This window comes from Rhizobium sophoriradicis, from assembly GCF_003939025.1.
Classification (GTDB): Bacteria; Pseudomonadota; Alphaproteobacteria; order Rhizobiales; family Rhizobiaceae; genus Rhizobium; species Rhizobium sophoriradicis.
In genome coordinates, this window is the sequence record NZ_RQIH01000006.1 from 56,211 (window position 1) to 283,329 (window position 227,119).

Genomic DNA, 227,119 nt, shown 5'->3' on the forward strand with positions numbered 1-227,119 from the left:
CCTGTGCTCGTCACAGGAATCCAGCCACCGCGCCTCTGCGCGGTGAATGACCCAATGCGAGTTTGAAGAAGACTCTCCCGCGCCCAAGGACTTGGGCGCACTGGATTCGTGTGACAGGCACAGGAATGAGGGAGGATGTGGCGGCCCTACCGCCGGTCACGAACCTTCAACGCCCATGCCTCCGGCCTTTCTTCGAGGACGCGGACCACGTCGCCGATCGTGATCCTGCCGCTGCCGCGCGGCGTGACGTTCCAGCCGAACAACGGGCCGGGCACGCGCCGGTCGGCCGACATGCGGATGCGGCCCATAGCCGGCATCGGGTTTGCCACCTCGCGTGACCCGGTCAGCTGGTCCTGCGTCGTCATGATGCAGCGCGAGCAGGGTTTGACGAGATCGAAGCGGATGCCGGCGATTTCGAGCGCCGCCCAGCGATCCTCCGGCCAGGCCTCGTCGGTGTCGATGACGATGTTCGGTCGGAAGCGCTCCATGCCGACGCTGCCCTCGCCATGGGCGGCGAGATCGTCGTTCAGCGCCCGCAGCGAACCGGTCGTCGTCACCAGGATCTGATAGCCGTCGGTAAAGCTCACGGGGGTGCCTTCGCCGGCCCATTCGGCATTCGCCGTCCGCTGTGCCTGTCCGTCGAAAAACACCAGCCGCACCTCGCGGCCGAGCCATTCGGACAGCTGGCGATTGCTCTCTGCATCGGCGACGGCAGCGCTGACGGTCGATTTCCACACGCTCACATCCATGCGGATTTCAGGCCGGGGTGGCGGCACCGATATCTCGGGCTTGCCCTGCATCAGCAGCCGGAAGGCGCCGGCCTCCGGCCGTATTTCGATCCGCGCGAGGTCCGGCAGTTCGCGCTGGGTAATGAAGTGGCCGTGCGGGTCGGTGATCATCGCCCGCCGGTCGCCGGGAAGCCCATAGGCGTCAATATCGGCGGCGGGCAGCGCAATGGCCCGAGCGCTCTTGAGCGGGTAGATGAAGAGGTCGCTGACACGCATGCTGCCGTGCTCCTAAATTTCGTCCATGAATGCCGAGAGAAAATCACGCAGACTTTTGTCACGCGCGGCCGCCAGCCGGCGGCCGGTCTCGGTCTGGAACCCTTCCGCCAGTTTGAACAGCTTCGTCTGGAAATGGTCAATGGCATAACGCTTGTCGTCGAGGGGACGGTTCGTTGCCGCCGGGTCGAACGGATCATAGAGCCCGGATCCCATTCGCCCGCCGATATAGAAGCAGCGTGCGGCGCCGACCATGCCGATCGCGTCCAGCCGGTCGGCATCCTGCAGGATCTTCGCCTCGATTGTCCGAGGCGTCACCCCGGCGGAGAAACTGTGAGCGGTGATGGCGTGGCCGACGGCGCCGATATCCGCTGCACTCCAGCCGAGTTCGGCCAGGATTACTGAGGCCTTTTCCGCCGCCAGCGCCGATGCTTTGGCCCGCAAGGGCGAATTCTTCTCAACCGCGACGCAGTCGTGCAGCAGCACCGCAGCAGCGAGGATGCGTCCATCTCCGCCTTCGCCCGCATGGATGCGCATGGCGTTTCTGAAGACGCGCAGGATATGGGCGAGATCGTGTGAGCCGTCGTCGCCTTCGGTTGCGTGCGCAATCAGCGCCGCTGCGAGCGTCTCATGAGGGGAGAAGGCTTCGGCCTTGAACATTGCGCCACCTGTTATTGGGAAATTTGTCCATAGAGCACCGAAAGCGGATGCGGTTTCCGGGAAGTGGCCCGGCTACGAAGAGTTGCAGAACACAAAACCGGTGTAGCGGCTTGCCATGCGAGTCGCAATCATGAGGAGCTCAGCGCTGTCCTCAGGAGAAGTCCGTCGCACCGTCGCTCTTCGGCGGTATGGAGAGAAGGTGCGGCACGTCTCGAGCGGGGCGCGGCGGACTGATGTGATAGCCCTGGATCTCGTCGCATTCCTCGCATTCGAGCAGCGCCAGCTGGGCGGCCGTCTCGACGCCTTCGACAGTGACGCGCATGCCGAGCGCATCGCCGAGCAGGATGATTGCGCGCATGATCGCATACGCTTCCTTATTGTCGACGATGTCATTGACGAAGGATTTGTCGATCTTGATCTTGTCGAAGGGAAAGCTCGAGAGATAGCTCAGAGAGGAGTATCCGGTTCCGAAGTCGTCCATCGAGATGCGGATACCGCGCTCCTTCAGTGCGTGCAGGATCGGCAGCACCTCGCTAAGGTTCTCCATCAGCACGCTCTCGGTGATTTCGAGTTCGAGCCGTGACGGCGATAGCGCAGCGGCGGCAAGCGCTTCGCTGACATCCTGCGTCAGATCGCTGCTGCTGAACTGGATCGCCGAAACATTGACCGCCACCTTGATTCCTTCCGGCCATTGCGCCGCATCGCTGCAGGCCCGGCGCAAAACCCAGCGGCCAATATCGACGACGAGCCCGACCTCCTCGGCAAGCGGGATGAAATCCATCGGCGATACGCGGCCGCGGATCGGGTGGTTCCAGCGGATCAGCGCTTCGAAACCACAGATCCGCCGCTTGGAAAGGTCGTAGAGCGGCTGGTAGTGTAGCTCGAATTCTTCGTTTTCGACGGCGGCGCGAAGATCTGCCTCGAGAGCATGGCGCAACTGCATCTGCGCATCCATCTCGCGGGTGAAAAAGCGCTCGCCCTTGCGGCCGTCGGCTTTGGCATGCAACAGCGCCACGCCGGCATTTTTCAAAAGGATATCCGTTTCTTCGCCATCCCTGGGAGCGATTGCGATGCCCATGGAGACGCTGAGCTCCACCCTTTTTTCGCCGTGCAGGAATGGTTCGGAAAGCGCGCGGCGGATCCGGTCGGCCAAGGCCGTCACATTCCAGGGCTGCTGCTTACCCGCCTGCAGGATGGCGAATTCGTCTGAGCCGAGTCGCGCCAGAGTATTTTCCGAGCCGGCCGAGGCTCGGATGCGCTCGGCGACCTGCTGCAGGATCTTGTCGCCAACCGACACCCCGATCGTATTATTGATCGATTTGAAGCGGTCGAGATTGAGGTGGACGAGGGCAATCTGCTCGTCCGGCTTGCGTTCCGCAAGCGTGGCATCGACCTGCTCGCGGAAATAGATGCGATTGGGAAGATCCGTCAGGAGGTCGTGATGGGCGAGATAGGCGATACGCTCTGCTGCCTTTCGATCCTCCGTCACGTCGGCATGGATGGCGATGTTGCTGCCGTCGGAGAGGATCTTCACCACGCTTTGAATAATGCGGCCGTCATTCATCAGCCATTCGCGCCGGCGGATGCTGCTGCTCCCCGCCTTGGCGGAGGCACGTCGGCCGGTTCGCCGGCCGCTGGGTGAGACGGCGCTCTCGCTGCCGCGCATTTTTCCAATAAGCTCGGTAATCGTTGCGCCCGCCGCGATATCCTCCGGAGTCAGCCCGAAGAGCTGGTGGAAGCGGCTATTGTAGAGTGTCAGCCGCTGGTCGGCGTCGAAGACGCTGAGGCCGAGCGGCAGGTTGTTGAGGACGATCTCGAAGAGTTTTTTCTGTCCGTCGAACGCCTGGCTGAGGGCCGAAAGATTGCCTCTCAGAGACTGGTTTTCCTTCAGCAGCGTTTCCGCGCCTTGTTCGATTGCGTCATAGTCGCTTTCATGGCCGCGATAGGTTGCGATCACCAGCTCCATCAGACGCTGCGCGTCGATGGATCCGTCGGCCATGACAGCCTCTGTGCATTGCCGCCAGAAGAGCGCTTCAGCTTTCATGGGAAGCGTCTTGGAGAACGGCCACGGCAAAAACCGCCCGCCATTGACGTACGTGCCTCAAAATATCGGCCATGGGACCCTCAAAGACAAACATGGATTCTACAAACGTCTGGTGGCAATGCCGCAGATTATTCTGGAGTCGCCGGATTAATATTCGGTTGCAGTGCAGCAGGCGTACACGCGGCCCGGGACGGGCGTTTTTATATCAAAAACCGCTGAAATATCGCGGAGGCTGCCGGCGAAGAGCCGGTTTGGCTGCCATCCGTTAATGGCTGTCAATCTTCATTAATGAGAAGTTAACAACTTATTGACGCACTGCGCAAATCAGTTTAACCACCGAGTCACTCGTTATCTTTCGCTCTCGTATTGCGTACAAACACCACCGGCAAAAGGCGGTGAATGGAGGTTTGTATGACCCAAACTACATCCGTTTCAGATACTTCATACGCATATCTTGCCACACTTTCGCGGCTCGATTCCAATGGTGACGGCGTGCTCAGCCGCGGCGAACGTGCCGCCGACGACAAGCCCGGTATCATCAAGCAGCTGCTGGAAGACGACGCGGCCGGCGATACACAGCCGAAATTTTCCGGCAGCCTGATTGCGCTGATGATGGACACGCGCGACACCGCCACGACGAGCAGCATCGCCGTTCCCTATCCATTGCAGCAGACCGCGCCTGCCACCGGCGATCAAGGCGATGATCTTTACCGCAACACCTACGGCCAGTTCGATTTTGACGCCGTCGCCTGACGGTGTCTAGAACCAGATGATCAGCAAGCCGGCCCGTTGGTCGGCTTTTTCGTTGGATGGTCCGCAGAGGAACACCTTCCGGGCTGGCACGTTCAGAAGGACAACCGGAGGGAAGGAGATCTCCATGAAAGCCATGCGCATCATCGCAGCCGTGAGCCTGCTTGCGATTGCCTTGCCGGCGGGCGCTCAGGACAAGCAGACCGCGGTCGCCAATTTCGTCGGCAAGGACGGCAAGGAGACCGGCCGCGCCCAGCTGACCGCCGCTGCCAATGGCGGCGTGCTGATCGAAGTGGAGATATCGGGGCTGCCGGCGAATAAATGGGTGGCCTTTCATGTTCACGAGACCGGTCGCTGCGATGCGGCAACGCATCACGAATCGGCAGGCGGTCATTTCAACCCGAGCTCGGCCGAGCACGGGATTCTGGCGGCCAAGGGACCCCATCCCGGCGATATGCCCAATCAATATGTCGGACAGGACGGCGTGTTGAGAGCCCAGATATTCGGCGGCATGGTGACGCTCGACGGCAAGAAGGACGGCATCCGCGGCCGCGCATTGATGGTGCATGCCAATTCGGACGATTATCGCAGCCAGCCCTCCGGGGACGCCGGGGAGAGACTTGCCTGCGGCGTTGTTCAATAGGCCGACGACCGCCCCGCGCAGCAATGTTTCACTGCCGCGTCTGCTTTTCGGCCGGAGCGGTGCCGTTGGACCTCTTTCCCGGCGCGGAATTTGCATCGTCGCGCAAAGCGGCCGAATCGTCCTTTTCGTCGAAGGCAAGTTTTACCCGCTTCACCATGTCCCGGCTGACCTGCCACCAGTCACCGGTTTTTGCCCAGTAGCGCAGCGTTACCGATATTGTGCTGTCACCGAGGCTGTCGATGAAAACGCTGGGTGCCGGTGACGGCAGCACCCTGGGATTGTCTTCGGCAATGCCCATCAACGACTCCATCGCCAAATCAAGATCATCCTCCCGAGAAATGCTGACCTTCAGGTCGTTCTGCCGCGTCGGTTCGCGGCTGAAGTTGGTAATCGGCGTATTCCAGAGCGTCGAATTCGGCGCTAGCCGATAGAGCCCGTCGCCGGTTCTGAGTTCTGTCGCAAACAGCCCGATCTCGCGCACCGTGCCGGCCACGCTGCTGGTCTCGATATATTCGCCGACGCGGAACGGTCTGAGGATCAGCAGCATGATGCCGGCCGCAATATTCTGCAGCGTCCCTTGCAGCGCCAGCCCGATCGCCAGGCCGGCTGCGCCGAGGGCGGCGATGATCGAGGCGGTCTGGACGCCGAATTGGCCGAGCACGGTGATGAACACCAGGATCAGCAGTGCATAGCGGATGACATTGGTGAAGAAGCGCGCCAATGTCTCGTCGATGCCATGGATGCGCGACAGGCCTTCATAGGCCCAGCGGCTGACGAAGCCTGCCAGCGTCCAGCCGACGATGAGCAGGATCACCGCTCCGAGGATGGAGAAGGAATACTGGACGGCGAGCGCGCTTGCCTGGCTGAGTGCCGTGCGGGTGGCAAGAAGGACGTCGGCTGCGTGTTGTTCCATGATTTGGCCCTGCGGATTGTGCGTGGTCCAAGGCAAGATGGAGCAGGCCGCCGCAGCGTCAACCGCAGGCGGCGTCCCGAATCGCAAGCAAAAACGGCGCATTGCCGTCGGCGTCGGCGCCGCGCCCGATGGCCCGGACGGCCGCGACCAGCCGGCCGCGGCGGTCAAGCAAGGTGTCGCCGATCTCGATCAGCCGGGTATTCGGGGTCGCAAAAGGTGAGGCGGCGCGCAGCCGCAGGGCAAGCCCTTCCTCGCTCTGATCCGGTGCGAGCGACAGGGCGGCGATCAAGGCGGCCGCCGGCGAGCGCGACACACCCATCCAGCAATGGATGAGCAGCGGCGTCTCCTGCCGCCACGATGCGGCAAACTCGATAAGCGCCTGCACATGCGTTTCATCAGGCGCCACGAGACCGCCGGTGCCCTTGAACGCGATATCGTTCATCGCAAGCGTCAGGTGACGCTCGGGCGCGATCACGCCCGGCCGGTGAAAAGCCTGTTCTTTGGCGATCAAGCTGATCATGTCACGTGCCTTGTGGCGCACCGCCATTTCGGCGATGCGTGACAGCGGCGAGACGACGATGATGCTCACGATCCCACCTCCCGCTCGGCCTCGATCGCAGCGAAACGCTCGCAGAAGAGCCGCTGCGCTTCCACTGCCGGAAGCGGTTCGATCATCAGCATTTCCCTGCTGATGCCGCGCGGCTGACCGAAGAATTTTTGCGCTTCGGCCGGCGTGAAACCGGCAAGCACCGTCGCCTCGAAATAGGCGGCAATCGCGTCGGCCCTCTTGATCCGGTCCTTGAGGTCGCGCGTGGGGTGCGGCGGCAGGCCGAAGCGCAGGTGCACGGCCGCCTCCAACCGCATTTCTACCGTCTTGTAGCCGCCGCCGACCACCGATTTGAACGGCGAGATCATGTCTCCGATCACATATTCCGGGGCGTCGTGCAGCAGCGCCATCAGGCACTCCTCCGGCCGGGCATTGTTGAAACGGCGGAAAATATCTTCGACGACGAGACTGTGCTGCGCCACCGAAAAAGCATGATCGCCCGATGTCTGGCCGTTCCAGCGGGCGACGCGCGCGAGCCCATGGGCGATGTCGGCGAGTTCGACATCGAGCGGCGAGGGGTCGAGCAGGTCGAGCCTGCGCCCGGACAGCATGCGTTGCCAGGCACGCGGAGCCTTAGTCGTCACGCGCTGGCCTCGTCGCTGCTGGTGGGGAAGACAAGGCCGGACCATTGCGGTAGGGCGAGAGCAACCGGCGTCCCGCCGGCCAGCAGCGGCGTGCCTTCCGCCATCGCGGCGCCGGCGCGGTCGACGCGCACGATCGCAAGTCCGCTGCCGCCCGCGACGGAACCGAGTGTGCCCACAGGCTTGTCGGCAGCAGTGATCTCGGTGCCCGTGCCCGGCAGAGCCGCTGCGGCGGATACCGTGACGACGCGCCGGCGCGCGGTGCCGCGGTGCTGCATGCGCGAAACCACCTCCTGTCCGACATAGCAGCCCTTCTTAAAGGAGAGGCCGCCGTTCAGATCCAACAGCACGTCATGCGGAAAGGCATCCTGCAGCGCGAAGTCCGATCCCGATATCGCAATGCCGTGGGCGATTCGCAACGCGTCGTAGAGCGCCTCAGCGCCGTCACCATGCCGTCCCCGCCGGCGGGTCAGCGCAATGCCGGCCTTGGCGAAGCGGCTGTCCCTGACGCATCGGCTGTCCCGGACGCCCTGGCTGTCGCGGACACCCTCGGCGTCCCCGATGCCATCGGCATCTTCGCCCCAGCAAACGCTGATGCCTTCTTCGGCGATGGGCGCAAGCGTGACGGCGGCCCGCAGCCTGTATATCGTCAGCCGCTTCATGAGCCCGTCACGCTGGCCGGCATCGGTTTCGATCGTATAGCCGTCGCCGTCCTGCCAGATCATGAAGTCGAACAGGATCTTGCCCTGAGGCGTCAGCAGCGCCCCGGGCCGCGCCTCGTCTGAAGCAAGCGAGGTGATATCGGTGGTGATCAGGTTCTGCAGGAAGGATTGGGCGTCCGCGCCGCCGACGGAGAGCAATGAGCGGTCTTTCAGGAATACGGCTGGCATGGCGGAACCTGTCGCGTTGGTCATCGCTCAGAGGTATGACTTCAGGAGGTGGATCGCAAGCGCCATGCGGCTTGCGTGAGGCGTCAGTCGCCTGCCGTGAAGAATTTCCATTTGCCGTCGGGCGTAATGCCGAGGCGGTAGAAATTATATCCGCCGAATTCCTGCATGTCGGACAGATCGCCGGCGGTGACGATGCGCAGCAGTTCGACGCGCTCCGGCGGCGTCAGCGACTTCAAGTCTTTCTCGGCGAAATAGGGCCAGACATACATCTCTTCGGCTGTGCCCTGGCCGACATGCACGAAGCCGGTCGAGACGATGTCGAGCATGATGGCAAGGATTTCGTCCCCATCGGGATCGCCGGAAAGATCCTTCAGCGTGCCGATCGGATCGTCTGTAGGCTCGCCGACGGTCACCTGCGTCTGCTCTGCGCCGGCGCCCATCAGCGGCCGCAGCCGTTCGAGATCGCCGGAGGCGGCCGCCTCGACGATCTGCTGGCGCATCTTGCGCACCGGCTCGGGCGCCTTGCTGATGTCGTGGATCACCTCGACGGGCTTGGAACTGTCCTGTGTGCCCGGCGTTTTGTCGACGCCCTGGCTGTTCTGGCTGTTGACCAGCGGGTCGGCCATGGGAACGCCGGGGGTGGTGCCGCCCTGCGGCTGGCTCTGCCCCTGGGCGCTTCCCTGTGCCGCCTGATCGTTCGGCTGGCCGGGGATCTTGTGCAGTTCGGAAAGCGCGTAGGCAGAGGGCGCAAGGGCGAGGCTGCCGACGGCAAGGCTGAATACAAGCATCACCGGCGCGAGCGGAATTCGCGAAACTTTCTCTTTACCGATGCGCATCGAACTCTCTGATAATAATTATTGCAGGGTGCGGTTGGCGGAGAATTCGCCGGCAAGCATACGGTCGCGCAGCGAATCGAGCAGAGCTTCGGCGCTGCTTTCCCCATGCAATCTAATGGTCTCGCGCAGTGCATGCGCGATGGCGGCATCAGCAATGATCTCAGGCTCGATCCCGTCGGCCATGCCGTCGGCCCAAGCCTCGTTCTGGTACTCCAGAGCCGCCTGCATCTTTTCGTGGACGATCATGTCGTCGATCTCGTTGAGGCTTGCTTCCATTGTCTTTTCCTCAGAACTTCTCATCTCTTACTGCACCGTTAACAACACTAACAGCCTTTTCCCAAAACGACACGTCCGCATGCGAAAACAGGTTAATTAAACGTCAATTTCCAAAGCGCGAGGTAATTTCTGTGGCAAGTGTTGCACCTTCGTTACGGTAGCGCTCTTCTGCCACGATGGCTGCCGGGGTGCAATCCGTATAGACCGAGGCGAAGGCGCGATAGCCGCGATTGAAGGCTGCCGTGAGCCTTTCCTTGCGTGGCGGTTCGTTGCCGGCCTCCGAATCGAGCAGCTGCTGCATGCCCTTTCGCCACTCATCACCGCCCGCCGCCTTACAGAGGGTCCTCAGATAATGCACCGAACCCAGCACTTCGGCGAGCCGCGCCAGCTTGTCGTCGTAAGGTACGATCGCGGCCGGCGGGGCAATCTCCTCCTCCTCTGGAGGCGGCGTGTTCTTGCCCTGAGCCATGGTGGGGCCGGCGAGCACGAGCAGGGACAGGACAACGCGTCGAACGGGAATCATGCTTCCAGTTGATACGTTGAGCATGACGGCAACAAGGCGCGCTTGAAATTTTCCACTTCTATTCGCCGCCCTCTAAACTTAATTCCGAATAGGATGATTATCGGCCGGTTGGCCGATAATCATCCTGTGCCAGCCGTTCCGCGCATTCGAGCACGCTTTGCGGCACGGGCAGTCGCCGAATCTCATCCACCGTGTACCAGCCCAGCGCCGCTGCATCGTCTGCGGCTTCCGCCACCATGTCTCGGTCGGCCTCGACACGAAAGACCGACAGGAAGAAATGGCTCTTGATGCTGCCGTCCGGCCCATGGGTCTTCAGGTCATAGGTCGAAAACAGCTGCGGATTATGCGCCGAGATGCCGGTTTCCTCGCGGAATTCCCGCAGCGCCGTCTGCTCCGGCGTTTCGCCCGGCTCGGCGCGCCCACCGGGGAAGGCATACATGTCGGCGGAAGGCGGGTTGCGTCGCAACACCAGCAGGAATCGTCCGTCACGTTCGAGAATGGCGGAGGAGGCGGCTTTGGCGGTGGAGATCATTAGACTGCTCTCGTTGTGACGATCCATTCTATTGGACCGATTGTTGCATGCAACTGCTGCCTGGCTTCCCCAATTTTCGTGTGGGCCGGTTCGGAAGACAAGGCCCGAAAGCCGGTGCCGCGGTTCCCGAGGTGACGACATGTGTGCAACAAAGATCTCAGATTTTCGAAAGGCCTTTGCGTGACCTATATCATCTACGCCTTTGCCGCGGTTCTTGAGATTGCCGGCTGCTTCGCCTTTTGGGCGTGGCTGAGGCTCGAAAAGCCCCTCTGGTGGCTGGCGCCCGGCATGATCTCGCTCGCGATTTTCGCCTGGCTGCTGACGCTGGTCCCGAGCGACGCCGCCGGCCGAACCTTTGCGGCCTATGGCGGCATCTATATTCTCGCTTCGCTCTTCTGGCAGTGGCTGGTCGAGGGCCGTGTGCCCGATCGTTATGATATCGGCGGCGGATTGATCTGCCTTGCCGGGGCGAGCGTCATTCTTTTTGGGCCGAGGGGCTGAAGCATGTCGCGCAAGCGCAACGCGGTCGCTCTTTGGTCGCGGCATGTTCTTGTCGTGAAACCCTGTACAGTTTTGCGCGGCATGCTCAGGGTGCCTTGACCGGACTCCGGACCGGGTGCAAAGACAGACCGATGTGTGGACGTTTCGCCCTGACAAATTCCAGCGCAGAGCTGCGCAATTTCCTCTCCGGTGTCGATCTCGACGATTTTCCGGCGCGCTACAACATCGCCCCGACGCAGCCGATCCTCGTCGTCATCGCAGGTGAGGGCAGGGAGCGAGGCAGCAACCTGGCCGACCGGCGCGCGGTGCTGGTGCGCTGGGGTTTTACCCCGGCCTGGGTCAAGGACCCGAAGGAATTTCCGCTGCTGATCAATGCCCGCGCTGAGACTGCGATCGGCAAAGCCTCGTTTCGGGCGGCGATGCGTCACCGCCGCGTGCTGATTCCGGCTTCGGGTTTTTATGAATGGCATCGTCCGCCGAAAGAAAGCGGCGGCAAGCCGCAGGCCTATTGGATCAGGCCGCGCCACGGCGGGATCGTCGCCTTTGCCGGGCTGATGGAAACCTGGTCCTCGGCCGATGGCTCGGAAGTCGATACCGGCGCGATCCTGACGACGTCGGCCAATGCGGGCATCTCGGCGATCCACGACCGCATGCCTGTCGTCGTCAAGCCGGAGGACTTCTCGCGCTGGCTCGATTGCAGGACGCAGGAACCGCGTGAGGTGGCCGACCTGACGCAGCCCGTTCAGGACGATTTCTTCGAGGCCGTACCGGTCTCCGACAAGGTCAACAAGGTCGCCAATATGGGGCCCGATCTGCAGGAGCCGGCCGTCATCGAGCGGCCGCTCAAGGCAGCCGAGAAGCAAAGGCCGAATGACGGCCAGCTCAGCTTTTTCTGAAAAGCTATCGGCCGCATATGGCACGGCGGCCTGTTCGGCTCGTTCGCGATGTCGGGGGCATGTCGCGCAAAAGCGTGTTGCGGTTTTGCGGCAACGACATGCCTGAGAACAAGACCCATAGCGCAAGAAACGAATCCGCAAGATCACGACGCTTTAGAAACATGCCGCAGTCTTGGGCCAACGGCATGCCGGAAACTGGAAGGTGAAGCGCAGGTGACGGCAGTTCGAAGCTCGGCGCTTCAAGCGGATTTCTTGACGCTCTCGGGCTTGTTCTTCGCCATCAGCGATGCCGCGGCAACGGCCTTCAGGCCGACGGGGCGATAGTTGGCGGCGAGGTCCGGCTTGGCCGTCTGCTGTTCACCGGTACTGCTATTCTTCGAAGTCACGGATACTCTCCTTTACGTGGTTCTTCCCTGGGTATTTTATTTTTGCAGTTTCGCTAGAAATAGCGACAAATCGGCGACGTCGCTTATCAGGATTTGTGAACGCCCACCATATTTCGCGAGGCTTAACTGAAGCCTACGTTGGTTAATACTTACTGAAGGAAGCGGTTCCAAAAAAACTGCGCAGCCGTTTTCCCCGGGAAAGCTCATGGCTTTCCCGGAAGAAGCGCACGTTTTCCGGGAATAGGCGAGAACAAGGGGAGAAGCACTTCCAGGGGAGAGAGGCCAGGAAATGCTTAGAGGTCAGATGTGACGGCCGATATCGTCGTCGCCGACGCCGGGCTCCTCGATCGTCAGCGTCCCATATTTCCGCCGCCATTTCCGCGCGCCGAAGGGAAGCGACACGAGATAGGCGGCAACGGTAAACACCATCACCTCCCAGGTGTAGCTCATCAGCAGAGCCACATAGAGTACGACGCCAAGCATCATCGGCAGCACGAGATCGCGCCGCATCCGGTTGCCCTCCGATTTGCCCGACCAGACCGGCAGCCGGCTGATCAGCAGGAAGGCGATAAATACGGTGTAGATCGACGAGACGAAGGCGAAGGTGCGGTCGGTCGCGATCCCAAGGAAGCCGAGATAGACCGGCAGCAGCACGAGCATGGCGCCGGCCGGCGCCGGCACGCCGACGAAATATTCCGACTGCCAGCTCGCCTTGTTTTCGCTTTCGGCCATGACATTGAAACGGGCAAGGCGCAGTCCGGCGGCGATCGCATAGATCAGCGCCGCGATCCAGCCGAGCGAGCGCGCCTGGTCGAGCGCGAAGACATAGACGACGAGGGCGGGTGCGACGCCGAAATTGACGATGTCGGCAAGCGAATCCATCTGTGCGCCAAACTTCGAGGTCGCCTTCATCAGCCGCGCCACCCGCCCGTCGATGCCGTCGAGGAACGCGGCGACGAGCACCATGGCGACGGCGAGCTCATAACGATTTTCGAAAGCAAGCCGGATGCCGGTCAGCCCGGCGCAGATTGCCAGAATGGTGATGAGATTCGGAAAGACGAGGCGGAGCGGGATTTCGCGCAGACGCGGGCCGCGGGCAGAATCATCCGGACCATTGGGCTCGAAAGGTGGAAAAGGCGTTTTCATATCGCGTTCCAATCTAGAGCTAGCTGCGGCGGCTGATGACGGGACCCTTGGCCGAGGCGAATTCGGCGATGACAGTTTCCCCGGCAATCGCCGTCTGGCCGAGCGAGACCCGCGGTGCTGCACCGGCGGGCAGGAAGACGTCGAGTCGAGATCCGAAGCGGATCAGCCCGAAGCGCTCGCCGGCATCGACCGGCTCGTTGGGGTTTGTCCAGCAGAGGATGCGCCTTGCCACTAGGCCGGCGATCTGGACGACACCGATCTGGCCGTGACGGGTTTCGATCACCAGCCCGTTACGCTCATTGTCTTCGCTCGCCTTGTCGAGCTCGGCGTTGACGAAGCTGCCGGAGCGGTAGTTGATGCTGACGATGCGCCCGCGCATCGGCGCCCGGTTCACATGGCAGTTGAAGACGTTCATGAACACCGAGATGCGCAGCATCGGCTCGGAGCCGAGGTCGAGCTCGGCCGGCGGGGTGACCATCTGGATCGCCGAGACCCTGCCGTCGGCGGGAGAGATCACCAGATCGTCGTCCTGCGGGGTCACGCGCTCGGGATCGCGGAAGAAATAGGCGCACCACAGCGTGAAGATCATGCCGATCCAGAAGAGCGGCTCAAAGATCCATCCGAGGATCAGCGAGGCGACGAAGAAGGCGGCCACGAAGGGATAACCCTCCTTGTGCACGGGGACGATCGTGTTGCGAACCGTGTTGAACAGGCTCATGGCTGCCGGTCTCCTTGCGTTGTCGTTTTTTGCTGGTTAGCGAAAAACCGCCTCCGGGGCAATGCTGCGGCCTCCGCCCCCGTTCGCCCGCCGTGGTTCTGAACAACAAAAGCCTGTACCGGCGTCTGGTTCCCCAATCAGTTCGCCGGCGCAAGCCGCGCGATCACGCCCATATCGTCGCTTTCGCGCACCTGTTTCAGGAGCTCCTCGGCCTGTGTAGCCTCGCGCTGGCGGTTCCACATCGAGGCATAGAGACCGTTTTTATCAAGCAAGGCGGCATGCGTTCCGCGCTCGGCGATCTCGCCGCTTTTCAGCACGATGATCTCGTCGGCGCCGATGACGGTGGACAGCCGGTGGGCGATGACCAGCGTCGTCCGGTTCTTCGAAACCAGGTCGAGCGCCGTCTGGATTTCCCGTTCCGTCGTCGTGTCGAGCGCCGATGTCGCCTCGTCGAGGATCAGGATCGGCGGCGCCTTGAGGATGGTGCGGGCGATCGCCACCCGCTGCTTCTCGCCGCCCGAAAGCTTGAGCCCGCGCTCGCCGACTTTGGTTTCGAAACCCTCTGGCAGCGTTTCGATGAAATGGGCGATCTGCGCCACTTCGGCCGCGGCAAAGACCTCGCCGTCGCTGGCCGACGTGCGGCCGTAGCGGATATTGTAGGCGACGGTGTCGTTGAAGAGCACGGTATCCTGCGGCACCATGCCGATCACCGAGCGCAGGCTCTTCTGCGTCACCGTGCGGATATCCTGGCCGTCGACGGTGATCGTGCCGCTCTGAATGTCATAGAAACGATAGAGCAGCCGCGACAGTGTCGATTTGCCCGCACCCGAGGGGCCGACGACGGCGACCGTCTTGCCGGCCGGCACTTCGAAGGAAATGCCCTTGAGGATCGGGCGGGCTGCATCATAGGCGAAGTGCACGTCCTTGAAGGCAATCGCGCCCTGGCCGATCCGAAGCTCTGTTGCATCGGGCGCGTCCTTGACTTCGGCTTTCACCTCCAGGAGGTCGAACATCTGCTCGATATCGGTCAGTCCCTGGCGGATTTCGCGGTAGACGAAGCCGATGAAGTTGAGCGGCGCGGCAAGCTGCAGCAGCATCGAATTGACGAAGACGAAATCGCCGACTGTCTGCTCGCCGCGCTGCACGGCCAGTGCCGACAGCACCAGCATGATCGTCGTGCCGATACCGAAGATGACGCCCTGGCCGAAGTTCAGCCAGCCGAGCGAGGTCCAGACATCGGTCGCCGCCTTCTCGTAGCGCTCCATCGATTTGTCGAAGCGTTTGGCCTCCATCTCCTCGTTGCCGAAATATTTGACGGTTTCGAAATTGAGGAGGGAGTCGATCGCCTTGGTGTTGGCGTCGGTATCGCTGTCGTTCATCGACCGGCGGATGGCGATGCGCCAGTCGGATGCACGGATGGTGAACCAGATATAGGCCCAGACGGTGAAGGCGGTGACGGCGAGATAGGAAAAACCGTAACCCCACCAGAAGATCGCGGCCGTCAGCAGGAATTCGATGACGGTCGGGACCGAATTGAGGATCGTGAAGCGCACGATCGTCTCGATGCCCTTGGTGCCGCGCTCGATGATGCGCGAGAGACCGCCGGTCTTGCGTTCCAGATGGAAGCGCAGCGACAGCTCATGCATGTGCACGAAGGTCCTGTAGGCGAGCTGGCGCACCGCATGCTGCCCGACGCTGGCAAACAGCGCGTCGCGCAGCTGGTTGAGGCCGAGCTGGATCAGCCGGGTGACGTTATAGGCGATAACAAGCGCGATGGCGCCGGCAAGCAGCGGCGGCACCGTGCCGGCCAGATCCATTCTGCCGTTCAGTGCATCGGTCGACCATTTGAAGAAATAGGGGACGAGCAGCAGGACGAATTTGGAGATCAGCAGATAGACCGAGGCCCAGACGACGCGCATCCTGAGGTCGGGCCGGCCGGCCGGCCACATGTAGGGCCAGAGGTTGAGAAGCGTGCGCAGCAGGTGGGATTCCGAGACAGTCTTGCCGTTTGCCATGCGTGTCTCCAGCCCGGTCGGGATTGCCGCGGTCGTGTGGGTCGATGCCGGCAAAGTGCGAACGGGACGTGCTCGAGCGCTTCCCAATCACCGCCAGATAGGGTGCCGGGCGGATGAATACAACAAATGCGGGGTTCAGGAAAAGCTCAAGCGCGTCGCATCAAACTTGATTCATGCGCCGCGCTTTAGCCCTTTGTTTTATGCATGTCCTTGTCCGGAACCACTGCACACTTCCGGGCAACATGCATTGGGCCGGGCGGTTATCCCGCCCGGCCCCATCAGGTTCTTCTGCTATGTTTAGAGTTGCCGGTTGGAAAGGCGTTTGCGGTGCAACTCCTCGGCATTCGGCAAGGCATCCTTCGGCAGGCCGAAAATCTGGCCGGGGCGGATGCGGTCGGGATTGATGATCTTGTCCTCGTTGGCGATGTAGATCGTCGTATAGCGCACGCCGAGGCCATAGGTCCGGCGCGAGATCTGCCAGAGCGTGTCGCCGCGGCGAATGATGACCGCCGCGTTGTTGGCCGTCAGCGGCGCCTGTTCGATCGTCCTCGGCTGGTTGCCGGCAGCCTCATTTGCAGCCGGTGTCGTCGACGCGGGTGCAGCCGGCGCGGGTGCTGTGGTGAGTTCGGCGATCAGCGCGCCGAGCCCGTCGAGCGCGGCGCCGACCGACTTCGCGTCCTGCGGCAGCCCCTGCAGCACTTTCAAGGCATTGGAAGCAGTCTGCGAGGCCGCGCCGGAGGCTTGCTTGAACGGGTCGGACGCATCGGCCGCCGGGCGGAAGTCGGCGACCGAGCGCAAAGCGAATTCCGTTGCCGAGCGTGCCGCGGCAAGTTGTTCGGCGCCGGGCAGCTTGCCATCGGCAAACAGTCCCTTCAGCAGGCCGAACGCCTTGCCGACTTCGGTCTTGAGCTTGCCGAGTTCGCCTTCGTCGAGCGGCACCATCGGAGAAGCGCCATTTGCATCGGTGGGGCCGACTTGAGCGGCAACCCTCACCTGGTCGCCCGCCGGGCGATTGAAGTTCACCGCGGCGCGCACAATCACCTTGCCGGTGGGATCGACGACGTCGACGCGGATCTTATGGTCGCCGACCGAGAGGGTCGCAGCGCCTTCGATGACGAAATGGCCGTCGGGGCCGGCAGTATCCTGGCCGACAAGGCTGTCGTCGGCATAACCGAGAACCTTGGCGTTGGCGCGCGCGGTACCGGCAATGAATATCTTGTTACCCTCGATTTCGACGGCGTTGACCATCACATCGGGCGCAGTGGCCTTGTCGGTTCCAGCCGCACCGGGAACGGCCGGCGCCCCATCCGTGCCACCGCCGGCGGCGGGCAGGCCAGGGGTCTGCAGCGCCAGCTCACCCGGCGCTACAGCTGGTGCGGTAGGAGCGCCCGCTGCAGCGGCAGCGGTTTCGCCGGCCGCGGTCGTGTCGGCAGGCGGCGCCATTGGATTGGAGGCGTCGGCGACTTCGGTTCCGCCCGTCGGCGCCGTGATGATGCGGCTTGCGGTGCCGGGCTTGGAGACCATGGCGAGCAGATTGGCGGCATTGCCATCCTTCGGCACGGAAACGGTTGCGACTTCTTCGGAAAGCGTAGTCTTGCCATCCTTGCCCGTCACCTTGAGCACGAGCTGGTGGTCGCCGGCCGGAAGCGGATCGTCGAGGACGGCGGCGAAATCGCCGCTCGGGCCGATATCGGCCGTCGTCACCACCTTTTCGCCGTCAAGCACTTCGAGCTTGCCGTTCGGCTCGGCGGAGCCGGCGATAACGGTCGAACCGTCAGGCTCGACACGCAGGACGTCGAAGGCCGGAAGTTTCGGGCCGGCATTCGCTGCCGCCGCGGCGGGCTCGGGCGCGCCGGTCAGCGCCGCCTCGGCCCTGGCGATTGCGGCAAGCGCATCGGTGCTGCTTTCCGGCAGCGACTGCACGATGGCGAGCGCCTTGGCGCCACCTTCCTTGGCCTTCGTGGCAACGGCTTGCGTTGCGGGATCGACGCCGTCGGGAATGGTGAAGCCGGCGATTGCGGTGAGCGCGTTGATAGCCTTCGTCTTAGCGGCGGTGAAGACATCGATGGCCGGGCCTTTGCCATCGGCAAACAGCGCCTTGAGCGCGCCGAGCGCCGCACCGGCGTCGGCCGAAAGACGGCCCAGCTGATCGGAGACCGTAGCCGCGTCGCCGGCAGTGGAGCGCGAGGTCTTTGCCGCTTCGTTAACCGTGTTCTTGAGCTCCGTGCTCGCCTGGTTGATGGCGTCGCCGACCTTGGATGCATCGCCGCCGATGCGCGGCATGACTACGAATACCATCAGTAGGGTTGCGATTACGAGCACTGCAAGGGCCAGCAAGCCGGCACGGTTCTTCATCATTATGTCTCCCAAGGCGGCAATTTGCCGTAGTACCGAAAATTGCTAGCGATTCCCGTTGCTTTTCACAAGCATTCAAAGCAATTAGGCAAGCTAGGCATGCTGCTTTTCAGTCAATTTTCTTGACTGCATTGAAATGAAATAGTTGTTTCGCCTCCATGACCGAACAATCTGTATCGATTCGATCCATCTGCGTTTACTGCGGCTCGAGGCCGGGACGCGATCCTTCCCACATGGCGGCCGGGCGCGCTCTCGGAAGAGAGATCGCCGAATACGGCCTGCGCCTCGTCTATGGCGGGGGTACCAAAGGCATCATGGGCGCGGTTGCAAGCGGGGTGCTTTCAGGCGGCGGTCAGGTCACGGGGATCATCCCGGAGTTCCTGATCGATATGGAAGCGACTCGCCATTCGCTCGGTCAGCTCAACGAACTCATTGTAACCCCTGACATGCATGCACGCAAACATACGATGTTCGAGCGCTCCGATGCCTTCGTCGCGCTGCCGGGCGGCATCGGCACGCTGGAGGAGATCGTCGAGATCATGACCTGGGCCCAACTCGGCCGCCATGAGAAGCCGATGGTCTTTGCCAACATCAACGGTTTCTGGGATCCGATGATGGAACTGCTGCGCCATATGACCGATGAAGGTTTCCTGCACACCGCCCACCGGGTGCAGCCGCTCATCGTCGACGACATCTCCGGCATCATTCCTGCGATCATGGCCCAGGCCGCCCAGCTCGCCGCCGATCGCGATGGCGAGGACGCTGTTATTTCGAAGATGTAGTGGGGCGCGAGATTTAGCGCCCGCGGCCGGCCTTCAGCATCGACCAACTATAGAAGAACAGCCCCGCCCAGATCAGCGGGAAGGCGATCATGCGCGCCGTGCCGAGCGGCTCTTGAAAGGCGAACACGGCGATCAGGAAGATCATCGTCGGCGCGATATACTGCATGATACCGATCGTCGAGAGCTTCAGCAGCTTGGCGCCATTGGCATAGATCATCAGCGGCACGGCAGTGACGACACCGCAGCCGAGCAGCAGGGTCGTGTCGGCAAAGCCGGTGCGGTAGAAGTGCCCCTGTCCGCTGCCGAGTTCGAGATAGAGGATGTAGAGGAGGGCGGGCACGCTCAGGATCAGCACTTCCAGGAAGAAACCCTGATTGGGGCCGAGCGGCAACGTCTTGCGGAGCAAGGCGTAAAAACCCCAGCTGACCGCCAGCGTCAGCGCCACCCACGGAATGCCGCCGCTGTCGAAGGCGAGAATGGCAACGGCAAGTGCGGCAAGCGCGATCGCCGCGATCTGCAGCGGCTGCAGCTTTTCCTTCAGCAACACCGCGCCGAGGAAGATGCTGAACAGCGGATTGATGAAATAGCCGAGTGCCGCGTCGAGCGAATGGCCGGCGCCGATCGCCCAGACATAGGTGCCCCAGTTGACGGTGATCAGCGCCGCCGTCAGCGCCGCCATCGCCAGCATGCGCGGCGAACGCAATGCTGCGCTTATATCTCCGGTGCGTCCGAGCACGATCAGCACGATGCCGGCCAGCGGCAGCGACCAGACGATGCGGTGGGCGATGACTTCGGCCGGAGAGATATGCGCCACCGCCTTCATGTAGAACGGCAGGAAGCCCCAGAGCAGATAGGCTGTCAGCGCGAAAGCGAAACCGCGCGGACTATCTTCGTTCTTGGCCAAGGGAACGGATGCATCGGTCGACATCGGGTGTTTCCATCTTTGTTCTTCTTCTGATCCGGCCTAGCTTAAGCGCCGTGAATAGGCCAATTCATTTCGTTGAATGAATGGTGAGAGCATTTAGCAAAGACCAGGCGATGACGAACACGAGCGGACGATCAGCCCGGACCTCAGCGGCCGAAAGGCCGGCGGCGCCGGCAGCGCCGCCGAACCGGCGGAAAAGATTCATTCCGCCGCGATCTTGCCCGCCAGCTGCCGGTTCTTCATCAGCTTATAGATGACGGAATCCATCAGCGCCTGGAACGAGGCGTCGATGATGTTCTCCGAGACGCCGACCGTCCACCAGCGCACGCCGTCGCTGTCGGTGGATTCGATCAGCACGCGGGTGATCGCCTCCGTGCCGCCGTTGAGGATACGCACCTTGAAATCGGCAAGCACCAGATCGTCGATCTCGTGCTGGTATTTGCCGAAATCCTTGCGCAGCGCCAGGTCGAGCGCGTTGACCGGGCCTTCGGCATCGGCAACCGACATCAGCGTCTGGCCGTCGATGGTGATCTTGACCACCGCCTCCGAGACGATTTTCACGCGGCCGAGACTGTCGAAGCGGCGCTCGATCATCACCCGGAAGCCTTCGATGGTGAAGAATTCCGGGATGGTGCCGAGCGTGCGATGCGCCAGCAGCTCGAAGCTCGCATCGGCGCCCTCATAGGCATAGCCGATGGATTCCCGTTCCTTGACGATCGAGATCAAGAGGTCGAGCTTCGGATCGTCCTTGGCGACGGTGATGCCGCGCCGCTTCAGCGCATTGATGAAGTTCGCCTTGCCGCCCTGGTCGGAGACCATGACCTTGCGGAAATTGCCGACGCTTTCCGGCGCCACATGTTCATAAGTCTTCGGATCCTTCAGCAGCGCCGATGCGTGGATGCCGGCCTTGGTGGCGAAGGCGGAAGCGCCGACATAGGGCATCTGGTGGTCGGGCGAACGGTTGAGCAGCTCGTCGAAGGCATGCGAGAGCCGCGTGAGGTTGAGCAGCCGCTCCTCGTCGATCGCCGTTTCGAAACGTGTGTTGTAGGCGCTCTTCAGTGCCAGGGTCGGGATCAGCGTCACCAGATTGGCATTGCCGCAGCGCTCGCCGATGCCGTTCAACGTGCCCTGGATCTGCCGGACGCCGGCTTCGACCGCAGCCAATGAATTGGCGACCGCCTGGCCGGTGTCGTTGTGGGCATGGATGCCGAGACAGCGGCCGGGCACGCCGGCTGCGATCACCGCCTCGACGATGGCGCGCACCTCCGGCGGCTGCGTGCCGCCATTGGTGTCGCAGAGCACGACCCAGCGGGCGCCACTGTCAAAGGCGATCTTGGCGCAGGCGAGCGCATAGGCCGGGTTGGCCTTGAAACCATCGAAGAAGTGCTCGCAATCGACGATCGCCTCCTTGCCGGCGCCGACCGCCGCCTTGACGCTTTCGGCGATGCATTCGAGATTTTCCTCGTTGGTGCAGCCGAGCGCCACCGCGACATGGTAATCCCAGCTCTTGGCGACGAAACAGATGGCGTCGGATTTCGCCTGCAGCAGCCCGGCAAGGCCCGGATCGTTGGAGACCGAAATGCCCGCCCGCTTCGTCATGCCGAAGGCGACGAAGCTCGCCTGGCTGGTGCGCTTCTCGCTGAAAAAGGCGGTATCGGTCGGATTGGCGCCGGGATAGCCGCCCTCGATATAATCGCAGCCGAACTCGTCCAGCATGGCGGCGATCGCAATCTTGTCCTCGACGGAAAAATCAATGCCAGGCGTCTGCTGCCCGTCCCGGAGCGTCGTGTCGAAGAGGTAGATGCGTTCTTTCATGTCGTTTCCTCCCAGCGGGCGGGCGTTGTTGGAATGCGTATGCTGCCTCTCATCCGGCTGCCGCCACCTCTCCCCGTTCTGACGGGAAGAAGGGACATGCCGCACCGTTTCGCAAGGCACGTCCCCTCTCCCCGCGCGCGGGGAGAGGGCTAGGGTGAGGGGCTGCCCTGTTAGGGCAATCAGTCCGTCTTCCCTGCAAACTTGTCCGTCGCCCGGATCAGCCGATCGAGAATCCCGGGCTCCGAATAGGCATGGCCGGCGCCTTCGATCAGATGGAACTCCGCCTTTGGCCAGGCCTTGTGCAGCAGCCAGGCATATTTGGCTGGGCAGGGCATGTCGTAGCGGCCATGCACGATGACGCCGGGAATATCCTTGAGCTTGCCGGCGTCGCGGATCAGCTGTCCTTCGTCCATCCAGCCGGCATTGACGAAGAAGTGGTTCTCGATGCGGGCGAAGGCATAGGCGAATTCCGGCTCCTCGAACTTGCCGCTCGTCGAGGGTTCCGGCAGCAGCGTGATCGTTTCGCCTTCCCAGATGCTCCAGGCCTGCGCGGCCGCAAGGCGCACGCTTCTGTCCGCATGCGTCAGGCGGCGATGATAGGCCTGCATCATCTCATGCCGCTCTTCCGGCGGGATCGGAGCGATGAAGCGCTCCCACTTGTCGGGGAACATCTCCGAGACGCCGAACTGATAGTACCAGTCGAGTTCCGCCTTGGTCAGCGTATAAATGCCGCGCACAATGAGCTCGGACACCCGCTCGGGATGGGTCTCGGCATAGGCGAGCGCCAGCGTCGAACCCCAGGAGCCGCCGAATACCTGCCAGGTCTCGACGCCGGCCATCTCGCGCAGCCGCTCGATGTCGGCGACGAGGTGCCAGGTCGTATTGGCATTGAGCTCAGCATGCGGCGTCGACCGGCCGCAGCCGCGCTGGTCGAACAGCAAGACGTCGTAGAGAGCGGGATCGAACAACCGGCGATGGGCGGGTGAGAAGCCGCCGCCCGGGCCGCCATGCAGGAAGACGGCGGGCTTGGCGCCGGGCGTTCCCGAACGTTCCCAGTAGATCACATGGCCGTCGCCCACATCGAGATGGCCGGAGGCATAGGCTTCGATTTCGGGATAGAGGGTGCGCAGTATCTCGGTCATATCTTCACGCCTTTCGCGGGCCAGACTTGGGTGTCATGATCGGGATGCTGAAACGAGATGATCGCCTCCTGTCGGGTATAGAAATCCGGGTCCTTATGCACTGGGGCTTCGAAGATCGTCTCGACCCAGGGCAGGCGGGCATCGTAGTTGACCTGGATTTGCGGCGCGAGATCGCTGCGGTCGTCGAAGGTGCCGATCGCAAGCTCCAGGCCACCAGGATGACGATAGGTCATCGGCGTGCCGCAATCGCTGCAGAAGCCGCGGTCTATATTGACGGAGGACTGAAAGTAGCTCGGCTCGCCGCGGGTCCACTCCATTCCCTCCTCGGGTGCGGTGACCAGCGCGGAAAAGAAGCCGCCGAACTGCTTCTGGCACATGCGGCAATGGCAGATAGAGGGTCGCCCCAGCTTGCCTGAGATGCGGAAGCGCACGGCGCCGCACTGGCATCCGCCTGTTCTTATCCTATCCGTCATAGGTGTTCTCCGAATGGCCAGCTTTTCGTATCGTGGTCGGGGTGCTGATGGTTGCTTGCTGCAATCGCGTTCTCGCGGTCGGGCGTTTCAGGCTGCGGCTCCACCGGCAGGCCGTCCAGCGTGTGAAACCAGGACATCTTGCGGCCGGTATTGGATTGCATCACCGGCCGAACCGCATCGGGATCATCGAGTGAGCCCAGCGCGATGTTGATGAAATCCGCTTCCGGAATATCGTAGAAGAGCGGCGTGCCGCAATCGCCGCAGAAGCCGCGCCGCACCAGATCCGAAGACCGGAACCATTTCGGTGCGCCGCGCGTCAGCTCGAAATCCTCGCGCATGGCGGCGGCAAGCGGCAGGAAATAATTGCCGGCGGCCTTCTGGCACATGCGGCAATGGCAGACATGGGGATAGCCGAGTTCGCCGCGCGCGCGATAACGAACCGCGCCGCATTGGCATCCGCCGGCCTGCTGCTTCATTTCGCTCAAGCGCGATCCTCCGGTGGCCAGACCTGCGTGTCATGGTCGGGATGTTGATAGGAAACGAGTTCGTGCAGGAAGGAGCCTGCCGTCAGATCGGCCTCGGTCCGCTCTCCCGGCAGTTCGTGCAGGTGATCGACGAAGCCGATCTTGCCTTCCACGCCCCATTGAATGGTCGGCGGCAGGCACGACGGATCGTCGAAGGCGCCCGCCGCAATCGCCATTCCGTCTGGCGCTTCATAGGTCAGCGGCGTGCCGCAGTCACCGCAGAAACCACGCTCGACGAAATTGGAAGAGCGGAACTTCTTTCGCTCGCCGCGTGTCCATTGGAAATCGGCGCCGCGCACCGAGACGAGCGGCGCATAATAAGCCCCGAACGCCTTCTGGCACATGCGGCAATGACAGATCGACGAATCCTTGAGTTCGCCGCTGACACGAAAGCGGATCGCACCGCATTGGCAGCCGCCGGTATAGGTGGTCATGGCAGGTCCTCCTGCAGCGACGTCGATGAGAAAGAGAAAGCCCCTCCCAACCCTCCCCACAAGGGGGAGGGCTCTCTCGTGGCGCCGTCTTCGTTTACGTCTCGAATGTTTGCAATTGCGGTGAAGTCGCTTCGGAGCAGTGCGGCGCCGTAGCCCCTCCCCCTTGTGGGGAGGGGTTGGGGAGGGGTCTTATCCCAACACACCACTCTCACCGCTTCACCTCCCACGTCGTCACCCGCTCGCCGGTCACCGGATCCTTGCCGTCCTTCAGCTGGATGCCTTTTGCCGTCAGTTCGTCGCGGATATTGTCGGCTTCGGCAAAATTCTTCGCCTTCAGCATTTCAAGACGCATGGCGACCAGCGCGTCAACCGCCGCGGCGACGGCTTCGTCAATCTCGGCTTTCTTCGGCAGCACCCCGAGGAGGGCGGCCGTTGCGGCGAAGGTGGCGCCGGCGGCGGCATCGGTATGGGCGGCCTGCGCCAGCGCATGCAGCGCCTGCACCGCCGCGACGGTATTGAGATCGTCGGCCAGCGCGTTCATGACGGCCTCGTCCGGCTTGGCGTCGCCGGGCTCCGTCGCCGGCCATTTGGCGAGCAGGCGTTCGGCCTCTTCCAGCCGCTTGATCGAAAAATCGATCGGCTCGCGGTAATGCGTCATCAGCATGGCAAGGCGCAGCACCTCGCCCGGCCATTTGCGGCCGCCGAAGACCTCAGTGTGCAGCAGATCGTGGATGGTGACGAAATTGCCCTCGGACTTCGACATCTTGCGGCCTTCGACCTGCACGAAGCCGTTATGCATCCAGACATTCGCCATCACCTCGGTGCCGTGGGCGCAGCGCGACTGGGCGATCTCGTTTTCATGGTGCGGGAAGATCAGATCCAGCCCGCCGCCGTGAATATCGAAGACATCGCCGAGATAACGCCGGCTCATCGCCGAGCATTCGATATGCCAGCCGGGCCGGCCGCGGCCCCAGGGGCTCTCCCAGCCGGGCTCGTTATGGCTAGACAGTTTCCAGAGCACGAAATCGCCGGGGTTCTTCTTGTGCGCGTCGACGGCGACGCGGGCGCCGGCCTGCTGCTCGTCGAGCGGGCGCTTCGAAAGCTGGCCGTAATCCGCCATCGATTTGGTGTCGAACAGCACTTCGCCGGCTGCGACATAGGCATGACCGTTGGAGATCAGCTTCTCGATAATCTCGGTCATCTCAGCGATATTGTCGGTGGCGCGCGGCTCGACGTTCGGCTCCAGGCAGCCGAGCTCGGCGACGTCGGCGTGAAACTGCGTCTCGGTCTTTTCGGTGACCGCGCGGATCGCATCGTTCAGCGGCAGGCCGGGATGATCTCTCAGCGCCCGCGCATTGATCTTGTCGTCGACGTCGGTGATGTTGCGGGCATAGGTGACATGGTTTTCGCCATAGACATGGCGCAACAGCCGGAACAGCACGTCGAAAACGATGACCGGCCGGGCATTGCCGATATGGGCGAAATCATAGACGGTCGGGCCGCAGACATACATGCGGACATTCTCGGCATCGATCGGCGCAAACACCGATTTCTCCCGCGTCAGCGTGTTGTACAGCTTCAGTTCCGGCGTGCCGCCCATTTCACTCTCCCAGATGCACGATCAGAAAATATCGCAACCGGCGGGCCGGGGCGTTTCGCATCTTGACTATTTGGGAGATGAAAACGGCCAGGCCAGCGCTTGCGCTAGCGAATAATCTTTCCGCAGATAATGCAGATAACCGTTTTCATGCCGCGTTTTATGGCGCGCGAATGACGTTTGGTCAAGGGGGCGAGGAATGATCCGGCGGCAACTGGAACGACGCGTCGGTAATCCTTTTGCAAGAACGAGCGCGCGGGCTTTGGCCGCCATTCTCCCGACGCAAATCGCGCATAGCCAGCTGGGAAGCTACTGAAAATATGGGAGGAATGAGTGGGGACCGTGGTTCGGTGGACGATTGGAGCGACCGCAATTCTAATGGTCGCATCCGTTGCATATTTCGCTTACGATTTCGGCATGCTTCGCTTCAACAATCCAACCTTAGCTCGTTATCCGATCCAGGGCATCGATGTCAGCCATCACCAGGGCGATATCGATTGGAAGACGGTGGCCGCGCAGCCGAACGTGCGTTTCGCGATCATGAAGGCGACTGAAGGCGGCGATCACAGGGATTCAAAGTTTGCCGAGAACTGGCAGAATGCCGGAGATGCCGGAGTGGTCAGAGGCGCCTATCATTTCTTCACATTCTGCCGCCCGGGCAGGGATCAGGCGCAGAATGTCCTGGCGACCGTGCCGAAGGCGCCGGGAACACTGCCGATCGCCGTTGATCTGGAGTTTGTCGGCAATTGCAACAAGGTCCCGACGCTCGAGGAAGTGGCGACGGAAGTGAGTGCCTTCGTCACCGAGCTGAAAGGCACCTTTCCGGAAAAGCCGATCTTTTACGTGACCCAGGAATTCTTCGATCAATATCTGAAAGGCAATGAGGCCCGCTTCCCCGAGCATTACCTTTGGCTGCGAAGCGTATTCAAGGAGCCGGCGCAGGAAGGCTGCGGTCGTTGGTCGATCTGGCAATTTGCCGACAACGGCATGGTGAACGGCATTCAGGGGGCGGTGGATCTCAATGCGCTCTGCCCGTCGGAAGCAGGCTTTGCTCACTTATTCCCGGCCGTTGCCAATTGAGGCGTCGGTCTATTCCGGCAGGCGGTAATCGGCCAGCTTGTTCTCGCGGACAATGAACAGCTTGCCCGTCTCGGTCACGCCGGGACCGAGCAGCGGCAGGATCGCCTTGGCGACCTCGGAAGGATGCGGCAGCGTCTGGGGATCTTCACCGGGCACGGCCTGGGCCCGCATCGCCGTGCGGGTCGCGCCCGGATCGACGCTGGTGACGCGCAGCGGCGTCGATTGCGTCTCGCCGGCCCAGGTGCGGGCGAGCGCCTCGACGGCAGCTTTGGAGGCGGAATAGGCGCTCCAGAAGGGACGGCATTTGTGCGCGGCCCCGGACGACAGGATGACGGCGCGGCCGGCATCGGAGCGGGCGAGCAGCGGATCGACCGAGCGGATCAGCCGCCATGTCGCCGTCACGTTGATGGTCATGACCTTTTCGAACACCTTCGCCTCGATATGGCCGATCGGCGAGATGACGCCGAGTACGCCGGCATTGGCGACGAGGATGTCGAGCTTGCCCCAGCGCTCGAAGATCGAGCCGCCGAGCGCATCGATCGCGTTCATATCGGCGAGGTCGAAGGGCACCAGCGTTGCATTGCCGCCGACCGCCTTGATCGCATCGTCGAGATCCTCGAGCCCGCCGACCGTGCGGGCGCAGGCAATGACATGGGCGCCGGCTTTGGCAAGTTCCAGCGCAGTGAAATAGCCGATGCCGCGCGACGCACCGGTGACGAGTGCGATCTTGCCCTCAAGATTGATGTTCATCTGTCCGGTTCCGGATTGGCTTGCGAAGGTGAGGGGCGCAATTAGGCCCCTCGGAAGCGAAAGTCAAAGTGGCAAGCGGCTCAGCCGTTGCTGGCAAGCATCGAAAGCTTGTTGCCCATAGACTCGCCGTTCTTGTCGAGCAGACGGGTCGGGTAGTCACCGGTGAAGTAGTGGTCGGTGAATTGCGGGCGGGCCGGATTGCGGTCCTCGCCGCCGACGGCGCGATAAAGTCCGTCGATCGACAGGAAGGCGAGCGAATCCGCGCCGATATATTTGGCCATGGCTTCGACATCGGCATACTGGTTGGCGAGCAGCTTGTCGGCATCGGGCGTGTCGATGCCGTAGAAATCGGGGAAGAAGATCATCGGGCTTGCGACGCGGAGATGAACTTCGCGCGCGCCGGCTTCGCGGATCATCTGCACGATCTTCAGCGACGTTGTGCCGCGCACGATGGAGTCATCGACCAGCACGACGCGCTTGCCTTCGATCATCGCCCGGTTGGCGGAATGCTTCAGCTTCACGCCGAAGGCGCGAATCTGCTGCGTCGGCTCGATGAAGGTGCGGCCGACATAATGGTTGCGGATGATGCCGTACTCGAAGGGAATGCCGCTTTCCTGCGCATAGCCGAGCGCCGCAGGTGTGCCGCCGTCCGGCACCGGCACCACAACGTCGGCCTCGACCGGCGCTTCCTTGGCAAGGTTCATGCCCATGTTCTTGCGTGTCGTATAGACGTTGCGGCCGCCGACGACCGAATCCGGCCGGGCGAAATAGACATATTCGAACAGGCAGAGGCGCTCCGGCTGCGGCTTGCCAGGCTTGCGCGCATCAATGCTGATCGAGCCGTCAGGCTGGATTTCGCAGATGATGACTTCGCCGTTTTCGACATCGCGGATGAACTTGGCGCCGATAATGTCGAGCGCGCAGGTTTCCGAGCAGAAGATCGGCTTGCCGTCCAGTTCGCCCATGACGAGCGGGCGGATGCCGGTCGGGTCGCGCGCGGCAATCAGCTTGGTGCGCGTCATGGCGAGCATCGAATAGCCGCCTTCCATCTGGCGGATCGCATCGATGAAGCGGTCGGAGGTGGACGCGTGGCGGGAGCGAGCGATGAGATGAAGGACGACTTCCGTATCGGAGGTCGACTGACAGATGGCGCCGGTGGCGATGATCTGGCGGCGCAGCGTCAGGCCATTGGTGAAATTGCCGTTATGGGCAATGGCGATACCGCCTTCTTCCAGTTCGGCAAAGAGCGGCTGCACGTTGCGCATGGCCACTTCGCCTGTTGTGGAGTAGCGCGTATGGCCGATCGATATGCTGCCGGGCAGGCGGGCGAGCGTCATCGGATTGGTATAATGATCGCCGACGAGGCCCATATGGCGCTCCTGATAGAAGCGTTTGCCGTCGAAGGAGACGATGCCGGCTGCTTCCTGTCCGCGATGCTGCAGGGCGTGCAGGCCGAGAGCCGTGAGGGCGGCGGCATCGGGATGTCCCAGAATTCCGAAAACGCCGCATTCCTCATGCAGCGTATCTCCGTCGAGCGGATCGTCGGTCGGGAAGGAATGGGACTGGTTCATTTCTGCGGGCCTCTGCTCTCACAAGAATGGATCGGCATTTCCAGTATCATATATCGGAAACTTGGCAGCTTTCCGATAACGTCATGCTGAACGACATCCGCTGCCAAAGCCCGCTCGCCGGCTCTGAAACGGCTGAGGTCCGGCGGAGCTGAATACCCGGCCGGACCTTTATTTCACGTCCCGCTCAAATGGCAATTGCCGGACGGCGGGTCAAGCTCTTGAACACTGTGTCAATTCGCCGGCTGCTGTGTGCCGGCTGCAGGCGCGTCTTCCGCCGGAGCCTGATCGGTGGTCGGCGGCGTGGCGCTTTCGCCGCCCTGTGCCGGAGACTGCATCTTATCACGGAAGCTTGCCTCGATCATCTGGGCAAATTGCTCCGGCAGAACCGCCTTCAGCTTCACCACCATCGAATCCAGGAAGGGCTTCGACTTGGCCTCGTTGACCCAGGCCGGGCGGTGGTCGACATCGACGAGCCAGTTCCAGAAAGCGACGGCGACCACCATCAGCAGCAGGCCGCGCGCCGCGCCGAACAGGAAGCCGAGCGTGCGGTCGAGCGCGCCGATGCGGCTGTCGATGATGAAATCGGCGATCTTCATGGTGATGAAGGAGATGACGATGAGTGCGATCAGGAAGACGACCGCGGCCGAACCGGCGATCGCGATGCGGTCGTCATCGGTGTATTTCTGCGCATAGGGCAGCAGGTAGGGATAGAGGTAGTAGGCGGCGGCGGCCGAACCGCCCCAGCTTGCGATCGAAAGAATCTCGCGGGAGAAGCCGCGGACCATCGCCAGTACGGCGGAGAAGAGCACGACGCCGATGACAATACCGTCGAAAATCGTAATGGGCATGTAATATCAACTCCAGGACTGCCGCTTGGCGGCCGTGTCGTGCCTTATCGTGTGCTTCCTATATCATCACCGTTCCCGGCAATGAAAGGATCAAACCTCGTCTTCCACACGCAGCGCTCCCTTCGATCCGGCGATGCGCGCGACCAGATCCGGCAGGCTTTCGACCTCGTTCCATCGCCCGCCGGAACCCTTCGGCAGCTCGGCGGAGGCGGAAGGAAGCAGCGCTGTGGAAAAGCCCAGCTTCTCGGCTTCCTTGAGGCGCTGGGCGGTGTGCGCAACCGGTCGGATGGCGCCCGACAGGCTGACTTCGCCGAAATAGACGCAATCGGCGGGAAGGGCAATACCGGCGAGCGACGAAACGAGCGCCGAGGCGACCGCGAGATCGGCCGCCGGTTCGGAGATGCGGTAGCCGCCGGCGACGTTAAGATAGACGTCGTGCTGGCCGAGCCTGACGCCGCAATGGGCCTCCAGCACCGCCAGGATCATCGACAGCCGGGCCGAATCCCAGCCGACCACGGCACGGCGTGGCGTGCCGAGCGAGGTTGGCGCCACCAGCGCCTGCACCTCGACGAGAACGGGCCGTGTGCCCTCCATGCCGGCGAAGACGGCCGCACCCGGCGATTTTTCGTTGCGCTCGCCGAGAAAGAGTTCGGATGGATTGGCGACTTCGCGCAAACCTCTGTCGGACATTTCGAAGACGCCGATCTCGTCGGTCGGGCCGAAGCGGTTCTTGACCGTGCGCAGGATGCGGTAGTGATGGCCGCGATCGCCTTCGAAATAGAGCACGGCATCGACCATGTGCTCGACAACGCGCGGCCCCGCGATCTGCCCGTCCTTGGTCACATGCCCGACGAGCACCATCGCCGCACCCGTCTGCTTGGCGAAACGGATCATCGACTGTACGCCGGTGCGCACCTGCGTCACCGTTCCCGGCGCGGATTCGGCAAGCTCGCTCCACAGCGTCTGGATGGAATCGATGATGACGAGATCCGGGCGTTTGCCCTCGGCGAGCGTCGCCAGAATATCCTCGACATTGGTTTCGGCCGCCAGCATCACGTCGGTATCGGCTGCCGCAAGGCGCTGCGCCCTGAGGCGAACCTGCGCCACCGCTTCCTCGCCAGAGACGTAGATGATCCTGTGGCCGCGCCGCGCAAGGGCCGCGGCCGCTTGCATCAGCAGCGTCGATTTGCCAATGCCGGGATCGCCGCCGATCAGCACCGCCGAGCCGCGCACGAAGCCGCCGCCGAGCGCGCGGTCGAGTTCCGACATGGCGGTATGGATGCGCGGCGCCTCCTCGATCTCGCCGGAGAGCGCCGTCAGCGCCACCGGCCGGCCCTTCTTCGGCGTCTTGCCGGGGCCGGAGCCGATGCCGCCCATCGGGTCTTCCTCGACGATGGTGTTCCATTCGCCGCAATTGTCGCATTTGCCGGCCCAGCGGTTATGCACCGCGCCGCAACTCTGGCAGATGAATTGTGTCCTGGCCTTCGCCATCAAATGTTTCTTTCAGTCGCGTTCTACAATGAAGCACTCGAGGGCTTCATCGAATCATGTCGTGCTTGAGATAATGGCTATCGCGACGGATCAAAACTAATGATTTCCCCATCAGCCTTCGCCGTGCCTATGCTTTTCACCTCTGATCACAGCTATGGTGGAAGATGTTCGACTATTCGCTCGCGCACTGGCTTGCATTTCTATCGGCGGCGGTTTTGCTCAACCTCTCGCCGGGCCCCGACATTGCATTCATCCTCGGCCACACGATGAGAGGAGGGAAACGCGCGGGTTTTTCCGCATTGTTCGGCGTCTGGTCAGGCGCCTGCCTGCATGTGCTGATGGCGGCATTGGGCCTTTCAGCCGTGCTTGCCGCCTCTGCCGTCGCTTTCTCAACCGTCAAATGGCTCGGCGCCGCCTATCTCGTTTGGCTGGGCATCCAGGCTTTGCGCACCGGTGGGGGCAGCGGCCTGATCAAGGCGGCCGGTGAAGAATTGCCGACCGCAAGCATCTACCGGCAGGGAATCCTGGTGTCGCTCCTCAATCCGAAAGTGGCGATATTCTTCCTGGCCTTCCTGCCGCAATTCGTCGTAGAGGGGGCCGGGCCGGCATGGGCGCAGCTCATGCTGCATGGTGGCCTCATCATCGTTGTGGCCGCATTCATCGAGCCGCCGCTCGTCCTTGTCGGAGGACGGCTTGCCGATGCGTTCAGGCACAATCAAAAGGTCGGGCTATGGCTCGACCGCGGTCTCGGCGCGCTTTTTGTGGCGCTCGGTGTCCGCCTTGCGCTAAGCAGCCGTTGAGGGGCGAGCTTTATTCTTCGGCGACGTAGCGCCGCTCGTGGCGTAGCCCCATGCTGGTCAGAATCTCGTATCCGATCGTGCCAGCCGCCCGCGCCACGTCGTCGAGCGGCATGTTCTTTCCGAACAGCTCGACATAGTCGCCAGCGCGCACGGCGTTTTCGGGCAGGTCGGTGACATCGAAGATCGTCAGGTCCATGGTGATCCGGCCGGCGACCGGGACCTTGTGTCCGGCGATGAAGCCTTGCCCGCCCTGCGGCACGGCCTGGCGCAGCGGCACGCCGCCGCTCGACTGGCTGCGCATGTAACCGTCGGCGTAACCGGCAGAGACGATCGCTAGCCGGCTGTCGCGGGGAAGCTGCAGCGCGCGGCCGTAGCTGACGGTCTCACCGGCCCCGACGGTTCGCACCTGGATGATGCGCGCTTCCGCGGTGGCGACCGGGCGCATCGGGTTCGCCATGCCGCAGACCGCCTCACCGCCGTAAAGAGCGATGCCCGGCCGGGTCAGGTCGAAGTGGTAATCCTCGCCGAGAAAGATGCCGGCCGAGGCCGCAAGACTTGAATCAATGCCTTCATAGGCGGCGGTAACCCTGCGGAATGATTCGAGCTGCTGCCGGTTCATCGCGTTAGTGGGATCGTCGCCGCAGGCGAGGTGGCTCATGACCAGCACCGGTGCGAAGCTTGCCGGCCGCGAGACGTCGTCGGCAAGCGCGATCGCATCGTCGATATGCAGCCCCAGCCGGTTGAAGCCGGTGTCGACATGCAGCGCGCAAGGGTAATCGCCATAATCGGCAAGCACCGCCATCCAGAAGGCAAGCTGCTCGTCGGAGGAAATCACTGGCACCAAGTCATTGTCGAAGAATCGACGTTCCGTGCCCGGCCATATGCCTGACAGCACGAAGATGCGCGCATCCGGCGCATAGAGGCGAAGTGTCACGCCCTCATCGACGGTCGCGACGAAGAAATCCCGTGCGCCTGCCGTGTAGAGCGCTTCGCCGGCATCCTCGATGCCGAGGCCGTAGGCGTCGGCCTTGACGACGGCTGCGGCGCGCGCAGCGCCCGAACGATGCGCCATGTCGCGCCAGTTCTCAGTCAGCGCGGTCAGGTCGACGGTCAGCCGCAGGCCTGCCGAGGCAAAGGTGTCGTCTTCGGGGACGTCGAGAAATTCGCTCATGATCCACATCGAAAAGAGGCCGGAGAAGGATTCTCCGGCCAGATTAAAGGTCGATCTTGTCCAGGGAAAGCCCGATGCTGCAGCATCGCCGGCGATCAGTGCTCTTCATACTGGATGAAGGAGGGATCAGCGAGATCGGCGAAGCGTGTGAATTCCGCCTGGAAGGCGAGCTTCACCGTGCCCGTCGGCCCGTGGCGCTGCTTGGCGATGATGACGTCGGCCGTGCCCTTCACCTTGTCGAACAGCGCTTCCCATTCCGGATATTTCGGATCGTGGGGATCGCGCGGCTCCTGGTTCTTGACGTAATATTCCTCGCGGAACACGAAGAGCACGACGTCGGCGTCCTGCTCGATCGAACCGGATTCACGAAGGTCGGAAAGCTGCGGCCGCTTGTCGTCACGGCTTTCGACCTGACGTGACAACTGCGACAGGGCGATGATCGGAACGTTGAGCTCCTTGCCGAGCGCCTTCAGGCCGGTGGTGATCTGGGTGATTTCCTGGACGCGATTGTCGCTCGATTTGCCCGAACCGGTCATCAGCTGCACGTAGTCGACCACCAGCACGTCGAGGCCGCGCTGGCGCTTGAGCCGGCGCGCGCGTGCCGAAAGCTGGGCGATCGAGATACCGCCGGTCTGGTCGATATAGAGCGGCACCTTCTGCATCATCATCGAGCAGGCGACGAGCTTTTCGAAATCGGCATCGTTGATGTCGCCGCGGCGGATCTTCGAGGAGGAGACTTCCGTCTGCTCGGAGATGATACGAGTGGCGAGCTGTTCGGACGACATTTCCAACGAATAGAAGCCGACGACGCCGCCATTCCTGGCCTTCATGCTGCCATCCGACTGCACCTCGCCCTCGTAGGCGGCGGCGATATTGTAGGCGATGTTGGTGGCAAGCGAGGTCTTGCCCATGCCCGGGCGTCCGGCGAGGATGATCAAGTCCGAACGCTGCAGGCCGCCCATCTTGGCGTCCAGCGAGTGGATGCCGGTGGAAATGCCGGAAAGGCCGCCATCGCGTTCCTTGGCGACGGCCGCCATGTCGATCGCCAGCGCCACCGCATCGTTGAAGGACTGGAAGCCACCGTCATAGCGCCCGTTTTCCGCGAGTTCGAAAAGACGGCGTTCGGTATCCTCGATCTGCGACTGCGGCGGCATGTCGAGCGGTGCGTCATAGGCGATGTTGACCACGTCTTCGCCGATCGTGATCAGCGCCCGGCGCAGCGCCAGGTCATAGATCGCCCTTCCGTAGTCCTCGGCATTGATGACGGTGACAGCGTTGCTGACCAGGCTCGCAAGATATTGTGAAACCGTCATGTCGCCGACCTTTTCGTCGGCCTTGAGGAAGGTCTTGATCGTTACCGGGTTGGCGATCTTGCCCATGCGGATAATGTCGCCGGCGACCTCGAAGATCTTCCGGTGCAGCGGTTCGTAGAGATGGATCGGCTTGAGGAAATCCGACACCCGGTAATAGGCGTCGTTGTTCATCAGGATTGCACCCAGAAGCGCCTGCTCGGCTTCGATGTTGTTGGGTGCTTCGCGATAATGCTGCTCCGAGGGAGCAACAGCTGCAATCTTTCGAGCGGCGTCGTTCATCATCATCCGTTCTGTCTTTTTCCAACTCCGGATTTGCAATTCCGGATGGAGAAAATCAAGGGGCTGCAAAAGGCGCGGAGGCCCGCATCGCCTAAATCCCGAACGCTGTGCACGTTGTTCGACTTCTCCACAGTCCGGGGGCGACACAAGCGAGAAATACCGGGAGTGTCACCCTGAGGACACTGCACGGAGCCGACTCAGCTCATTCGTTCCGGAGATGGACATGGTAGCGCGACGACATCGGGCACGCAGCAAAAACATCAGGAAATCCCCCGGTAAAAGGGGATCTCCCCGGTTGCTTCCAATCAAGCGGATGAAACGAAAAAGCCCGGCGCAACGGCCGGGCTTCCCTGTCGCGGATCGTGTCCGGCGAGACTTATGCTTCGTCTTCGTCGATGCCGTCGGCTTCCGGATCGAAGAAATCTTCCGGACGCAGTGCGTCTTCGTCGACGCCGTAGATCGCGTCGACCGAGGTGAGTTCTTCGCCCTTTGCCTGGCGCTCAGCCTCATCGGCGGAACGGGCAACGTTCAGCTCGATATTGATTTCGACTTCGGCATGCAGCTGCAGCTCGACCTTGTGCAGGCCGATTGCCTTGATCGGCGTGTTCAGGTGAACCTGGTTGCGGCCGATGTTGAAGCCTTCGGCGGCGAGAATCTCGACGACGTCACGGGCAGCGACCGAGCCGTAGAGCTGGCCGGTTTCGCCGGCCGAGCGCACGACGATGAACGACTTGCCGTCGAGAACGTCGGCGACCTTCTGGGCTTCCGACTTGCGCTCGAGGTTGCGGGCTTCGAGCGTCGCACGCTCGGCTTCGAAGCGGGTCTTGTTGGCGGCGTTGGCTCGTAGCGCCTTGCCGAGCGGCAGCAGGTAGTTACGGGCAAAGCCGTCGCGAACCTTTACGGTTTCGCCCATCTGGCCGAGCTTGGAGATGCGTTCGAGAAGAATGACTTCCATTTTCTTGTCCTTTCTTGTGTCTCAGATTTTCGTATCGGGTTGTTTGGGGGCATCGGCATCTTTCGTCGGGGTCAGCGCGATCGCCTTGCGCGTATCGCTAAGACCCACGACCAGGATGAGCAGAGCTGGCAGCAGCATGAGCATGGACGCCAGGTAGCAGAGAATGAGGGCCGGCAAACGCCAGTCCTTTCCACGCGTGCGGAAATGCAGCGAGGCGAAGCCGGAGAGCATGAAGCCGGCGCCGAAAGTGCCGATCACGGTCGCGCCGATCAGCGCCGGAACGCCGCCGAAGAAGCAGGCGGCAAGCCCGGCGAGGAAGATGAAGATCGAGTTGCGGTTCATGCGCAGCGACGAGGGAATGTCCTCGCGGGGACGAAGGCCGCGGCCGGATGCTGCGACGATGCGCACCGCGAAATAATAGGCTGCGAACAGCATCGTCACCCACATGCCGCCCTGCAAAGCCGGCAGCATCAGCAGGATCAGCGATTTGGTCTGCGCGGTCGCCGCCGGATCGGGCATGAATTCCGGCTGCTGCTGCTTGAGAGAGGTAATCAGCAGATCGACAATCGGATCGGTGATCTCCGGCCCGTAGCCGATTATCACACCGATGACGATGACGGCGAACGTCACCAGGCCGCAGAGATGCAGCAGGATATCGGAGAGCGGATACCAGGCGAGCAGGTCGTCCGGACCGCCGAGCTCGGACGCGGGACGGGCGAGGTTGGCGAGGTGGCTGAGCCAGCCGGCCGGCAGCAGCGTCACCAGCGTCATGATCAGCGCAAAGGACGGCGAGATGAACACCGCGCCGAGCGCGGCTGCGGTAACGACGGCCACAATTGCGGCGACATTGCCCCAGCCGAGCCCGACAAGCAGGATCGGCAGTGCCGAAGCAGTATAGAGGAGCGCACTGAAAAACGACGGCTGCACGCTTGCACCCAGCACCAGCAGGGCAGCGGTCAAGCCGGCGAGGGCGCCGGTCAGCAGCGTTTTAAGATCGAGTCGTTTCAAGGTCGCTGTCCTGCTTCATCAAGCAGTTAGAGGATGTTGCTGAATCGAATTCAGAAACGTCTCAACATGGGTTTTAACCGTTCCGATCCGCGCCCATCGCGGAAGGGAGGCAACCCCCGGATCAGAAATCCGGGGGTCACATATTCTATTAGGCCACGACGTACGGCAGCAGGCCGAGGAAACGGGCGCGCTTGATCGCCTGGGCGAGTTCGCGCTGCTTCTTCTGGGAAACGGCCGTGATGCGGGACGGAACGATCTTGCCGCGCTCGGAAATGTAGCGCTGCAGCAGGCGGACGTCCTTGTAGTCGATCCGCGGTGCGTTTGCGCCGGAGAACGGGCAGGTCTTGCGACGGCGATGGAACGGGCGGCGGACCGGTGCGGAGGAAGCTTCAGACATTCTTATATCTCCTTATGCACGGTCTTCGCGGGGAGCGCGATCCGGACGCGGGCCACGCTGGAAGTCGCCGTCACGGCGCGGCGGACGGTCGCCGAATTCGCGGCGCGGGCCACGGTCGCCGCCTTCACGCGGGCCGCGGTCGTCGCGGTCGCGCTTCTGCAGCATGGCAGACGGGCCTTCTTCGTGCTTTTCGACGGCGATGGTCATGTAGCGAAGAACGTCTTCGCTGATGCGCATCTGGCGTTCCATTTCCTGGATCGCAGCAGCCGGAGCATCGATGTCCATCAGCGCGTAATGCGCCTTACGGTTCTTCTTGATGCGGTAGGTGAGGGACTTGAGGCCCCAGTTCTCGATACGCCCGACCTTGCCGCCGTTTGCTTCGATCACGCCCTTGTACTGTTCTACGAGGGCATCGACCTGCTGAGCGGAAATATCCTGCCGGGCAAGGAATACATGTTCATAAAGAGCCATGACAGCTTTGCCTTTCTTGCGTTTGGTTCAACCCGATATTCGGCGGCTAAGCCTCAACGACTGCTCCTGATAGGGCGGACCCAGGCAAGAAAAGCGTTTCCGAGACGGTCGAGAGCGGAGACACGGGAGGCTGGAACGCTTCCGTTCCGAACGATTTGCGACTTGCAAACCGGCCCTCCGTTCAGCCACCAGCCAGAAGACCGGGTTAACGAACAGGGCGGCTTATACGGATTTTTCGCGGAAAGGCAACCCCAATCGGACATGCGAGCCCGACGGGGACCAATCGGCAGCGCCTGGCCGCGTCATCACAGCGTCAGCGGATACTGCCGGTGCACCTTGGCAATCTCCGCCAGCACCTCTTCCGAAAGCCTCAGCTCGGCTGCGCCGAGATCGGTTTTCAACTGCTCCATCGAGGTTGCGCCGATGATGACCGAAGCCATGAAGGGTCTCGACAGGCAGAAGGCGAGCGCCATGGCCGACGGGTCGAGACCGTATCGGGCGGCGATTTCCAGATAGGCCTTGGTCGCCGGCTCCTGCAGCGGCTGCAGGCGGCCCCCGATATCGGGATTGATCGAAGCGCGCGACCCCTTCGGCCTGCCACCATCGACATATTTGCCGGTCAGGATGCCGCCGGCGAGCGGCGAATAGGCGAGAAGCCCGACATCCTCGTAATGCGAGAGCTCGGCGAGATCGAGGTCGAAATGACGGTAGAGCAGATTGTACTCGTTCTGAACGCTGGCGACGCGCGGCAGGCTCTTCTGTTCGGAGAGGGTCAGGTATTTCTGGATGCCCCAAGTGGTTTCGTTGGAAAGGCCGATCGCCCGGATCTTGCCTTCCTTGACTAGTGCCCCCAGCGTTTCCAGGATGTCGAGCATGTTGGCGACGGCCTTGTCGCGATCCTGGTTGAAGGGGTTGTAGCTCCAATTCTGCCGGAAGTGGAAATGCCCGCGGTTCGGCCAGTGCACCTGGTAGAGGTCGACATAATCCGTCTTCAGCCGCTTCAAGCTGGCCTCGAGCGCCAGGCGGATATTCTTTGAATCCGCGCCTTCGCCGCCGCGTATATAATCGCGGCCGCGGCCGGCGACCTTGGTGGCGAGCACGATCTCTCTTCGCTTGCCGGTCTTTTCGAACCAGCTGCCGATATAGTCTTCGGTCCAGCCCTGTGTTTCAGGCGAAACCGGGGTTGTCGGGTAGAGCTCGGCGGTATCGAAGAAATTGACGCCTTTCTCGACGGCATAATTCATCTGCGCATGCGCGTCGCTTTCGCTGTTCTGCGAGCCCCAGGTCATGGTGCCGAGGCAGATCTCTGAAACGGAAATCTCGGTCCGGCCTAGCGATTTGTACTTCATGGGAAAACCTTGGGAGAGAGGTGGAAGTCTTGGGAAGCTCAGCGCGAATCTAAGCCGGATTTGGCGGAGCGCAAGAGCAAAAGCCGGGCTTTTGCGCCGGTGCGAAAGGCTTTGCGCAGAAGGTGCCGCCACTTGACTCTGCCGGAAAGAATGTCAATTGGAGGCAAAACAGCCTCGAGGGGCGCAATCAGGGACATCAGAATGACCATTGCTTTCACTTTCCCCGGCCAGGGCAGTCAGGCCGTCGGCATGGGCAAGGATCTGGCCGAGAATTTCGCGGAAGCCCGCGCCGTTTTCGACGAAGTCGACGAGGCGCTCGGTGAAAAGCTTTCGGACGTCATGTTCAACGGTCCGGAGGACAAGTTGACCTTGACGGCAAACGCCCAGCCGGCGTTGATGGCCGTCTCGATCGCCGTCGTCCGTGTTCTCCAAGCCAAGGGGTTGGATCTGAAGTCCAAGGTCGCCTTTGTCGCCGGGCACTCGCTCGGCGAATATTCCGCACTTTGCGCCGCCGGCACCTTTTCGCTCGCCGATACGGCGCGGCTGCTGCGCATTCGCGGCAATGCCATGCAGGCCGCCGTTCCCGTCGGCGTCGGCGCCATGGCGGCGATCATCGGGTTGGAACATGCCGACATCGCAGCCGTCTGCGACGAGGCCGCCGCCACCGGCGCCTGCCAGATCGCCAACGACAATGGCGGCGGCCAGATCGTCATTTCGGGTGAGAAAGCGGCCGTCGAAAAGGCCGCCGGGCTTGCAACCGACAAGGGCGCCAAGCGCGCCATCCTGCTGCCGGTCTCGGCCCCTTTCCATTCCAAGCTGATGGCGCCTGCCGCCGAGGCCATGCGCGCGGCGCTGACAACGGTTGCCAAGTCCGATCCCGTGGTGCCTCTCATTGCCAATGTTCGCGCCGCCCCGGTAACGGGCGCCGACGAGATCGCGAGCCTCCTGGTCGAGCAGGTGACCGGCCAGGTCCGCTGGCGCGAGACGGTGGAATGGTTCGCCGGCAATGGCGTGAGCACACTTTATGAACTCGGTTCCGGCAAGGTGCTGACCGGCCTTGCCCGCCGCATCGACAAAACAGTCAACGGCATCTCCGTCGGCGGTCCGGCGGATATCGACGCGGCCGTCGTCGCCCTCATGGCCTGATTGATATCTCCAGATATAAGGAACGTTTCCATGCTCGATCTTTCCGGCCGCAAGGCTCTCGTCACCGGCGCATCGGGCGGCATCGGCGAGGAAATCGCCCGCCTTCTTCATAAGCAGGGCGCCACCGTCGGCCTGCACGGCACTCGCGTCGAGAAGCTGGAAGCGTTGGCGGCCGAGCTCGGCGAGCGCGTCAAGATCTTCCCGGCCAACCTGTCCGACCGCGACGAGGTCAAGGCGCTCGGCCAGAAGGCCGAAGCCGAACTCGATGGCGTCGATATTCTCGTCAACAATGCCGGCATCACCAGGGACGGTCTCTTCGTGCGCATGAGCGACGAGGATTGGGACGCCGTTCTCGAAGTCAATCTGACATCGACCTTCCGCCTGACGCGCGAGTTGACGCACCCGATGATGCGCCGCCGCTATGGCCGCATCATCAACATCACCTCGGTCGTCGGCGTCACCGGCAATCCGGGGCAGGCCAACTATTGCGCCTCCAAGGCCGGCATGATCGGCTTCACCAAGTCGCTGGCGCAGGAAATTGCCACTCGCAACGTGACCGTCAACTGTGTCGCGCCCGGCTTCATCGAAAGCGCCATGACCGGCAAGCTGAACGACAAGCAGAAGGAGGCGATCATGGGAGCGATCCCGATGAAGCGGATGGGCACGGGCGGCGAAGTCGCCTCGGCGGTTGCCTATCTTGCGTCCTCCGAGGCTGCCTACATGACCGGCCAGACGCTGCACGTAAACGGCGGCATGGCGATGATCTGAAACGACAAACCGTCGGCATGGGGGTATTTCCGCCAATAGCATGTTGAGCAATCACGAAGCGTTGATTTTCTGGCTTTGCGGCAGACTTAAACCATGTTAAGCGGGCCATGACTGTGAACAGTCGTCCCGAGAAAGCAGACGGACCGGCGGGCTTTTCGCAAGCCTCGGAAATCTCTGAAGCCGGGTAAACGAGTTTGCCGAGGATGTCTGAAAACATCGCAGGCTGAAACAGGGTAGGGGTGCCGCAAGGGCATTCCGATCAGGACATAAGGTCGAGGAAACCGACATGAGCGATATCGCAGAACGCGTAAAGAAAATTGTTATTGATCATCTTGGCGTCGATGCCGACAAGGTCGTCGAGAGCGCCAGCTTTATCGACGATCTGGGCGCCGACTCGCTCGACACGGTCGAACTTGTCATGGCTTTCGAAGAAGAATTCGGCGTTGAAATCCCCGACGACGCAGCTGACTCGATCCTGACGGTCGGCGATGCAGTGAAGTTCATTGAGAAGGCCCAGGCCTGATCCTATATATTTGAGAAAGGGCGGGCCTGGAGTCCGCCCTTTTCTTTTCGGCCTATTTCTCCATAGAACATAAGAGACGGGGGAAAGCACGCGATGAGACGTGTCGTCATCACAGGTACCGGCATGGTATCACCCTTGGGATGCGGAACTGAGGTGACGTGGTCGCGGCTGCTCGCCGGCCAGAACGGCGCCCGCCTCGTCACCGAATTCGAGGTCGATGACCTTCCCGCCAAGATCGCCTGCCGTATTCCGCTCGGCGACGGTGCCGACGGCACCTTCAATGTCGATCAGTGGATGGAGCCGAAGGAACAGCGCAAGGTCGATCCCTTCATCATCTTTGGCATGGCTGCCGCCGACATGGCGCTTGCCGATGCCAACTGGCATCCCGAGAGCGATGAGGATCAGATCGCCACCGGCGTGCTGATCGGCTCCGGTATCGGCGGCATCGAAGGCATCGTCGAGGCGGGTTACACCCTGCGCGACAAAGGCCCGCGCCGTATCTCCCCATTCTTCATTCCCGGCCGCTTGATCAATCTGGTTTCCGGTCAGGTTTCGATCCGCCACAAGCTGCGCGGACCCAATCATTCGGTCGTCACCGCCTGCTCGACCGGCGCGCATGCGATCGGCGATGCCGCGCGGCTGATCGCGCTTGGCGACGCAGACGTCATGGTCGCCGGCGGCACGGAATCGCCCGTCAGCCGCATTTCGCTGGCGGGCTTTGCCGCCTGCAAGGCGCTGTCGACCCAGCACAACGACGACCCGCAGAAGGCTTCGCGCCCCTATGACCGCGACCGCGACGGCTTCGTGATGGGCGAAGGCGCCGGCATCGTCGTGCTCGAAGAGCTGGAACATGCCAAGGCGCGCGGCGCCAGGATCTACGCTGAAATCGTCGGCTACGGCCTGTCGGGCGATGCCTATCACATCACCGCGCCGTCAGAAGACGGCGAGGGGGCCGGCCGCTGCATGGCGATGGCGCTGAAGCGCGCCGGGCTGACGCCGGCCGACATCGACTACATCAACGCCCATGGTACTTCGACCATGGCCGACACGATCGAACTCGGGGCGGTCGAGCGGCTGGTCGGCAACGCGGCCTCGAAGATCTCCATGTCCTCGACCAAGTCGGCGACCGGACACCTTCTCGGTGCGGCCGGCGCCATCGAGGCGATCTTCGCTACGCTCGCCATCCGTGACAATATCGCTCCGCCGACACTCAATCTCGATAATCCTGAGCGCGAGACGGCGATCGATCTTGTTCCGCACAAGGCTCGCGAGCGAGAAATCAACGTGGCGCTGTCCAATTCGTTCGGATTCGGGGGCACGAACGCATCGCTCGTGCTGCGCCGTTACGGGGAGTAAAGAGGCCCGCTGCAGAGGCGTGCTGGAGTTGAACGACCGGCAGCGGCTTCGTTGAACCGTGGCAGAACCTGTTTTTGCCGCATTGCTTCGCGAAATAGCGGAATAAGGGCCAAGTTTTAGAGGATTGCCGGTGAGCGATACGACGAACCAGAGCAACGACAGCCAGGCGCAGAAGGGACCGATCATCCCGAAGTCGCCGAACGAGGCCCTGCGTCCGGAACGTGTTCCTGAGCCGCCGAAGCGCTCCAGGAACGCACGCAGCCAGATCGTCCTCTTTCTGAACTTCATCATGACGATGGCGGTCCTGGTCTGCGTCGTCGCAGTCATTGGCTTCTACTACGCGACATCGACCTATCAGAGCCCGGGTCCGCTGCAGACGAACACCAATTTCATCGTCCGCAACGGCGCGGGTCTCGCCGAAATCGCTACCAACCTCGAGCGCAATGCGATCATCTCCGACGCCCGCATCTTCCGATATCTGACGGCGACACATCTTTCCGCCGGCGAGAGCCTGAAGGCCGGCGAATACGAGATCAAGGCGAGAGCCTCCATGAGCGATATCATGGAGCTGCTGAAATCAGGCAAGTCCATTCTCTATTCGGTTTCCTTCCCCGAAGGTCTGACGGTTCGCCAGATGTTCGACCGCATGCTGCAGGACCCGGTGCTGGAAGGCGACCTGCCGGCTGCGCTGCCGGCCGAAGGCAGCCTGCGTCCGGATACCTACAAGTTCTCGCGCGGCACCAAGCGTTCGGAAATCGTCGAACAGATGGCGGCGGCACAGCAGAAGCTCGTCGATCAGGTCTGGGACAAGCGTGATTCCTCGCTGCCGCTGCGATCCAAAGAGGAATTCGTCACACTCGCCTCCATCGTCGAAAAGGAGACCGGCGTTCCCGACGAACGTGCCCATGTCGCTTCCGTTTTCCTGAACCGGCTTGGCAAGGGCATGCGCCTGCAGTCCGATCCGACGATCATCTACGGGCTCTTCGGGGGCGAGGGGAAGCCGGCCGACCGGCCGATCTATCAGTCGGACCTGAAGCGGGATACGCCGTATAATACCTATGTCATCAAGGGTCTGCCGCCGACGCCGATCTCCAATCCCGGCAAGGATGCGCTGGAAGCCGTCGCCAACCCTTGGAAAACCGAGGATCTCTATTTCGTCGCCGACGGTACCGGCGGCCACGTTTTCGCCGCGACGCTCGAAGAGCACAATGCCAACGTCAAGCGCTGGCGCAAGCTCGAGGCCGACAAGGGTTCGGATCCGAACATCGCGGTCGATGGCCAGCCGGAAGAGCAGCCGGCCGAGAATGGCGCGACTGTCGCGCCGCCGCCGAAGAAAAAGAAGATCAACTGAAGATTTCGGAGGCTCGCATGGCTTTGCAGTCCATGACCGGTTTTGCGCGGCGAGAGGGAACGAGCGGCCGCTGGCGCTGGGCATGGGAATTGCGCTCGGTCAACGGCAAGGGCTTCGACCTGCGCCTGCGCCTGCCGCCCGGTCTTGAACGCATGGAGGCGGAGGTCCGCCGCCTTGCCGGCGAAAGTTTCAGCCGCGGCAACCTGCAGGCTTCGCTCTCGGTCACCGCCGACGAGAACCGTTTCGAGGCGGTGCTGAACAGGCAAGCGCTTGCCGCCGTGCTTGCCATGCGCGAGCAGCTGGTGGACGTGATCGATCCGGCGCCGCTGAAGCTCGATACGCTGCTTCTGGTGCGCGGCATCGTGGAGTTCCGCGAGGGCGAGGACGGCGAGGAGGCGCTGGCCGCCCGGGATGCCGATATTGCCGCCGGCCTCATGGCCGCGCTTGCCGACCTCCGGGCGATGCGCGAACAGGAAGGGGCGGCGCTCTCCCGCATTCTTCTCGATCATGTCGCAACGATCGAGGGCCTGACGCGAACGATCGAGACGGATCCCTCGCGCTCGCCGCAGGAGATCGCCTCCCGGCTCGCGGCACAGGTCGCCTTGCTGATGGACGGCATGGCCGCTCTCGACCGCGACAGGCTGCATGCCGAAGCCGCGCTGCTGGCGACCAAGGCGGATCTGCGCGAAGAAATCGACCGCCTGAAGGCGCATGTCGCCGCAGCGCGTGATCTCCTGGTGAAAGGCGGACCTGCCGGGCGCCGGCTGGACTTCCTTGCACAGGAATTTAACCGCGAATCGAATACCATCTGCTCGAAGTCGAATGCCTCGGCGGTTACTGCCGCCGGCATCGAACTGAAAGTCGTGATCGACCAGTTCCGCGAGCAGGTCCAGAATTTGGAGTAGGACATGAAACCGGCGAAATCCTCGCCCGTGCAGATCGCCCGCCGCGGTCTGATGCTTGTCATTTCGTCGCCGTCCGGCGCCGGCAAGTCCACCATCGCACGCACGCTTCTGGAGACCGACAAGCATATCGGTCTTTCCGTCAGCGTCACCACGCGCCAGCGCCGCCCGAGCGAGGTCGAAGGTGTGCATTACCACTTCAAGAGCGTGCGCGAGTTCGAGCGGCTGCGCGACAGCGACGCCCTGCTCGAATGGGCCGAGGTGCATGGCAATTTCTACGGCACGCCGCGCGAGCCGGTCGAGCAAGCCATGGCCGAGGGCCGCGATATGCTCTTCGATATCGATTGGCAGGGCGCCCAGCAGTTGCAGGAGAAGATGTCGGCCGACGTCGTGTCGATCTTCGTGCTGCCGCCGACCATGACGGAACTCCAATCGCGGCTGCACCGCCGTGCCGAAGATTCCGAGGAAGTCATTCAGACGCGCCTCGCCAACAGCCGTGCCGAGATCAGCCACTGGCGCGAGTATGACTATGTCATCGTCAACGACGATCTCAACACCGCCTTCGACGCCGTCCAGTCGATCGTCAAGGCCGAACGCCTGCGCCGCGACCGCCGCCACGGCATGTTCGATTTCGTCCGCGAATTGCTGGAAGAGACGCCGTCGCTTTAAAGCGCATCAAATTTGATTCATGCGACGCGCTTTGGCCTTTTTTATATGCATTTCGTTGTCCCGGAACCGCTGCACACTTCCGGGCGACATGCATTAAAGGCAATTTGCTAACAGGCAGAATTCCTCGACGGACAGGGTCTCCGCCCGCCGGGCCGTATCGATCCCGGCCTTGACGAGCAGGCTCTCGCCGCCGAGCGGCTTCAGGCTCTGGCGCAGCATCTTGCGGCGCTGGCCGAAGGCGGCCTGGGTCACCTTTTCCAGATTGGCGACGGAGCAGGGGATGGGATTTTCCCGCGGCGTCAGATGCACCACCGTCGACGTCACTTTCGGCGGCGGCGTGAAGGCTTGCGGCGGCACGTCGAAGGCCATGCGCGCCTCGGTCCGCCAGCCACTGAGCACGCCGAGCCGGCCGTAATGGTCGTCGTCCTCGCCGGCGACGATACGCTCGCCGACTTCCTTCTGAAACATCAGCGTCAGCGACTGCCAGAACGGCGGCCAGGCCTTCGGCAGCAGCCAGTTGACCAGCAGCTGCGTGCCGACATTATAGGGCAGGTTGGCGATGATCTTGACCGGGCCTTCCGGCGCCAGGGACTCGAAATCCGTTTTCAGCGCATCGCCTTCGATCACCTCCAACCGGCCCGGATAGTGGTCGGCGATCTCGGCAAGCGCCGGCAGGCAGCGTGTGTCCCGTTCGATGGCGATCACCTTTTTGGCGCCGAGCGCCAGGATCGCCCGCGTCAGCCCGCCGGGACCGGGGCCGACTTCGAAAACGGTGGTCCCTTCGAGCCCGCCCGCCGTGCGGGCGATCTTCTGCGTCAGGTTCAGGTCCAGCAGGAAGTTCTGCCCGAGCGCCTTGCGCGCATCAAGGCCGTGACGCTGGATGACGTCGCGAAGCGGCGGCAGGCCATCGAGTGCTGCCATCAGCGGCGGCTTTCCCAAGTGCGGCCGAGCTGCGCGGCGAGCTTCAGCGCCGCAACGAGGCTCTGCTCGCGCGCCAGCCCTTTGCCGGCAATGCCGAAAGCGGTGCCGTGATCCGGCGAGGTGCGCACGAAGGGAAGTCCGAGCGTGACATTGACGCTGTCGTCAAAACCGAGCGCCTTGGCGGGGATCAGGGCCTGATCGTGATACATGCAGATGGCGACATCGTACCGCGCCCGCGCCTCGTCATGAAACATCGTATCGGCGGGCAGGGGGCCAATGGCGTCGATACCCTCGTCGCGCAGGCGCTCGATTGCCGGGCGGATGAGATCCTCGTCTTCCCTGCCGATCGTTCCGGTTTCGCCGGCATGCGGATTGAGGCCGGCAACCGCCAGCCGCGGCGCATCGATACCGAAGCGCTGCCTCAGATCTCCGTGAGCAATCCGGCAGGTTTCCATGACCAAATCCTCCGTCAGCGCCTGCGGCACGTCCCGGAGCGGAATGTGAATGGTGACGGGAATGGCCCTGAGCTTCGGTCCGGACAGCATCATCACAGGGGTCACCGGCCGGCCGGTTGCTCTGGCGGCGAGATCGGCGAGAAATTCGGTATGGCCGGGAAAGCGGAAGCCCGCCTCATAGAGCACGGCCTTGGCGATCGGATTGGTGACGACTGCGAGCGCCTCGCCGCCGATGACAAGCGATACGGCTTTCTCGATCGCCGCGATCGTGCCTTTCGCCGTTGCCGCATGCGGCTCACCCGCCACGACCTCAATGCCAACAGGCACGCTCATGACGGGCAGCGCATCGGCAAATGAGCCGGTAGATTCGTCGGCGCTGTCGATCTCACGGATGGAAACCGCCAGGTTGAGCTGGCGGGCTCGCAAGGCCAGGACATCGGGATCGCCGATCAGGAAAAAAGGCGGCAGGCCGAGTTCACGCCGCCGGAGCCAAGCCATCAGAGTGATATCCGGCCCGATGCCGGCAGGGTCGCCCTGGCTCAGCGCAAGCGGTCGTGAGAACGGTATCGCCATCGTGGTCAGCGATAGGCGATCTGCGCCTTCTTGCGCAGTTCATCCAGGTATTTCTTGCTGTTCTCGTTTTCCGGCGGGCCATTCTTGCCGGCCTTGGACTTGTCGAGATCCTCCTGGCGGAAGACCATTTCAGCGGCCTGGTCGTCGGAAACCTGGCGCTGGCTGCAGATCGCCAGATATTCGACGCCCTTGTCGGTGACGCGGGTACCAGTCGTGTTGCCCTTGGCCTGCTCGACCAGAGGCTTCCAATCCGGCGGGATCTCGGGAGCGAGCATGCGGCCGAGGTCGCGCACGGCGACATCGCGCATCGTTGCGGCAAAGACCTTTGACTGGTCGCAACCGGGGAATTTCGAGCGCGACGCCTCGGCCTCGCCCTTGCGCTTGCCGGTGATGGCGGCGCGCTTGGCTTGCGGGATGACGAAGATGATCTGCTGCAGCATATATTCCGTCGTCACCGGCTTCTGCTTGTTGTTCTGCATCATGCGCGAGACGAGATCGTAATTCGACAGCCGCGAGGTCGAGCCGTAACGCGCATTGACGACACGCGGCCAGCTCATCTGCACGGCGATGAAGCCTTTGAAATGGTCGACGCCGACGCCGGCACGATCGAGGATTTGCGACATCTGTTCGACGGAAAGCTTGTTGCCGGCCGAAAAGCGCGCGAAAGACGCATCGACGTCCTGCTGCGAAACCGACATGCGGACGCGGGCGACCTCCTGCCGCTTGAGCGTTTCGTCGATCAACTGCTCCTTGGCGGTCTTGGCATCGGCCTTCGTATGCTGCAGGCGCAGGAAGGCCTGCCGCTTGGCGACATCGCCGCTGGTGATGGCAGTGCCGTTCACCACGGCCTGGACTTCGCTTGCTGCCAGCGCCGGGCCGGCAAGGCCCATCAAGGCAAGCGCTGCGCCGGCGAGGAAGGCGGTTATGGCTTTTTTCGCGTCAATCATCTGTTGACCTCCCATTAGCGCCGCGTGACGTTGTTCGCGGCGTCCTTACCACAGTGCGAGACACGCGGAAATCGCCTCCGTCACGGCGCAAATCCCCTATGCCTCAGATATCGGCTGGCGGCAATGTCCTGCACAGGCTTACGGCGAAAGAATGACCTGAAGCCATGTTTACGCCGTTCGCCTGCTAGTTGGAGAGGCTATCGGAGCCGATCTTGATGTCGCCGAGCGTGCGGAACGTCAGCCGCGCGCCGATTGTCCAGTCGCTTGCCGACTCGTCCTCGGAATCCCGGCTGTCGGTATAGGCGATCGTGAAGATCGTGCACTCGTCCTCATAGGAAAGGCCGAGCGTCCGGCGGCTGATCACATCATTGTTCAGATCCCAGGCGATGCCGCCGAAGATCGACCAATAGTCCTTGAACTTGACTCTGCTGCTGGTCTGGATCTCGTCATTGTCCTCGGCGAAGCCGTAGGCCGGCTGGGCGCTGAGATGGGTGTAGGTCACCTGCGTCTGGAAGGTGTCGTTCTGGTAGGCCGTTGTCAGGTCGCCGCGCCGGAACTCGAAATCCTTCTCGTCGAGACGGTAGGAAGCGGCGACGGACACACCGTATGGCGTTTCGACGCCGCCGAGACCGACATAATCGGAGCGGTCGGTTTCGAGGCCCGAATCCGCGCCGACATTGACGAGGTCATCGGTCGCGAACGAGTTCTGGCCGGCGATCTGGTAAGACTGGCCGAATATGCCGTGCAGCTTGTAACCGCTGTCGAAAGTCCCGGTATACTGGACGCCGAGATTGGCGCGGGTGCCGCCTTCAATACGGTCGTAGCCTGAGAACTTGTCGCGATCGAAAAGCGACGTCGCGTCGAAGACGAAGCTCTGAGCATCCTCGTTCGGCAGCCGGCCGGCGAGTTGCTCGTCGGGGCGGGCATAGATCTGTGCGATCGGCTCGAGGATATGGGTGCTGTTATCAGTCGTCATCAGAATGGGATAACGCACCTCCAGCCCGGCGGTGAGCATCGAACGGGTGGCGGAATTGTCGTCAAGGTAATTGCCGGCGTAACCTGTGGGGTCGTTCATGTTCAGCGCGAAAGCGTCGCCGCGCGCGGCCAGAAGCGGCGTGATCACCAGGCCGGTCGGCGTAACGTAGGTGCGTTTCCACTGAAGTTCGGCGGTCAGGCGCGACGTCTGGCCCTTCAGGCCGCGGAAGCGGTCGAAGCCGTCGACAGTGTAAAAGTCGTCATGTGTGCGCGAAATATTCGTCAGGTTGACGTCCGCGGAAAGCTCGCCGCCTGCAAGCGGCTGAGGCGCTACATAATGATAATCGAGCGAGGGATAGACGATCGCCTGCTGTTTCTCGGCGGTGTTCGTGCGGTCGGCATCCTGGACGTCGAAATAAAACGCCCGCATGTCGAAATAATTCCGCTTGCCGAGCCCAGTCAGGTAGATCTGGTTCGTGCGATCCGTGCCGCTCAAGCCACGGAGCTTGTAGGTCTTCGAGAAATTGTTGTCGCTCTGCATCATGACGTCCCAGCCGAACGTCCAGCGCGGATTGATGCGGAACTCTGCCTTCGACGCCACCATGCCGCGCTGCTCGGCTTCGGCATCGCTGGTACCGGAGCTGAAATTGCCCGGGTTCGCTTGGTCGATGCCGGCGACGCGCAGAATATGCGTGCCGTTTTCGAAGCGTTGGCGGAATTCGCCTTCGACGAGGAAGCCCTGCGCCGTGTAGCCGGTTGCGGTGACCGTCGCATCCATGCTCGGCGAGATCACGTAATAATAAGGAATGGAAAGACCGAAGCCGAGATTCTGCGACAGGCTCATTGTCGGGAACAGGAAACCGGACTTGCGCTTCACCGTATTGTCGGGAACCTCGATGAACGGCACGAAGGCAATCGGGTAACCGAGCAACTCGAAGCGGGCTCGCTCCAGACGGATCGTATGGGTCTCGCCATTCTGGATCACGCGCTTGGCCTTGACTTGCCAGAAGGGCGCGCGCTTCGGATCTTCGGCGCAGGGCAGGCAGGCGGTGTAGACGCCCTTGTTGAGAATCATCTTCGTGCCGCCGACACGCTCGCCGCTCTCCGCGACGATACGCGTATTATCGGAGGTCTCGATGCGCAGCGAGTTCAGGAATCCGTCGGCAAAATTGTCGGTCACGTCAAGGTTGTCGGCATAGATGCGGTTGCCGTCCGGACTGACCATCTCGACATTGCCGATCGCAGTCATCCGGCCGGTCTTCTGATTGTACTCGACCTTCTGCGCGACCATCTTGTAGCCGCCATAGTTGATCTGCACGCCGCCGACCGCCGAGACGATTTCGGCGTCACGGTTATAGACGAGTTCATTGGCGGAAAGCAGAAGCTTGGCGCCTTCAGGAATCTTATTCTCGATATTTTGCTCAGGCGTGCTGGCCTGGCCGTAGGAGGCCGGGACGCTGCCGAAATAGGAACATAGAGCCGCACCGACAAGCAGGGCAACCGATTGTTTACTAATATACTTGCGGTCGCCTACCGCCACTAGCCGTCCTCCTGATGAAGCAAAATAGTCGCGCCCAAGGCCAGCGCGACGACCACCGGTATCCAGGTCGCCACGAAGGGAGGCACGACTCCACTGCTTCCGAATGCTTTAACAAGCACGGTGATGACATAAAGCATGAAGCCTGACAGGATTCCACCCAGAATCACGGAGCGGGATTGGTTGAACCGGCTAAATTTTAGGGACACTGTTGCAGCAATGAGAGTCATGGCCACCAGCAGCAATGGCTGGGACAACAGAGAGTTGAATTGCGTCTCCAATGCCTTGGTCGAGATGCCGAAGGATTTGGCCGCCGCAATGCGGTTGGAAAGGTCAAAGAAACCAATTGTTTCCGGCGCTGTCAGCCGCTCCTGAACGAAATCCTGTTTCAGATTGGTGCGAAGTTGGACCGAAGCTTTGCGCAGCGGGATTTCGCCAGGCTTGCGCTCGACGACACCGTTAAGCTGCCAGTAACCATCTTCCAACTTAGCCGTGGCGGCATCCTGTCTCATAATGACTCGGCCGCTTGAATCGAAATGGATCAACACGGCGTCGACCAGCTTGGTTCCGTTCTCCTGGACCGTCTGGGCGCCGATGATGACATCGTCCCGGCCGCTGATCTGGCGCAGCCACGGAATCTGTGGCGCCTTGCGCAGAACCGCGTTTTCGCCGCGCCAGTCGGATTCGACGAGCAGCGCCTGGCGCTGTCCCCAGGCGGCAAGCGGGTTGAGCGCCGTCGTCGTCAGCACGCCGAGCGCCAGTGAGCCGGCGACGAAGGGGAACATGAACTGCCAGACCGAGATGCCGGCTGCGCGGGTGACGACGAGCTCATATTTGCGATTGAGCCCGATCAAAACCGTCATGCCGACGAAGAGTGCGACGAAGGGGATTGTCTGCTGCAGGATGAGGGGCAGGCGCACGGCGGTCATCACGATGCCGCCGCCGATCGTGTAGCCAGGCAGGCCGGACATGCGTCCCGCCGTCTCGCTGAAATCAAGGAGAAAGGCGATCGCCGACGCGCCGATCAGGAACCAGGCGGTCGTCGCCAGGTAGCGGCGAAAGAAATAACGCGACAATGTCCCGAACATCATTGGGCAGCGCCCCCGCCGGACCTGCTGGTCGCGGCAAGCAGTCGTTCCTGCGTTCGTCTCCAGGAAGCCGATATCCGGTCCCTTATGAACGAAGGCATGACCGGTCGCTTGTGCAGGCTGAGGAAGATGATCGAGACGATGCTGCTGACGATCGGAAGGGCGTAGAGAACGGCGATATATTCCGGATCGGTGTCGATCTGGTTCGCCGCGTAGAAGGCAGCCCATCGCAGCGCGAAGGCATAGCCGAGCGCGCTCACCATCGGATGCAGGCGCGCTTCGCGGTGCGAGCGCGCGTCGCCGGCGATTGCCAGCGAAAACAGGGCAAAGACGACTGGCAGGATCCAGTCCGTCAGCCGCCGATGCAGTTCGGCGCGATAGCTCTGCGGCCGGATCGTAAAGTCTTTGTCGTTCGGATCCGGATTGAACAGGAACCACAGGTCACGGTCGCTGGCTTTCAGTGTCGCCTGGCCGCGGCTCTCGGTCATGTCCGAGAGGTCGAAGGAATAGGAATCGAAATTGATGACCGAGACGTTGCCGTCGGGCGTTTTGCGATGCACCTCGCCGTCATGCATGATCAGCGTCGTGCCGGTATCGTCGACGGCGCCTTCCTTGGCGTAATAGATCAGCTCATATGCCGGATCCCGCTCGTCGGCGACAAACAGGCCCTTCAGCATGCGGCCCGCCAGGCGCTGCGAGATCTGCACGTAGAGACCCTCGTCGAGCTTACGGAAGGTCTTTTCTTCGATGACCGAGGAGAGAAGATCGGCGTAGGTCTCGGCGATCATCTGACGCGCCACGGTCTTTGCCCGCGGCTCGACGATATTGTCAACGAAGAAGGAAAAGACGCTGATGACGGCGGCGAGCAGCAGGATCGGGCGGATCAGAATGCTGCGCCGTGCCCCGGCCGCGTCGATGACGGTCAGCTCGGAATCGTTGTTCATCGTCGTCAGCGTCTGGGTGATGGCGATGACAAGCGCGAAGGGCAGCACGACAGGAATGATCGACGGCAGGATCATCGTCGCCAGTTTGGCGAACGAACCGATCGACTGGCCGCTGTCGGTGACGAGGTTGATGCGCTGCAGCACCTGTGTCGTCCAAATGATCGCCAGCACAGGCAGGAGCGCCACGAGAAACATCTGGCCGACGCGCCGCAATATGTATGTCTCGAGTAGTTTCATGCCGGCCCTTGAAAGCACCTGCAGGCCCAAACGGCTTGCAGGAGAATCCCTCTACGCTCTTTGTCGCGGTTTTGCGACAAGCAGGTGTCAAAAATTCATTCAAATTTCAGAATTTTTTTGGTGCTGTTGCGACTCAGTTAATGCCAGCAGCGCTGCGAAGACGACCAGCGAGGAGAGCCATCCGAGCGTCACGTCCGAGAGATAATGCGCGCCGAAGGACAGCCGCAGGGCCGGGGTCAGGATCGAGACGGCGACGATCGGCGGTACCAGCGCGTAGCGCAGCGATTTCGGAACGAAGAGCAGCAGGCAGAACAGCCAGCCGGCGCTCGCTGCCTCGCCGGAGACGAAGGAGCAGTTGGAGACGCATTTGCCGGCAAGCGAGCCGGCCTCGACGAAATGCAGGGCGCCGCCGAAAATATCAGTCTGCACCGGCCGCGGCCGGCCCCAATGTTCCTTCAGAATGACATTGACCAGCAGCACCGGCCCGATCAGCAGCGTTCCCAAGGCAACCTTAAGCTTGCGCGCCCGCTCGGCATTGAAGGTTGCGCCGTGCTGCTGGTAGCACTCGATCAATTTCCACAGCATCACGATCGCCACGACATAGGGGAGGCGGAAGAAGATGGTGCGCAGCAGGTCGAAGTTCCCCGAGTCGCGATAGGGAAAACCGCCGCAGATGCTTCCGGCAGCGGCGGTCGCGTCACAACCGGTCTCCAGGAAAAAAAGCTGGGAAAAATAGATGTCGATCCCGGGGAAGGCGCGGAAGACGATCAGCAGCCCCCACCACGCCCAGAATAACAGCATGAATGCACCGAAAGTCGTCTTCGGCAGGCGGATCACCGGGCTCCGCCATCGATTTTTCGAAAAATCTGTCAACGCGAATATCTACGAAACTGACGGAAACATGTGGGCCTGGACGGCCGCGGGCGACCATAACAAGTGTCGCAAGCCATTGACAGACCCGGCAAACGCGAAATTATCCGCCAGGGACGGATTTCCAAGAATCCCAGCGGAGAAGACATGTCAGCAAAGTTCGAAATTTCATTCGCGAAGTCGGCAAAGCTCAATAGTGGGCTGGCGATCCTGTTGAAGACCGTGGAGGCCGACGCCGCCGCCGGCGCTGAAACGGCCGATCCGGCAGGCGTGATCGCCAAGGCTGCAAAGATCGCGCGATTCTCCGGAAAATCCATGGCCGCGCTCGATATCGTCGCCCCGGAAGGCGCACCGGTCGAGCGCATCGTCGTTCTCGGCCTTGGCAAGGCGGCCGAACTTACCGCTCATGACTGGCTGAAGGCCGGCGGCGCTGCGGCATCGAAAATCAAGAATACAGACAGGGCGGCCGTCTTCCTCGACGTTCCCGGCGTCGCGACGGACGCGCGCGCCGCCGCCGATTTTGCGCTCGGCATGCTGCTACGCGCCTATAGCTTCGATTCCTATAAGACAAAGAAGAATGACGATGAGGAGAAGCCGACGAAATCCGTCAAGGTGACGATCGTCACCGCCGATGCGACCGGCGCCAAGAAGGCGTTTTCCGCTTCCGAAGCGATAGCCGGCGGCGTCAATCTCGCCCGTGACCTCGTAAACGAACCGCCGAACGCACTCGGACCTGTCGAATTCGCCGCCAGGGCAAAGGAGCTGGAAATGCTCGGCGTCGAGGTGGAGATCCTGACCGAGAAGGAAATGCGCCGTCTCGGCATGGGCGCCTTGCTCGGCGTCGCCCAAGGTTCGGTGCGCCCGCCACGCCTGGCGGTCATGCAGTGGAAGGGCGGCAAGGGCAAGGATCGTCCGATCGCCTTCATCGGCAAGGGCGTCGTCTTCGACACCGGCGGCATTTCGATCAAGCCGGCCGCCGGGATGGAGGACATGAAGGGCGATATGGGCGGCGCCGCAGCCGTGACCGGGCTCATGCATGTGCTCGCCTCCCGCAAGGCCGCCGTCAACGCCGTTGGCATCATCGGCCTGGTCGAGAACATGCCTGACGGCAACGCCCAGCGTCCCGGCGATATCGTCACCTCTATGTCCGGCCAGACGATCGAGGTGATCAATACCGATGCCGAGGGCCGCCTCGTGCTCTGCGATGCGCTCTGGTATTGCAACGATCGCTTCAAGCCGCAATTCATGATCAATCTCGCCACCCTGACCGGCGCGATCGTCGTGGCGCTCGGCAATGTGCATGCGGGTCTGTTCTCAAATGACGACCAGCTTTCCGCCCAGCTGACGGCAGCCGGCCTTTCCACAAATGAGAAACTCTGGCGCATGCCGCTCGGCAAGGATTACGACAAGCTGATCGACAGCAAGTTCGCCGACATGAAGAACACCGGTGGCCGGCAGGCCGGCTCGATCACCGCCGCGCATTTCCTCAAGCGTTTCGTGCAGGAGACACCCTGGGCCCATCTCGATATTGCCGGCACGGCGATGGGCTCGCCGCAAGACGAGATCAACCAGTCGTGGGGTTCCGGTTTCGGCGTGCGCCTGCTCGACGAACTTGTCCGCGCCCATTATGAATCCTGATGACCGACATTCTCTTCTATCATCTGACCGAAACCAAGCTGGAAGACGCGCTTCCGCCGCTTATCGACAAAAGCGTCGAGCGCGGCTGGCGCGTCGCCGTGCAGACGCGTGAGCCGGCGCGGCGCGATGCTCTCGATGCGCATCTTTGGACGTTCCGCGAGGAGACCTTCCTGCCGCACGGCACCGACGAGGCCGATTTCGCCGAGAACCAGCCGGTGCTTTTGACGGTCACACCTGACAACGCCAATGCGGCCACGGTGCGTTTCATCGTCGACGGCGCCGAGCCGCCGCCGGCAGACTCTTACGAGCGCATCGTCTTCATGTTCGACGGTCACGATCAGGAGCAACTGGAAGCGGCGCGCGCGCAATGGAAGAGGCTGAAAGGCGAGGGGCATAACCTCACCTACTGGCAGCAGACGCCGGAAGGGCGGTGGGAGAAGAAGGCCTAAGAGCCTTCGGGGCGGTCCTTGCCGTCGGGCTGAAACAGGCAAGGACCGCCAAGTGGCTCAATCGTGGAAGGCTTCGACGAATTTCCGTTTGCCGAGCATGAAGGCGTCGGCGACATGGCGCAGCGGCGCCAGATCGACATCCGATTTGCCGGTCTTGATGATTTCGGCAAAGCGACGGTAGAGCGAGGGATATTCCTGCTCCGGCTCGGCGAATGTCAGCGTGCCGTTAATCGAAAGCTTGGCGCCGCCTTCGGCAAGCACCATCTGACCGGCCGCCGTTTCGGCGACAATGTCCCAGCTCTGCTTGCCGGTCTGGCGCCAGTCGAATTCAGCTCGAACCGGCAGGCCGTCGGCATTGCGGAAATGAATGTCGGCGGCGATCGGCGCATCGCGGTTTTCGGGGAATTCGAGCACGGCCTCGGTGATGAAGATCGGCCGCGGCAGGATGTGGGTGACGATCGACAGCGCATTGATGCCGGGATCGAAAACGCCGAGACCACCGGCCTGCCAGATCCATTCCTGGTTCGGATGCCAGTGGCGGACGTCTTCCTTCCAGATCACATGCACGCTCTCGATCGTCGTCGAAGCAAGAAACTCCTTGGCGGCTTCGACCGCCGGCGCATAGCGCGAATGCCAGCTGGCAAACAGCGACGTGCCCTGCTTTGCGGCAAGCGCCTCGAGGTCGGCGACTTCGCTCAGCGTCGCACCGGGCGGCTTTTCCAGGAAGACGTGTTTGCCGGCGACGAGCGCCTTATAGGCGGCCTCGTAGCGATATTGCGGCGGCATGCAGAGCGAAACCGCATCGATCGAGGGCTCGGCGTCGAGCATCGCCTCGATCGTCGTATAGCTGTTGATGCCCTCGACCGTGCCGTGGCGGCTGGCCGTGGCGGCGAGCTTGAAATCGGCGTTCTTGGCGATGGAGGGGAGGTGCTGGTCGCGGACGATCTTGCCGACGCCCACGATGGCGAGATTGATAGGAGACATGGTGTTTCGCTCGAACCTGTGAAAAGTATGATTTATTGCGCTTCTTGTAGCAGAAAGAGGAGCGGCGACAAGCTCTCCTCCTTCATTCATTGCATCATCCTACCCCATGATGGCCCGTCTATCTCATGATAGTTTGGCGAAGGAAGCTGTAACCCATCGCCGCGCGGGCGGCGCGCTCTTGCGAATCGCCGTCGCCGCCATGCCCGCCCAGGCCGAATTCATGGAAGAGCGGCCTATGTCCTGCCTCCTCCAGCCGCGCGGCAAAACGGCGTGCATGCGAGGGATGCACACGGTCGTCATTGGTGGAGCTTTCGATATAGATCGGAGGATAGGCGATCTCGCTCGCCGGCCTGACATTGTGAAGCGGGGAATAACCGAGCATGAAGTCCCGATCCACCGAGACCTCCGGATCGCCATATTCGTCCATCCAGGCTTGCCCGGCGCTGAACAGATGGAAACGTGTCATATCGAGCACCGGCACCTGGCACCAGATCGCGCCGAAATCATGCGGATAGCGCGTCACCATCACGCCGGTCAGCAAGCCGCCATTGCTGCCGCCCTGGCAGGCGATCCGCGACGGCACGGTGTAGCCGCGGGCGACGAGATCGCGGGCGATGGCGACGAAATCGGCAAAGGCCCGGTCTCGCCCCTGCCGTTTGGCGCTGCGATACCAGTCGGGCCCGAATTCGCCACCGCCGCGGATATAGGCCTGTACATAGGCCCCGCCTTCTTCCAGCCAGCGACCGGTCACGCCGGAATAATTCGGCGACAGCGAAACATCGAAGCCGCCATAGCCGTAGATCAGCACCGGCAGCGCGCCCCTGGTCCACTGTCTCGGCAGGACCAGCCGATAGGCAACCCTCGTTCCGTCTTCAGAAACCGCCTCCAGTAGCTCGGATGACATGCCGGTGGCATCGAAATAGCTCGGCGCCACGGCGGTGAAGGCCGGCTCTGGCTGTTTGCTGCGATCGGAGAGTTCGAGGCGGTAGCAGGTGGGCGGCTGCAGGAAACCCTGACCGACAATGTAGAGCGTGTCGTCACCAAGATGCAGATCCGCATAGAGCGGCCTGAAATGCGCCGTCTGCATATCCGCCGGCAGCGCGATCTCGCGCTGTCGGGCATCGGGCCTCGTCAGGTCGAGCACCATGAGACGCGGACGCAGCCGATCGGAGATGATGAACACGCACCATTCACGCATCAGCATCATCTGCGAGACGGACTGGCCCTCGCCAGGCTGAAACAGGATCCGCTCCGGCCCGAGCGGACCTGTCGCCGAGCCGGGATCGAAGCGCTGCAGCACCAGGCTGCCGGTGGGAACGCGCTCATCGGTCTTTGCCCGCCAGAGGCAATGATCGTGATTGAACTGGAAGTCCGCTTCCTTGGGCAGATCGATGCGCCGCTGCGTGCCGTCGTCGGCAGTCAGGAAGGCGCTGGCGACGCCGATCTCATGGGCAGCGACGAAGATGTCGATCAATCCGGCATCCGCCGAGGTGCCCGACAGGGCAGGGTCGATAACGAGATTGAAGCCATAGACGTCCTCGTCGGCGGCTTCGAACATGACGGCGGCATCTTCCGGCCGCTGCCCGCGCTTCAGTCGCCGCCCGACGCGCGGCCATCCGGAGCGGGTTGCCGAAAATCGGTCGATCGAACCGAAATAGCAGATCTCGTCGCGGCTTAGCCAGTTGGCATGCGATCGTGCCGCCGGCGTGTCGAAGCCGCCCTCGACGATCTCTTTGCTCTCTGCGTTGAATTCGAGCAGGCGGAGAAGATCGGAGCCGCCGTCCGAAAGTGTGAGCAGCACGCGCGTCGGCTCCCACGGGCAGGTGACGACGCCGCGCCAGGTCCAGCGCTTGCCTTCACTGAGGCAGAAGGCGTCGAGGTCGAAGACCACCTCCCAATCGGCCTCCGGCAGCGGCTGCTGATCGGCCGGCAGACGCAGCCAGACGCCGAGCGGATTGTCCTTGCTCTGCCGGAAATCGAACAGCCAGCCTCCGCGGCGCATCGCCACGATCAGCCGGTCCTGCCGCTCGATCAGGGTTTTGATCGCGTCGCGATCCCTGGCGAATTCCGGCGTTCTCAATACCGCGTCGGACAGCGCGTTATGTTCGTCGATGAACTGGCGGGTGCGCGGATCCTCGTCCGCTTCGAGATGAAGGTTCATGTCCCTACCGGCTTCAGTTGACGTCGATCAGATCTAGGCAGCCGGTCTCGAGTTGACAACCCGCGTTCGCGGGTCATCACGAAATCGGCCGAAGCGACGAGGTTGTTGGGGGGGCGCGTCTTCTTGAACTTCAGCGTCACGACCTTGTAGCCTTCGGCTTCGAGTTTCGAAAGCAGGGTCGGCAACATCTTCGCCGTGCGCTTGTGGATGTCATGCATGAGAATGATGCCGTGGCCGCGCTTGTGCAACTGGTCCATCGTCCGCTGCGTTACGGAGGCCGGCGTCGTGGTGAAATAGTCCTTGCTGTCGATGTCGAGATCCATGACCACCATGTCGCGCATGGCGAGGGTGGCGCGACTGTGGCTATCCCGCCATCGCTTCTTCGTATTCCGACGACAGCATCAGCCATTCTTCCTCGGCAGCAGCGAGTTTTGCCGCGGCCTCGCCGCGCTGCTTTGCCTTTTCGGCGGCCTTGGCGGGCGTTTTCTCGTAGAGGGCGGGATTTGCAAGTTCCGCGTCAAGCGCCTGAATCTGTTTCTCCAGCTTGGCCGTCAAGGATTCGATTTCGTTGATCTTTTTCTTCAGCGGCGTCAGCGAAGCGCGCCGCTCCGCATTGAGCTTGCGTTGATCGGCCTTGGAGGTCGCATCGTCAGCCGGCTGCAGCTTTTCTTCTTTTTTTTTGCCCGAGGCGACGATCAGGTCGCGATATTCGTCCATATCGCCTTCGAAGGCGGTGACGGTGCCGCCGTTGACCAGCCAGAGCCGGTCGACCGTCGCCTCGATCAGGTGACGGTCGTGCGAGATCAGGATGACGGCGCCTTCGTAATCGTTCAGCGCCTCGATCAGTGCGCGCCGGCTGTCGATGTCGAGATGGTTGGTCGGCTCGTCGAGGATGAGCAGGTTCGGCGCATGGAAGGCGGCAAGCCCCATCAGCAGGCGGGCTTTTTCGCCGCCGGAAAGATCCTTGGCGGCGGTAGCCATCTTCTCGGTCGCCAGTCCCATCTGGGCGACACGGGCGCGCACTTTGGCCTCCGGGTCGCCAGGCATCAGCCGCCGCACATGCTCCACCGCCGACTGCTCGGGGATAAGGTCGTCGAGCTGGTGCTGCGCGAAAAAGCCGATCTTCAGGGAGGGTGCGAGCTTCACTTCGCCACTCTCCGGGGCAAGCCTGCCGGAGATGAATTTCGCGAAGGTTGATTTGCCGTTTCCGTTCGAACCGAGAAGGGCGATGCGATCGTCATTGTCGATGCGCAGATTGAGGTTCTTCAGGATCGGTTTGCCTGGCTGGTAGCCGACGGCGCCGCCCTGGACCGCGACGATCGGCGATGCCGGCTGCTTTTCGGGCTCGGGAAAGGTGATCGGCTGTACGTGGTCCTCGATGACGGCCGCAACCGTGCCCATGCGCTCGAGCGCCTTGACGCGCGACTGCGCCTGCCGGGCCTTGGAGGCCTTGGCCTTGAAGCGATCGATGAAGCTCTGCAGATGTTTGCGCGCCGCCTCGTTCTTGGCCTTGGCCTTCGTCTGGAGTTCGTCGGCTTCCGCCTTCTGCCGCTCGAACTGATCGTAATTGCCGCGGTAGAAGGTGAGCTTTTTCTGGTCGAGATGGACGATGGAATTGACCGCATTGTTCAAGAGGTCGCGATCGTGGCTGATGATGATCACAGTGTGCGGATAGCGGCGGATGTAATCCTCCAGCCACATCGTGCCTTCGAGGTCGAGATAGTTGGTCGGCTCGTCGAGCAGAAGCAGGTCCGGCTCGGCAAACAGCACGGCGGCGAGCGCCACGCGCATGCGCCAGCCGCCCGAGAAGGAGGAAGCGGGACGGGCTTGCGCGTCCCTGTCGAAGCCGAGGCCGGCAAGAATGCTCGCGGCGCGCGCCTCGGCCGAATGCGCGTCGATATCGACGAGGCGCATCTGGATTTCGGCGATGCGGTGCGGATCGCTTGCCGTTTCCGCTTCGGCAAGCAGGGCCGCGCGCTCCTTGTCGGCGGCAAGCACGATCTCGATCAGGGGCTGCTCGGTCCCCGGCGCTTCCTGGGCCACCTGGCCGATGCGTGCCGCCTTCGGGATCGACACCGATCCGGTCTCCGAGCCGAGATCGCCGGTAATGACGCGAAACAGCGTGGACTTGCCGGCGCCGTTACGGCCGACGAGGCCGGCCTTGGTGCCCGAAGGCAGCGACAGGCTGGCATTGTCGAGAAGCAGGCGCCCGGCTATGCGGGCGGAAATTTCGGTGAGCGTGATCATGGCCGGCGTTTTGGCCGAAAGCGCCGGCCAAGGCAAGAGCGCTTGGCGCCGGTCAGCTTGCTTGCCGGCCCGGCAAGGCTCTTATCCGCCGCAAGAGATCGAAACCGCCTCAGCGGCCGAAGGCCTGCACCGGCTGGCGCGGGTTCGATTGAGCGGCGAGAAGGGCGACGCGGGCATTGGCCTGCAATTGCCCCGGTGTTGCCGCGTCCGTGCTGAGCGCCACGCCGACCGAGATGGTCAGCCTGCCGCTATCGCCCTTGTCTGAGGTCGCGAAGACCAGATTGTCTTCGACGGAGGCGCGCAGGCGCTCGGCAATCGCCATCGCATCCTGCATGCCGACATTGGAAAACAGCAGGGCGAATTCGTCCGCCTCGGTGCGGGCGACGAAGTCGTTCTTCTTGACCGATTTTTGGAAGAGGCCGGCGAGCTTCTTCAGGATCTTGTTGCCGGCCGGCGTGCCATATCTCTCATTGAGATCGGTGAAATTGTCGACATCGACCATGACAAGCGCACTGCCGGCGGCACCCTCTTCGCGCTCGTAGAGGTCGGCGATCACGCGGTTGAGCGCGATGCGATTGGGAAGTCCGGTGATCCTGTCGGCGACGGCGGCCGCCTGCATCGCCGAAATGCCGCGCTCGAGCGTTTCCAGCCTCTTGATATCATCCGCCAGCCTGGCGCCGATTTGCATTTCCGCCGACGATACGCTCGTCAGCGAGGCCGAGAGATAGTCGAGCTCGCCGATGAAGGCGGCAAGGCTCTGGTCCTCATGGCTGGAGACGGATTTCAGGATCGTGTCGCAGGCGCGCGCAAAGGCATCCCGGTACCGCATCCCTTCGGCAAGCCTCTCCGCTACCTCACGCAGCAAACGGCTCGCCTCGTTGCGCGACGTCTCGCCTGCCAGCCCGCAATGGCCGACGAGGCGGTATTTCAGCCCGAGCTCGTCAAGCATCGCTTGGTGCGGGTGAGGCCCGAGCGCAGCGATATCCTGGGCGAGACCTGCGTTGAGCCCGACGATTGCCTCATGGAAGAGTTCATAGTTGCGCGGCAGCCCGGCGACGTTGAGACGCGCCATGTGCTGGGCGATCTTCTGGATGTCCGCGATGGGACCAGGGCGTGTCTCGCGCGGCACCAATGCGTTTGCGCTTGCATTCTGCATGACGATCCCTCGCGGCCCCGGCCTTTTCCGTCATTCCGCTATGCCCGCAAGCTTTTAAGAGAGGCTGAATCTGAGGGTGGGAAGCGCTGGATTCCAGGCGCAACCGGTAAAGGCGGTTAATGCCCTGTTGATACGGAGACGCTCACATCCACTCGCGGCCCTCGCTGCGCAGGAAATAGATCAGGTCGAGCCCAAGGCTCGGCTTGCCGAGCGCCGTCAGCGTCATGTGGCACTGGCCGCGATGGTGGGTCTGGTGGTTGAAGAGATGGGAGAGCGCGGTCCACAGCGGCTGTGTAATCGCGATCGGTTGGCTCACCGGCGAGTAGGTGAAGTTGGCAGCAAGGCTTGTCTCGTCCAGCGTGCCCGTCCAGCCAATGATCCGCTCGTCCTCTGCCTTGCGTGCAACGGCAAGCGCATCGAACTCCTCGAAAAGCACGGCATCGAGGCTCATCGGCGCCTCGCCGGTGCCGGTGAAGCGCTTCATCCATATTCGGTCGGCAACGAGCAGATGGTTGAGGGTTCGATGCAGCGAGCCGAAGAAGGCGCCGCGGTCGCTGCGGAATTCCGCATCGCTGAGTTCGGCCGCCGCCGCATAGACCTGGGCATTGGCCCAGCGATTATAGGCGGCGAACATCCTGTAGTGCCTGAGCATGTGCTCCTCCTGTCCTGGGAAGGGCAATCAAGAGCCTTTCCTGGTTAGATTGAATCATTCTGTTGGCTCAAACGGAGTCGGATGGTCGACCGGCCGGCGCGCGTCGTAGCCCAGCTCTACGGCCAAGCCGGCCGGTCGATCAGCCGGCCCGTTTCAGCCAACCCTCCCGCAGATTTGCCTGGCAAATCTGCAAGACTCAAAAGCGCCGGACGCACTTATCGCTTCGCCATAGCGAAGCGGTGCGGCCGGTGGGCCGGGCATCTTTCCGCCAGGATCAGAGGCGATCGGCTCGGACATACCTGGGGGTATGCCCATCGCCAATCGCCTCTGCCCTGACGAAAACCTGCTCCGGCAGAATGCTTCAATCTAACCAGGAAAGGCTCTAGCTTGCTTCCGCAGAAATCGCAGTGATGACGCCATGAAATTTCCTGATTTGATCGCGGGCGCGTTCTGTCGTCGAATGCAGGGAGTTGCGATCACGAAAGGACTGTCATGACCAGAGCTCTCTATTCCCTCTGCGGCGCCGATGAGCGGCGCTTCTTTTCGCCCCATTGCTGGAAGGCGGTGATGGCGCTGGCGCATAAGGGACTCGATTTCGAAGAGATTCCGACGACCTACGCCCGCATCCGCGAAATCGGCGGCGGTGTCTCGCCGACTCTGCCCGTCCTCGACGACAATGGCAGGCTGATCCCCGACAGTTTCGCCATCGCTCTCTATCTGGAGGAGGCCTATCCGACGCGGCCGTCGCTCTTCAACGGCGAGGGCGGCAAGGCGCTGTCACGCATGGTGGAAGGCTATTCGCAGATGATCATCCATCCGGCGATCATGCGGATCGGGCTTCTCGACATCCATGCGATCCTCGACGAGGGAGACAAGGCCTATTTCCGTGAAAGCCGCGAGGCTCGTCTTGGCAAATCGTTTGACGTCATTGCCGCCGATAGCGAGGCGGAGAAAGCCGCCTTCGGCGCCAAGCTGGAGCCGCTGCGGCATATGCTGAAGTTCCAGCCCTTCATCGGCGGGCAGACGCCGCTCTTTGCCGACTATATCGTCTTCGGCGCGCTGCAATGGCTGCGTGTCTGCACCGGCCTTGCAATGCTCGCGGCCGACGATCCGGTCCTGGGCTGGTTCGAACGCTGCCTCGATCTTCATGAAAGCCGCGGCCGGACTGTGACAGCGGCGTGAAATTGCCGCCTACCTCTTGTTTTCGGGCGTTGGGGCGGGTAAAGACCGCCCACTTTTCCCGAGAAAACAGAGGATTTGACTATGGCGATTGAACGCACCTTCTCGATGATCAAGCCGGACGCAACCAAGCGCAACCTGACGGGTGCCATCACCAAGATGCTCGAAGATGCCGGCCTGCGCGTCGTCGCCTCGAAGCGCGTCTGGATGAGCCGCCGCGAAGCCGAAGGCTTCTACGCCGTTCACAAGGATCGTCCCTTCTTCGGCGAACTGGTCGAAGGCATGACCTCCGGCCCGACCGTCGTCCAGGTTCTGGAAGGCGAAGGTGCCATCCTGAAGAACCGCGAGATCATGGGCGCGACCAACCCGGCAAACGCTGATGAAGGCACGATCCGCAAGGTTCATGCGCTGTCGATCGGCGAAAACTCGGTTCACGGCTCGGACGCTCCGGAAACCGCTGCCCAGGAAATCAAGTACTGGTTCTCCGACACCGAAATCGTCGGCTGAGGCCATAGGTCGGCATTCGCTTCCAATGCCTTGAATTGACTCTCGAAAGCCGGGGCTTCGCTCCGGCTTTTTTATGCCGGGCATTTGTCGGTGTTCGAGAAATCGACGCTGCCGTCCGGCTTGAAGACCTCCGGGTTCTTGTCATAAAACGCACCCAGGACGAGCGGCTTGCTCGGCAGCACGGTCTGGTCGAGGTCGGAGCGGAACTGCGTCTTCAATTCCTGCAGCACCTTGCCGTCCTTGTCGACCAGCCGGATGCTGACGGAATAGGGGCGGTCCTTGCGCACGCAATGCAGGTTTTGGCTCTGCAGCGCGATCTTGTCGTCGATCGGGTAGACTTTCTGGTTCAGCACCAGCGGCGCGCCGCCCTGAGGATTTTCGAATTCGGCGATGATGACCGAGCCGTCAGGGATGGGACCGGTCTTCTTCAGCGTCAGCAGATAGGTGGCGCTCGCTACCCGATAGTTGAAGACGAACAGATGGCCAGTGACCTCGACCAGATTCTCGGCCTCGCGCCGGCAGGCGGACAGCACGAGGCCGATTGCTGTCGCCGTGACGATCAGATGTTTCCGCATGGGATTTCCTCCTTCTTGCGGCGATAATGCCGGTTCGCCTTGGCGCGGTTGCCGCAGACCGCCATGTCGCACCAGGCCCGGCTCCTGTTCTTGCTGCGGTCGATAAACAGCCAGCCGCAATTGCCGCAGATCTTCATGCGTTCCGAATCGGGCATGGCGATCAGTCGCAGCACCGAATGGGCGGTCGCCGCCGCCACGCTGCCGGGGTTTGCTTCGCGCAGCACCTTCGCTACCGCCTCCAGCAGTGCCGCCAGCGATTGGTCGTCGCCGCCCGTCAGTATACGCTCGCGGAAATAGAGGTCGATCGCTTCCCGCAGCGCGATGAAATCCGCCTCGTTTTCCTTAGCCACCGGGGCGATATTGCCGAAGAGGGCGCGTTCGGCGCAGAATTCGGCGGCAGCGTGCGGAAAGTCGCGCATCTGATTGCTGACAGCGAAGCGGTCGATCCGCCGTGCTGCATCGTGGCGCAGAACGACGCTGTTGGCGACATCGAGCGCCAATGCGCCGCCGGCAAAACGGTGAGGGGTCCAGGAAAAGCTCATCATAAAATTATAACTGGTGAAATGAGTTTTACCAGTTATAATTTTGGTGACGCGGAGTGTCCGGAATGGCCTATCTTCTGCAGCAGCTGGCGAATGCGGTTCCGCTTGCCGCCCTCTATGCCGCGCTCGCCTTCGGTTATGCCGTCGCCTTCGGCGTCACCAAGCGAGCCGATATCACCTATGGGGCGATCTTCGCCTTCTCCGGCCAGATCCTGCTGCTTTTCACCGAGCTCGCCTTCAACCGCTTCTGGCTGGTGCTGCCGGCCGCCCTTGCCGTCGGCGCCTGTGCCGCGATCGCCTATTCGCTGGCGGCGGGCATCTGGATCGGCCGCTCGATCATGCTGCCGCTGGTCAGCAAGTCGCCGAACACAGTCATCGTCGCTGCCCTCGGCATCATGATCGTGCTGATGGAAACCGCCCGGCTCGCCGCCGATACTAGGGCGATCTGGCTGCCGCCGTTTCTGAACGACACGGTCGTCTTCTGGAGCGATGGGCCGTTCGAGGTGACGCTCACCCATATCCAGCTGATCGATACCGCACTGATGGCGGCCATCGTCGCAGTGGGTACGCTGATCCTCCGGCGCACCGCCTGGGGCCGCCTCTGGCGCGCGGTCACCGACGATCCACTGGCCGCCGAGCTCTGCGGCACCAGCGCCAGCCGCGTCTTCCTCGTCGCCTATGTGGCCGCCGCCCTCGTTGCCACGATCTGCGGCATCCTCGCCACTTTCTATTACGGTTCGATGGATTTCGGCGCCGGCCTGATGTTCGGGCTGAAGGTGCTGCTGATCGCCGCTGTCGGCGGCTATTCCGATCCGCTGCGCTCGGCCGGCGGCGCCGCCGGGCTTGCCGTCGTCGAAACCCTATGGGGCGCCTACGGCCCCTTCGTCTGGCGCGATCTCGTCATCTTCTCGCTGCTCGTCCTATTGCTGGTCATGAGCCGCAGGGAGCGCGTGGTGCTCTGAGCAATTCCAGCAAAAGTGCGCAGCGGTTTTGCGTCCGGAATTGCGTAAAACAAGAAGAGCAGCGCATTTCCGTTGCTCGGATAATCAGGAAATGCGCTGATTTATTTCCACTTGTCGCGCGCCGCGTCGTCGGCGTCTTTCGCCGCGACCCAGTCGCCGGCAGCGCCGTCCTTGCCGTGTTCTTTCTTCCAGAAAGGGGCCGCGGTCTTCAGGAAATCCATGACGAAGTTGGCGCCGTCGAACGCCGCCTGCCGGTGCGGCGCGGCCGCAACGACGAGGACGATATTCTCGCCCACAGCGATCTTGCCGTAGCGGTGGATCGCAGTCAGGCCAAGCAGCCCGAAACGCTCGACGGCAAGTTTGCCGATGCGGGCCATCTCGGCTTCGGCCATGCCGGGATAATGCTCGAGTTCCAGCGCCGCCAGCACACCGCCGTCATCGCGGCAGAGGCCGGAGAAGGTAACGACCGCGCCGATGCCGGGCTTGCCCTTGGAGAGCAGGTCGACTTCGGCCTGCAGGTCGAAGTCGTCGCGCTGGACGCGGATGGTGGGGGTGATGGTCACCACAGGGGCCTCCGCTGCTTTGATGCGCTGCCGTATCCCCAACCTCCCTCATTCCTGTGCTTGTCACAGGAATCCAGCCACCGCGCGTCGGCGCGGTGAATGACTTTTTCCTTTTGGCAAGTGCTTCTCTCGCGCCCAAGGACTTGGGCGCACTGGATTCCTGTGACAAGCACAGGAATGAGGGAGAGAAGGGAAAACGCAGTCGTACCCATTGGCAGCTTTCCAAAGCCCAGGCGGATGAGTCTTATCCCCCCGTCATCGGCGGAAAAATCCCAATCTCGCGGGCGCCCGATATCGGCTCGTCATGCTCGACATGCTCCATATCGAGCGCCACCCTGATCACCTCGGGATATTGAAGTGCGGCCTCATATTCTTCGCCCAGCGTCTTCAAATGATTCAGAAGATCGGCGACGGTGACGACGGAGGAGGGGAGGTCGATCTCCTCCTCACCCTTGCCGATGCGCTCGCGCACCCAGGCGAAATAGACAAGCCGCGTCATTCCTCGTCATCCACGATATGTTTCAACCCGGCGCGGAAATAGTCGTAGCCGGTATAGATGGTCAGCAATGCTGCGATCCACAACAGTGCGATACCGGTCTGCGTCGTATAGGGGAAAATCTCGTCGCCGGCAGGACCCGCGAGCAGGAAGGCGATGGCGACGAGCTGCAGCGTCGTCTTCCATTTGGCAATACGTGTCACCGGCACGCTGACCTTCAGCGCCGCCAGATATTCACGCAGGCCGGACACCAGGATCTCGCGGCAGAGAATGGTGATCGCCGCCCAGATCGACCAGCCGGCGATGGTCTGGTCGGCCGCGACCAGCAGCAGGATCGAGGCGACCAGCAGTTTGTCGGCGATCGGATCGAGCATGCGGCCGATATTCGACGTCTGGTTCCAGATGCGGGCGAGATAGCCGTCGAGGAAATCGGTGAGCGAGGCGATGATGAAGATCCACAGCGCCACCCAGCGCGCCGTATTGCTGATCGACAGCCTGCCCTCGATGAAAAAGCAGAGCACGATCACCGGCACGGCAAGGATGCGGCCGTAAGTCAGAAGGTTGGGAAGGCTGTACGCACGCGATGCCATGGATCGTTTCTCTGATTGATGCGCCGCGATAGCGCCGCGCGTCTTGACGAAAATCGATTCCGATTTTCGGGCCGATGCCGTAGATGACGGCTTTGAGCGTAGACCGTCAACATTGTTTCTGTCTTTTCGTCCCCTTTGCGTGGAATTTGCGACGGACGGCGGTTATTTCGCGGCGTCGTCGTGGAAATGGTTGTAGACCTGCTTGGCAACGGCCTCCGAAATGCCTTCTACCGCCATCAGGTCGGACAGAGCGGCGCGCGAAACCGCTTTCGCGGTGCCGAAATGCTGCAGCAGCGCCCGCTTGCGCGACGGGCCGATGCCGCCGATCTCGTCGAGCGGGTTCTTGACCATTTCTTTCTTGCGCCGCGCCCGGTGCGAGCCGATCGCGAAGCGATGCGCCTCGTCGCGCATGCGCTGGATGAAGTAGAGCACCGGATCGCGCGGCGGCAGCGTGAAGCTCTCGCGCCCTGGCGGAAAAAAACGCTCGCGCCCGGCATCGCGGTCGACACCCTTGGCTATGCCGATCGCCATGACGCTGTCAGTGATGCCGAGCTCGGCGAGGATGGCGCGCACCGCCGTCATCTGCCCCTGGCCGCCATCGATCAGGATCACATCGGGCCAGGCTGGGAAGGGCATGTCGGCGGCGTCGGCAGCAGCTGCCTGCGCCGTCCGGTCGGGAATGCCTTCCTCCTTGATCAGCCGCGAGAACCGCCGTGTCATCACCTCTTTCATCATGCCGAAGTCGTCGCCGGGAGTGATGTCGGTCGATTTGATGTTGAACTTGCGGTACTGGTTCTTCACGAAACCTTCCGGCCCCGCCACTACCATGCCGCCGACGGCATTGGTGCCCATGATATGTGAGTTGTCGTAGATTTCGATGCGCTGCGGCGCATAGGCAAGCCCGAAGGTCTCCTTGAAGCCCTCGAGCAGTCGTGACTGCGACGCCGTCTCGGCAAGCTTTCGCCCATGCGCCTCGCGCGCATTGCCGATGACGTGCTCGACGAGATCGCGCTTTTCGCCCCGCTGCGGCACGAGGATGGAAACCTTGTGACCGGCCTTTTCGCTGAGTGCGGCGGCGAGCAGTTCCAGTTCCTCGACCGTCTCCGACAGCATGATCTGCTTCGGCACCGGCTTGTCGTCGTAAAACTGCGCCAGAAAAGCATTCAGCACTTCGGCGCCGGAAAGCTGCGGGTCGGCCTTCGGAAAATAGGCGCGGTTGCCCCAGTTCTGACCGGTGCGGAAGAAGAAGACCTGGATGCAGGAGACGCCGCCTTCGTGATGGATGGCGAAAACGTCCGCTTCCTCAACGCCGGCCGGATTGATGCCCTGGTGGCTCTGCACATGCGAAAGTGCCGCCAGGCGATCGCGATAGATCGCCGCCCGCTCGAAGTCGAGATCCTCGGCGGCCTGGTTCATCGCTTCGGCCATATGCGACTTCACCTTCTGGCTTTTGCCCGAAAGGAAGTCCTTCGCCTCCTGCACCAGTTCGGCGTAACCCTCGTCGCTGACCTCATGGGTGCAGGGCCCGGAGCAGCGCTTGATCTGATAGAGCAGGCAGGGGCGGGTGCGCGTTTCGAAGACGCTGTCGGTGCAGGTGCGGATCAGGAAGGCGCGTTGCAGCGAATTGATCGTCCGCCCGACCGCGCCCGCCGACGCGAAAGGTCCGAAATAGTCGCCCTTTCGCGCCCTGGCGCCGCGATGCTTGAAAATCGCCGGCGCCCGGTGATCGCCGGTGATCAAAATATAGGGAAACGACTTGTCGTCGCGCAGCAGCACGTTAAAGCGCGGCCGCAAGCGCTTGATCAGATTCGCTTCCAAGAGCAGCGCTTCGGTTTCCGTGCGCGTCGTCACGAATTCCATATTCGCCGTCTGGCGCACCATCTGGGCAATGCGGTTGGAATGCACGCGGCCGACCGCGTAATTGCCGACACGCTTCTTCAGGCTGCGCGCCTTGCCGACATAAAGTACGTCACCTTCGGCATTGAACATGCGGTAGACGCCGGGACTGTTCGGCAGGCGTTTGACGAATTCGCCGATCAGTTCGGCGCCGATGAGCCCAGTCTCGTTGAGGCTGCCGGCGTTCCAGTCGACCGCCGCCGCGAGGGGGGCGGCGGAAACCTCGCCTTCCACCTCGATCTCGTCTTCGCTCTCATCCGTTTCGTCGTAGAGAACGCCGCCATCCAGCAGCTTTCGTCCGTTCATTCCGTAATCTCCGCCACATCGGGCGTCTGCCAGGCGAGGTGCTGGCCGCCGTCGAGGGCAATCATCTGGCCGGTGATCGAGGGCGTGTCGAAGAGGAAGCGAATCGTTCGTCCGAACTCGCCGAATCCCGGCCCCGCCTTCATGATAAGCCCGTCGATCTGAGCCTGGAAGTCCTCTTCCGATTGCCGCGCGCTGCGCACCGTCGGGCCGGGGCCGATGGCGTTGACGCGCAGCTTCGGCGCAAAGGTCTGCGCCATCGTCTGCGTCGCCGTCCAGAGTGCCGCCTTGGAGAGCGTATAGGAATAGAAGCCCGGATTGAGCGCCCAGACGCGCTGGTCGATGATGTTGACGATCAGTCCGGTCGCATCATCAGGCAGCTGTTCGGCAAAGGCTGCGGCAAGAATCGAGGGCGCGCGCACATGGATATCGAAATGCTGCGCCCATGCTTCCGCATCGAAACTGCGGGCCGAATCCTGACGGAAGATCGAGGCGTTGTTGACGAGCAGATCGATCGGACCGAGCGCCTCCGCCGCTCTTTTTATGAGGGCGCCGGTTTCGCCGCTATCGGTAAGGTCGGCTTTGAGCGCGAGCGCCCGATATCCCTTCCGCCGCAATTCCGCCGCCAGTTCTTCGGCTTCGCCGAGGGAGCCGTTCGCGTGAATCGCAACGGAAAAGCCATTTGCAGCAAGGTCTTCGGCAATTGCCCGGCCTATTCTCTTGGCAGCCCCCGTTATCAGGGCCGCGCGAAGTCTTTCGTCGTTCAAAATCTAGCCTTCTGATCCCGCGAGTCTGTTTGTCGACTATATAGGGGCGGGCGGAGATTATATAAATAGGCTGCTGCGGTTGCCATCGTTGCCCTGATATTCTATGTATTATTTAAGAATGCGATTTCCTAAAATAAGTATTTTTAGTTTAACCCTTCAGTAGGGTTAATGAAGTGTATGTTGCGCTCAAGCAACATCGAATTTCAGCCATGTGGCCGCCACAATGATATCACAATTTGGCTCTTTCAAATCCGCATTTCAGTTTCAATTTCAGTCCCGATCCGGAAGGGACATCTGGCAATTTCCCCGCCAATGCTTCGCTGATAGACAGATGAAAAGCGGCGCGGGACTGAAAGGAGAAAAGTATGCGTGTACTCATTGCTGGCCTCATGGCCTCTGCTTTTGCAATCGCGGGCGTCTCGGCAGCTCAGGCGGCCGATGCCGTCGATCAGGTTCCGGAAGCACCGGTCGCCCAGGACGCCCCGGTCAAGCCGGCCGGCAACTGGGAGGGCTTCTACCTCGGCGGCGCCGGCACCTACAACATGGGTGACTTCGGTTCCGACCGTCACACCTATGGTTTCGGCGGCCAGGTCTTCACCGGCTATAACTGGCAGGCCGGCCAGATCGTCTACGGCGTTGAATCTGACCTCGGCTACAGCGGCGACGACGTTTCCTCGGGCGGCGTCGAGAACAAGTATGGCTGGAACGGCTCCGTCCGTGGCCGCGTCGGCTACGACATGAACCCCTTCCTGCTCTACGGTACCGCCGGTCTTGCCCTCGGCAACATCAAGGTTTCCGATGACACCTCGGACGAAAGCAAGACGGCTTACGGCTATACGGTCGGCGCCGGCGTCGAAGCCTTCGTGACTAACAACATCACGACGCGCCTGGAATATCGCTACACCGACTACCAGAGCAAGGATTACGACCTCGACTCCGGCAGCTTCTCGCGCGGTTACGACGAGAACAGCGTCAAGCTCGGTATCGGCGTCAAGTTCTAAGCCGACTGGACAGAAATACGAGGAAGCCGGGCACGTCGCCCGGCTTTTTTGTTGGCTCGATCCTCGTAAATCGGCTGCCGGATCAGGCGCTGGCCTTGAGCTCGCTATGAGCGGGGAATTTCTTTTCGAATTGCTCCAGCCAGTCGATCAACGGTCCATGATCGGCTTCCCACTGGTCTTTGAAGCGCAGGTCGAGATAGTCGAGCATGGCGGCGAGTGCAAAATGCCCGCCATTGAGCTTCTTTCCGAGTTTCGGCGGCTTGGCGCTGAGATGGGCAAGCCCGGCCGTCACCTTCTTCCATTGCCGGTCGATCCAGGGCTGATGGACCTTTTCCTCGTCGCGGAAGCGCCGCTCGTAGACGATCGTGAGCAGGCAGTCGCAAATGCCGTCGCACAGTGCTTCGAGCACTTCTGCATCCGTGCGTTTGCCATTTTTGGAAGGATAGAGCCCGCCCTTCGTCAGCCGGTCGAAATAATGCATGATTGCCACGCTGTCGAAGATCGACGCCCCGTCATCCGTCAGAAGCGTCGGAATTTTCCCGAGTGGATTGTTGTCCACCAGGATCGCAGGCCCGGTATTGGTGTCGACTCGGACGGCGTTCAGCTCGATACCGAGGAAATGCGCGGCCATCCGCACCTTGCTGGAATAGGGCGATGCGGGCGAACAGAGGAGCTTCATGGGACACCTGACGAGATTGTGAATGGCGCGGACTATCCCCGAAGCCGATGGTAGGGTCAATCGCCCTTGGCCGTCTTGTTCTCGCCGCGCAGCCAGAAGGCGCGTTGCGAGGCGAAGCGGTCCTGCGCCAGGTGGTCCTTCAGCGCGGGAAGCATCTGGTGCAACTCGTCCTTCAGGGTGAAGGGCGGATTGACGATGACGAGGCCTGAGCCGGTCAGTCCTGTCGTGCCGCGATCGCTGCGCACGGTCAGTTCGGCGCAGAGCATTTTCGGAATGTCGAGCGCCTGCAGCGTCTCGTGGAATTCCTTGATCGGCGCGCCCTTCTTCAGCGGATACCACAGGCAATAGGTGCCGCCGGGAAAGCGCCGATAGGCCCTCTCCAGCCCCTTGGCCAGGCGCTGATATTCGTCCTCTTCCTCGAAGGGCGGATCGACGAGCACGATTCCGCGCTTTTCCTTCGGCGGCAGATGCGCGCCGAGCGCCAGCCAGCCGTCGAGTTCGGTGATGCGCGCATGGTGATCGCCTTCGAACAGCCGGTGCAGACGCGCATAGTCCTCGGGATGCAGCTCCATCGCCGACAGCCTGTCCTGCGGCCGGAACAGCATGCGCGCCAGTTTCGGCGATCCGGGATAAAAGCGGATGCCGCCCTCCGGATTGAGTTCGCGAATTGCCGAGAGGTAGGGTTCCAGCAGCTCGGAAACCTGCGGTCCGAGGTCGGCCTCCATCAGCTTGCCGATGCCCTCAAGCCATTCGCCGGTTTTCTGCGCCTCCTCGGAGGAAAGGTCGTAGAGGCCGATGCCGGCATGCGTGTCGAGCACGCGGAAGCCGCCATCCTTCTTCTGCATGTAGCGGATCAGCCGCGCCAGCACGGCATGTTTCAGCACATCGGCAAAATTGCCCGCATGGTAGATGTGGCGGTAGTTCATTTTCGCTGATGTCCGTATGAATTCGCGTCATGGGGAGTTTTTCTGGCTTTTGGCCATTCAAGCCTTGGAATATACAAATGCCATGAACATTGCGACCCCCATCGACGCCAAATCCCCGAAGCCGGACACCAGGCTGGGCCACACGGCCTGCCCGCACGACTGTCCCTCCACCTGCGCGCTGGAGGTCGAACTATTTGAGGATGGCCGCATCGGCCGCGTGCGCGGCGCCAATGATCATTCCTACACCGCGGGCGTCATCTGCGCCAAGGTCGCCCGTTATGCCGAGCGGCTCTATCATCCCGACCGGCTGATGTATCCCTTGCGCCGCAGCGGTGCCAAGGGGGCAGGGCAATGGCAGCAGATTTCCTGGGACGATGCGCTGGACGAGATCGCCGAAGCCTTCGTGAAGGCCGAGGCTAAAGACGGCAGCGAGGCCATCTGGCCCTATTTCTACGCCGGCACCATGGGCTGGGTACAGCGCGATTCGATCGACCGCCTGCGCCACGCCAAGCGCTATTCCGGCTTCTTCTCCTCGATCTGCACCAATCCGGCCTGGACCGGCTTCACCATGGCGACCGGCACGCTGCGCGGCCCCGATCCGCGCGAGATGGGCCGAACCGATTGCGTCGTCATCTGGGGCACCAATGCGGTCTCGACACAGGTCAACGTCATGACCCACGCCATCAAGGCGCGCAAGGAGCGCGGCGCCAAGATCGTCGTCATCGACATTTACGACAACCCGACGATGAAGCAGGCCGACATGGCCTTGATCGTCGGGCCCGGCACCGATGCGGCACTTGCCTGCGCCGTCATGCACGTCGCCTTCCGCGACGGCTATGCCGACCGGAATTACATGGCGCGCTATGCCGACGATCCCGCCGGCCTCGAAGCGCATCTGAAAACCAGGACGCCGCAATGGGCGGCCGAGATCACCGGCCTTTCGGTCGAAGAGATCGAAGCCTTCGCCCGCCTTGTCGGCACGACGAAGAAGACCTTTTTCCGCCTGGGCTACGGCTTCACCCGCCAGCGCAACGGCGCGGTCGCGATGCATGCGGCCGCCTCGGTCGCCACCGTCCTCGGCTCCTGGCAATATGAGGGCGGCGGCGCCTTCCATTCCAACAGCGATATCTTCCGCATGAACAATGCGGAACTGACCGGCCGGTCGATGAAGGATGCCGATATCCGCATGCTCGATCAGTCGCAGATCGGCCGCGTTCTCACCGGCGACCCCGTGGCGCTGCGCCATCGAGGCCCGGTGACGGCGATGCTGATCCAGAACACCAATCCGGCAAACATCGCCCCCGAGCAGCGCCTGGTCAGGCGCGGCTTTGCCCGCGACGACCTGTTCGTCGCCGTGCACGAGCAGTTCATGACCGAGACGGCCGAGATTGCCGACATCGTCATCCCGGCAACGATGTTCGTCGAGCATGACGACATCTACCGGGCCGGCGGCCAGAATCATATCCTGCTCGGGCCGAAGCTGGTCGAGCCGCCGCCGAGCGTGCGCACCAATCTCTTCGTCATCGAGGAACTGGCAAAACGCCTCGAGGTCGCCGATCGCCCGGGCTTCGGTTTTTCCGCCCGCGAGATGGTCGACCGCATCCTGAAATCGAGCGATCTGCCGGATTACGATCACTTCCTCGAGCATAAATGGTTCGACCGTCAGCCGGCCTTCGAAGAGGCGCATTTCCTGAACGGGTTTGCCCATCCGGACGGCAAATTCCATTTCCGTCCGGACTGGATAAACCAGCCGGCGCCGAACAAGCCCCCGGCGGCGATCGGCGCGCTCGGGCCGCATGCGGAGCTTCCCGTTTTTCCGGATCAGGTCGATGTCATCGAGGTCGCCGATCCCGAGCATCCCTTCCGTCTCGCCACATCGCCCGCCCGCAACTTCTTGAATTCGAGTTTCTCCGAAACCAAGACCTCCCGCCAGAAAGAGGGCCGCCCCGAAGTGATGATCAATCCCGCCGACGCCGAAGCCAGCGGCATTTCCCATGGCGATCTCGTCCGCATCGGCAATAGCCGCGGCGATCTGCGGATCCACGCCCGCATCACGACTGAGGTGAAGTCGGGCGTGCTGATCGCGGAGGGCCTCTGGCCGAACAAGGCGCATGTCGACGGCGAGGGCATCAACGTGCTGACCGGCGCCGACCCCGTGGCGCCCTATGGAGGGGCGGCCGTACACGACAACAAAGTCTGGCTTCGCAGGGACACAGCATGACGCAGCCGAAATCACGCATGAAGATCGTCAGCGAGCAAACGCTGTCGAATGGCTGGACACGATTGAGTAGCTACCTGCTCGATTACATCGATCGCAAGGGCGCGACCCAGCAGCTGAAGCGGGAGGTCTATCACCGCACGCCCGCCGCCTGCATCCTGCTCTATGATCCCAAACGCGACGTCGTCGTTCTCGTCCGCCAGTTCCGGCTTGCCGTGCATCTGAACGGCGATCCCGCCTGGATGATCGAGGTGCCGGCCGGCTTGCTCGATGACGATCATCCCGAACAGGCGATCCGCCGCGAGGCGATGGAAGAAACCGGTTACCACCTGCGCGACGCGAGTTTCCTCTTCAAATGCTACCCGTCGCCCGGCGCCATCACCGAAGTCGTCCACTTCTTCGTCTCGCTGATCGACATAACCGACCGCGTGGCGGAAGGCGGTGGCCTGGACGAGGAGCACGAGGATATCGAGGTTCTCGAAATCCCGCTCGATGAGGCCGCCCAGATGATCGAAAACGGCGAGATCTTCGACGCCAAGACGATCATGCTGCTGCAATGGGCTCTGTTGAACAGGAATAAACTTCGATAGCGGATGAGCGGTCTCGAGCAACCCGCCGGGTTGGACTCAGGACGGTTTCGCTATCGCGGTTATGGCGTTCGAAAGTTCATACGTTTGTCACGAAGCGGTTCTATCCGCTGCGGTCAGTCAATCATCGATGCGGTCAGGAGAAAGCCCATGTGGCTCAGCAATTTCACTCTCGTTCTCCCGAACGAGGTGGTGAGCGAAGGTTCTGTGCGTGTTGAGGACGGCGCCATCGCCGAAATCCGGCCGGAGCCGGTCGCCGGCGCTGCCATCGATGGTGGCGGGCGGCTGCTGATGCCGGGATTCGTCGATCTGCATGGCGACATGATCGAGCGCGAGATCGCGCCGCGGCCGAACGCGACGATGCCGATCGATTTCGGCATCCACGAGCTCGACAAGAAACTTGCCGCCGCGGGTGTCACCACCGCCTTTGCCGCCGTCTCCTTCGCCACCGAAAGTGTCTACGGCCATGTGCGCTCGCTGGAGACCACATCGGCGGTGATCGAGGGCATCAACCGCCTGCGCGATAATCTGCTGATCGACCACCGCGTCCACGCCCGCTACGAAGTCACCAATGTCGGCGCCGCGCCGGCTCTCGAGCGCCTGCTGAATGCCAATCAGATCGACATGGTTTCGCTCACCGACCATACGCCCGGCCAGGGTCAGTACAACAATCTGCAGAGCTACATCCTCAGCATTTCCGAGCGCCGCGCCATTTCCGAGGACATGGCCGCCGAGATCGTCGCCAAGCGCATTGCCATGCGCAATAACCCCGACATCGAGACCAAGCTGAGAGAGATCGTCGCGCTGTCGCTGAAGCACAAGCTGTCGCTTGCCTCGCATGACGACGACAGCATCGAGAAGGTCGCCGAAATGCACGACCTCGGCGTCACCATCAGCGAGTTTCCGGTGACGGCACCCGCGGCGGAAGAGGCGCGCCGCCGCGGCCTCTGGACGCTGATGGGCGCGCCGAACGCGCTGCGCGGCCAGTCGATGTCCGGCAATCTCAGCGCCCTCGATGCCGCAAGGGCCGGACTGCTCAGCGTCATCGCCGCCGATTATCACCCGGCCGCCTTCGTGCCCGGCATCTTCAAGCTCGCAGACACGGTGGAAGGGGGCCTACCGGCCGCCGTCGCCATGGCGACCGGCAACGCCGCCCGCTCCGCCGGCCTCCTGGACCGCGGCGAAATCGCTATCGGCCAGCGCGCCGATCTGGTCGTAGTCGAGCCCGGCGACATCAACCGCATCCGCGCCACCTTCCGCGCCGGCCGCTTCGTCTACAGCGACGGCACGCTGCATCCATTGCGGGCGTTGGCGGCTTAGTACATTTCCCTAGAACTTGCGGTTCGTACCGGTGGTTGCCCCTCACCCTAACCCTCTCCCCGTAAACGGGGCGAGGGGACGTGCCAAATGCAGCGTCAAGGTTGAGGAAGCCGGTGCGGCATGTCCCTTCGCCCCGTTTACGGGGAGAAGGTGCCGGCAGCCGGATGAGGGGCCGCGATCGCATAGGGCGTTGATTGACTTTGTTCGCAGCCTGAACCGCGTCGCGCGGAGATGCGCTCTAACCGCGATCGCCGATCAGCGAGATGAGCTGGGCCTTAGGGGTAGCCGCCGAAGCCTCGGCGCCCACCGCCTTGCCGCCTTCCATCGTCACGCGGCCTTCGGCAAAGAGCCGCAGGGCCTGCGGATAGATCTGGTGCTCGACGGTGAGCACTCGCGCGGCAAGGCTTTCGGCCGTGTCGCCGGAAAGGACCGGAACGGCGGCCTGGCCGATCACCGGGCCTTCGTCCATGCCTTCGGTGACGAAGTGCACCGTGCAGCCGGCAATGCGCATGCCGGCGTCGATGGCGCGCTGATGGGTGTGCAGGCCTGGGAAGAGCGGCAGCAAGGAAGGGTGGATGTTGAGCATCCGGCCTTCATAACGCTGGATGAAGGTCGGCGTCAGCAACCGCATGTAGCCGGCCAGGCAGAGGATGTCGGGTGAAAGTTCGTCGAGCGCCGAAAAGATCGCCGCTTCATGCGCGTCCTTGCTGGCATAATCCTTGCGGGGAAAAGCGAAGGTGGCGATGCCTTCGGCCGCCGCCTTGGCAAGGCCGCCGGCCTCCGCCTTGTCTGATATCACGCCGACGATCTCGGCCGGATAGTCGGCGGCCTTCGCCGCCGCGACCAGCGCCATCATGTTGGAGCCGCCACCGGATATGAGGACGACGACGCGTTTGCGCGGCGTGCTCATATGGCAAGCGTACCCTTGTAGACCGTGCCGGCAGCGCCTTCGGCGCGGGCGATCATGCGCCCGAGCGTGACGACTTTTTCGCCTTCGGCTTCAAGCGCCTTCGATACCGCGGCGACATTCTCTGCGGCGACGACGACGATCATGCCGATGCCGCAGTTGAAGGTGCGCAGCATTTCCTTGGCTTCGACGCCGCCGGTCCTGGCGAGCCACGAGAAGACTGGCGGAACCTTGACGGCCGCAAGGTCGATCTCGGCCGCCAAATGCTTCGGCAGCACGCGCGGAATATTTTCCGGGAAGCCGCCGCCGGTAATATGGGCGAGCGCCTTCAGCGCACGCGTCTCGCGGATCGCCTTCAGCAGCGGCTTCACATAGATGCGGGTCGGCTCCAGCAGCGCTTCACCGAGCTTCTTGCCGTCGGCGAACGGCGCCGGTGCATCCCAGCCGAGGCCGGAAAGCGAAACGATCTTGCGCACCAGCGAGAAGCCATTGGAGTGGACGCCGGAGGAAGCGAGGCCGAGAATGACGTCGCCTTCGGCAATGTCGCCGGAGGGGAGCAACTGGCCGCGTTCGGCAGCGCCGACGGCAAAGCCGGCAAGATCGTAATCGCCGGAGGAATACATGCCCGGCATTTCGGCCGTCTCGCCGCCGATCAGCGCGCAGCCGGCCTCGCGGCAGCCGGCGGCAATGCCGCCGACGATCGCAGCACCTTGGTCGGGGTCGAGCTTGCCGGTGGCGAAATAATCGAGGAAGAACAGCGGTTCGGCGCCCTGGACGACGAGATCGTTGACGCACATGGCGACGAGGTCGATGCCGACGGTGTCGTGATAGTCCGCGTCGATGGCGATCTTCAGCTTGGTGCCGACGCCGTCATTGGCGGCGACGAGAACCGGGTCGGTAAAGCCTGCGGCCTTGAGGTCGAAGAGCCCGCCGAAGCCGCCGATTTCGCCGTCGGCCCCGGGACGCCGCGTCGAGCGCACCGCCGGCTTGATCTTCTCGACGAGGAGGTTGCCGGCATCGATGTCGACGCCCGCGTCGCTGTAGGTCAGGCCGTTTTTCCCAGACTGGCTCATGCTGGTCTCCGATGGCTGTTTTCAGGCGGCCGACACGCCGCGTCATCTGCCGGTCGCAATTGCATGACAGGGCCGTTTATGCAAGCGCTGCATGGCAAAAGCCCCCAATTTCCCGTGTCTTCAGCCGGCATTTTCCGGAATTGCCGCGACAGGGTTGACCATCTTTACGCCTGCATCCTATGTGCTGAATGACCGCGTCGCAGACGACGCGGCGTTCAGCGGCGGCGAGCGATCAGCGGGGAAGCGATGCCACAGCAAATCAGCGGCAACAGTCTCAAGCGCCAGATCTTCTTCTGGCTGGCTGTACTCGTCTTCTTCATCGCCTTTCTCTATGTCTTCAGCTCGATCCTTCTGCCTTTCATCGCCGGTATGGCGATCGCCTATTTCCTCGATCCGGTGGCAGACAGGCTGCAGCGGCTTGGCCTCAGCCGCTTCATGGCGACGATCGTCATCCTGATCGCCTTCGTGATCACCTTCACCCTGGCGCTGATGATCCTTATTCCCGTGCTCGTCAGCCAGTTCAACGATTTCGCCGAGCGGCTGCCGGGCTATATCAGCCAGTTGCAGCAGTTCATTGATAGCTCGAAAAACTCGCTGCTGCCGGAATGGGTCAGGAGTCAGGCCGGCACGATCAAGGATAATTTCTCCGGCATCCTCTCCGAGGGCATGGGTTTCTTGACCGGCCTCTTTGCCCAGATCTGGAATTCCGGCAAGGCGATCGTCGACGTCATATCGCTGCTCGTCGTCACCCCGGTCGTCGCCTTCTATATCCTGCTCGATTGGGACCGCATGGTCTCCAAGGTCGATCAGTGGATACCACGCGATTACGTCGCCGATGTCCGCCAGATCGCCAAGGAGATCGATCAGGCGATCGCCGGCTTCATCCGTGGCCAGGGCTCGCTCTGCCTCATCCTCGGCATCTATTATGCCGCAGGCCTCTCGCTCGTCGGCTTGAATTTCGGCCTGCTGATCGGCCTCTTTGCCGGCATGATCAGTTTCATCCCCTATGTCGGCTCGCTGGTCGGCCTCGTTCTTTCCGTTGGCGTAGCGATCGTGCAGTTCTGGCCGGATTATCCCTGGATCGGGCTGGTGATCGTCGTCTTCTTCAGCGGCCAGTTCCTCGAAGGCAACATTCTGCAGCCGAAGCTCGTCGGCTCCAGCGTCGGCCTGCATCCGGTCTGGCTGATGTTTGCGCTGTTTGCCTTCGGCGCGCTCTTCGGTTTCGTCGGTCTTCTGGTCGCCGTGCCGGCCGCCGCCGCCGTCGGCGTTCTTGTTCGCTTCGCGCTTTCGCGCTACCTTCAGAGCGATCTTTATTTTGGCGGGTCGCCGAGTGGCCGCGCTCAGAAGACGAAATCAGTTCCCAATGAATGACGTGAAGAACGTTGCGCTGAAGCGCAAGGCCGCGGAGCAGTTGTCGCTGCTCTTTTCGCACGATGCCGCCAGCGGCCGTGACGATCTCCTGATCTCGGAGCGTCTTGCCGCCGCCGTTTCGATCGTCGATGCCTGGCCGGAATGGCCGTCGCCGGTCGTCGTGCTCGCCGGCCCCGTCGGCTCGGGAAAATCCCATCTCGCCCGCATCTGGAGCGAGTTGAGCGGCGCCGTCAGCATTCATCCCGAACTTGGCTCGGACGCGGCAGTTGCCGCGGCCGCCGGCCCGGTGCTGTTCGAGGATGCCGATCGCCAGGGCTTTGACGACAATGCGCTCTTCCATGTCATCAACAGCGTTCGCGAAAACGGCACCAGCCTGTTGATAACAAGCCGTCTCTGGCCGATGTCCTGGCCGGTTCAGCTGCCCGATTTGCGCTCGCGCCTGAAGGCTGCGACGGTCGTCGAGATCGGCGAACCCGATGAGGCGCTGCTGTCGCAGGTGATCGTCAAGCTCTTCGCCGACCGGCAGCTTTATATAGATGACAAACTCGTGCTCTATATCGTTAACCGCATGGAGCGGTCGCTGAACGCGGCCCAGACGATCGTCGAACGGCTCGACCGGCTGGCCCTGTCGCGGGGCACGAAGATCACCCGGTCTCTTGCTGCCGAAGTATTGAATGAATTGGGAAATTCGGAACCGGCCGATTGACTGTCACAGTTCCGTCGTGAAACTGATATAATTGCCGTCGCGATTGAAAACGGGGTAGTGGACCATGGATAGCGCAGTCGCAGAACATCAGGAACTCACTCCGGAAACCAACGACAACACGCCCCCGCTGGAAGAGCTGCTGACCAGCCCCGAACGCTTCATCAACCGCGAATTCTCCTGGCTGCAATTCAATCGCCGAGTTCTCGAAGAGACCTTGAATACCGAGCATCCGCTGCTCGAGCGCGTCCGCTTCCTGTCGATTTCCGCCGCCAATCTCGACGAGTTCTTCATGGTGCGCGTCGCCGGCCTCGAGGGCCAGGTGCGTCAGAACATCGCCATCCGCAGCCCTGACGGCAAGACGCCGGCCGAGCAGCTCGACTCGATCCTGCAGGAGATCGACCATCTGCAGATGGAGCAGCAGGCCTCGCTCGCCGTGCTGCAGCAATATCTCGCCAAGGAAGACATCCTGATCGTGCGTCCCGGCGCGCTCAGCGATGCCGACCGCCAATGGCTGGCCGCCGAATTCGAACAGGCGATCTTTCCGGTGCTGACGCCGCTGTCGATCGACCCGGCCCACCCGTTCCCGTTCATTCCCAATCTCGGTTTTTCGATCGGCCTGCAGCTCGTCAGCAAGAACGGTCGCGAGCCGATGACGGCGCTCTTGCGCCTGCCGCCGGCGCTCGACCGCTTCGTCCGCCTGCCGGATGATGCGAACACGATCCGCTACATCACGCTGGAAGATGTCGCCAACATCTTCATCCATCGGCTCTACCCGGGTTACGAGGTGCAGGGCTCAGGTACTTTCCGCGTCATCCGCGACAGCGATATTGAAGTCGAGGAAGAGGCCGAGGATCTCGTCCGCTTCTTCGAAACGGCGCTGAAGCGGCGCCGCCGCGGCAAGGTCATCCGCATCGAGACTGACTCGGAAATGCCGGCTTCGCTGCGCCAGTTCGTCGTTCAGGCGTTGAGCATCCCCGAGAACCGCGTCGCCGTTCTGCCGGGACTTCTGGCGTTGAACACCCTGTCGGAGATCACCAAGGCGCCGCGCGACGATCTCCGGTTTCAGCCCTACAATGCGCGATTTCCCGAGCGCGTCCGCGAACATGCCGGCGACTGCTTCGCCGCCATCCGCGAAAAGGACATGGTCGTCCATCACCCCTACGAATCTTTCGACGTGGTCGTTCAGTTTCTTCTCCAGGCTGCGCGCGATCCTGACGTCCTGGCGATAAAGCAGACGCTTTACCGCACCTCCAACGACAGCCCGATCGTCCGTGCGCTGATCGACGCCGCCGAGGCCGGCAAGTCGGTGACGGCGCTTGTCGAGCTCAAGGCCCGTTTCGACGAAGAGGCGAACATCCGCTGGGCGCGCGACCTCGAACGCGCCGGCGTGCAGGTCGTCTTCGGCTTCATCGAGCTCAAGACCCACGCCAAGATGTCGATGGTCGTCCGGCGTGAGGAGGGCAAGCTCAGGACCTATTGCCACCTCGGGACCGGCAACTACCACCCGATCACCGCCAAGATCTATACCGATCTCTCCTATTTCACCTGCAATCCCGTCATCGCCCACGACATGGCGAACATCTTCAACTTCATCACCGGTTACGGCGAGCCGGAACAGGGCATGCAGCTGGCGATTTCGCCCTACACGATGCGGCCGCGCATCCTGCGCCACATCGAGGAAGAGATTCAGCATGCCAGGAACGGTGCTCCGGCGGCGATCTGGATGAAGATGAACTCGCTCGTCGATCCTGATATCATCGATGCGCTCTATCGCGCCAGCCATGCCGGCGTCGAGATCGATCTCGTCGTGCGCGGCATCTGCTGCCTGCGTCCGCAGGTGCCTGGTCTCTCGGAGAAGATCCGCGTCAAGTCGATCGTCGGCCGCTTCCTCGAGCACAGCCGCATCTTCTGCTTCGGCAACGGCTACGGCCTGCCGTCCGACAAGGCGCTGGTTTACATCGGTTCGGCCGACATGATGCCGAGAAATCTCGATCGTCGCGTCGAGACCATGGTTCCGCTGACGAATCCGACGGTTCACGAGCAGGTCTTGTCACAGATTATGCTCGGCAACGTGATTGACAATCAACAAAGCTACGAGATATTGCCCGACGGTACGTCGCGCCGCATGGAAGTGCGCAGGGGCGAGGAACCGTTCAATGCGCAGCAGTATTTCATGACCAATCCGAGCCTGTCGGGCCGTGGTGAAGCTCTGAAGTCCAGCGCGCCGAAACTCATCGCCGGCCTGCTCGAAGGCCGCAACAACAAGTAATACTGGACCTAAATGGTTGAATCTGAAGCCCAGGGGCGCCTTCCAGGGATCGCTCCGGTCTCCGTTGTCGACATCGGATCGAATTCCATTCGTCTCGTCGTCTACGAAGGCATGTCCCGCTCGCCGACCATTCTTTTCAACGAAAAGGTCCTCTGCGGCCTCGGCAAGGGCATAGCCGTCACCGGCAAGATGGATGAAGAGAGCGTCATCAGGGCTCTGGCGGCGCTGCACCGTTTCAAGGCTCTGTCCGACCAGGCGCGCGCCGCCACCATGTATGTGCTGGCGACGGCCGCCGCCCGCGAGGCGAGCAACGGTCCCGATTTCATCCATCAGGCGGAAACCATCCTCGGCCGTAAGGTTCGCGTGCTGTCGGGGGAGGAGGAGGCGAAATTCGCCTCGCTCGGCATTATCAGCGGCTTCTTCAATCCCGACGGCATTGCCGGCGATCTCGGCGGCGGCTCGCTGGAACTGATCGACATCAAGGGCAAGGAGTTCGGCAAGGGCATCACGCTGCCGCTCGGCGGCCTGCGCCTGTCGGAATATGCGGGCGGCTCGCTTTCCAAGGCCAGAGCCTTCGCCCGCAAGCAGGTGAAGACGGCAAAGCTCTTGTCGAAGGGCGAGGGGCGCACTTTCTACGCCGTTGGCGGCACCTGGCGAAACATCGCCAAGCTGCATATGGAGATGACACATTATCCGCTGCATATGATGCAGGGTTATGAAGTCTCGCTCGAAGCGATGATGCTGTTCCTCGAACAGGTGGTGACCGCGCGCGATTCCAAGGAGCCGGCGCTGCAGGCCGTGTCCAAGCACCGCAGGTCGCTGCTGCCCTTCGGCGCCGTCGCCATGAAGGAAGTGCTGAGCGCCATGAAGCCGTCGATGATTTCCTTTTCGGCGCAAGGTGTGCGCGAGGGCTATCTCTACTCGCTGCTGTCCGAGGGTGAGCGCCGTCTCGATCCGCTGCTGGCCGCCGCCGGTGAATTGGCGATCCTGCGTGCCCGGTCGCCCGAGCATGCCCGCGAACTGGCGGAATGGACCGGCCGGATGATGCCCTTCTTCGACGTCCAGGAAACCGAAGAGGAAAGCCGCTATCGCCAGGCCGCCTGTCTGCTCGCCGATATCAGCTGGCGCGCCCACCCTGACTATCGCGGCCTGCAGGCACTGAACGTCATCGCCCACTCTTCCTTCGTCGGCATCAGCCATCCCGGCCGTGCCTTCATCGCACTGACCAATTATTACCGTTTCGAGGGGCTGCACGACGACGGCGCCACCGGCCCGCTTGCGCAGATCGCCACGCCACCCTTCATCGAGCGCGCCAAGCTGCTCGGCGGCATGCTCCGCGTCGTCTACCTCTTCTCGGCCTCGATGCCGGGCATCGTCAAGAACCTGACCTTCCGCAGATCATCGAACCCGGACTTCGACCTCGAATTCGTCGTTCCCTCCGAATATCGCGATTTCGCCGGCGAACGCCTGGACGGCCGCCTGCAGCAGCTGTCGCGGCTAACGAATAAGAGGCTGGCGTTTCGGTTCGAATAGGGCAGAGATTTTTAAGGGCCGTTGTTGACGGCGCCATCCCTCCACTCTCCCTCATTCCTGTGCTCGTCACAGGAATCCAGCCACCGCGCGTCCGCGCGGTGAATGACTCACTTGCTTTTAAAGATTCTCCCGCGCTCAAGGACTTGAGCGCACTGGATTCCTGTGACGAGCACAGGAATGAGGGAGGAAGTGGGTGCGTAAACCAAAGAAAAAGGCGGCACTTCCGCACCGCCCCTCCATCTCACATCAAACCCGAATTACTTCGCGTTCAAAAACTCACCAACCTCAAGCAGGCTGAACTCGTTATTATCCGCCTTGTCGACGGCGCGGCCGGCCGAGAAGGGCAGGTTGTTGTCGTTGCCGATGATGATGTGGGTGGCGTCGACGCGATCGACGTTTTCGATCGTCACGAACGGCATGTCGTAGACGCCGTCCTTGGCTCCGGCCTTCTTCTTGTTGTCGGGGTCCTGGATGTTCAAGAGGTCGATATAGCCGATCTTGCGGACGGCCTTGCCGGCATTGGCGTCGTTGAACTCGATCTTGTAGACGCGCTTCAGTTCAGTCGGCGCCTCGAAGCAATCCGGCTTCGGCTGCTTCGGATCGGCGCAGGCCTTGTCCTTGGTGCCGGCGCCGCTGTCGCGCTCGATGACGAGAGCGGTCGTATCGTCGAGCATGTTGAAATCGCCGATCGACACGCCCTTGTCATCGAACGGATAGAGCCAGCTGCGGCCGGTCCACTTCTTGGCGGCGGCGTCGAATTCGATGATGCGGATGGCGGTGTGGCCGTCGGCCGTTTCCATCGTGCCGTCATCCTTGTAGATGGCGCCTTCGAGCAGGCCGTAGAGCTTGGCGCCGTCCTTCGACATGGCGAGGCCTTCGAAGCCGCCGGAACGCTTCAGGTTGAAGACCGGCATCTTCGCGGCCGGATTGCCCGGCAGCTGGATCAGCGGATTGTCGGGCGACAGCACCGGCTTGCCGTCGAGCGTGGTGGCAATCACATCTGTCAGGCGGCCCGCGGTGTCGAATTTCAGGATATAGGGGCCGAACTCGTCGCCGAGCCAGAAACCATCGGCAACCGGCTGGATCGATTCGATGTCGAAGTCGGCCCCGGTGAGGTAGCGCGTGTCGGTGCCTTCGAGCACGATCGGGAACGGAGCGATCTTGTTCGGGTCGGAGAGGAAGAGGTTGTTGACGACTTCAGCCTTGTTGGCGGCCCAGTCGAACTTCATCTGATGCAGGAACAGCATGGAGTCGGAGGAATTGGCCTTGGAACCGAAGCCATTATCGGAGAGCGTCCAGAACGTGCCGTCGGCCATCGTCTTGATGCCCGAGAAACCCTGGATCGGCTGGCCGTCGAACGGAAGCTTCAGGTCGGTCACACGTGCACCGTCCTTGCCGGGAACGGTGCCGAGCGCTTCGGTGCGCTTGCGGTCTTGCGTCGTGAACTTGCCGGAATGCTTGAGGAATTCGGGGGCATTGGCCGGGGCCGCAACCATGGTGTTGGCAGGCAGGATCGCCTGGCCGGCGAGCTTGGCCGGGAATTGCTGCTGGTCGGCCGAAACGGGGCCGGCAATCAGGATGAAAAGCGATACGGAAGCAAAAAGGACGTTCTTCATAATATCCCCATGGAACGGATGCGAATGGCTTTCCGCTTAGCAGGGCTTCCGTGTCAGCGAATTGACGGTTGGGTGAAGCTTTGGTGACGGGTGATAAAAGCGCTTGCTCAGCCGTGCAGAACGACTGCGGGCGTGTTCAGAACGGTCACCGCACGCGAGGAAAGCGCCATGACGCCGAGCGCCTGGCCGCGTCCCTTGACGGCATGGATGCCGAGATCGTCGCAGGAGATGTCGTCGGGAAAGGTCAAGCGCCGGGCAAGCTCCGCGGAGATCAGCACCTGTCGGTTCAGACTGCGGCAGAGCGTCTCCAGCCGCGCGGTCGTATTCACCGTATCGCCGAAATAGCTGATCTTGTGGTGATCGACGCCGACTTCCGCGGTGATGATCTCGCCGCCATGAAGGGCGGCGCGAAGCTTCGGTACCTGTCCGTAATTTTTCCGCCAGCCGGCGGCATTGGCTTCGATATCGGCGATGATATCGAAGATGCAGCGCACGCAGCGCGCATCCTTGACGCCACGGGCAAGCGGCCACGTAATGATCGCCGCATCGCCGACATAGTCGTTGATCATGCCCTTGTGGCGCCGGACCGGCTCGGCGAAAGTCGCAAACAGCGAGCTCAGCAGCTGCTGTGCCCGGAGGTCGCCGTGCTTTTCGGCAAAAGCTGTCGAATCGACGAGATCGATGAACAGGAAGACACGCTCTTCCTTGACTGGATTGCGATAGCGGCTGATGAGCATGCTGACGAATACTTCGCGGCCGAGCAGTTCGCGCACGCGAAGGATGAAGATCAGTGCCGAGCAGACGGCAAGCGCATAGAGGAAGACGTCGAAGGGCATGATGACGAGATCGAGGAGCGACGACGGCTTCAGCACGCCGAAGGCCCGAAGGAGCAGGCCGGCGCAGGCAAAGCCGATGCTCATCAGGATCTCGTAGATCACCAGCTCAGTGATGATGAAGATGAAGGTCGGCAGCTTCTGGATGCGCCGGTAGAGCCCCCGGAACAGCACCTTGCGCTCGAAGGCGATGATCGGCATGCCGATGAAAAGCGCGAAGATCGCGCCGATGACCGGCGTCTGGTCGGAGTAGAACATCGAATCATAGACGACGCCGCTCGCCGCCAGGACGAGGACGATCAGGATCCAGTTCTGCGTCGGAGATATTTCCCGCATGCCGCCCCTTCGCTTCGCAGTTTCGCCCGGCCATTGTTTCAGCTGGGAAAACAGCGTCAAGCGAATTCGATTTGGTGTCAGAGCGCGACGGTTTCAACCTTCCGGCCGGCGAATCGCAGTCCGATCTGGCCCTGGATCAGCTGCAGCGCCGGCTCGCCGAAAAGATCGCGCCGCCAGCCGTGCAGGGCCGCGACGTCGGCCTTCTCGCCATCGGCGGCGATCTTGTCGAGATCCTCGCTGTTGGCGATCACCTTCGGCGCTACGCCGTGTTTTTCCGAGATCAGCTTCAACAGCACCTTCAGGAGTTCGACGGCGGCAGCGGCCCCTTCAGGGGCCTGCGCCTGCCGCGGCGCATGTGGCATCTCCGCCTTCGGAAGCGCGAGCGCCGCGTTGACGGCCTCGATGACGGCGGCGCCGGAGGTCGAGCGCTCCCAGCCCTTCGGAATGGTGCGCAACCGGCCGAGCGCTTCTGTATCCTTGGGCTGCTGCTGGGCGATCTCGTAGATCGCATCGTCCTTCAAGACGCGCGAACGCGGCACGTTGCGCGCCCGTGCCTCGCGCTCGCGCCAGGCGGCGACATATTTCAGGATCGCCAGCTCCTGCGGCTTGCGCAATCGCATCTTCAGCCGCTGCCAGGCGTCATCAGGATGCATGTCGTAGGTTTCGCGGGCCTCGAGAACGTCCATTTCCTCGCGAAGCCACGACGTGCGGCCTTCGCGGTCGAGCTGTGAACTCAGCGACAGATAGACGTCGCGCAGATGCGTGACGTCGGCCAGCGCATATTCCAGCTGCTTGTCGGAAAGCGGCCGGCGGCTCCAGTCGGTGAAGCGCGACGACTTGTCGATATGGACGTTCTTGATGCGACTGACCAGCTGATCATAGGAGACGCTGTCGCCGAAACCGCAGACCATCGCGGCGACCTGCGTGTCGAAGATCGGATGCGGAATGAGATTGCCGCGATTGAAGATGATTTCGATGTCCTGGCGTGCGGCATGAAAGACTTTCAGCACCTTGGTGTCGGCCATCAACTCGAAGAAGGGGGCGAGGTCGATGCCCTTGGCCAGCGGATCGACGAGAACCTCTAATGTCGGGCTTGCCATCTGGATCAGGCAGAGCTCCGGCCAGAAGGTCGTCTCACGCAGGAATTCGGTGTCGATGGTAATGAAGTCGGACTTGGCCAGCTCTTTGCAGGCGGCCGCCAAATCGGCGGTGGTTTCGATCATATCAATTCATTCGCAAGGAAAAGGTCGGTTGAACCTTCCTTCTCCTTTCGCTTCGATATGTCAATACAACAGCATAAGCTTCGCGCATTGCTGGCGAAGAATCACGTCCAAACTGAGGCAAGCAAATGCTTCAGCTCACTCTGACATAGCTGGTCATGCCGGTCTTCTGATGTTCGATGATGTGGCAATGCAGCACCCAGTCGCCGGGATTGTCGGCGACGAGGGCCAATTGCACCTTCTCGTCCGGCTGGACGAGGTAGGTGTCGGAGATGAGCGGCATCACCTCCCGCGTCGAGGACGAGATAACCGTGAAGCTCATGCCGTGCAGATGGATCGGATGGGCGTGCGGCGTTGTGTTCTCCAGATTGAAGACATAGCTCTTGCCGAGCTTCAGTTCCGCCAGCGGCGCCGTCGGATTCGGGGTATCGCCCGGCCAGGGCACCTTGTTGATCGCCCAGAAGCTGTAGCCGAGCGTGCCGCAGATACTCTCGACGGCGGCATTTTCCGCGGTGGCGCTCAACACCAGCGGAATCTGTTCGGCAGCGGAAAGATCGGCCTTAGGAACGGGGTTTTCGGCAAGCGGGCCGAGATCGCCGATATTGCGTTTCAACGACGGTCCAACGGCGCGCAGGCTGGCAATCGTCTTCGGCGTCGTGCCGCGGATATCCTCGAGCGTCGCGACGGCACCTTCGCCGTCCGGCATGCGCACGGCAAGATCGAGCCGCTGTCCGGGCCCGAGCTGTAGCAAGTCGAGGGGAAAGCGTTTCGGCACCGGATTGCCGTCGATGGCGATGACGGTCGCATCGGCGCCCCCCATCGTCAGCGAGAAAATGCGCGTCACGTCGGTGATGGCGATGCGCAGCCGCACCAGTCCCCCGGCCGGCGCGTCATATTGCGGTTCCTGATGCCAATTGGCAGTGCGCACCGTGCCGTATGTGCCGCTCTTGGCGGCATCGCGCGGCCGAAAGGGGGCGATGAACTGCCCGTCTCCGCCAAGCCGCCAGTCGCGCAGGTTCAGCAGTACCTCGGCATCGAAATCGGGATCGGCCGGGTCCTCGACCACGAGCATGCCGGTCATGCCGTGTCCCATCTGCGTCAGCGTGTTGCAATGCGGGTGATACCAGAAAGTGCCGGCATCGGGTGGCGTGAAAGCATAGTCGAAGCTGTCGCCGGTGTAGATATAGGGCTGCGTTACGAAGGGCACGCCGTCCATGCGGTTGTCGATGCGCAGCCCATGCCAGTGGATCGTCGTCGGCTCGTCCAGCTGGTTGTTCAGCCGTGCCGCGTAGGGCTGCCCTTTCGTCATCCTCAGAACCGGCGGCATGCCGTCATGGCCCCAGCTCATGACATCCCGGGTCGGCCCTTTCTCGGTCAGCATGGCCTCGGTCTTCACAGCCGTCAGCAGCTGCGGCTCCGGTGCTGCCGCGGCAGGTCCGAATTTGCCGGCAATGCCCATGCCGACTCCGTAGGCGCCCGCGACAGCGGAGGCCTTGAGAAGGTTGCGGCGGGTCAGGAAAGGCATGCGTGGCTCCACGATGAGAATGCACCTCCTTTTAAAGTTGACCGCCACCTTCATCAATACGGCAAGCGCAGCCAAACTGCCGCAGCTACGGGCCGCGGCTTCGCCATAAACGCGTGCCAATCGCGTGGCGAGCACGCGCCAAGCCTTGACAAATCGGAGCGTCCATGCGCTTTTCCGCCCGATTTTCTTGTCGGCGCTTGAGGGCGTTTGAACCCTTGCTGCCGTCTTAAGCCACATGCCAGGAATTGAGATCATGCATCGCTATCGCAGCCACACATGCGCCGCCCTCCGCAAGACGGATGTCGGCTCGACCGTCCGTATCTCCGGCTGGGTCCATCGCGTTCGCGACCATGGCGGCGTTCTGTTCATCGACCTTCGCGATCATTACGGCATCACCCAGGTCGTCGCCGATCCCGACAGCCCGGCCTTCAAGCTGGCCGAGACCGTGCGTGGCGAATGGGTCATCCGCATCGACGGCCTCGTCAAGGCCCGCACCGAAGACACCGTCAACAAGACAATGGCGACCGGCGAGATCGAGCTCTACGCGCAGGAGATCGAGGTACTGTCCGCCGCCAAGGAATTGCCGCTGCCGGTTTTTGGCGAGCCTGATTACCCTGAAGACGTCCGCCTCAAATACCGCTTCCTCGATCTTCGCCGCGAAACGCTGCACCGGAACATCGTCAAGCGCACCCTGGTCATCTCGGCGATGCGCCGCGAAATGGGCGCTGTCGGCTTCACCGAATATACGACGCCGATCCTGACGGCCTCCTCGCCGGAAGGCGCGCGCGACTTCCTCGTTCCCTCGCGCATCCATCCCGGCACTTTCTACGCGCTGCCGCAAGCGCCGCAGCAGTACAAGCAGCTGCTGATGGTTGCCGGCTTCGACCGCTACTTCCAGATCGCGCCGTGCTTCCGCGACGAGGACCCGCGCGCCGACCGCCTGCCAGGCGAATTCTACCAGCTCGACCTCGAAATGAGTTTCGTCACCCAGGAAGATGTCTGGAACACCATGGGTCCGCTGATGACCCAGATTTTTGAGGAGTTCGCCGAAGGCAAGCCGGTCACCAAGGAATGGCCGCGCATCCCCTATGACGAGGCGATCCGCAAATATGGTACAGACAAGCCGGATCTGCGCAACCCGATCGTCATGGAAGCGGTAACCGACCATTTCGCCGGCTCCGGCTTCAAGGTCTTCGCCGGCATGATCGCTTCCAACCCGAAGGTTCAGATCTGGGCGATCCCGGCAAAGACCGGCGGCTCGCGCGCCTTCTGCGACCGGATGAACGCCTGGGCGCAGAGCCAGGGCCAGCCCGGCCTCGGCTATATCTTCTGGCGCAGCGAGAACGACAAGCTCGAAGGTGCGGGACCGCTCGCCAAGAACATCGGCGAGGAGCGCACCGAAGCGATCCGCACCCAGCTCGGCCTCGGCGATGGCGACGCCTGCTTCTTCGTCGCCGGCGAGCCGGAAAAATTCTACAAGTTTGCCGGCGAAGCGCGCACCAAGGCCGGCGAGGAACTGAACCTCGTCGACCGCGACCGCTTCGAACTCTGCTGGATCGTCGACTTCCCCTTCTTCGAATGGAACGACGAGGAGAAGAAGGTCGATTTCGCCCACAACCCGTTCTCGATGCCGCAGGGTGGCCTCGATGCGCTGCAGAACCAGGATCCGCTGACGATCAAGGCCTTCCAGTACGATGCCGTCTGCAACGGCTTCGAAATCGCCTCGGGCTCGATCCGCAACCAGTCGCCGGAAACCATGGTCGCCGCCTTCGAGAAGGTCGGCCTCAGCCAGCAGGACGTCGAGGATCGTTTCGGCGGTCTCTACCGCGCCTTCCAGTACGGCGCCCCGCCGCATGGCGGTGCGGCTTTCGGCATCGACCGCATCGTCATGCTGCTCGTCGGCGCCAAGAACCTGCGTGAGATCTCGCTGTTCCCGATGAACCAGCAGGCCCAGGACCTGCTGATGGGCGCGCCGACCCCGGCAACCCCGACGCAGCTGCGCGAGCTCTCGATCCGGCCCATCCCGCCGGTCAAGAAGGACTGATATAACAGGCTGCAAAGCGCCGACCGGCCTCCTTACGGTACGGCACCACGCGCTACAAGATGAACTTCCGTGGCCAGCCTCGTCCTTCGAGGCCCTGCGGGGCACCTCAGGACGAGGCCGGAGAGAGGTCGCCTTCAAAAAGATAAAAGGCTCGGCGGAGTGGTCCGCCGAGCCTTTTCGTGTTCAGATCAAAGCGATCAGTCGTTGGCCGAAACCTTGACGCCGAGCACCTGCGGCAACGTGTTCGGAGCGCCCATGGCGGCACCGACGATGGTCGGGAAGGGCACCGGCTTTTCGGGGGTGGCCTTAACGGTCAGGCTCTTCGGGTCGTCGAGGAAGGTGTTGACGGCGGCCGAAACGGCGTTCTGAAGTTCCGGGATGTTGAGCTGCGCCAGCATGATCGGCGTCATCGCCTTCAGCGAATCCGCCATCTGCTTGCCCGACATGTTCTGCTGCGCACCGGCGTAATCGAGCGCGCGCTTGGTGATCGAGGCATCCTCGAAGCGCACCTGTGCGCCTTCGAAGGACAGCTGCTGCATCAGACCCAGCATGGCAAGGCCGAGCGCCTGCTGCGCCTGTTCCTTGTTCGGATTGGCTTCGGACTCCTTCATCGCATCTTGCATCGATTTCATGAAGGCCATCGTATAGCCGGAGATCTTGAAGCCGAGGTTGAGCTTGCCGATGTTGGTGAAGTCGAAGCCGATTTCCGAAACGTCTATCGTGCCGGGCCCGAGCTCCCAGGCGCCCTTCATGGTGATGTCGCCCTGGACGTGCTGCAGGGCGAGCTTCTCGATCGCATCCTTGCTCTTGGGATCGTCAGTCTTGGTGAGATCGGCCTTCATGCTCTTGAAGGCGCCGTCGAAATCGAAGCCGGATTCGTCCTCGCGCAGCGTCAAGTTCATGTCGCTTTGAAGCAGCGAGAAGACTTCCGTGCCGTCCTTGACCACTTTCAGCGGGCCGGTATGGGCAGTCTCGTAAAGCATCATGCCATCGAGTGTGTCGCCGCCCGGCGTTGCCGGGACGGAAATGCCGCCCAGCGTCAGTTCCTGCGCCGTAACGGTCACGCCGTCTCCCGTCTTGTTGATGTCGGGGAAGGCCGCTTCCTCGATGTAATAGCCGCCTTCCTCGTCTTCCTCCACGCCGGAAAGGGTGACTTCGCCGATGGGCAGGCTTTCGCCGCCGGTCGGCTTGACCGTCACATTCTTCAACGTCACGGTCGTTCCGTTGATATCGACGCCTTCAGCCGAAATCGTTCCGCCTTGAGCCTCATAGGCGGCATTGATCTTCTTCAAGAGATCGGCGCCGTCGAGAGCGAAAGCCGAGCCGGCGAGGGAGAAAAAGGCGGCGCCCGACAGCATCAGCCGCGTTGTCCGGTAAATGTTCATGGGTGATTCCTCTGGTGGCGTGGTGGCGGTTGGAAATCTGCAGTTACGCTACTACGGATTGGGCCCGCTTTGTATTTGCGGACTTCTAAATTTCCGTTGAAAGGAACGGCAAACGAAGTCCAAATTGCGGCCGAACGTTTGTCTCATCCTTTGATGTCGGTGCCAAGACTTCATCCACAGCTGCAATACCCCGGATTCCTTGCCCGCCGGCCGCTTCTGGGCTAGTCAAGACCCATGGGACAAGAGATTTTGCCGCCTTCCGGCGGAGACGACGACAATATCCAACCGGTCGACCTCAAGGCGGCTCTCGAGCAGCGCTATCTTGCTTATGCGCTGTCGACCATCATGCATCGCGCTCTGCCTGACGTGCGCGACGGGCTGAAGCCCGTCCATCGCCGCATCGTCTATGCGATGAACGAGATGGGGTTGAGGCCGACCTCGGCCTTCAGGAAATGCGCCAAGATCGTCGGCGAAGTGATGGGTAACTACCATCCACATGGCGACCAATCGATCTATGACGCGCTTGCCCGTCTCGCCCAGGATTTCTCGCAGCGCTACACGCTCGTCAACGGCCAGGGCAATTTCGGCAATATCGATGGCGACAGCCCCGCCGCCATGCGTTACACCGAATCGAAGATGACGGCGGTTTCCGAACTGCTGCTCGAAGGCATAGACCAGGATGCTGTCGATTTCCGTGACACCTATGACGAATCGAATTCCGAGCCGGTCGTCCTTCCCGGCGCCTTCCCGAACCTGCTCGCCAACGGCTCCTCCGGCATCGCCGTCGGCATGGCCACCTCGATCCCCTCGCACAATGCCCATGAGCTTTGCGACGCCGCGCTGCATCTGATCAAGCATCCTGATGCCACCGTCGAAAAGCTCGTCGAATTCATCCCCGGCCCGGATTTCCCCACAGGCGGCATCATTATCGACAGCCGCGACAGCATCATCGAGAGCTATCGCACCGGCCGCGGCGGTTTCCGTGTGCGGGCCAAATGGCAAACCGAGGATCTCGGCCGTGGCGGCTACCAGATCGTCATCACCGAAATTCCCTTCCAGGTGCAGAAATCGCGGCTGATCGAGAAGATCGCCGAACTGCTGATCGCCCGAAAGCTGCCGCTGCTCGAAGATATCCGTGACGAGTCGGCCGAGGACATCCGTGTCGTCCTGGTGCCGAAATCCAGGAGCGTCGATCCGACGATTCTGATGGAATCCATGTTCAAGCTGACGGAGCTCGAAAGCCGCTTCCCGCTCAACATGAACGTTCTGTCGATGGGCCGCATCCCGCGGGTCATGGCTTTGAACGAGGTGCTGAAGGAGTGGCTGGACCACCGCCGCGAGGTGCTGCAGCGCCGCTCGCGCTTCCGCCTGGCAGCGATCGACAAACGTCTCGAGATCCTCGGCGGCCTTCTGGTCGCCTATCTGAATATCGATGAAGTCATCCGCATCATCCGCGAGGAAGACGAGCCGAAGCCGGTCATGATGGCGCGCTGGGATCTGACCGACAATCAGGTCGAGGCGATCCTCAACATGCGGCTGCGCGCCCTGCGCAAGCTGGAAGAATTCGAGATCCGCAAGGAGTTCGACGAACTCACCAAGGAAAAGAGCGAGATCGAGGCGCTGCTAGCCTCCGACGACAAGCAGTGGCAGACGGTTGCCTGGGAAATCGGCGAAGTGAAGAAGAAATTCGCCAAGGCGACCGAGGTCGGCCGCCGCCGCACCCAGTTCGCCGACGCGCCGGAGGCCGATGAGGAAGCGATCCAGCAGGCGATGATCGAGAAGGAACCGATCACTGTCGTCATTTCTGAAAAGGGCTGGATCCGCGCCCTGAAGGGCCATATCGCCGATACGGCGACGCTGACCTTCAAGGAAGGCGATGGCCTGAAGGTGGCCTTCCCGGCGCAGACGACGGACAAGATCCTGATCGTCACGACAGGCGGCAAGGCCTTCACGCTCGGCGGTGACAAGCTGCCGGGCGGTCGCGGCCACGGCGAGCCGCTGCGCATCATGGTCGACATGGACAACGACCAGGCGGTGCTGACCGCTTTCGTCCACGATCCCGCGCGCAAGCAGCTGATCGTCTCGACGGCCGGCAACGGCTTCGTCGTTGCCGAGGCCGAGCTGATCGCCAATACTCGCAAGGGCAAGCAGATCATGAATGTCGCGCTGCCCGAGGAAACGCAGCTGCTCGTGCCCGTCGGCGGCGACCATGTCGCCGTGGTCGGCGAAAACCGCAAGCTGCTGGTCTTTCCCTTGGCGCAGGTGCCCGAAATGACGCGCGGCAAGGGCGTTCGCCTGCAGCGTTACAAGGATGGCGGCATTTCGGACGTCCGCTGCTTTGCGATGTCGGATGGCCTCGTCTGGGAAGACAGTGCTGGCCGTACCTTCACGAAGAACAAGGACGAGCTTGCCGAATGGCTGGGCGACCGCGCCAGCGCCGGCCGCACCGTGCCGAAGGGTTTTCCGCGCAGCGGTAAATTCGCCGGTTAACGTGATTGCGGCAAAGTTGCGGGGCGATTTTGCCTTGGGAACTGCGTGAAAACAAAGGGGCCGAGCATTTCTGTGCTCGAATGCTCCGAGCCGCAAAAATTCCGTCGCCCGTCTCTTGGCGGCCGCCGGAACTTCTCTATCTCTCTGCTGTTACCGAAAAGAAGAGAAGGCCGATTCTGTGGGCGGACGGAACTGGCTGTGGCCCGTACGCCTGGGGAAGGCGCGCCTGCCCTTACCGGAGGAAAATCGATGCCCGCCAGCACCATCAAATTGCATGTCAGCCACACCTATAGAGTGCCGCCCGCTGTCGTCTACGACGCCTGGCTCAACCCCGAGATCGCCCGCCGTTTCCTGTTTGCCACCGATGACGGTCACGTCATCCGCGCCGATATCGATCCGCATGTCGGCGGCCGCTTTTTCATCGTCGACCGCCGCCCGACCGGCGACGCCTTCCACCAGGGCGTTTTCCTGGAATTGAAGCGACCGCGCCGCATGGTCTTCTGCTTCTCGGTCGAAGAGCACGACCACAATTGCGACCGCGTGGAAATCGACATCGAGCCCCTTGGCGGCGGCAGCCGTCTGACGCTGACTCACGAAATGTGTGCCGAGTGGGCCGCGCATGAGGAAAAGACCCGAAAAGGCTGGGCGCATATCGTCGAAGGGCTCGGCCGCGAGCTGGAACAGCAGCAGATGAAGGCTACGGGGTGAGCGGCACGCTGAAATCCCTGAGGAAGCGGGTCGCACCTTCTTCGTCGATCTCGCCGGCTGCGACGTCTAATACAAATGCAATGACCTGCGCGTTATCTGCATCGATGACGTACCGGTTGAGGTAGAGAAACGTAAACGCCGCGAGATAGCCTGTACGCTTGTTTCCATCCACGAATGGGTGGTTCCTAACGATGCCGTAGAGATAGGCTGCGGCGAGTACGAAGATATCGGTTTCGCCATATGCAGCCTTGTTGAGTGGACGTGCCAAGCTGGTTTCCAATGCATTGGCATCTCGCAGACCAGACAAACCGCCATGCTCGGCAATCTGCTCACCATGCATATTTTCGACCGCTTGGCGGCCGAGCCATTTAAGCCGTATCATTTTGCGAGTTCGCGCAGCGCCACTCGATATTTTTCCATGCCGATGCGGGCTGCCCGCATTTGTTCGGCGAGGTCTGCTGATTCCGGCACGAGGTGGATGTTACCCTCGATCTCCCGCAGTTCGAGGCTGTCTCCGCTGCTGAGACCCAACCGCTGCAACACCTCTTTAGGAATGATAACCCCTTCGGAATTACCGATCTTGCGGATCGTGACGTTCATTTGCTTCATCCTCTTATGTGGTAACGTAGTTATAACATGAGGGATTGACAGGCGGCAACGTCTATTCCGCCAATGGCCTGACGCTCCTTCGCCGGACCATCCAGAAGCAATGCCCGGCGATCGCCGCCACCAGAATGCCGCCGCCAAGGAGCGTCATCGTCGCCGGCGTTTCCGCAAAGATCAGCCAGACCCAGATCGGGGCGAGGACGGTTTCGAGCAGGTAGAACATGCCGACCTCTGGGGCAGAGAGGTATCGCGGCCCGGTCGCCAGGCACCAAAAGGCGACGGGCATTACGATGGCGCCGTTGAGGAGGATCCATCCGGGATAGGCGACCGAGAGCCCCGAAGGCAGAGCTTGCGCAAGCCCGAGCGCGGCCGGCAGAATGGCCGCAAGCAACGGCACGAAGCCCATTTCCCGGCGTGAGGCGCGCCCGATTGTGATGGCCGCCGCAAGTATAAGCGCGCTGAGAATGGCCATAGCGTCGCCGAAGAAATGGCCGCTGGAAAGCCCCTCGCTCACGATCAGTCCGACGCCGACGATCATGAACAGCATGGCGATCAGCGTTGAGGGCTGCGGCTTCTCCTTGAGGAAAGTCCAGGAAAGAAGCGCGCCGAACATCGGGTTGAAGGCGACGATGAAGACGACGTTGGCTGTGGTCGTATTGAAGACTGCCAGCACGAAAGTGAGGGAGGAGAGGCCGTAGAGCAGACCGGCGAGCAGACCGGGCCGACCTGGAACGAGCACCGGCCATCTGCCTGAGGCGAGACGCATCGCGCCAAGGATGATGAGTGTGGCGAGAACCGTCGCAGCGCTTCGCACGCCCAGAATCGACCAGATATCGCCATCGCCAAGGCGCACGAGCGGGATATCCATGGAAAGCGCCAGCCCGCCGATTGCCGTCAGCAGCAGACCCTTCCGATGGTCGGAAAGAGCGGTGGACATTTCAGAGCCTTTCCTGGTCAGATTGAAGCATTCTGCCGGAGCAGGTTTTCGTCAGGGCAGAGGCGATTGGCGATGGGCATACCCCAAGGTACGTCCGAGCCGATCGCCTCTGATCCTGGCGGAAAGATGCCCGGCCCTTCGGGTTGGCTGAAACGGGCCGGCTGATCGACCGGCCGGCTTGGCCGTAGAACTGGGCTACGACGCGCGCCGGCCGGTCGACCGTCCGTCTCCGTTTGAGCCAACAGAATGCTTCGATCTGACCAGGAAAGGCTCTAATCCTGATTGCTTTCGCGCATGGAGGAGGGATCGAAACGCTCCCAGCCGCGCGGGGTCAGATGTTCCTGTGGCTGGAAGCGTGTCTTGTAGTCCATTTTCCGCGACCCTTGCACCCAGTAGCCAAGGTAGACATGCGGCAGGCCGAGCGCCCTGGTGCGCCTGATATGGTCGAGAATCATGAACGTGCCGAGCGAACGCCGCTCGAGCCCGGGATTGAAATAGGAATAGACCATCGACAACCCGTCGCTCATCGTATCGGTCAGCGCCGCGGCAAGCAGCTCGCCCTTCGGCCGCTCCTCCAGTCCGGAACCTTCCTCGCGCCGGCGGTATTCGACGATTCGCGTATTCACATGCGTGTCTTCTACCATGATCGCATAGTCGAGCACGGTCATATCGGACATGCCGCCCTGCTGGTGGCGGTAGTCGAGATAGCGTCGGAAGAGCGAATATTGTTCGCTGGAAGGCTGGGCGGTGAATTCGGTGGCGATGACGTCGGAATTGGCGGCAAGCACCCGCTTCATCGATTTCGTCGGTTCGAATTCCTGGGCGAGAATCCGCACGGAAACACAGGCGCGACAGGATTCGCAGGCCGGGCGGTAGGCGATGTTCTGCGAGCGGCGGAAACCGCCTTGTGTCAGGATGTCGTTCATCTCGGCCGCACGCGGGCCGACCAGATGAGTGAAGACCTTGCGCTCCATCTCATGCGGCAGATACGGACACGCAGCCGGAGCCGTCAGATAAAACTGCGGGGATGGCGTTGTCTGCGTATTCATTTGTCGCGGAAGTTTCCTTGTCGAGACAGTGCCGTTTTCTGACAGCATGACCTAAGAATAGAAAACGTCAACAGCCGGACGATTCCCGTCCTTCATTTCAGTCTTCTAAAGTTAAATATGGAGTGTCTGCAACAGGCGGCAAAGGGAAGGCGGAGACTTTATTTCATCCCCGCCGCGTTTCAAGCGGTGCGCACCGTCACCGTGCCGACCAGCAGGTCGTGAATCAGGCGGCTGCGTTCGATGAACAGGCCGGCGAGCAGGATGAGCGGCGTCAGCACCGAATTGAGGATCCAGAACAGCGCCAGATGCACGATCGCCGTCAGGAAATCCATCGGCCGCCCATCGACGCGCACGATCGCGATCCCCATCGCCCGCATGCCGAGCGATGCCTGGCTCGGTCCGCCGACGGTCAGGCCGAAGTAAATCCCGGCGACGATGACGAAGAGGGCAGGGTAGAGAAGGAAGCCGAGCCCGAGCGTGATGATCGACAGGAAGAACAGCACGATCGCTGCGGGGATCCACAGCAGCGCCACGATGAGGTAGTCGAGGATGAAGGCAAGGACACGGCGGCTCAACACGCCGCTATAGGCGCGCCAGTCCTCCGGTGCAGCAAAAAGCGGATTGGGGTTGTAGCTCATCTCGATCTCCTCTCGCAAAAGCGATGCCGCTGATATGGTATCGACGAAGCAAAATACAATCATCCGCATCGAAACCAGGAAATCGAGCAGGATGCCGGCCGAAAACCGCGCAGATTTCGGCCGTATGCTCGTACTCACCGTTTGCTGAGAATTCTCGCCACCTCGACTGCGAAATAGGTGAGGATGCCATCGCATCCCGCCCGCTTGAAGGACAGCAGCGTTTCCAGCATCGCCCGCTCGCCATCGATCCAGCCGTTCATCGCTGCCGCCTTGATCTGGCTATATTCGCCTGAAACCTGGTAGGCGAAGGTCGGCAGACCGAAAGCCTCTTTCATCCGCCAGCAGATATCGAGATAGGGCAGGCCGGGCTTGACCATCAGCATGTCGGCGCCTTCCTCGACGTCGAGGGCCGCATCGCGGATCGCTTCTGTGCCGTTGGCCGGGTCGATATAATAGGTCTTCTTGTCGCCCTTCAGCAGCCCCCCGGTCGAGATCGCCTCGCGATAAGGTCCATAGAAGGCGGAAGCGAATTTCGTCGCATAGCTCATGATACCGACGCTCTGGTGGCCGGCCGCGTCGAGTGCCATGCGGATCGCGCCGATGCGTCCGTCCATCATCTCCGACGGCGCGATGATGTCGGCGCCGGCATCCGCCTGCATCACGGCGGCGCGCGCCACCTGGTCGACGGTCTCGTCATTGACGATCTCGCCGTCTCTCAAGATTCCGTCATGGCCATGGCTGGTGAAGGGATCGAGCGCCACGTCGGTGATGACGCCGATATTGGGCACCGCCTTCTTGATCGCCGCCGTCGCCTGGTTGATCAGGTTATTGGCTTCGAGGCTGTTCGAGCCGGTCTCGTCGCGCAGTTCCATTTCGATGTTCGGAAAGGTGGCGAGCGCCGGAATGCCGAGGCCGGCCGCTTCGCGTGCGGCTTCGACGGCCTTGTCGATGCTCATGCGGTTGACGCCCGGCATGGCCTCGATTGGATCGACGATGCCGGAACCCGGCACGATGAAGATCGGCCAGATCAGGTCGTCGACGGTCAGCCGGTTCTCCTGCACCAGCCGGCGCGTCCAATCCGCCTTGCGGTTGCGCCGCATGCGGCGATGGCCGGTGATGTCGTCGACGAGATGCGTCCTGTCCTGCATGATATCTATCCCCAGCCCATTCCATTTATCGGAGCGCTCATTATCATGGCGCCCGGAAAATCCAAACCGGACGATTGGCCGCGGCGGAAAACACCTTATGACGATGTAACTGGAACCAAGTCTGCGCAATGGAAACCGATAGCCCGACGATCCCGAAACGCACGCTGGCGGATCTCCTCTTCATTCTCTTCCTGAGGCTGGTCGCCGTATCCTGCTTCTGGTTCGGCCTGCAATACTGGGCGATGCTCGTCGGTTATTCGCTGGTCGGCGCCGGCCGCTTCGATCTTTTGAGCCTGCCGTGGAAAGTGGCAAGCACCAGCCTGGCCGTGCTCTTCCCCGTCGCGTCCCTCGGTCTGTGGCTCACCGTCTCCTGGGGGCCGGTCATCTGGGTGCTGGCGGCCGGCGGCCAGGTCCTGATGTATGGCCTGCTGCCGGATATTTTCGGCCCCAACAAGCTGATCATCCTGCTGCATCTCATGGTCGCCGTCGTCTACTGCATTTTCCGCCTGCTGCTATGGCTGGAAAAGCGCCGGCACCGCCGCCAGGTAAGCGTTGATTTACCCTGAGACAACGTGGGGTTCCCAGTAAGGCTCCGTTAAGCCTGCGGTTTAAGTCGAATTTTATATGTATTCGATAGGGTCTCACTCAAGGCGGGAAGAAAACGACACCGCCAATCAAACAGTGAGGCAGTCAATATGAACACGAAAATCAAGCCGCAGGCGGTATCGAACTTCCGTGACCAGCAGGATCAGGGCATCCGTGATCTTTACATGGAATCCCTTCATCTTGTTGAACGTCTTCACCGTCGTCTTCTCGACGTCATCAAGGACGAGTTCGACCGTCAGGGCCGCAGCGACGTCAACGCCATCCAGGCGCTGCTCCTTTTCAACATCGGCAATTCCGAGCTGACCGCCGGCGAGCTGCGCTCGCGCGGCTACTATCTCGGCTCCAACGTTTCCTACAACGTCAAGAAGCTGGTCGATCTCGGCTTCATCAACCACCAGCGCTCGCGCATCGACCGCCGCTCGGTCCGCATCAGCCTGACAGAAACCGGCCAGGACATCGCCGAGACGGTGGCGAAGCTCTACGAACGGCACATCGCCTCTATCGACAAGGTCGGCGGAATCGGCACCGACGAGTTCACCCAGATGAACAAGCTGCTCCAGCGCCTCGACCGCTTCTGGAACGACTCGATCATGTATCGTCTCTAAAATCCCTGACCTCCTTTCAGGGTTGCAGAAAGCCGGACGTGTCCCTGCGCGTCCGGTTTTGCCGTTTGCCCGCGTGGCATCTTTGCAACGCAGGGCAGGGCAAGCGTTATCGCCTGTATTCAAGCCGTTTTTTAGCCGTTATTAACCGGCACCGTTTAGCCCGTCATGGTTCGTTGCGTCGTGTATCCGACATCCGGCGGTCTATCCTCCGAGCCGGTAACACGAATTGGCCATATTGGTGTGGCAGCGGAAGGTATAACAACCGGCGCTTGAACCGATCAGAGATTCCAGGCTGCATCGCATTCTTGTGATGAGACGGGCGGAGTTTTTTGATGCGCCGGGACAACGAGTGCACAGTGATCTGCGTTACGGCGCAGTGATATCGCAAAGAGCCGCGGCTTTCCTTTATCGCGGCATTCAGTGGTTGGGACTATGTCGAAGAAAAACGGAATTGAAGCTCTTTCGCGCCGCGCTTTCCTGGCGTCGGCGGCAACGGTTGGCGCCGGCGCGCTTGCTGCCGGACCTGCATTGGCGCAATCGGCGCTCGATGGGCTCCTGAATGCGCCGCGCCGCGGCAACTGGGACGACCAGTTCGACGCCAAGGCGGCTTCGCGCACGGCGACCGCCATCGTTTCCAACACGCCGATCCTCGGACCTCAATCGGTCGCCAGCGCCCAGCAGGCGATCATGCAGTATCAGCAGATCGCTGCCGCCGGCGGCTGGCCTGAAGTCAATCCCGGCGACCAGCGCCTGCAACTCGGCGTCAGCCATCCCGCCGTCCAGGCGCTGCGCCAGCGCCTGGCGATCACCGGCGACCTGCCGCGCGAAGCCGGCCTGTCGAGCGCCTTCGATTCCTATGTCGACGGCGCCGTCAAGCGCTTCCAGGCGCGTCACGGCCTGCCGGCCGATGGCGTTCTCGGCGAATTCACGCTGAAGGCGATGAACATCCCCGCCGATGTCCGCCTGCAGCAGCTCAACACCAATATCGTCCGTCTGCAGACCTTCCCCGAAGACTTGGGCCGCCGTCACCTGATGGTCAACATTCCGGCTGCCTATGTCGAGGCGGTTGAAGACGGCAGTGTCGCGACGCGTCATACCGCGGTTGTCGGCCGCTTGAGCCGCCCGACGCATCTTGTCAATTCGAAGATCTACGAGGTCATCCTCAATCCTTACTGGACGGCGCCGCGCTCGATCGTCGAGAAAGACATCATGCCGCTGATGCGGAAGGATCCGACCTATCTCGAAAAGAACGCCATCCGTCTGATCGACGGCAAGGGCAACGAAGTCGCCCCCGAGACCGTCGACTGGAACGGCGAGGCGCCGAACCTGATGTTCCGTCAGGACCCCGGCAAGATCAATGCCATGGCATCGACGAAGATCAACTTCTACAACAAGAACGGCGAGTACATGCACGACACGCCGCAGCAGGGCCTGTTCAACAAGCTGATGCGCTTCGAATCCTCGGGCTGCGTCCGCGTCCAGAACGTGCGCGACCTGACGAACTGGCTGCTGCGCGAGACCCCCGGCTGGAGCCGCCAGCAGATGGAGCAGGTGATCGCAAGCGGCGTCAACACGCCGATCAAGCTCGCGGCGGAAGTTCCGGTCTATTTCGTCTACATCTCCGCCTGGGGCATGCCCGACGGCATCGTCCAGTTCCGCGACGACATTTATCAGATGGACGGCAATGCCGAGCTGGCGCTCGATACCACGGCCGGCATGGAACAGCCGGTGCAATAAGCGGCGACCTCTGCATCGCCCCTCGAACCGCGCCCTCCCGGCGCGGTTTTTTATGTCGGCGAGGGGCGCTCTATCCCGTCGCCATCATTCACCGGCGGGGCGCTGTCGCAAAACGACTGGAGCGCGCGCTTTGCTCAGCAAATGTCGTTCTTCGTATTGCCCTTGCCACGGGGGAAGGCTAATACCTCAGCGCATTCCAGTTGAGGAGCCCGCCCATGACCAATGCTTCCACCGAATCCTTCTTCAATCGTTCGCTTTCGGACGTCGATCCCGAGATTTTCGGCGCGATCGGAAAGGAACTCGGTCGCCAACGGCACGAGATCGAACTGATCGCTTCCGAGAACATCGTTTCCCGCGCCGTGCTGGAAGCGCAGGGCTCCATCATGACCAACAAATATGCCGAGGGTTATCCGGGCAAGCGCTATTACGGCGGCTGCCAGTTCGTCGATATCGCCGAGGAGCTGGCGATCGAACGCGCCAAGAAGCTGTTCGGCGTCAATTTCGTCAACGTCCAGCCGAATTCCGGCTCGCAGATGAACCAGGCCGTGTTCCTGGCGCTGCTGCAGCCCGGCGATACCTTCATGGGTCTCGACCTGAATTCGGGCGGCCACCTCACGCATGGTTCGCCGGTCAACATGTCCGGCAAGTGGTTCAACGTCGTCTCCTACGGCGTGCGTGAAGGCGATAACCTGCTCGACATGGATGAGGTCGCCCGCAAGGCCGAACAGCACAAGCCGAAGCTGATCATCGCCGGCGGCACCGCCTATTCCCGCATCTGGGACTGGAAGCGCTTCCGCGAGATCGCCGACTCGGTCGGCGCCTATCTGATGGTCGATATGGCCCACATCGCCGGTCTCGTCGCCGGCGGCCAGCATCCCTCGCCGTTCCCGCATTGCCATGTCGCGACGACGACGACGCATAAGTCGCTGCGCGGTCCGCGCGGCGGCGTGATCCTCACCAATGAAGAGGATCTGGCCAAGAAGTTCAATTCGGCCGTCTTCCCCGGTCTGCAGGGTGGCCCGCTGATGCACATCATCGCCGCCAAGGCGGTCGCCTTCGGCGAGGCGCTGCAGCCTGAGTTCAAGGAATATGCCGCCCAGATCGTCAAGAACGCCCGGGCGCTGGCCGAAACGCTGATCGCTGGTGGTCTCGATGTCGTCTCCGGCGGCACCGACAACCACCTGATGCTCGTCGACCTGCGCAAGAAGAACGCCACCGGCAAACGCGCCGAGGCCGCTCTCGGCCGCGCCTACGTCACCTGCAACAAGAACGGCATTCCCTTCGACCCGGAAAAGCCCTTCGTCACCTCGGGCGTACGCCTGGGCGCGCCGGCTGGCACCACCCGCGGCTTCAAGGAAGCCGAATTCCGCGAAATCGGCAATCTGATCGTCGAGGTTCTCGACGGCTTGAAGGTTGCCAATTCCGACGAAGGCAATGCCGCTGTCGAAGCCGCCGTGCGCGGCAAAGTGGTCAACCTCACAGACCGCTTCCCAATGTATGACTACATGGGGTAAGGAGTAGCGATGCGCTGCCCCTATTGCGGTTCGGAAGATACTCAGGTCAAGGATTCGCGCCCGGCGGAGGACAACACGTCCATCCGCCGGCGGCGTATCTGTCCGGATTGCGGCGGCCGCTTCACCACCTTTGAGCGTGTGCAGCTGCGCGAGCTGATGGTCATCAAGAAGACCGGCCGCAAGGTACCTTTCGATCGCGACAAGCTGGTCCGCTCCTTCGAAGTGGCGCTGCGCAAACGCCCGGTCGAGCGCGACCGCATCGAACGCGCCGTCTCCGGCATCGTCCGCCGGCTGGAAAGCTCCGGCGAGACCGAAATCTCCTCCGAGCAGATCGGCCTGCAGGTGCTGGAAGCGATGAAAAGCCTCGACGATGTCGGCTTCGTGCGCTACGCGTCGGTCTACCGGGATTTCTCGCTGGCCGAGGATTTCGAAAAGGTCATTTCGGAAATCAACGCCAAGATCGCCCGCGACCCGCTGGACAGATGAGCCATGAGCATCACGCCGCATGACGAGAGTTTCATGGCGGCAGCGATCCGCCTGTCGCGCCGGCATCTCGGCCGCACCGCCACCAACCCTTCCGTCGGCTGCCTGATCGTCAAGGATGGCGTCGTCGTCGGCCAGGCGGTCACCGCCCTCGGCGGCCGCCCGCATGCCGAGCCGCAGGCGCTCGCCGAAGCCGGCGAGGCTGCCCGCGGCGGCACCGTCTATGTGACGCTCGAACCCTGCTCGCATCACGGCAAGACGCCGCCCTGTGCCGAGGCGCTCATCGCCTATGGCGTCGCCCGCGTCGTCATCAGCGTCACCGATCCCGATCCGCGGGTTTCCGGCCGCGGCATTTCCATGCTGCGCGACGCAGGTATCGAGGTTGATGCAGGTGTGCTGGAAGCCGAGGGCCGGCGTTCGCTGGCCGGTTATCTCACCCGCCAGACGAAGTCCCGGCCCTATGTGACTCTCAAGCTTGCCGTTTCTGCCGATGGTATGATCGGCCGTGCAGGGGAGGGACAGGTGGCGATCACCGGCCCGGAGGCCCGCGCCGAGGTACAGGCGCTGCGCGCCGAAACCGACGCGATCCTGGTCGGTATCGGCACCGCCATATCGGATGATCCGTTGCTGACGGTGCGGACACCGGGTCTGGAGGCGCAGTCGCCCATCCGCATCGTGCTCGATCCGTCGCTGGCCTTGCCGCTGACGAGCAAGCTGGTTGCGACGGCGCGGGACGTGCCGGTGATCTTGGTGGCGAGCGAGCAAGTGTGGCCTTTGTCGGCGGATGCGGAGGGTTTACCCCCCTCTGTCCTGGCGGACTACCGGGGTCGAGCCACGGGTCTCGATCCGTCCTTCGAACCCCCCACAAGGGGGGAGATGACCGGCAGGGCAGAGGGGGGTACCGCACCCGCCGACGCCACCGACCTGGACTCCCGTCGCGCCGCACTCGAAGCTGCCGGCGTCGAGATCGTCTATTGCAATCCCTATCATCCGGAAATCCTGCTGCCGGCGCTTGCGACACGCGGCATTTCTTCGCTTCTGGTCGAGGGCGGTGCCAAGACGGCGCGGCTTTTCCTCGAGGCCGGCCTTGTCGACCGCATCCAGCTTTACCAGGCGCCTGTCGTCATCGGCGAAGGCGGTATTGAATCGCCGCTGGCGAGAACCGACATACCATCGGGTTTTGCCCATATGGGCACGCAAATTTTCGGCCAAGATCGCCTGGACGAATACGAAAGAGGGCTTTGATGTTTACCGGAATAGTCACCGATGTCGGCACGGTCGAATCCGTTTCTCTGCTGAAGGAAGGCATCCGGCTGCGGGTCGCGACCGCCTATGATCCCAAGACGATCGACATGGGCGCCTCGATCTCCCATGCCGGCATCTGCCTGACCGTCACCGCACTTCCTGATGAAGGCAGCAACGGCCGCTGGTTCGAGGTCGAAGCCTGGGAAGAAGCGCTGCGGCTGACGACGATCGGTACCTGGCGGGAGGGCCGCCGCATCAACCTCGAACGGTCGCTGAAAATCGGCGATGAACTCGGCGGCCACATCGTTTCCGGCCATGTCGACGGCAAGGCGGAAATCCTTTCCGTGACATCGGAAGGCGACGCCACCCGCTACCGCCTGCGTGCACCCGAACATCTGGCAAAATTCGTCGCCCCCAAGGGCTCGATCGCGCTCGACGGCACCTCGCTGACGGTCAATGCGGTCGACGGCACCGATTTCGACGTCCTGCTCATCCGCCACACGCTTGAAGTCACCACCTGGGGCGAGCGCCAGGCCGGCGATTTCGTCAATTTCGAAGTGGACACGATGGCGCGTTACGCCGCTCGGCTGGCGGAATTCCCGAGCGCATAACTGAAATCACTGTCGATTTTCTATGTTATGCGCGGGTTCAAAGTGACAGTGCGTCTGGCCGCCCAGACTCACCAAACAGGCGAGAGCTTCGTCAGATACTGGCCGTAGGCGCTCTTGCCGAGCTTCTCTGCGAGCTTGGCGAGGTCGTCGTGCGAGATGTAACCCATGCGCCAGGCGACTTCTTCGGGGCAGGCGATCTTGAAGCCCTGGCGTTTTTCCAGCGTGCTAACGAAACCGGCGGCATCGTGCAGGCTATCCGGGGTGCCGGTGTCGAGCCAGGCATAGCCCCGGCCCATCAGCTCAACGAAAAGCTGGCCGCGCTCGAGATAGGCGCGGTTGACGTCGGTGATTTCCAATTCGCCGCGCGGCGATGGCTTCAGGTTGGCGGCGATATCGACCACCTGCTGGTCGTAGAAATAGAGGCCGGTCACCGCCCAGTTCGATTTTGGCGCTGTCGGCTTCTCTTCGATCGACAGCGCATTCATCTTTTCGTCAAAGCCGACAACGCCATAGCGTTCCGGGTCGGTGACGTGATAGGCGAACACGGTCGCGCCTTCCCGCCGACTCGTGCCGGATTTCATGATTTCCGGCAATCCGTGCCCGTAGAAGATATTGTCGCCGAGAACGAGCGCCGAACTGTCGCCGTGCAAGAAGTCGGCGCCGATGATGAAAGCCTGGGCGAGGCCGTCCGGGCTCGGCTGTACGGCATAGGTCAGCGAAATGCCCCATTGCGAGCCGTCGCCGAGCAGGCGTTTGAAGGCTTCGAGGTCGTGGGGCGTGGTGATGATCAGCAACTCCCTGATGCCAGCGAGCATGAGCGTCGTCAGCGGATAGTAAATCATCGGCTTGTCATAGACCGGCATCAACTGTTTCGAGACGGCCTGCGTGATCGGATGCAGACGCGTGCCCGTGCCGCCGGCAAGGATAATTCCCTTCATGCTTTCTCCTTAAAGACCTTTGTTCAAAAGGTCTTGCATGACGATTGTCATGGATTGCTTCCACTCGGGGAGCCGGATTCCATATGTTCTGGCGAGCTTGTCGCCGTTGAGGCGTGAATTGGCAGGACGCTGCGCCGGTGTCGGGTAGTCCGCCGTCGGGATGCGCTCGACGCCGATGGTTCTACCGCCGGATTTACGAAGCTCCGAGAATATCGCTTCGGCGAAATCCGCCCAGCTTGCTTCGCCGCTGCCGGTCAGGTGAAAGGTGCCGCGCAGCGATGGCGCAGGGTCCGCGACGATACGGGTCGCGATCGCAAGAATCGCGTCGGCGATGTCGAGTGCCGAGGTCGGGCATCCCCTCTGATCGGCGACGACGCGAAGATGATCGCGCGTCTCGGAAAGCCGCAGCATCGTTTTCAGGAAATTGGCGCCAAACGGCGAATAGACCCAGGCGGTGCGCAAGATGACTTGGTTCGGGTTCGCCGCCGCGACGGCTTTTTCGCCCGCGAGTTTCGAACGCCCGTAGACGGAGATGGGCCCCGTCGCATCCTCTTCGCAATAGGCGGAGGCCTTGTCGCCGCTGAACACGTAGTCGGTCGAAATGTGGATCACGGGGACCCCGATCCGCGCGGCAGCCTCGGCAACCGCGCCGGCGCCTGCCGCGTTGACGGAAAAGGCAAGCTCGGCTTCGCTCTCGGCCTTGTCGACCGCCGTATAGGCGGCGGCGGAGACGATCACATCCGGCCGCAGAGCCGAGAAGGCGGCTGCAATGCGTGCAGGATCCGAAAGGTCCATTTCCGGGCGGCCGACCGCAATGATTTCGACGCCCGTTTCGGCGCCGCGTCGGAGCAGCGACTGAACGACTTGGCCCTGTTTACCGGTGACGGCAATGCGCATCGCTTATCACCCCTTGAAAACGCCGAGGCGTTCGCCGGAGTAGACGTTTTCGCGCAGCGGCCTCCACCACCATTCGTTTTCCAAGTACCAGTGCACGGTCTTCTCGATGCCGGTTTCGAAGGTCTCTTGCGCCTTCCAGCCGAGTTCGCTTTCGAGTTTCGTGGCATCGATCGCATAGCGTGCGTCGTGTCCGGGGCGATCCGTGACGTTGGTGATCAGACGTGCATGCGGTGCCTTGTCGCGGTAGACGCCGTCGAGAATGGCGCAGATGCGGTGAACGACATCGATGTTCCTGCGTTCATTGCGGCCGCCCACATTGTATTTTTCTCCGGGGCGCCCTCTGGATGCGATTGTGTAGAGCGCGCGGGCATGGTCTTCGACATAGAGCCAGTCGCGGACATTTGCGCCATTGCCGTAAACCGGAAGAGGCTTGTCCTCCAGTGCGTTCAGGATCATTAGCGGGATGAGCTTTTCCGGGAAATGGAATGGGCCGTAATTGTTGGAGCAATTGGAGACGACGACTGGCAGGCCGTAGGTGCGGTGCCAGGCGATTGCCAGATGGTCGCTCGCGGCCTTGGATGCGGAGTAGGGCGAGGACGGATCGTATGGCGTCGTCTCCTCGAAGAGGCCCTCGTCGTCGAGCGAGCCGTAGACCTCATCCGTCGAGACATGCAGAAACCGGAAGTCGCTCTTGCGGCGAGCGTCAAGCCCATCCCAATAGTGCCGTGCGGCATCCAGCAGGCTGAATGTGCCGACGATGTTGGTCTGAATGAAATCGGCAGCGCCCGAGATCGAGCGGTCGACATGGCTCTCTGCCGCGAGATGCATGACGATATCGGGGCGGAAGGACGCGAATGCTTCCTGCATCCCGGCGCGGTCGCAGATGTCGGCCCGAAGGAATTGATAGTTCGGCGCCGATTCGACGGATTTCAGCGATGCCAGATTGCCGGCATAGGTCAGCGTGTCGACATTCAGCACCTCGGCGCCGATCTCGCTGACGAGATGGCGCACCAATGCCGATCCGATAAAGCCAGCTCCGCCCGTGACCAGTATGCGCATCGTCGATCAATCCTGAGGTTGCTGTGCTGAATAGGAAAAGTGGCTTGGCAGATCTGCGAGCCGCGGCAGCGTCTTGTCCTTGTCGGACGATATCATGTCTCTCTCATCGAAGGGCCAGCGAATGCCGATCGCCGGATCGTTCCACGCGATGCCCCGATCATGTTGCGGGCTATAGGGTGCGGTTACCTTGTAGCTGATGACGCTGTTCGGCTCGATCGTTGCGAATCCGTGTGCGAAGCCGGGCGGTATCCAGAGCTGTTTGCCGGTGTCCGGCGAGAGCTCCTGAGAGAGCCAATTGCCGAAGCTAGGTGATCCCACGCGGATATCGACGACGACATCCATGATCCGGCCGGCAAGGCAGCGCACCAGCTTGCCCTGTGCGAAGGGCGGGATCTGGAAATGCAGCCCCCGGACGGTGCCGGCCTGCGCCGAAAGCGATTCATTGTCCTGGACGAACATGACGTCGGCCACATTTTCCCGGAACCAGGCATCCTTGAACACCTCGGAGAAATAGCCGCGATGATCGCCGAAGCGTGGCGGCGTGATTGCAACGATGCCCTGGATGGCCACAGTCTCAATGCGCATGACTTACCTTCTCTGCGGCCTTCATAACGCTCATCAGCATGTCCGCCTGCGAGCGGCTCCGAATGGCCTCAAAGCCTTTCGCGGCAATGGCATCTCGCTCGTCGGCATCGGCGATCAGCTTGTAGCACCGCTCGATCATGTCGTCATAAGGCTCAATTGCCAAGCCGCCGATGAAGGGCTGGAGGTCCGGATCGCGGATGTCGCCTTCCGTCAGCACGCAAACGCGATTGGCGAGCAGATAGGAAATGCGCACGATCTCGAAGACGCCGCTCGCATAATGATGGATGTTGATGACGATCTTGGCGCGGGCAATCGCCGCATCGCGTTCCGCACCATAGATGTTGAAGAGATGCGCCACCTTCAGCCCGCCGTCCTTCAGCGTTTTCAGGATATGGTGGCGGCGTTCGTTCATCGAGCCGTAGAAAAGCACGTCGATATCCTTGACCGGAGCGTGCTGAATCTGGCTCAGGCAACGGCTGTAACCGATTTCGAGAACACCGGCGTGGTCGATCCCCTTGGCGGCAAGGTTTTCGCGGTTGCGCGGGCTGTAGTCGAGCACCGGCATCGCCCTCAGGATCGACACATAGCGCGAATTGATCCAGCTGCTTTCTTCAGACACTTGCTCGAGGTTGATGAGAACGCTGTCTTGCGGCAGATGGCCGACGATTTCGGCCGGAAGCAGGTTGCCGCCATAAATGATCGGCGCACGGCCCGCGAACTCGTTCATGTCCCTAACGATCGGTGCCGAACCGCCGAGTTCCTCGAAGGCGCCCTGCAGGCCGAGCGCGACTTCGTCGAAGGCGTGGCTGTGATTGTAGTTTTCGGGCGTCACGATCCAGATGCAATGGCCATCCTTGTGGGCCTGCCATCCGCCGGCAAAGGGCTGCAATGCGTTGGCAAGCGGCTGCTCGATCGTCGGCGCGGCCGGTATAGCGGTCCTTTCCGTACGCACCGGCTGCTGCGGCACCGGGGAGGCGCCTGAGGCGTGCGGAGCATAGGCGCGCATCAATTCGCGGCCACCGATGAATTGGCCGCGCGGCATCCAGCCGGGCGGGTCATCAGCCCCCCAGATCAGATGCGGCTGCTTGATGAGCGGTTGGCGGCCTTGCTGCCACGCGGTCAGGAGAGCGTCGTCACGGCTCTGCAGAAAGGCTTCCTTGGCGGCGAAGAGGCCATGCAGCATCCGACCGAGGCGGACACCAAACTTCCATTCGAAATCGGCAAGGGTCGGTACGAAGGCGGCGATCTTCAATCCGGAGGCGATAGCCTGCTGGACATAAAGGCCGAGCAGACGCTCGATCACGAAGGGGCGCATCTTTGCGTTGGCATCGCGTGAGTAGTGAGCCGTACCGGAATAGGCGTTGCCCGCCGGCGTGCCGGCGCGCGCCTGGTTTTCCAGTGATTCGAGAATGCGTTCGCAAAAGGCGAAATACCCCGACCAGAATTTCCGGTTGCCGCAGAAATAGTTGCAGAACATGAAGGCAATCTTGTCCTGCGGCGGCGCGATCGGATAGCCGAGTTCCTGGAGATACAGGAAGATCGGCTCCATGCCGGGGTGACCACCAAGCAGCGAATGTTCCCAGACGTTGCTGTAGATCGCCGCGTGGCCGATCAGCGGATTGTAAAGATAGGCGTCCGCCCCTTCCGCTCTGGCCTTTTCCGCTTCCGTGACGAAGGACGGGAAGCTAGTCACCGACTTCATCTCGAATTTGCTCGAAAGTAGCCCCCAGAACACGTCGTCGCCGAGGCCGATCGCCTCGTGATGCCGATGCAGAGTGAGGAAGAGTTCATATTCGCGGGTCGTTGCCTGCGTATTGAACGAGATGTCGAACGGCATGGCCGCCGCGTCGAGCTGGCTGCGCTGCGAAGGATCGAGATAAGGCTGATAGATAATGACGGATCCCGTGCCGGCAGCCTTCTCCGTGAGAAGCGCCAGATCAGGAAGACCGGCCGGTAGAGCGGAAATGGGCTGATTGACCGTCAAGGTATTGTCCTTCGCGAATGGCCGCCGTCTTCGTGACTCACGAAACAGCATTCGGCTGGTTCGGGTGTCGACTATTGGACGTGAAGCTTGCGCCACACTGTTGGGCAGGAATTTCGCTGGTCAGCTTGGGAACAGGTTAAGCCGTGATGTTCGTGCCAGGCCAATTGCTTGATAGGGCCCAACTCGGACGGCGTCATGAAAAACGAAAAGATCTATGTAACGAAGCCCAGCCTGCCGCCGCTCGAAGAATTCATTCCTTCGCTGGAAGCGATCTGGAACAATCGCATCCTGACCAATGGCGGGCCGTTCCACGAGCTACTGGAGCGGGAGCTCTGCAACCATCTCGGCGTGAAGCACATCAGCCTCTTTTCCAACGCCACCGTTGCGCTGCTGACGGCGCTTCAGGCGCTCCGCGTCACGGGCGAAGTCATCACCACGCCTTATTCCTTCGTAGCCACGTCGCATTCGCTTCTCTGGAACGGTTTGAAGCCCGTCTTCGTCGACATCGATCCGGTGACGCTCAATCTCGATCCGGCGAAGATCGAGGCGGCGATCACGCAGCAGACGACGGCGATCATGCCGGTGCATTGCTACGGCCACCCGTGCGACGTCGATTCGATCCAGAAGATCGCCGATCTCTACAATCTCAAGGTCATCTATGACGCCGCCCATGCCTTCGGCGTGGAAGACGAGCGGGGAAGCATTCTCAATCACGGCGACCTTTCCATTCTGAGCTTCCACGCGACGAAGGTGTTCAACACATTCGAAGGCGGAGCGATCATCTGCCCTGATGTCAAGACGAAGACCCGCATCGACCAGCTGAAGAACTTCGGTTACGTCGATGAAGTGACCGTGGTGGCGCCGGGCACGAACGGCAAAATGAGCGAATTCAACGCTGCGCTCGGCCTGTTGCAGCTGAAATACATCAACTTCGCCCTTGAAAGGCGTGGGCTCATCGACGCTGCATACCGCGAGCGTCTGCGCGGCGTCGAGGGTATAGAATGCCTGCACCGTTCCGGCGAGACCGTCTCCAACTTCTCTTATTTCCCGATTCTCGTGCGCCCCGGCTATGCCATTTCGCGCGATGAGCTCTATGAGCTTCTGAAGGAAAACGGCATTCATCCGCGCCGTTATTTCTATCCGCTGATCTCAAGCTTTTCGATGTACCGCAGCCTGCCTTCCGCGCAGCCCGCGAATCTGCCGGTCGCAACCGAAGCTGCACAACAAGTGCTCTGCCTTCCCATCTATCCCGACATGGAAATGGAGATCGTCGACAAGGTCTGCGCGATCATTGCTTCTTAGGGGTAGATGAAATGAAACTGGCTATTATGCAGCCGTATTTCTTTCCTTACATTGGCTACTTTCAGCTGATCAGTGCGGTCGATAAATTCATCGTTTACGACAATATCAAGTACACGAAAAAGGGTTGGATTAACCGGAACCGCATGTTGCGCGACGGCCGGGACGCCACATTCTCTCTGCCGCTGAAGGCCGCGCCGGATAGTTTAGACGTGTACGAACGCAGCCTGTCGCCGGACTTCGATCGCAACAAGCTGCTGAATCAAATTCAAGGCGCTTATCGACGCGCGCCATTTTATTCCAGTGCTTTCCCGGTGATCGAGCAGGCGATAGGCTTCCCGGACAACAATCTTTTTTTCTATATTTTCAGCTCAATCAGGGAAATCTGCGGTTACCTTGGCATCAGGACAGACTTCGCCGTTTCCTCTGAAATAGCGATAAATCACGATCTCAAGGCCCAGGAAAAGGTTTTGGCACTTTGCGAGAAAGCGGGCGCGGAGGTCTACGTGAATGCAATAGGGGGTATGGAACTTTACTCTCAAGACGCGTTTGCTGCGCGCGGTATAGAACTGAAATTCATCAAGTCGAAGTCTGTGGAATATTCTCAGTTCGGTGCTGATTTCGTGCCCTGGCTGTCAATTGTGGATGTCATCATGTTCAATTCGGTGGAAGAGATTCAGAGGAATATGCTGGGTGCGTATGAGCTCATTCAATCCTAGATGCGGACGAGTGTTTCCTTTCGGCGGTCTGCCAAGAAGAAGATATCGGTGAAGCAATGTTCAAATGGAAGAAGTTAGGCAAGGTTTTCACGCCGCAGGAGGTGACTGATCGTCGGTGGCTTAAGGAGTTTGCTCAAGCGCCTGCAACACTGCTTTTTGACGATTTTGTGCGAATATACTTTTCCTGCCGCCCACCAGCAGATCAGGCCGGGCAATATGTCTCGCATTCTGCTTATATTGACGTGGATAGGGCTGACTTGTTTAAGATCATACGGATCAGCGAACGTCCGGTCCTGGAATTGGGCGGTCTCGGCGAATTCGATCAATTTGGTACTTATCCGATCTCCGTAGCCAGGGATGGCGACCTCATACGCGCTTACTATGCCGGCTGGACTCGATGCGAATCCGTGCCATTCAACGTGGGTATAGGATTGGCCTTGAGCACGGACGAAGGCCGGACCTTCTCTAAGGCGGGTTATGGACCCGTCGTGCCATACTCGCCGGATGAACCCTTCGTCCTGAGTGGTCCCAAGATTCGGCGTTTTAACGACCGGTGGTACCTGTTCTATATCTCTGGTTCCAAGTGGATCATGGCCGATGGGCGTGCGGAGCCTGTGTACAAAATCCGTCTAGCCACCTCTGAAGATGGCGTGCACTGGACGAAAGCGAACAGAGATCTGATCGAATCTGTCGTCGAGACCGATGAGGCACAGGCAAGCCCCGATGTGATCTTTGCCGGCGGGCGCTACCACATGTTCTTCTGCTATCGTCACAGCACGAATTATCGCGGCAAGGAAAAAGGATACCGAATCGGCTACGCCTCGAGCAACGATCTGGTCAACTGGCAACGTGACGATAGTAAAGCGGGGCTGACGGTGTCCGACACAGGCTGGGATGATGAGATGGTTAGCTACCCGCATGTCTTCGAGTTGGATGGCAAGACCTATATGGCCTATCTCGGCAATCAAGTCGGGCGCAACGGCTTCGGCCTTGCTGTTCTCGACGGAAAGCTTGGTGACGCATGACCAAGATGCGATGGAAGAAGCTGGGCAAGATCTTTGATCCCACGCTGCATCATCTGCCCGCAGGCTGTGTCGAGTTTGCGCAGTCGCCCCAGGCGCTCGTTTTCGATGGCTTTATACGAATCTACTTCTCAACGCGCGCAACTGACGTGAACGGCAAATATCTCAGCCATGTCGCTTTCGTCGATATGGATAAGACTCTGGACCGGGCCATTCGCGTTTCCGACAGGCCGGTTATTGAACTCGGCAAACTCGGTTGCTTTGACGAGCATGGCATCTTCCCGATGAATGTGATGCGACACGAAGGGAAGATCTACGGCTACACATGCGGCTGGAATCGAAGGGTTGCGGTCTCGGTCGATACGGCAATCGGGCTTGCCCTCAGTGACGACGACGGGATGTCGTTCAAGAGGATCGGCGATGGGCCGGTCTTGTCGGCGTCTCTCAAGGAGCCGTGCCTGGTCGGCGACGGCTTTGTGAAGTTCATCGATGGCATCTTTCACATGTGGTACATTTTCGGGACTGGGTGGAAAGAATACTCGCCGGGCGCGCCTCCGGATCGCACTTATAAAATTGGTCATGCGACCTCGCCAGACGGCATCAATTGGCAGAAGGAGGAAGGCAGGCAGATCATACCGGATCGGCTTGGTGCCGACGAAAGCCAAGCTCTGCCGACCGTCATCCGGATCGAAGATCGCTATCATATGTTCTTCTGCTATCGGCAATCGTCGGATTTTCGCACTAACAGGAAACGCGGCTATCAAATCGGCCACGCATATTCGCGCGATCTGATCAACTGGTCACGCGATGACCTTGAATTGGGGATTGAAGGAACGGACGGCGAATGGGATTCCGACATGTTGTGCTATCCGCACGTCTTTGAGGCGGATGAGTCAATTTACCTCCTCTATAACGGAAACCAGTTTGGCCGGCATGGATTCGGCGCTGCAATATTGGAACGTACTTCATGACGCCGGATTGGGGCCACAACCTCGCTTCGGCAAGCGACATCGCCTACCACTTGAATGAATCCGGAACTGATTTCGCCGAGGGGCTTCGCGCACGCGTGGACATCGACGCTTATGCGCTGAAAATCCTGCTCAATGCCGAGCGCTTTGAGGCATGGTCTGACGGTAGGTTGGTCGGGCTTCTGGCCATATATTGCAACAATCCCCAACAGACATCGGCATTCATTACGAATCTAAGTGTGTTCGAAGAATGGCGCGGCAGGGGGATAGCGGGAGCGTTGCTTGAACGGAGCATGGCTTTGGCCAGGCAGAAGAGGTTTGAAACCATACGCCTCGAGGTCGAGGCGAAAAACATTGCCGCCGTCGCTGTCTATCGCAGATATGGGTTCGTGGTGCTGGATAGCGAACAGTCAATGCTGACAATGAAGCGAGATTTGGGGTAGAGGATGGCTGAGAAAAAGCGCGATTATAATAGTGAAATCAAGGATGCTAGTGATCATCGCTACGCATACAACTTCGATTTTGACGTCATGCATCATTATATGCTGAAGTCTTTCATGCCCTTTTTCCGCACCGGAAGCCTGCTTGAACTTGGAAGTTTCCGGGGCGATTTCACGAAAAGGATCGTTCCCTATTTCGACGATATCACCTGCGTAGAAGCCTCCGATGAGGCAATAGCCGTCGCGCAGAACGAACTGGGCGACAGCCTGACATTTATCAATGACGTGTTCGAAGACGTGAAGCTTCCCAAGCGCTATGACAATGTCCTGCTGACACATGTTCTTGAGCATTTGGACGATCCGGTAGGCGTGCTGAAGCGCATCAATGACGAATGGCTATCGGAAGGTGGTAGGCTCTTCCTGGTATGCCCGAATGCGAATGCCCCGTCCCGCCAGATCGCTGTTAAAATGGGTTTGATAAGCCACAATTCCGCAATCACGAAGGCGGAAGCGGAGCATGGTCACCGCATCACATACTCACTGGATACCCTGGAGCGCGATGCAAGATTGGCAGGATTGAACGTTGTGCATCGGTCCGGCATTTTCTTCAAAGCTCTGGCAAATTTCCAGTGGGATCGTTTGCTTCAGACCGACATCATTTCCAGCGAATATCTGGAGGGTTGTTATCAGCTGGGGCAAGTCTATCCCGATCTTTGCGCCAGCATCTTTCTCATGTGTGAAGCAGGCCGAGCGCAATAGGCTGTGCTTTGCCGAACTCGACTTCTAAATTCCAAGGATGTCCGATGCCGCGCGTATCGATCTGTATTCCAGCATACAAGGCCGACTATTTCGAACTGTGCCTACGAAGTGCGTTGGCTCAGAGCTTCACCGATGTCGAAATTCTGGTGTCGGATGATTGTCCGACTGATGAAATCCAGGCGATCTGCCGGAACTTCGAAAGGTTTGTCCAATACAGCCGAAATCCGAATCCCGGTCCCGAGAACAATGTGCGCAGGCTGGTGGAAATCGCGAGTGGCGAATACATCAAATTCCTGTTCGATGACGACGTGCTACACCCTTTCTGCATACAGTTCCTGCTAGAGGCGCTTGAATCGACAAAGGAAAGAAACACGAGTCTTTCATTTTCTCCGCGTTATTTAATTGACGGAAAAAATCATACTACTGGCTTCATCAACCACTTCAACGCTTCCGGAGATAGCCTCAAGATCGTTTCTGGCGACGACTTCTTGCGATTGACGGCTCTCAATCACGTCAATCTAGTTGGAGAGTACACAACGGCTTTATTTCGGAAGAAGGATGCTTTCGATAGCAATGGTCAATTCCGATTGTATAAGATGGAAGGCGATCTCTTCCCTGGTTTGATTGATTTATCAGCATGGGTGGAACTGGCGCAGCTCGGCAACTTCGTCATCCATCCCACCCCGCTTTCCTATTTCAGGCGCCATGAGAACGCCACGTCGAACCCACAGGTCAACTGGAAGTTCATTTATGCAATCACTTACTATGAGGACGTGCTAAATTTCGCGTTTGAAAGAGGCTACTTGTCAGCAAGCGACTTGCCTACCTCATATCGCAACCTGCTGAATATCTACCGGTACTGGCAGAATTCGTTCCCCCAGCTTGGAGCAAGAATTGCGCAAATTGAAGAAGCACTGATGTAAAGAAAGGTGGCACATTCTCGGGCATTCGCAACTCCGCGTTCCGCGAGCCTCGGCCCATGCGGTGGATGCTCTGTGCTACGCCGTCCGCTTGACGAAATTCCCTAACGCGAAAACTGAATGACTTCGCCATTATACTGCGCGCGCGCCGTCTCGCGGAAGCCGAGCTTGGCTGCGACCCTGAGCGACGCCACGTTGTCGGGGCTGATGATGCAACTCATTGCCTTTTCCGGAAAACGCGCTGCCGCCCAGCCGATCAGGGCCGTCAGCGCCTCGGTGGCATAACCACGGCCCTGGGCCGAGGGCATCAGCGCCCAGCCGACCTCCATCGTTCCCTCGATTGACGGCTCCATTTCGCGGAGGGCTTCGAGAAATCCGGCTTCGCCGATGAACCGGCCGCTGGCCTTCTCGACGATCGCAAGAAAGCCGAAGCCCATATGATGCCACATGCCAGCAATGCGCAGCATGCGGGCCCAACTCTGCTCGCGCGTCGAGGGCGCGCCGCTGATGAAGCGGACGACATCCTCGTTCGCCCACAGCGCCGCATGCACTTCGAAATCGTCGAGGTGGTGAGGGCGAAGCGTCAACCGCTGCGTTTCGAGCGTGGGAATGTCGGTCACATCAGGTCCTCCGGAAGCCGCGCCGTCAGGCACCGGGTTCGCCCTCCCAGTAATCGAGTGGATTTTCCGCGCGTCCCATATGGCGGAATCGCCCCGGCCTTGCGCCATCTCTGCTGGTCTTGGCGAGAAACTTTCCAGAATCGGGATATTCCACGATCTCGGTCTTCGCCATCGTCGAGATGCCGAGATAGATAAGGGGCGCCGTGCCGGTATTGATGATCTGGTGCGCTGTTTCCGGGCCGCCGGCGGGCGCGCCGAGCACGTCGCCAGCCTTGATCGCATGGCGCTCGTCGCCGAAGCGGTATTCGCCGGTGCCTGCGATCACGTAGAAAAGCTCGTCTTCGACGTGGTGATTGTGGAAGGGGCAGCTCGATTTGCCCGACGGCACTTCATTATAGCTGATGCCGAGACCGGCCAGACCTAAACGTGCGCCGAACGAGGCGTCGGCGCCTTCATAGAATTCACCCTGTTTCCAGTGGTTGAGCGCGAGATCGGCGATATTGATCACCGCTTTCGATTCCCTAGCCATGATGTCCTCCTGTTGCAGGAAGAGAAGCTATCATCTTGGCGGAAAATTCAATGCCCGTCTGCGCTGATCCGGGAAATCCCCGGCATGGGCGGAGACCGCCGCCCATGCTTCGAGCGCCGCGCGTCGGATGGAACGCGCCGAGACTCTCTATCCCTGGCAATGCGCAGGAATCTTAGCGGACGTAGAAAGTGAGGCTTCCGTCAGCCGCCTGTTCGGCATTGACGATGTTGCGGACGTCGACGCCTTCATTGTTGAGCCGGCGGGCAAGCGACCTGTTGGCGTCGATCGAGGCCTGGATGCCGCGGATGGCATAACCGGAGCGTTCCGGCGCCGAGCGCGGACCCGTCGTTTCATCATCGAGATTGCGCCAGTTATGGACCTGCTCGACGTTGAAATCATTGCCGTGGAAGGTCCTGAGCGTTTGCTCGATGCCTTGGGCGGTGTTCATCCCAAGGCTTTCGGCCCGACTGGCGCCGGCAAATGCAAGCGAGGAGAGGGCGGCGGCGGCGGTGAGTGTGACAATGCGGTTCATGATTGTATCCTTTCATCTGCTATGACGGTCGGCTGTCGTTGCAGGGGATCGTCAGCGTCACGACATGGAATTGGCATTGTCCTCTTCTCGATTCAATGGGCTAAGCCGCTGAAAATCCATTAATAATTCTTCATGAAAATTGCCTTCGAATTGCCGTTTTCCGAGCGTCCGGGGAAACTGGTTTGAAAGCCTTGCGCGGCTGTGCAGCTATCCCCTTGCCGATATTTCGTCTTTGGCGTTGCGGCATCGGGCGAAAGTGCTTGCCATTCTGATGAAGGCATGTTTTGACCGCGGCCTGCCGAGTGGAAAATGTCCTGCCAACGAAGGTGAATCCATGCCGAGAGAGACCGCTCCCCATATTTTGATCGTTGAAGCCCGCTTTTACGACGACATGGCCGACGCGCTGCTCGAAGGCGCGACCTTTGCTCTGCAGGAAGCCGGCGCCACCTTTGAGGTCGTCACCGTTCCCGGCGCGCTGGAAATTCCGGCAGCGATTGCCATGTCGCTCGATGGAGACGACAATGGCGGCACGCATTATGACGGCTATGTCGCCCTCGGCATGGTCATCCGCGGCGAGACCTACCACTTCGATATCGTATCGAACGAATCCTCGCGCGCACTGATGGATCTCGCAGTCAGCGAGTCCCTTGCCATCGGCAACGGCATCCTGACCGTGGAAAATGACGAACAGGCCTGGGCGCGCGCGCGCCGCTCGGACAAGGACAAAGGCGGATTTGCCGCTCGTGCAGCTCTGACGATGATCGAGCTGAAGCAGAAACTGGGTGCATGAAGAATGAGTGACGACAAGACGGAACGGCCGGTCAAGACTGCGAACCAGCGGGGCGCTGCCCGTCTTGCTGCCGTTCAGGCGCTTTATCAGATGGATGTCGGCGGCACGGGCGTTCTGGAAATCGTCGCTGAATATGAGGCGCACCGCCTCGGCCAGGAAATCGACGGCGCGACCTATCTGAAGGCCGATGCCGGCTGGTTCCGCTCCATCGTCTCCGGCGTGGTGCGCGATCAGGTCCGCCTCGATCCGCTGATCGCGGCAGCGTTGCAGGATGATTGGGCTCTGTCGCGGCTTGACAGCACCGTGCGCGCCATCCTGCGCGCCGGCGTCTTCGAACTCATTGACCGCAAGGACGTTCCGGTGGCGGTCATCGTCACCGAATATGTCGAAATCGCGCAGGCGTTTTTCGATGACGACGAACCGAAGCTCGTTAACGCCGTGCTCGACCGCATCGCCAAGCAGGTTCGCAGCGAGGCGAAGAAGTAACCTCTTAGCCGTCAAACCATCTTCCCGTTTCTTTCTTCATGCCGCAATGGTTTTCGCCCGTTGCGGTCTTGACGCCACGTGATCGACCACGCAATCTCCGCACGGCTTAGCTGTGGCATTTCTGTGGAGAGGAAAGGCGATTCGGCGGCGTATCTGCCGGAGGAGGAGTGAGCTCCGGCCTATGGGAGGAAAGAGCGAAATGACCATTCTTTTATGCGTAATCGCATGCGGTCTGCTCTCGGTGGTCTATGCCGCCTGGGCAACCCGGTCGGTGCTTGCCGCCGATCAGGGCAACAGCCGGATGCAGGAGATCGCGGGCTATATCCGGGAAGGCGCTCAGGCCTATCTGACGCGCCAGTATCGCACCATTGCCCTTGTCGGCGTCGTCGTCTTCATCGCAGCCTGGCTGCTTCTTTCCGCCACGGCCGCCATCGGCTTCCTGATCGGCGCCGTACTGTCAGGCGCTGCCGGTTTCATCGGCATGCACGTCTCCGTCCGCGCCAACGTGCGCACCGCGCAGGCCGCGTCCGCCAGCCTCTCCGCAGGCCTCGACATCGCCTTCAAGTCGGGTGCGATCACCGGCATGCTGGTGGCGGGCCTCGCGCTGCTCGGCGTCTCCATCTACTATACCATTTTGACCGTCGGGCTCGGCCATGAGAGCGGCTCGCGCGACGTCATCGATTCGCTGGTGGCGCTCGGCTTCGGCGCTTCGCTGATCTCGATCTTCGCCCGTCTCGGCGGCGGCATCTTCACCAAGGGCGCCGATGTCGGCGGCGACCTCGTCGGCAAGGTGGAAGCCGGCATTCCCGAGGACGATCCGCGCAACCCGGCGACGATTGCCGATAACGTCGGCGACAATGTCGGCGACTGCGCCGGCATGGCCGCCGACCTTTTCGAGACCTATGCGGTCTCCGTCGTTGCCACCATGGTTCTCGCCGCGATCTTCTTTGCCGGCGCGCCGATCCTCGAGTCCGCGATGATCTATCCGCTGGCGATCTGCGGCGCCTGCATCATCACCTCGATCATCGGCACCTTCTTCGTCAAGCTCGGTTCGAACGGCTCGATCATGGGCGCCCTCTACAAGGGCCTCATCGTCACCGGCCTCTTGTCGATCATCGGTCTCGGCGCCGCCACCTCGCTGACGGTCGGCTGGGGCTCGCTCGGCACCGTTGCCGGCGCCGACGTGACGGGCACGAACCTCTTCGTCTGCGGCCTTGTCGGCCTCGTCGTCACCGCGCTGATCGTCGTCATCACCGAATATTATACCGGCACCGGCAAGCGTCCGGTCGTTTCGATCGCCCAGTCGTCGGTGACCGGTCACGGCACCAACGTCATCCAGGGTCTGGCGGTCTCGCTGGAATCGACCGCCCTGCCGGCCATCGTCATCGTCGGCGGCATTCTTGCCACCTATCAGCTCGGCGGCCTTTTCGGCACCGGCATTGCGGTCACCGCCATGCTCGGTCTTGCCGGCATGATCGTTGCGCTCGATGCCTTTGGCCCGGTCACCGACAATGCCGGCGGCATCGCCGAAATGTCGCATCTGCCGCCGGAAGTGCGCAAGTCGACCGATGCGCTCGACGCCGTCGGCAACACCACGAAGGCGGTGACCAAGGGTTACGCGATCGGTTCGGCCGGCCTCGGTGCGCTGGTGCTTTTTGCCGCCTATGCCAACGATCTCAGATATTTCGCCGCCCATGGCGACCAATATCCCTACTTCGCCAATATCGGCGAAATCTCCTTCGAATTGTCGAACCCCTATGTCGTCGCCGGCCTGCTGTTCGGCGGCCTGATTCCCTATCTCTTCGGCGGCATCGCCATGACAGCCGTCGGCCGCGCCGCCGGCTCGATCGTCGAGGAGGTGCGCCGCCAGTTCAAGATGAAGCCGGGCATCATGCAGGGCACGGAAAAGCCGGATTACGGTAAGGCCGTCGACCTTCTGACCAAGGCGGCCATCCGTGAAATGATCGTGCCGTCGCTGCTGCCGGTGCTGGCGCCCATCGTCGTCTATTTCGGCGTGCTTCTGATCTCCGGCTCCAAGGCCTCCGCCTTTGCCGCCCTCGGCGCATCGCTGCTCGGCGTCATCATCAACGGCCTCTTCGTCGCTATCTCGATGACCTCGGGCGGCGGCGCCTGGGACAATGCCAAGAAGAGCTTCGAGGACGGTTTCGTCGACAAGGACGGCGTGCGTCACATGAAGGGTTCGGATGCGCACAAGGCCTCCGTTACCGGCGATACCGTCGGCGATCCCTACAAGGACACAGCCGGCCCTGCCGTCAACCCGGCGATCAAGATCACCAATATCGTGGCACTTCTGCTGCTCGCCGTTCTCGCCGGTTGATGGCTGCAACAGCGGCTGGCAGCCCCTCACCCTAACCCTCTCCCGGTAAAAACGGGGAGAGGGGACGTGCCATGCGAGACGTTGGTAAGGGACGGAAAGAGTGCGACTATCGCCCTTCGCCCCGTTTACGGGGAGAAGGTGGCGGCAGCCGGATGAGGGGCGGGCGTCCAATCTCCTGGGCCGAAGATGACGCCGAGTAAAAACACGAGGTTTGTCAACAAAAAACCCGCCGGAGCGATCCGGCGGGTTTTGTCGTTGAAGCTTGTCCGATCAGCGCAGGCTGCTCGGATTCTGCGGCGTGCCGCCGGCGCCGCCGCCGAACAGGCTGCGGGCGGCGCTCGCAGCGCTGCCGCCGGAGAGCATCTGCTGTAGGAAGGTGAGTTCCTTGCCGCCGGTCGGCGTGACGCGTCCGATCGTGTCGAACACCTTGCCGTCCTGCAGCGTATAGTTGGCGCGCCGGCTGACGACGCCGTCCTTGTCGAAATAGATCGCCAGAACGCTCTGATCGACGACCTTCAGCTTCTGGAAGGCGACCGAACGCGTGCGCCGCTGTGAGATGTAATAGAAGACCTCGCCGTCGAAGGTCGCCGTCGTCGACGGGGTGCCGAGCGAAAGCAGCGCCTGCTCGCGGCTCGAGCCTTCTGGAACGAGGTCCAGCGACTGCTGGTCGGCGACGTATCCGCCATTGAGCACGGTGCCGGTCTGGCAGCCCGAAAGAGCAGTGGTGGAGGCGATTATGAAGGCAATGGCCGCGTTGCTGAAGAATTTCATGTCAGACTTGAAATACCGTTTCTTCAACGACATCTACTCCCTTGAGTGTCGATAGCAGCCGTTTGGGCTTTACACGCTTCCTCCTGCAAAACCATTGTGGCCATTCCGGGTCGAATTCCCGAATTCGTTCCGCCGACGCCTCGAAGGCATCGTCCCGAAACTGGCCACGATCGGCATTGCAATTCGCGCCTGCTTCGGTAAACCAGCTTTCGAAATCATGCAACAAGGCCGGACGCCAGCCGGCGTGAAGATTGAGGCATTTCCGGAAAAAACAATGATCTTCGGACTCTTCCGCAAGAAAAACAACAATCAGGCGATCGTTGACAGGCAATATGCGGCGCTGACGGCCGCCGCGCGCATGCCTGATCTCTATGAGCGGCTCAATGTGCCGGATACGGTCATGGGCCGTTTCGAAATGCTGTCGATCGCGATGATTCTGTTTTTTCGCCGCACGCGCGCCTCCGCCGTTAGCGGTCAGGAAATCGCCCAGGAGATCGTCGACGCTTTTTTCCAGGACATCGACTATTCGATCCGCGAACTCGGCATTGGCGACAACAGCGTGCCGAAACGCATGAAGAAGCTCGCCGGCATGTTCTACGGCCGGCTCGAAGCCTATTCGAAGGCGATGGATGCCGGCGATCGCGAAGCGCTCGCACTTGCCCTCCAGCGCAATATCTACCCCGAAAGTCCCGTCCCAGCCGATTTGTCCGGCCTCGCCGACTGGATGATGGCGGCCGAAGCCCAATTGTCCGCCGTTCCGGAGGAGATGATTGCCAGCGGCGCGGCAACTCTGCCGCCGGTTGTCTGAAGGAGGAAACGATGAAAAACGATCGGGACGATGTTCCCTTCTCCTATCGCGTGAAGGTCGGCCATATCTCCGCCAACCCCGTCGAGGTCCATATCGAGGCCGACGCCAGCGAATTGAAGGCGCTTGCCGAGGCCTGGAGCGTCGTCTCCGTCGAGAATCTCAGCGCCGACCTGCAGATTGCCCGCTGGAAGCGCGACGGCGTGCGCGTCAAGGGCCGGGTACAGGCGAAGATCGTCCAGTCCTGCGTCGTGACGCTGGAACCGGTCGAAGCCGCCATCGACGAAACCTTCGAGCAGATCTTCGTGCCTGAGGGTTCCAAGCTTGCCCGGCAGCCCGGCAATGATGCCGGCGAAATGCTGCTCGACCCCGACGGTCCTGATCTGCCCGAGACCTTTGTCGGCGATACGATCGACGCCGGCGAGGTGGTCGCGGAATTCGCCGCTCTTGCGATCGACCCCTATCCGCGCAAGGACGGCGTCGAGTTCGAAGGTCATATCGAGGATAGCGGCGAGAACGACAAAAAGCCTTCGGCTTTCGCAGTCCTCAAGGACTGGAAAAAGGACTGAAGCCACTCTGGCGTTTGGCACAATTCAGTTGTATGCGACGGCAAAACCGGTATTTTGGCCGAAATTTCGCCCCTCGGCGGAAAGAAGGATCAGGGACGCGTGATCAGAATATCTCTCGACCTCATGGGTGGCGACTTTGGTCCCCAGGTTGTCATCCCCGGCGCCGCCAAGGCGCTGGATCGGCATCCGGATATTTCCTTCGTATTTTACGGTCTTAAGGAACAGTGCGATCCTGTTCTCGCCAAGTTTCCGAAACTTAAGGAAAAATCGGTCTTTCACGATTGCGAGCTTGCGGTCAGCATGGAAGAGAAGCCGAGCCAGGCGCTGCGCCGCGGCCGCTATATCTCCACCATGTGGCGTTCGATCGAGGCGGTGAAGACGGGCGATGCCGATGTCGCGGTCTCGGCCGGCAATACCGGGGCGCTGATGGCGATGGCAAAGTTCTGTCTTCGCACCATGGCCAATATCGAACGCCCGGCGATCGCGGCGATCTGGCCGACGCTGAAGGGTGAGAGCATCGTGCTCGATGTCGGCGCGACGATCGGCGCCGATGCGCAGCAGCTGATGGATTTCGCCCTGATGGGCGGGGCTATGGCGCGCGCGCTTTTCGAGATCGAACGTCCGACGATCGGACTTCTGAACGTCGGCGTTGAAGAGGTGAAAGGCCAGGAAGAGGTCAAGGAGGCCGGTCGGCTGTTGCGCGAGGCGAACATCGATTCGCTCGAATATTCCGGCTTCGTTGAGGGCAACGATCTCGGCAAGGGTACCGTCGACGTCGTCGTCACCGAAGGATTCTCCGGCAATATCGCGCTCAAGACCGCTGAAGGCACTGCCAAGCAGATTGCCGAATATCTGCGTGCGGCCATGTCGCGCACGCTGCTCGCCCGCATCGGCTATCTCTTCGCCAAGAGCGCCTTCGACATGCTCCGCGAGAAGCTCGATCCGAGCAAGGTCAATGGCGGCGTGTTTCTCGGCCTGAACGGCATCGTCATCAAGAGCCATGGCGGCGCCAATGCCGAAGGCATCGCCGCCGCCATCGAAGTCGGCTACGATATGGCCAAGAACGGCCTCAATCAGAAAATAGAAAACGATCTTAAGAAATATCATGCCAAGCGCCTGCCCCCGATGGGCCCGGAAGCGGCATGAGCGATGGGGTACAATCGAATATGATCCGTTCAGTGGTTCGCGGGTTCGGAGCCGCACTTCCGAAGCGCGTTATGACCAATCGCGACATGGAGGCCATCGTCGATACATCGGACGAATGGATCGTCCAGCGCACCGGCATCCGCCAGCGTTACGTGGCCGGTGACGACGAGACGACGGCCTCGCTCGGCGAGGCTGCCGCGCGGGCGGCGCTCGAAAATGGCGGCCTGACGCCCGCCGACATCGATCTCATCATCTGCGCCACCTCGACGCCTGACAACACCTTTCCGGCGACCTCGGTGAACATTCAGAACCGTCTCGGCATGAGCCACGGTTTCGCCTTCGACGTTCAGGCCGTCTGCACCGGTTTCGTTTATGCGGTGACGACCGCCGACGCCTATATCCGCGGCGGCCTTGCAAAACGCGTTCTGGTCATCGGCGCGGAGACTTTTTCGCGCATTCTCGACTGGAACGACCGCACAACCTGCGTGCTCTTCGGCGACGGCGCCGGCGCGATCGTGCTCGAAGCGGCCGAAGGCGAGGGGACGTCTGCCGACCGCGGCGTGCTGACCGCGCACCTGCGCTCCGACGGTTCGCACAAGGACAAGCTCTATGTCGACGGCGGACCGTCGACGACGGGCAGCGTCGGCAAGCTGCGCATGGAAGGCCGCGAGGTCTTCAAATACGCCGTCGGCATGATCACCGATGTCATCCAGGCTGCGTTCGATTCGACCGGCACCACCGCCAACGATCTTGACTGGCTGGTGCCGCATCAGGCCAATCGACGCATCATCGACGGTTCGGCGAAGAAGCTGAACATCGCTGCGGAAAAGGTCGTCGTCACCGTCGATCTGCACGGCAATACCTCGGCTGCCTCGATCCCGCTCGCCCTGGCGACCGCTGCCGGCGACGGCCGCATCAAGAAGGGTGACCTCGTGATGCTCGAAGCGATGGGCGGCGGCTTCACCTGGGGCGCCGTTCTGCTGCGCTGGTAAGCACGAATCCTAAAAAACTGGCGGCGAACAAGAGCTTGACCGTGGGGCGCAAGACAAATACTCTTCCTTCGCTTTCACAAAATAATTTGTATTGGGCGGGGAAACCATGACCGGAAAAACAGTGACGCGAGCAGACCTGGCGGAATCGGTTTTCCGAAAGGTCGGGCTTTCCCGGACGGAATCCGCCGAACTTGTGGAAACCGTCATCGACGAAATCTGCAATGCCATCGTCCGCGGTGAAACCGTCAAGCTTTCTTCCTTCGCCACCTTTCAGGTTCGCGACAAGAACGAGCGAATCGGCCGCAACCCGAAGACCGGCGAGGAGGTTCCGATCTCTCCCCGCCGGGTGATGACCTTCAAGGCATCGAACGTGCTGAAGACGCGCATCCTCAAGGCGCATGTCTCTCGCAAGGTGAAGCTGAAGCCACAGAACCCAGCCCTCTGATATCGGCTAGGTCCTGCTCGGAACGGCCTTTTTTCACTCGCATCGTCCATCGCCTGTGCGCAACGTCGACACATGACTTGAATTGTCGGCGCCAAACCTTTGAAATATGGTGAGTCGCCGTTGGATCGAGCCTGCGAGGTTGCGTAGCAGTATGACGTTGGACAAGAGCCCCGATGCCTTTCGCACCATCAGCGAAGTCGCAGACGATCTTGATCTGCCGCAGCATGTGCTGCGCTTCTGGGAAACGCGGTTTCCCCAGATAAAGCCGATGAAGCGCGGCGGCGGCCGTCGCTATTATCGGCCGGAAGATGTCGACCTTCTCAAGGGCATCCGGCATTTGCTCTATGATCACGGCTATACGATCAAGGGCGTGCAGAAGCTTCTGAAGACCAATGGCAACAAGTTTGTCATATCGGTCGGCCACGGCGATCTCGCCAGCGTCGAGGCACTTGCCTCGGGTGTGCAGGAGATGGGATCGGGCGAGCCGCGCGTCGGCATGTCCGAGGAGGACCAGATCGTCGGCCGCGCCAAGCCGCCGATCACCCGCCGGTTCTTCAACTTCGTCGCCGGAGACGACGATCAGCCGGAAGTCTCGGTCGGTAAGTCGAGCGTCGGCAAGGAAGACAGGGCGCTGCTGCAGGAGGCGCTTTACGATCTCCTCGAATGCAAGCGTCTGCTCGATCAGGTGCGCTGAGGAAACCCTCCTCAGGCTTCGGCAAGCAGCTTCATCGCCTGTTCGAGCTCGCTGAGCTGAAAAGGTTTTCGCAGCACCGGCAGAGTGCTTGGGGTGCTCCCTTCCGGTGCACTGCCATAGCCAGTCGCATAGAGATAAGGTTTGCCGCGCTCGTCGAGCAGCTTTGCGACCGGCAGCGAACTCCGGCCGGCAAGCGAGACGTCGAGGATGGCGGCGTCGAACTCTGTGTCTCTGGCAGTTGCGAGCGCCCGTTCCAGATCGGGGGCAGTTGCGCAAACCCGATAGCCGAGGTCGCTGAGCATGTCCTCGAGCAGCATGGCGATCAGTGCATCGTCCTCGACGATGAATATGTCTTTCATGATCCCGTCCACCATTCCCCTTGCCGGGCACGAAGATTTATCTGGCCCGCTGTGCAACGCGTCAAGACGCTGCGCGCGGCGGCAGACCTGTCGCGCAAAACCGTGGCGCGGTTTTACGACACGACATGTGTAAACATAAAAGGTTAAGGCACGGCAAGCGAATCTGAAGGATCGCGCCGTGCTTTGGAAACACTATATTGCCCGGCGAAATTCGATGTGCAAAAGCTGGTATGCCGTTTCGGCGGCGGCTACTGCATAATTCCTGAAATCGGAATCGATTTACGGATCAAATTATGCAGTAATTCAAAGCGTTGCAGCGTCCTTTGCGCGTCTGAACGGACGCGCGGGGAGAAAGGGTGTGGAATGGATTTGCTGAGTGCCACGGATTGGCTGCGTCACAGGCCAGGCTACACCTATCCGCTGGCCGTTGCCTTCGTTGGTCTGACGTTTATTCTGCGACTTGCCGCCAGCGACTATCTCTCCGGTTTTCCCTTCCTGAGCTTCGTCCCGGCGATATTGCTCGCCAGTTTTATCGGCGGCGCCGGGCCGGGCATTGTCGCGGCCATGGTTGCGGCCTTCGTCGTTCAGCAGTTTTTCGTCGAGCCGCATGGCGCGTTCTGGCCGGTCAGCGTCGGCCAGTGGGTTGGTCTTTCGACCTATCTGGTCAATGCCGCGATCATCATCGGACTGATGGAGATGATCATCATCGCCCATGGCCGGCAGAGCCGCCTTCGCTCCGAGCTCAACAGTTTCAATTCGCGCCTGGAGGAGACGGTGGCCGAGCGCACTGCCGCACTCAGGCACGAGATGGAAGAGAATGCCGCCGCCCAGGCGCAGGTCCGGCAGTTGCAGAAGATGGAGACGATCGGTCAGCTCACAGGCGGCGTCGCCCATGATTTCAACAACATGCTGGCGATCATCATCGGCAATCTCGATCTCGCTCAGCGGCGCATGACCGGACATGAGGATCCGCGCCTGCTCAACTCCCTTCAGAATGCAAGAGATGGAGCCCAGCGGGCCGCGGTGCTGACCGCGCGTCTTCTCGCCTTCTCGCGCCAGCAGCCGCTCGCCCCGGAGGTGATCGACGTCAACAAGCTGGTCGGCGGCATGTCGGAGTTGCTGCGACGCACGCTCGGCGAACATATCCGCATCGAAACCGTTCTCGCCGGCGGCCTCTGGCCGAGCTTTGCCGATCTGAGTCAACTCGAAAACGCCATGCTGAACCTGGCCGTCAATGCACGCGACGCCATGCCTAGCGGCGGTCATCTGACGATCGAGACTGCCAATACGGAACTAGATGAGCGGTACTCGCGGATGCATTCGGAGGTCGAAGCGGGCCAGTATGTGATGATCAGCATTACCGACACCGGCACCGGCATGTCGCCTGATGTGATCGACCGCGCCTTCGACCCGTTTTACACCACCAAAGGACCCGGCAAGGGGACGGGACTCGGCCTCAGCCAGGTCTACGGCTACATCAAGCAGAGCGGCGGCCACATCAAGATCTATTCGGAGATCGACCGCGGCACGACGGTGAAGATCTATCTGCCGCGTCACGTCGGCAAGGCGGACGCCCGCCTGGCCGCTGGAGCACAGCCGATTCCTCAGGGCAGCGTCAACGATACGATTCTGGTGGTGGAGGACGACGAACACGTCCGCACCATGACTGCCGAAAGTCTGCATGAACTCGGTTACACCGTATTGCAGGCGGCAGGCGGCCCAGAGGCGCTTCTCCTTCTGGAGGAGAATCCGGACGTCGACTTGATCTTCACCGATATTGTGATGCCGCAGATGAGCGGGCGTCAGCTTGCCGACGCCGTTCAGGAAAAATGGCCGACGATCAGAATCCTATACACCACGGGTTACACGCGAAACGCCATCGTCCACAATGGCGTGCTTGATCACGGCGTTTCGCTGCTTGCCAAGCCTTTCAGCCTCGAGCAGCTCGCCCATAAGATCCGCGAGCTTTTGAATATGCCGGTAAGGACGGGAGACGAGGGGCCGTGACGTGGCAGCCGTGCGTCTCCCACCCTCAAATCCTTATTCAAGAACCTGGATCACGCGGTGCGTCTTCGGCTCAACGATCACCCGCCGCTCGTTGACGACGGTGTAGGCGTAGTCGGCGTTGGGCACAGTATGGACTTCGATAGTATCCGGCAGCGTGGTGCCAACCGTGATCTCGCCGTCATAGACGACGGACGGCGTATTTTGCTCCATGACATAGGTACGCACCTCGCCGGGCAGGACGACGGAGCCGGTAGGTGCGGGATCGGTGACAACGACGGTGCTTTGTGCAAAGGCGGCCGAGCAGATGGTCAGCATGGCGGCGGTAGCCAGCATGATCTTACGCATGGGATGTTCTCCTTTTTGAACTCTGAACATCAAGGCAACGCCGCCCATACGGCATAGTTCCGCCAGCAGCTTGCCGTCGTGGCAGAGGCGGGGAGCCGATTCCTTGTTGCTAAGCCAATTTATGCTCCATAGGGTTGAGCTGTCCGAATCACATTCAGTGCGAGTCGTCCGGTGGCAGCAGGGTCGGGCTCTTTACCCTTCGTTAACCATGTCGGCGGTTTATGGCAGGTGAACGGCCGGGTGGTCGTTGATTCGAAGGTCCGTCGCGTTTCGGTTCGCGAATGGACATCTGGAAAGACGGTTGCGGCGGCTCGACACATGCGCTTGCGGAAGACGATATCGCTGGTGGCAATAGCGGGCATGATGGCCGGCTGCACGTCGACAGGCGGTGTGCGGCAGCCTTCCGGGCCGGAGACGGTGGCGCCTGAAAAGGCGCTGGTTCTGCCGCCGCCGGGTGGCCCATCGATCGTCAGCGTCGTCGAGCGCAAGCGTGGCAATGGCGTCGAACAGACGGTCTCGCTGTTTACGTCCTCCTCGGTGCCCGGCCAAAATTTTCTGAAGATCCAGTTTTTCGGCGCCTCCGGAGCTAATCCGGGAACGGGCAACGCCGGCTTCAGCATGATCAACGAGAGCGCTATCGCCCGCGAAATGGCCCGCGCTGCCCCCGGCGTCCCGATGGCTACCTCGGCGACCTTCCTGCAAAACGCTTATGGCCCATTCGGTTATGCCTCCGGCCGAAGCCGCGCCGGCGATGCCTGCATCTTTGCCTGGCAACAGATCCGCTCCAGCGCGGCCGCCAATACGCAGGCCCGCAATTTCGGCATGATCCAGCTGCGTCTGCGCCTATGCGATGCGCGCGCATCCGAGCGCCAGCTGCTGGGTATCGTCTACGGCTACACGATAACAGGCACCTTCGACGGCGTGATCTGGAACCCCTATGGCGCTCCGCCGCCCGCTGACGCGGCGCTCGGGCGTACCGGCGCTCCGATCTATCCCGACGAGGGCGGATATCGCGCCAGTCCGATGCCGATCGGTTATGAGCCGGCGCCTGCCGTAACCAGTCTGCCGCGGACGGCTCCGGTTCGCAGCGCCCCGAGCCGGCAACCGGCGCAAGGCGCCGCACCGTTGCCTGCTCCGATCGGCCCGCGCGTGCCGCTGCCGGGCGAGGCGCCGCCGACGAACGCGGCGCCGGAGGCGGCCGCAGCGCCGTTGGAACAATCGGCAAGGGCTATCGGCGTCACCGTGCCGTCGCCGGACTGCATAGGCGACGCGGCCATGACGGCCGTCTGCCGGAGATAGAGCATGATGCCGGAAAGTGTGAGCGGTTTTCGGACGAAGTCATGATCTAACTCTTTAACTTAGAACAGGATTCAGATTTAGCCGACCTGGCCTGAAATCATCCTGTTCCAGCGAGCCTGCCCGGGGTGTCGGAGGATGCCCTCGGCGAGCAATTTCGAAGGAACGTCGATGCGCAAAGCCCGCAGCGTCTTCATATGGGCCCTGGTTTCGCTCTGCATGATCGTGCTGATCACCCTGCCGGTTAACCTGCAGACTCAGCTCATCACCAGTATCTCGGTGGTCACGGTGATGGCGCTGATCAAGATACTGAAGGGCGAGGGGACGTGGCGCCTGGTGGCGCTCGCTTTCGGCACGTCGATCGTGCTGCGCTACGTCTATTGGCGCACCACCAACACGCTGCCGCCGCTGAACCAGCCTGAGAATTTCATTCCCGGCCTGCTGCTCTATCTTGCCGAAATGTATAGCGTGGCGATGCTGGCGCTCAGCCTTTTCATCGTCGCCACACCACTGCCGCCGCGCCCATCGCGTGCCGCCAATCCGGGACGTTTGCCGCATGTCGACGTCTTCGTGCCCTCCTACAACGAGGATGCCGGCCTTCTCGGCAACACGCTGGCTGCTGCCAAGGCGATGGACTATCCGGCCGATAAGCTGCATGTCTGGCTGCTCGACGACGGCGGCACCTTGCAGAAACGCAACTCCGGAAAGTTGCTGGAGGCGCAGGCGGCGGCGGCCCGCCACATCGAACTGAAGCAGCTTTGCCAGGATCTTGACGTCACCTATCTCACGCGCGACCGTAACGAGCATGCCAAGGCTGGCAATCTCAACAATGGCATGAAACATTCGACCGGCGAACTCATCGCCGTCTTCGATGCGGACCACGCTCCGGCCCGCGACTTCCTGCTCGAGACCGTCGGCTACTTCGAAGACGATCCGAGGCTCTTCCTCGTCCAGACCCCGCACTTCTTCATCAATCCGGATCCGCTGGAGCGCAACCTGCGCACCTTCGACAAGATGCCGAGCGAGAACGAGATGTTCTACGGCATCATCCAGCGTGGCCTGGATAAATGGAACGCCGCCTTCTTCTGCGGTTCGGCCGCGGTTTTGAGCCGCAAAGCCCTCGAATCGCAGAACGGCTTTTCCGGCATCAGCATCACCGAGGATTGCGAGACGGCCTTAGCGCTGCATGGCAGCGGCTGGAACAGCATCTATGTCGACAAGCCCCTGATCGCCGGCCTGCAGCCGGCCACCTTCGCAAGCTTCATCGGCCAACGCAGCCGCTGGGCGCAGGGCATGATGCAGATCCTGCGCTTCCGCTTCCCGCTGTTCAAACGCGGACTGTCGATCCCGCAGCGCCTTTGCTACATGTCCTCCACGCTTTTCTGGCTCTTCCCGTTCCCGCGCACGATCTTTCTGTTTGCGCCGCTCTTCTACCTGTTCTTCGATCTGGAGATCTTCACCGCCTCCGGCGGCGAGTTCCTGGCCTATACGCTTGCCTATATGCTCGTGAATCTGATGATGCAGAACTACCTCTACGGCTCGTTCCGCTGGCCCTGGATTTCCGAACTCTACGAATATGTACAGACGGTGCATCTGCTGCCGGCTGTCGTCTCCGTCATGCTCAATCCGAGGAAGCCGACCTTCAAGGTCACCGCCAAGGACGAATCGATTGCCGTCAGCCGCCTGTCGGAGATCAGCCGTCCGTTCTTCGTCATCTTTGCGGTGCAGATCATTGCGCTCGTCATCACCGTCTACAGGATTTATGCCGAACCCTATAAGGCCGACGTCACACTCGTCGTCGGCGGATGGAATCTCGTCAACCTGATCATGGCCGGCTGCGCGCTGGGCGTCGTGTCGGAACGCGGCGAGCGCGCCCTGTCCCGCCGCGTCCGCGTCAACCGGCGCTGCGAATTCGGCGCCAATGGCAAATGGTACGCGGCCTCGATCGAGGACGTTTCCGTCCATGGCGCGAGGCTTCACATCTTCAACAAGCAGCTGGATGAGATGCTGGTCGGCGCACCCGGCGAGATCCGCTTCCGGCCCTATAGCGGCGCCGAGCTGGAAACCCTGCCGCTTATCGTCCGCAACATCGAGCCCTCGGGCGATATCAGCAATGTCGGTTGCCAGTATGTGCCGAAAAGCGCCCTCGACCACCGCCTGATCGCCGACCTGATGTTCGCCAATTCCGGTCAGTGGACCGAGTTCCAGGCCTCGCGCCGCCGCAATCCGGGCCTGATCCGCGGCACCATCTGGTTCGTCGGCACCGCGCTCTATCAGACCAGCCGCGGCCTCGTTTACCTGTTCCGCAGCATGCGGCCGGAACGGGAGGCACAGCAGCAGGCGGCAAAGGTCAATGCCGGATGAAAAGCATCGTCGCCGCCTCGTTTCTCCTGCTGAACGCTTCCGTCTTCGCTGAGGCGCAGACCGCACCCTTCGACATGTCCGGCGAACGGCCGCGCGGCGCATCCGTCGCCCCGAGACCGACGCCGCCGGCGACAGCACCGGTGCCTGTCACGCCTCCGATTTCGGTAGCACCCGCACCGGCGGCGCCGGCAGTTCCCGCGCCGATCACTGTCCTGGCGCAGCCGGCGCCCCGGCCTGGGGCGGCAGCAAATGCCGCTTCGCAGCCGGAGCCCCGCGTTATCAGGCATTATCTTGTGCCCTTCTCGAAATTCAGCCTCGGCGGCGAATACGATCGCCGCTCATGGTCGGTCTATCTGACCCCCGAGCAGGCGGCGGCCAAGGCAAGTTTCACCTTCGCCTATCAGAATTCGATCGTCGTCGCGCCCGAGGCCTCGGCGCTGACCGTCTATCTCAACAATCGCCCGATCGGCCAGCAGCGCGTCGGCTCGCCGGACGGCCCATCGGCCGTCACGTTCGAGGTTCCCTCCGGTCTGCTGCAGCCGGGCGCCAACCTCGTCACCTTCCAAGCCGATCAGCGCCATCGCACCGATTGCAGCATTGAATCGACTTATGAACTGTGGTCGAACATCGATCCGGCCGGAACCTATCTGAGTTTCGCCGGCAGGAATGCCGCTGAGCTCTCAAGCGCCGACGCAATCCGCGCCATCGGTGTCGACGGCACCGGCAGGACGGAGTTCGACATCGTCGTCCCGGCGCTGGAGCAGCCGGGAACCACCAAGCCGCTGCTGCGGCTGGCGCAGGGCCTGGCGGTGCTGAGCAGCATGCCGAACCAGGTCTTTGCCTTCAACACCACTTCGCTTCCGGCCGCCGGTCCAGGCAGGCTCGGCGTGTTCGTCGGCACCGCCGCGGAGCTGCGGCCGCTCTTTCCCGGCCTGCCGCCCGGCGCCGAAAGTGCCCCGCTCGCCGCTTTCGTGACCGATCCGCGCAGCAGCTCGCCTGTGCTGCTCATCAGCGGCCCGTCCTGGCAGGCGGTCTCCGCGGCGATCGACACCATCGTCTCGCCGGTGGACAGGCCCGCCGATGTCCGCCGCGACGTGCTGACCACCGAGCGCTGGAGCGCACCGAACGCGCCGCTGATCTTTTCCGATACCAGCATTCCCTTGTCGGAGCTCGGGGTAAAAACCACCGAATTCTCCGGCCGCCGGTTGCGGACCAGCTTCAATGTCGCCGTGCCGGCGGATTTTTATGCCAATGCCTATGGCGAGGCGAAGGTGCTGCTCGATGCCGCCTATACCGACAAGGTTCTGCCGGGCAGCCACATCGATATCTACGTCAATGACAACATCGCCTCCACGGTTCCGCTGACCTCGACGGCAGGCGGCATTCTCCGCCATCTGCCGATCCGGGTGACGATGCGCCACTTCAAGCCGGGTCTGAATACCGTGGCGATCGAGGCGATCCTGACGACCGAGGGCGATGCCGCCTGCGCGCCGGGCGGCAGCGCCGATGCCAATGCGCGCTTTGCCCTGTTCGATACCTCCGAATTACACATGCCGGATTTTGCCCGCGTCGGTCAGCTTCCCAACCTGGCGGCCATGGCCGGCACGGCCTATCCCTATGGTCGGGCCACCGAGCCGACACCGCTCTTCATCGACCGCATCGACGCCGATACGCTCTCGGCCGCCGCTACCCTGCTCGGCCAAATGGCGATCATGGCCGGCCATCCGATCGCCGTCGAAAGCGTGGCTTCGCCGAATACGATCGGCGATCGCGACGCCATTTTCATCGGCTCGATTTCACAGATGCCGGCGACCGCCTTGACGCAGGCCAATGTCTCCACGGCGAGCCAGGCCTCGTGGCGTCCCGTGGTCGATGCGCAGCCCGGCGTCGTTGATACCGGTGCTGCGATCGAGGAATGGAATTCCAAGGTCAGCGGCGGTCTGTTGCGCGGACAGATCGCCGCCTTCCGCGAATGGGTGGCACGCAATTTCGATATTTCCCGCAGTTCGCTGCAATTCATCCCAGGGGCTGAAGAGATATTCTCGCCGCCAAATGTGGCCACGCTGCTGGTTGCCCAGGGCTCCAGCCCCGCGGGCACTGGCGCATGGACGGTGGTGGCGGCGCCATCGGCGAAGGATTTGCGTGAAGGGGTCGAGGTGATGACTTCGCAGCTGAACTGGACGCAGATATCAGGCCACATCACCACCTATTCCAGCAAGACCGGCAAGATCGAGGCGGTGCCGGTTACCCGTTTCGATTTCGTGCCGTCGACGCCCTGGTCGATCGCCAACTACCGGCTGATCGCCGCCAACTGGTTGTCGACCAATATTCTCTCCTATGCCGCGCTGCTGGTCGTCTTCGTGCTGTTGATCGGCGTCACCACGTCGGAAATGCTCAAAAAGCTGGGTCGGTCGAAATGAGGCGGTGGTGCATCCTCCTGCTGGCCGCAACGGTCGCGCTTCCACCGAGCCCGCCCGCCATCGCGCAGCAGGCGATGATCAATGCCGCCGCATGGTCGGCCTACAAGACGAAGTTTCTCGATCCGACCGGCCGCATCATCGACAACGGCAACGGCAACATCAGCCACAGCGAAGGGCAGGGCTATGGCCTGCTGCTCGCCTATCTCGCCGCAAGCCCCGCCGATTTCGAGCAGATCTGGTACTTTACCCGCACCGAACTGCTGTTGCGCGACGATGGCCTGGCCGTGTGGAAATGGGATCCGAACGTCAAGCCGCACGTGACCGACACCAACAATGCCACCGACGGCGACATTTTGATTGCCTATGCGCTGGCGGTGGCCGGCACCGCGTGGAAACGAGAAGACTATATCCTCGCCGCCTCCCGTATGGCGCAGGCGCTGCTTGCCGAAACCGTCGGCCGCTCGGGGGGCCGCACCTTGCTGATGCCGGGAACCGCAGGCTTTACCGGCAGCGACCGAGAAGACGGTCCCGTCGTCAACCCGTCTTACTGGATTTATGAGGCGATCCCGGTGATGGCCGCACTCGCTCCGTCGGATGCCTGGAAAAAACTGTCGGACGACGGCGTGGAGCTGTTGAAGACGATGCAATTCGGCCCGCGCAAGCTCCCTGCCGAATGGGTGAGCCTGCGCGATAAGCCGCGGCCGGCAGAGGGGTTCGACGCCGAATTCTCATATAACGCCATCCGCATCCCGCTCTATCTCGCGCGGGGCGGCATCACCGACAAGGAGCTGCTGATGCGCCTGCAAAAGGGGATGTCGCAGGACGGCGTTCCCGCCACCATCGATCTGACCACCGGCCGGCCGAAGACCGTGCTGTCGGACCCCGGTTATAGAATTGTTAACGATGTTGTGGCCTGTGTGGTCGATGGGACCAAGCTGCCGAGCTCGGCGCTGCAGTTTGCCCCCGCACTCTATTATCCGTCTACCCTTCAACTGCTGGGGCTGGCCTATATTGGGGAGAAGCATCCGGAGTGTCTGTGAAGTCTTCTCTCGTGGCGGTTTCAGCGGCAGTGGTGGTGGCAAGCCTCGTCACCGGGCTGAAGGACCGTGCCGCTCTGCAGGAAAAGTTTGGCATTCCTGCCGCCAAGCCGGCGCCGGAGTTGCTGATGATGGGCCGCATCAAGCCGACCGATGCTCCTGCCGGCAGCGCCGACTTCAATGCCGAGGCCGTCGCCGACAAGATCGAGGCGATCACCTCTCCGCGGCCTCCCGCACCGGACACGCCTGAGCCGAACGCCGCAAAAGAGCCGCCTGCAGCAGCGCAATCTGAGGCGCCTCAGACAGCCGGCGAACCTGCGCCGGTCCCTCCCGCGATCGTCACCGAGCCGCCGGCGCCGCAACAGGCAGCAGCGCCGCCGCAGCCTGACGTCGATGAAAGCGCGCTTCGCTATTTTGCCAGCCGCGGCGACAAAGTGCGACTGCAGGCTGAAATCTCCCGCCTGCAGGCGCTTTATCCGAACTGGGTGCCGCCGGCCGATCCGCTCGCTGTGCCGCAGAACGGCGACAAACAGCTCGAAGCCATGTGGAAACTCTATTCCGATGGCCGTTATGCCGAGCTGCGCAAGACGATCGCCGACCGGCAGGCCGCCGATGCCGGCTGGCAGCCGCCGGCCGATCTGCTCGATCGGCTTGGTGTCGCCGAGGCCCGCGCCCGTCTGATCAACGCGTCAGATCTCAAGCAATATGCGACGGTGGTCGATATTGCCGCCGCGACGCCAAGCCTGCTGACCTGCAGCGAGGTCGACATTCTCTGGCGCGTCGCCGAAGCCTTCGTTCGCACGGAGCGATCGCAGCGCGGCCAGGATGCCTATGCCTATATATTGAAGAATTGCGGTGATCCGGCCGAGCGCCGGGCGACGGTCGAAAAGGCCTCGACGCTGCTTGGCTATCAGCCCATGCAGACGCTGCTTGCGCTGGAGAAGCCCGCTGCCGACGGCGGCAGGGAATTTGATGCGATCCGCGACAACCTCGCCCGACGCTTCTTGGCCGAGAGCAATGAGGATCCGAAGCTTGCCATCGCGCCCAGTTACATCGCCCGCCTCGAAAAACTGGCCGAAAGCGAAGGTCTTGCCTCCGATGCGCTGCTGCTCGGCTGGTACGAGCTTCGCCGCAACAATCCTGCCGATGCCGAGAAGTGGTTCCGCGCCGCCCGATCCAAGGAGGAAACGGCAGCAGCTTCGCAAGGCCTGGCGCTGGCGCTGATTGCACGCAGGGCGCCTCAGGATGCCGAGGACGTGATGTTCCGCTGGCGCGCCGATTCCGACGATGCGACATCGACCTATCTCGCAGCCACCGCCAATCTGATGGCGCTGCAGCCGCAGGCCGATCTCGCCGAAGATGTCTTGCATCGTATCGCCGCCGAGGTCATCGCCCGCAAATATGTGCCGACGGCGCAGCAGTTCGGCTGGTATGCACGCTCTCTCAACCAGTTCCAGACCGCCGCGCGCTGGTTTGAAACCGCGCTTGCCTGGAAGCCGGACGACGAACCCTCCGCCTACGGCCTTGCTGTCACCAGAGAGCAGTTGAACGACCGCAAGGGCGTGCTCGACATCCAGCGCGCCTGGGCCGGCCGGTCGGCGCGTATCGCCAATCTCGTGGATACCTCCCTGCCGGCAACGAATGCCGCCACGCAGCCGGCAAAGCCGCCGCTTGCCCCGCAGCAGCCGGTCCAGCCGGCAGAGCCGCCACAGACCCCGGCCGCTTCAACGCAGCCGGAGCCGCAAGTCTCCGTTCGCGCCGCAAGACCGGCGATGCAGACGGTGGCGGTCGAGCGCGGTCCGCGCCGGGCGCGGGGCTGCTCGACGACCATCGAGCCCGGACAACTTGGGCCGTCCGAGGCGCTGTCGCGCGGCTGGTGCCTGATGGAGATCAATCGGCCGATGGAGGCGATCCCGGCCTTCGAGACGGCTTTGCAGAGCCCGGTCCGCAGGATCCGCGAAGACGCAGCCTATGGCCAGAGCCTTGCCTATCTGCGCGCCGGTCTTTCCAGCAATGCCGCCGTGGCGGCAACCAAGGCGCCGCAAAGCCGCCAGCGCGCTGTCGAACTGCAGGTGGCGATCCTCGCCGATCGGGCGCTGCAGGCCTTCGGCGCCGGCCGTTATCGCGAAACCCTCATCTATCTCGATCAGCGCGCCCAGCTGCAGCAGGAGCGCATCGATCTGATGGTTCTGCGCGGCTACTCCTATCTCAATCTGAAAATGTACGATGACGCGGGCCGCATCTTCCAGGCTGCCGCCGCGACCGGCAACCGAGATGCCACGCGCGGCCTCGCCGATCTGCGTAAGATCACCCATCCCGACGTCAACGACTGACGTTGACCTCGCCGCAACTCTCCGTTACTCGCCTGCCTACTGCCTCGCGCTCGCAAGGAACACCCCGTGCCCGCTATCAACGACGTCCTCGACAGGTCCTATGACGCCTTCCTCTTCGATATGGATGGAACGCTGCTGAATTCCATTGCCGTCGTCGAGCGTGTCTGGAGCGAATGGGCAAGACGCCATGGCTTCGAGCCGGAGGTCTTCCTGAAGACGATCCACGGTATCCGCGCCTCCGACGTGATCCGCGGGCTGGGTCTGCCGGGTGTCGATCCGGCCCACGAGGCGGATCTGCTGCTTGCCGAGGAGATGGAGGATGTCTCCGGTATCGTCGAGATCCCCGATGCCGTCCGCTTTCTGAACGCCATCCCCGACGGCAAATGGGCGATCGTCACTTCGGCGCCGATCGAGCTCGCCAGGCGCCGCATGGCCGCCGCCGGCATCCCGATGCCGAAGGTCATCGTCAGTGGTGGCGAGGTCAAATCGGGCAAGCCCAGCCCAGAAGGCTATTTGCTCGGCGCAAGCCGGCTCGGCGTCGATCCGGCGAGGTGTCTGATTTTCGAAGACGCCGTTGCCGGCATCCTAGCCGGTGAGGCGGCTGGCGCCGATGTCACTGTCATCACCGAAACTCACGCCACGCCCTTCGAAACCCCGCATTTCTCGATCGCCAACTATCAGGCCTGGCAGCCCCGCCAGACCGCCGAAGGCCGATTGAAGATCGCCGCGATCTGATTGTTGCCAGCCGAACTGCTTCCTTTTTGTGGGAGGCAGGTTTTTTCCGCTTGCATTGCACGCGCCGAAAAACTAAACGAAGCAAGCCGTTTCGGCAGGTCGGGGCGTAGCGCAGCCCGGTAGCGCACTTGACTGGGGGTCAAGGGGTCGCTGGTTCGAGTCCAGTCGCCCCGACCATTTATCCCCTTGAATCCAGTCAAAAACTTCCGCTTTGGCGGTTAGCGCCGCGGGCGTTTCGAATAAGAGAACATCGGCCGTCAGTGCGGTTTCTGCGCGATTGCGATCATCGATTTCGCCAGGAGCGGAATTCTCCCGACATATTCGAAGTCGACGTCTTCGAAACCGGTTTCATGCAGCAGCGTGCTGAGCGTTTCCGGCGACCAGAATTTGATATGACCGTGGTCCTTCAGCGGCATGAAATGGTCATCCATCTTTCCGCTCACGGCAAGCGCCAGATTTTTCCAGTAACCGTGGAAAGGCGTCGAGACAACGGCGATGCCGCCTGGTTTTACCAAATCGTACATCGTCGCCGTGAAAGCCTTGGGGTCGTATACATGCTCCACCACCTCCAGGCTGATCACCGCATCGAAGGTCCCGTAGCGGCTGGAAAGATCTTCGTATCCGGAGCCGATTTCCAGGGGAAGATCGGGATGGACAGCTTTCGCCTTAGCGATGCCGTCCTCCGACGGATCGACGCCGACGACATCGTAGCCTTTCTCCGCCAGCACGGAGGCAGCCCCGCCGGTGCCGCAACCGAGGTCGAAGACCGCTGTTTCGTTTGCCTCGTGGAAACTGTTTTCAAGAACATTGACGACAGTCGGCAAGATATAGGAATGAGCGGTCGCCGGCTTGGCGTGGACATAGGTAGTCGCGTCCAGTTCGATAGACATTTCACCTCCTGAAAGAGTGGGCCCGCGGACATAATGGTACGGCGGAGTTTGACGGGAGTGTGGTGCCGTTGTGGTATTAAGGTGATTAACGCCCAAGGCGTTCGCGCCGGCAGTCGATTGACGCTCCGAGACAGATCGGCCGGCGTTCTTAACGCCCTCTTCATTACAATGCGAGGGATGGTGATGCGAGCACCAGAGACCCCCCGAAGCCGATTGACAGGGTGCCGAGAAGGTGCTGAAAACGACCGAGATCCGGATCCGTCGGATTGCGGCGAAATAAATGGCCGATCTTTCGGCTTCGGCTTTGGCTATTTAAAGAAAATGGCGCGAGCAAATGCCTCCTTAAATGGAGTGATTGCAAATAATTCATCTGGTTGTTTTAGGAGTACATTGGTCGGGTGGGTAGATAGTTGTTTTCTTGTTAAGGCTATACACGACGTTGCGACAAGATGTTTAGTTTTTGCTTAGGAAATCTCAATTCGCTTCGCATGTTTCGTAAATACGTGTAGATTAACATGATCCTTGTCACAGATAGCCTGGTGCGAGCCCATGCCGGATATGAACCAGAATCTAACTTGCAGGCAGGCTCTTGCCAGCGCGTTCCAGGCTCTGTCGGACGAGGCGGTCAGGGCCGGCTGGCCGGAGGGCGACGTTGCCCTCGCGCTTGCTGAACTGGCCGAGGAGCGGGTGATCGAGATGACCGCCAAGGTGATCATGGAAGGCTCCATGCACCCGCAGATCGTGGCCGCTGGCCACCGCCGAAGCTGATCGCAGACACTCCGGATCGGTTGCTCCGTTTTCGCTGACCTCGCACCAGCAATCCTACCGTCTTTGCTGCCGTCGCGTCCGCGCTTGCCGGGCCATCGCTTCAGATATTCGACGGCGTCCCAGGCAGTGGAAAGCGATGAGGTTGTCGGTTGGAGAATGGGTTCGGACAGGGGAGGGGAAGCGTCTTTCACTCAACGTTTGTACTCGCTCATTCCTTCTGCAAAGGCGGCGGTAACGCTCCAGACAATATTTTGTTCCACATGAATTTGCGCAGTTGCTAAAGTTCTGGCCCTCGCGCATAATCGAATTATTGCCGGTTGCGGAGGGCGTCCGGCGATGCAAGCGTGAAGGCGTTTGCCCTCGGAGGGAAGTGCGGCGTGATGTTACGGTCATCAATTCATCCGCATGATTTACCGCTCTTTTCGGAAGATCTCGATCTGCTTTCGCAAGTGCTGGACAAGGTCTGTGTCGAACGCGGACTTGTCAGAACGGCGCCGGAGGCCGAGCGGATCGGTGCGGTCATCATTCAGCTTTACAGGCAGGGCGTGAGAGACGGCGGCAAACTGGCCGACCTTGCCAAGACCTATCTGTGACACTCGGGTTCTGGTTTAATTTAGGACAGGGCGACGGTCATTCCGTCAATCGTCATTGGCGGCGTTGAGATTTTCCGGCCGGATGCCGTCATCATTTGACGTGCGTGCCCGCAACCGAATGCCGGGGCCGCCTTCATCCTGATTGCCGCTCGAAAGGAAGATGATGCCGTGCGCCTCGAGCGTGCTGCGCACGTCGAACAGCGCATGCGGCTCGCCGGCAAAATCGCCTTTTTCCAACGCAGCCACCGTCTCGACCGGCAGGCCGCTTGTGGCGGCGAGCTCTTCGAGACTCATCCCGATCATGGCGCGCGCGCCGCGTATCTGTGTCGCTGTTATCATGACGGAAAATCTAGCGCATTGACCGCACTTCTCAAGTGGCATGGCCGACCGGACTGACCATATTGAGACGGGATTATGCCGAAGAACGCCTTCTCCCATAGGTTGGGCGGCGCGCGCTGTGCACTCACGCGCCGACGGGAAGCCTGCCTCGACAACGGCTGGATCGGTGCGGTAGAGTATTTCCTCCCGCCTTCTGGCGCAGCTCCCCGCTTACCGGCAGGAGCGCCATGCCGGCGGCGCGTCTTAGAATATGGGCGGAACCGGCAAATGCGGAGCCAATGTCATGAGCTTTACGGCGCCGTCATTATTGGCCAGATCCCTTATCGATCCGCATGGCATAGGCGACGGCGCCATCCCGTTCGAATTCCGAAAAACCAAGGTGACGGTAAAAACCTCTGGCGCGTGCGTTGTTGGGATCGACACCGAGATGCACAGCTGCGACCCTTTGATTGCGAAGCGCTTCAAGCTCGGTGCTGATCATTCTGCGCCCCCAGCCGCCTGCCTGATGTCCGGGAAGAATGTTGATGTGAAGATGGGCGGGGTAGTGGTCTTGAAGCCAAACCGTTCCGCTGCGCGGATTTTGAATGCGTTCGATCACGTCGGCATCGCGCGCGCAAGTGGGCGTCAGTCCCGCGGTCTGCCGGCGGACCAACGGCCACCAGTTCGCCTCCAGCTCTTTGTCGAACTCGCTGGTATCAGGCACCCCGACGACATAGCCGACCGGACGATCGCCTTGCACAAGAACAAAGGCAAACTCTCTGGCGAATTTGAGATAGGGCACCGACCAGATGTAACCTGGCAGATGCGGGTCACTGTAAAGCGCGCTGGCATCCTCGCCGCCATTCGCGGTCCTCAGGCAGATGTCAAAAAAGGCTTCAGTATCCGCTTCGATCGCGGGACGGATGAAGCAGTTGCTGTCCATCACTTTGCCACCTCCTGCGTGGCGCTTTGTCATTTGAGGTCGCGAGAGGAGCTGATGCACTGACGATTACCTCAGATTCGCCAACCAGGCAAAGCTCTGGGGGAAGAAAACGTTCGGCCGGTCGCCAGGCGCGAAGCCGTAACGGGGAGTGGAGAATAAACCAAACGAGGTGGAGCAGATGAACAGAACCGTGAAATCGATCAGCATACTGCCGGCATACCGATTGAAAGCAGCTGTCGCGCTTGCCGGCGCGGCGCTCGTGAGTTTTGGTCTTTCCGCCGCCCGCGCCGACGATCTGGCCGTGTGGGACGACCAAACCTTTGAAGGTCAGAGCGCGGTCATAGAGCAACTGAACAAGGACTTCGAGGCCGCGCATCCCGGTGTCACGATCAAACGCACCGCCCGCACCTTCGATGACATGAAGCTGACGCTGAAGCTTGCAGTTTCGGCCGGCGACGGCCCTGTTGTCACCAAGGTCAACCAGGGCGCCGGCGACATGGGCGCGATGGTCAAGGAAGGCTTGCTGCTGCCGGTCGACGAGTACATCAAGAAATATGGCTGGGATAAGCGGCAGTCGGATTCGGTGCTTGCCAGAGACCGCTGGGAGGGGGCGAAATTCGGCGTCGGCAAGACCTACGGCATATCGGGTCTCGCCGAGATCGTCGGCCTTTATTACAATAAGAAAATCCTCGACGACGCGGGCGTGGCGCTGCCGCAGACCTTCGAAGAACTGCTGGCCGCTCTCGACAAGCTCAAGGAAAAAGGCGTCGCGCCCTTCATGATGGGCTCGGCAAAACAGCATCTCGCCCTGCACATGATCGGCGCCATCGATCAGGCGCATATCGACGCGGCCAATCGCGCCGAGCTTGACGACCTGATCTACGGCAAAGGCGGTTCCTGGAACACCAAGGGTAATATCGAATCGGCCAAACTCGTGCAGCAATGGGCACAGGGCGGCTACTTTTATCCCGGCTTCGAGGGCATCTCGGGTGATGACGCCGTCCAGTTGTTCATATCGGGGCAGGGCGCATTCCTGATCTCCGGGACCTGGTACTTCGGCGACATGCAAAACAATCCGGATATCGGCTTCATGGCCATTCCCGCCCCGAAGGGCATTTCCAAGCCGATGAGCGTCGGCGGGGTGGATCTTGCCTGGGCGATAACCAGCCTTGCCAAAGACAAGGCAAAGCAGGACCTGGCCGGCGAGTACATCGACTATATGGTGTCTGAAAAGGCCGCTGAAAGCTGGGCCGCGGCAGGCTATCTTCCTGCAACATCGCTCCCGGCGGATGCAAAGCCGAAGCTCACGCCGCTCCTGACCTCCGGCATCGAGATCTGGAAGACACTCAATGCCAACGATGCGCTCGGCCACTACCCCGATTGGTCGAGCCCGACGATGCTGAAGACAATCGACGACAACACGCCGCTTCTCTTGTCCGGCAAGATCACGCCCGAAGCCTTTGTCGATGCCATGGACAAGGACTATCAGGCCTATTTGAAGGATAAGAAATAAGCAGTGCGGACGCCGGTCACGACGGCCCCGGCGGTCCGACCGGCGTCCCGTTCATCACGTTAAAATAAGTGCTACGAGCTCACGGCTTGTTGCGCGATGACCAGAGCTTTGGCAGGGAGTACTGGATGAAACGCTCCGCACTCGATGGAACGCGACAGACCAATTTCATCTATTTATTGCCTGGATTGCTGCTCTACGCAGCGTTTGTGTTTGGGCCGATTGTCGCGGCTTTGGCTTTGAGCCTGACCAGCTGGGACGGCCTGACCATGCCCAGATGGGTTGGCCTTGGCAATTACGCCGATCTCTTTTCCGACAGTCGTTTTTACATCGCCTTGCGCAACAATGCCGAGCTGATGATCTTCTACTGCGTCCTGCCGCTCGTGCTCGGCATAACGCTTGCCGCCTGCGTGTGGAACTTGAAGCAGCGCGAACAGCTCGCTCTCAGAACGTTCCTGTTCCTGCCTTATATCATGCCGACTGCCGTGCTGGGCATCATCTGGGCATGGCTCTACAATCCGGCATTCGGCCCGTTCAATCAGTTTCTGCGAGCGGTAGGCTTGGGGAGGTTTGCGTTACCCTGGCTCGGAGATTTCAATTTTGTGCTTCCCGCGGTCGGGATCGTTGCTACCTGGTATTTCTTCGGTTTTTGCATGGTCATCTTCCTCACCGGAATCCAGCGCATCGACCCGTCTCTTTTCGACGCCGCCAAGGTCGACGGCGCGTCGCCGCGAAAGACTTTCTTCTGGATAACGCTGCCGCTTCTCATGCCTGAGATCAGGGTGGTTTTGCTTCTGACGGTTATTGCCTCGATCAAAAGCTTCGACCTGATCTTCACGATGACCCGCGGTGGACCCGCCAACGCTACGCTCGTGCCGAATATCTACATGTATCAGCTCGGCTTCGAACTCAATCGCTTCGGCGCCGCAGCCGCCATCGCCATTGTCGGCGCCTTGCTGACATTCGCAATCAATTTCGCAATTCACCGGCTGGTGGGCTCCAGAAGCAAAGGATTGGCTTGATGAGCCGTTCGTCCAACATTCCCGCCGCGCTCTTCCTTCGCATTGTCCTCTGGCTTCTGGCTTTCGTAACGATCACCCCGTTCCTGCTTCTGCTGCTGACCTCGATAAAGAGCAAGGCCGACGTCCTGAAAGGCGCATTCGCCCTTCCGGCCTATCCGCATTTCGAAAATTACGTCGATGCCTGGAATGCCGGGCATTTCAACATTTACTTTTGGAATTCGATTGTCGTCGTCATACCCGTCGTTGCTGCAAGCGTCTTTCTAGGCCTGCTGACCGGTTTTGCCTTCGCCTACCTGTCATTTCCGCTGCGACGCACGCTGTTCGCGATCCTGACGCTCGGCATGATGGTGCCGGCGGAGGCCTTCATCATCCCGCTTTATTATGAAATGCGCTATCTCGGGCTGATCAATACCTATGCGGCTCTCATCATCCCGCAGATCGCCATGTCGATACCGTTCTCAACGATCTTCCTCGCCAGCGCGATGCAGCAATTGCCGGAGGAGGTTCTCGAAGCGGCGGTCCTCGATGGCGCCGGACGCTTCTATATCCTGCGCAAGATCGTCGTCCCGCTGATGATACCGGCGATGTCGACACTGGCGCTGTTCCTGTTCATATGGACATGGAACGAGTTTCTGATTCCGTTCATTCTGGTCAATGACGACGCCTATCGGACGCTGCCGCTCGGCATGCTGTTTTTCCAGGGGCGTTATACCGTCAACACGCCGGTTCTGACCGCCGGCGCTGTGATCGTCATTTTCCCGCTGATCCTGACCTACCTCGTTTTCCAGCGGCGGTTTATTGCCGGTCTGACGGCGGGTGCGACGAAATAGGTTGCGCCGCTTCTCTCGGCCTCCGACTGCGCCGGTGGCGGGCTTCCAGCGCTGCGCAGCCCCAGACCGTGCCAAGCAGCAGATAGACATGGCGCCAGTGGTCGATGTCGATCACGTTGCCGATCGCCGCATGGCCGAGGACAGAGATCCAGGCGACCATCAAAAAGGGTTGCCACGGCCGGTCGAGCAGCAGGTATCGGAAGCCGAGCGCCAGCGTCCAGATAAGCATGCCGACATAGCTGACGAAGCCGAGCCAGCCATAGGAGGTGAGCGATTTCAGCCAGATATTGTGCTCGTCCTCGGGAAACATCGTGCCGAACACCAGCGGGCCGATGCCGAGCGGGCGCTCCATCATCATGGTGAAGCCGATACGGTGACGCTCGAAACGGCCGAGATGTTCGCCGTCATATTGCTGCACCAGCTGGGCGCGGGCGGAAAACAGTTCGGCGACCTTCGGGACTTGAAGCGCCACCAGTAGCGACGCGATCAGCATGATGATCGCCGCCAGCGACAGCACCAGCACTCGCAGGCGAAAGGCGCCGCTGCGCTCCTTCAGCAGCATGATGAAGATCAGCAGTCCTACGCCGAGCGCAAACAGCCCCCAGGCGGCACGGGAAAAGGACAGGAAAATGCCGAGCGCCAGCACGAGCAGGGCGGCAGCCTTCAGCGGCGATTTCTTCAGGTCGCCCACTAGAATACCGTGGACGAGATAGAGCGATGGCGGCACCAGGAAGGGGCCGAAGACGTTCGGATCCTGGAAGGCGCCCTTGGCGCGGTCATAGAGGGTGAAGATCTCCGCGCCTGGAAAGGCATGGAAATAGCCGAGTATGCCGAGCGCCGAGGTGGCGACGGCGGCGAAGATCCAGGCATTGAAGATCAGTGGCAGCCGCTTGTGGCTGTCCTCGATGATTGCCGCGTAGAAGACCGCGGTCAGCGCCAGGAAGGTCGACACGGCGATATACATCGGCGCCGTTGCCAGATCCTTCATCTGCGTCAGTGACAGCATGCCGCCGATGTTGAAGGTGAGCAGCAGGGCAAGCAGGGGCGCCACACCGCGTGAAATCTTCAATCCCAGGATGAACCAGAGACCGATCAGCCCGGCCATCCAGAGTTCATAGGGGGCCGGCTCGTCGATGACGAAACCGGAGAGGAAGACGCCGAAGGCGACGAAGGCCGAGCCGATCAGGCGCAGCGTCATCCGCTGCGGCTGGGCGACACCCGGATATGTCGCCTCGACCGTGCTCAATAGGCGTTTTCCGTGTTGAGCAGCCGGATCGGCGTCAGGAACAGGATCTTCAGATCGAACCAGAGCGACCAGTTCTCGATGTAATACAGGTCGTAGGCCGTGCGGAACTTGATCTTCTCGTCATTGTCGACCTCGCCGCGCCAGCCGTTGATCTGCGCCCAGCCGGTGACCCCTGGCTTGACGCGGTGGCGGGCGAAATAGCCCTCGACGACATCGCCGAAGGCGCGGTCGCGAGCCTGGGCGAGCACGGCGTGCGGGCGCGGGCCGACCAGCGAAAGCTCGCCTCTCAGCACGTTGAAAAGCTGCGGCAGCTCGTCGATCGAGGTCTTGCGGATGAAGCGGCCGACGCGGGTGACGCGCGGATCGCCCTTGGTCACCGCGGCCTTGCCGGTGGGGTCGGCCATGTTGGTGTACATTGAGCGGAATTTGAAGACGTTGATGATTTCATTGTTGAAGCCATGACGCTTCTGCATGAAGAAAACCGGGCCTTCGGAGGTCGCCTTGATGGCGGCAGCAGTGACCAGCATCAGCGGCCACAGCAGGGCAAGGGCGACCACGGTGAAGAAGATGTCGAAGCCGCGCTTGGCAACCGAATCCCAGTCGCGGATCGGCTTCTTGAAAATGTCGAGCATCGGCACCGAGCCGACATGCGAATAGGCGCGCGGCCGGAAGCGCAGCCGGTTGGCATGCGCTGCAAGACGGATATCGACCGGCAGAATCCAGAGCTTCTTCAGAAGGTCGAAGATGCGCGCCTCTGCCGACAGCGGCAGGGCGATGATCAGCATGTCGATGCGCGTCAGCCGCACAAATTCGACGAGCTCCGCCACGGTGCCGAGCTTCGGATAACCGGCGACCATGATCGGCGAGCGCTTCTCGCCGCGGTCGTCGAAGATACCGCAGATGCGAATGTCGTTGTCAGCCTGCTGTTCCAGGATGCGGATCAGCTCCTTGGCTGGCTCGCCGCCGCCGACAATGACGGCGCGCCGCTCCATGATGCCGTTGCGCGCCCAGTTGCGAATGCCGTAGGCGACGAGGAAACGCTCGCCGGCAAGGAAGAGTGCACCGGCGGCAAACCAGGGGAGATAGGCCACGATCATTGCCGATGTGGTGCCGCGGACGAGCGCGAACAAGCCGATGGTGAGGACGAGGGCGATCGTCCATGCGGCGAGGATGCGCGGCATCAGCCGCAGCTTCGCCCGAAGTGCCGGAATGGTGTAGGTGTCGGCAAGCTGCAGGCAGGCCACGGTCAGAGCCGAAGCGATCGCCGCCATGCCCGCCCGCACCAACAGGGGATCGCTGCCGTCGCCGGGTGCGAAGAAGTAGACGATCAGGGCGATCGAAAAGAGGGCCAGGAATTCGAGCAGCCGTAATTGCCCGATGATGATGACAGGCGAACGGGTTCCGTCGCGGAACTGTTCGGCGATCTGCCGGGCATAGGCATTGATTTCGGTCGGCTCGGAGGCCTGCTCCCGACTTGCATTGCGTCGCGCCTCGATGTCGGAGACCTGCTTGCGCAGTGCTTCCACGTCGAACGGACCGCTTTTTTCCAGCTTGTTCATGGGGTTTTGTCGCTCGTTGTCAGCAAGCGAAATACCAGAAAGCCCCTAAGAAATATTTACGAGGCGGCAGACATTGCTTGGCCCGCGGCGGGATCGACCAGCTCATGGTACAATTTCAGCACATCACGCGCCATGACGGCGGAGGAAAATACCGCCTTTACCGCCTCCGGCTTCGGCATCGTCCTGCCATGCCAGCCGGGCATGGTCAGCGTTTCCGCCATCACGCGGGCGAGGTCGTCGGCATTGCCGGGTTCCACCAGTGCCGCGCTGTCGGCGCCGAGCACCTCGGGAATGCCGCCGACGCGGCTGGCGATGACCGTCTTGCCGGCGCCAAGGCCCTCGAGGACGATATAGGGCATGGCTTCGGCGCGCGAGGGAACGACAAGGTTCTGCGCCATCGAAAAAGCTTCGTGGACGCGCATTGCCGGCAGCATGCCGATGCGCTTGCCGAGGCCGCGTTCGACCATCATCTCGCGGTAACGGTCCCGGTCAGGCCCGTCACCGATCATCAGCGCCGACAGCGGCCTGCCGAGCAGCCGCTCGGTCTTGGCAAAAGCATCGACAAACAGATCGGGACCCTTGAGGTCCCGGAGCATTCCGACATAGATGAAATGGACGGCGTCCGAGCGGGTGGGGATCGGTTCGAAATCACGCTCGCCGATGCCGTTATAGATCAGTCTCGTCTTCGTCCGTGGTCTGCCCACCTTGCGCATATAGGTGTCGCGCTCATATTCGCAGATGAAGACCAGCGCATCGGTGAAATATTCCTGCAGGCGCTCCATCCTGAGGACGAATTGTCCGCTGAGCGAGGAGCGCGAATAGTGCAGGCTTCCGCCATGCGCGGTATAGAGGCGGGCTACGCGATACCTGTTCACCCGCAGGGCTGAGCCGGCAAGTCGCGCGAGCACGCCGCCCTTGGCGCCGTGCCCGTGCAGCACATCCGGCCGCAAGCTTTTGATTTTCTTGTACGTATCCCACATCGTCGCAATATCGGACGGGCTGACCGAGCGTCGGATCGGCACGCGTGTCAGGCCGAGCGAGAGATAGGGACGAATATCGTCGAACAGGTTGTCCTCATGCTCGCCGCCGGTCGAGCTGTCGCAGAGGATTCCGATGTCATGGCCCTCCTTCGCGTGCTCCTCGACCAGGTCGCGGACATGGCGGAAAATTCCGCCGACCGGCGATCTGAAGCAATGGAGGATGCGGAGCGGCTTCTGTTTTCCCATAACTCAGAAGAGCCGTTCGCGGACGTAGATCGTGTCACCGGCGATGATCGGCCCGGATATGTTGATGCGGCCGGTCAGCACCTGTCCGTTGATCTTGCGGGTGACATCGACCATGCTCTGGTTGGCGCGGCTGGTGAAGCCGCCGGCAACGGCGATGGCATTCTGCACGGTCATGCCGGGAACATAGGCATACTGGCCGGGCTGGCCGACTTCGCCCATGATGAAGATCGAACGGTAGCGGTCGACGTCGATGGTTACGTCGGGATCGCGAAGATAGCCCTGCTGCAGCTTCTGGGCGATCTGCCCTGAGAGTTGCTGCAGGGTTCGGCCGCGGGCAGGGACCTGGCCGATGAGGGGGAAGGCGATATAGCCGGCCTGATCGACCGTATAGGTATTGGTCAGGCTCTGCTGGTCGAAGACGGTGATGCGCAACCGGTCGCCGCTATCAAGCGTATAGGGCTGGATAGTCGCCTCATTGAAGGCTTTCGGCGCCGGCTTGTAGGTCGTGCAGCCGCCCAATGCCGCCGTCATGGCTGCAAGGCTCAGGGCCAAAAGGATCTTGGGCGGGGCGACAGACATCCGCAAGTGCTCACAGAAATGAACTCGGTGAAGCCGTTATCGATCTGTTAGGGTTAATGCCCGGTAAAAAGAGCATGACAAATTCCTGAGTTCTTTGCCGATCGGGCATATTTCTTGGCAAATCACCATTAACCGTTGAGTTACCACGGTCGTTTACGCTTGCGGCACCTTTGTTGTGGAGTAAGAGCATGTCCGGCGTATCGCGTGATCAGGATGTGGACATCGATCTCAGTCAGCTGGTTCGCGCCGTCTGGGCGCGCCGGCTCAGGATCTTGACGATCACGCTCGTGGGGGCGGGCGTCGCTTTCGCCGGCGCCAAGATCATGTCGCCGCAATATCGCAGCGAAACCCGCATCCTCATCGAGCCCCGCGCGCCGGCCTTCGCCAGCACTCAGCAGGTAAACGACGCAGGCGCCGGCCCGCTGATGGACGAGCTGAATATCGCCAGCCAGGTGCAGCTGTTGCAATCTGCCGATCTCCTGAAGAAGGTGATCAACGACCTGAAGCTCTACAATCTGCCGGAATTCGACGATGCCGCCAACGGCTCGGCGATGAGCAGCATCCTCGTGAAGCTGCATCTGAGGAAGAACCCGATGGAGAACCCGCCGGAAGAGCGGGTGATCGACGCTTTCGTCGAGCGGCTGCAGGTCTATCAGGTGCCGGGCTCACGCGTCATCGGCATCAGTTTCACCTCCAAGGACCCGAAGCTCGCTGCCGCCATTCCGAACGCCATGGCGAATGTTTATCTTTCCACCCAGAGCGGCGCCAAGCTCGATTCCAACTCCGAGGCGACGCGCTGGCTGGAGCCGGAGATCGAAAGCCTGCGCCGCAAGGTCAGCGAGGCCGAGAAGAAGGTTGCCGAATATCGCACCAGCCATGGGCTCTTACAGACGAACGGCACGACCACCTTTCCCGCCCAGCAGCTGAACGACATCTCCGCTGAGCTCACCCGCGTGCGCGGCGACCAGGCCAATGCCGAGGCGAGGGCGCAGGCGGTGCGCAATGCGCTGTCTTCGGGCGAAGCTTCCGACACGCTGCCTGACATCATGTCCTCGCAGGCGATTCAGCGGCTGAAGGGAACGGAATCGGGCCTGCGGTCGCAAGTCTCAGACCTGCAGACCAGCCTTCTCAATAGCCATCCGCGGCTGAAAAGTCTGCGTGCCCAGCTTGCCGACATCCGCGGACAGATCCGCCAGGAGACACAGAAGATCCTCGCGAGCATCGAAAACGAGGCGAAGGTCGCTGATCTCAGGGCAAGCGAGCTCGAGCGGCAGAAGGACACGGTGCAAGCCAACAGCGCCCGCGCCGGCGAGGACGAAGTCGGCCTCAATGCGCTGGAGCGCGAGGCGACCGCTCAGCGTCAGTTGCTCGAAACCTATCTGGTGCGCTACCGCGAGGCCGCCTCCCGCGCTGACAGCAACTCGAGCCCGGCCGACGCCCGCATCGTTTCCAAGGCCATCGAGCCCGTCGATCCCTATTTCCCCAAGGTCGTGCCGATCGTCGTCGTCGCAGCCGTCGCCACACTGATCCTCAGCGCCATCGTCACCATGCTGGCCGAACTCTTCAGCGGCAGGGCGCTTCGCCCGATCGATGCGTCGGCTGAGACAATCGAGACGGAAACGGGCGCCGAAAAGAAGATTGGGCCGCAGGCAGCTCCCGTCGTCGCCGTCCGGAGTCCCGCCCGGGCGAGCATGCTCGCCGTGGTCGCCGAGGAAGAGGATGCGATCGACGAGGCTGCTGCGCAGGTACCGGAGGACGACAATGAATTCTCCGTCGCCTCGGTTGCCGTTTATCTCACCGGCAGCCGGGCGCCGCTGGCAATCGCGATATCTCCGACCGGTGACGATGGTTCGGCGGCGACGGTTTTGCTGACCCGCATTCTCGCCGATGCCGGCCGTCGCGTCGTCCTGATCGATATGACCGGTTCCGGCCATCCCACGGAACTGATGGCCGAAGACCAGGGCGCTCCTGGTGTCACCGACCTGCTCTGCGGCGAGGCCGCCTTCGGCGACACGATCCACAGCGATCGGCTTTCAGATGCCCATCTAATCCCACAGGGCCGGAGCGACGTACGCCGCGCCATGCGCGGTGTCGATCGGCTGGCGCTGCTGCTCGATGCGCTGGCCTCTGCCTACGATCTCGTGGTCGTCGAATGCGGCGCTGCCGATGTTGCCGGCGTCTCGCGCCTGACGCGCAGCCGGGATGTCGAGATCATCCTCTCCCTGCCGCAGATCGAGGAGACCGTTTTCGTAACGCTGATGACCGAATTCCAGGCTGCCGGCTACGAGCGCGTCGTGCTGATGTCGGACGGCGAAGCGGCAGAGCAGAGGCTCGGCCAGGCGGCCTGACGCATTGCGAGGGTGTCGCGATTTGCGGCAACAACATGCCAAGGACAAAGACCGCTCAGCCGATCCTTGCCCGGATCGCCTGGGCGAATTTATAGAGCTTCGGGCGCGCCTTGATATGCGCCTTGCCCCGCGTGACGATCCTGTGCGCCGCGCCGGCGGCGACGCCGATCGGCGAGACCGGCAGCACCACGTCGTAATGCGCGGTCTCGACCGGCGCCCAGGATCGTTTGTAGGTCTGATCGCCGAGGCCGAAATCGAACAGCGCGACGCCTTTGCCGTGCAATCCCGAGATGGTCTGCCAATAGAGGAATTCGCCGGGGCTCGTATCCGGCACGAGGTCTTCGTCGATCGCCCCGAATTGGCAGATGACGTGATCGCCCTTACGCGAGATGCCTGAGATCGCAGCGATCCGGTCCTCATTCCCGCCCTTCAGCCGCAGGACATGCATCTGCAGGCCGAAGAACTGCCTGGTTTCATCCTGCTTGTCGATGAGGCCGTGCAGGAAGGCCTGTGTTTCCCGCTCGGCAAAGACATCGGGCAGGCCAAGGCTGGCGAAGCGGGTACTTTTCAGACGGAAGAAGATATCGAGCAGGCGATGCTGCTCTTCCGATGTTTCGGGGATGACGTATTCGACGCCGCCGGCGGCCTCGAGACGCCGCGATTGAACGCGGAATTTCTTACGCCGGCTCTTGGCGTTGATCTGTTTCAGCGTCTCCTCGAAAACGGCAAGCAGCGGCAGTTGATAGGCGTGGTTCTGGTTTTGCACCATCGGCAGCCCGGTAAGCGGCGTCTGCCGTCCGCGCCATTCCAACGGAATGTTTTGCAGCAACAGCAGATCGGCCCGCCCCTTCAACGCTTGCTGAAGCTGACGAGCGAATTTTTCGGCGTCGATGCTGCCGCCGCTTTCGGCGAAATTCCTCGAGAATAGACCGGTATTGATATTGCTGTGATCGGCAGCGATGAATTTCGCGACGGCAAGACCGCGCGACTTGACGATCTCGACCGGCAGAATGAAGGCCGTCTCGCCGGCATAGGTGCCTTTGAGGATGGCCAGCGGGCGTTGAAAGGCGCTTACCCAGGCGGCGCACCAATCGTAGCTCTGATGGAGCGACTGGAGATTGTCGGCCTCCAGAGCCCGCCAATCATCCTCCAACGGCTGCATCGCGTCGAAAACCGCGATGTCGATATTGGCCATGGCAAGTTTCATGCTCACCTGGCGGAGGCGTGAAATCGCCGTGTCGGCCAGCGCTGCGTCGTCTGACGGCTGTTCACGGACGTCGAACTTTTGCGTCTGCACTGGAATTCTCCGGTCAAAATGCTGAGCGGGAAGGTAGTAATGCAGGGCGTATATTAGGTTTAATCGTCGGCTATCAGCGAGGTTTTCCCCCGATCACGGTTATCCGGCCGTTAATGGCCTACTGCTGCCGCGGTCCGGCCATCCATTTGATGATCACCATCGCCGGCAAGACCCAAAGCAGGCCGGTGAGCAGGAAATAGAGCAGGTGCCCCCACCACGGCGCGTTGCCGAGCGTCGCCACGGCGATCGTGTTCGCCACCAGCGCGTAGACGAGCACGAGCACGATGATGAGGATCGTGCCGATGAATTTGCGGAGGCGGACGGGCATTTTGATCCCTTGTCTGGGTGGCGCGAACCGGCGCGACGGCATGCCGCAAAGGTTCGGGGCTTGTTTTGCATGAGCCGGTGGGGCAAATCAACTGCCGGATAGAAGGAGACATCATGGCCGTCGCGAACCTCACCACGGAACAGGCGATCCTGAGCGAAGTGCGCAAGCAGAACCGCAATCGCCGCGCCTTGCGGCTGTGGCTCGGCTTCGTGCTTTTAGCACTCTTCTGTCTCGTGCTCGTCGGCGGCGCCACGCGGCTGACCAATTCCGGCCTGTCGATCACCGAATGGAAGCCGATCCATGGCGTCATTCCGCCGCTGTCGGCTGCCGAATGGGAGGAGGAGTTCCGCCTCTATCAGCGCATTCCCGAATTTCAGCAATTGAACAGCTCCATGACGGTCGACGAGTTCAAGGGCATTTTCTGGTGGGAATGGGCCCACCGGCTGATCGCCCGCGGCATCGGCGTGATTTTCGCGCTGCCGCTTATCTTTTTCTGGCTGACGGGACGCATCGAAAGGCGCCTGCGCTGGCCGCTCGTCGGCATTCTGGCGCTCGGCGGCCTGCAGGGTTTTATCGGCTGGTGGATGGTGTCCTCGGGTCTTTCCGTCCGCACCGATGTCAGCCAATACCGGCTCGCGACACATCTCGTCATGGCCTGCCTGATCTTTGCCGGCTGCATGTGGATCATGCGCGGTCTCTCGCCACATTCCAACGATCCGGCGCCGGCACGAAGCTCGCGCGCATTTGCTGCCGCGATCGCTATTTTCTCGCTGTTCCAGATCTATCTCGGTGCGCTGGTGGCCGGGCTCGACGCCGGCCTTTCCTACAATACCTGGCCGCTGATGGACGGCGCCGTCATCCCGTCGGATCTGCTGATCCAGCAGCCTTTCTGGATCAACGCCTTCGAGAACCCGAAGACCGTACAGTTCATCCACCGCATCGGCGCCTATGCGCTCTTCGCGTTGACTTTGATCAACATGGTCATTGCTCTGCGCGCCGCACCCTGGACCACCCACGCCCGCCGCGCCGTGGTGCTTTTCTCGCTGGTGACGCTGCAGGCGGCGCTCGGCGTCGCCACGCTGCTGATGCAGGTGCCGCTCCACTGGGGCCTGCTGCATCAGGCCGGCGCTCTGGTGGTCTTCGGTTTCGCCGTCGCCAATTGGCGCGGCTTTTACGGCGAATATCCGCACGCCACGGCAATTGCGGAGCGCGATTGAAGCGCAAGCCGTTTAACGCAGCACGCCGTCGAGCAGCGGCATGCCGATGATCGCAGCGGCGGCGATCAGCACATAGCAGGCGATGCGGAAGGTCCGTTCCTCGGCCAGGCCGAACAGTTTCGAGCCGCCGTAAAGCCCCAGCGCATAACTCGGCAGAATGACGGCCGTCAGGGCAAAGACGGCGGGGACGAGCAGACCGCCGACATAATAGCTGATGGCGCTGAAGATGGTGGAAATGGAGAAATAGAGCACGACATTGGCTCTGACGCGCGTGAAATCGCTCTTGCCGCCGAGCCAATAGGAGACGACAGGCGGTCCGCCGAGCTGTGCGGCGCCACTGAACAGGCCGGCAATCAGGCCGACGCCGCTGCTGAGTGGTGCCGAAGGCGCGCCGTGATAACGCCATCCGGAGACGAGAAGCGCGAGCAGTGAGATGGCGATGATCGTGATGCTCCAGCGCAACAGCGTCGGGTCGAGCAGTGCCAGCATTGCCGTGCCGGCCGGGACGCCGAGTGCCGCACCCGCGGCCATGACGAAGACCTCGGGCCGGTTGGCGTTGCGCCAAGCGGGTGGAATCATCCCGAGCGTGGCAATGCCATCGATGACGAGCAGGATCGGCGAGGCCAGTTTTGGCCCGATGATGGCGCCACCGAGCGGAATGAAGATCAGCGCTGCCCCGAAACCGGAAAAGCCGCGGGCGAGCCCGGCGATGAAGGCAAAGGCCATCAGGGCATAGATGCCGTGATCGGGCAGGGCGGCGGCAAACCAGGCCTGCCCGTCGGTGATAAGCGCATCCAGCGTCATGACGTCAGGAAGCGAGCATCAGGTCCATGTTCTGCACGGCGGCACCCGAGGCGCCCTTGCCGAGATTGTCGAGCAGCGCCACCAGATTGACCTGGGAACCGCCCGGCGTGCCGAAGACGAAGAGCTTCATCGTGTCCTTGCCTTCGAGTTCGACGGCGTTGACACGCGGGAGCGCCTTGCTGTCGGAAAGCGGCACGACGGTGACGATGTCCTGGCCGGCATAATGGGCGGCGAGTGCCGCATGAATGCTCTCCATCGTCGTGCCCTCGGCGAGATCGTCGAGATGCAGCGGCACCTGCACGATCATGCCCTGCGCGAATTTGCCGACCGATGGCGAGAAGATCGGTGCGCGGTCGAGCAGGCCGTGCACCGTCATTTCGGGCACGTGCTTGTGGGTGAGGGGAAGACCGTAGAGGAAATGCGGGGCGGAGATCGCATCCGGGTGATCCGGATTTTCCATCTGGGCAATCATCTGCTTGCCACCGCCGGTATAGCCGGAAACCGCATTGACCGTGACCGGGTAGCCGTCCGGCAGAATGCCGGCGGCACGCAGCGGCCGGATAAGGCCGATTGCACCGGTCGGATAGCAACCGGGGTTGGCGACGAAACGCGCGGCTTTGATCTTGTCGGCCTGGGCGCCGTCCATTTCGGCAAAGCCGTAGGCCCAGCCGGGATTGACACGGAAGGCGGTCGAGGTGTCGATGACGCGCACATTGTTGTTGACCGAGACCATCTGAACCGCTTCCTTCGATGCATCGTCGGGCAGGCAGAGAATGGCGATATCGGCGTTGTTCAGCATGTCCTCGCGCATGGCGGCGTTGCGCCGCTCAGCCTCGGGAATGGACAGAAGCTCGACATCGCGGCGGCCGGCCATGCGCGTGCGGATCTGCAGACCCGTTGTGCCGTGTTCGCCGTCGATGAAGATTTTCGGTGCCATGTTAACCTGCGCTTTCAATGGGTTCAGAAGGTTTCCGGATTCATTTTGGGATAATAAGTCAGCCTTGTGACACGGCGATGGCGCGTCGCTCCGCATGAAGCCCCAGCATATACATCGCCACCGTTGCCCCGGCAATGGCGGTGATATCGGCGTGGTCGTAAGGTGGCGAAACCTCGACGATATCGGCGCCGCGAATATCGAGCTGATGCAGGCGCTGCAGCACTGAGAGGATCTTGGCGCTCGACGGTCCGCCGGCGACCGGCGTGCCGGTGCCGGGCGCAAAGGCCGGATCGAGGCAATCGATATCGAAGGTGAGATAGGCCGGCGCCCCGCGAGTGTGGGAGATGATTGCCGAAGCGATGTCGCCGGCAGTCATATCCTCCACCTGATGACCATGGAGAATATTGATGCCGCAATCCTCCGGCGCATGGGTGCGGATGCCGATCTGAATCGAGCGATCGGGGTCGATGATGCCCTCGCGGGTGGCCCGTGCGACGAATGAGCCATGGTCGATACGCCGCTCTTCGTCGAACCAGGTGTCCTGATGCGCGTCGAACTGCACGAGCGCCAGCGGCCCGTGTTTTGCCGCATGCGCTTTCAGCAGCGGCCAGGTGACGTAATGATCGCCGCCGAGCGTCAGCAGAAAAACGCCGCTGTCGAGGATCACGTTCGCCTGGCGTTCGATCGCGCCAGGCGTATCCTGGTGATTGCCGTAATCGAGCAGGCAATCGCCGTAGTCGATCACGGCCATGTCGGCGAACAATTCGCGGTTGAAGGGATATTGCGCATCATTGTCGAAGATCGCCGAGGCACGCCGGATCGCTTGCGGGCCGAAGCGCGTGCCCGGCCGGTTCGATGTGGCGGCGTCGAAGGGAATGCCCCAGACGGCGACATCGACGCCGGAAAGTTCCTTGGTGAAGCGGCGGCGCATGAAGGACAGGGCGCCGGCAAAGGTCGGGTCGCTGGCAGCTGAGGTGAGGCTGGTCGCCGTGAAGGCGTGATCGATGGTCTTGTTCGCCAAGTCATGCTCCTTGTTTCGGTCGCAGAACCAATGTCGCGTCCAGTGCAGACGCTGCATTGCGGGGTGTTCGACGCAGAGCGTCGGCGTTGGTCCGCGCAAAGGAATTGGCCGATCCCTTTGCGCAGAAAGGGGTAGGCGAGGTGTCAACGGATTTCAAGCAGTCGTTCGGATAACAGCATCGCCGAGGCTTGCCAACGAGGCGCTGTCATCCCTCTGCACTGACGATTTTGATAAAAGCTGTGGTTTAGTCTGTTCTTCCCCAAAAGTTATAATTGCAGAAAAATTGCTGTTTCTCTATGCAAGGCCGGATTGCAGATTCGGGTGCTCATAGTCGGTAAGAATACGAAATTTTTGGGAATATTTAAGTGATTTACCGACGAGAGATTGACGGCCTGCGGGCAGCCGCAGTGATGCCCGTTATTTTATTTCATGCGGGCTTTAGTCTCTTCAGCGGCGGTTTCATCGGCGTCGACGTCTTCTTCGTGATCAGCGGATTTCTGATCTCCTCGATCATCCTCGAGGAGATGCGCTACGGCACCTTCTCGCTGGCGGCGTTCTTCGAGCGCCGCGCCCGCCGACTCCTGCCAGCCCTGTTTCTCGTCGTTCTGTGCTGTCTGCCCTTTGCCTGGCTTTGGGTGATGCCGGAGGAGTTTCGCGCCTTCTCCGACAGCCTGATTGCCACCAGCCTCTCCGGCGCCAATTTCCTGTTCTGGTTCAAGAGCGGCTATTTTGCGCCGGAGGCCGGAGAGGTGCCGCTGCTTCACATCTGGAGCCTGGCCGTCGAAGAACAGTATTACATGTTCTTTCCGCTGCTCGTCATATTCATGTGGAAGCGCAAGCCGAGCTGGCTCTTTGCGGTCCTGGTTGTGATCGCGCTTGCCAGCCTTGCCTACAGCGAGTGGGCGTCGCGCGCCTTTCCCTCGGCCAATTTCTGTTTCTTGCCGTCGCGGGCCTGGGAATTTCTGGCCGGATCGATCTGCAGTTTCATCCAGTTAAAGGGGCAAACGCGCGGCAGCAATCCGTTGTCGCTCGTTGGCTTCGGCATGATCGCCTTCTCCGTCCTCTATTTCGACGAAACCGCGCCCATACCCTCGACGCTTGCCCTGGTTCCCGTGGTCGGCGCGACGCTCGTGCTGCTCTATGCGCGACAGGGAACCTGGGTGGCGGCAATGCTTTCAACCCGCGCCCTGACGATGATCGGCCAGATCAGCTACAGCGCCTATCTCTGGCATCAGCCGCTTTTTGCCTTTGCGCGGATCCGTAGTATTGATCCCCCGCCGCTGACCGTAATGGGCGCTCTCGCCTGCCTTTCGCTTGTACTGGCCTATATCTCGTGGCGTTTCGTCGAGCAGCCGTTCCGCAGGGGTGAGCGCCGATTGTTGCCGTCGACCCGCAGCCTGGTCGCATCGGTATCCGTGGTGCTTGCAGCCTTTATCACCTTCGGCATTTACGGCCACGACACGCGCGGCATTCCATGGCGTCTGCCTGCGCCAATCAAGGAATTCATGGCGAACAATGATTGGAGCAAGACCTGCCTTCTCGAGGGCGCGTCGGGCTGGGATACGATGCCGATCAAGGGCTGCGTATTCAACGGCAGCCACGCACAGACATACGCCATCCTCGGAGATTCCCTGGCCTCGTCGCTGACGCCGGCGCTGGCCAAGCGTCTGGACGGCATGAATATCGGCCTGCAGCAGATCACCCACAGCTTCTGTGCGCCGATCGCCGACGTCTCGATGGTCCCGCACCAGGCGCGCGACTGCGGTGCCTTCAACGCTGCGGCGATCGACCATCTCGTCAAGAGCAAGGTGAAAACGGTCTTTCTCGCTGCCTCCTGGAAGATCTTTTTCGAGCAGTCGCGCTACAGGTTCAGCGGCGAGGAAGTCGCGACATCAGACGTAGGGCAGCGGTTGAGGGATGCCTTCGACAAAACCGTCGGCGAGCTGACGTCGGTCGGCATCCGCGTCGTCATCATCTATCCGCATCCGCGCGGCGACACGGAGATCACCGCCAAGGTCGCGAAGCTGATGCACAAGGGCACGCCGGCGCCGACGATCACGATCGCCTAGGATGAATTTCTCAAGCAATCGGCGCCTACCTATGCCTATCTCGACGACCCCAAGGATAGCCATGTGCTGCGCGTCAATCCGGCCAAGATTTTCTGCGGGATGGAGACGGGCCGGTGCGATCTGGCGCGGGGAGGCAAGACCTTCATTTCCGACAAGGTGCATTTCACCCCGGCAGGTGCGGAAGCCGTCGCCGACGAAATCATGGTCACTCTCGGGCGAGACGACATGGCGGACGGGAATGGTATGGCAGCGCTCGCTTCCGACTAATGCATGTCGCCCGGAAGTGTGCAGCGGTTCCGGTAACGACCTTCATAAAACCAAAGGACTGAAGCGCGTCGGATCTTTCAGACGCGTCCTTCTGCTTTATTTACGCATGCCGTTGCCGCAGAAGCGCTGCATGGTTTTGCGCGGCATGCTGTGGGTCCTGAAGCGCGCACAGCGCTGCAGCGGCTCCGACCTTTTAAGAGCCGATTGCACAACAAAAAAGGCCGGGTTTCCCCGGCCTTCGTATTTCCGTCTGTCCAAAGCGATTAGCGCTTGGAGAACTGGAACGAACGGCGGGCTTTTGCCTTGCCGTACTTCTTGCGTTCGACGACGCGGCTGTCGCGGGTCAGGAAGCCGCCCTTCTTCAGCACCGAGCGCAGGCCCGGTTCGAAGTAGGTGAGCGCCTTGGAAAGGCCGTGGCGAACGGCACCGGCCTGGCCGGAGAGGCCGCCGCCGGCAACGGTTGCGACGATGTCGAACTGGCCGTCACGGGCAGCCGCGACGATCGGCTGGCGCAGGATCATCTGCAGCACCGGACGGGCGAAATATTCCGCGAATTCCTTGCCGTTGACGATGATCTTGCCGGAGCCCGGCTTGACCCAGACGCGGGCGACGGCGTTCTTGCGCTTGCCGGTCGCGTAGGAGCGGCCGAGCGAATCGACCTTGCGGACGTGCGCCGGAGCAGCAGCTTCGGAAGCCGTGCCGAGATCCTTCAGGGAGGAGAGGTCAGCCATGATCAGGCGCTCCTTACATTCTTTTTGTTGAGCGCGGCAACGTCGAGGGCGACCGGCTGCTGGGCTTCATGGGGATGGTTGGCGCCGGCGTAGACGCGCAGGTTCTTCATCTGGCGACGGCCGAGCGGGCCGCGCGGAACCATGCGCTCGACGGCCTTTTCGAGGACGCGCTCCGGGAAGCGGCCTTCGATGATCTGGCGTGCGGTGCGCTCCTTGATGCCGCCGGCGTAACCGGTGTGCCAGTAGTAGACCTTGTCGGAATACTTCTTGCCGGTGAAAACGACCTTGTCGGCATTGATGACGATGACGTTGTCGCCGTCGTCAACGTGGGGGGTGAAGGTTGCCTTGTGCTTGCCGCGCAGGCGCATAGCGATGATGGAAGCGAGACGGCCAACGACCAGCCCTTCGGCGTCGATGATCACCCACTTCTTCTCCACCTCTGCAGGCTTCTGGGAGAAGGTAGCCATAGTGAATACTCTCTTTTGGGACCCTTGCCCGAAGGCTGGAAGGGCGTTTCTTGTTGCTTGGATTGGCAGGCGCAAGACATGCCAAAAAGAAAGCAGCCCGGAAGGCTGCGTTCTGGTGCGGTGTATAAAGGGAATGTGACATCGGGTCAATATCGTCATTTTCGGCGACCTGAAAAAAACGATAGGAAAAACAACAACTTACCTATACGGTATTATAATACCTCATAATTGCCGAGATCGCTGGATGGCCTGCTTTGGCTTTTTACCGCTACCGCGACTTGGATTTGACGCGACGGGCCAGGATCGCAAGTGGTCCTAATCCTTGAACTCCCGCAGACATTTCATCATTTCCCGAAGGCCGCGTGTCAGATGTTTGTCCCGGCGCAGAACCATGCCGAGCCGGCGCATGAGCTTCGGTTTCAGCGACGACGTTGTCACCAGACCGGCAAGGTCGCGCTTGAGCGCCAGCCCCGGCAGGATCGACCAGCCGAGCCCCACCGCCACCAACTCCTTGATAGCCTCGACGCTGCCGAACTCCATCGCAGGGCGGGTCCTGATATCGGGGGCGGCCAACCAAGCGTCGATTGCTCGCCTCGTATTGCCTCCCTCATAAAGCAGCAGCGTCCTGTCGCGCATGAAGGCAGCGTCCGGCCCGCCTTCGGGCACGAGGCTGCCGACGGGAGCGACCGCGAGCAACTCCTCCTCGTAAAACGGTTCGATCGCGAAATTCCGTCCCGAGGCCGGCAGAGCGACGACGGCGATGTCGAGACTGTTGGTTTCCAGATCGCGCAGAATATCGTCGGCATTGCCGATATGGACGGTGATTTCGAGGCCGGGCATCGCCTTCCTGGCAGCGGCGATGGCGCGTGGAAGCAGGTGGATCGAGGCGGTGCCGCCGCTGCCGATGCGCACGCGGCCGCTGGCGCCTTCCCTGTGCGGCAGCATCGCTTCTTCCGCCGCTGCCACTTGCTGAAGCAGACGCCTCGCGTGCGAAAGCAGGTCAAGGCCCGCCGCCGTCGGCTGCGCTCGCCGTCCGACACGCTCGATCAGCCGGACGCCGAGCCGCTGCTCAAGGCCTTTGACCTGCAGGCTGACCGCCGGTTGCGTCACGCCCTCCTTGTCGGCGGCGGCCGTAAAGCTTCCGAGGTCGGCGACATTGACGAAGCTCGCGAGCTGATCGAGATTAAGTGGCATATAAAAGAAATCCTTATGCACATCATAATATCCATAAGCTTCTTTCATTCCATCTTCCAGCGCATCCTTCCTTCGTTGAGAAAAGGACGAAGAGATGACCCTGGAATTCGATGCAATCTTTGAAACGCCGCGCAATGCGCTTCGGTCGAAACTCCGGCGGACGGTCCGCTGGGGTCGAGGCTTGTCGGCGGCCGTCGAGCATTGGCTCACAAAGCGACGCAGCCGCCGCAGGCTTTCGGAACTCACCGATGAAGACCTTCGCGATATCGGCCTGACCCGTGCGCAGGCGACGGCCGAGACATCGAAATCATGGTTCTGGTCCTGACCATGCCGCCGGGGGGAGGGAGGATCCTGCTCGAAAGTGCCGGCGCCTTGTGGCAGAACAGCTGTGTGGAAATCGAGCAGCAGGGAGCAGCATCATGGCCGAAATCGTATCATTCCGGAAGGAAGCGGACAGGGCGGACGGGTTGTTGCTTCGCTCCCTGCGCGATGGCGTGCTGCGTCTCGTGCTCAACGACCCGCCGGCCAACGCGCTTTCGATCGCGCTTCTCGAGGCGCTGATGGCTGAGCTCGAAAAGGCGGGATCGGATGCTGATGTGCGCGTCATCGTTATCGCCTCGACCGGCTCCGTCTTTTCCGCCGGCCATGACCTCAAGGAACTCACCGCCCATCGCGTCGATGAAGATCAGGGGGCTGCCTTCTTCGAGAAGAGTTTCCGGCTCTGCGCCGATCTGATGCTGAAGATCACCCATCTGCCAAAACCCGTCATCGCCGAGATCGACGGGCTTGCAACGGCTGCCGGCTGTCAGCTCGTTGCCTCCTGTGATCTGGCCATCTGCACGGACACCTCGACGTTCTGCACGCCAGGCGTCAATATCGGCCTGTTCTGTTCGACGCCGATGGTGGCGGTAACCCGTGCCGCCCATCGCAAGCAGGCGATGGAGATGCTGCTGACCGGCGAGACGATCGATGCTTCGACGGCCAAGGATTTCGGCCTCGTCAACCGCATCGTGCCGAAGCAATATCTGGCGCAGGTCGTTGCCAAATATGCGGCCGTGATCGCCGGCAAATCGCCATTGACACTAAAGATCGGCAAGGAGGCCTTCTATCGGCAGCTCGAACTGCCGGTGGAGGCGGCCTATGACTATGCCGCCAGGGTGATGGTGGAGAACATGCTGACGCAGGATGCGCAGGAGGGTATCGGCGCCTTTCTCAGCAAGCGCAAGCCGGAGTGGAAGGGTGAATGATCACCCTAGCTTCAGAACCAGCACGCCGGCTGCGATGACGACGCCGGCGACGTAACGCCAAATTCCGGCTTTTTCCTTGAACACGGCGACCGAGATGACCAGCCCGAAGACGATCGCGGTTTCCCGCAACGCGGCGACGGTCGCGACCGGGGCCTTCGTCATTGCCCAGAGCGCCAGTCCGTAAGAAGCAATCGAACCCGCGCCGCCGATAAGGCCGCGCCACCAGTTGCGGCGAACGTGGCGCAGCACCGTCAGGCTGCCGCGCCGGGACGCCGCCCAGGCAAACAGCAGTATGGGCGGCAGCAGCGACATCCACAACGTATAGGAAACCGCGTTGCCTGAAAGGCGCGCGCCGATGCCATCGACATAGGTGTAGCTGGCGATGACGAAGGCATTGGCAATGGAGAGGACGACGGCACGGCCACTGCCCCGACGCGCCTCCAGGGCGAGCGTCAGGACGCCGGCTGAGATCGTCATGATGCCGGCGAGCGCGGCGCCGGAAAGGTCTTCACTGAGGACGACACCGCTTGTCGCGGCGATCAGCAACGGCGTGCAGCCACGCATCAGCGGATAGACCAGGCCGATATCCCCGGCCCGGTAGGCGGCGGCTACCAGCTGGAAATAGGCGAACTGCAGGATGGCCGAAGCGCCGATGAACGGCCAGGCCGCACTTTGCGGCAAGGGCAAAAATGCCAGGAACGGCAAGGCTGATACCGCGCCGCCGGCCGAAATCAGCGCCGCATCAAGGGATTTGTCGCTGCCCGCTTTGACGATCGCGTTCCATGTCGCATGCAGCAATGCACCGAACAGAACGAGCAGGATGACGTCGAGAGGCAAGGACCAAATCCGAAACTGCAGGGGAGGACATGCGCTTCGCCCCGACGGGGCAAGCTTCTGCAAGGACAACTGCGATTTGCACGAAACTGCTTTGCCGCGGTCGCGGATGCCTTCCTGTCTGGAATATCACCCTTTCAATATCCAAACAATCGCGGGGTACCCGACAATTATTACGTGCGCGCGACATACGTTCAATCCACGAGATCTCCTCAACTATGAGATGCTGCTAATGGACGACGGAACATAGGGTGGCCCTAAAGGGAACGAAAGAGGAAAGCGCCCGGAGGAATTTCGGAAGGGATCATTCTATGTTGCTGAAATACAGATATTATTCTATAACTTTGAAATACGCGGAAAATAAAGCTTTTGATTGTAAATTCCTTGGAAAATCGTAGCGCGCGATTGAGCCAGCCAACATTCGCAAACGCGAAGGGCGTAGGGCATCTGCCGCAATCACGGCGGCAAAAACCTCAAAGCTGATGATGTGGAACGAACAGCATCCCGTCCAGGTTGTCTATGTTCTGACAGTTCAGAACGGGGCAGCGAGGATCGTCTTTCGAGGGGATGTGGGTCCACTCGGCATAGTCGGTCGCGTCGCAATAATGGCTGTTGCGGACGTAACGATCATAGAGGGGCAGACCGCGGGGGGACTGATAGCGGAAGATGACGGCGCCCTGATTGTGGATGGCGGCGCGCACGCTGGCACAGCTCATGGTGAGTGGATTGTAGCGCGAGATTGCCAGTGCCGGCGATGCGGCGAGCACGAGCATGAGGGCAAGAGCGATTTTTTTCATCGAATCATCCTCAGAAACTATCCAACCCATATATACGGGAAAGGCGCGCAACTGGTTTCACGCAAAAGCAAAAATCACGCGCGCCGTGGCGAACGACTTTCGCAAGTGGAGAAGCGGACATGAATCACGACAGCTACACGGATGACTTCCTCGCCGGCATCTTGCATTCGGTGAAGACCATCGCCCTGACCGGCGCTTCGCCCAATCCGGCGCGGCCGAGCAACGGCGTCATGGGCTACCTGCTGTCGCGCGGCTATGAGGTCATTCCGGTCAACCCGGGGCAGGCGGGTAAACAGATCCACGGCCGCACTGTCTTTGCCCGGCTCGCCGACATTCCTGTGCCGATCGACATGATCGACGTCTTTCGCGCTGCCGAATATCTGGACGGCGTCGTCGAGGAGGCGCTGGTGCTGAGGCCGTTGCCGAAGGTCATCTGGGCGCAGCTCGGCGTCCGCGACGATGCGGCTGCGGCAAAGGCGGAGGCCGCCGGCATCAAGGTGGTGATGAACCGCTGCCCGGCGATCGAATATCCCCGGCTCATTGCCTGATCTCATTGCTGCGCTCCGCAGAGACGGATTTTCCACCGAACGCCGGTGGGTTGAAACGGATCGCGATTAACTTTCGTCCGGGAGAGGCTATGATCCCGGCCGTCAGCAATAACTGGAGGACGACATGGCCAAGAATGATCCGGGATTCAACACGTTGGCGATCCATGCCGGCGCCCAGCCCGACCCGGCGACCGGTGCGCGGGTAACGCCGATCTACCAGACGACCGCTTACGTCTTCAACGATTCCGATCATGCCGCCGCGCTCTTCGGCCTGCAGGCGTTCGGCAATATCTACACGCGCATCATGAACCCGACGCAGGCCGTGCTGGAGGAGCGCGTCGCAGCGCTCGAGGGCGGCACGGCGGCCCTTGCCGTCGCCTCCGGCCATGCCGCACAGATGATCGTCTTCCACACCATCATGCGCCCCGGCGAGAATTTCATTGCTGCACGCAAGCTTTACGGCGGCTCGATCAACCAGTTCGGCCATGCCTTCGAGAATTTCGGCTGGCAGGTGCGCTGGGCCGATTCCGCCGATCCGGCAAGCTTCGAAAGCCAGATCGACGAGAAGACGCGCGGCATCTTCATCGAGAGCCTCGCCAATCCCGGTGGCACCTTCGTCGATATCGCGGCGATCGCCGAGGTTGCGCACCGCAACGGCCTGCCGCTCATCGTCGACAATACGATGGCAACCCCCTATCTCATCCGTCCGATCGAACACGGCGCCGACATCGTCGTGCATTCGCTGACGAAATTCCTCGGCGGCCACGGCAATTCCATGGGCGGCCTTATCGTCGACGGCGGCACTTTCGACTGGTCAAAATCCGGCAATTACCCCATGCTGTCCAGCCCGCGGCCGGAATATAACGGCATGGTCCTGCATGCGACCTTCGGCAATTTCGCCTTCGCCATCGCCGCCCGCGTTCTCGGCCTGCGCGATCTCGGGCCGGCGATCTCGCCCTTCAACGCCTTCCTGATCCTGACGGGGATCGAGACATTGCCGCTCAGGATGCAGCGCCACAGCGACAATGCGATCGCCGTGGCGAGGTGGCTGAAGGCGCACAGCAAGATCGCCTGGGTGAATTATGCCGGCCTCGAGGACGACCCGAACCACACCCTGCAGCAGCGCTACTCGCCGAAGGGCGCCGGCTCCGTCTTCACCTTCGGCGTCAAGGGCGATTATGAGGCGGGCAAAACGCTGGTCGAGGGCCTTGAGCTCTTCTCTCATCTTGCCAACATCGGCGACACCCGCTCGCTCGTCATCCATCCCGCCTCGACGACGCACCGGCAGCTGAGCGACGAACAGAAGATCGCCGCCGGCGCCGGCCCCGATGTGGTGCGCCTTTCCGTCGGCATCGAGGACGTCAAGGACATCATCGCCGACCTCGAACAGGCGCTTTCGAAGATCTGAAACAGCCCAACCGGGAGGTAAGGCTGGCGAGGGGATCAGCTGGTCTTCACCCGATCCGATTACCGTTGGACAATCACTCGGGTCCCCGGCTGGACCATATCGTAAAGCTCCTCGACGTCCTCGAGGTACATTCGAAAACAACCACTCGACGCATTGGTTCCGATGGAGGACGGGTCGTTGGTACCGTGGATGCGCAGCAGCCCATCGGCAAGGTATATCGCTCGGGTCCCTAGCGGATTGTTGGGGCCTGGCTTCACGACCGCTGGAAGCCTCGGGTTCTTCTGACGCATGCTGGCCGTTGGCCGCCATTCGGGATGCATTCGCTTCGACACCACCCGCGTCGTTCCGTACCATTGCTTGCCTTCGCGGCCGACGGCTATGGGGTAAACGAACTGCTCTCCGTTTGCTGTCGTATAAATAAGTGTGTGTTCGCGCGTGGCGATCACGATGTTTCCTCTAGCGCTTCGCGTCGAGGGTGCCCTGCGATCATACAGGGGTTCCTCATAGCCAGGGGCGGGGTCGTAATAGGGCGGAGGTGGATACGGGCTGTAGGGGTCATCATAGCCGTAGCCCCCGTATTCGTCGTATCCATCATACGGTTCATAAACTTGGGCGCGGGCCTGAACCACCGTTAGCAAAACGGCCACCGCAAGGAGAGCCAGCAATCTCATTTTTCGCCATCCGCCTGTCTATCAAGCGGTATTGGTCCCAACTCTATGGCGTCACTATGGCGGACCGGTGCGACGATGTTGAACGCATGCTGCAAAGGCGCATGGGAAAACCAATAATTGCGAGCGCGCCTCATCTAAACCTATGCTGCGAAGAACACTCAATTCGAAGAGATCCAGAATGACTGTTAGCAACTTCATCACCTTCGGCATCGATGGCGTCGAACCGGAGTTGGGCGCGCCCGAACCCGGTCGGATCATCTCCGGCGATCCGCAGTTCCGGACCTGGAATCTGGAGGAGGCCGAAGGCGGCCTCTATTGCGGCATCTGGGAGGCGACGCCCGGCAAATGGCGGATCGTTTACGAGGAATGGGAATATTTCAGCCTGCTGTCCGGCCATTCGATCGTCACCGAAGACGGCGGCGAGCCGGTTCATCTGAAGGCGGGTGACCGGATGATCCTCAGACCCGGCTTCAAGGGAACCTGGGAAGTCGTTGAAACGACTCGCAAGGACTATGTGATCAGGCTTTGAGCGGCGGCTGCAGATCGGCTGTGATGATGCCGGGCCTGTCCCGGTTTGCGGCGATTATGCGCCGGTTCTCCTGAAAAGACCGCTTCGCATTTGCGGATAGACGGCATTTGATCTTTCCCATTAATGGGACCTACATCGTCAAATGCTAGAGCTTACCTGCAGCGCATTGCGGACATGATGTCTCCTGCCGTCACAACAGACATGGCCTTGCAATTCATCTTTTCGGGATTGGCATGTCGTCGAATCTTGCGGGTAGGCACGTTCGCACCCAAACCTCTTCCATCATTGCGACAACGGTCTGCTTCCTTCTGGTAGCCCTCGTTCTCACAGGCCTCATGGCCCATGTCGTCGCGACTATGACCCGGTCGGCGAACGGGATCGACGATGCCCGCGCCACTCGCGCCGCCCGCGCCGCGATCGCAGCCTTTGTCGCCCGCCTCGGTGCGACAACGACGGATAATGCCGTCTGGGACGATGCCTATCGTGCGGCTTCCTCTCCGAATGCTGCGGATTGGGCCTATGAGAATTGGGGAAAGACCAGCGAGGATTACCCGCTTTACGACGGTGCGATCGTAATCGGACCCGACCGGACGTCGATCGTGTCGGCCTATGCCAAGGGCAAGCCCTTCGAGCCCGCCGCGTTCTTCGGCAGGGCCTTTTATCAGCAGATCAATGTGGCCGCCGATCCGGCGAAGGCGCCGTTGGTTAATTTCATCAAGACCGAAACCGGTATCGCGCTGATCGCATCGCAGGCAATCCAACCTTTCGATGACGTTGCCGACACTGCAAAATTCAGCACGCTGAGCTTTTACAAGGAATTCACGTCTGAAGTCCTCGATATGCTGTCGAATCAACACGAGCTTGACGGTTTGCGCCTGGAGAAGGTTCCGACGCCGGAATTCCTGAACGCCCCGATCACAGACATGAAGGGTGCGGTCATCGGCTATCTCGTCTGGCCCAGCAAGGCGCCCGGAAGCACGGTGTTCCATCAGGTGACGCCTTACATCGCGGCCGCCATCGTTATCCTCGTGCTGTTCCTGGTCGGTGTTCTGATGGTCGGCGCGTCCGAGGCGCGGCGTCTGCGCCAGCTGGCGCAGGCAGCGCTTTACGAAGCGGGCCACGATAGTCTGAGCGGCCTGTTGAACAGACAGGGGCTGCTCAGCCTGCTCGAAGAGCTGCAGGATCCGGCCTCAACGCCGCCCCGGCTCTATCTGGTCGATCTCGATGGCTTCAAGGCCGTCAACGATGCCTGGGGGCATGCCGTCGGCGATGACCTGATCCGCCTGGTCTCGAAGGCGTTGACGGCCTGCCATCCGGAAGTCGTCGCCGCCGCCAGGCTGGGGGGCGACGAGTTTGCGCTGGTGCATGTTGGCGCTGCCACCTGCGATGAGATGGAGAGGGCCGTTCTGGCGCTGTTTGCCGAGCCCTTCAACATCGATGGGCGGACAATCGAGGTCGGCGCAAGCATCGGAGCTGCCGCGCGAGACGGAGACATCGAGCCCCTGGAGCTTCTGCGCAGAGCGGACATGGCGCTTTATCGCGCCAAGGCAAATGGCAGAGGCCAAGCGATCGAATACGACCCCGAGCTCGACCGTGAGCGCCAGCGGGTCGCCGAGCTGGAGACCCTCCTGAAGAGCGCCATCGGCGCCGGTACGATCGAAGCCGTCTTCCAGCCTCTCGTCTCTGCCTCGACCGGCACGGTGACCGGTCTTGAAGCGCTGGCGCGCTGGCGAACGGCGGCCGGCAATGTCAGCCCGGAGGTCTTCATTCCGCTCGCGGAAAGATGTGGTCTCATTGATGCGCTCGGCGCGCACATGCTGAGAACATCGGTCGCGCATGCCAAGAACTGGCCGGACCTGGCGCTGTCGGTCAATGTTTCGCCGGTCCAGCTCTGCAATCCGGAATTTGCCGCCGAAGTGATCTCGGTCCTGCGGGAACTCGATTTCGACCCGAAGCGCCTGACATTGGAGATCACCGAAGGCGTTCTGATGACGAATTCCGATCAGGCCCGGCGCTCGATCGACCAGCTCAAACGCGTCGGCATCAAGTTCGCGCTCGACGACTTCGGCTGCGGTTACGCCAGCATCGGCGCATTGCGGCAATTCGGCTTCGATCGCATGAAGATCGACCGCTCGCTCGTCTCCGCGCTCGACGAAGGCGCAAAGGGCGCCGATGTTCTTCGGGCAACCATCTCGCTGGCGACCGCCCTGCAGATCCCCGTTACCGCCGAAGGCATCGAGAATTCGCGCCAGGCGGCGATCCTGCGGGACGCCGGATGTGATCAGCTTCAAGGCTATCTGATGGGAAAACCCATGTCGGCCCGCGACATCTCCGGCAAGCTGCAGGAAGAGGCCGCCGCCTAAACATGTCTTACAAGAGTGTTTAGCGCGTCGGATTCAACCGGCACGCCGCACGGGTCCTCCAGTCGCCGAGGGTCAAGCCTCGGGATCACCACTGCAAATCCAGCCGCTCCAGCCCGTGGAAATGGTAGACGTCCTTGACCACGGGCGTCTTCGCGAGCCTCAGGCCGGCAAGCCGCTCGAACAGGATCGGCAGCACGACGTTGAGCTCCAGCCGCGCCAGCGGCGCGCCGATGCAGAAATGGATGCCGGCGCCGAAGGAGAGGTTGGGCGCCTCGCTGCGGTCGGGCCGGAAGGCGAGCGGATCGCTGAATTTCGCCGGGTCGAGATTGGCGGCGGCGAGGATGAGGCTGACCTTGTCGCCGCGCTTGAACGAGACGCCGTCGATTTCGGCGGGCTCGAGCGCCCAGCGCTGGAAGATGTGAACTGGCGCGCAGATGCGTAGCGTCTCCTCGACCGTGCGCTCCGCCGTCGTCTCGTCGCGGAAGAGCGTCGCCGGATCCGAGCCGCTGTCGAGGATGGTGCGCACGGAATTGCCGATCTGGTGCACGGTCGCCTCATGGCCGGCGTTGAGCAGCACGATCGTCGTCGAGATCAGCTCTTCCTCGGTGAGATATTGGCCCTTGTGTTCGGTATGAATCATGTGGGTGAGCAGGTCGTCGCGCGGCGCTGCGCGGCGCTCGGCGATGACGGTCCTGACATAGGCGGAAAATTCCTTCGCCGCCCGTTCGGCCTCTTCCTCCTGGGCGCGCGTGCGGCCGAACATGTACATGCGGACATAGGCGTGCGACCAGGCGAGCAGCTGCGGCCCCATCTCCTCGGGAATGCCGATCATGCGGGCGATCATCGTCACCGGGATGATGTCGGCAAAAGCCGAGAGCAGTTCGACCTCGCGCTTGTCGGCGAAGCCGTCGATCAGCCGGTTGGCGAGCTCGGCAAGCTCCGGCTTCATCCTCTCGACATGGCGCGAGACGAAGGCGCGGTTGACGAGGGTGCGCAACCGCGTGTGCTCCGGCGGTTCGAGTTCGAGCAGGGAATAACGTTCGGAGAGATCGAAATTTTCAAGATGCGGCATCGGCTCGGCAAGGCCGAGCTCCTCGCGGCTGGCGATATGCAGGATCTGCCGGCCGAAGCGGCGGTCGCGCAACAGCCCGTTCACATGGTCGTAGCCGGTGAAGAACCACTGTTTCTGCTCGGTCCAGTAGAAGGTCGGGCAATGAGCGTGAAGCGCGGCATAGACGGCATTCGGATTGCCATAAAAGGCCGGGTTGCGCGCGTCCAGCGAGACATGGCGGCTGGCCTGATCGATCGAAAGAAAGGGCGGTATCGTCATGCCCCGAGGCTTAGCGGATTTGCCGGGCCTCGAAAAGATGCGGATCAGGAGAGCCGGCCGGAAACAAAGCTTGTCCGATCGGAGGCGCCGGCGACATTAAGATCCGTGTCTAAGCTCAAGGATTGATTCTATTTTCACGCGGCGGCTAACGCATGTCCCGGAAGTGTGCAGCGGTTCCGGGACAACGACATGCATAAAAAACAAAGAGCTAAAGCGCGTCGATGCGCTTTAGCCGGCCCGCGACAGTGTGCCCATGCGCCGCAGCGCCTCGACCTGATCATCGACCGTCGGCACGAGTTCGCCGGCAGTGGGGCTCGGGGTGGCCGGCGCCGGGGCCGCCGCTTCCGCTTCGCCGAAGGTGACCGTGCAGTTGCGGCCGGCGGCCTTGGCGGCATAGAGCGCCCGGTCGGCGGCCGAAATCAGCTTGTCGATATTGGCTTCGATCGAGGCGGCGAGCGCAATGCCGATACTGACGGTAACCGGAACGATCGCTTCGCCGGTGGCGACGGGAAGGCGGCAGAATTCGGTGCGGATCGCTTCGGCGATCGCCTCGGCTTCCATCTGGTCGGAGACGGCGGCAAAGGCGGCGAATTCCTCGCCGCCCATGCGGCCGAAGATGTGGTTTGGAATATACTGCCGGGCCATGCGCGCGAAGGCGGTGAGCACCGCGTCGCCGGACTGGTGGCCGAAGCGGTCGTTGACGCGCTTGAAATGGTCGAGGTCGAATAGGATCACCGCGACCTGCCGCTGTTCGCTATGGGCTCTTTCCTGAATGGTCTCGAAATAGCCGAGCAGGCCGCGGCGGTTGAGCACGCCCGTGAGTGAATCGGTCAGTGTCATTGTCCGCAGATGCCGTTCGGAGCGTTCCATGACCAGCCGGCAGGTAAGCGCGAAGGCGATGGTGAGCAGGAAGGCGCTCGCCATTGCCGAGACGCCGCCGAGATTGGTCGCGTCGATATCGCTGGGCAGCGTTACCGCCATCGTCAACGCCGAGCCGAAACACAGGCAGCCCTGTATGACGAACACGCCCATCAGCTTGATGCGGGTGCGCTCGCGGCGCATGTCGCCGGCGGCGACAGCCATGGCCAGCGCCGTCGCGCCGGTCGCCGAAGCGAGATTGTAGAGCACGACGCGGTTTGAATAGTCGGTGTTGACCCACGGCAGGAACACCCCGGCCAGCCAGATTGCAGGAGGCAGCAGCGCCCACCATTCGATCTTCTTGCGGTCGAGCGCCAGAAAACCCGCCACCCAGGCGCTCTGGCCGAGCAGGGCGATGGCATTGCCGATCTCGACGGACACCAGGCTGGGGACTTGGCCGCGCAGCGCGATCATCGCAAAGCCGATGCCGGTCAGAAGAAAGCCGAGGCCCCAATAGAGATAGGCTTCGTTCCTGACGTTGTGGCGCCAGGCGACGAAAAGCACCAGAGCGAGTGTCATGGCCTCCGAACACCAGATGGCGAGACCTGTAGCGATATTGAACACGGCAGCAACCCCTTGCCCGTCGACCTTGTCTGTTGGGGCGCATCCTTGCCGAGGAAGCTCGCCACTTCCTTAATGCTGTTGCGTTGCGGCATGATTTCCAGCCGGTATCTGGCGGTAGGCTTTCCGTTGGGTAAACGTATGTGAGCGCTGCCGGATGGAGTAAGCTTTCCTTCATCCTGTCATGGAGAAAAGCCGGGGGAGACGCCGCCGGGGGCTCGCGGTCATCAGCCATTTACGGGAAAGAGGCTGCTGGCGCCGAAGCTCGATGCATGTCGCCCGGAAGTGTGCAGCGGTTCCCGGATGACGACATGCATCAAAGAGGAGCCCGCCGTGCCCCGTCTTCTTAACGTTATCCTCATGCGTGTCTTGAAGAGGAGGGCACGGACACTCTATGTAGGGATATGGCATTTTCTTTGATTCCCGGCGGCCGCCGGCATGACGTTGACAAAGGACGCACATGAGAAACCCAGTTGATACCGCAATGGCCCTCGTGCCGATGGTCGTGGAACAGACCAACCGCGGTGAACGCTCCTACGACATCTATTCCCGCCTGTTGAAGGAACGCATCATTTTCCTGACTGGCGCCGTCGAGGATCACATGGCGACGCTCGTCTGCGCCCAGCTGCTCTTCCTCGAGGCCGAAAACCCGAAGAAGGAAATCGCCCTCTACATCAATTCGCCCGGTGGCGTCGTCACCGCCGGCATGGCGATCTACGATACGATGCAGTTCATCAAACCGGCGGTTTCGACGCTTTGCATCGGCCAGGCCGCGTCCATGGGCTCGCTGCTGCTGGCCGCCGGCCACAAGGACATGCGCTTCGCCACGCCGAACTCCCGCATCATGGTGCATCAGCCCTCGGGCGGCTTCCAGGGCCAGGCTTCCGACATCGAGCGCCACGCCCGCGATATCCTCAAGATGAAGCGACGGCTGAACGAGGTCTATGTGAAGCACACCGGCCGCAGCTACGAGGAAGTTGAAAAGACCCTCGATCGTGACCATTTCATGGATGCGGACGAAGCCCAGGGCTGGGGCGTGATCGACAAGGTTCTGACGTCCCGCCTCGAAATGGAAGGCGAGCAGGCCTAGTAATAAATTGGGATGGTGTTTTTGCCGCCACAGTTCTATCTCATTTGTGATCGAACAAGGCTTTCAACTGGCGACGAAGACGCTAATAGTAACTATTAATGCTATGTTGAATTTTTGTGACATAGCATTTGGCATTCGAAGGGGATTCGTTGCCGCCGGAACCAGGACATGGTTGACTGGAACCGGTTCGTAGCCCCTGAAGCCCTTCTCGGCAAAGGCTCCGGAAACGGAGTGCCGCCAGGAGCTGATAGAGTGGACCGCGATTTCGCCTTGAAATGCGGCGTGCTGGAAGGAAAATGATATGAGCAAGGTCAGCGGCAGCAACGGCGGCGACTCCAAGAACACCCTCTATTGTTCGTTCTGCGGAAAGAGCCAGCACGAAGTCCGGAAGCTGATTGCCGGACCGACCGTCTTCATCTGCGATGAATGCGTCGAATTGTGCATGGACATCATCCGCGAGGAAAACAAGTCCTCGATGGTCAAGTCCCGCGATGGCGTTCCGACGCCCCAGGACATCATCAAGGTCCTCGACGAATATGTCATCGGCCAGCGGCAGGCGAAGAAGATCCTGTCTGTCGCCGTTCACAACCATTACAAGCGCCTGGCGCACGCTTCCAAGAACGGCGAAGTCGAGCTGGCGAAGTCGAACATCATGCTGGTCGGCCCGACCGGCTGCGGCAAGACCTATCTTGCCCAGACGCTGGCCCGGATCATCGACGTTCCCTTCACCATGGCCGATGCGACGACGCTGACCGAAGCCGGCTATGTCGGCGAGGACGTCGAAAACATCATCCTGAAGCTCCTGCAGGCGGCTGACTACAATGTCGAACGCGCCCAGCGCGGCATCGTCTACATCGACGAAGTCGACAAGATTTCGCGCAAGTCCGACAACCCGTCGATCACCCGCGACGTCTCGGGCGAGGGCGTGCAGCAGGCGCTTCTGAAGATCATGGAAGGAACGGTCGCTTCCGTTCCGCCGCAGGGCGGCCGCAAGCACCCGCAGCAGGAATTCCTGCAGGTCGACACGACGAACATCCTGTTCATCTGCGGCGGCGCCTTCGCCGGTCTCGACAAGATCATCTCTGCCCGCGGGGAGAAGACCTCGATCGGCTTCGGCGCCACCGTCAAGGCTCAGGACGACCGCCGCGTCGGCGAAGTCCTGCGCGAGCTGGAGCCGGAAGACCTGGTCAAGTTCGGCCTCATTCCCGAATTCATCGGCCGTCTGCCGGTTCTGGCGACGCTCGAGGATCTCGATGAGGATGCGCTGATCCAGATCCTGTCCGAGCCGAAGAACGCGCTGATCAAGCAGTACCAGCGCCTGTTCGAGATGGAAGACGTCGAACTGACCTTCCACGAGGACGCGCTGCGCGAAATCGCCCGCAAGGCGATCGTGCGCAAGACCGGCGCCCGCGGCCTCCGTTCGATCATGGAGAAGATTCTTCTCGACACGATGTTCGAACTGCCGACGCTGGAAGGTGTGCGCGAGGTCGTCATCTCGGAGGAAGTGGTGCGCGGTTCGGCCCGTCCGCTCTATATCTATGCCGACCGTCAGGAAGAAAAGGCCAACGCTTCGGCGTGACCTTGCACTTTCGCACCATTATTTTGGGGGCTTGCCATCGGCAGGCCCCTTTCTATTTGAAAAATCATGTGAGGCGTTGTTAATATTTTGCCGGTGGGACCGGAATTGCCTTTGCCGATGTTGCGCAGGGGTAATGCTTGGCAATGATGGGATGATCTCGTAAGCCTTTTCTGGCGTTGTATTGAGCCTGGTCGGAAATGGTAAGCGCCGGTCCAGCTAGGCGCTTCATAGTGTTGACGTTCCGTTGTAACAAAGCTGTCACATCCCGGGGAACGCGGGCGTTAGCGTGGCTTGAAAAGCGTAGTCAGAACCTCCACTTGTAGAGCCAAGTGAGAGCCGGCCGGTCCCAAGCGGCCGTGCAGAGAGCCCGGTAACGGGACGATGGAAAGGACAAAAAAATGACGAAGAAAACGTCTGTAGCGAGCAGCACTGCCTACCCTGTTTTGCCTTTGCGCGACATCGTGGTGTTCCCGCATATGATCGTGCCGCTGTTCGTCGGACGGGAAAAATCGATCCGTGCGCTCGAAGAGGTCATGGGCTCCGACAAGCAGATCATGCTGGTGACGCAGATCAACGCCAGCGACGATGATCCGGACCCTTCGGCGATCCACAATGTCGGCACGGTCGCCAATGTGCTGCAGCTGCTTAAGCTGCCCGACGGCACCGTCAAGGTTCTGGTCGAAGGCCGCGCTCGCGCCGAGATCGACACCTATACCAGCCGCGAAGATTTTTATGAGGCGCTCGGCCATGTGCTCGAGGAGCCGCATGACGATCCTGTCGAGCTGGAAGCTCTTTCGCGCTCGGTCGTTTCCGAATTCGAGAGCTATGTAAAGCTCAACAAGAAGATTTCGCCCGAAGTGGTTGGCGCTGCCAGCCAGATCGACGACTATTCCAAGCTTGCCGATACAGTCGCCTCGCACCTGTCGATCAAGATCACCGAGAAGCAGGAGATGCTGGAGACGACCAGCGTCAAGGCTCGCCTCGAAAAGGCTCTCGGCTTCATGGAAGGCGAGATCTCGGTTCTGCAGGTCGAAAAGCGCATCCGTTCGCGCGTCAAGCGCCAGATGGAAAAGACCCAGCGCGAATACTACCTCAATGAGCAGATGAAGGCGATCCAGAAGGAGCTCGGCGACGGCGAGGAAGGCCGCGACGAGATGAGCGAACTGGAAGAGCGCATCGCCAAGACCAAGCTCTCCAAGGAGGCCCGTGAAAAGGCCGATGCGGAGCTGAAGAAGCTGCGCCAGATGAGCCCGATGTCGGCGGAAGCCACCGTCGTGCGCAACTATCTGGACTGGCTGCTCGGCATTCCCTGGGGCAAGAAGTCGAAGATCAAGGCCGATCTCAACAATGCCGAGAAGATCCTCGAAGCCGATCACTTCGGTCTCGACAAGGTCAAGGAGCGCATCGTCGAATATCTCGCCGTGCAGGCCCGCGCCACCAAGATCAAGGGCCCGATCCTCTGCCTCGTCGGCCCTCCGGGCGTCGGCAAGACCTCGCTCGCCCAGTCGATCGCCAAGGCGACCGGCCGTGAGTATGTCCGCATGGCGCTCGGCGGCGTTCGCGACGAAGCCGAAATCCGCGGTCACCGCCGCACCTATATCGGCTCGATGCCCGGCAAGGTCATCCAGTCGATGAAGAAGGCGAAGAAGTCCAACCCGCTCTTCCTGCTCGACGAGATCGACAAGCTCGGCCAGGACTATCGCGGCGATCCGTCCTCTGCTCTGCTCGAAGTGCTCGATCCGGCGCAGAACTCGACCTTCATGGACCACTACCTCGAAGTCGAATACGATCTGTCCGATGTGATGTTCATCACCACGGCGAACACGCTGAACATTCCGGCGCCGCTGATGGACCGCATGGAAATCATCCGCATCGCCGGCTACACCGAGGATGAAAAGCGCGAGATCGCCAAGCGGCACCTGCTGCCGAAGGCCATCAAGGAACATGCGTTGCAGCCGGAAGAATTCTCGGTCAGCGACGACGCCCTGATGGCGATCAGCCAGCAGTATACCCGCGAAGCCGGTGTCCGCAGCTTCGAACGCGAATTGATGAAGCTCGCCCGCAAGGCGGTCACCGAGATCATCAAGGGCAAGACGAAGTCCGTTCACGTGACGGCCGCCAACATCGCCGATTACCTCGGCGTCCCGCGCTTCCGTCACGGCGAAGCCGAGGGCGAGGATCAGGTCGGCGTCGTTACCGGTCTTGCCTGGACGGAAGTCGGCGGCGAGCTGCTGACCATCGAAGGCGTGATGATGCCGGGCAAGGGCCGCATGACGGTCACCGGCAATCTGAAGGACGTCATGAAGGAATCGATCTCGGCAGCGGCTTCCTATGTCCGTTCGCGCGCCGTCGATTTCGGCATCGAGCCGCCGATGTTCGAAAAGAACGACATCCACGTGCACGTGCCGGAAGGCGCGACGCCGAAGGATGGCCCCTCGGCCGGCGTCGCCATGGCGACCGCCATCGTCTCGATCATGACCGGCATCCCGGTCAACAGGCACGTGGCCATGACCGGTGAGATCACCCTTCGCGGCCGTGTGCTGCCGATCGGCGGTCTCAAGGAAAAGCTGCTCGCGGCGCTCCGCGGCGGCATCAAGAAGGTGCTGATTCCGGAAGAGAACGCCAAGGATCTGGCGGAGATCCCGGACAATGTGAAGAACAGCATGGAGATCATCCCGGTCTCCCGCATGGGCGAGGTGATCAAGCACGCGCTCGTCCGCCGGCCCGAGCCGATCGAGTGGGATGGCACGGTGGAAACGCCGGTGATCACATCGGTCGAAGGCCTTGATGAGACGGGCGCAACCATAGCGCATTGAGTGGCGCTTGCCACATTTATGCCCATTTGGCGCAAAAGACGCAAAAAGGCTGGCGGAAACGCCAGCCTTTTTTGTGAAAACGTCATGGAGACGCTTGCTTTTCCTTGATTTGCAGGGCTTTTGGGTTCCCGGCGGGCCTGATGAAACCTATTCTGCGCCTAGCTTACATTTGAGTCGTTTCATACCATTTAGAAAGGGGTGGAAACATGAACAAGAATGAACTCGTGTCCGCAGTGGCCGAAAAGGCAGGACTGACGAAGTCTGACGCGGCTTCCGCTGTCGACGCGGTTTTCGACGTTGTCCAGGCTGAACTCAAGAACAAGGGCGACATCCGCCTCGCAGGGTTCGGCAGCTTCACCGTTTCTCATCGTGCCGCATCGAAGGGCCGCAACCCGTCCACCGGCGCTGAAGTCGATATTCCGGCTCGCAACGTGCCGAAGTTCACGCCCGGCAAGGGCCTGAAGGACGCCGTCAACGGCTGATTTGAGATTATCCGCCAGCCGTAAACGAGACCGGCTGTGTAGGGTTTTTTTGAGAGGGGTTCGGCATTGCCGGGCCCCTTTTCGTTATGGCCGCTTGCCGCATACGGCACTTTGTTTTACCACGGAGCTGTTCTCAGGGCGGGGTGAAACTCCCCACCGGCGGTAAGGGCTGCGGCCCGAGCCCGCGAGCGTCTTCCCAAGCTTCGGTTAGGGAGGGGTCAGCAGATCCGGTGCGATTCCGGAGCCGACGGTATAGTCCGGATGAAAGAGAATGAGCATGGCCGCGCGCGGGCAGGGGACTGCCGGCCTCAGCGTGTCGTCGCCTCATGCGTCCTGATTTATGTTGGTCCCAGGTTTCGGATGAAAGACATGAATCAGAATTCCCTTGCAGTCTCGCAATCGCGCGCCCTTGCCGGCGCAACTTTCATGGTGCTTGGAGGCGTGGCCTTTTCGCTCCTCAACGTCGTCACCCAGTGGCTGACCATGAAGCTCGCCTTTCCTCCGGCCTCGGCGGCCTTCTGGCAATATGCCTACGCCTTCCTTTTCTCCTTGCCCTTCCTGCGCAAGGCAGGTCTTTCGGCCATGCGCACCAACTATCCTTGGCGGCATGTCGTGCGCGTGGTCTTTGCCGCGCTCGGCGTCGCGGCCTGGGTTTCCGGCCTTGCTTCGGTGCCGATCTGGCAGGCGATTGCGCTCGTCATGACCTCGCCCTTCTTCATCATCCTCGGCGCCCGCCTGTTCCTCGGCGAGCGCGTCGGCGCCGCCTGATGGGCGGCCACCGCTGTCGGCTTTGCCGGCGCGATGATCATCCTGCAGCCATGGTCCGACAGCTTCACCTGGGCAGCATTGCTGCCGGTGCTCTCGGCGCTGCTCTGGGGCGCATCGTCGCTGATCACCAAGAGCCTGACCGGCATTGAGAAGCCGGAGACGATCACCGTCTGGCTGCTGGTGCTGCTGACGCCGATCAACGGCGGGCTGGCGCTTGCGGCGGGCCTTGCCGTGCCGACGGGTGCGACGCTAGCGCTCTTCCTGCTGGCGGGCCTCCTGACGGTCGTGGCGCAATATCTGCTGACCCTTGCCTATGCCAGCGCCGACGCTGCCTATGTGCAGCCGTTCGACGATCTGAAGCTGCCGCTCAATGTGCTCGCCGGCTGGCTGTTCTTCGGTTATGCGCCGGCCGGTTATCTCTGGCTGGGAGCCGGATTGATCCTCGCCGCATCGCTCTTCATCATGCGCAACGAGATCCGCCGGGAAAGGCAAGCGGCCTCCTCGTGAAAATGTCACGGACTGTCATGTCTCTGTCATGGCAGTCCCGCAGAAAACCCATGTTTCGACTATTCGACACATGGGGGATTTCATGACAATTTCATCGCGCAAGGCAGCGCTTGCTGCCGTGCTTCTCGCATCCGTCGCCCTTCCGGCCGCGGCCGAACCGGTTTTTAACCGCATCGCCTCTTTCCCGGTCGCCCAGAACCTGCCTGACGACAAGGACAAGCTCGCGGCGACATCGGCCGAAATCATCACCGCGACCGACGACGGCAAGACGCTGATCTACAGCGACAGCCCGCTCGGCGCGATCGGCTTCATCGACATCACCGATGCCAAGGCGCCGAAATCAGGCGGCGCGCTGATGATGGATGGCGAGCCGACATCGGTCACCTCGAGCGCCGGTAAGGCGCTCGTCGCCGTCAACACCTCCGAGAGCAAGGCGAAGCCCTCAGGCCGTCTGGCGATCGTCGACGTGGCGACCAAGAAGATCGAGAGCACCTGCGATCTCGGCGGCCAGCCGGATTCGATCGCCCTCAACAAGGACAAGACGCTCGGCACTATTGCAATCGAAAACGAGCGCGACGAAGACGTCAATGACGGCAAGATCCCGCAGATGCCGGCCGGCGACCTCGTCGTCTTCCAGGTTAAGAACGGCACTGTTGATTGCGGCAGCATCAAGCATGTGACGCTAACCGGTCTCGCCGGCGTTGCCCCTGAGGATCCGGAGCCGGAATTCGTCGCCTTCAACGGGCTGAACGAGATTGCCCTGACGCTGCAGGAAAACAACGAGATCGTCATCATCGACGCCAATACGGCCGAGGTGAAGACGCATTTCTCCGCCGGCAGCATCGATCTCACCGGCATCGACACCAAGCGTGATGGCGCCCTGAAATTCACCGGCGAATCGAAGGGCGTGCTGCGCGAGCCCGATGCCGTGAAGTGGCTGGACGACAACCGCCTCGTCGTTGCCGATGAAGGCGATTACCAGGGCGGCTCGCGCGGCTTCACCATCTTCGATAAGGCGGGCAAACTTCTCTACGAATCGGGCGCATCCTTCGAACGCGCCGTCGCCCATATCGGCCACTATCCGGAAAGCCGTTCGGGATCGAAGGGCGTCGAGCCGGAAGGCCTCGAAGCCGCCAAGTTCGGCGATGACCAATATTTCTTCCTGCTCGCCGAGCGCGCCTCGCTCGTCGGCGTCTATAAGGATACCGGTGCGGATCCCGAGCTCGTGCAGCTGCTGCCATCGGGCATTTCGCCGGAAGGCGCGGTCGCCATTCCCCAGCGCAATCTACTGGCGACAGCCAACGAACTCGACCTCGGCAAGGATGGCGGAGCACGCTCGCATGTGATGATCTACGAGCGTTCGGAAGGTGGGAAAGCCTATCCGCAGATCGTCTCCGCCGATAAGGACGGCAATCCGATCGGCTTCGCAGCCCTTTCCGGTCTCGCTGCCGTTCCCGGCAAGCCGGGCATGCTCTATGCCGTCAGCGACAGCGTTCTCGGCTCGCAGCCGACGATCTACACGATCGATGCCAGCACGAAGCCGGCCGTCATCACCGACGCCCTCGTCGTCAAGCGTGACGGCGCCCCGGCTCAGAAGCTCGACATCGAAGGCATCGCGGTCGCCGCCGACGGCTCCTTCTGGCTCGCCTCGGAAGGCTATGGCGAGCGTCTCGTCCCGCACGCCCTCTACAACGTCAACGCCAAGGGCGATATCAAGGCCGAGATCGCCCTGCCGAAGGAACTCGCCGCCAACGAAATCCGCTTCGGTTTCGAAGGTGTGACCATTATCGGCAGCGGCGACGATGCCACGCTCTGGATGGCGGTTCAGCGCGAGTGGGCCGACGACGAGAAGGGCTTCGTCAAGCTCGTCTCCTACAATCCGAAGAAGAAGGAATGGGGCGCCGTGCGCTATCCGCTCGACAAGACGGAAAGCGGCTGGGTCGGCCTGTCGGAAATTTCGGCTCAGGGCGACAGCGTCTACATCATCGAGCGCGACAACCTCGTCGGCGATGCCGCCAAGCTGAAGAAGCTCTACAAGGTGGCGATCTCGGAGCTGAAGCCCGCCAAGCTCGGCGGCGAACTTCCCGTCGTCAAGAAGACCGAAGCCCACGACTTCCTCGGCGAGTTGAAGACGGCGACCAACGGCTACGTGCTCGACAAGCTCGAAGGCTTCACCTTCGATGCATCGGGCAAACCCTACGCCGTCACCGACAACGACGGCGTCAGCGACTCCTCCGGCGAGACCTTGTTCTTCCCGGTTGATCTCAGCGCGACAAACTGAGTCGTCACAGACATACAAAAGAAGAAGCCGGGCGAAAGCTCGGCCTCTTCTCTTTGATGCCGTAACTCCTCACTTCCGTTATCACAGCCTTGATGCCGAGGACCCATGGGGCGTCCGCATTCGCAGTGAGGCGAGGGCATCCGACTGAAGAACATCTGCAAAGCAGAGGGCTTCGGCATGGATGCTCGGGTCAAGCCCGAGCATGACGGAGATTGGGGGGAAACGGGCGGCAGGAGGCGAGATGCTGTAGCAATTCCAATAGCCTGCGTGGTGCCGCGACGTCGGAGTTTGGCATGGACGCTTCCCCACACTTCGTCATCCTCGGCCTTGAGCCGAGGATCCATGCCGCGGCCTCTCACGCATGCGGGTGCATGCTCGGCTCAAGGCCGCGCATGAAGAAGGAGAGGCGTGAGGACGAGGTCGGCTCACCGATGCTTCGGCAGCCCCCAGCTCCAACCCTACCAGCGCTGATGCACATGCGGCGCGATCAACCGCGCATAAATCTCGCGTGTTGCCGCCATGACATCGGCCGAGAGCGGCGCCAGATCGGCGGCGGCCGCATTGGCCTTGGCCTGTTCGCCATTGCGGGCGCCTGGAATGACGACGGTGACGGCGTCGCTCATCAGAATCCAGCGCAGCGCAAAGGCGGCCATGGTCCCGCCGGCGGGCACCAGCTTGCGCACCTCTTCCACAGCCTGCAGGCCGACCTCGAATGGCACGCCGGCAAAGGTCTCGCCGACATCGAAGGCTTCGCCGTGGCGGTTGAAATTCCGGTGATCGTCGCTGGCAAAATGCGTCTCGCGGGTGATCTTGCCGGAGAGCAGGCCGCTTGCCAGCGGCACACGGGCGATGATCGCCACGTTCCTGCGGCGCGCCTCGGCGAAGAACAGGTGATCGGGGCGCTGGCGGAAAATGTTGTAGATGATCTGGATGCTGACGACGCCGGGATATTCGATAGCCTTCAGCCCGTCCTCGACCTTTTCGACGCTGACGCCGTAGCCCTTGATCTTGCCGGCCGTCTGCAGCGCGTCGAGACCTTCGAAGACCTCCGGCTGGTAAAACACTTCGCGCGGCGGGCAGTGCAACTGCACCAAGTCGAGGCTGTCGACGGAAAGGTTTTTCAGGCTGCGGTCGATGAAGCCTTCGAGATTGGCCTTGCTGTAGCCTTCGGCGATATGCGGATTGAGGCGGCGGCCCGCCTTGGTGGCGACCATCGGGCGCTTGCCGCCGCGCGCCTTCAGTACGTCGGCAATGATTTTTTCCGAGCGGCCGTCGCCATAGACGTCAGCCGTATCGATGAAGGTCATGCCGGCGTCGAGTGCGGCATTCAGCGCCGCGCGCCCGTCCGCTTCGCTGATATCGCCCCATGAGCCGCCGATCTGCCAGGCGCCGAAGCCGACATTGGTGACGGTGAAGGGCATACGTCCGAAAGCATGGTGTTTCATGAGAAATTCTCCCAATGCATGTTGTCCGGAAGTGTGCAGCGGTTCCGGGATAACGACATGCGTAAAAACAAAGAACTAAAGCGCGTCGCATGAACCAAGTTCAATGCGACGCGCTTTAGGTGATGAAAGATATTGGCCTATCAGCCGGGCGACTATGCGGCAATTGCCGATCCGGCCTTGATTGGTCGCTTCGATGAAATATCGTCAGCTTACAAGGCTTCAACCGCAATGGAATAGAAAAGGAAAAATCATGGAGATCAAACCCGCCGGCTCTCGCCCCTCGATGAAACCGCCGGCCGATTATTTCACCGGCGCCGTTCGCCAAGATCCGCTGATCGAGCCGCCGGCGCCCGCCCGGGTACGGGCAACCTCCGTCACCTTCGAACCCGGCGCCCGCACGGCCTGGCACACGCATCCGCTCGGCCAGACGCTGATCGTCACCTCGGGCAAGGGCCTTGCCCAGAGCTGGGGCGATGACATCCGCGAGATTCGCGCCGGCGACACCGTCTGGTTCGCGCCGGGCGAAAAACATTGGCACGGTGCTGGCCCGGACACGGCGATGACGCATATCGCCATACACGAGGCGCTGGACGGCAAACATGTCGACTGGATGGAGCATGTCAGCGACGCGCAATATTCCGGCGCGGTGTCGGCCGGTTAGAGCCGTTTCAGGCAATAGGAAAAATGCGCATGTGATTCGACGGTCAGGAACTCGAATTGCCAGCCATAATCCTTGCAGAATTTGGTGACCGCCTCGACGACGCCGTAGACGATCGGCTTGACCGTATTGCCGGTGCAGAAATCATGCCCGGCAATGCGCCCTGTCCGCTTCACTTTCTTTTCGCAGAGCAGCAGCTCCTGCCAGGTGAGTTCGAAGGAATGGTCGGTATCGATATAGGCCCAGTCGAGAAAGTCGTCCTCGAATTCGGCCAGCTTTTCGAGAGACGTGCCCTGCATCAGGTGCAGCCGCCCGGCCGCGATCTCGGCCGCGAATTGCGTGTGGATCGAATCGAGGCCGGAGCTGTAGCGGTCCATCGACCAGGGATCGATGAGGTAGAGCTGCGCCGGGCGGTTCTTTTCCAGGATTTCCGCCGTATATTCGCCGAAGGCGGCCCCCACCTCGACGCCGATGCCGCCATTCGGGATCCGGTAGAGCAACTCGCCGCGATCCGGCAACAGGCGGGCGTTTTCTATATGATGGGCGCTGAGTGGGGTGCGCGGCATGCTCGCCCTAAGCGCCTGCCTTTCTTCACGTGTCTTCATCTCTGATCTCGGATTGCGGGCGGTTGACGGCCCAGATGCGGGTCTGCGGGGAACGTAGGAGCAGGGGACCTCGATGACAACCACATGACGGGAATTTGCTTCTTTCGGACAAATCGCTAAGTTTCATTCGTGGACCGACGAAAAAGCCTCGGGAGGAGCGATTTCATGAGACGCATGTGGCCGGAAGAATTCAACGCCGTCTTCAACGGAGCCGAGGAGGTGATGTTGGAATCACCCGCCGAGGCCGGCGAAGCGCCGTTGCACCGGAAGGCGCTGAGGGCGCGCATCACCATGGAGGATTACGAGCGGATCTGGCCGCTCGCCGAGATGCGCTTCCGGCTGGGCGAAGGGAATCTGGCCGGCAAGGCCGTCACGCTGATCACCACCAATCCCCACTACCACGCCTGGCATCCGAAGGACGGCGGCAGCGTCGAGTCGGTCTCCGACAGCGGCCGCCACTTCAAGACGGATTATATCGTCGTGCATTTCCTGCTCGACGACGTCAAGGAAACCTCTCCCGCCTGATATGTCCAAGCCGGTGCCGGCCCGCGAGCCCGCACCGGCATCCGCATTCTGTTGACGCCGGCGTGATTCCGAGCCTGATGACAATCGCGGCGATATCGCTAAGTTTGCGGAAATTTCTCACCAAATTGGAGGTTCCCGTGACGGCGAACGTGCTGGATATTCCTGTCAAATCAGTGGATGGTCGTGAAACCACGCTCAACGACTACAAGGGCAGGGTGCTCTTGATCGTCAATGTCGCCTCGAAATGCGGGCTCACGCCGCAATATGAGGGGCTCGAAAAGCTCTACGGGGAAAAGCGCGAGCGCGGCTTCGTCATCGCCGCTTTCCCCGCCAACGATTTCAAGGGCCAGGAGCCCGGCACCGACGCCGAGATCCTCGATTTCTGCACCAGCACCTACGACGTCACCTTCCCGATCTTCTCGAAGATCTCGGTCAAGGGCGAGACCCAGCACCCGCTTTACCGGCAACTGATCAAATCAGGCGTGAAGACCACCGGCGACGGCCCGATGCGCGAACGGCTGAAAGCCCACGGCATATCAGCTGGCGACGAGGACGACATCCTCTGGAACTTCGAAAAATTCCTGATCGGCCGCGACGGTAAAGTCGTCGCCCGCTTCGCGCCTGACGTGACGGCAGATGATTCGCGGCTGGTTTCGGCAGTGGATAAGGAACTGGCAAAGGGATGAATGCCCTCGGGCTGCCAGGCGCTGAACGTCTTCAGATACCAAGCACGGTCACCATCGGAGGCGTAAAGTCCTTGAAGCCCAATCTCGGCCAGTCGCATCTCGCGTCAAAGCGCGCCTTTGGTTTGTGGCGCTGGCAGTTCGGCTTCGTCTTGAATGCATAGCCAGGCAGGCTGACATAGGTGGGACTTGGCGCGCCAACGGCAATCGCGATGCATAGCGTCAATGCGGAGATGAGAGTCCTCATGGCACCCCCCAGGCGTGAGAAACCTTCAAGCGCGGAGACTTTCCGGGCGGCGAATATTCCCACTTTTGCCGCCTCCCATCCATTCGCCCAATCGGAGGTGCCTCAGCAGCGGGAGTAGTCCGTTCTGGTGGAGGTCTCAGACGGCGAACGCATCAGAATCTGCCGGACGTCGCGCTGTTCTGGGGCGAAATGTCTTCCCCGAATCCACCTCGAAAGTGGGTACGAAGGAGCGCCGAGCGTCGGTCTGCGAGCCCGCGATATGACTTAGGTATTGATCGGACAGGAGAGAAAATGGTGGGCGATGAGAGACTCGAACTCCCGACATCCTCGGTGTAAACGAGGCGCTCTACCAACTGAGCTAATCGCCCATCGCGAGCGAAGCCGGATCGGCCTGCCGCGTTGGTGGCCGTGATCTATGCGGATCGCGGCAAAACCGCAAGAGTGTTTGTGAAGAATTTTTGATTTTTTTGGCGTCAGTCCTGTCCTTTGCCGTCGCAGTTGGGCACAGCCGGCTGTGGATAAAGGGGAGGGGAAGGTGGCAGGCATCACGGCTTCGACCGGGTCGTCGGCTTCGATCGGGCTCCGTGCCGCAGCGGCAAACGAAATTGCCGGCTTTTCATTCTCCCCGCATGGGTCTTGCCGAAACAATTCAACGACTGTCATGGTTTTGTCTCCAAACCTGCTTGACACTAAAAGACGAACCCCGTAGTTAGCCGCTCATCGAAACGGGCAGCCGTTTTGGTGAGGGTGCGAAGGCATCCGGATTGCTTGAAATGAAGTGCGGGTGTAGCTCAGTCGGTTAGAGTGCCGGCCTGTCACGCCGGAGGTCGCGGGTTCGAGCCCCGTCACTCGCGCCATTTCAAAAAAGGCGACAAATCGCCGCCGTCCGGCTCTTTCGTCCACTATGCGCGGGTGTAGCTCAGTCGGTTAGAGTGCCGGCCTGTCACGCCGGAGGTCGCGGGTTCGAGCCCCGTCACTCGCGCCATTCTCTTCCGATAGCCATGCAGTTTCCAGGGGTCAGGCATGCAGCTTGAATCAGCTTCTGCGGATTTGTCGCGACATCGTTGCATCTGCTTGATAATGTCCGCGCGCGACGCGTCGAATTGCCTCTGTAAAAGTCTTGCGCCGGGGCTTCGGCTGCGCTAACCACGGCTTGTTGCAACGCACGTTCGCTTGCCGGGCAATTGCCCAAATGCGCCGCCTGGCGCCTCCGGCAAGCAAGGATGAACATGATGACTGAACTGCTCAGTTCCTATATTCCGATCGCTATCTTCATTGCTATCGCGCTTGTCATCGGCCTGGCGCTGCTCATTGCGCCGTTCGCCGTGGCTTTCAAAGCGCCCGATTCGGAAAAGCTCTCGGCTTACGAATGCGGCTTCAACGCTTTCGACGACGCCCGCATGAAGTTCGACATCCGCTTCTATCTCGTGTCGATCCTCTTCATCATCTTCGACCTCGAAGTCGCCTTCCTCTTCCCCTGGGCCGTTTCCTTCGGCGCCATCGGCTGGTTCGGCTTCTGGTCCATGATGGTCTTCCTCCTCGTGCTGACCATCGGCTTTATCTATGAATGGAAAAAGGGAGCCCTGGAATGGGAGTGACCCCTGTGAGCAATCAGCCGCTCGTTGCCCGGCAGTCGAAGGGGATCATCGATCCCTCGACCGGCAAGCCGATCGGCAGCAATGACGCCTTCTTCGGCGAGATCAACAACGAACTCGCCGACAAGGGTTTCCTCGTCACCTCGACCGACGAGCTGATCAACTGGGCCCGCACCGGCTCGCTGATGTGGATGACCTTCGGCCTTGCCTGCTGCGCCGTCGAAATGATGCAGTTGTCGATGCCGCGTTATGACGTCGAGCGCTTCGGTTTTGCGCCGCGCGCCTCGCCGCGTCAGTCCGACGTGATGATCGTCGCCGGCACGCTGACCAACAAGATGGCACCCGCTCTGCGCAAGGTCTACGACCAGATGCCCGAGCCGCGTTACGTTATCTCGATGGGCTCCTGCGCCAATGGTGGCGGCTACTACCACTATTCCTATTCCGTGGTGCGCGGCTGCGATCGCGTCGTGCCGATCGATATCTACGTGCCGGGCTGTCCCCCCACGGCGGAGGCGCTGCTCTACGGCGTGCTTCTGCTGCAGAAGAAGATCCGGCGCACCGGCACGATCGAACGCTAAGGGTTAAGGACAAGGCATATGAGTGAAGCCCTGACTGAGCTTGCGTCCTATCTTGGCGAAGCGCGCGGCAATCTGATCGCCGCATCGCAGATGAAGTATGGCGAGCTGACGCTGACGGCGACGGGTGAAAACCTGATCCCGCTTTTGACCTTCCTGCGTGACGATGCCAAATGCGGTTTCGTCAACCTGATCGATATTTGCGGGGTCGACTGGCCGCAGCGCGAACTGCGTTTCGACGTCGTCTATCATCTGCTGTCGCCGAAGCAGAACCTGCGCATCCGCGTCAAGGTCGCGACCGATGAGGATACCCCGGTGCCGTCCGCCTGCGCCGTCTATCCCGGCGCCGACTGGTTCGAACGCGAAACCTGGGACATGTACGGCGTTCTCTTCACCGGTCATCCGGACCTGCGCCGCATCCTGACCGACTACGGCTTCGAAGGCCACCCGCTGCGCAAGGACTTTCCGACGACCGGTTTCGTCGAAGTCCGTTACGACGATGCTGCCAAGCGCGTCGTTTACGAGCCGGTCGAGCTTAAACAGGAATTCCGCAACTTCGACTTCATGTCGCCCTGGGAAGGTACTGAATACGTGCTGCCCGGCGACGAAAAAGCGAAGCAATAAACTGAAGGCGGCTGGTGGGCTTGTGCCTGCCACTCACTGGTTATCTGAGAACGCGAGCCCATCGCCATGACCGAACATAACGTCCGCAACTTCAACATCAATTTCGGACCGCAGCATCCGGCGGCGCATGGCGTTCTTCGTCTTGTCCTGGAGCTTGACGGCGAAATTGTGGAGCGGGTCGATCCGCATATCGGCCTCTTGCACCGCGGCACCGAGAAGCTGATCGAGACCAAGACCTATCTTCAGGCCGTGCCCTATTTCGATCGACTCGATTATGTCGCGCCGATGAACCAGGAGCATGCCTATGCCCTGGCCGTCGAAAAGCTGCTCGGCATCGACATCCCGATCCGCGGCCAGCTGATCCGCGTGCTCTATTCGGAGATCGGCCGCATCCTGTCGCATCTCCTGAACGTCACCACGCAGGCCATGGACGTCGGCGCGCTGACGCCGCCGCTCTGGGGCTTCGAAGAGCGCGAAAAGCTGATGGTGTTCTATGAGCGCGCCAGCGGCTCGCGCATGCATGCCGCCTATGTCCGTCCGGGTGGAGTCCATCAGGATCTGCCGGAAAAGCTGGTGCAGGATATCGGCGACTGGTGCGACCCCTTCCTGAAGGCGCTCGACGACATCGACAACCTGCTCACCGGCAACCGCATCTTCAAGCAGCGCAACGTCGATATCGGCGTCGTTTCGCTGGAAGACTGCTGGGCCTGGGGCTTCTCCGGCGTCATGGTGCGCGGTTCGGGCGCTGCTTGGGATCTGCGTCGCGCGCAGCCTTACGAATGTTATTCCGATCTCGAATTCGACATTCCGATCGGCAAGAACGGCGACAATTATGACCGTTACCTGATCCGCATGATCGAGATGCGCGAATCTGTCCGCATCATGAAGCAATGCGTCAACCGTCTGCTCTCGGATGCCAAGACCGGTCCTTTCTCGTCGATCGACGGCAAGGTCGTGCCGCCGAAGCGCGGCGAGATGAAGCGCTCGATGGAAGCGCTGATCCACCATTTTAAGCTCTATACCGAGGGCTACCATGTTCCGGCCGGTGAAGTGTACGCCGCGGTTGAAGCGCCGAAGGGCGAGTTCGGCGTTTATCTCGTCTCCGACGGCTCCAACAAGCCGTATCGCTGCAAGATCCGCGCGCCCGGCTATGCGCATCTGCAGGCGATGGACTTCATGTGCCGCGGCCACCAGCTTGCCGACGTCGCAGCCGTGCTCGGCTCGCTCGACATCGTCTTCGGCGAGGTGGACCGCTGATGCAGCGTCTGCCGCTTGCCGTCGCTCTCCTTCTTTCGGCATCCGGGGTTTCGGCTCAGGAGGCCGACACCCTCGGCACGCCGTTGGGCCATAAGGAAGTGACGCCGCCGGCGGCGCAAGCGTCCATGGGCGAGCTTTTGTCCAAGGGCTATCAGATCAAGGCTGCCATCCCGAATGGCAGCAAATTCGTCGTATTTATGCAGAAAGACCAGTCGGCCTATGCCTGCGAAATGCAGTCTTTGACCGCTTCGCGGTGTGGAACCCTAAACTGACAAGGCGTGAGGAAGAATGTCCGTTCGTCGATTAGCCGAAGATCAATTTCAGCCTGCCGCATTCGCTTTCAGCGATGAAAATGCGGTCTGGGCGGACAAGACGATCCAGAAATACCCCGCCGGCCGCCAGCAGTCGGCGGTTATCCCGCTGTTGATGCGGGCGCAGGAGCAGGACGGCTGGGTCACGCGCGCAGCGATCGAAAAGATCGCCGACATGCTCGACATGGCCTATATCAGAGTGCTCGAGGTCGCGACCTTCTATACGCAGTTCCAACTGCACCCCGTCGGCACGCGCGCCCATGTGCAGGTCTGCGGCACGACGCCCTGCATGCTGCGCGGCTCGGAAGCGCTGATGTCGGTCTGCAAGAGCAAGATCCATGCCCATCCCTTCGAGCGCAATGCCGAAGGCACGCTGTCGTGGGAAGAGGTCGAATGTCTTGGCGCCTGCGTCAACGCCCCGATGGTGATGATCGGCAAGGACACCTATGAGGATCTGACGCCGGCCCGTCTCGAAGAGATCATCGATACCTTCGCCGCCGGCAACGGCGCGAGCATCAAGCCGGGCACCCAGATCGACCGCATATTCTCGGCGCCGGAAGGCGGCCCGACTTCCCTGACGACGGAAGAGCCGAAAGCAAGGGCACGCGCCAAGAAGGCCGATACCGAAAGTGTGTCGGCTCCGGTCGACGCCGCTCCGGTTCCGCCGTCGGAGGCCGCCCGCCCGAAAAGCACCGATGCCGAGACCAATGCGGCGCTGAAGACGCCGGCAACGGCGCCGAAGGCGGCGGCCAGGAATGCCAAGGCAGCCGAGCAGCAGCCGGTTTCCGGCACGGCGCCCGCCGAACCGGCGCCGGCGCCTGCTGCCAAAGCCGAAGCCGCCCCGGCGGCAAAGCCTGCGCTCACCGACAAGAACCGTCCTGCCGGTATCGAAAAGCCCGCCGCACCGGATGATCTGAAGATGATCTCCGGCGTCGGCCCGAAGATCGAGGCGACGCTGAACGACATCGGCATCTTCACCTTCTCGCAGGTCGCGGGCTGGAAGAAGGCCGAACGCGAATGGGTCGACGGCTACCTGAATTTCCGCGGCCGCATCGAGCGCGACGACTGGGTCAAGCAGGCCAAGGTGCTCGCCAAGGGCGGCGAAGCGGAATATATCAAGGTCTTCGGCAAGAAGCCGCGGTAAGAGGTGAAGCATGTTACAAGATAAAGACCGCATCTTTACCAACATCTACGGCCTCAAGGACAAGTCCCTGAAGGGCGCGATGAGCCGCGGCCATTGGGACGGCACCAAGCAGATCCTCGAAAAGGGCCGTGACTGGATCATCAACGAGATGAAGGCGTCAGGCCTTCGCGGCCGCGGCGGCGCCGGTTTCCCGACGGGCCTGAAATGGTCCTTCATGCCGAAGGAAAGCGACGGCCGCCCGCATTATCTCGTCGTCAACGCCGACGAATCCGAGCCCGGCACCTGCAAAGACCGCGACATCATGCGCCACGATCCGCATACGCTGATCGAAGGCTGTGTCATCGCGAGCTTCGCCATGGGCGCCAATGCCGCCTATATCTATGTGCGCGGCGAATATATCCGCGAGCGCGAAGCGCTGCAGGCGGCGATCGACGAATGTTATGATTACGGCCTGCTCGGCAAGAACAACAAGCTCGGCTGGGACATGGACATCTTCGTCCATCACGGCGCCGGCGCCTATATCTGCGGCGAGGAAACCGCGCTGCTCGAAAGCCTCGAAGGCAAGAAGGGCCAGCCGCGCCTGAAGCCGCCGTTCCCGGCCAATATGGGTCTTTATGGCTGCCCGACGACGGTCAACAACGTCGAATCGATCGCCGTTGCGCCGACGATCCTGCGCCGCGGCGCCGGCTGGTTTTCCTCCATCGGCCGTCCGAACAATGTCGGCACCAAGCTGTTCATGCTCTCCGGCCACGTCAACAAGCCGTGCACCGTCGAAGAGGAAATGGGCATCACCTTCCGCGAACTGGTCGACCGCCATGCCGGCGGCATCCGCGGCGGCTGGGACAATCTGCTCGCCGTCATTCCGGGCGGTGCATCCTGCCCGATCGTTCCGGCCAAGGACATTATCGACTGCCCGATGGATTTCGACGGCCTGCGCGGCGTCGGCTCTTCCTTCGGAACGGCCGCCGCGATCGTCATGGACAAGTCCACCGACGTCATCAAGGCGATCGCCCGCATCTCCGCCTTCTTCAAGCATGAGAGCTGCGGCCAGTGCACGCCCTGCCGCGAAGGCACCGGCTGGATGTGGCGGGTGATGGAACGCATGGCCAAGGGCAATGCCCAGAAGCGCGAAATCGACATGCTGTTCCAGGTGACCAAGCAGATCGAAGGCCACACCATCTGCGCGCTCGGCGACGCCGCCGCATGGCCGGTGCAGGGTCTGATCCGTAACTTCCGTCCCGAGATCGAAAAGCGCATCGACCAGTATACGGCAAGCGCGCTCGACCACGGCGCGGTTCTGGAGGCGGCTGAATAATCATGACGGACAAGGCATCGAAAAGTGGGAAGAAGGAAGAGAGTGCCGATTTCGCGGCCGGCTTCGGCCGTCTTGCCGCCGAGATGCTGGAAAACGCACGGGCGATGCCGGTGCATCCGTTGATGGCGCATCCCGCCGCAGCCTTTGCCGCCGCAACGGCGATCGGCTTCGGGTTCTCGACGCAGATGGCGGGCGCCTTTTTCGGAGCCTTCCAGAGCGCTCTGGAAACGACCGGCAAGGTAGCTGCCGCTCTCGACGACACGCCGCCGGAGGAGCCGGCGCCGGAAGTCGATATCCGGCCGGAAAATATCCGTCCGGCCGTCAAGGCGTTCACCAAGCCTGCTGCGGAGAAGCCTGCTGCCGAGAAGAAAGCCGGGCCGAGACTGACGGTGGTCAAGCCCGACAGCGCGCCGATCCAGGCAAGCGAGCCGGCGCCGGCGAGCCAGCCGAAGCCGGCCGTCAAGGCAAAACCGGTTGCGCGGGCTGCCAAGGCCGACGATCTGAAGCTGATTGCCGGCATCGGCCCGAAGCTGGAGCAGGTGCTGAACGCCAAGGGCATTCGCAGCTTTGCCGAGATTGCCGCCTGGACCGACGAGGACATCGCCCGGCTCGACGGCGAGCTTGGTTTCAACGGCCGCATCGGCCGCGACGACTGGACCGGCCAGGCGAAAATCCTGGCAGGGCGCGGGCGCAGAAGGAAATGAACTGTCCGGCCGGATCGATCGGCCGGAGAAAGGGCAGAACGGCGCGGGGGCGGGGGCCTCAAGCTGCAGATGCCGATGCGGGTTCCGAACCTGGAACGCGCAATAGAGAATTTGGGCAACATCAGCTGCCAGCAGGACGAAAGATCCGGCTTGGCACTGAGACTGTTGCAAAAAACAGGTTTGTTTGCCGTCATCAGGCAAACGGGAAACAGGACTGAGCGACGATGGCAAAACTGAAGATTGACGGCAACGAGATCGAAGTTCCCGATCATTTCACGCTATTGCAGGCGTGTGAAGACGCCGGGGCCGAGGTTCCGCGCTTCTGCTTCCACGAGCGCCTGTCGGTTGCCGGCAACTGCCGCATGTGCCTTGTCGAAGTGAAGGGCGGCCCGCCGAAGCCGCAGGCTTCCTGCGCCATGAGCGTGCGCGATATCCGCGGCGGCCCGAACGGCGAACTGCCGGAGGTCTTCACCAACACGCCGATGGTCAAGAAGGCTCGCGAAGGCGTGATGGAATTCCTGCTGATCAACCATCCGCTCGATTGCCCGATCTGCGACCAGGGCGGCGAATGCGACCTGCAGGACCAGGCGATGGCCTTCGGCATCGATACCTCGCGCTATCAGGAAGATAAGCGCGCCGTCGAGGACAAGTATATCGGCCCGTTGGTCAAGACGGTGATGAACCGCTGCATCCATTGCACGCGCTGCGTCCGCTTCACCACCGAGGTCGCCGGCATTTCCGAACTCGGCCTGATCGGCCGCGGCGAAGACGCCGAGATCACCACCTATCTCGAACAGGCGATGACCTCCGAACTGCAGGGCAACGTCGTCGACCTTTGCCCGGTCGGCGCGCTCACCTCCAAGCCATTCGCCTTCACCGCTCGCCCCTGGGAATTGAACAAGACCGAATCGATCGACGTCATGGATGCCGTCGGTTCGGCGATCCGGGTCGATACCCGCGGCCGCGAAGTCATGCGTATTCTGCCGCGCGTCAACGAGGCGATCAACGAGGAGTGGATTTCCGACAAGAGCCGTTTCATCTGGGACGGTCTTAAGACCCAGCGCCTCGACCGGCCCTATGTCCGCCGCGACGGCCGCCTGCAGCCGGCGACTTGGGCCGAGGCTTTTGGCGCCATCAAGGCCGCCGTCGGCGCCACCTCGGGCGACAAGATCGGCGCGATCGCCGGCGATCTTGCTTCCGTCGAGGAAATGTATGCGCTGTCCGAACTGGTGAAATCCCTCGGCTCGGCCAATCTCGACTGTCGCCAGGATGGGGCGGCACTCGATCCGTCGCTCGGCCGTGCAAGCTACCTCTTCAACCCGACCATCGCAGGCATCGACCAGGCCGACGCGCTGCTGATCATCGGCGCCAATCCGCGCTTCGAGGCGGCCATTCTCAATGCCCGTATCCGCAAGCGCTGGCGCCGTGGCAAATTCCCGATCGGCGTCATCGGCGAGCCGGGCGAGCTGCGTTACAGCTATGACTACCTCGGCGCCGGTCCGGACACGCTGAAGGATGTGGTCGACGGCACACACGCCTTTGCCGACGTGCTGAAGACCGCCGCCAAGCCGATGATCATCATCGGCCAGGGCGCGCTGTCGCGCAGCGATGGCGCCAGCGTCCTTGCCAGCGTCGCCAAGCTTGCCGGTTCGGTCGGCGCGGTTGTCGAAGGCTGGAACGGCTTTGCCGTCCTTCATACCGCCGCCTCGCGCGTCGGCGGCCTCGACCTCGGTTTCGTGCCGGGTGCCAAGGGCGTCAATGCCGCTGAAATGCTGACGGCGATGGACGTGCTCTTCCTGCTCGGCGCCGACGAACTCGACTTCAGCGCCAAGAAGGCCAAGCTCACCGTCTATATCGGCTCGCATGGCGATAACGGCGCCCATCATGCCGACGTCATCCTGCCGGCCGCAGCCTATACCGAAAAGTCCGGCACCTGGGTCAACACCGAGGGCCGCGTTCAGATGGGCAACCGCGCAGGCTTTGCGCCGGGCGACGCCCGCGAGGATTGGGCGATCATCCGTGCCCTTTCCGACGTGCTCGGCAAGAAGCTTCCATTTGATTCGCTGAATGAATTGCGTGGCCGGCTCTATGCCGCTTTCCCGCATTTCGCCGCCATCGACGAGATCGCCGAAACCGATAGCGCCCAAATTGCCGCAGTTGCGAAAAAAGCCGGCAAGATGAACAAGTCAGGGTTTGCGTCGCCGGTCAAAGACTTCTATTTGACGAACCCGATAGCGCGGGCCTCGGCTGTCATGGCCGAGTGCTCGGCATTGGCCCGCAACAACTTCAAAGTCGCGGCAGAGTAAGGGCAGGGGACCATGGATTCTTTCTTTTCGACCTATGTCTTGCCGGCGATCATCATGATCGGTCAGTCGCTGCTGCTTCTCGTCTGCCTGCTCGTTTTCATCGCTTACGTGCTGCTCGCCGACCGCAAGATCTGGGCGGCCGTGCAGCTGCGCCGCGGCCCGAACGTTGTCGGCCCCTTCGGCCTGTTCCAGTCCTTCGCCGACCTTCTGAAGTTCGTCTTCAAGGAGCCGATCATTCCGGCCGGCGCCAACAAGGCGGTCTTCCTGCTCGCCCCGCTGGTCACGGTGCTGCTCGCACTGTCCACCTGGGCGGTGGTGCCGCTCGCCGACGGATGGGTGATTGCCAACATCAATGTCGGCATCCTTTATATCTTCGCGATCTCTTCGCTCGAGGTTTACGGCATCATCATGGGTGGCTGGGCTTCGAACTCGAAGTATCCCTTCCTCGGCGCCCTGCGCTCGGCCGCACAGATGGTCTCCTACGAAGTCTCGATCGGCTTCGTCATCGTCACCGTGCTTCTCTGCGTCGGCTCGCTGAACCTGACCGACATCGTCAATGCACAGCATACCGGCCTCGGCACCATGCTCGGCCTGCCTGCCTCGTTCCTCGACTGGCACTGGCTGTCGCTGTTCCCGATGTTCATCATCTTCTTCATTTCGGCACTAGCCGAAACGAACCGTCCGCCATTCGACCTTCCGGAAGCCGAATCGGAACTCGTCGCCGGCTTCATGGTCGAATACGGCTCCTCGCCATACATGATGTTCATGCTCGGTGAATATGCGGCCGTCTGCCTGATGTGCGCGCTGACGACGATCCTCTTTTTGGGCGGCTGGCTGCCCCCGGTCGATATCTGGATCCTCAACTGGGTCCCCGGAATCATCTGGTTCACGCTGAAGGCCTGCTTCGTGTTCTTCATGTTCGCGATGGTCAAGGCCTTCGTTCCGCGCTACCGCTACGACCAGCTCATGCGCCTTGGCTGGAAGGTCTTCCTGCCGCTGTCGCTCGCCATGGTCATCATCGTTGCATTCGTGCTGAAGCTGATGGGATGGGCTTGATGACGCCCGCTCTCGTTTCCGGCAAAATTGGAGGTTGAAGATGGCAAGCTTGTCCAGCTCCATCAACTCGCTGTTCCTCAAGGAATTCTTTGGCGCGTTCTTTCTGTCGATGCGCTATTTCTTCCGCCAGAAGGCGACCATCAACTACCCCTTCGAAAAGGGTCCGGTCTCTCCGCGTTTCCGCGGTGAGCATGCACTGCGCCGCTATCCGAACGGCGAGGAACGCTGCATCGCCTGCAAGCTTTGCGAAGCGATCTGTCCTGCCCAGGCCATTACCATCGAGGCCGGTCCGCGCCGCAACGACGGCACACGACGCACCGTGCGCTACGACATCGACATGGTGAAGTGCATCTATTGCGGCTTCTGCCAGGAAGCCTGCCCGGTCGACGCGATCGTCGAGGGTCCGAATTTCGAATTTGCGACGGAAACCCGCGAAGAGCTTTATTTCGACAAGGCGCGCCTTCTCGATAATGGAGACCGGTGGGAGCGCGAAATCGCCCGCAATATCGCGATCGACTCGCCGTACCGCTGATTCGGTTTTGTAATGCCGCGACGGAGCTCTGCTGCTCCTGTCGCGGTCAATATGCACAGGAGCTTTGCCGGACAGCACCGGCGAAAGCTCTATCGGGCAGAAAAACTCCCGGCTGCCCGGGGAAGATGAAAAAGGCACCAACATGGGTCTGCAGGCTCTATTTTTCTATCTTTTCGCCTTTGTCGCGGTGGCGTCGGCGTTCATGGTCATCTGGGCGAAGAACCCTGTTCACTCGGTACTGTTCCTGATCCTGGTGTTCTTCAACGCGGCCGGCCTGTTTCTGCTGCTCGGTGCCGAATTCCTGGCGATGATCCTGCTGGTTGTCTATGTCGGCGCCGTCGCCGTCCTCTTCCTCTTCGTGGTGATGATGCTCGATATCGACTTCACCGAATTGAGGGCAGGGGTTCTCGAATATGCGCCGATCGGCGGGCTGATCGGGATCATTCTCGCTGCCGAGCTGATCGTCGTCATCGGCGGCAGCGTCATCTCGCCCGAGATCGCCAAATCAGTCGCCATGCCGATCCCGGCGCTAACGGAGCGCACCAATACGGCCGCCCTCGGCGACGTGCTCTACACCAATTACGTCTACTTCTTCCAGATTGCCGGTCTGGTTCTGCTGGTCGCCATGATCGGCGCCATCGTCCTGACGCTCCGGCACCGCACCAACATCAAGCGGCAGAACATCCCCAGGCAGGTTGCCCGCACACCCGCCACCGCCGTCGAGGTGGTTACGGTCAAGCCCGGGCAGGGCGTCTAAAGGCAGGTCAAGGAACAAAGAACATGGTCATCGGTCTTTCCCACTACCTGACGGTCAGCGCCATCCTCTTCACGCTCGGCGTCTTCGGCATCTTTCTGAACCGCAAGAACGTCATCGTCATCCTGATGTCGGTCGAACTGATCCTGCTTGCCGTCAACATCAACATGGTCGCCTTCTCCTCCTTCCTGAACGACATCGTCGGACAGGTCTTTGCGCTGTTCATCCTGACGGTGGCGGCTGCCGAGGCGGCGATCGGTCTTGCAATTCTCGTTGTCTTCTACCGCAACCGCGGCTCGATCGCGGTCGAAGACGTCAATATGATGAAGGGCTGAGTGGCTCATGTTCCTCTATAAGGCTATCGTCTTTCTTCCCTTGATCGGTGCGATCGTCGCCGGCCTGTTCGGCCGCGCCATCGGCGCCAAGGCTTCGGAATATGTCACCAGCGGGCTGATGATCATCGCCGCCATCCTCTCCTGGTACGTCTTCTTCACCGTCGGCATGGGCCACGCCGAAGGCGGCCCGATCAAGGTCGAGGTGCTGCGCTGGATTCAGTCCGGCGGCATCGATGTCTCCTGGTCGCTGCGGGTGGACACGCTGACCTCGGTCATGCTGATCGTCGTCAACACGGTCTCGACGCTGGTTCACGTCTATTCGATCGGCTATATGCACACCGATCCGCATCGCCCGCGCTTCTTCGCCTATCTCTCGCTTTTCACCTTCGCCATGCTGATGCTGGTGACGGCCGACAATCTGGCGCAGATGTTCTTCGGCTGGGAAGGAGTCGGTCTCGCCTCCTATCTGCTGATCGGCTTCTGGTTCAAGAAGCCGTCGGCGACGGCTGCGGCGATGAAGGCCTTCATCGTCAACCGCGTCGGCGACTTCGGCTTCGTGCTCGGTATTGCCGGCGTCTTCGTGCTGTTCGGCTCGATCAATCTCGACACGATCTTCGCTAATGCCTCGAATTTCGCTCCGCATGAAGGCGGCGGCGAGGCGAGCGAAGTGATCCTCAACCTCTTCGGCATGCAGCTCGACAAGGCACATGCGCTGACCGGCATCTGCCTGCTGCTCTTCATGGGCGCCATGGGCAAGTCGGCGCAGTTCCTGCTGCACACCTGGCTGCCGGATGCCATGGAAGGCCCGACCCCGGTCTCGGCCCTCATCCATGCTGCCACCATGGTCACCGCCGGCGTCTTCCTTGTCGCCCGCATGTCGCCGCTCTTCGAACTATCGCACGATGCTCTTGTCGTCGTCACCGTGATCGGCGCGATCACCGCCTTCTTCGCGGCAACCGTCGGCCTGGTGCAGAACGACATCAAGCGCGTCATCGCCTATTCCACCTGCTCGCAGCTTGGCTACATGTTCGTGGCGCTCGGGGTAGGGGCTTATGGCGCGGCAATCTTCCATCTGTTCACGCATGCCTTCTTCAAGGCGCTGCTCTTCCTCTGCGCCGGCTCGGTCATCCACGCCGTCGATGGCGAGCAGGACATGCGCTACATGGGTGGCCTGCGGCCGCACATCAAGGTGACGTTCTGGCTGATGATCATCGGCACGCTGGCGATCACCGGCGTCGGCATTCCCTTCACGCCGATCGGCTTTGCCGGCTTCTTCTCCAAGGACGTGATCATCGAGGCGACCTATGCTTCGCATTCGCCGGTGGCAGGCTTTGCCTTCTCGCTGCTGGTCATCGCCGCGCTCTTCACCAGCTTCTATTCCTGGCGTCTGATCTTCATGACCTTCTTCGGCAAGCCGCGCGCTTCGCACGAGGTCATGCACCATGTGCACGAGTCGCCCCAGGTCATGCTGGTGCCGCTCTATCTGCTGGCGATCGGTGCGGTGTTTGCCGGCGTGCTCTTCGAAGGCCGGTTCTACGGCGAGGAATATGCCGAGTTCTGGAAGGGGGCGCTCTTTACCGGCGCCGAGAACGAACTCCTCGAAGAGTTCCACCACGTGCCGGCGCTTGTGGCTTTGAGCCCGTTCATCGCCATGGTGCTCGGCTTCGTCACCGCCTGGTACATGTATATCCGCTCGCCGCAGACGCCGCGCGTCCTCGCCAAGCAACACCGGGTTCTCTACCACTTCCTTTTGAACAAGTGGTACTTCGACGAGCTCTACGACTTCCTCTTCGTCCGCACGGCAAGGGCGCTTGGCCGCTTCCTGTGGAAGAAGGGTGACGTCGGGGTCATCGACACCTACGGCCCGAACGGCGTGGCCGCCCGCGTCGTCGCCGTCACCGACCGCGTCGTCCGCCTGCAGACCGGTTACCTCTATCACTATGCCTTCGCCATGCTGATCGGCATTGCGGCGCTCGTTACCTGGATGATGCTCGGGAGTTCCTTCTGATGACCGATTGGCCTATTCTTTCAACGGTCACCTTCCTGCCGCTCGTCGGCGTGGTGCTCCTGCTGCTGATGAACGGCGAGAGCGAGAGCGGCCGCAGGAACGTGCTGTGGATCTCGCTGATCACCACGGTGTTCACATTCATCGTATCGCTCTTCATCTGGATCGGTTTCGACAATGCCAATCCGGGCTTCCAGATGATCCAGAAGTTTGACTGGCTCGGCACCGGCATCGGTTACCATGTCGGCGTCGACGGCATCTCGATGCTGTTCGTCATCCTGTCGACCTTCCTCATGCCCTTCTGCGTGCTGGCGAGCTGGCTCTCGATCGAGAAGCGCCTGAAGGAATACATGATCGCCTTCCTCATCCTCGAAACGATGATGGTCGGCGTCTTCGTCTCGCTCGATATCGTGCTCTTCTACGTCTTCTTTGAGGCGGGCCTCATTCCGATGTTCCTGATCATCGGCGTCTGGGGCGGCAAGGATCGCGTCTATGCGAGCTACAAGTTCTTCCTCTATACGCTGCTCGGCTCGGTGCTGATGCTGCTCGCCATCATGGCGATGTACTGGCAGGCCGGAACGACGGATATCACCGCGCTGCTCGCCTACAAGTTCCCGCCGGCGCTGCAGACCTGGCTATGGCTTGCCTTCTTCGCTTCCTTTGCGGTGAAGATGCCGATGTGGCCGGTCCACACCTGGCTTCCGGATGCGCACGTCCAAGCGCCGACGGCAGGCTCGGTGATCCTGGCCGGCGTGCTGCTGAAGCTCGGCGGCTACGGTCTCATCCGCTTCTCGCTCGGCATGTTCCCGGTGGCGTCCGATTATTTCGCGCCGCTCGTCTTCGCCCTGTCCGTCATCGCCATCATCTACACCTCGCTGGTGGCAATGATGCAGGACGACATCAAGAAGCTGATCGCCTATTCCTCGGTGGCGCACATGGGCTACGTGACCATGGGCATCTTCGCCGCCAACATGCAGGGCGTCCAAGGCTCGATCTTCCAGATGCTGTCGCACGGCATCGTCTCGGGCGCGCTCTTCCTCTGTGTCGGCGTCGTCTACGACCGCACCCATACCCGCGAGATCAACGCCTATGGCGGCCTCGTCAACAACATGCCGAAATATGCCGTCGCCATGATGGTCTTCACCATGGCCAATGTCGGGCTTCCCGGCACGTCGGGCTTTGTCGGCGAGTTCCTGACGCTGATCGGCGTCTTCCGGGTCAACACCTGGGTCGCGCTCTTTGCCGCCACCGGCGTCATTCTCTCGGCCGCCTATGCGCTCTGGCTCTATCGCCGGGTGATCTTCGGTGCGCTGGAGAAGGAAAAGCTGAAGGCGCTGCTCGATCTTTCCAGACGTGAACAACTGATCCTCTACCCGCTGGTCGCACTGACCATCTTCTTCGGCGTTTACCCGGCTCCGGTCTTTGATGCGACGGCCGCCTCGGTGGATCTGCTGGTCAACAACTACACGGCCGCCGTGCACGCAGCGCAGAATGTTGCGCTGTCTATGAAATGATGACGGGACTTATCGGACATGACCGCTGAAACAATCCTCCTCAGTCTGCATCTTTCCGCGCCGGAGCTGATCCTCGCGGTCGGCGCCCTGGTCCTGTTGATGGTCGGCGTCTTCTCAGGCGAGCGGTCGGGCCTCGTCGTCACCGGCCTCGCCATCGTGCTGTTGCTGGCCTCCGGCCTGTGGCTGCTCTTCGTGCCGGCCGAAGGCCTGGCCTATGGCGGCGTCTATATGGCCGACGGCTTCTCCCGCTTCATGAAGCTGGTGGCGCTCATCGGCTCGCTGGTCGCCCTGTTCATGACGATGGGCCACGCGAGGGAAAACCAGCTCGACAAGTTCGAGTTCCCGGTTCTCCTGGTGCTCGCGACCCTCGGCATCCTGCTGATGATCTCGGCCAACGATCTGATTTCGCTTTATCTGGCGCTGGAACTGCAGTCGCTGGCGCTCTATGTCGTCGCCGCGATCAACCGCGACAGCCTGAAGTCGACCGAAGCCGGTCTGAAATATTTCGTCCTCGGCGCGCTTTCCTCCGGCATGCTGCTCTACGGCATGTCGCTGGTCTATGGCTTCACCGGCCATACCCACTTCGCCGAGATCGCCCAGGCGCTTTCGGTCGAGGGCGCGCGTTCGCTCGGTCTCATCTTCGGCCTGGTCTTCATCCTCGCTGGCATTGCCTTCAAGATCTCGGCCGTTCCCTTCCACATGTGGACGCCCGACGTTTATGAGGGCGCGCCGACGCCGGTCACCGCCTTCCTGGCCGCAGCCCCGAAGGTTGCCGCCATGGCGATGATGACCCGCATCGTCATCACCGCCTTCCAGCCAGTTCTGGCCGACTGGCAGCAGGTTGTCGTGTTCATCTCGATCGCCTCGATGCTGCTCGGCTCGTTTGCGGCAATCGGCCAGAAGAACATCAAGCGGCTGATGGCCTATTCATCGATCGGCCACATGGGGTACGCGCTGGTCGGTCTTGCCGCCGGCAACCAGACCGGTGTTTCCGGCGTCATGCTTTACATGGTCATCTATATGGTCATGACGCTCGGCAGCTTTGCGATCATCATGTCGATGCGCCGCAAGGACGGCACCGTTGTCGAGGAGGTCAACGATCTCGCCGGCCTTTCCACCACCAACCCGTTCATGGCTGTGGTGCTGACGGCGCTGATGTTCTCGCTTGCCGGCATTCCGCCGCTCGCCGGCTTCTTCGCCAAATATTTCGTCTTCGTTGCGGCGATCGAAGCCAAGCTTTACGCGCTTGCCATCATCGGCGTTCTCGCCTCGGTCGTCGGCGCCTATTATTATCTGCGCGTCATCAAGCTGATGTGGTTCGATGAGGCGACCGGCGAATTCGCCCGGGTCTCCGGCTCCCTGCGCCTGGTCTTCGGTCTTTCCGGTCTCTTCGTCACCGCCTATGTGCTCATCGGCGGGCCGATCGGCGGTGCGGCAGAGCTTGCCGCCGCGACGCTCTTCTAATGGTTTCCGACAGGCGGCGCCGGATATCGCTCGGCGATTTCAGGCACGAGGCGCTGTCGGAAACATCGTCCACTAATAGCGAATGCCTCGCCCGGGCGCGGGCGGGCGATCCCGGAAATCTCTGGGTGACGGCCGAGAGACAGACCGGCGGCCGCGGCCGCCGCGGCCGCCTCTGGGTGTCCGAACGCGGCAACCTTTACGCTTCGCTTCTTCTGGTCGACCCGGCGCCGAGGGATCGCCTCGGCTCGCTGCCGCTGGCGGTTGCCGTCGCCGTGCACCAGGCGATCCGCCAGGTGCTGCCGCCGGGCGCCGAACCGCTCGAGGTCAAATGGCCGAACGATATTCTCATCGGTCGAAAGAAGACCTGCGGCATCCTCGTCGAGGGCGAGCAGTTGCCGGACGGCCGTTACGCGCTGATCGTCGGCATCGGCATCAATGTCTCGGTCATGCCGGACAATCCGCTCTATCCCGTCACCTGTCTGCGTCAGCATGCAAGCGCGGCTTCGCCGGAAGAGCTCTTCGCCCATCTCTTCGCGGCAATGGCGGATGTGCTCGATATATGGGACCAGGGCCGCGGCATTGCCGAGATCACTGCGCGCTGGCGCACTATTGCCTGTGGCATAGGTGAAAAGATCACGGTCAATTTACCGGACCGGTCGATTTCCGGACAATTCGCCGGGATTGATGATAATGGCTTGTTGATGCTCGATACCGGCGCTGGCAGGATCATTCCCATTGCCGCCGGTGATGTGTTTTTTGAATAGCGGAAAAAACGAAAATTATGGTGAAACAGGACGAGTTGGTATTCCTACCTCTGGGCGGCGTTGGGGAGATCGGCATGAATCTCGCTCTCTATGGCTACGGCCCGCCCGAGCATCGCCAGTGGATCATGGTCGATTGCGGCGTCACCTTTCCCGGCCCGGATCTGCCGGGCGTCGACCTCGTCCTGCCCGACATCCGCTTCCTCGCCAGCGAACGCAAGAACCTCAAGGCGATCATCATCACCCATGCCCATGAAGATCATTATGGCGCACTCGCCGATCTCTGGCCCGGGCTCAACGTGCCGGTCTATGCCTCGGGCTTTACCGCGGGTCTGCTCGAAGCCAAACGGAATTTCGAGAAGGCGAAGATCGGCGAGGTGCCGGTGACGCCGTTCAAGGCCGGCGACACGATCAATGTCGGCCCGTTCAGCATCGAAGGTGTTGCCGTCAATCACTCGATCCCCGAGCCGATGTCGCTGATGATCCGCACGCCTGTCGGCAATGTCATCCACACTGGCGACTGGAAGATCGACCACGAGCCCTCGCTCGGGCCGCTGACCGATGAGACGCGCTTTCGCCAGTTGGGCGACGAGGGCGTGCTGGCGCTGATGTGCGATTCTACCAATGCCTTGCGTGACGGTGTTTCGCCGTCCGAGAAGGATGTGTCCGAAAGCCTGCGCAAGATCATCGAAGATGCCGAAGGCCGGGTGGCGATCACCACCTTCTCGTCGAATGTCGGGCGCATCCGCACCGTTGCCGAGGCCGCCGAGGCGGCGGGCCGCGAAGTACTGCTGCTCGGCAGCTCGCTGAAGCGGGTCGTCGACGTCGCCCAGGATATCGGCCTGATGGAAGGCGTGAAGCCCTTCATCTCCGAGGAGGAATACGGCTACATCCCCCGCGACAAGGTCGTCGTCATCCTGACCGGCAGCCAGGGCGAGGCGCGGGCAGCGCTTGCCAAGCTTTCCCGCGACGAGATGCGCAATGTGGCCTTTGCGGCAGGCGATATCGTCGTCTTTTCCTCGCGCGCCATTCCCGGTAACGAGAAGGCGATCCAGGACATCAAGAACGGCCTCGTCGAGCAGGGCGTGCACATCATCACCGATACTGAAGCCCTGGTCCACGTGTCCGGCCATCCCCGCCGCAACGAGCTGCAGCGGATGTACGAGTGGACCCGGCCGAAGGTCGTTGTGCCGGTGCATGGCGAGGCGACGCATCTGACGGCGCACAAGGAGCTTGCCGAGCAATCCGGCATCGCGATCGTCCCGCGGGTGCGCAACGGCGATATCCTGCGGCTGGCGCCAGGCCCGGTCGAGGTGATCGGCGAAGCCCCGCACGGCCGCATCTACAAGGACGGCATGCTGATCGGCGATTTCGACGAGATGGGGATCGGCGAGCGCAAGAAGCTTTCCTATGTCGGCCATGTCGCGGTCAGCGTCGTGCTCGACGCCCGTTATGATATTGTCGGCGATCCCGATCTCGTATCAATCGGCCTGCCGGTCTATGACGACGAGGGCGATGAGATGGAGGATACGCTGTTCGACGCGGCGATCAGCGCCATCGAAAGCATTCCGCGCGCCCGCCGCAAGGATATCGACATGCTGCAGGAGGCCGTGCGCCGCGCCATCCGCGCCGCTGCCAACCAGAGTTGGGGCAAGAAGCCAGTCGTAACCGCCTTCGTCACCAAGGTCTGATCATGCTCGGCCGGGTGAACCATATTGCCATCGCCGTCCCCGACCTGTCGGCGGCGGCCGCCGCCTATCGCGACACGCTGGGCGCTGCCGTGTCGCAGCCGCAGGCGCTGCCGGAACATGGCGTCACCGTCGTCTTCGTCGAACTGCCCAACACCAAGGTCGAATTGCTTGAGCCGCTTGGGGAAGCCTCGCCGATTGCAGCCTTCCTAGAAAAGAATCCGTCTGGCGGCATGCACCATATCTGCTACGAGGTGGACGATATCGTCGGCGCCCGTGACCGGCTGATCGAGGCGGGGGCGCGGGTGCTCGGCGACGGTCAGCCGAAGACCGGCGCGCATGGCAAGCCGGTGCTGTTTTTGCATCCCAAGGATTTCTTCGGCACGCTGATCGAACTCGAACAGGCCTGAGCTAAATGCGATGCCAAGTGCTTTCTCTGCGGCAGAGTGATCCGCAGGCGGCGAAATGGCTCGTTCGCTTTGAATTGGCTCGCATTCCGCCGTATAAGGACGCCAAATCAAAGCGACAGAACGTCCTTCGTCCTGACGCGCGACACTACCGGGAACAATAATGCTTCAGACCTTCCTTCAGGGATTTGCCGTCTACTTTATCATCTGGTGGATGACGCTTTTCGCCGTCCTGCCGATCGGCCTGCGCACCCAGGCGGAAGACGACGATATTGTGCTCGGCACCGTTCCAAGCGCGCCCACCCGCTTTCGCGCCGCCTTCGTCTTTTCGCTGACGACGCTGATTTCGGCTCTTATCTACGGCCTCTGGTATATCTGCGACACTTATTTCGGTTGGGGCTTCGACGCCCTTCCACAACTCGGTCCTAGCTTCTATTGATTTAGCTTTTGCTCAAAGTTTGAGCAGATGTAAAATTTTCCGGAACAATCCGTTTCGTCATATCGCCGTCACCCTGTTGCGGCAAAGAGCTCGCCTAACGGGATGGGTGCATCTCCTTACGGAAGGAGATCTCGTTCCTCGTCGGGAGGGGAGTTGAAAAGCCAAAAAAAAACAAGGCTGAAAGCCTTGTTTTAAGTATCGCGTGATCTGTAACCGTTGCCGGGGCAGCGACGAGCGCGCCTAAGATCTGATCCTCCCAAGACTTGACCGCGAATTCGGCAAGAATTTAGCTTCCTGCCTGTTTTGTGAGCTAAAGCTAGCTCAAACATTGGGCTTTGTCATTAGCTTTTTTTGCATTTTTGCTACACTCTAGCAAAATATTTCTGTTGACAAGATTTTCGTACAAGTCCTTATAAACACGCGCTTTTTTACGCCCTTTCTTTTCGCGGGCGCGAACATGCCTGTCCGGGAGGTCGCCGACGGCGGTTGCGGGTTTCCTTCCTGCCGCGAAGCGGCTATGAACGCTCCCACATTCATAATGTACCTTCGATTCCGCTTGCCGGCGGGATCTCAACTGCTCCGGAATCCGCCATGCGTCTGTCCCGCTACTTCATGCCCATCCTCAAGGAAAACCCCAAGGAGGCGGAAATCGTCTCCCACCGGCTGATGCTGCGTGCCGGCATGATCCGCCAGCAGTCGCAGGGCATCTATTCCTGGCTGCCGCTCGGCAAGCGCGTGCTCGACAAGGTCAACGCAATTATCCGCGACGAGCAGAACCGCGCCGGCGCCATCGAGCTGTCGATGCCGACCCTGCAATCGGCCGAGCTCTGGCAGGAAAGCGGCCGCTACGACGCCTACGGCAAGGAGATGCTGCGCATCAAGGATCGCCAGGATCGGCCGATGCTCTACGGTCCCACCAACGAGGAGATGGTGACGGATATTTTCCGCTCCTCCGTCAAATCCTACAAGGACCTGCCGCTCAATCTCTATCACATCCAGCTGAAGTTCCGCGACGAGATCCGTCCGCGTTTCGGCACCATGCGCTCGCGCGAATTCATGATGAAGGATGCCTATTCCTTCGACCTGACGCGCGAAGGGGCCGAACATTCCTACAACAAGATGTTCGCCGCCTATCTCAGAACCTTCGAGCGGCTCGGCCTGCGCGCCATCCCCATGCGCGCCGACACCGGCCCGATCGGCGGCAATCTCAGCCATGAATTCATCATCCTCGCCGATACCGGCGAATCCGAAGTCTTCTGCCACAAGGATTTCGTAGGCTTCGATATTCCGGACGAACGCACCGATTTCGACAGCGTCGAGGGCCTGCAGGCGATCTTCGAAAAGTGGACCTCCCTCTATGCGGCGACCTCGGAAATGCACGACGAGGCGGCTTTCAATGCCGTTCCGGAAAGCGACCGCCTCTCGGCGCGCGGCATAGAGGTCGGCCACATCTTCTATTTCGGCACGAAATATTCCGAGACGATGGGTGCGAAAGTGCAGGGGCCTGACGGCAAGGAACACTTCGTTCACATGGGTTCCTACGGTATCGGCCCGACACGCCTTGTTCCCGCCATCATCGAAGCATCGCATGACGACAACGGAATCATCTGGCCGGCTTCGGTCGCGCCCTTCGATATCGTGGTGATCAACATGAAGGCGGGCGATCAGGCCTGCGACGATACCTGCGAGCTGATCTATGCCGCGCTCACCAAGGCCGGCAAGGATGTGCTCTATGACGATACCGACGACCGGGCCGGCACGAAATTCGCGACCGCCGACCTGATCGGCGTACCCGTCCAGATCATCGCCGGCCCGCGCGCGGTCGCAAACGGCGAGGTCGAAGTGAAGGACCGCAAGACCGGCGCCCGCGAAACGATGACCATCGAAGCGGCGATCAACAGGTTCGTGGCTTAAGGAAACGGAGGCGAAATGGCAGAGGCAGCAGTGGACCGGAGTTCAACATCCGGTTTGGGTCAGGCTGGCAAGCCATTTTCCACCTTCGAACGTCTCGTGGCCTGGCGCTATCTGCGCGCCCGGCGCAAGGAAGCCTTCATCTCTGTCATCGCCGGCTTCTCTTTCGTCGGCATCATGCTCGGCGTTGCGACGCTGATCATCGTCATGGCCGTCATGAACGGCTTCCGCACCGAGCTCGTCTCGCGCATCCTCGGCATTAACGGCCACATGATCGTCCAGCCGGTCGATGGCCCCTTCACCGATTATCCCGAGCTTGCCAGCAGGCTTGCCGCTGTGCCCGGTATCAAGATGGCGCTGCCTTTGGTGGAGGGTCAGGTGCTTGCTTCCGCCCAGGCCGGCGGCAGCACCGGCGCCCTGGTGCGCGGCGCCCGCGCCGAAGACCTGACCAAGCTCAAGACGATCTCCGACAACATCAAATCCGGCGACATGGTGGGCTATGCCTCCGGCGAGGGCGTGCTGATCGGCACCCGCATGGCAGACCAGCTGGGTCTGCGCGTCGGCGACCTCATCACCCTGACCTCGCCCGAAGGTGACGTCACGCCGATGGGCGTCAATCCTCGCGTCAAATCCTACAAGATCTCCGGGCTCTTCGAGATCGGCATGTCGGAATATGATTCCTCGATCATCTTCATGCCGCTCGAGGAAGCGCAGCTCTATTTCAATGCGGCGGGGCTGGTGCAGTCGATCGAGCTCTTCGTCGATCATCCCGATGATATCGACGCTCTGCGGCCGAAGGTGGAAGAGGCGGCCGGCCGCCAGATCAACTTGACCGACTGGCGACAGCGTAATCAGACCTTCTTCTCGGCGCTGCAGGTCGAGCGCAACGTCATGTTCATGATCCTGACGCTGATCGTGCTTGTCGCGGCGCTGAACATCATCTCCGGCCTCATCATGCTGGTGAAGGACAAGGGCAGCGATATCGCCATTCTGCGCACGATGGGCGCCAGCGCCGGCGCCATCATGCGCATCTTCTTCATGACTGGGGCGGCGATCGGTATCGTCGGCACCATCGCCGGCGTGCTGCTCGGCGTCCTCGTCTGTGTCAACATCGAATCCATCCGCCAGTTCTTCTCCTGGATATCAGGCACCGTGATCTTCAATCCGCAGGTCTATTTCCTCAGCCAGTTGCCGGCCGAGATGGATCTCAGCGAAACGATTTCGGTCGTGGTCATGGCACTGACGCTCTCCTTCATCGCCACCATCTTCCCGGCTTGGCGCGCCTCCAGGCTCGATCCGGTGCAGGCCCTGCGCTACGAATAAGGAATGCCGCCTTCATGAAACGCAACGTCGTTCTCAAGCTTACCGGCGTCGAGCGCCATTACGGGCAGGGCGATACGCTGCTCTCGATCCTGAAAGGGGCGGATTTCTCGCTGTCGAAAGGCGAGATTGTCGCCCTTGTCGCGCCCTCGGGCACGGGCAAGTCGACGCTGCTGCATGTCGCCGGTCTGCTTGAGCATCCCGATGGTGGCGAAGTCAGCATCAACGGCAAGGCCTGCGACGGGCTGAGCGACGAGAAGCGCACGGCGATCCGTCGCCGCGAGATCGGCTTCGTCTATCAGTTCCACCACCTGCTGCCGGAATTTTCGGCGCTCGAAAACATCATGATGCCACAGCTGATCGCCGGCCTGTCCTGGAAGGAAGCCGGAGAGCGGGCCGGCCAGCTTCTCGACTATATGCGCATCGGCCATCGCGGCTCCCATCGCCCCGCCGAACTATCAGGTGGCGAGCAGCAGCGTGTCGCGATCGCCCGCGCCGTCGCCAATGCACCGACCCTGCTTCTGGCCGATGAGCCGACCGGCAATCTCGATCCGGAAACCGCAAGCTACGTCTTCGACGCGCTGGAGGCCCTGGTGCGCCAGTCCGGCCTCGCCGCCCTTATCGCCACGCACAACCACGAACTCGCCCGCCGCATGGATCGGCGCGTGACGATCTCCGACGGCAAGGTCGTCGATTTCTGATCGATGTCGCCCGGACGTGCGCAGCGGTTGCGGGAAAAAGACGAAGAGATGACGCGTCTGGCGGCAGGCTCGAATCGACCCGCCTCCGGCTCCGTCAGGGGATGATCAGTCCGCCGCGATAGTCGAGCGCGTAAGCCTTCCGTCCGCCGACCATGATGCATTCATGACCGCTGAACCGTTCACAGCCGCCTTCGCTGCGATCGAGATAGCGGCCGAGCGGATGGTCGAATTCCATGCCGCCGAGAAACCGGCCCTGCCGGTACATGGCAGAAAGCGCCGCCTTGATCACTGTGCCAGCTGCGCTGGCATCGATGAGATCGGGCGTAATGACCCAGCCGAAATAATTCATCGCCCAGATCGGCTCGTCGGCAAACCACACCACCTCCTGTCCGGCAAAATCAGTGCCGCCGAAATAACTGTCGAGATAGCGCCAGTCGCCGCGTTTGTAGCCGATATCGTGAGACCCCGGCCGGCAGGGCGGGCGCGGCACGCCGCCGCCGACATAGCTGGCAGCTTTGGCTTCGACGACGAATTCGTTCAGCATCGCAGTCTCGGACATAGGATCCTCCTCCTGACTCGCCAGTAGGGATATAGCAGGATAACTAGAACATAAACAGAACAGATGCCGGGAGCCTTCGTGGCTCGGCATCTCAAGCCCGTCACCGAAGCTGCCACCGAATCGCTGCATCGCTGGATGTTTGTCAAACGCAAGGAGGAAGGAAAAGATTCCTGTTGACATCAGAACATAGATCGAACAAATTGAAAACATAACGAGTAAAGGAGAGCCAAATGACTGACATGATCCGTGATATCGCAGCATTCACCTCCATCGCAATGTTCGTTGCCAGCTTCTCACTCATCGTCATCGCGATCTAAATTTTCAGGGGACTGCATGGTCATCATGCGGTTCGGACGCCGGACTTTCTGGACATCATCGCCCTCCATGCCGACAATGCGTCCGATTCATTCGGTGATTGGGAAGTGATGTCATGGCGGATACGGTAAAGGGTTCGACGGGTGAGGCAATCGGCGGCACGCCGGGCTTCATTCACCTGAGGGTCCACTCCGCTTATTCGCTTCTCGAAGGCGCACTGCCGCTGAAGAAGATCCTCTACAAGGCGACCGGCGACAGCCAACCGGCCATCGCGATCACCGACACCAACAATCTGTTCGTCGCCCTGGAATTCTCCCAGAAGGCAATGGACGAGGGACTGCAGCCGATCATCGGCTGCCAAGTCTCGATCGACATGGAAGACGGGCTGGAGACCGAAAAGCGCGGCGGCCAGCAGGCGTTGGTCAAGCTGCCGTCGATTGTCCTTCTCGCCGCGACGGAGGCCGGTTACGAAAGGCTGGTCGACCTCGTCAGCCGCGCCTATTTGGGCGGCGACAGCAACCAGGCCATTCATATCAAAGCCTCCTGGCTGGAGGACGCCGGCACGGAAGGGCTGATCGCCTTGACCGGCGCCCTGACCGGGCCGGTCGATGCGGCCGTCCGGGATGGTCATCCCGCCCAGGCCGAAGCGCGGCTGCTCATGCTGAAGCGTCTCTTCGGCGACAGGCTCTATGTCGAACTGCAGCGTCATGGCACCTACGATAAGCGGCACGAGCAGAAGATCGTCGGGCTCGCCTATGCCCACGACCTGCCGCTGGTCGCGACCAACGAGGCCTTTTTTCCGACGCGCGACGATTACGACGCCCATGATGCGCTGATGGCGGTTGCTCATAACGCCATCGTCTCCGACGACAGCCGCTTTCGCCTGACGCCGGATCATTATCTGAAGAGCCGGGCCGAGATGGCCAAGCTCTTTGCCGATCTGCCGGAAGCGCTGGAGAACACGATCGAGATCGCCAAGCGTTGCTCCTTCGTGTTGAAGACGCGCAAACCGATCCTGCCACGCTTCACCGGTGCGACCGACGATGCCGAGGAGGCCGAGCGCGCCGAGGCGAGCGAACTGCGCCGCCAGGCGGTCGAAGGGTTGGACATGCGGCTTTCGACCCTCGGCATGTCGCCGGGTTATGAGGAGAAGGATTATCGCGAGCGCCTGGATTTCGAGCTCAGCGTCATCGAACGCATGCGCTTTCCCGGCTACTTCCTGATCGTTGCCGACTTCATCAAATGGGCCAAGCAGCATGACATTCCGGTTGGTCCCGGCCGCGGTTCCGGCGCCGGTTCGCTGGTCGCTTACGCGCTGACGATCACCGACGTCGATCCCTTGCGGTTTTCGCTGCTGTTCGAGCGCTTCCTCAATCCGGAACGCGTCTCGATGCCGGACTTCGACATCGACTTCTGCCAGGACCGCCGCGAAGAAGTGATCCGATACGTCCAGGCCAAGTACGGCCGCGAACAGGTGGCGCAGATCATCACCTTCGGTTCGCTGCAGGCGCGCGCCGCACTCCGCGACGTCGGCCGCGTGCTGGAGATGCCCTACGGCCAAGTCGACAAGATCTGCAAACTTGTACCGAATAATCCGGCCAATCCGACGCCGCTCTCCAAGGCAATCGAGGAGGAGCCGAAGCTGCAGGAGGAGGCGGCGAAGGAACCGGTCGTCGCGCGCTTGCTCGATATCGCCCAGAAGATCGAGGGGCTTTACCGCCATGCCTCGACCCATGCCGCCGGTATCGTCATCGGCGACCGGCCGCTGTCCAAGCTGGTGCCGATGTATCGCGATCCGCGCTCCGACATGCCGGTCACCCAGTTCAACATGAAATGGGTTGAGCAGGCGGGCCTCGTCAAATTCGACTTCCTTGGCCTGAAGACGCTGACCGTCCTGAAGGTCGCCGTCGATTTCGTCGCCAAGCGCGGCATCAGTGTCGACCTTGCGGCCATTCCGCTGGACGACAAGAAGACCTACGAGATGCTGTCACGCGGCGAAACGGTCGGCGTGTTCCAGGTGGAAAGTGCCGGCATGCGCAAGGCGCTGATCGGCATGAAGCCGGACTGCATCGAGGACATCATCGCGCTGGTGGCGCTCTATCGTCCGGGCCCGATGGAGAACATCCCGACCTACAATGCCCGCAAGCACGGTGACGAAGAGTTGGAATCGATCCATCCGATGATCGACCACCTGCTCAAGGAAACCCAGGGCGTCATCGTCTATCAGGAACAGGTGATGCAGATCGCCCAGGTGCTGTCCGGTTATTCGCTCGGAGAGGCCGATCTTTTGCGCCGCGCCATGGGTAAGAAGATCAAGGCCGAGATGGACCAGCAGCGCGAACGCTTCGTCGATGGCGCTGTCAAGAACGGCGTATCGAAGCCGCAAGCCGACAATATCTTCGAACTGCTGGCGAAGTTCGCCAATTACGGCTTCAACAAGTCGCATGCCGCCGCATACGCCATTGTCTCCTACCAGACGGCCTATATGAAGGCGCATTATCCGGTCGAATTCCTCGCCGCCTCGATGACGCTCGACATGTCCAACACGGAAAAGGTCAATGACTTCCGCCAGGACGCCAAACGCCTCGGCATCGAGGTGATCGCCCCGTCGGTGCAGACCTCCTTCCGCCAGTTCGAAACCGGCGACAACCGCATCTATTATGCGCTCGCCGCCCTCAAGGGCGTCGGCGAATCCGCCGTCGACCATATCGTCGAGGTGCGCGGCGACAAGCCGTTCGCCGGCATCGAGGATTTCTGCCTGCGCATCGATCCGCGCCAGGTCAATCGCCGCGTCTTGGAAAGCCTGATCTTTGCCGGTGCCTTCGATTGTTTCGGCACGGACCGCGCCCAGCTTTCAGCCGGGCTCGACCGTATCCTCGGCTATGCCCAGCGCGCCCAGGAAAACAAGCTGAGCGGCCAGTCGGATATTTTCGGCAGCACCCTGACCTCGGGCCCCGAGAAGATCGCCCTGCCGCCGTTTTCGCCCTGGCTTGCCTCGGAGCGGCTGCTCAAGGAGTTCCAGGTGCTGGGCTTCTATCTCACCGCCCACCCGCTCGATTCCTACAGCAACATCCTGCAGAAGATGCGGGTGCAGACCTTTGCCGAGTTTTCCGCAGCAATCAAGCAGGGCGCGTCGAATGCGCGCCTTGCCGGCACCGTCATCTCCAAGCAGGAGCGCAAGACCCGCACCGGTAACAAGATGGGCATCATCGTCTTTTCGGATTCGTCGGGCCAGTTCGAGGCCGTGCTGTTTTCGGAAATGCTGAACCAGTACCGCGACATGTTGGAGTCCGGAAAATCCTTCCTGCTGACCGCGACCGGCGAGGAGCGGCCGGAGGGCATCGGTCTGCGCATCCAGACGATCCAGTCGCTAGAGGAAAAGTCGCTGCAGATGCAGAAGGCGCTGCGCGTTTATATCAGAGATTCCGGGCCGCTGAAAATGGTCGCCGGCCATCTGAACGCCAAGGGCGACGGCCTGGTTTCCTTCATCGTCATCAAGGAAGAGGGCAAGCGCGAGGTCGAAGTGGCGCTGCCGGAGAAATACCGCATCACCCCGGAGATCGCCGCCGCTCTTCGTGCCGCCCCCGGAGTGGTCGACGTCGAGCTTGTCTGATCGCGAAGCGGATCGCCGGGGGCGAAGTAGATCGCCAGCGGCGAGTGGATCACCAGCGGCGAGTGGATCGCCAGGGGCGAGTGGATCGCCAGGGGTAATGCACCTTACCCAGCGTGATGCACCTCGCCCCGGGCTGATGGCCGTCAGCCGCGGGTGATGGTAATGAAATTCGTGCCTTCCCCGGTCTCGGTGCCGAGACCGGTATCGGAGATTGTCAGCGTCGAGCCGGGCGCGATCAGCGCGTCGATCTTGCGGCGGGTTTCGTCGGGGATGGCAATCCTGCTCAGCGAACGGGCAATCGGCTTGCCGGTGACGATCGAGCTTTCCTGATTGCTGATCCCGAGGCGCTTCATCGTTTCGCGGGAGAGATTGTTTTCGAGGGTGATGCCGAGCCAGTCCGCCGTTCCGGCCTTTTCATCGACCGCGTGCAACGTGAAGAAATGCGTGCCGAGCGCCAGCCCCGGATCGGTGATCGTCACTGGCGCCTCGAACACCGGTTTGAACGCCTTCCGCACCATGATGACGCCGTTCGGCGGCTCGCCCTTGCCGGCCGCGGCATAGACGGCTTTGAGCAGCCTGTCGGAGATTAGGCTTCTGTCGCCCGCAAATTCCGCTGGACGCAGCGTCTTGAAGGCAGTGACCGCCTGCACGGTCGACGGGCCGAGCAAGCCGTCCGGATCGCCGGCTGAAAAACCGAGCTGGTTGAGAAGGGTCTGAATGTCGATCACCGTCTCGCGCAGCGTCCGGCGTGTGATCAGTATGCTGATCGGCTCGGATGGCGGCTCGATTTCGGGCTTTGGCATCAGCGCCGCTACCGGCATCGGCATGGCCGCCGTGTCGTTCATCGCCACCTGCACCGGCTTTTGCGGGCTGTCTGGCATGGAGGGCCGCAATTCGACATCCGAAAGCAGCGGCATCGCCACCGATGTCTCCGGACGGAAGAGGTTGGGGTGGTCGATCGGCTGCGGCGCCAGCTCGCCATCGCTGATAATGACGGGGATACCGTTGCCGGTCATGCCATAGAGCATTTTTGCGAAAGCGCCGGGCATGCGCACGCAGCCATGCGAGGCCGGATAACGCGGCACCGAATTGGATTCGTGCAGCGCGATGCCGGACCATGTCAGCCTTTGCATGAAGGGCATCGGCGCGTTCGAGTAGAGATTGGATTCGTGGTGTTTTTGCTTTTCCAGCACCGAGAAGATGCCGCTCGGCGTCGTGTGGCCGTCCTTGCCGGTCGAAACCTTCGAGGTCGCGACGACCTCGGTGCCGTCATAGACCGCAAGCGACTGCTTGTCCTTCGAAACGAAGATCTGCAGCGTGCGTGCATCCGCGGCAAAAGCAGGGTGCACGAGTGCGGTGGCCGACAGCAAGCCGAGGCCGAAGACGAAACGCGAGACCATGATACCCAACCATACGCAATACTGGTCCGGCACATTATGGGACGAAGTTTAAGGAAGATTTGATAGGCCGAACGGCAGCCGGGGTAACAGCCTCAGCGCTGTGATTTAACGCATGTCGTTACCCCCGAACCGCTGCGCAGTTCCGGGCGACACCTCAGTGATCGCGCTTGCTGCCGAAGGTATAGCCGGTCTCGACCGTGCCCTTGCCGAACTTGTCGCGCAGCTTGTCCATCGCCGCTTCGGCCGCTGCCCGCCGGCCCGACTGCCGGTCGATGAGATCGGGCGGGTCGGCGCGGGCGGCGTCGCCGAGATCCGTGACGCCGATGCCGATCAGGCGGAATTTCGTGCCGTCCGTCTCCTTTTCGAGCAGCTCGAGCCCGATCCGGAAGATCCTGTCGGCCAGCTGGGTCGGGTCCTCGAGCCTGCGGTTGCGGGTGCGCGTCTTGAAGTCGGCGCTCTTCATCTTCAGCACGACGGTGCGGCCGGCGATGTCGCCTTTCTTCAAGCGCCAGGAGACCTTTTCGGAAAGATTGCGCAGGATCGGCACCAGATCGTCGTGGCGCGAGATGTCGTCGAAGAAGGTCGTCTCGGCCGAGACGCTCTTGGCGGCATCATTGAGATGCACCTCGCGGTCGTCGATGCCGCGCGAGAGGCGGGCGAGCCGCTGGCCGATGCTGCCGTAGCGGCGCATCAGCTCGTTCTCCTCCATCTGCTGCAACTGGCTGATGGTGCGGATGCCATCCGCTTCCAGCGTCGCGGCAAGGGCCTTGCCGACACCCCAGATCGTCGTGACGGGACGCGGCGCCAGGAATTCGACCGCTTCTTCGCGGCCGATGACGGAAAAACCGCGTGGCTTCTGCAGGTCGGAGGCGACCTTGGCGAGGAATTTGCAATAGGAAAGCCCGACCGAGACGGTGATGCCAATCTCCGTTTCGATGCGCCGGGCGAATTTGGCGAGCGTGCGCGCCGGCGGGTCGTGATGCAGCCGCTCGGTGCCGCCAAGTTCCAGAAATGCCTCGTCGATCGACAGCGGCTGCACCAGCGGCGTCAGATCCTGCATCAGCGCCCGTACCTGGCGCCCGACCCGGACATATTTCTCCATATCAGGACGGATGACGACGGCCTGTGGGCATGCCTCCAGCGCCTTGAACATCGGCATCGCCGAGCGCACTCCGTGGATGCGGGCAATGTAGCATGCAGTGGAGACGACGCCGCGTTTGCCGCCGCCGATGATCACGGGCTTGTCGGCAAGCTCGGGATTGTCGCGCTTCTCGACGGCCGCATAGAAGGCGTCGCAATCGATATGCGCCAGCGTCAGTGCATGGAGCTCGCGATGGCGCACCAGACGCGGACTGCCGCAGGATATGCAACGGCGCGCCTCACCCTTCTGCTCGGCAAGGCAGTCGCGACAAAAGCCGGGTGTCTTGTCAGGGGCGGGCGTCATTGTGAGAACAAAGGTTGAACGTCGCGACACTACGCCTTAAGCTGACGAGTCTCAAGAGCCGCGGGAGCTTTGCCTTTGGATAACGATATTCGTTTCGAGCCGGTGACGGCGGAACGCTGGGGTGACTTCGAAACCCTGTTCGGGCCGCAGGGCGCTTTCTACCATTGCTGGTGTGTGGCGCTGCGTCTGCCGCATGCGGTGAGGACGAAAATGCCGGCCGACGAGCGCAAGGCGCATATGCAGCAACGGATCGAGGCAGGGCCGCCGCCGGGCATCCTCTGTTATGCCGGTGGCGAGCCGGTCGCCTGGGTGCAGGTCGGGCCACGCCACGACGTGCCGCAGTTCAACTCGCCGCGCACCGTTTCGCGACCGCTGGAAGAGGGCGATGCGCATGATCCGTCGATCTGGGCCGTCAGCTGCTTCTTCCTGCTGCCCAGGCTGCGCGGCAAGGGAATGAGCCATCGGCTGCTCGCCGGCGCGATCGATCACGCCAGGCGCCAGGGCGCGC

213 protein-coding genes, 4 tRNA genes, 4 pseudogenes and 1 riboswitch (1 of these 222 running past the window's edge) are annotated in these 227,119 nt (G+C 61.4%); of the genes and pseudogenes, 113 read left to right on the forward strand and 108 right to left on the reverse strand.

The features are described from left to right. Positions 1–146: 146 nt before the first annotated feature. The 3 genes from EFR00_RS11220 to EFR00_RS11230 all read right to left on the reverse strand — a co-directional run bounded on the left by EFR00_RS11220 (position 147) and on the right by EFR00_RS11230 (position 3,705). Entirely contained in the window at positions 147–1,004 is an 858-nt protein-coding gene (locus EFR00_RS11220) for an MOSC domain-containing protein (RefSeq protein WP_077993149.1), read from the reverse strand. Positions 1,005–1,016: 12 nt separating this feature from the next. Further along, positions 1,017–1,661, reverse strand: coding sequence for an HD domain-containing protein (locus tag EFR00_RS11225; RefSeq protein WP_009994856.1), 645 nt, complete (start codon positions 1,659–1,661; stop codon positions 1,017–1,019). Positions 1,662–1,812: 151 nt separating this feature from the next. Beyond that, a complete protein-coding gene (locus EFR00_RS11230; RefSeq protein ID WP_077993153.1) occupies positions 1,813–3,705 on the reverse strand; it encodes a putative bifunctional diguanylate cyclase/phosphodiesterase in 1,893 nt (630 codons plus the stop codon). On the opposite strand from EFR00_RS11230, the gene EFR00_RS32990 reads away from it, so the two are divergent. The 3 genes from EFR00_RS32990 to EFR00_RS11240 all read left to right on the forward strand — a co-directional run bounded on the left by EFR00_RS32990 (position 3,659) and on the right by EFR00_RS11240 (position 5,098). Further along, positions 3,659–3,856 carry a hypothetical protein gene (locus EFR00_RS32990; RefSeq protein WP_164519010.1) on the forward strand — a complete coding sequence of 66 codons (198 nt, stop codon included), beginning with the start codon at positions 3,659–3,661 and terminating at the stop codon, positions 3,854–3,856. The two genes, EFR00_RS11230 and EFR00_RS32990, sit on opposite strands and share 47 nt — an antisense overlap. 248 nt (positions 3,857–4,104) lie before the next feature. After that, positions 4,105–4,458 (forward strand): hypothetical protein, encoded by a 354-nt coding sequence (locus EFR00_RS11235; protein WP_183596934.1) that lies wholly within the window; start codon positions 4,105–4,107, stop codon positions 4,456–4,458. Between the two features lie 124 nt (positions 4,459–4,582). After that, entirely contained in the window at positions 4,583–5,098 is a 516-nt protein-coding gene (locus tag EFR00_RS11240; RefSeq protein WP_009993229.1) for a superoxide dismutase family protein, read from the forward strand. A gap of 28 nt (positions 5,099–5,126) precedes the next feature. Here EFR00_RS11240 and EFR00_RS11245 read toward each other — a convergent pair whose 3' ends face one another. From EFR00_RS11245 to EFR00_RS11280, 8 genes are all read right to left on the reverse strand, one after another. Beyond that, positions 5,127–6,011 (reverse strand): mechanosensitive ion channel family protein, encoded by an 885-nt coding sequence (locus EFR00_RS11245; protein WP_077993159.1) that lies wholly within the window; start codon positions 6,009–6,011, stop codon positions 5,127–5,129. Between the two features lie 58 nt (positions 6,012–6,069). Next, complete coding sequence (locus EFR00_RS11250) at positions 6,070–6,600, reverse strand: tyrosine phosphatase family protein (protein ID WP_077993160.1); 531 nt, start codon at positions 6,598–6,600, stop codon at positions 6,070–6,072. Further along, a complete protein-coding gene (locus EFR00_RS11255; protein ID WP_051649839.1) occupies positions 6,597–7,169 on the reverse strand; it encodes an HD domain-containing protein in 573 nt (190 codons plus the stop codon). The genes EFR00_RS11250 and EFR00_RS11255 overlap by 4 nt, the downstream gene beginning before the upstream one ends. Before the next feature lie 29 nt (positions 7,170–7,198). After that, positions 7,199–8,089, reverse strand: coding sequence for a CAF17-like 4Fe-4S cluster assembly/insertion protein YgfZ (gene ygfZ, locus EFR00_RS11260; protein WP_077993413.1), 891 nt, complete (start codon positions 8,087–8,089; stop codon positions 7,199–7,201). Between the two features lie 83 nt (positions 8,090–8,172). Further along, complete coding sequence (locus EFR00_RS11265; RefSeq protein WP_077993161.1) at positions 8,173–8,925, reverse strand: hypothetical protein; 753 nt, start codon at positions 8,923–8,925, stop codon at positions 8,173–8,175. Between the two features lie 18 nt (positions 8,926–8,943). Then, positions 8,944–9,201 carry a hypothetical protein gene (locus EFR00_RS11270; RefSeq protein ID WP_004675135.1) on the reverse strand — a complete coding sequence of 86 codons (258 nt, stop codon included), beginning with the start codon at positions 9,199–9,201 and terminating at the stop codon, positions 8,944–8,946. A gap of 103 nt (positions 9,202–9,304) precedes the next feature. Next, on the reverse strand, positions 9,305–9,748 hold the full coding sequence (locus EFR00_RS11275) for a TIGR02301 family protein (RefSeq protein ID WP_179363789.1): 444 nt from the start codon (positions 9,746–9,748) through the stop codon (positions 9,305–9,307). 73 nt (positions 9,749–9,821) lie between these two features. Continuing rightward, the gene (locus tag EFR00_RS11280; protein WP_009992450.1) at positions 9,822–10,256 is read right to left on the reverse strand and encodes an NUDIX hydrolase; all 435 of its coding nucleotides are present in this window, start codon (positions 10,254–10,256) and stop codon (positions 9,822–9,824) included. 180 nt (positions 10,257–10,436) lie between these two features. Here EFR00_RS11280 and EFR00_RS11285 point away from each other — a divergent pair, with 180 nt between their 5' ends. Next, entirely contained in the window at positions 10,437–10,757 is a 321-nt protein-coding gene (locus EFR00_RS11285) for a YnfA family protein (protein WP_077993415.1), read from the forward strand. A gap of 131 nt (positions 10,758–10,888) precedes the next feature. Further along, positions 10,889–11,653 (forward strand): SOS response-associated peptidase, encoded by a 765-nt coding sequence (locus tag EFR00_RS11290; RefSeq protein WP_077993163.1) that lies wholly within the window; start codon positions 10,889–10,891, stop codon positions 11,651–11,653. A gap of 239 nt (positions 11,654–11,892) precedes the next feature. On the opposite strand, the gene EFR00_RS32995 is transcribed toward EFR00_RS11290, so the two are convergent. The 5 genes from EFR00_RS32995 to EFR00_RS11310 all read right to left on the reverse strand — a co-directional run bounded on the left by EFR00_RS32995 (position 11,893) and on the right by EFR00_RS11310 (position 18,276). Then, a complete protein-coding gene (locus tag EFR00_RS32995) occupies positions 11,893–12,039 on the reverse strand; it encodes a hypothetical protein (RefSeq protein WP_009986385.1) in 147 nt (48 codons plus the stop codon). Positions 12,040–12,339: 300 nt separating this feature from the next. Continuing rightward, on the reverse strand, positions 12,340–13,185 hold the full coding sequence (pssA, locus tag EFR00_RS11295) for a CDP-diacylglycerol--serine O-phosphatidyltransferase (protein WP_039618871.1): 846 nt from the start codon (positions 13,183–13,185) through the stop codon (positions 12,340–12,342). A 19-nt stretch (positions 13,186–13,204) separates the two neighbouring features. Then, on the reverse strand, positions 13,205–13,903 hold the full coding sequence (locus EFR00_RS11300) for a phosphatidylserine decarboxylase (protein ID WP_038687955.1): 699 nt from the start codon (positions 13,901–13,903) through the stop codon (positions 13,205–13,207). A 137-nt stretch (positions 13,904–14,040) separates the two neighbouring features. Next, the gene (locus EFR00_RS11305; RefSeq protein WP_039623157.1) at positions 14,041–15,918 is read right to left on the reverse strand and encodes an ABCB family ABC transporter ATP-binding protein/permease; all 1,878 of its coding nucleotides are present in this window, start codon (positions 15,916–15,918) and stop codon (positions 14,041–14,043) included. 297 nt (positions 15,919–16,215) lie between these two features. Further along, positions 16,216–18,276, reverse strand: coding sequence for a LysM peptidoglycan-binding domain-containing protein (locus tag EFR00_RS11310; RefSeq protein ID WP_077993165.1), 2,061 nt, complete (start codon positions 18,274–18,276; stop codon positions 16,216–16,218). Positions 18,277–18,431: 155 nt separating this feature from the next. On the opposite strand from EFR00_RS11310, the gene EFR00_RS11315 reads away from it, so the two are divergent. Beyond that, on the forward strand, positions 18,432–19,055 hold the full coding sequence (locus EFR00_RS11315; protein ID WP_077993167.1) for an LOG family protein: 624 nt from the start codon (positions 18,432–18,434) through the stop codon (positions 19,053–19,055). 13 nt (positions 19,056–19,068) lie between these two features. On the opposite strand, the gene rarD is transcribed toward EFR00_RS11315, so the two are convergent. The 7 genes from rarD to cysS form a co-directional block, all read right to left on the reverse strand. Continuing rightward, on the reverse strand, positions 19,069–19,983 hold the full coding sequence (gene rarD, locus EFR00_RS11320) for an EamA family transporter RarD (RefSeq protein ID WP_077993169.1): 915 nt from the start codon (positions 19,981–19,983) through the stop codon (positions 19,069–19,071). A 198-nt stretch (positions 19,984–20,181) separates the two neighbouring features. Beyond that, positions 20,182–21,795: a citramalate synthase gene (cimA, locus tag EFR00_RS11325; RefSeq protein ID WP_077993170.1), complete on the reverse strand. Its 1,614-nt coding sequence runs from the start codon at positions 21,793–21,795 to the stop codon at positions 20,182–20,184. A gap of 179 nt (positions 21,796–21,974) precedes the next feature. Then, positions 21,975–22,937, reverse strand: a complete 963-nt coding sequence (gene pip / locus EFR00_RS11330) for a prolyl aminopeptidase (protein ID WP_077993171.1) — start codon at positions 22,935–22,937, stop codon at positions 21,975–21,977. Further along, positions 22,934–23,410, reverse strand: coding sequence for a GFA family protein (locus EFR00_RS11335; RefSeq protein WP_077993173.1), 477 nt, complete (start codon positions 23,408–23,410; stop codon positions 22,934–22,936). Before EFR00_RS11335 ends, pip begins: the two co-directional genes overlap by 4 nt. Continuing rightward, positions 23,407–23,886: a GFA family protein gene (locus tag EFR00_RS11340; RefSeq protein WP_077993418.1), complete on the reverse strand. Its 480-nt coding sequence runs from the start codon at positions 23,884–23,886 to the stop codon at positions 23,407–23,409. The genes EFR00_RS11335 and EFR00_RS11340 overlap by 4 nt, the downstream gene beginning before the upstream one ends. A 5-nt stretch (positions 23,887–23,891) precedes the next feature. Next, complete coding sequence (locus EFR00_RS11345; protein WP_077993174.1) at positions 23,892–24,368, reverse strand: GFA family protein; 477 nt, start codon at positions 24,366–24,368, stop codon at positions 23,892–23,894. Between the two features lie 208 nt (positions 24,369–24,576). Continuing rightward, the gene (gene cysS / locus EFR00_RS11355; protein WP_077993177.1) at positions 24,577–25,968 is read right to left on the reverse strand and encodes a cysteine--tRNA ligase; all 1,392 of its coding nucleotides are present in this window, start codon (positions 25,966–25,968) and stop codon (positions 24,577–24,579) included. A gap of 375 nt (positions 25,969–26,343) precedes the next feature. Between cysS and EFR00_RS11360 the strand changes: the two genes are divergently transcribed. Beyond that, complete coding sequence (locus EFR00_RS11360) at positions 26,344–27,045, forward strand: glycoside hydrolase family 25 protein (protein WP_164519051.1); 702 nt, start codon at positions 26,344–26,346, stop codon at positions 27,043–27,045. Positions 27,046–27,054: 9 nt separating this feature from the next. Here EFR00_RS11360 and EFR00_RS11365 read toward each other — a convergent pair whose 3' ends face one another. From EFR00_RS11365 to radA, 4 genes are all read right to left on the reverse strand, one after another. Further along, positions 27,055–27,795 (reverse strand): SDR family NAD(P)-dependent oxidoreductase, encoded by a 741-nt coding sequence (locus tag EFR00_RS11365; protein ID WP_077993180.1) that lies wholly within the window; start codon positions 27,793–27,795, stop codon positions 27,055–27,057. Positions 27,796–27,875: 80 nt separating this feature from the next. After that, positions 27,876–29,366 (reverse strand): amidophosphoribosyltransferase, encoded by a 1,491-nt coding sequence (gene purF, locus EFR00_RS11370; RefSeq protein ID WP_038687987.1) that lies wholly within the window; start codon positions 29,364–29,366, stop codon positions 27,876–27,878. A gap of 230 nt (positions 29,367–29,596) precedes the next feature. After that, positions 29,597–30,214 (reverse strand): CvpA family protein, encoded by a 618-nt coding sequence (locus tag EFR00_RS11375; RefSeq protein ID WP_077993183.1) that lies wholly within the window; start codon positions 30,212–30,214, stop codon positions 29,597–29,599. A gap of 90 nt (positions 30,215–30,304) precedes the next feature. Continuing rightward, entirely contained in the window at positions 30,305–31,705 is a 1,401-nt protein-coding gene (radA, locus tag EFR00_RS11380; RefSeq protein ID WP_077993187.1) for a DNA repair protein RadA, read from the reverse strand. A 164-nt stretch (positions 31,706–31,869) separates the two neighbouring features. On the opposite strand from radA, the gene EFR00_RS11385 reads away from it, so the two are divergent. Continuing rightward, positions 31,870–32,505, forward strand: coding sequence for a LysE family translocator (locus EFR00_RS11385; RefSeq protein WP_009987122.1), 636 nt, complete (start codon positions 31,870–31,872; stop codon positions 32,503–32,505). Between the two features lie 10 nt (positions 32,506–32,515). Here the strand turns inward: EFR00_RS11385 and alr are convergent, their stop codons facing one another. From alr to EFR00_RS11420, 7 genes are all read right to left on the reverse strand, one after another. After that, the gene (gene alr / locus EFR00_RS11390) at positions 32,516–33,685 is read right to left on the reverse strand and encodes an alanine racemase (RefSeq protein WP_406550255.1); all 1,170 of its coding nucleotides are present in this window, start codon (positions 33,683–33,685) and stop codon (positions 32,516–32,518) included. Positions 33,686–33,771: 86 nt separating this feature from the next. Next, entirely contained in the window at positions 33,772–35,268 is a 1,497-nt protein-coding gene (locus EFR00_RS11395) for a replicative DNA helicase (RefSeq protein WP_012483300.1), read from the reverse strand. Positions 35,269–35,644: 376 nt separating this feature from the next. Then, positions 35,645–36,223, reverse strand: a complete 579-nt coding sequence (gene rplI, locus EFR00_RS11400) for a 50S ribosomal protein L9 (protein ID WP_064682097.1) — start codon at positions 36,221–36,223, stop codon at positions 35,645–35,647. Positions 36,224–36,244: 21 nt separating this feature from the next. Then, positions 36,245–37,231, reverse strand: a complete 987-nt coding sequence (locus tag EFR00_RS11405; protein WP_077993190.1) for a DUF2232 domain-containing protein — start codon at positions 37,229–37,231, stop codon at positions 36,245–36,247. A 148-nt stretch (positions 37,232–37,379) separates the two neighbouring features. Continuing rightward, positions 37,380–37,628 (reverse strand): 30S ribosomal protein S18, encoded by a 249-nt coding sequence (gene rpsR, locus EFR00_RS11410; RefSeq protein ID WP_004680498.1) that lies wholly within the window; start codon positions 37,626–37,628, stop codon positions 37,380–37,382. A gap of 12 nt (positions 37,629–37,640) precedes the next feature. Further along, a complete protein-coding gene (rpsF, locus tag EFR00_RS11415) occupies positions 37,641–38,099 on the reverse strand; it encodes a 30S ribosomal protein S6 (protein ID WP_004680499.1) in 459 nt (152 codons plus the stop codon). Positions 38,100–38,404: 305 nt separating this feature from the next. Continuing rightward, positions 38,405–39,448: an aldo/keto reductase gene (locus tag EFR00_RS11420; RefSeq protein ID WP_077993191.1), complete on the reverse strand. Its 1,044-nt coding sequence runs from the start codon at positions 39,446–39,448 to the stop codon at positions 38,405–38,407. A gap of 201 nt (positions 39,449–39,649) precedes the next feature. Between EFR00_RS11420 and fabD the strand changes: the two genes are divergently transcribed. The 7 genes from fabD to gmk all read left to right on the forward strand — a co-directional run bounded on the left by fabD (position 39,650) and on the right by gmk (position 46,163). Beyond that, on the forward strand, positions 39,650–40,594 hold the full coding sequence (gene fabD, locus EFR00_RS11425; protein WP_077993194.1) for an ACP S-malonyltransferase: 945 nt from the start codon (positions 39,650–39,652) through the stop codon (positions 40,592–40,594). 30 nt (positions 40,595–40,624) lie between these two features. Next, positions 40,625–41,362, forward strand: coding sequence for a 3-oxoacyl-[acyl-carrier-protein] reductase (gene fabG / locus EFR00_RS11430; protein WP_077993196.1), 738 nt, complete (start codon positions 40,625–40,627; stop codon positions 41,360–41,362). Between the two features lie 286 nt (positions 41,363–41,648). Next, positions 41,649–41,885 carry an acyl carrier protein gene (locus EFR00_RS11435; RefSeq protein ID WP_003547058.1) on the forward strand — a complete coding sequence of 79 codons (237 nt, stop codon included), beginning with the start codon at positions 41,649–41,651 and terminating at the stop codon, positions 41,883–41,885. A gap of 93 nt (positions 41,886–41,978) precedes the next feature. Further along, the gene (gene fabF / locus EFR00_RS11440) at positions 41,979–43,241 is read left to right on the forward strand and encodes a beta-ketoacyl-ACP synthase II (protein WP_077993198.1); all 1,263 of its coding nucleotides are present in this window, start codon (positions 41,979–41,981) and stop codon (positions 43,239–43,241) included. A gap of 130 nt (positions 43,242–43,371) precedes the next feature. After that, positions 43,372–44,592, forward strand: coding sequence for an endolytic transglycosylase MltG (gene mltG / locus EFR00_RS11445; RefSeq protein ID WP_077993422.1), 1,221 nt, complete (start codon positions 43,372–43,374; stop codon positions 44,590–44,592). A gap of 17 nt (positions 44,593–44,609) precedes the next feature. Further along, on the forward strand, positions 44,610–45,497 hold the full coding sequence (locus EFR00_RS11450) for a YicC/YloC family endoribonuclease (protein WP_038688007.1): 888 nt from the start codon (positions 44,610–44,612) through the stop codon (positions 45,495–45,497). Positions 45,498–45,500: 3 nt separating this feature from the next. Beyond that, positions 45,501–46,163: a guanylate kinase gene (gene gmk / locus EFR00_RS11455; RefSeq protein WP_077993199.1), complete on the forward strand. Its 663-nt coding sequence runs from the start codon at positions 45,501–45,503 to the stop codon at positions 46,161–46,163. A 93-nt stretch (positions 46,164–46,256) separates the two neighbouring features. Here gmk and rsmA read toward each other — a convergent pair whose 3' ends face one another. From rsmA to EFR00_RS11490, 7 genes are all read right to left on the reverse strand, one after another. Then, on the reverse strand, positions 46,257–47,084 hold the full coding sequence (gene rsmA, locus EFR00_RS11460) for a 16S rRNA (adenine(1518)-N(6)/adenine(1519)-N(6))-dimethyltransferase RsmA (RefSeq protein WP_077993200.1): 828 nt from the start codon (positions 47,082–47,084) through the stop codon (positions 46,257–46,259). Beyond that, positions 47,084–48,112 carry a 4-hydroxythreonine-4-phosphate dehydrogenase PdxA gene (pdxA, locus tag EFR00_RS11465; protein WP_077993201.1) on the reverse strand — a complete coding sequence of 343 codons (1,029 nt, stop codon included), beginning with the start codon at positions 48,110–48,112 and terminating at the stop codon, positions 47,084–47,086. Before pdxA ends, rsmA begins: the two co-directional genes overlap by 1 nt. Positions 48,113–48,117: 5 nt before the next feature. Next, on the reverse strand, positions 48,118–49,059 hold the full coding sequence (locus EFR00_RS11470) for a SurA N-terminal domain-containing protein (RefSeq protein WP_009993161.1): 942 nt from the start codon (positions 49,057–49,059) through the stop codon (positions 48,118–48,120). A gap of 184 nt (positions 49,060–49,243) precedes the next feature. Beyond that, positions 49,244–51,574, reverse strand: coding sequence for an LPS-assembly protein LptD (locus EFR00_RS11475; RefSeq protein ID WP_077993202.1), 2,331 nt, complete (start codon positions 51,572–51,574; stop codon positions 49,244–49,246). After that, positions 51,574–52,662 carry an LPS export ABC transporter permease LptG gene (lptG, locus tag EFR00_RS11480; protein ID WP_009991368.1) on the reverse strand — a complete coding sequence of 363 codons (1,089 nt, stop codon included), beginning with the start codon at positions 52,660–52,662 and terminating at the stop codon, positions 51,574–51,576. Before lptG ends, EFR00_RS11475 begins: the two co-directional genes overlap by 1 nt. Beyond that, positions 52,659–53,840, reverse strand: a complete 1,182-nt coding sequence (locus EFR00_RS11485) for an LptF/LptG family permease (protein ID WP_077993424.1) — start codon at positions 53,838–53,840, stop codon at positions 52,659–52,661. Before EFR00_RS11485 ends, lptG begins: the two co-directional genes overlap by 4 nt. A gap of 99 nt (positions 53,841–53,939) precedes the next feature. Beyond that, positions 53,940–54,713, reverse strand: a complete 774-nt coding sequence (locus EFR00_RS11490) for a phosphatase PAP2 family protein (RefSeq protein WP_077993203.1) — start codon at positions 54,711–54,713, stop codon at positions 53,940–53,942. A 144-nt stretch (positions 54,714–54,857) separates the two neighbouring features. Here EFR00_RS11490 and EFR00_RS11495 point away from each other — a divergent pair, with 144 nt between their 5' ends. Both EFR00_RS11495 and EFR00_RS11500 read left to right on the forward strand, forming a co-directional pair. Next, positions 54,858–56,348, forward strand: a complete 1,491-nt coding sequence (locus EFR00_RS11495; protein ID WP_077993205.1) for a leucyl aminopeptidase — start codon at positions 54,858–54,860, stop codon at positions 56,346–56,348. Further along, positions 56,348–56,797 carry a DNA polymerase III subunit chi gene (locus EFR00_RS11500; protein ID WP_009988967.1) on the forward strand — a complete coding sequence of 150 codons (450 nt, stop codon included), beginning with the start codon at positions 56,348–56,350 and terminating at the stop codon, positions 56,795–56,797. The genes EFR00_RS11495 and EFR00_RS11500 overlap by 1 nt, the downstream gene beginning before the upstream one ends. A gap of 57 nt (positions 56,798–56,854) precedes the next feature. Here the strand turns inward: EFR00_RS11500 and EFR00_RS11505 are convergent, their stop codons facing one another. The 6 genes and pseudogenes from EFR00_RS11505 to EFR00_RS11530 form a co-directional block, all read right to left on the reverse strand. Beyond that, entirely contained in the window at positions 56,855–57,781 is a 927-nt protein-coding gene (locus tag EFR00_RS11505) for a Gfo/Idh/MocA family protein (protein ID WP_077993207.1), read from the reverse strand. A 118-nt stretch (positions 57,782–57,899) separates the two neighbouring features. Then, on the reverse strand, positions 57,900–59,942 hold the full coding sequence (locus EFR00_RS11510) for a prolyl oligopeptidase family serine peptidase (protein WP_077993209.1): 2,043 nt from the start codon (positions 59,940–59,942) through the stop codon (positions 57,900–57,902). A gap of 68 nt (positions 59,943–60,010) precedes the next feature. Beyond that, a pseudogene (locus tag EFR00_RS11515) lies at positions 60,011–60,310 on the reverse strand (polysaccharide deacetylase family protein); the annotation flags it as partial. Continuing rightward, positions 60,306–62,189 carry an ABC-F family ATP-binding cassette domain-containing protein gene (locus EFR00_RS11520; RefSeq protein WP_009996009.1) on the reverse strand — a complete coding sequence of 628 codons (1,884 nt, stop codon included), beginning with the start codon at positions 62,187–62,189 and terminating at the stop codon, positions 60,306–60,308. The pseudogene EFR00_RS11515 and the gene EFR00_RS11520, both read right to left, overlap by 5 nt. A gap of 109 nt (positions 62,190–62,298) precedes the next feature. Continuing rightward, on the reverse strand, positions 62,299–63,345 hold the full coding sequence (locus EFR00_RS11525; protein ID WP_077993211.1) for a GGDEF domain-containing protein: 1,047 nt from the start codon (positions 63,343–63,345) through the stop codon (positions 62,299–62,301). Between the two features lie 142 nt (positions 63,346–63,487). Continuing rightward, the gene (locus EFR00_RS11530; RefSeq protein ID WP_077993212.1) at positions 63,488–63,997 is read right to left on the reverse strand and encodes a DinB family protein; all 510 of its coding nucleotides are present in this window, start codon (positions 63,995–63,997) and stop codon (positions 63,488–63,490) included. Positions 63,998–64,078: 81 nt separating this feature from the next. On the opposite strand from EFR00_RS11530, the gene EFR00_RS34195 reads away from it, so the two are divergent. The 3 genes from EFR00_RS34195 to ndk all read left to right on the forward strand — a co-directional run bounded on the left by EFR00_RS34195 (position 64,079) and on the right by ndk (position 65,683). Continuing rightward, entirely contained in the window at positions 64,079–64,333 is a 255-nt protein-coding gene (locus EFR00_RS34195; RefSeq protein WP_406549821.1) for a hypothetical protein, read from the forward strand. Positions 64,334–64,489: 156 nt separating this feature from the next. Next, entirely contained in the window at positions 64,490–65,179 is a 690-nt protein-coding gene (locus tag EFR00_RS11545; RefSeq protein WP_009996178.1) for a glutathione S-transferase family protein, read from the forward strand. Between the two features lie 81 nt (positions 65,180–65,260). Further along, positions 65,261–65,683: a nucleoside-diphosphate kinase gene (gene ndk, locus EFR00_RS11550; protein ID WP_004680549.1), complete on the forward strand. Its 423-nt coding sequence runs from the start codon at positions 65,261–65,263 to the stop codon at positions 65,681–65,683. A 71-nt stretch (positions 65,684–65,754) separates the two neighbouring features. On the opposite strand, the gene EFR00_RS11555 is transcribed toward ndk, so the two are convergent. Together EFR00_RS11555 and EFR00_RS11560 are read right to left on the reverse strand one after the other, a co-directional pair. Continuing rightward, complete coding sequence (locus EFR00_RS11555; protein WP_009996181.1) at positions 65,755–66,258, reverse strand: hypothetical protein; 504 nt, start codon at positions 66,256–66,258, stop codon at positions 65,755–65,757. Further along, on the reverse strand, positions 66,243–66,800 hold the full coding sequence (locus EFR00_RS11560) for a CGNR zinc finger domain-containing protein (RefSeq protein ID WP_077993426.1): 558 nt from the start codon (positions 66,798–66,800) through the stop codon (positions 66,243–66,245). Before EFR00_RS11560 ends, EFR00_RS11555 begins: the two co-directional genes overlap by 16 nt. A gap of 65 nt (positions 66,801–66,865) precedes the next feature. Between EFR00_RS11560 and EFR00_RS11565 the strand changes: the two genes are divergently transcribed. Beyond that, entirely contained in the window at positions 66,866–67,762 is an 897-nt protein-coding gene (locus tag EFR00_RS11565; protein WP_039618938.1) for a branched-chain amino acid ABC transporter permease, read from the forward strand. 101 nt (positions 67,763–67,863) lie between these two features. Here the strand turns inward: EFR00_RS11565 and EFR00_RS11570 are convergent, their stop codons facing one another. From EFR00_RS11570 to EFR00_RS11590, 5 genes are all read right to left on the reverse strand, one after another. After that, the gene (locus EFR00_RS11570) at positions 67,864–68,325 is read right to left on the reverse strand and encodes a molybdenum cofactor biosynthesis protein MoaE (RefSeq protein WP_038692423.1); all 462 of its coding nucleotides are present in this window, start codon (positions 68,323–68,325) and stop codon (positions 67,864–67,866) included. Positions 68,326–68,569: 244 nt separating this feature from the next. Further along, positions 68,570–68,824 (reverse strand): molybdopterin converting factor subunit 1, encoded by a 255-nt coding sequence (moaD, locus tag EFR00_RS11575; RefSeq protein WP_009992132.1) that lies wholly within the window; start codon positions 68,822–68,824, stop codon positions 68,570–68,572. Beyond that, positions 68,821–69,411: a CDP-diacylglycerol--glycerol-3-phosphate 3-phosphatidyltransferase gene (gene pgsA / locus EFR00_RS11580; protein ID WP_064682126.1), complete on the reverse strand. Its 591-nt coding sequence runs from the start codon at positions 69,409–69,411 to the stop codon at positions 68,821–68,823. The genes moaD and pgsA overlap by 4 nt, the downstream gene beginning before the upstream one ends. 162 nt (positions 69,412–69,573) lie before the next feature. Next, positions 69,574–71,613, reverse strand: a complete 2,040-nt coding sequence (uvrC, locus tag EFR00_RS11585; RefSeq protein WP_077993214.1) for an excinuclease ABC subunit UvrC — start codon at positions 71,611–71,613, stop codon at positions 69,574–69,576. Beyond that, positions 71,610–72,377, reverse strand: coding sequence for an SDR family oxidoreductase (locus tag EFR00_RS11590; protein WP_009992149.1), 768 nt, complete (start codon positions 72,375–72,377; stop codon positions 71,610–71,612). The genes uvrC and EFR00_RS11590 overlap by 4 nt, the downstream gene beginning before the upstream one ends. Positions 72,378–72,742: 365 nt before the next feature. Between EFR00_RS11590 and EFR00_RS11595 the strand changes: the two genes are divergently transcribed. Continuing rightward, positions 72,743–73,378 (forward strand): outer membrane protein, encoded by a 636-nt coding sequence (locus tag EFR00_RS11595; protein ID WP_038688042.1) that lies wholly within the window; start codon positions 72,743–72,745, stop codon positions 73,376–73,378. An 82-nt stretch (positions 73,379–73,460) separates the two neighbouring features. On the opposite strand, the gene EFR00_RS11600 is transcribed toward EFR00_RS11595, so the two are convergent. Both EFR00_RS11600 and EFR00_RS11605 read right to left on the reverse strand, forming a co-directional pair. Next, a complete protein-coding gene (locus EFR00_RS11600; RefSeq protein ID WP_077993215.1) occupies positions 73,461–74,057 on the reverse strand; it encodes a glutathione S-transferase in 597 nt (198 codons plus the stop codon). A 56-nt stretch (positions 74,058–74,113) separates the two neighbouring features. Then, positions 74,114–74,983, reverse strand: coding sequence for a 23S rRNA (adenine(2030)-N(6))-methyltransferase RlmJ (locus EFR00_RS11605; protein WP_009990753.1), 870 nt, complete (start codon positions 74,981–74,983; stop codon positions 74,114–74,116). A 16-nt stretch (positions 74,984–74,999) separates the two neighbouring features. On the opposite strand from EFR00_RS11605, the gene EFR00_RS11610 reads away from it, so the two are divergent. From EFR00_RS11610 to EFR00_RS11620, 3 genes are all read left to right on the forward strand, one after another. Next, a complete protein-coding gene (locus EFR00_RS11610) occupies positions 75,000–77,204 on the forward strand; it encodes a molybdopterin oxidoreductase family protein (RefSeq protein WP_077993217.1) in 2,205 nt (734 codons plus the stop codon). Continuing rightward, a complete protein-coding gene (locus tag EFR00_RS11615) occupies positions 77,201–77,791 on the forward strand; it encodes an NUDIX domain-containing protein (protein WP_077993219.1) in 591 nt (196 codons plus the stop codon). Before EFR00_RS11610 ends, EFR00_RS11615 begins: the two co-directional genes overlap by 4 nt. A 147-nt stretch (positions 77,792–77,938) precedes the next feature. Beyond that, on the forward strand, positions 77,939–79,108 hold the full coding sequence (locus EFR00_RS11620) for an alpha-D-ribose 1-methylphosphonate 5-triphosphate diphosphatase (RefSeq protein ID WP_009995514.1): 1,170 nt from the start codon (positions 77,939–77,941) through the stop codon (positions 79,106–79,108). A gap of 238 nt (positions 79,109–79,346) precedes the next feature. Here EFR00_RS11620 and purN read toward each other — a convergent pair whose 3' ends face one another. Both purN and purM read right to left on the reverse strand, forming a co-directional pair. Then, a complete protein-coding gene (gene purN / locus EFR00_RS11625) occupies positions 79,347–80,018 on the reverse strand; it encodes a phosphoribosylglycinamide formyltransferase (protein WP_009992173.1) in 672 nt (223 codons plus the stop codon). Beyond that, positions 80,015–81,088, reverse strand: a complete 1,074-nt coding sequence (purM, locus tag EFR00_RS11630; protein WP_077993221.1) for a phosphoribosylformylglycinamidine cyclo-ligase — start codon at positions 81,086–81,088, stop codon at positions 80,015–80,017. Before purM ends, purN begins: the two co-directional genes overlap by 4 nt. Before the next feature lie 246 nt (positions 81,089–81,334). Between purM and EFR00_RS11635 the strand changes: the two genes are divergently transcribed. From EFR00_RS11635 to ppx, 4 genes are all read left to right on the forward strand, one after another. Continuing rightward, a complete protein-coding gene (locus tag EFR00_RS11635; RefSeq protein ID WP_077993223.1) occupies positions 81,335–82,459 on the forward strand; it encodes an AI-2E family transporter in 1,125 nt (374 codons plus the stop codon). Next, positions 82,452–83,165, forward strand: a complete 714-nt coding sequence (hdaA, locus tag EFR00_RS11640) for a DnaA regulatory inactivator HdaA (protein WP_009994955.1) — start codon at positions 82,452–82,454, stop codon at positions 83,163–83,165. Before EFR00_RS11635 ends, hdaA begins: the two co-directional genes overlap by 8 nt. A gap of 64 nt (positions 83,166–83,229) precedes the next feature. Further along, positions 83,230–85,434: an RNA degradosome polyphosphate kinase gene (locus EFR00_RS11645; RefSeq protein WP_038688059.1), complete on the forward strand. Its 2,205-nt coding sequence runs from the start codon at positions 83,230–83,232 to the stop codon at positions 85,432–85,434. Between the two features lie 12 nt (positions 85,435–85,446). After that, on the forward strand, positions 85,447–86,967 hold the full coding sequence (gene ppx / locus EFR00_RS11650) for an exopolyphosphatase (RefSeq protein ID WP_077993225.1): 1,521 nt from the start codon (positions 85,447–85,449) through the stop codon (positions 86,965–86,967). Between the two features lie 257 nt (positions 86,968–87,224). On the opposite strand, the gene EFR00_RS11655 is transcribed toward ppx, so the two are convergent. The 4 genes from EFR00_RS11655 to EFR00_RS11670 form a co-directional block, all read right to left on the reverse strand. Beyond that, complete coding sequence (locus EFR00_RS11655) at positions 87,225–88,583, reverse strand: esterase-like activity of phytase family protein (protein ID WP_077993226.1); 1,359 nt, start codon at positions 88,581–88,583, stop codon at positions 87,225–87,227. Positions 88,584–88,690: 107 nt separating this feature from the next. Then, complete coding sequence (locus EFR00_RS11660) at positions 88,691–89,752, reverse strand: adenylate/guanylate cyclase domain-containing protein (protein ID WP_077993428.1); 1,062 nt, start codon at positions 89,750–89,752, stop codon at positions 88,691–88,693. 77 nt (positions 89,753–89,829) lie between these two features. After that, positions 89,830–90,975 (reverse strand): ribonuclease D, encoded by a 1,146-nt coding sequence (gene rnd, locus EFR00_RS11665; protein WP_077993228.1) that lies wholly within the window; start codon positions 90,973–90,975, stop codon positions 89,830–89,832. 130 nt (positions 90,976–91,105) lie between these two features. Then, positions 91,106–92,497, reverse strand: coding sequence for a multicopper oxidase family protein (locus tag EFR00_RS11670; RefSeq protein ID WP_077993233.1), 1,392 nt, complete (start codon positions 92,495–92,497; stop codon positions 91,106–91,108). 253 nt (positions 92,498–92,750) lie between these two features. On the opposite strand from EFR00_RS11670, the gene aspS reads away from it, so the two are divergent. Then, positions 92,751–94,541: an aspartate--tRNA ligase gene (gene aspS / locus EFR00_RS11680; protein WP_077993235.1), complete on the forward strand. Its 1,791-nt coding sequence runs from the start codon at positions 92,751–92,753 to the stop codon at positions 94,539–94,541. A gap of 197 nt (positions 94,542–94,738) precedes the next feature. Here aspS and EFR00_RS11685 read toward each other — a convergent pair whose 3' ends face one another. Continuing rightward, entirely contained in the window at positions 94,739–95,926 is a 1,188-nt protein-coding gene (locus EFR00_RS11685; protein ID WP_038688071.1) for a hypothetical protein, read from the reverse strand. Between the two features lie 234 nt (positions 95,927–96,160). Between EFR00_RS11685 and parC the strand changes: the two genes are divergently transcribed. Both parC and EFR00_RS11695 read left to right on the forward strand, forming a co-directional pair. After that, complete coding sequence (gene parC / locus EFR00_RS11690; RefSeq protein ID WP_077993237.1) at positions 96,161–98,416, forward strand: DNA topoisomerase IV subunit A; 2,256 nt, start codon at positions 96,161–96,163, stop codon at positions 98,414–98,416. 249 nt (positions 98,417–98,665) lie between these two features. Then, complete coding sequence (locus tag EFR00_RS11695; RefSeq protein ID WP_009995994.1) at positions 98,666–99,124, forward strand: SRPBCC family protein; 459 nt, start codon at positions 98,666–98,668, stop codon at positions 99,122–99,124. On the opposite strand, the gene EFR00_RS11700 is transcribed toward EFR00_RS11695, so the two are convergent. The 6 genes from EFR00_RS11700 to hemB all read right to left on the reverse strand — a co-directional run bounded on the left by EFR00_RS11700 (position 99,114) and on the right by hemB (position 103,502). Beyond that, complete coding sequence (locus EFR00_RS11700; RefSeq protein WP_009995995.1) at positions 99,114–99,506, reverse strand: type II toxin-antitoxin system death-on-curing family toxin; 393 nt, start codon at positions 99,504–99,506, stop codon at positions 99,114–99,116. The genes EFR00_RS11695 and EFR00_RS11700 overlap by 11 nt on opposite strands. Then, positions 99,503–99,724: an AbrB/MazE/SpoVT family DNA-binding domain-containing protein gene (locus EFR00_RS11705; RefSeq protein ID WP_004673828.1), complete on the reverse strand. Its 222-nt coding sequence runs from the start codon at positions 99,722–99,724 to the stop codon at positions 99,503–99,505. The genes EFR00_RS11700 and EFR00_RS11705 overlap by 4 nt, the downstream gene beginning before the upstream one ends. Before the next feature lie 61 nt (positions 99,725–99,785). Then, entirely contained in the window at positions 99,786–100,667 is an 882-nt protein-coding gene (locus EFR00_RS11710; RefSeq protein ID WP_077993239.1) for a DMT family transporter, read from the reverse strand. Between the two features lie 272 nt (positions 100,668–100,939). Next, the gene (locus EFR00_RS11720) at positions 100,940–101,716 is read right to left on the reverse strand and encodes an arginyltransferase (RefSeq protein ID WP_039618977.1); all 777 of its coding nucleotides are present in this window, start codon (positions 101,714–101,716) and stop codon (positions 100,940–100,942) included. A 179-nt stretch (positions 101,717–101,895) separates the two neighbouring features. Further along, complete coding sequence (locus EFR00_RS11725) at positions 101,896–102,354, reverse strand: RDD family protein (RefSeq protein ID WP_009994177.1); 459 nt, start codon at positions 102,352–102,354, stop codon at positions 101,896–101,898. A gap of 134 nt (positions 102,355–102,488) precedes the next feature. Next, positions 102,489–103,502: a porphobilinogen synthase gene (hemB, locus tag EFR00_RS11730; RefSeq protein WP_077993241.1), complete on the reverse strand. Its 1,014-nt coding sequence runs from the start codon at positions 103,500–103,502 to the stop codon at positions 102,489–102,491. A gap of 128 nt (positions 103,503–103,630) precedes the next feature. Between hemB and EFR00_RS11735 the strand changes: the two genes are divergently transcribed. The 7 genes from EFR00_RS11735 (at position 103,631) to EFR00_RS11765 (ending at position 110,303) form a co-directional block, all read left to right on the forward strand. After that, positions 103,631–104,068, forward strand: coding sequence for a DUF6163 family protein (locus EFR00_RS11735; protein WP_039623170.1), 438 nt, complete (start codon positions 103,631–103,633; stop codon positions 104,066–104,068). A gap of 129 nt (positions 104,069–104,197) precedes the next feature. Then, positions 104,198–104,713: a transcriptional regulator LdtR gene (gene ldtR / locus EFR00_RS11740; RefSeq protein ID WP_004673822.1), complete on the forward strand. Its 516-nt coding sequence runs from the start codon at positions 104,198–104,200 to the stop codon at positions 104,711–104,713. A 432-nt stretch (positions 104,714–105,145) separates the two neighbouring features. Next, complete coding sequence (locus EFR00_RS11745) at positions 105,146–106,450, forward strand: L,D-transpeptidase family protein (RefSeq protein ID WP_077993243.1); 1,305 nt, start codon at positions 105,146–105,148, stop codon at positions 106,448–106,450. A 215-nt stretch (positions 106,451–106,665) separates the two neighbouring features. After that, on the forward strand, positions 106,666–107,964 hold the full coding sequence (gene glyA / locus EFR00_RS11750; protein WP_077993245.1) for a serine hydroxymethyltransferase: 1,299 nt from the start codon (positions 106,666–106,668) through the stop codon (positions 107,962–107,964). Positions 107,965–107,973: 9 nt separating this feature from the next. Continuing rightward, positions 107,974–108,450 (forward strand): transcriptional regulator NrdR, encoded by a 477-nt coding sequence (gene nrdR, locus EFR00_RS11755; RefSeq protein WP_003547190.1) that lies wholly within the window; start codon positions 107,974–107,976, stop codon positions 108,448–108,450. 3 nt (positions 108,451–108,453) lie between these two features. Beyond that, positions 108,454–109,692, forward strand: a complete 1,239-nt coding sequence (gene ribD, locus EFR00_RS11760) for a bifunctional diaminohydroxyphosphoribosylaminopyrimidine deaminase/5-amino-6-(5-phosphoribosylamino)uracil reductase RibD (protein ID WP_077993247.1) — start codon at positions 108,454–108,456, stop codon at positions 109,690–109,692. Beyond that, positions 109,692–110,303, forward strand: coding sequence for a riboflavin synthase (locus tag EFR00_RS11765; RefSeq protein ID WP_009995785.1), 612 nt, complete (start codon positions 109,692–109,694; stop codon positions 110,301–110,303). Before ribD ends, EFR00_RS11765 begins: the two co-directional genes overlap by 1 nt. Before the next feature lie 68 nt (positions 110,304–110,371). On the opposite strand, the gene rfbA is transcribed toward EFR00_RS11765, so the two are convergent. From rfbA to EFR00_RS11790, 5 genes are read right to left on the reverse strand one after another with little or no spacing between them, the layout of a single operon-like run. Then, complete coding sequence (rfbA, locus tag EFR00_RS11770) at positions 110,372–111,241, reverse strand: glucose-1-phosphate thymidylyltransferase RfbA (RefSeq protein ID WP_009995786.1); 870 nt, start codon at positions 111,239–111,241, stop codon at positions 110,372–110,374. Positions 111,242–111,250: 9 nt separating this feature from the next. After that, a complete protein-coding gene (gene rfbD / locus EFR00_RS11775) occupies positions 111,251–112,138 on the reverse strand; it encodes a dTDP-4-dehydrorhamnose reductase (RefSeq protein ID WP_077993251.1) in 888 nt (295 codons plus the stop codon). 6 nt (positions 112,139–112,144) lie between these two features. Further along, entirely contained in the window at positions 112,145–113,197 is a 1,053-nt protein-coding gene (gene rfbB / locus EFR00_RS11780; RefSeq protein WP_077993253.1) for a dTDP-glucose 4,6-dehydratase, read from the reverse strand. A 6-nt stretch (positions 113,198–113,203) separates the two neighbouring features. Further along, complete coding sequence (gene rfbC, locus EFR00_RS11785) at positions 113,204–113,782, reverse strand: dTDP-4-dehydrorhamnose 3,5-epimerase (protein WP_077993258.1); 579 nt, start codon at positions 113,780–113,782, stop codon at positions 113,204–113,206. Next, entirely contained in the window at positions 113,772–115,766 is a 1,995-nt protein-coding gene (locus EFR00_RS11790) for a CgeB family protein (RefSeq protein WP_077993260.1), read from the reverse strand. The genes rfbC and EFR00_RS11790 overlap by 11 nt, the downstream gene beginning before the upstream one ends. Before the next feature lie 195 nt (positions 115,767–115,961). Between EFR00_RS11790 and EFR00_RS11795 the strand changes: the two genes are divergently transcribed. From EFR00_RS11795 to EFR00_RS11825, 7 genes are read left to right on the forward strand one after another with little or no spacing between them, the layout of a single operon-like run. Continuing rightward, positions 115,962–117,068, forward strand: a complete 1,107-nt coding sequence (locus EFR00_RS11795; protein WP_077993262.1) for a DegT/DnrJ/EryC1/StrS family aminotransferase — start codon at positions 115,962–115,964, stop codon at positions 117,066–117,068. Positions 117,069–117,079: 11 nt separating this feature from the next. Next, the gene (locus tag EFR00_RS11800) at positions 117,080–117,784 is read left to right on the forward strand and encodes a WbqC family protein (RefSeq protein WP_009989319.1); all 705 of its coding nucleotides are present in this window, start codon (positions 117,080–117,082) and stop codon (positions 117,782–117,784) included. A 56-nt stretch (positions 117,785–117,840) separates the two neighbouring features. Further along, positions 117,841–118,809, forward strand: a complete 969-nt coding sequence (locus EFR00_RS11805) for a glycoside hydrolase family protein (RefSeq protein ID WP_077993265.1) — start codon at positions 117,841–117,843, stop codon at positions 118,807–118,809. Continuing rightward, entirely contained in the window at positions 118,806–119,777 is a 972-nt protein-coding gene (locus tag EFR00_RS11810; RefSeq protein WP_077993267.1) for a glycoside hydrolase family protein, read from the forward strand. The genes EFR00_RS11805 and EFR00_RS11810 overlap by 4 nt, the downstream gene beginning before the upstream one ends. Further along, positions 119,774–120,217: a GNAT family N-acetyltransferase gene (locus EFR00_RS11815; RefSeq protein WP_077993269.1), complete on the forward strand. Its 444-nt coding sequence runs from the start codon at positions 119,774–119,776 to the stop codon at positions 120,215–120,217. The genes EFR00_RS11810 and EFR00_RS11815 overlap by 4 nt, the downstream gene beginning before the upstream one ends. Positions 120,218–120,220: 3 nt before the next feature. Further along, positions 120,221–120,973 carry a class I SAM-dependent methyltransferase gene (locus EFR00_RS11820; RefSeq protein ID WP_077993271.1) on the forward strand — a complete coding sequence of 251 codons (753 nt, stop codon included), beginning with the start codon at positions 120,221–120,223 and terminating at the stop codon, positions 120,971–120,973. 44 nt (positions 120,974–121,017) lie between these two features. Then, positions 121,018–121,896, forward strand: coding sequence for a glycosyltransferase family 2 protein (locus EFR00_RS11825; RefSeq protein ID WP_077993273.1), 879 nt, complete (start codon positions 121,018–121,020; stop codon positions 121,894–121,896). A gap of 101 nt (positions 121,897–121,997) precedes the next feature. On the opposite strand, the gene EFR00_RS11830 is transcribed toward EFR00_RS11825, so the two are convergent. From EFR00_RS11830 to EFR00_RS11840, 3 genes are all read right to left on the reverse strand, one after another. After that, positions 121,998–122,513, reverse strand: coding sequence for a GNAT family N-acetyltransferase (locus EFR00_RS11830; protein WP_077993275.1), 516 nt, complete (start codon positions 122,511–122,513; stop codon positions 121,998–122,000). A gap of 25 nt (positions 122,514–122,538) precedes the next feature. Further along, the gene (locus EFR00_RS11835; RefSeq protein ID WP_077993277.1) at positions 122,539–123,042 is read right to left on the reverse strand and encodes a cupin domain-containing protein; all 504 of its coding nucleotides are present in this window, start codon (positions 123,040–123,042) and stop codon (positions 122,539–122,541) included. 172 nt (positions 123,043–123,214) lie between these two features. Further along, the gene (locus EFR00_RS11840) at positions 123,215–123,574 is read right to left on the reverse strand and encodes a hypothetical protein (protein WP_009992224.1); all 360 of its coding nucleotides are present in this window, start codon (positions 123,572–123,574) and stop codon (positions 123,215–123,217) included. 334 nt (positions 123,575–123,908) lie between these two features. On the opposite strand from EFR00_RS11840, the gene ribH reads away from it, so the two are divergent. The 3 genes from ribH to EFR00_RS11855 all read left to right on the forward strand — a co-directional run bounded on the left by ribH (position 123,909) and on the right by EFR00_RS11855 (position 127,188). Further along, the gene (gene ribH / locus EFR00_RS11845; RefSeq protein WP_004674116.1) at positions 123,909–124,364 is read left to right on the forward strand and encodes a 6,7-dimethyl-8-ribityllumazine synthase; all 456 of its coding nucleotides are present in this window, start codon (positions 123,909–123,911) and stop codon (positions 124,362–124,364) included. 3 nt (positions 124,365–124,367) lie between these two features. Continuing rightward, the gene (nusB, locus tag EFR00_RS11850; RefSeq protein WP_039619004.1) at positions 124,368–124,850 is read left to right on the forward strand and encodes a transcription antitermination factor NusB; all 483 of its coding nucleotides are present in this window, start codon (positions 124,368–124,370) and stop codon (positions 124,848–124,850) included. A 199-nt stretch (positions 124,851–125,049) separates the two neighbouring features. After that, a complete protein-coding gene (locus EFR00_RS11855; RefSeq protein ID WP_077993278.1) occupies positions 125,050–127,188 on the forward strand; it encodes a sodium-translocating pyrophosphatase in 2,139 nt (712 codons plus the stop codon). 270 nt (positions 127,189–127,458) lie between these two features. On the opposite strand, the gene EFR00_RS11860 is transcribed toward EFR00_RS11855, so the two are convergent. After that, positions 127,459–127,992: an outer membrane protein assembly factor BamE gene (locus tag EFR00_RS11860; RefSeq protein WP_038688110.1), complete on the reverse strand. Its 534-nt coding sequence runs from the start codon at positions 127,990–127,992 to the stop codon at positions 127,459–127,461. A 184-nt stretch (positions 127,993–128,176) separates the two neighbouring features. Between EFR00_RS11860 and EFR00_RS11865 the strand changes: the two genes are divergently transcribed. From EFR00_RS11865 to EFR00_RS11890, 6 genes are all read left to right on the forward strand, one after another. Next, the gene (locus EFR00_RS11865) at positions 128,177–128,767 is read left to right on the forward strand and encodes a ubiquinol-cytochrome C chaperone family protein (protein ID WP_077993430.1); all 591 of its coding nucleotides are present in this window, start codon (positions 128,177–128,179) and stop codon (positions 128,765–128,767) included. An 11-nt stretch (positions 128,768–128,778) separates the two neighbouring features. Then, a complete protein-coding gene (locus tag EFR00_RS11870) occupies positions 128,779–129,333 on the forward strand; it encodes a YceD family protein (RefSeq protein WP_038688112.1) in 555 nt (184 codons plus the stop codon). Positions 129,334–129,432: 99 nt separating this feature from the next. Next, complete coding sequence (gene plsX, locus EFR00_RS11875; RefSeq protein ID WP_038692436.1) at positions 129,433–130,479, forward strand: phosphate acyltransferase PlsX; 1,047 nt, start codon at positions 129,433–129,435, stop codon at positions 130,477–130,479. Positions 130,480–130,499: 20 nt separating this feature from the next. Then, a complete protein-coding gene (locus EFR00_RS11880; protein ID WP_077993432.1) occupies positions 130,500–131,471 on the forward strand; it encodes a beta-ketoacyl-ACP synthase III in 972 nt (323 codons plus the stop codon). A gap of 106 nt (positions 131,472–131,577) precedes the next feature. After that, the gene (locus EFR00_RS11885) at positions 131,578–131,916 is read left to right on the forward strand and encodes an integration host factor subunit alpha (protein WP_009987526.1); all 339 of its coding nucleotides are present in this window, start codon (positions 131,578–131,580) and stop codon (positions 131,914–131,916) included. 151 nt (positions 131,917–132,067) lie between these two features. Beyond that, entirely contained in the window at positions 132,068–132,610 is a 543-nt protein-coding gene (locus tag EFR00_RS11890) for a MerR family transcriptional regulator (RefSeq protein WP_077993280.1), read from the forward strand. Positions 132,611–132,621: 11 nt separating this feature from the next. Here the strand turns inward: EFR00_RS11890 and EFR00_RS11895 are convergent, their stop codons facing one another. Beyond that, the gene (locus tag EFR00_RS11895) at positions 132,622–132,969 is read right to left on the reverse strand and encodes a response regulator (protein WP_039623176.1); all 348 of its coding nucleotides are present in this window, start codon (positions 132,967–132,969) and stop codon (positions 132,622–132,624) included. A gap of 363 nt (positions 132,970–133,332) precedes the next feature. Between EFR00_RS11895 and EFR00_RS11900 the strand changes: the two genes are divergently transcribed. After that, positions 133,333–134,976, forward strand: a complete 1,644-nt coding sequence (locus tag EFR00_RS11900) for an ATP-binding protein (RefSeq protein WP_077993283.1) — start codon at positions 133,333–133,335, stop codon at positions 134,974–134,976. Between the two features lie 33 nt (positions 134,977–135,009). Here the strand turns inward: EFR00_RS11900 and EFR00_RS11905 are convergent, their stop codons facing one another. Continuing rightward, positions 135,010–135,321 (reverse strand): DUF1236 domain-containing protein, encoded by a 312-nt coding sequence (locus tag EFR00_RS11905; protein ID WP_009996268.1) that lies wholly within the window; start codon positions 135,319–135,321, stop codon positions 135,010–135,012. Positions 135,322–135,639: 318 nt separating this feature from the next. Here EFR00_RS11905 and bcsN point away from each other — a divergent pair, with 318 nt between their 5' ends. From bcsN to EFR00_RS11940, 7 genes are all read left to right on the forward strand, one after another. Continuing rightward, positions 135,640–136,620, forward strand: coding sequence for a cellulose biosynthesis protein BcsN (gene bcsN, locus EFR00_RS11910; protein ID WP_077993289.1), 981 nt, complete (start codon positions 135,640–135,642; stop codon positions 136,618–136,620). A gap of 168 nt (positions 136,621–136,788) precedes the next feature. Beyond that, entirely contained in the window at positions 136,789–138,981 is a 2,193-nt protein-coding gene (gene bcsA / locus EFR00_RS11915) for a UDP-forming cellulose synthase catalytic subunit (RefSeq protein WP_077993291.1), read from the forward strand. Beyond that, the gene (locus tag EFR00_RS11920) at positions 138,978–141,401 is read left to right on the forward strand and encodes a cellulose biosynthesis cyclic di-GMP-binding regulatory protein BcsB (protein WP_077993293.1); all 2,424 of its coding nucleotides are present in this window, start codon (positions 138,978–138,980) and stop codon (positions 141,399–141,401) included. Before bcsA ends, EFR00_RS11920 begins: the two co-directional genes overlap by 4 nt. Next, on the forward strand, positions 141,398–142,441 hold the full coding sequence (locus tag EFR00_RS11925; protein WP_077993294.1) for a family 8 glycosyl hydrolase: 1,044 nt from the start codon (positions 141,398–141,400) through the stop codon (positions 142,439–142,441). Before EFR00_RS11920 ends, EFR00_RS11925 begins: the two co-directional genes overlap by 4 nt. Continuing rightward, complete coding sequence (locus tag EFR00_RS11930; protein WP_077993295.1) at positions 142,438–144,771, forward strand: Sec-independent protein translocase family protein; 2,334 nt, start codon at positions 142,438–142,440, stop codon at positions 144,769–144,771. Before EFR00_RS11925 ends, EFR00_RS11930 begins: the two co-directional genes overlap by 4 nt. Positions 144,772–144,837: 66 nt before the next feature. Beyond that, on the forward strand, positions 144,838–145,506 hold the full coding sequence (locus EFR00_RS11935; RefSeq protein ID WP_009996467.1) for an HAD family hydrolase: 669 nt from the start codon (positions 144,838–144,840) through the stop codon (positions 145,504–145,506). Positions 145,507–145,606: 100 nt separating this feature from the next. Then, positions 145,607–145,683: transfer RNA gene (locus EFR00_RS11940), tRNA-Pro, on the forward strand. 80 nt (positions 145,684–145,763) lie between these two features. On the opposite strand, the gene EFR00_RS11945 is transcribed toward EFR00_RS11940, so the two are convergent. Continuing rightward, positions 145,764–146,396 (reverse strand): class I SAM-dependent methyltransferase, encoded by a 633-nt coding sequence (locus EFR00_RS11945; RefSeq protein ID WP_077993296.1) that lies wholly within the window; start codon positions 146,394–146,396, stop codon positions 145,764–145,766. Positions 146,397–146,945: 549 nt separating this feature from the next. Between EFR00_RS11945 and EFR00_RS11950 the strand changes: the two genes are divergently transcribed. Further along, entirely contained in the window at positions 146,946–147,164 is a 219-nt protein-coding gene (locus EFR00_RS11950) for a hypothetical protein (protein ID WP_009996469.1), read from the forward strand. Positions 147,165–147,235: 71 nt separating this feature from the next. Here the strand turns inward: EFR00_RS11950 and EFR00_RS33520 are convergent. Beyond that, a pseudogene (locus EFR00_RS33520) lies at positions 147,236–147,359 on the reverse strand (DUF982 domain-containing protein); the annotation flags it as partial. A 185-nt stretch (positions 147,360–147,544) separates the two neighbouring features. Between EFR00_RS33520 and EFR00_RS11960 the strand changes: the two are divergent. Beyond that, positions 147,545–147,757: a hypothetical protein gene (locus EFR00_RS11960; RefSeq protein WP_009996470.1), complete on the forward strand. Its 213-nt coding sequence runs from the start codon at positions 147,545–147,547 to the stop codon at positions 147,755–147,757. A 45-nt stretch (positions 147,758–147,802) separates the two neighbouring features. Here EFR00_RS11960 and EFR00_RS11965 read toward each other — a convergent pair whose 3' ends face one another. Both EFR00_RS11965 and EFR00_RS11970 read right to left on the reverse strand, forming a co-directional pair. After that, positions 147,803–148,096, reverse strand: coding sequence for a helix-turn-helix domain-containing protein (locus EFR00_RS11965; protein WP_039619029.1), 294 nt, complete (start codon positions 148,094–148,096; stop codon positions 147,803–147,805). Between the two features lie 304 nt (positions 148,097–148,400). Continuing rightward, positions 148,401–149,018, reverse strand: coding sequence for a GNAT family N-acetyltransferase (locus EFR00_RS11970; RefSeq protein WP_009996472.1), 618 nt, complete (start codon positions 149,016–149,018; stop codon positions 148,401–148,403). Positions 149,019–149,196: 178 nt separating this feature from the next. Here EFR00_RS11970 and EFR00_RS11975 point away from each other — a divergent pair, with 178 nt between their 5' ends. The 3 genes from EFR00_RS11975 to EFR00_RS11985 all read left to right on the forward strand — a co-directional run bounded on the left by EFR00_RS11975 (position 149,197) and on the right by EFR00_RS11985 (position 152,380). After that, positions 149,197–150,531, forward strand: coding sequence for an extracellular solute-binding protein (locus EFR00_RS11975; RefSeq protein WP_077993297.1), 1,335 nt, complete (start codon positions 149,197–149,199; stop codon positions 150,529–150,531). A 125-nt stretch (positions 150,532–150,656) separates the two neighbouring features. Continuing rightward, complete coding sequence (locus tag EFR00_RS11980; protein WP_077993303.1) at positions 150,657–151,550, forward strand: carbohydrate ABC transporter permease; 894 nt, start codon at positions 150,657–150,659, stop codon at positions 151,548–151,550. Then, positions 151,550–152,380: a carbohydrate ABC transporter permease gene (locus EFR00_RS11985; RefSeq protein WP_009996698.1), complete on the forward strand. Its 831-nt coding sequence runs from the start codon at positions 151,550–151,552 to the stop codon at positions 152,378–152,380. Before EFR00_RS11980 ends, EFR00_RS11985 begins: the two co-directional genes overlap by 1 nt. On the opposite strand, the gene EFR00_RS11990 is transcribed toward EFR00_RS11985, so the two are convergent. The 4 genes from EFR00_RS11990 to EFR00_RS12005 are packed head-to-tail and all read right to left on the reverse strand — an operon-like array spanning position 152,346 to position 156,990. Beyond that, complete coding sequence (locus tag EFR00_RS11990) at positions 152,346–153,626, reverse strand: O-antigen ligase family protein (RefSeq protein WP_077993305.1); 1,281 nt, start codon at positions 153,624–153,626, stop codon at positions 152,346–152,348. The genes EFR00_RS11985 and EFR00_RS11990 overlap by 35 nt on opposite strands. Beyond that, positions 153,623–155,185, reverse strand: a complete 1,563-nt coding sequence (locus EFR00_RS11995) for an undecaprenyl-phosphate glucose phosphotransferase (protein ID WP_077993307.1) — start codon at positions 155,183–155,185, stop codon at positions 153,623–153,625. The genes EFR00_RS11990 and EFR00_RS11995 overlap by 4 nt, the downstream gene beginning before the upstream one ends. 56 nt (positions 155,186–155,241) lie before the next feature. After that, positions 155,242–156,411 carry a glycosyltransferase family 4 protein gene (locus EFR00_RS12000; RefSeq protein ID WP_038688144.1) on the reverse strand — a complete coding sequence of 390 codons (1,170 nt, stop codon included), beginning with the start codon at positions 156,409–156,411 and terminating at the stop codon, positions 155,242–155,244. Between the two features lie 3 nt (positions 156,412–156,414). Next, a complete protein-coding gene (locus EFR00_RS12005) occupies positions 156,415–156,990 on the reverse strand; it encodes a polysaccharide biosynthesis/export family protein (RefSeq protein ID WP_010060356.1) in 576 nt (191 codons plus the stop codon). Between the two features lie 188 nt (positions 156,991–157,178). Between EFR00_RS12005 and EFR00_RS12010 the strand changes: the two genes are divergently transcribed. Continuing rightward, on the forward strand, positions 157,179–159,338 hold the full coding sequence (locus tag EFR00_RS12010) for a GumC family protein (RefSeq protein ID WP_077993309.1): 2,160 nt from the start codon (positions 157,179–157,181) through the stop codon (positions 159,336–159,338). 55 nt (positions 159,339–159,393) lie between these two features. Here the strand turns inward: EFR00_RS12010 and EFR00_RS12015 are convergent, their stop codons facing one another. Together EFR00_RS12015 and EFR00_RS12020 are read right to left on the reverse strand one after the other, a co-directional pair. Then, positions 159,394–160,635 carry a GNAT family N-acetyltransferase gene (locus tag EFR00_RS12015; protein WP_077993311.1) on the reverse strand — a complete coding sequence of 414 codons (1,242 nt, stop codon included), beginning with the start codon at positions 160,633–160,635 and terminating at the stop codon, positions 159,394–159,396. Positions 160,636–160,753: 118 nt separating this feature from the next. After that, positions 160,754–160,963 (reverse strand): DUF2842 domain-containing protein, encoded by a 210-nt coding sequence (locus EFR00_RS12020; protein WP_003573983.1) that lies wholly within the window; start codon positions 160,961–160,963, stop codon positions 160,754–160,756. A 113-nt stretch (positions 160,964–161,076) separates the two neighbouring features. Here EFR00_RS12020 and EFR00_RS12025 point away from each other — a divergent pair, with 113 nt between their 5' ends. Further along, on the forward strand, positions 161,077–162,180 hold the full coding sequence (locus tag EFR00_RS12025) for a COX15/CtaA family protein (RefSeq protein WP_077993313.1): 1,104 nt from the start codon (positions 161,077–161,079) through the stop codon (positions 162,178–162,180). 12 nt (positions 162,181–162,192) lie between these two features. Here EFR00_RS12025 and EFR00_RS12030 read toward each other — a convergent pair whose 3' ends face one another. The 3 genes from EFR00_RS12030 to speB are packed head-to-tail and all read right to left on the reverse strand — an operon-like array spanning position 162,193 to position 164,942. After that, positions 162,193–162,984, reverse strand: coding sequence for a sulfite exporter TauE/SafE family protein (locus EFR00_RS12030; protein ID WP_009994233.1), 792 nt, complete (start codon positions 162,982–162,984; stop codon positions 162,193–162,195). 4 nt (positions 162,985–162,988) lie between these two features. Then, entirely contained in the window at positions 162,989–163,921 is a 933-nt protein-coding gene (gene argC / locus EFR00_RS12035; RefSeq protein ID WP_009994231.1) for an N-acetyl-gamma-glutamyl-phosphate reductase, read from the reverse strand. 58 nt (positions 163,922–163,979) lie between these two features. Then, positions 163,980–164,942, reverse strand: a complete 963-nt coding sequence (speB, locus tag EFR00_RS12040; protein WP_077993315.1) for an agmatinase — start codon at positions 164,940–164,942, stop codon at positions 163,980–163,982. 365 nt (positions 164,943–165,307) lie between these two features. On the opposite strand from speB, the pseudogene EFR00_RS12045 reads away from it, so the two are divergent. Further along, positions 165,308–167,278 (forward strand): annotated as a pseudogene (locus EFR00_RS12045) (acyltransferase family protein). 263 nt (positions 167,279–167,541) lie between these two features. Here the strand turns inward: EFR00_RS12045 and rpsI are convergent. The 3 genes from rpsI to EFR00_RS12060 form a co-directional block, all read right to left on the reverse strand. Next, positions 167,542–168,009 (reverse strand): 30S ribosomal protein S9, encoded by a 468-nt coding sequence (gene rpsI / locus EFR00_RS12050; RefSeq protein WP_009995734.1) that lies wholly within the window; start codon positions 168,007–168,009, stop codon positions 167,542–167,544. Positions 168,010–168,011: 2 nt separating this feature from the next. Next, a complete protein-coding gene (gene rplM, locus EFR00_RS12055; protein WP_008521951.1) occupies positions 168,012–168,476 on the reverse strand; it encodes a 50S ribosomal protein L13 in 465 nt (154 codons plus the stop codon). 315 nt (positions 168,477–168,791) lie between these two features. Further along, positions 168,792–169,718 carry a LysR family transcriptional regulator gene (locus EFR00_RS12060; RefSeq protein ID WP_245435259.1) on the reverse strand — a complete coding sequence of 309 codons (927 nt, stop codon included), beginning with the start codon at positions 169,716–169,718 and terminating at the stop codon, positions 168,792–168,794. A gap of 46 nt (positions 169,719–169,764) precedes the next feature. Between EFR00_RS12060 and EFR00_RS12065 the strand changes: the two genes are divergently transcribed. After that, positions 169,765–169,995, forward strand: coding sequence for a DUF1127 domain-containing protein (locus EFR00_RS12065; RefSeq protein WP_009995712.1), 231 nt, complete (start codon positions 169,765–169,767; stop codon positions 169,993–169,995). Positions 169,996–170,089: 94 nt separating this feature from the next. Then, on the forward strand, positions 170,090–170,917 hold the full coding sequence (locus tag EFR00_RS12070; RefSeq protein ID WP_009995713.1) for an enoyl-CoA hydratase: 828 nt from the start codon (positions 170,090–170,092) through the stop codon (positions 170,915–170,917). Here EFR00_RS12070 and EFR00_RS12075 read toward each other — a convergent pair whose 3' ends face one another. Both EFR00_RS12075 and EFR00_RS12080 read right to left on the reverse strand, forming a co-directional pair. Then, on the reverse strand, positions 170,918–171,754 hold the full coding sequence (locus EFR00_RS12075) for an EamA family transporter (RefSeq protein WP_077993321.1): 837 nt from the start codon (positions 171,752–171,754) through the stop codon (positions 170,918–170,920). 470 nt (positions 171,755–172,224) lie between these two features. After that, positions 172,225–172,548, reverse strand: coding sequence for a hypothetical protein (locus EFR00_RS12080; protein WP_009995610.1), 324 nt, complete (start codon positions 172,546–172,548; stop codon positions 172,225–172,227). A gap of 119 nt (positions 172,549–172,667) precedes the next feature. Between EFR00_RS12080 and EFR00_RS12085 the strand changes: the two genes are divergently transcribed. Both EFR00_RS12085 and EFR00_RS12090 read left to right on the forward strand, forming a co-directional pair. Further along, complete coding sequence (locus EFR00_RS12085) at positions 172,668–173,096, forward strand: CoA-binding protein (RefSeq protein WP_009995609.1); 429 nt, start codon at positions 172,668–172,670, stop codon at positions 173,094–173,096. Between the two features lie 124 nt (positions 173,097–173,220). Continuing rightward, a complete protein-coding gene (locus EFR00_RS12090; RefSeq protein WP_077993323.1) occupies positions 173,221–174,504 on the forward strand; it encodes an O-acetylhomoserine aminocarboxypropyltransferase in 1,284 nt (427 codons plus the stop codon). A 59-nt stretch (positions 174,505–174,563) separates the two neighbouring features. Here the strand turns inward: EFR00_RS12090 and EFR00_RS12095 are convergent, their stop codons facing one another. Further along, entirely contained in the window at positions 174,564–175,175 is a 612-nt protein-coding gene (locus EFR00_RS12095) for a L,D-transpeptidase (protein WP_039619072.1), read from the reverse strand. A gap of 178 nt (positions 175,176–175,353) precedes the next feature. On the opposite strand from EFR00_RS12095, the gene EFR00_RS12100 reads away from it, so the two are divergent. Both EFR00_RS12100 and EFR00_RS12105 read left to right on the forward strand, forming a co-directional pair. Further along, on the forward strand, positions 175,354–175,704 hold the full coding sequence (locus tag EFR00_RS12100) for a cupin domain-containing protein (RefSeq protein WP_009989588.1): 351 nt from the start codon (positions 175,354–175,356) through the stop codon (positions 175,702–175,704). 233 nt (positions 175,705–175,937) lie between these two features. Continuing rightward, positions 175,938–178,067 (forward strand): bifunctional diguanylate cyclase/phosphodiesterase, encoded by a 2,130-nt coding sequence (locus EFR00_RS12105; RefSeq protein ID WP_077993326.1) that lies wholly within the window; start codon positions 175,938–175,940, stop codon positions 178,065–178,067. Positions 178,068–178,152: 85 nt separating this feature from the next. On the opposite strand, the gene EFR00_RS12110 is transcribed toward EFR00_RS12105, so the two are convergent. Then, complete coding sequence (locus EFR00_RS12110) at positions 178,153–179,397, reverse strand: cytochrome P450 (RefSeq protein ID WP_077993328.1); 1,245 nt, start codon at positions 179,395–179,397, stop codon at positions 178,153–178,155. Between the two features lie 228 nt (positions 179,398–179,625). Then, positions 179,626–180,879 carry a GGDEF domain-containing protein gene (locus tag EFR00_RS12115; RefSeq protein ID WP_077993330.1) on the reverse strand — a complete coding sequence of 418 codons (1,254 nt, stop codon included), beginning with the start codon at positions 180,877–180,879 and terminating at the stop codon, positions 179,626–179,628. Between the two features lie 457 nt (positions 180,880–181,336). On the opposite strand from EFR00_RS12115, the gene clpP reads away from it, so the two are divergent. From clpP to EFR00_RS12145, 6 genes and pseudogenes are all read left to right on the forward strand, one after another. Beyond that, positions 181,337–181,966 carry an ATP-dependent Clp endopeptidase proteolytic subunit ClpP gene (clpP, locus tag EFR00_RS12120; protein WP_038688182.1) on the forward strand — a complete coding sequence of 210 codons (630 nt, stop codon included), beginning with the start codon at positions 181,337–181,339 and terminating at the stop codon, positions 181,964–181,966. Between the two features lie 301 nt (positions 181,967–182,267). Beyond that, on the forward strand, positions 182,268–183,545 hold the full coding sequence (clpX, locus tag EFR00_RS12125) for an ATP-dependent Clp protease ATP-binding subunit ClpX (RefSeq protein ID WP_004680013.1): 1,278 nt from the start codon (positions 182,268–182,270) through the stop codon (positions 183,543–183,545). A 398-nt stretch (positions 183,546–183,943) separates the two neighbouring features. After that, the gene (gene lon, locus EFR00_RS12130) at positions 183,944–186,361 is read left to right on the forward strand and encodes an endopeptidase La (protein ID WP_077993333.1); all 2,418 of its coding nucleotides are present in this window, start codon (positions 183,944–183,946) and stop codon (positions 186,359–186,361) included. Positions 186,362–186,567: 206 nt separating this feature from the next. Further along, the gene (hupB, locus tag EFR00_RS12135) at positions 186,568–186,843 is read left to right on the forward strand and encodes a DNA-binding protein HupB (RefSeq protein WP_003547346.1); all 276 of its coding nucleotides are present in this window, start codon (positions 186,568–186,570) and stop codon (positions 186,841–186,843) included. 125 nt (positions 186,844–186,968) lie between these two features. Then, positions 186,969–187,120, forward strand: a riboswitch (FMN riboswitch). A gap of 83 nt (positions 187,121–187,203) precedes the next feature. Further along, positions 187,204–188,118: pseudogene (locus EFR00_RS12140) on the forward strand (DMT family transporter). A gap of 82 nt (positions 188,119–188,200) precedes the next feature. After that, entirely contained in the window at positions 188,201–190,399 is a 2,199-nt protein-coding gene (locus EFR00_RS12145) for an esterase-like activity of phytase family protein (protein ID WP_077993436.1), read from the forward strand. Between the two features lie 458 nt (positions 190,400–190,857). On the opposite strand, the gene EFR00_RS12150 is transcribed toward EFR00_RS12145, so the two are convergent. Continuing rightward, the gene (locus EFR00_RS12150; protein ID WP_077993335.1) at positions 190,858–191,844 is read right to left on the reverse strand and encodes an aldo/keto reductase; all 987 of its coding nucleotides are present in this window, start codon (positions 191,842–191,844) and stop codon (positions 190,858–190,860) included. Positions 191,845–192,094: 250 nt separating this feature from the next. On the opposite strand from EFR00_RS12150, the gene EFR00_RS12155 reads away from it, so the two are divergent. Next, on the forward strand, positions 192,095–192,505 hold the full coding sequence (locus EFR00_RS12155; RefSeq protein WP_009995411.1) for a (R)-mandelonitrile lyase: 411 nt from the start codon (positions 192,095–192,097) through the stop codon (positions 192,503–192,505). On the opposite strand, the gene EFR00_RS12160 is transcribed toward EFR00_RS12155, so the two are convergent. Further along, positions 192,502–193,107, reverse strand: a complete 606-nt coding sequence (locus EFR00_RS12160) for a class I SAM-dependent methyltransferase (RefSeq protein ID WP_077993343.1) — start codon at positions 193,105–193,107, stop codon at positions 192,502–192,504. The two genes, EFR00_RS12155 and EFR00_RS12160, sit on opposite strands and share 4 nt — an antisense overlap. A gap of 165 nt (positions 193,108–193,272) precedes the next feature. Between EFR00_RS12160 and EFR00_RS12165 the strand changes: the two genes are divergently transcribed. After that, positions 193,273–193,632 carry a hypothetical protein gene (locus EFR00_RS12165; protein ID WP_009994650.1) on the forward strand — a complete coding sequence of 120 codons (360 nt, stop codon included), beginning with the start codon at positions 193,273–193,275 and terminating at the stop codon, positions 193,630–193,632. Between the two features lie 137 nt (positions 193,633–193,769). Further along, complete coding sequence (locus EFR00_RS12170; RefSeq protein WP_009994648.1) at positions 193,770–194,318, forward strand: glutathione peroxidase; 549 nt, start codon at positions 193,770–193,772, stop codon at positions 194,316–194,318. Between the two features lie 31 nt (positions 194,319–194,349). Here EFR00_RS12170 and EFR00_RS12175 read toward each other — a convergent pair whose 3' ends face one another. Together EFR00_RS12175 and EFR00_RS12180 are read right to left on the reverse strand one after the other, a co-directional pair. Further along, entirely contained in the window at positions 194,350–194,562 is a 213-nt protein-coding gene (locus EFR00_RS12175) for a hypothetical protein (RefSeq protein ID WP_077993439.1), read from the reverse strand. Positions 194,563–194,854: 292 nt separating this feature from the next. Next, positions 194,855–194,930: transfer RNA gene (locus tag EFR00_RS12180), tRNA-Val, on the reverse strand. A 412-nt stretch (positions 194,931–195,342) separates the two neighbouring features. On the opposite strand from EFR00_RS12180, the gene EFR00_RS12185 reads away from it, so the two are divergent. From EFR00_RS12185 to EFR00_RS12310, 25 genes are all read left to right on the forward strand, one after another. After that, positions 195,343–195,419: transfer RNA gene (locus EFR00_RS12185), tRNA-Asp, on the forward strand. A 51-nt stretch (positions 195,420–195,470) separates the two neighbouring features. After that, positions 195,471–195,547: transfer RNA gene (locus EFR00_RS12190), tRNA-Asp, on the forward strand. Between the two features lie 247 nt (positions 195,548–195,794). Then, on the forward strand, positions 195,795–196,160 hold the full coding sequence (locus EFR00_RS12195) for an NADH-quinone oxidoreductase subunit A (protein ID WP_010055493.1): 366 nt from the start codon (positions 195,795–195,797) through the stop codon (positions 196,158–196,160). After that, positions 196,151–196,735, forward strand: coding sequence for a NuoB/complex I 20 kDa subunit family protein (locus EFR00_RS12200; RefSeq protein WP_077993345.1), 585 nt, complete (start codon positions 196,151–196,153; stop codon positions 196,733–196,735). The genes EFR00_RS12195 and EFR00_RS12200 overlap by 10 nt, the downstream gene beginning before the upstream one ends. Before the next feature lie 18 nt (positions 196,736–196,753). Next, positions 196,754–197,356 carry an NADH-quinone oxidoreductase subunit C gene (locus tag EFR00_RS12205; RefSeq protein ID WP_077993347.1) on the forward strand — a complete coding sequence of 201 codons (603 nt, stop codon included), beginning with the start codon at positions 196,754–196,756 and terminating at the stop codon, positions 197,354–197,356. A gap of 66 nt (positions 197,357–197,422) precedes the next feature. Then, entirely contained in the window at positions 197,423–198,613 is a 1,191-nt protein-coding gene (locus EFR00_RS12210) for an NADH-quinone oxidoreductase subunit D (protein ID WP_039619107.1), read from the forward strand. After that, the gene (locus EFR00_RS12215; RefSeq protein WP_038688197.1) at positions 198,613–198,885 is read left to right on the forward strand and encodes a hypothetical protein; all 273 of its coding nucleotides are present in this window, start codon (positions 198,613–198,615) and stop codon (positions 198,883–198,885) included. Before EFR00_RS12210 ends, EFR00_RS12215 begins: the two co-directional genes overlap by 1 nt. Positions 198,886–198,901: 16 nt before the next feature. Then, positions 198,902–200,068, forward strand: coding sequence for an NADH-quinone oxidoreductase subunit E (locus tag EFR00_RS12220; RefSeq protein ID WP_077993349.1), 1,167 nt, complete (start codon positions 198,902–198,904; stop codon positions 200,066–200,068). A 10-nt stretch (positions 200,069–200,078) separates the two neighbouring features. Beyond that, positions 200,079–201,383, forward strand: coding sequence for an NADH-quinone oxidoreductase subunit NuoF (nuoF, locus tag EFR00_RS12225; RefSeq protein WP_038688201.1), 1,305 nt, complete (start codon positions 200,079–200,081; stop codon positions 201,381–201,383). A 2-nt stretch (positions 201,384–201,385) separates the two neighbouring features. Next, entirely contained in the window at positions 201,386–202,087 is a 702-nt protein-coding gene (locus EFR00_RS12230) for an NADH-quinone oxidoreductase subunit E (RefSeq protein ID WP_039619109.1), read from the forward strand. Between the two features lie 224 nt (positions 202,088–202,311). Beyond that, a complete protein-coding gene (gene nuoG / locus EFR00_RS12235) occupies positions 202,312–204,393 on the forward strand; it encodes an NADH-quinone oxidoreductase subunit NuoG (protein ID WP_077993352.1) in 2,082 nt (693 codons plus the stop codon). A gap of 12 nt (positions 204,394–204,405) precedes the next feature. Continuing rightward, positions 204,406–205,449, forward strand: coding sequence for an NADH-quinone oxidoreductase subunit NuoH (gene nuoH / locus EFR00_RS12240; RefSeq protein ID WP_038688207.1), 1,044 nt, complete (start codon positions 204,406–204,408; stop codon positions 205,447–205,449). Between the two features lie 40 nt (positions 205,450–205,489). Further along, positions 205,490–205,981: an NADH-quinone oxidoreductase subunit NuoI gene (nuoI, locus tag EFR00_RS12245; RefSeq protein ID WP_004680064.1), complete on the forward strand. Its 492-nt coding sequence runs from the start codon at positions 205,490–205,492 to the stop codon at positions 205,979–205,981. A gap of 142 nt (positions 205,982–206,123) precedes the next feature. Further along, complete coding sequence (locus tag EFR00_RS12250) at positions 206,124–206,738, forward strand: NADH-quinone oxidoreductase subunit J (RefSeq protein ID WP_039619113.1); 615 nt, start codon at positions 206,124–206,126, stop codon at positions 206,736–206,738. A 23-nt stretch (positions 206,739–206,761) separates the two neighbouring features. Further along, positions 206,762–207,070, forward strand: a complete 309-nt coding sequence (nuoK, locus tag EFR00_RS12255; RefSeq protein WP_003587269.1) for an NADH-quinone oxidoreductase subunit NuoK — start codon at positions 206,762–206,764, stop codon at positions 207,068–207,070. A gap of 7 nt (positions 207,071–207,077) precedes the next feature. Beyond that, the gene (gene nuoL, locus EFR00_RS12260; protein WP_077993355.1) at positions 207,078–209,078 is read left to right on the forward strand and encodes an NADH-quinone oxidoreductase subunit L; all 2,001 of its coding nucleotides are present in this window, start codon (positions 207,078–207,080) and stop codon (positions 209,076–209,078) included. Then, a complete protein-coding gene (locus EFR00_RS12265; RefSeq protein ID WP_038688211.1) occupies positions 209,078–210,589 on the forward strand; it encodes an NADH-quinone oxidoreductase subunit M in 1,512 nt (503 codons plus the stop codon). Before nuoL ends, EFR00_RS12265 begins: the two co-directional genes overlap by 1 nt. Before the next feature lie 18 nt (positions 210,590–210,607). Further along, positions 210,608–212,053, forward strand: coding sequence for an NADH-quinone oxidoreductase subunit NuoN (nuoN, locus tag EFR00_RS12270; protein ID WP_039619118.1), 1,446 nt, complete (start codon positions 210,608–210,610; stop codon positions 212,051–212,053). Then, positions 212,053–212,817 (forward strand): biotin--[acetyl-CoA-carboxylase] ligase, encoded by a 765-nt coding sequence (locus tag EFR00_RS12275; protein ID WP_009994110.1) that lies wholly within the window; start codon positions 212,053–212,055, stop codon positions 212,815–212,817. The genes nuoN and EFR00_RS12275 overlap by 1 nt, the downstream gene beginning before the upstream one ends. 17 nt (positions 212,818–212,834) lie before the next feature. Beyond that, on the forward strand, positions 212,835–214,505 hold the full coding sequence (locus tag EFR00_RS12280) for a ribonuclease J (protein WP_077993357.1): 1,671 nt from the start codon (positions 212,835–212,837) through the stop codon (positions 214,503–214,505). A 2-nt stretch (positions 214,506–214,507) separates the two neighbouring features. Next, positions 214,508–214,912, forward strand: a complete 405-nt coding sequence (gene mce, locus EFR00_RS12285) for a methylmalonyl-CoA epimerase (protein WP_077993359.1) — start codon at positions 214,508–214,510, stop codon at positions 214,910–214,912. A 160-nt stretch (positions 214,913–215,072) separates the two neighbouring features. Further along, the gene (locus EFR00_RS12290) at positions 215,073–215,348 is read left to right on the forward strand and encodes a DUF1467 family protein (protein WP_009995819.1); all 276 of its coding nucleotides are present in this window, start codon (positions 215,073–215,075) and stop codon (positions 215,346–215,348) included. A gap of 591 nt (positions 215,349–215,939) precedes the next feature. Beyond that, on the forward strand, positions 215,940–217,262 hold the full coding sequence (gene proS / locus EFR00_RS12300; protein WP_009995818.1) for a proline--tRNA ligase: 1,323 nt from the start codon (positions 215,940–215,942) through the stop codon (positions 217,260–217,262). Between the two features lie 15 nt (positions 217,263–217,277). Then, positions 217,278–218,582: a lipoprotein-releasing ABC transporter permease subunit gene (locus tag EFR00_RS12305; protein WP_077993361.1), complete on the forward strand. Its 1,305-nt coding sequence runs from the start codon at positions 217,278–217,280 to the stop codon at positions 218,580–218,582. 14 nt (positions 218,583–218,596) lie between these two features. Next, positions 218,597–219,280, forward strand: a complete 684-nt coding sequence (locus EFR00_RS12310; protein ID WP_038688223.1) for an ABC transporter ATP-binding protein — start codon at positions 218,597–218,599, stop codon at positions 219,278–219,280. Positions 219,281–219,374: 94 nt separating this feature from the next. On the opposite strand, the gene EFR00_RS12315 is transcribed toward EFR00_RS12310, so the two are convergent. Beyond that, positions 219,375–219,839 (reverse strand): DUF5680 domain-containing protein, encoded by a 465-nt coding sequence (locus EFR00_RS12315; protein ID WP_077993363.1) that lies wholly within the window; start codon positions 219,837–219,839, stop codon positions 219,375–219,377. Between the two features lie 430 nt (positions 219,840–220,269). Between EFR00_RS12315 and dnaE the strand changes: the two genes are divergently transcribed. After that, positions 220,270–223,767 (forward strand): DNA polymerase III subunit alpha, encoded by a 3,498-nt coding sequence (gene dnaE, locus EFR00_RS12320; protein ID WP_039619125.1) that lies wholly within the window; start codon positions 220,270–220,272, stop codon positions 223,765–223,767. Between the two features lie 143 nt (positions 223,768–223,910). Here dnaE and EFR00_RS12325 read toward each other — a convergent pair whose 3' ends face one another. Both EFR00_RS12325 and EFR00_RS12330 read right to left on the reverse strand, forming a co-directional pair. Further along, positions 223,911–225,167: a L,D-transpeptidase family protein gene (locus EFR00_RS12325; RefSeq protein WP_077993365.1), complete on the reverse strand. Its 1,257-nt coding sequence runs from the start codon at positions 225,165–225,167 to the stop codon at positions 223,911–223,913. Between the two features lie 154 nt (positions 225,168–225,321). Continuing rightward, positions 225,322–226,611, reverse strand: coding sequence for a DNA polymerase IV (locus tag EFR00_RS12330; RefSeq protein ID WP_077993368.1), 1,290 nt, complete (start codon positions 226,609–226,611; stop codon positions 225,322–225,324). A 75-nt stretch (positions 226,612–226,686) separates the two neighbouring features. On the opposite strand from EFR00_RS12330, the gene EFR00_RS12335 reads away from it, so the two are divergent. Continuing rightward, positions 226,687–227,119: the 5' portion of a GNAT family N-acetyltransferase gene (locus tag EFR00_RS12335; RefSeq protein ID WP_077993369.1), read on the forward strand. It continues 155 nt past the right edge of the window; only the first 433 of its 588 coding nucleotides appear in the window; its start codon is at positions 226,687–226,689; its stop codon lies off the right edge, out of view.

Coding starts and splice junctions, on each gene's coding strand:
- EFR00_RS11220 (WP_077993149.1), bottom strand. CDS start 1,004: ATGCGTGTCAGCGACCTCTTCATCTACCCGCTCAAGAGCGCTCGGGCC.
- EFR00_RS11225 (WP_009994856.1), bottom strand. CDS start 1,661: ATGTTCAAGGCCGAAGCCTTCTCCCCTCATGAGACGCTCGCAGCGGCG.
- EFR00_RS32990 (WP_164519010.1), top strand. CDS start 3,659: ATGACAGCCTCTGTGCATTGCCGCCAGAAGAGCGCTTCAGCTTTCATG.
- EFR00_RS11230 (WP_077993153.1), bottom strand. CDS start 3,705: ATGAAAGCTGAAGCGCTCTTCTGGCGGCAATGCACAGAGGCTGTCATG.
- EFR00_RS11235 (WP_183596934.1), top strand. CDS start 4,105: ATGGAGGTTTGTATGACCCAAACTACATCCGTTTCAGATACTTCATAC.
- EFR00_RS11240 (WP_009993229.1), top strand. CDS start 4,583: ATGAAAGCCATGCGCATCATCGCAGCCGTGAGCCTGCTTGCGATTGCC.
- EFR00_RS11245 (WP_077993159.1), bottom strand. CDS start 6,011: ATGGAACAACACGCAGCCGACGTCCTTCTTGCCACCCGCACGGCACTC.
- EFR00_RS11255 (WP_051649839.1), bottom strand. CDS start 7,169: ATGCTGTCCGGGCGCAGGCTCGACCTGCTCGACCCCTCGCCGCTCGAT.
- ygfZ (WP_077993413.1), bottom strand. CDS start 8,089: ATGCCAGCCGTATTCCTGAAAGACCGCTCATTGCTCTCCGTCGGCGGC.
- EFR00_RS11265 (WP_077993161.1), bottom strand. CDS start 8,925: ATGCGCATCGGTAAAGAGAAAGTTTCGCGAATTCCGCTCGCGCCGGTG.
- EFR00_RS11270 (WP_004675135.1), bottom strand. CDS start 9,201: ATGGAAGCAAGCCTCAACGAGATCGACGACATGATCGTCCACGAAAAG.
- EFR00_RS11275 (WP_179363789.1), bottom strand. CDS start 9,748: ATGCTCAACGTATCAACTGGAAGCATGATTCCCGTTCGACGCGTTGTC.
- EFR00_RS11280 (WP_009992450.1), bottom strand. CDS start 10,256: ATGATCTCCACCGCCAAAGCCGCCTCCTCCGCCATTCTCGAACGTGAC.
- EFR00_RS11290 (WP_077993163.1), top strand. CDS start 10,889: ATGTGTGGACGTTTCGCCCTGACAAATTCCAGCGCAGAGCTGCGCAAT.
- pssA (WP_039618871.1), bottom strand. CDS start 13,185: ATGAAAACGCCTTTTCCACCTTTCGAGCCCAATGGTCCGGATGATTCT.
- EFR00_RS11300 (WP_038687955.1), bottom strand. CDS start 13,903: ATGAGCCTGTTCAACACGGTTCGCAACACGATCGTCCCCGTGCACAAG.
- EFR00_RS11305 (WP_039623157.1), bottom strand. CDS start 15,918: ATGGCAAACGGCAAGACTGTCTCGGAATCCCACCTGCTGCGCACGCTT.
- EFR00_RS11310 (WP_077993165.1), bottom strand. CDS start 18,276: ATGATGAAGAACCGTGCCGGCTTGCTGGCCCTTGCAGTGCTCGTAATC.
- EFR00_RS11315 (WP_077993167.1), top strand. CDS start 18,432: ATGACCGAACAATCTGTATCGATTCGATCCATCTGCGTTTACTGCGGC.
- rarD (WP_077993169.1), bottom strand. CDS start 19,983: ATGTCGACCGATGCATCCGTTCCCTTGGCCAAGAACGAAGATAGTCCG.
- cimA (WP_077993170.1), bottom strand. CDS start 21,795: ATGAAAGAACGCATCTACCTCTTCGACACGACGCTCCGGGACGGGCAG.
- pip (WP_077993171.1), bottom strand. CDS start 22,937: ATGACCGAGATACTGCGCACCCTCTATCCCGAAATCGAAGCCTATGCC.
- EFR00_RS11335 (WP_077993173.1), bottom strand. CDS start 23,410: ATGACGGATAGGATAAGAACAGGCGGATGCCAGTGCGGCGCCGTGCGC.
- EFR00_RS11340 (WP_077993418.1), bottom strand. CDS start 23,886: ATGAAGCAGCAGGCCGGCGGATGCCAATGCGGCGCGGTTCGTTATCGC.
- EFR00_RS11345 (WP_077993174.1), bottom strand. CDS start 24,368: ATGACCACCTATACCGGCGGCTGCCAATGCGGTGCGATCCGCTTTCGT.
- cysS (WP_077993177.1), bottom strand. CDS start 25,968: ATGGGCGGCACGCCGGAACTGAAGCTGTACAACACGCTGACGCGGGAG.
- EFR00_RS11360 (WP_164519051.1), top strand. CDS start 26,344: ATGGTCGCATCCGTTGCATATTTCGCTTACGATTTCGGCATGCTTCGC.
- EFR00_RS11365 (WP_077993180.1), bottom strand. CDS start 27,795: ATGAACATCAATCTTGAGGGCAAGATCGCACTCGTCACCGGTGCGTCG.
- purF (WP_038687987.1), bottom strand. CDS start 29,366: ATGAACCAGTCCCATTCCTTCCCGACCGACGATCCGCTCGACGGAGAT.
- EFR00_RS11375 (WP_077993183.1), bottom strand. CDS start 30,214: ATGCCCATTACGATTTTCGACGGTATTGTCATCGGCGTCGTGCTCTTC.
- radA (WP_077993187.1), bottom strand. CDS start 31,705: ATGGCGAAGGCCAGGACACAATTCATCTGCCAGAGTTGCGGCGCGGTG.
- EFR00_RS11385 (WP_009987122.1), top strand. CDS start 31,870: ATGTTCGACTATTCGCTCGCGCACTGGCTTGCATTTCTATCGGCGGCG.
- alr (WP_406550255.1), bottom strand. CDS start 33,685: ATGTGGATCATGAGCGAATTTCTCGACGTCCCCGAAGACGACACCTTT.
- EFR00_RS11395 (WP_012483300.1), bottom strand. CDS start 35,268: ATGAACGACGCCGCTCGAAAGATTGCAGCTGTTGCTCCCTCGGAGCAG.
- rplI (WP_064682097.1), bottom strand. CDS start 36,223: ATGGAAGTCATTCTTCTCGAACGCATCTCCAAGCTCGGCCAGATGGGC.
- rpsR (WP_004680498.1), bottom strand. CDS start 37,628: ATGTCTGAAGCTTCCTCCGCACCGGTCCGCCGCCCGTTCCATCGCCGT.
- rpsF (WP_004680499.1), bottom strand. CDS start 38,099: ATGGCTCTTTATGAACATGTATTCCTTGCCCGGCAGGATATTTCCGCT.
- EFR00_RS11420 (WP_077993191.1), bottom strand. CDS start 39,448: ATGAAGTACAAATCGCTAGGCCGGACCGAGATTTCCGTTTCAGAGATC.
- fabD (WP_077993194.1), top strand. CDS start 39,650: ATGACCATTGCTTTCACTTTCCCCGGCCAGGGCAGTCAGGCCGTCGGC.
- fabG (WP_077993196.1), top strand. CDS start 40,625: ATGCTCGATCTTTCCGGCCGCAAGGCTCTCGTCACCGGCGCATCGGGC.
- EFR00_RS11435 (WP_003547058.1), top strand. CDS start 41,649: ATGAGCGATATCGCAGAACGCGTAAAGAAAATTGTTATTGATCATCTT.
- fabF (WP_077993198.1), top strand. CDS start 41,979: ATGAGACGTGTCGTCATCACAGGTACCGGCATGGTATCACCCTTGGGA.
- EFR00_RS11450 (WP_038688007.1), top strand. CDS start 44,610: ATGGCTTTGCAGTCCATGACCGGTTTTGCGCGGCGAGAGGGAACGAGC.
- gmk (WP_077993199.1), top strand. CDS start 45,501: ATGAAACCGGCGAAATCCTCGCCCGTGCAGATCGCCCGCCGCGGTCTG.
- rsmA (WP_077993200.1), bottom strand. CDS start 47,084: ATGGCAGCACTCGATGGCCTGCCGCCGCTTCGCGACGTCATCCAGCGT.
- pdxA (WP_077993201.1), bottom strand. CDS start 48,112: ATGGCGATACCGTTCTCACGACCGCTTGCGCTGAGCCAGGGCGACCCT.
- EFR00_RS11470 (WP_009993161.1), bottom strand. CDS start 49,059: ATGATTGACGCGAAAAAAGCCATAACCGCCTTCCTCGCCGGCGCAGCG.
- lptG (WP_009991368.1), bottom strand. CDS start 52,662: ATGATGTTCGGGACATTGTCGCGTTATTTCTTTCGCCGCTACCTGGCG.
- EFR00_RS11485 (WP_077993424.1), bottom strand. CDS start 53,840: ATGAAACTACTCGAGACATACATATTGCGGCGCGTCGGCCAGATGTTT.
- EFR00_RS11495 (WP_077993205.1), top strand. CDS start 54,858: ATGTCAGCAAAGTTCGAAATTTCATTCGCGAAGTCGGCAAAGCTCAAT.
- EFR00_RS11500 (WP_009988967.1), top strand. CDS start 56,348: ATGACCGACATTCTCTTCTATCATCTGACCGAAACCAAGCTGGAAGAC.
- EFR00_RS11505 (WP_077993207.1), bottom strand. CDS start 57,781: ATGTCTCCTATCAATCTCGCCATCGTGGGCGTCGGCAAGATCGTCCGC.
- EFR00_RS11510 (WP_077993209.1), bottom strand. CDS start 59,942: ATGAACCTTCATCTCGAAGCGGACGAGGATCCGCGCACCCGCCAGTTC.
- EFR00_RS11520 (WP_009996009.1), bottom strand. CDS start 62,189: ATGATCACGCTCACCGAAATTTCCGCCCGCATAGCCGGGCGCCTGCTT.
- EFR00_RS11525 (WP_077993211.1), bottom strand. CDS start 63,345: ATGCAGAATGCAAGCGCAAACGCATTGGTGCCGCGCGAGACACGCCCT.
- EFR00_RS11530 (WP_077993212.1), bottom strand. CDS start 63,997: ATGCTCAGGCACTACAGGATGTTCGCCGCCTATAATCGCTGGGCCAAT.
- EFR00_RS34195 (WP_406549821.1), top strand. CDS start 64,079: ATGGTCGACCGGCCGGCGCGCGTCGTAGCCCAGCTCTACGGCCAAGCC.
- EFR00_RS11545 (WP_009996178.1), top strand. CDS start 64,490: ATGACCAGAGCTCTCTATTCCCTCTGCGGCGCCGATGAGCGGCGCTTC.
- ndk (WP_004680549.1), top strand. CDS start 65,261: ATGGCGATTGAACGCACCTTCTCGATGATCAAGCCGGACGCAACCAAG.
- EFR00_RS11555 (WP_009996181.1), bottom strand. CDS start 66,258: ATGCGGAAACATCTGATCGTCACGGCGACAGCAATCGGCCTCGTGCTG.
- EFR00_RS11560 (WP_077993426.1), bottom strand. CDS start 66,800: ATGAGCTTTTCCTGGACCCCTCACCGTTTTGCCGGCGGCGCATTGGCG.
- EFR00_RS11565 (WP_039618938.1), top strand. CDS start 66,866: ATGGCCTATCTTCTGCAGCAGCTGGCGAATGCGGTTCCGCTTGCCGCC.
- moaD (WP_009992132.1), bottom strand. CDS start 68,824: ATGACGCGGCTTGTCTATTTCGCCTGGGTGCGCGAGCGCATCGGCAAG.
- pgsA (WP_064682126.1), bottom strand. CDS start 69,411: ATGGCATCGCGTGCGTACAGCCTTCCCAACCTTCTGACTTACGGCCGC.
- uvrC (WP_077993214.1), bottom strand. CDS start 71,613: ATGAACGGACGAAAGCTGCTGGATGGCGGCGTTCTCTACGACGAAACG.
- EFR00_RS11595 (WP_038688042.1), top strand. CDS start 72,743: ATGCGTGTACTCATTGCTGGCCTCATGGCCTCTGCTTTTGCAATCGCG.
- EFR00_RS11600 (WP_077993215.1), bottom strand. CDS start 74,057: ATGAAGCTCCTCTGTTCGCCCGCATCGCCCTATTCCAGCAAGGTGCGG.
- EFR00_RS11605 (WP_009990753.1), bottom strand. CDS start 74,983: ATGAACTACCGCCACATCTACCATGCGGGCAATTTTGCCGATGTGCTG.
- EFR00_RS11610 (WP_077993217.1), top strand. CDS start 75,000: ATGAATTCGCGTCATGGGGAGTTTTTCTGGCTTTTGGCCATTCAAGCC.
- EFR00_RS11615 (WP_077993219.1), top strand. CDS start 77,201: ATGACGCAGCCGAAATCACGCATGAAGATCGTCAGCGAGCAAACGCTG.
- EFR00_RS11620 (WP_009995514.1), top strand. CDS start 77,939: ATGTGGCTCAGCAATTTCACTCTCGTTCTCCCGAACGAGGTGGTGAGC.
- purN (WP_009992173.1), bottom strand. CDS start 80,018: ATGAGCACGCCGCGCAAACGCGTCGTCGTCCTCATATCCGGTGGCGGC.
- purM (WP_077993221.1), bottom strand. CDS start 81,088: ATGAGCCAGTCTGGGAAAAACGGCCTGACCTACAGCGACGCGGGCGTC.
- EFR00_RS11635 (WP_077993223.1), top strand. CDS start 81,335: ATGCCACAGCAAATCAGCGGCAACAGTCTCAAGCGCCAGATCTTCTTC.
- hdaA (WP_009994955.1), top strand. CDS start 82,452: ATGAATGACGTGAAGAACGTTGCGCTGAAGCGCAAGGCCGCGGAGCAG.
- EFR00_RS11645 (WP_038688059.1), top strand. CDS start 83,230: ATGGATAGCGCAGTCGCAGAACATCAGGAACTCACTCCGGAAACCAAC.
- ppx (WP_077993225.1), top strand. CDS start 85,447: ATGGTTGAATCTGAAGCCCAGGGGCGCCTTCCAGGGATCGCTCCGGTC.
- EFR00_RS11655 (WP_077993226.1), bottom strand. CDS start 88,583: ATGAAGAACGTCCTTTTTGCTTCCGTATCGCTTTTCATCCTGATTGCC.
- EFR00_RS11660 (WP_077993428.1), bottom strand. CDS start 89,752: ATGCGGGAAATATCTCCGACGCAGAACTGGATCCTGATCGTCCTCGTC.
- rnd (WP_077993228.1), bottom strand. CDS start 90,975: ATGATCGAAACCACCGCCGATTTGGCGGCCGCCTGCAAAGAGCTGGCC.
- EFR00_RS11670 (WP_077993233.1), bottom strand. CDS start 92,497: ATGCCTTTCCTGACCCGCCGCAACCTTCTCAAGGCCTCCGCTGTCGCG.
- aspS (WP_077993235.1), top strand. CDS start 92,751: ATGCATCGCTATCGCAGCCACACATGCGCCGCCCTCCGCAAGACGGAT.
- EFR00_RS11685 (WP_038688071.1), bottom strand. CDS start 95,926: ATGAACATTTACCGGACAACGCGGCTGATGCTGTCGGGCGCCGCCTTT.
- parC (WP_077993237.1), top strand. CDS start 96,161: ATGGGACAAGAGATTTTGCCGCCTTCCGGCGGAGACGACGACAATATC.
- EFR00_RS11695 (WP_009995994.1), top strand. CDS start 98,666: ATGCCCGCCAGCACCATCAAATTGCATGTCAGCCACACCTATAGAGTG.
- EFR00_RS11700 (WP_009995995.1), bottom strand. CDS start 99,506: ATGATACGGCTTAAATGGCTCGGCCGCCAAGCGGTCGAAAATATGCAT.
- EFR00_RS11705 (WP_004673828.1), bottom strand. CDS start 99,724: ATGAACGTCACGATCCGCAAGATCGGTAATTCCGAAGGGGTTATCATT.
- EFR00_RS11710 (WP_077993239.1), bottom strand. CDS start 100,667: ATGTCCACCGCTCTTTCCGACCATCGGAAGGGTCTGCTGCTGACGGCA.
- EFR00_RS11720 (WP_039618977.1), bottom strand. CDS start 101,716: ATGAATACGCAGACAACGCCATCCCCGCAGTTTTATCTGACGGCTCCG.
- EFR00_RS11725 (WP_009994177.1), bottom strand. CDS start 102,354: ATGAGCTACAACCCCAATCCGCTTTTTGCTGCACCGGAGGACTGGCGC.
- hemB (WP_077993241.1), bottom strand. CDS start 103,502: ATGCAGGACAGGACGCATCTCGTCGACGACATCACCGGCCATCGCCGC.
- EFR00_RS11735 (WP_039623170.1), top strand. CDS start 103,631: ATGGAAACCGATAGCCCGACGATCCCGAAACGCACGCTGGCGGATCTC.
- ldtR (WP_004673822.1), top strand. CDS start 104,198: ATGAACACGAAAATCAAGCCGCAGGCGGTATCGAACTTCCGTGACCAG.
- EFR00_RS11745 (WP_077993243.1), top strand. CDS start 105,146: ATGTCGAAGAAAAACGGAATTGAAGCTCTTTCGCGCCGCGCTTTCCTG.
- glyA (WP_077993245.1), top strand. CDS start 106,666: ATGACCAATGCTTCCACCGAATCCTTCTTCAATCGTTCGCTTTCGGAC.
- nrdR (WP_003547190.1), top strand. CDS start 107,974: ATGCGCTGCCCCTATTGCGGTTCGGAAGATACTCAGGTCAAGGATTCG.
- ribD (WP_077993247.1), top strand. CDS start 108,454: ATGAGCATCACGCCGCATGACGAGAGTTTCATGGCGGCAGCGATCCGC.
- EFR00_RS11765 (WP_009995785.1), top strand. CDS start 109,692: ATGTTTACCGGAATAGTCACCGATGTCGGCACGGTCGAATCCGTTTCT.
- rfbA (WP_009995786.1), bottom strand. CDS start 111,241: ATGAAGGGAATTATCCTTGCCGGCGGCACGGGCACGCGTCTGCATCCG.
- rfbD (WP_077993251.1), bottom strand. CDS start 112,138: ATGCGCATTGCCGTCACCGGTAAACAGGGCCAAGTCGTTCAGTCGCTG.
- rfbB (WP_077993253.1), bottom strand. CDS start 113,197: ATGCGCATACTGGTCACGGGCGGAGCTGGCTTTATCGGATCGGCATTG.
- rfbC (WP_077993258.1), bottom strand. CDS start 113,782: ATGCGCATTGAGACTGTGGCCATCCAGGGCATCGTTGCAATCACGCCG.
- EFR00_RS11795 (WP_077993262.1), top strand. CDS start 115,962: ATGAAAAACGAAAAGATCTATGTAACGAAGCCCAGCCTGCCGCCGCTC.
- EFR00_RS11800 (WP_009989319.1), top strand. CDS start 117,080: ATGAAACTGGCTATTATGCAGCCGTATTTCTTTCCTTACATTGGCTAC.
- EFR00_RS11805 (WP_077993265.1), top strand. CDS start 117,841: ATGTTCAAATGGAAGAAGTTAGGCAAGGTTTTCACGCCGCAGGAGGTG.
- EFR00_RS11810 (WP_077993267.1), top strand. CDS start 118,806: ATGACCAAGATGCGATGGAAGAAGCTGGGCAAGATCTTTGATCCCACG.
- EFR00_RS11815 (WP_077993269.1), top strand. CDS start 119,774: ATGACGCCGGATTGGGGCCACAACCTCGCTTCGGCAAGCGACATCGCC.
- EFR00_RS11820 (WP_077993271.1), top strand. CDS start 120,221: ATGGCTGAGAAAAAGCGCGATTATAATAGTGAAATCAAGGATGCTAGT.
- EFR00_RS11825 (WP_077993273.1), top strand. CDS start 121,018: ATGCCGCGCGTATCGATCTGTATTCCAGCATACAAGGCCGACTATTTC.
- EFR00_RS11835 (WP_077993277.1), bottom strand. CDS start 123,042: ATGGCTAGGGAATCGAAAGCGGTGATCAATATCGCCGATCTCGCGCTC.
- EFR00_RS11840 (WP_009992224.1), bottom strand. CDS start 123,574: ATGAACCGCATTGTCACACTCACCGCCGCCGCCGCCCTCTCCTCGCTT.
- ribH (WP_004674116.1), top strand. CDS start 123,909: ATGCCGAGAGAGACCGCTCCCCATATTTTGATCGTTGAAGCCCGCTTT.
- nusB (WP_039619004.1), top strand. CDS start 124,368: ATGAGTGACGACAAGACGGAACGGCCGGTCAAGACTGCGAACCAGCGG.
- EFR00_RS11855 (WP_077993278.1), top strand. CDS start 125,050: ATGACCATTCTTTTATGCGTAATCGCATGCGGTCTGCTCTCGGTGGTC.
- EFR00_RS11860 (WP_038688110.1), bottom strand. CDS start 127,992: ATGTCGTTGAAGAAACGGTATTTCAAGTCTGACATGAAATTCTTCAGC.
- EFR00_RS11865 (WP_077993430.1), top strand. CDS start 128,177: ATGCAACAAGGCCGGACGCCAGCCGGCGTGAAGATTGAGGCATTTCCG.
- EFR00_RS11870 (WP_038688112.1), top strand. CDS start 128,779: ATGAAAAACGATCGGGACGATGTTCCCTTCTCCTATCGCGTGAAGGTC.
- EFR00_RS11880 (WP_077993432.1), top strand. CDS start 130,500: ATGATCCGTTCAGTGGTTCGCGGGTTCGGAGCCGCACTTCCGAAGCGC.
- EFR00_RS11885 (WP_009987526.1), top strand. CDS start 131,578: ATGACCGGAAAAACAGTGACGCGAGCAGACCTGGCGGAATCGGTTTTC.
- EFR00_RS11890 (WP_077993280.1), top strand. CDS start 132,068: ATGACGTTGGACAAGAGCCCCGATGCCTTTCGCACCATCAGCGAAGTC.
- EFR00_RS11895 (WP_039623176.1), bottom strand. CDS start 132,969: ATGAAAGACATATTCATCGTCGAGGACGATGCACTGATCGCCATGCTG.
- EFR00_RS11900 (WP_077993283.1), top strand. CDS start 133,333: ATGGATTTGCTGAGTGCCACGGATTGGCTGCGTCACAGGCCAGGCTAC.
- EFR00_RS11905 (WP_009996268.1), bottom strand. CDS start 135,321: ATGCGTAAGATCATGCTGGCTACCGCCGCCATGCTGACCATCTGCTCG.
- bcsN (WP_077993289.1), top strand. CDS start 135,640: ATGCGCTTGCGGAAGACGATATCGCTGGTGGCAATAGCGGGCATGATG.
- bcsA (WP_077993291.1), top strand. CDS start 136,789: ATGCGCAAAGCCCGCAGCGTCTTCATATGGGCCCTGGTTTCGCTCTGC.
- EFR00_RS11920 (WP_077993293.1), top strand. CDS start 138,978: ATGAAAAGCATCGTCGCCGCCTCGTTTCTCCTGCTGAACGCTTCCGTC.
- EFR00_RS11925 (WP_077993294.1), top strand. CDS start 141,398: ATGAGGCGGTGGTGCATCCTCCTGCTGGCCGCAACGGTCGCGCTTCCA.
- EFR00_RS11945 (WP_077993296.1), bottom strand. CDS start 146,396: ATGTCTATCGAACTGGACGCGACTACCTATGTCCACGCCAAGCCGGCG.
- EFR00_RS11950 (WP_009996469.1), top strand. CDS start 146,946: ATGCCGGATATGAACCAGAATCTAACTTGCAGGCAGGCTCTTGCCAGC.
- EFR00_RS11960 (WP_009996470.1), top strand. CDS start 147,545: ATGTTACGGTCATCAATTCATCCGCATGATTTACCGCTCTTTTCGGAA.
- EFR00_RS11965 (WP_039619029.1), bottom strand. CDS start 148,096: ATGATAACAGCGACACAGATACGCGGCGCGCGCGCCATGATCGGGATG.
- EFR00_RS11970 (WP_009996472.1), bottom strand. CDS start 149,018: ATGGACAGCAACTGCTTCATCCGTCCCGCGATCGAAGCGGATACTGAA.
- EFR00_RS11975 (WP_077993297.1), top strand. CDS start 149,197: ATGAACAGAACCGTGAAATCGATCAGCATACTGCCGGCATACCGATTG.
- EFR00_RS11980 (WP_077993303.1), top strand. CDS start 150,657: ATGAAACGCTCCGCACTCGATGGAACGCGACAGACCAATTTCATCTAT.
- EFR00_RS11985 (WP_009996698.1), top strand. CDS start 151,550: ATGAGCCGTTCGTCCAACATTCCCGCCGCGCTCTTCCTTCGCATTGTC.
- EFR00_RS11995 (WP_077993307.1), bottom strand. CDS start 155,185: ATGAACAAGCTGGAAAAAAGCGGTCCGTTCGACGTGGAAGCACTGCGC.
- EFR00_RS12000 (WP_038688144.1), bottom strand. CDS start 156,411: ATGGGAAAACAGAAGCCGCTCCGCATCCTCCATTGCTTCAGATCGCCG.
- EFR00_RS12005 (WP_010060356.1), bottom strand. CDS start 156,990: ATGTCTGTCGCCCCGCCCAAGATCCTTTTGGCCCTGAGCCTTGCAGCC.
- EFR00_RS12010 (WP_077993309.1), top strand. CDS start 157,179: ATGTCCGGCGTATCGCGTGATCAGGATGTGGACATCGATCTCAGTCAG.
- EFR00_RS12020 (WP_003573983.1), bottom strand. CDS start 160,963: ATGCCCGTCCGCCTCCGCAAATTCATCGGCACGATCCTCATCATCGTG.
- EFR00_RS12025 (WP_077993313.1), top strand. CDS start 161,077: ATGGCCGTCGCGAACCTCACCACGGAACAGGCGATCCTGAGCGAAGTG.
- EFR00_RS12030 (WP_009994233.1), bottom strand. CDS start 162,984: ATGACGCTGGATGCGCTTATCACCGACGGGCAGGCCTGGTTTGCCGCC.
- argC (WP_009994231.1), bottom strand. CDS start 163,921: ATGGCACCGAAAATCTTCATCGACGGCGAACACGGCACAACGGGTCTG.
- rpsI (WP_009995734.1), bottom strand. CDS start 168,009: ATGGCTGACCTCTCCTCCCTGAAGGATCTCGGCACGGCTTCCGAAGCT.
- rplM (WP_008521951.1), bottom strand. CDS start 168,476: ATGGCTACCTTCTCCCAGAAGCCTGCAGAGGTGGAGAAGAAGTGGGTG.
- EFR00_RS12060 (WP_245435259.1), bottom strand. CDS start 169,718: ATGAAAGAAGCTTATGGATATTATGATGTGCATAAGGATTTCTTTTAT.
- EFR00_RS12065 (WP_009995712.1), top strand. CDS start 169,765: ATGACCCTGGAATTCGATGCAATCTTTGAAACGCCGCGCAATGCGCTT.
- EFR00_RS12070 (WP_009995713.1), top strand. CDS start 170,090: ATGGCCGAAATCGTATCATTCCGGAAGGAAGCGGACAGGGCGGACGGG.
- EFR00_RS12080 (WP_009995610.1), bottom strand. CDS start 172,548: ATGAAAAAAATCGCTCTTGCCCTCATGCTCGTGCTCGCCGCATCGCCG.
- EFR00_RS12085 (WP_009995609.1), top strand. CDS start 172,668: ATGAATCACGACAGCTACACGGATGACTTCCTCGCCGGCATCTTGCAT.
- EFR00_RS12090 (WP_077993323.1), top strand. CDS start 173,221: ATGGCCAAGAATGATCCGGGATTCAACACGTTGGCGATCCATGCCGGC.
- EFR00_RS12095 (WP_039619072.1), bottom strand. CDS start 175,175: ATGAGATTGCTGGCTCTCCTTGCGGTGGCCGTTTTGCTAACGGTGGTT.
- EFR00_RS12100 (WP_009989588.1), top strand. CDS start 175,354: ATGACTGTTAGCAACTTCATCACCTTCGGCATCGATGGCGTCGAACCG.
- EFR00_RS12105 (WP_077993326.1), top strand. CDS start 175,938: ATGTCGTCGAATCTTGCGGGTAGGCACGTTCGCACCCAAACCTCTTCC.
- EFR00_RS12110 (WP_077993328.1), bottom strand. CDS start 179,397: ATGACGATACCGCCCTTTCTTTCGATCGATCAGGCCAGCCGCCATGTC.
- clpP (WP_038688182.1), top strand. CDS start 181,337: ATGAGAAACCCAGTTGATACCGCAATGGCCCTCGTGCCGATGGTCGTG.
- clpX (WP_004680013.1), top strand. CDS start 182,268: ATGAGCAAGGTCAGCGGCAGCAACGGCGGCGACTCCAAGAACACCCTC.
- lon (WP_077993333.1), top strand. CDS start 183,944: ATGACGAAGAAAACGTCTGTAGCGAGCAGCACTGCCTACCCTGTTTTG.
- hupB (WP_003547346.1), top strand. CDS start 186,568: ATGAACAAGAATGAACTCGTGTCCGCAGTGGCCGAAAAGGCAGGACTG.
- EFR00_RS12145 (WP_077993436.1), top strand. CDS start 188,201: ATGACAATTTCATCGCGCAAGGCAGCGCTTGCTGCCGTGCTTCTCGCA.
- EFR00_RS12150 (WP_077993335.1), bottom strand. CDS start 191,844: ATGAAACACCATGCTTTCGGACGTATGCCCTTCACCGTCACCAATGTC.
- EFR00_RS12155 (WP_009995411.1), top strand. CDS start 192,095: ATGGAGATCAAACCCGCCGGCTCTCGCCCCTCGATGAAACCGCCGGCC.
- EFR00_RS12160 (WP_077993343.1), bottom strand. CDS start 193,107: ATGAAGACACGTGAAGAAAGGCAGGCGCTTAGGGCGAGCATGCCGCGC.
- EFR00_RS12165 (WP_009994650.1), top strand. CDS start 193,273: ATGAGACGCATGTGGCCGGAAGAATTCAACGCCGTCTTCAACGGAGCC.
- EFR00_RS12175 (WP_077993439.1), bottom strand. CDS start 194,562: ATGAGGACTCTCATCTCCGCATTGACGCTATGCATCGCGATTGCCGTT.
- EFR00_RS12195 (WP_010055493.1), top strand. CDS start 195,795: ATGACTGAACTGCTCAGTTCCTATATTCCGATCGCTATCTTCATTGCT.
- EFR00_RS12200 (WP_077993345.1), top strand. CDS start 196,151: ATGGGAGTGACCCCTGTGAGCAATCAGCCGCTCGTTGCCCGGCAGTCG.
- EFR00_RS12205 (WP_077993347.1), top strand. CDS start 196,754: ATGAGTGAAGCCCTGACTGAGCTTGCGTCCTATCTTGGCGAAGCGCGC.
- EFR00_RS12210 (WP_039619107.1), top strand. CDS start 197,423: ATGACCGAACATAACGTCCGCAACTTCAACATCAATTTCGGACCGCAG.
- EFR00_RS12215 (WP_038688197.1), top strand. CDS start 198,613: ATGCAGCGTCTGCCGCTTGCCGTCGCTCTCCTTCTTTCGGCATCCGGG.
- EFR00_RS12220 (WP_077993349.1), top strand. CDS start 198,902: ATGTCCGTTCGTCGATTAGCCGAAGATCAATTTCAGCCTGCCGCATTC.
- nuoF (WP_038688201.1), top strand. CDS start 200,079: ATGTTACAAGATAAAGACCGCATCTTTACCAACATCTACGGCCTCAAG.
- EFR00_RS12230 (WP_039619109.1), top strand. CDS start 201,386: ATGACGGACAAGGCATCGAAAAGTGGGAAGAAGGAAGAGAGTGCCGAT.
- nuoG (WP_077993352.1), top strand. CDS start 202,312: ATGGCAAAACTGAAGATTGACGGCAACGAGATCGAAGTTCCCGATCAT.
- nuoH (WP_038688207.1), top strand. CDS start 204,406: ATGGATTCTTTCTTTTCGACCTATGTCTTGCCGGCGATCATCATGATC.
- nuoI (WP_004680064.1), top strand. CDS start 205,490: ATGGCAAGCTTGTCCAGCTCCATCAACTCGCTGTTCCTCAAGGAATTC.
- EFR00_RS12250 (WP_039619113.1), top strand. CDS start 206,124: ATGGGTCTGCAGGCTCTATTTTTCTATCTTTTCGCCTTTGTCGCGGTG.
- nuoK (WP_003587269.1), top strand. CDS start 206,762: ATGGTCATCGGTCTTTCCCACTACCTGACGGTCAGCGCCATCCTCTTC.
- nuoL (WP_077993355.1), top strand. CDS start 207,078: ATGTTCCTCTATAAGGCTATCGTCTTTCTTCCCTTGATCGGTGCGATC.
- EFR00_RS12265 (WP_038688211.1), top strand. CDS start 209,078: ATGACCGATTGGCCTATTCTTTCAACGGTCACCTTCCTGCCGCTCGTC.
- nuoN (WP_039619118.1), top strand. CDS start 210,608: ATGACCGCTGAAACAATCCTCCTCAGTCTGCATCTTTCCGCGCCGGAG.
- EFR00_RS12275 (WP_009994110.1), top strand. CDS start 212,053: ATGGTTTCCGACAGGCGGCGCCGGATATCGCTCGGCGATTTCAGGCAC.
- EFR00_RS12280 (WP_077993357.1), top strand. CDS start 212,835: ATGGTGAAACAGGACGAGTTGGTATTCCTACCTCTGGGCGGCGTTGGG.
- mce (WP_077993359.1), top strand. CDS start 214,508: ATGCTCGGCCGGGTGAACCATATTGCCATCGCCGTCCCCGACCTGTCG.
- EFR00_RS12290 (WP_009995819.1), top strand. CDS start 215,073: ATGCTTCAGACCTTCCTTCAGGGATTTGCCGTCTACTTTATCATCTGG.
- proS (WP_009995818.1), top strand. CDS start 215,940: ATGCGTCTGTCCCGCTACTTCATGCCCATCCTCAAGGAAAACCCCAAG.
- EFR00_RS12305 (WP_077993361.1), top strand. CDS start 217,278: ATGGCAGAGGCAGCAGTGGACCGGAGTTCAACATCCGGTTTGGGTCAG.
- EFR00_RS12310 (WP_038688223.1), top strand. CDS start 218,597: ATGAAACGCAACGTCGTTCTCAAGCTTACCGGCGTCGAGCGCCATTAC.
- EFR00_RS12315 (WP_077993363.1), bottom strand. CDS start 219,839: ATGTCCGAGACTGCGATGCTGAACGAATTCGTCGTCGAAGCCAAAGCT.
- dnaE (WP_039619125.1), top strand. CDS start 220,270: ATGGCGGATACGGTAAAGGGTTCGACGGGTGAGGCAATCGGCGGCACG.
- EFR00_RS12325 (WP_077993365.1), bottom strand. CDS start 225,167: ATGGTCTCGCGTTTCGTCTTCGGCCTCGGCTTGCTGTCGGCCACCGCA.
- EFR00_RS12330 (WP_077993368.1), bottom strand. CDS start 226,611: ATGACGCCCGCCCCTGACAAGACACCCGGCTTTTGTCGCGACTGCCTT.